Below are 230,686 nucleotides of genomic sequence, written 5' to 3' on the forward strand. Positions count from 1 at the left end.
GACAAAGGTTGAATTTCTTGTTTTTAATTCAAAAAAATGAACCCGACAAAAACCCGACAATCACAAATTGTAATTATATCATGTTGAAATTCAGTTTGTAATAAAGATTTTGTTTTCTGTCGATTTCAACAGTATTTCTGATGATGATGAACAGATTAGACATAAAAATAAGGATCAAGATGCCCAAAGTATAGTTGCCTCTGAGCTTTAAAAAGATCCAGAGCATGAAAATAACCGGTGCAAAAATCGTCCAGATGATTTGAAGTGTAATGATTTGTTTGGATAAATTATTTTTCTGTTTTAGCTTAAACATTAAAATAATCGGAACGAGAATATTTAAAGGTGGAAATAAAATGCAGGGAATAGAGGAAAGATTGATGATCTTAATAAAAGAATAATTGATGATCACTTCCTCTGCCTTTTCTTCGGTGAGCTGTTTTTCTGTCGGTTGTTCTTGAATCACTTCCTTAGGAATATTCTGAAGTATACTTTCTTCAATTCCTAATGTCTGGGATAAGGTACGGAGTGTATATCCTTTCGGAATGGTTCCGGCTTCTATCCGCTGAATTGTCCTCACAGAAATACCAGAGCTCTCCGCCAACTCTTCCTGAGTCAGGTTTTTAAGCTCTCGTATTTCTTTTAGTTTGGACATGTCTGATTTTGCTAAAAAGATAAAATTAAGAAAACTTCTTGAAAACCAAAGTTGCATTGTGACCTCCGAAACCGAAAGCGTTGCTTAATGCAAAATTGATGTTTTTTTCTTTAGCTTCTCCAAAAACGATGTTTACATCTTTCGGAATATTTTCATCAATAGAATGGAGATTGATCGTTGGCGGAATAATTCCCTTTTCAATCGCCTTGATCGAAAGAATAGCTTCTGCTGCACCTGCTGCACCCAATAAGTGGCCCGTCATGGATTTGGTTGCACTTAGATCAAGGTTTTTACTTCCGTTGAATAATTTACTGATTCCTTTTAATTCAATCAAATCTCCCAATGGAGTAGAGGTTGCATGAGGATTCAGATAATCGATATCTTCAATATTAGCACCCGCTTCTTGCATGGCAAGCTGCATTGCTTTTATTGCGCCCACACCGTCAGGATGAGGTGCTGTCATGTGATGAGCATCGGCAGTCATTGCTGCTCCGCCAAGTTCAGCGTAGATTTTTGCGCCTCTTGCTTTAGCGTGCTCATATTCTTCCAAAATCAAAGCTCCGGCACCTTCTCCCATTACAAAACCGTCTCTTTCGGCATCGTAAGGGCGGCTGGCAGTGGCAAAATCATCATTTCTTGTTGACATCGCTTTCATACTCGAGAAACCACCAATGGAAGCTTCTGTAATTGCCGCTTCCGAACCCCCGCTGATAATCACTTTTGCTTTTCCTAAACGGATATAATTGAAAGCATCCATCAAAGCCGTGTTTCCTGTAGCACAAGCAGAAATCGTAGTATAATTAATTCCTCGAAGACCGAATTTCATAGAGATCATTCCTGAAGCCATGTTCGCAATAAATTTAGGAACGAAAAACGGATTGAAACGTGGAGTTCCGTCTCCTTTTGCAAAGTCATTCACTTCATTTTCGAAAGTAATCATTCCGCCCTGTCCGGTTCCCCAGATAACGCCGGTGTCGAAAGGATCCATACTTTCCAGTTCAAGCCCGGAATCTTTCAATGCTTCTGTCGCAGAATACATTGCATATTGTGAAAAAAGATCACTTCTTTTGATTTCGTTGTGTGTTAAATAAACTTTTGGATCAAAATTTTTAACCTCACAAGCAAAATGTACTTTAAATTTTTCTGTATCAAAATGGGTGATTTTATTCGCTCCACTTACTCCGTTGATACTGTTTTGCCAGAATTCTTCGACATTATTTCCCAAAGGCGTCACTGCGCCTAATCCTGTAATGACAACTCTTTTCATATATAGATGTTTATCTTTTTAAAGATCATAAATAATCACCATTTTAAAATGTGATTTTATGCTTCATTGTTAATTTTGAATAAATTAGAGGTTCCTCTTGCTATGAGTCTTGATTTATCGGCATTCCATATTTCGCATTGAGCGTTCACAAATTGCTTTCCTCTTTTAATAATTTTTGTTTCGGCTACAATATTATCATTTTCTTTTGCAGCGGAAAAATAATCGATGCTGTTATTTACGGTAACGATAAAGGTTTTTTCATTTAAAGAAAACATGGTGGCACCAATTACATCATCAATAATAGCGGCTGTTACGCCTCCGTGAAGATTTCCCATCGGGTTCAGCCATTCTTCTCTTACGGTATATTGAAATTCGATATGCCCTTCTTCCGCTGAAATCACAATTGGGTTGAGCCATCTCATGAACGGAGATGGGGAAGCTGTAAATTCTTTTCCGACAAATGATTGAAGTACTTGCAATTTATCCATATTATAATTGATTTTGTTTTAATTCTTTATCAATAATGAGTAAAATACGGTCTAAAGCAAGATTAAGATATTTCTCATCACCCGTTGTTTTGGAAAGTAAAATTCCTCCTTCCACCGTCATGATAAAAAGTGAACCGAATTCTTCAGCATTGATTTCCTTATGAATCTCACCGTTTTCCTGACCTTGTTGTATAACATCGGAAATATTTTTTATCCAGACTTTAAACGATTCGGCAACTTGCTTTCTGAGATCCGGAAAAGTGTCGTCTGCTTCTGTAGCAGCGTTCATCAAAGGGCAGCCTCCAACTTCAAAAACTATTTTCCAGTTTTTACGGTAAAAGTCTGTAAAAGCATATAATTTATCGATCGTTGTCGGGAATTCTTTGCTTAAAGAGCGAGCCATATTTTTGCCCAGTACACCCGAATTATATTTGTAAACTTCTAGTGCAACTTCATCTTTACTGGAAAAATTTCCGTAGATGCTTCCTTTCGTTAGGCCTGTTATCTCGGTAATATCTGATAAGGTCGTAGAAATATAACCCTTGGTATTAAACAAAGCAGCCGTTTTCTCGATAATGAATTGTTTTGTCTTTTCTGCCTTTGACATTTTCAATTGATTATGATGCAAATATACAAAAATATACCGATTGGTATATTTTATTTTACAATTATAGATTATCTGTTTGGTCTATCAAATTAAACTATTAAGATTTTGTTTAAGAAATTAAGTTTAATCTTTTATTTTTTAAGTTTTGGCTAAAGCCAATTTGAGGTTTAAATGAGAAAACGGGCTAAAGCCCGTTCCTATTGATGATAATGATTTGATTAAAAAATTTTAATTCCAAGTGAAAAAACTTAATATTCTTAACTTCTTAAATAAAATCTTAATGGTTCAAATTATTAATTAAGCCAAAGTAGCATTCAAAGTAATCTCAAAGTTGAAGGCGGCGCTTACAGGACAACCTTCTTCCGCGATTTTAGCATATTTTTGAAACTCTTCTTCTGAAATTCCAGGAACTTTTGCTGTTAAAGTCAATTCAGATTTTGTGATTTTTCCGATGGTTGGATCTAATGTAATCACCGATTTGGTAGTCAACTCTTCCGGTGTGAAGCCAGCCTGAGAAAGCTCTGCGCTTAATTTCATCGTGAAGCATCCTGCGTGGGCTGCTGCCAATAATTCTTCAGGGTTTGTTCCAACGCCATCCGCAAAACGGCTGTTGAAAGAATATTGCGTTTCGTTTAAAGTAGTGCTTTGAGTAGTAATATGTCCGTTTCCTTCTTTAATAGTACCGTTCCAAACGGCTGTTGCGTTACGTTTCATAATGTTTTGATTTTTTTTGTTGTTAATATTGTTATTTTTTGATGATACAAAGGTATAGCAGATATTATTCCAGATAAATACACAAATCGACTTAAATATTGTACTTTTTTCCCGAAGTGTAATTTTTCTTGAAATTTATAGGTGTACTTCCAATTTTATTGGTGAAAAGCCGATTGAAATAAGCCGGATCTTCGTAGCCTAAATCGTAAGCAATTTCTTTTACGGGCTTATCTGTATAAAATAAAAGCCTTTTGGCTTCCAGTAGAATTCTGTTAATGATAAACTGATTCGGAGATTCAAGATCTAAACTTTTGAATTTATGCGTTAAAGTTTTCGGCGCGATATGAAGTAGATCTGCATAATCTGCAACATTATGTTTTTCTCTAAAATGAATTTCAAGATGTCGACTGAAATCACGGAAAATATCTAATTCGTTGCTTGGAATTTTTATTTTGGCATTATCCAAATTTTGTTTTTTCCATTTTCTGGTGGCGCGGATGATGATTTGCTTAACGTAAGTTCGAATCATTTCTTCGGCGGAAGAATCTTTCCATTCCAGTTCGTCTTTGATACTTTGATATAAATTTTTAATGATAAAATTTTCATTTTCATCAAGCTCTACAAAAGGAATTTCAAATACATTATGGAAAAGCAGCCCGTCACACGCAACTTCTTTATCATGAATTTGAATACAGTAAAAATCTCGGTTATAATATAGAAGAACCGCTTCTTCATTTCCTTTTTCAATTTTTAAATGCTGATTGGTCAGGAAAAATAGAGTGGGTTTGGTGGTCGTAAAGTGATTAAAATCTACCGAAAGTTCATAACCTGCCGCAATATAAAATACTTTAATATCATATCTAAACTTATTTCCGTTAACTATTTCAGAGTTTTCTGCTGAAAAATTTTCTAAACCCAGTTTTTTGTAATTGTCTTCGAAAATAAGAGTTTGTGACATGCATTTACTTTAGTTTAAAGATACAAAAAAGCATGGCTTCTTCATTATTAAATTATTGAAACCATGCTTTTTTGAATTTGAAAATTTGAGAATGGAATAATTTGAAAATCACTCGGACTCTACAACTCTCAAACACTAAAACCTAGAACGTCACATCCAATCCGACATAGAAATTCGCTTTCATAATCGGAGCATACACCATTCCGCCATCAAAATAATTTCCGAAAGGATTTTTAAAATCTACAATCGCATTTTTCTGATAATAAGAAGTTAGGTTTTCACCGCCTACATACGCTCTGATTTTTTTATTGAAATTTCTTGAAATCTGAGCATTCAAAACAGCATAAGATTCGGAATATGTAGGCAATTGAAATTCTTCAGGATTGCTTGAAGTGTTGGGAAGTCTTTGTTTTCCGACCCAATTCAACGTTGTGTCAAAACTCCAAAATCCGCCTTTTGTATTTTTGTTGGTTGAGTACGCCAAATTCACAAAACCTCTGTGTTTCGCCATGAACGGAACTTCACGTCTTCCATCCAGATAATCTGCCTGAACATCATAATATTTATAAGCCAATCTTACATCAAAATTCTTAAAAGGAGTAAAATCCCACTGCGTTTGGAAAGAATTGGCGAAAGATTTTCCTTCCAGATTATAGAAAGTCAGTTGCTGAGGTGAACGGTCTAAATCTACCATCACCTGATCCTGGAAATCAGTTCTGAAAAAGTCGGCAACAATCGTAGATTTTCTTCCGAAAATTTTAAATTCCTGTTGTAAACTTGCTCCGTAATTCCAGGCAACTTCAGGTTTTAAACCGTAAATATTTCCTCCATTTTGCAAAATATTGATACTTCTGTTTGATGCAAAATATTGCTGACTTTCCGCAAAAACATTCGCAGTTCTGAAACCTCTTCCAGCCGAAAGTCTTAAAATAGTTTGCGGAGTGAAATCATATTTAAAATTCAATCTTGGCGTGAACTGGGTTCCTGCCAGATTGTGGAAATCAACTCTTGCTCCTGCAACCAACGTATATTTTAAACCTGTCAACGTATATTCGGCAAAAGCTCCGGGAACGATTTCATTTCTTTTAAAATTGTTTGTAAGATACGTTTCATCATAACCATCATACATAAAACTCGCTCCAGCTTTGTATTTATGATTGGTATTTCCTAAAATACTTTCAAAAATTAAGTTGGAATAATACGTCTGTTGCTTTCCAGAATAATTTCTCAATCCAAAGAAACTATCCTGTTGATGGTAGGTATACTGGTTCATCCAGCCTAAACTCTGATAAGGTTTCCCTTTAAAAACATAGCCAGTTTTATTCCAAACCTGAAATCTGGAAATATCGATTCCAACACCGTAAAGTGATTGTTTGTCTTGTGGAATTTTTTTATCAAAACCAATTTGTCCTGCTGTTCTTTCGTCTTTAATAAAATTAATTCCAAAATGAGAACCCAATCCCGATTTTTCTAAATCGTTATAATTCAATAAATAAGCTGCGTTAATCTGAGTGCCTTTCGGTCGGTCAAGAAAAGTATCCTTATTCATATCGGTATCTCCGAAAGTTCCGTTTCCGTGCAATAAAAAGGTTTGCGACCATTTCTCATTGATTGGTGCAACGCTGGTGATATTGGCTTCGGCTCTTCCGTTAAAATCTGCAAAAAGATTTAACGATGTTTCTGGTTTTTCTGCATTTTTCAACAATTCTGTATTGATTTGTCCTGTAATACTTTCGTAACCGTTAGTAACCGTGCTTCCTCCTTTTGTCAGCTGAATACTCTCAATCCATCTTCCCGGAATAAAGTTCAATCCGTAGGCAGAAGCTAATCCTCTAATTTCCGGTAATAATTCTTTCGTTAAGCTCGTATATTTTTGGTCTAAACCTAACATTTTCAATTGTTTTGTTCCCGTCACGGCATTGCTGAAAGAAACATCAACGGTTGCGTTGGTTTCAAAACTTTCGGATAAATTACAACAAGCGGCTTTTAACAGCTCTTTTTTATCAATATTAAAAACCAATCCGGCTTCTTTTTTACTTAATGAAGTCGCAGCTTTTCCGCCGGTTAAGGTTACGCCTTCGATATGTTTTTCATGACCGTCGTGATTTTCTGTTGAAGTGGTATGATCCGAATGTTCCGATGATATGCCTTCTTCCATATGAACCTTAGGATTTGCCTCTCCGAAGGGGATTTCTCTGTCATACAGACAACATCCGGGAAGCCCTTTATACACAGAATCCGTTGATTTATATTTTTCATTATCGTGCCCAACATCTGCAATCTTCTTTAAAATTTTATCGGACGAAGTTTTAGACGAATCGAAAATTAAAATAACGGTTTGGGTTTCAGCATTCCAGTCTGCAGAGGTTGCTCCGGCATCTTTAGCGGCTTTTTCAATTCTCGCTTTACAAGATCCGCAGTTGCCTTTTACATAAAATTCATTCTCTTTTTTAGAATGATTGTTCTGGTTTTCCGCTGTGGCAGGCGCTAGATCTCTTTCATAATGACAACATCCCGGCAGACTTTCGTATGTTTCGTTAGGAGCTTTGAATTTTTCATTATCATGCCCTGCTTCAGCAACTTTTTTAAGAATCTCATCCGGAGAAACATCATTCGTTTCTAATGTTAATGTTTGTGTATCAATAGAATAACGTGCTGTTTTGGCACCTGCCTTTTTGGCTGTTGTTTCTATTCTTTCTTTACACATTTCGCAGTTTCCTTTTACTTTAAACTGGTTTTTAGAAAGATTTTGAGCAAATATAAATTGTGTAGATAATAGGAATAAACCAAGTATAAACCTGGAAATATATAATTTCATTTTGTTTAAAATTTAGATTAATTAAGCTTAATGTAGCAATGTAGCAATGTAGCAATGTAGCAATGTAGCAATCTAACAATGTAACAATGTAGCAATGTAACAATGTAACAATGTAGCAATGTAACAATCATTGATAAATGGGTAAACTGATACATTGTTGTATTTATTAATTAACCTATTTTCGGCGGTTGCCAAATTTCTTTTAAACCATCTGAAATATGAGGGTCTGAATACTGAAACTGTAAATTTTTATTGGCTTTGTAATACGAAAACTCCAGATATAAGCTTTTTGAAAAAGGAGTTTCTATGAAAGTATAGCATAGCGCGCAGGAAGAGCAGCAATCGTCATTACATGAAGATTTTTTTTCCTTTTCGTGATCTTTTTTTGTGGAATGATCTTTATGGCTGTTTTTGCAACAATCCATTTTGGAATCACTCTTACAACATGTTTCCTGTGAAGCCTGGGCATAGAAATTATCTTTGGGAATTAAAAAAATCCCAAGGCAGAAAATAATCGTTATGATCTGAAATAATTTCACGATTGCAAAAATACGAAATTTATGGCAATGCTTCGCCAACTTTTACCGCGCAATTATGCCAAGGTTCTCCGTGTGCAGGGTTTAATGCGGGTTTAGGACCAGTTGGTGCAGGAGTAGGAGCGGGAGCAGGTGTATTTTGAGCAATAGTTTGTGTTGGTTGCGGAGCCGGAGCCGGTTTGCTGTTTAATGGCTGCCCTACGGGAATATCGCAACGGTGCCCAGGTTGCCCATGTGGTGGGTTCATTCCAGGTGCTGTTTTTACGGGTTGTCCGTTGTTATCTACAGAAAATTTTCCTGGTTTTAAAGCATTTGGATCTATCTGAATGGTTTGAGTTCCATTTGCATTTTGAGTCACTTGTTGTGAAGCAGCGGGTTTACTGCTCAACGGTTGTCCGACAGGAATGTCGCATCGGTGTCCCGGCTGCCCATGTGGAGGATTCATTCCCGGAGCAGTGGCTGTTGCAGCGATGGGAGCGGCTTGCGGAGTGCTTTTAATTCCTGCCTGATCTAAAATTGAGGCTTTAGGAGTATTAACTGCGGGTGCCTGAACGCCTGCTTCTTCCGTTAAATAAGTTGCTCTTTCGTCTTTTTTACAAGAAACTGTGAATATAGAAATGGCAAGAATGCCTAAAAATGTATTTTTCATAACCAAACGTATGAAACAAAATTAGCAAAACATTTTGAATTGCTTTGCTAATTTTACATTTTATAATGATATTCTGGAATTAATTCTTAACCAAAAGTCTGAATCCTTCTCCGTGAACGTTGATAATTTCCAAACCTTCGTCATCTTTTAATAGCTTACGAAGCTTCGCGATATAAACATCCATACTTCTTGCGGTAAAGTAATTTTCTTTTTTCCAGATCTTTCTTAAAGCCAAATCTCTCGGCATGAAATCGTTTCTGTGAATACAAAGAAGCTTCAACAATTCATTTTCTTTTGGTGAAAGTTTGTACTCGTTGTCGCCCACTCTCAATTGTCTCAACATAGAATCAAAGAAGATATTGCTGATTTTGAATTGCTCCTGCTCTTCATTTTCCAAGGTAGAACTTCTCTGAAGAATAGCTTTGATTTTATATAAAAGTAGTTCAGTATCAAATGGTTTAGTGATATAATCATCTGCGCCTAATTGATATCCTTTTAAAATATCCTCTCTCATATTTCTTGCCGTTAAGAAAATGATCGGCGTATTTTTATCGATTTTTTTCACATCTTCCGCCAATGAAAACCCATCTTTTTTAGGCATCATAACGTCGAAAATACAGATGTCGAATTCGTTTTCTGTAAATTCTTTTAACCCCTGTTCACCGTCTGTGGCAAGAGTTACCTCAAAGTTATTGATCGTTAAATAATCCTTCAACACCGCCCCGAAACTCTGATCGTCTTCTACTAATAATATTCTGTTGCTCATAGTTTTAACAATTAATAATTAACAATTAAGAATGAGTTGCTTCACTCATTTCTAGTATATTTTGTAATTTGGTTTATAATTTTAAATTAAACATCTTAACTCATCGGAAGTTTGATCGTAAATGTACTTCCGTTACCTTTGTTAGAATCCACAATAATCTGTCCTTTGTGGAGATCCACGATTTTCTTTACATAAGACAATCCTAAACCTTGTCCTTTTACATTATGAATATTTCCGGTTTCTTCTCTGAAGAATTTTTCGAAAATTTTCGTTTTATTCTGCGTTTCCATTCCCATCCCCTTATCTGAAATTTCAAGTACATAAAAGTTGCCTTCGTTTCTTGTTTTAATATTAATTTCAGGGGCTTCCGGAGAATATTTATTGGCGTTATCCAGTAAATTCACCAGCATATTCGAGATATGGAATTCGTCTATTTTAAAAGTGTAATTGGTTGCATTAAATTCCTGTGTCAAAGATCCGTTTCTCTGCTGAACGATTAGGTTGAAAGATTCTGTCGTTCTTTTAATCAGTTCACGAACATTGGTTTCTTTTAAGAATAAATTCACCTCATTTCGCTCCAGTTTCGACATGTTCAGAACATTCTCCACCTGCTTTTTCATTCTTAAATTTTCCTGCTTTATCAGTTCAGAATAATATTTAACCTTGTCAGGATTGGTCGCAATTTTATCGTTCGCCAAAGAGTCTGTCGCCACAGAAATGGTTGCCAATGGCGTTTTAAACTCGTGAGACATATTGTTGATGAAATCGGTCTTTACTTCTGCCAGTTTCTTCTGCCTCATCATATAATTAATGGAAATAATATAAATTCCCAAGATTGTTAGTAATGAAAGGAAAGTTCCAAGAAGCATTGGCCAGTTGTTCATCGCCAGTGAGTATTCTTTTTTAGGAAAAACTAAGGCTAAAGTATACAGCGTGCGCTCTTTATCGTCCGTGAAAAGCGGATAAGTATAGGTGTTGTTGTCTTTTTTATCCTGATAAATTTTATCAGCGACAGTGGTTAGTTTATTGTTTTTATCTGTTACTCCGTATCCGAAAGAGGCGGATATACCTCTTACTTTCAATTCTTTAGAAATCACAGAATCTAAAACAACAGCGTTGACTCTTTTGGTAATTGGTAAATTGTTACCATAAATTTTTGCAAATTCTTTCATGGTATAATCACCGTTTTCAATATCTCTGTTGAGTTCGGCGGTCATCAATTCACGATTTGTTGTGTCTCTTTTTATTTTATAAGCCGCTTCGTCGGTATAAAGGGTTGTCCATTTTATAGAATCTCCTTTTTGCGAAATGGGAAGCTGACTTTTTTCAATAATATTTTTTGCGTAGATGATCTGTCGCTGGGTTCCGGAATCTTCTACCTGTTGAATCGTCGTTAAAGAAGGTTGCTTACTGTTGGCAAGAATGTTTTTTCTGAAACCCTTTAAATCTTTATCCAAATATTGATCAACTTCAATTTCCCCAACGTTTTTAGATACGTTTTCTAATGCAGTATATACCTTATTTGAGAAATCCTGCTCAAGGGCACTGTAATAACGTTTCAGCCAATAAAATTGGAGCGTAACAAAAACAATCAGTGAGATCGTCATAAACACCGAAATTATTGGGATGAATTTATTATTCATTTACTTTAATTTATAAGTTTTTAAAAAAGTGAATGTTAAAATTAATTATTTTAAGACTTGATAAACAAAAAACGAGCCAAAAAATTGTGTAATTTTTCTTAAAACTGTGTTTTTTAACATTTATTTATAAATTTTAAAAAACTTGTCATAGGGAAAGTTCCGAGGAAGAATAAAGGATTAGCTTTGTTTTAAACAAAATAATAATATGGAATCTAATATCATTTTTAACAAAGATTTTGATTCGGACAGCGTGTATGTTATGAAAATTTATCATGCTGATGTCTCAATAGTATGGAATTATTTCACTCAATCTGAATTATTAGACCAATGGTGGGCTCCGAAACCCTGGAAGTGCGAGACTAAAAGTCAGGATTTCTCAGAAGGTGGAGTTTGGTTATATTCAATGATTGGTCCAGAAGGAGAAAGGCATTTTGCGCAGGTAAAATATGGCGAAATCATGGAGCACAGAAGTTTCGACGGTACAGATGCTTTTTGTGATGAAAACGGAAAGAGTAATGAAGATTTCCCTCAGGCAAAATGGTTATTTGGCTTCACCGGTGTGGAGGAGGGAACAAAAGTTACAATAAATATTTATTTTCAGTCACAGGAAGCGATGAAGCAGTTATTGAATATGGGATTTGAAGAAGGGTTTGTGATGGGATTAGAACAGCTGAATGAAGTTCTGTAAATTTCAAAAAATGTAAAAGGTAAGTCCGCTGGAGGAGATGAGTCGGGAATAGCTTGTGAAAAACAGCATGAATGTTTATAATTTCATCACGATGTTTTTTTGAAATCGGGCTTTTACTTTTTCAACGAGTAAAAAGTATGGGTCAGTGCTCAGGTGAGTCCGCTGTATGTTTTTTCACGCTTGTTACATTTTCCGGAGTCCAGCGCACCCTTTTCACGAAGTCTTTTTCACGAACCGGACAGTCTTTGATCTGGCATACCGAACAGCACATGGGTTTGCAGTCGTCCATATGAAAATTAAATTCAACAGTTCTTTTGGTATTTTTTGCTAAGAGGATAATCATTTTCTCCATTTCGTTGTGGGCATCCCGAAGACTATAATACCAGGGCAATGTAATGTGAGCATCAATGTGAAGACTGGCACCGAACTGCTGGATTTTCATATTGTGAACATCAATCCACTCGGTGCGGCGGTTTTCTTCCAGTACTTTTATGATTTGATTTAAAAGATCAGGATCTTGTTCGTCCATAATTCCACTTAAAGACTTGCGAACAATCTTATAGCCTACAAAAATGATATAGCCTCCAAAAATTAAAGCAACAACAGAGTCAATCCAATAAATTTTAGTGAAATAAACAACAATCAAACTGATCACAACGCCAAGGGTGGTAATGGTATCAGACTGCAAGTGCTTTCCTGAAGAAATTAAAACCAAGGAATTCTCTGCTTCTCCTTTTTTAATGGAAATATAACCCAAAAGGTAATTAACAATAGCCGTTACAGCAATGATGGCAATACCCCAATCGAGTTTATCCAGAGTCTTTCCGACAATCAAACTGTTGATTCCTTCATAGATAATCATGATGCCGGCAATAGCAATTAATGCACCTTCAATTCCTGAGGTTACAAATTCTACCTTTCCGTGACCGTAAGGATGGTCTTCATCTTTGGGTTTCGCCGCAAGATGTAAAGAATAAAGCCCCATAAATGCGCTAATTACATTCACGATACTTTCCATAGCATCAGAAAAAACGGAATCAGAATTCGTCAGTTTCCAGGCTATAATTTTTCCAATAAAAAGAATGACTCCAAAAACGGCGATGAGTTTTTGAAAGCCTATTTTATCTTTATTTTTATTCTTCTGTTTGTTCATAGGTTTGATAAAAAAAAGAATCTCAATTTTGAGACTCTTTTTTATTTTGTTAGTTTACACTAAGTTGTTTGCTACAATGTATTCTGCGATCTGTACCGCGTTGGTTGCGGCTCCTTTTCGCAGGTTGTCTGCCACAATCCAGAGATTCAGTGTCTTTGGCTGCGATAGATCCCGTCTTATCCTTCCGACGAAAACTTCGTCTTTTCCTTCAGAATAAAGAGGCATTGGATATTCGTTGTTTTTCACGTTATCCATTACCACCACTCCAGGAGTTTCAGATAAGATTTTTCTTACTTCATCCAAATCAAATTCGTTTTCAAACTCGATGTTTACACTTTCCGAGTGACCTCCCTGAACAGGAACTCTCACTGCAGTTGCCGTTAAATTAAATGTATCATCACCTAAAATTTTCTTAGGCTCTTTCATTAATTTAATCTCTTCTTTCGTATAATCATCATCTGCAAATACATCACAGTGTGGCAATGCATTTTTGAAGATCTGATAAGGATATACTTTTGCAATAGAATCGTCTCCGCTGATTTCTCCGTTTAATTGGTCTACAGCTGCTTTACCAGTTCCTGTTACAGACTGATACGTTGAAACGATTAGTCTTTTTAAATCATATTTTTTGTTCAAAGGTCCTAAAACCATTACTAACTGAATCGTAGAACAGTTCGGATTTGCGATGATTTTATCTTCTTTTGTCAATACATCTGCATTGATTTCCGGAACGACTAATTTCTTGTCAGGATCCATTCTCCAGGCTGAAGAATTATCAATCACCGTTGTTCCAACTTCTGCGAAAAGAGGGGCAAATTCAAGAGAAGTACCACCGCCGGCAGAGAAGATCGCAATATCCGGTTTGGCAGCTATAGCGTCTTGCATGCTTACAATCGTAAATTCTTCCTGTTTATACTTCACCTTTTTACCAATAGATCTTTCCGATGCTACCGGAATTAATTCTGTGATAGGGAAGTTCCTTTCTTCAAGAACTTTCAGCATAACTTGTCCAACCATTCCTGTTGAACCGACTACAGCTACTTTCATTGATTTAATTAAAAATTTATTAAGTTAATATATAAACTTTGTCAAAGATTCTGAAATTTGACAAAGTGTGATCCTCCTTATGCCCCGAAGACTCTTGTCCAAGGGAACGCGAATGTGAATAAACCTACTGCGATAAGCCCCATAATTACGATTCCTAAAGAGATTGTAGGGTTTACTTTTACTTTTTTGTTAACGATGGTCATCAAAACAGCCGCGATTAACATTGAAAATGGATGTTCTACATATTGAAATCTCAGTGCAGAGTTTTTCATTACTTCGCCCATATTTAATCCGTTTGTAAAGTTGATGACCAACATAATAATCCCGATTAAAAATTGAACGTGGAAGAAGATCATCGTGAATAGCGTGATTTTCTTTAAAAATTTGTTCACTTTTCCGCTAAATCCAAACATTGTCACTAGAAGTGCAATCACAAATAATGATGTTAAAAGTAATTCTAAATACCCAAATCCTTTGTGAGCACTAAGTAAAATTTTGTAAAAATCCATATTTAGTTTTTTTCTGTTTTTTCTGCCACAAATATAGCAAAAATCCCGGCGAAAAGCCGGGATTGATATTTATAAAATCTAATATTTTAATGAATTAGAAGTTGAAAGACAATGTTGCTGCCCAAGTTGTTCCAAAACCGAAATAAGCACGGTTAGCTGTTGCAACTCCATTATACATTCTACCAGCTTCTTCATAAGTTTTTCCTTTATCAGGATCAGTATTTCCTGTAATTTTATCTGTTCCGAAGATACTTGTAGCAGAATCAGAGATATAAATTTTATTGAACAAGTTATAAACGTTAGCTCCGATAGTGAAGAACTGAGCTTGGTTTTGCAATCTGATTTTGTATGAGACACCTACATCAAATAGGTTAAAGTCAGGTAACTTAAGAACTCCTCTTTCTTGTGCTGAAACATTTGTAAATGATCCTGCATCAATTGTAGAATATAATTTTCCAACATATCTCCAAGTTCCGAAGATGTTAAGATCTTTTACTGGTTTTACAGTAAGTCCTAATGAAGCAGTCATTTGAGGGATACTGTTGTTCCCTGATCCTCCCACTTTTACTTTATCTAAATATAGTTCATTTCCTGAAGAACCAGCTAAAGTAACAGGGTTGTTGTTATCATCAAATGCAGCTACAGAAGCATTTCCTTTATAATAATAATCTCCCCAAGAGAACATTCCGTTAATTTCTAAGAAATTAGTAGGTTTGTAAGTTCCATCGAACTCAACTCCCTGGTGAATCTCAGTAATACCGTTGATTTCTGCGTAACCAGTAGTGGTTGTATTATCAGGAAGTGTAAATGTCTGGCTAGTTTTTCTTAACCATCTGTCTTTCCACTGAGTCCTATATAAGTTTACATTCGCGCTGAATTTTGCAGATCTGAAACCATACCCAACTTCAGCAGAAGCGATTTTTTCGTTAGTTAATGTAGGGTTGATAAGCTGTTGGTTGCTTGGGTATACCGTATTTAAGAAAGGTTGCTTGCTGTAATAACCTAAGTTTGCAAAAACGTTATGGTTTTCATTGATGTTATAGTTAGCACCTCCTTTAAAGTTGTATCCAAAAGTATTTTTGAAACCAGTTTTTGTATTAACAGTTTGACCTTTTAAAGTGCTGCCATCTACAACATAGTTGTCAATTCTCTGATATCCTTGGTTAGAAACCGATCCCTGTAAGAATGCAGATAATTTATCTTTAGTGTATTCTACCTGACCGAATGCGCTGTACCAAAGTACTTCTCCGTCATTGCTGTATCCTACTTGATCCTCAGCTGGAGCTAATTTTCCTCCAAAAGGATTCCAAGAAAGTTTTTTATAATCGTAAAGAGCATTTACAATTCTTGGAGCAGATAAATTTTTGTTTGCATTGTCTTTATATCCTGCAGCTCCATATAGGTCTGTAAGAACTTGATAGTGATAACCATAGTAGTATCTGTCATCTGTACCAATTGAGAAATTCCAATTGTCATTAATTTGATGTTGAAAATTTGCTAAAATACCATACCAGTTGTGAGAGTTGATGTTTGATCTACGAACGATAGTACTTCCTGCACCTGCAGTATTTAAATCAACTGCTGCGTTTGCTGCAAAAATAGCATCATAATTAATGTGTCCTGAAGTATCTAGAAAACTAGCATCATTGATTGACTTGCCACCTAGTCTACCCAAGTCACCAGTTCCACCACCTCTACCATTAGACATGTATGCTACTGTACTTAGTTTAGACTTTTCGCTCATTGTCCAATCCCAGTTCAACATCATTACTGGTTTAGAATAGTAATTAGCTCTGTTTGCTAATGGCACTCTGTTACCCGATGAATCTGTGTAGTAACCAAAGTCAGAATTGTATCTTCTGTAAGGCGTTCCATCATTGTCCGGATTAAAGTTAATGTAGTTTTGAATTGTTGGAGCGTACGTTCTTTGATCGTGCCACTGAGGAGCAGATGTTATCGTAAACTGTAAGTTATGCTTTTTATTGATTTCATAACCTAATGCTAAATAGTAAGCATAAGATTCGTAGTCTGTATTTTCGATATAAGTACCTCCAGACTGTCTGCTCATTAAGAATGATGCTGAAACTCCATTTTCAGCTTTTCCTGTGTTATAAGCAAAAGATGTTTTTAAATAGTCATTATTACCAACTCCTAATCTAATAACACCACCTTTTTTCATGTCAGAAGACTTGGTAATGAAGTTCATCGTACCTCCCACAGAAGCAATAGCCAATTTAGAAGAACCAAGACCTCTCTGTACCTGCATGAAACTTGTTACGTCAGATAAACCAGTCCAGTTGGAGAAATAAACGGATCCGCCCTCCATATCATTTACAGGCATACCGTTTACCATTACCGCAATGTTTCTGGATTCAAAACCACGCATCACAATCTGAGAGTCTCCAAAACCACCACCACCTTTTGTAGCATATACTGAAGGTGTTGTATTAAGCAATTCAACAAGCTCTTGATTTCCTTGTCTTTCTAGGATCTGTGCAGCTTTAATAGTAGATGCAGCAACTGGTGTCTTTCTATCCTTTGCGATATCGGTTACACCTCTTAGGATTACCTCTTCAATGTCTTTGGATTTTGAAACAGTATCCTGAACTTGCTGAGCGTAATAGACACTAGCTGTTGATAAGGTAATTACCGCAGTTAGAATCGATTTGTTGATTAATTTCATAATCGTTAGTAATAGTTAGATTTAAATTTTATGCAAAATTGAGGAAATAAAATTTAACTAATATTAACTGTATGTTAATTTTTACTTAATACCTTTTAGGTTTAATTTGTTGATTTGTAATGAATTGAATAATAATTGACATTTTGCATGAAAAAAATCATATTAATGAATTTTTAACAATATTGGGGTATTTTTATTAAAAATTCAACGCTATTTCACTGCCTTGAGACTGAGGTCGATATTTTGTGCGGAGTGCGTGAGAGCACCTACAGAGATGAAGTTAACCCCTGTGGCAGCAATTTCTTTTAACATATCTCGGGTGATTCCCCCCGATGCTTCTGACTCACAAGAACCGTTGATCATCTCTACAGCCTGCTTCATTGTTTTCACATCCATGTTATCCAACATGATTCTGTCAACTTTTGCTTTTATGGCTTCCTGAACTTCTTCAAGGTTTCTTGTCTCAACCTCAATTTTAAGTTTTTTCTTGGTCTTTTTAACGTAGTCTTTCGCCATTTTTACCGCATTGGTGATGCTTCCGTTATAATCAACGTGATTATCTTTTAACATAATCATATCATAAAGACCGTATCGGTGATTGGTTCCGCCACCAATTGCCACCGCCCATTTTTCACAAACTCTGAAATTAGGAGTTGTTTTTCTGGTGTCTAATAATTTTGTTTTTGTTCCTACCAGTCTGGAATCCCAGTCGTGGGTTAAAGTAGCGATTCCGCTCATTCTCTGCATACAGTTCAGCACTAATCTTTCCGTTGAAAGGATTGATCTTGCGCTTCCGGTAACGATCATAGCGATGTCTCCAACTTTTGCAGGAGTTCCGTCTTTGATGAAAGTTTTAATTTTCAGGTCTTTATCAAACGTGTTAAAAATAATTTCAGCCAGTTCCACACCCGCCAGAATACAATCTTCTTTTACCAGCAATTTGGCACTTTGCTCCAAATCCTTCGGAATGGTCGAAAGGGTAGAGTGATCTCCATCCTGAATATCTTCTTCCAAAGCATTTTTTATGAATTGTTTTAAAACTTTATCGGTAACGTATGCTGGTCTTTTCATTTTTATTTGATTTTAGGCTAGATCCTTATTGTAAAATGCTCCTTTATTTTCCTTCATTTCCATTGATTGGGTAATGATGAGGTAAGCAACGGTTGTTAAATTTCTCAGTTCCGAAAGTTGCGGCGAAAGAATAGAGTAGTGATAAATTTCATCTACCGCAGCAGCGATTTCCTGATGTTTTTGCAAAGCCATGCTCAGACGGCGGTTGCTTCTTACGATTCCTACCAGGTCACTCATCATTTCCTGAAGCTGTTTTCTTAGATAAGAAATAATAACCATCTCATCCATGATTTTCATTCCCTCTTCATTCCATTCCGGAACGGCCTTAAGATCTTCAAAGTTGAAATTATTTTCATTTAAAAGATCGACCGTCGTCATTGCGGCACTGTGCCCGAAAACAAGTCCTTCCAATAATGAGTTTGAAGCAAGCCTGTTCGCTCCGTGAAGACCGGAATTGGTGCATTCGCCCACCGCAAAAAGATTTTTGATTGAAGATTGTCCGTCCTTATCAATTTCAATGCCACCCATCAGATAATGGCAAGCCGGAACTACAGGAATCAATTGCGTAAAGGGGTCAATTCCTTCGTCTTTACATTTTTTATAAATATTCGGAAAATGTTCTAAGAATTTTTCGTGATCCATTTCTTTACAGTTAAGCCCCACAAATTCATCTCCTGTGATTTTCATCTCAGCATCAATGGCTCTTGCTACGATATCCCGGGAGGCCAGTTCTTCACGTTCATCATATTTATGCATGAATTTTTCACCTCTTTTGGTTCTTAATTTGGCTCCGTCACCGCGGACGGCTTCAGAAATTAAAAATAACATACCATCCATTTTGCTATACAAAGCGGTGGGATGAAACTGATAATACTGCATATTGGAAACCTTACCTTTTGCTCTCGCAACAAAAGCGATTCCGTCACCGGTTGCTATCGTCGGATTTGTCGTGTTTTTGTAAACGTGACCGGCTCCTCCTGTCGCAACCAATGTTATTTTTGAGGTAATTTTTTTGATAGATTTAGACTTTTCATCTAAGATATAGGCGCCATAACAGTGGATGTCCCCTTCATTTAATTCTTTTCCGGGAACATGATGCTGGGTAATGATATCGATAACGTAATGATGATCGAGAATTTCAATATTCGGGCTTGTTTTGGCGGTTTGCAATAAAGCTCTTTCAATCTCAAAGCCGGTAATGTCTTTGTGGTGAACAATTCTGTTTTCCGTGTGACCGCCCTCTCTTCCTAAAGCAAATTCACCATTTTTCATATCGAAATTAGCGCCCCATTCCACAATTTCGTTGAATCTTGCGGGAGCTTCTTTCACTACCATTTCGACAACATCGCGTTTGTTTTCGCCGTCTCCGGCACGCATCGTGTCTTCAATATGTTTGTCGAAATTATCGTTTTTAGAATCAGTGACAACCGCAAGCCCGCCTTGTGCGTATTTGGTGTTGCTTTCATCTTCATCAGATTTGGTAACAATGATTATTTTGGCATCGGGGAGCTGCTCAGAAACTTTTATGGCATAAGAAAGTCCCGAGATTCCGGAACCAATTACTAATACATCCGCTTTTATCATATGCTTGCTTTAGGTACAATCGTCTAAATAACTAGATAAATTTAAACAATTTTTCGTTTGGTTTTCTTACTTTTTTCATGTGCTGGAAATGATCTTCCTCCGAACGGTAGCCTAATGCGAGGGTGACGGTTACTTTTTCGGTTTCAGGATTGATGTTGAGAACGTCTTCAATCATATCCTGTCGGAAGCCTTCCATCGGGCAGGTATCTACATTTTCAATCGCTGCGGCATACATTAAATTTGCCAGAACAATATAGGACTGTTTCTCTGCCCAGTTGAAAATTTCATCAGTGGTTTTCTGATTAATATGCTGGCTGATGCTGTTTTTGAAAAGCTGCAGATTTTCGATCGGTGTTTCGCGAACATCAGAAATATGCCTGAAATACCCATTGATATAGCTTTCGTCTACTGTTTTTTTGGAAACAATGATTACTAAATGAGAACAGGTAGAAATCTGCGATGGATTATAGAATGCAGGGATCAGTTTCTGTTTCATCTCTTCACTTTCAGCCACCAGAATTTTATATGGCTGAAGCCCAAGTGAGCTTGCCGATAATTTTCCGGATTCAAGAATGTTGTGAAGAGTTTCCTGAGGAATAATTTCGTTGTTGAATTTCTTTACAGAATATCTTCTGCTTAAAGCTTCCAAATAATTCATAAGACAAATTTAAGAATTGAAGCTGAATAAAGTGGATTTAAAATAAAAAAGAATCACTTCAGTCCGCGAAGTGATTCTTTCTTTTTATAATGAATGATTATTAGGTTTTTAATCTCTGTTCTTTACAACAATCCAGCCTGAGAATTTGTAGGGGGTGCTGTGCTTGTTGTTTTCGTTCCAGGTTACAGAATACCAGTAATTTCCTGTCGGAACCTTTCGTCCTCCAACAGTTCCGTCCCATTTGTATCCGTTGGATTTATCTCCCTGATGTATTTTAGCTCCATACCGGTCGAAAATACTGAAAACAAGGCTTTGTTTTCCTGCCAGCGAGGAGTAGTCGATTACGTCATTAACACCATCACCATTAGGAGTAATAACATTAATCAAGTTGGGAACCACGATTGGAATGATAATCGGGTCACAGTCATAGGCGTCTTTTACATACACGGTATGATCTCCCCTTGAAATATTATTAAATATATTAGAGTCCTGCCAATGTACATTATCTAATGAGTACTGATAAGGAGCAGTGCCTCCGATTACATTTACGGTCACCGTATTAGCAGTGATGTCCACATTGGTAACCACGGGTTGTTCTGCCGGTATTACCTTTACCTGCTGAACTGCAATACAGTCTCCTGTTTTTAATTCAACAGTATAGATGCCCACTCCGACATTGCTAATGCTTTGGGTTGTTGCCCCTGTACTCCACGTGTAGCCATTAAATCCGGGACCTGCGTCCAGTGTTGTGGTATCTTCAATACAAATAATTTTGTCTTTTAATATGGTTGAATATACCGGCGGAATAACTTCGAGTGTTACTTTTGCAATGGCATAACATCCCTGAGCGCTGGTAACTCTTATATAGATGACACCGTTAGGAGCTGTATAATTGCCTGGATTTGGTATTGCATTGGTCATATTAACTGCGTCTGTTTGTGAAGGATAATATGTTTTTGTAATACCGGTTTGTGTACTTACAGCAGCGGCAGTAAGATTAAAGGTTGCCATTGAAGGATTGGGCTGCAGGAAGCATGATCTTAAAACCGCATTATTCACAATCACTTCTGGATAGTGGTTTAGTGTAACCTCTGCAATATCTGTACATCCCTGTGGTGTTGTTACCCTGACGAAAATTTTTCCCGGAGCCGCCTCATAGGCATTAGGATTTTGAATAGGATTGATGTTATTTGTCAGGTCAAACATCGTATTGAAAAATTCTAATGTAGAGCCTGGTACACTTGATACGGCTGCAGTTGTCAAATCAAAAACGGCAACTCCTGCATTGTTATTATTGCAGCTTGTTAAAGAGGCATCATCAGCGGCAAAGGGGGAGGGGTTTAATACAATCTGTCCGTCTCCGTTATCGCATAAAGTAGCTGAAGGATCTTTCACGACCACGTTAATGGTTACCGGTCCTGAATACTGAAAAGCATTGGGGTTGGTAATAATGGCACCGTTAGCGGAGTAAGTGAAGGTGTAGTTAGCCGGATTTGTTACAAACTGATTCTGGTAGGTTGTTAGATCTACTGTCCCATTTCCTGTGGCTGGGTTTACGCAAACAAAAGGCGTAATTGTATTGGTTAAAAGAGGGACTTTGTCAATAAAAATTTTAGCATTTTTTATCGAATGTCTTGCTGAGGCTCCTCCTGTAGCTGCCGAGAAACCAAAGTAACCGATAGTCATTCCTACGGCACCTCCTGAAGGGGCAAAAGTTTGAGAGACAATGGTATTGCCGTCAATTTTAATAATGATATCCCAATCATCAGGGTTTGACATATTGGTTTGTCCATTTACTTCAACGTGTCTGTAAGTTGCTCCTACGAAAGGTTGTGTAGGATTAAGATCTGGAGAGTGAAAAGTACTTCCGGCAATATTGTTATATTCAATATTCGGATTTCCTGCAGGTGTATTATTAGTTCCGTATAAAACGTGAACTTTACTCATCTGGCCTTCTGTACTATTGTTGAAAATATCGAATCCTACCATTAAACCATTGGCATTAGCCGGAATTCCTAAACCACCTCCGGAAGTAAATCCTGTGGGAGGATTGTTCAGATACCAAAAAGTAAATCCGTCACCACGTCCGAAAGAGGTGGTTCCATTACCGTCAATTCTGAAATCAAATTCTACTTTCCATTTATCGCAGTATTTTAGGTTGATAGGAGTTGATAATTTAATAGCTCCGTATTGCCCTCCAATATCTGGGGTCAGCTGAATAAAGTCTCCGTTGACCTGAGCGCTGGATACCAGATCCCAGCCATTGGTGTCCACGGGATCGCCGGCGAGCTGATAAGTCTGAGCAAATAAATTTCCGGACAAGCTCAGTAAGGTAGTTAAGAAAAAAGTGAGTAGAGTTTTTTTCATTTCAAGCGAGTTGGTTAGTTTATTAAGTTGTAAATGTATTGATTTTTAATCGTTTTGTTTCTTTTTTATTTATGACTTTGTGATGGAAATTAACTTTATCATGCGGAATATTTAATGAATTGGGTTATGTCGTGTTTTTGTCCTAATTCATTGTCTTTTTTAGGTTGATTTTCTGGTGTTCCACGGTCATCGACGAAAAAATCACTCCCGAGAAGGGGGAGTGATTATTGGCTGAATGTCTATTCTTTGTTTTTCACCAGGATCCATCCTGAGTATTGGGTAGGCGTACTGTTTTTGTTGTTTTCATTCCATGTGATGGTGTACCAGTACGTTCCGGTCAGGATTTTTTTGCCTGATGCTGTCCCGTCCCATGTGTAGTTTCTCATTTTATCTGCAAGATAAAGTTTGTTTCCATATCGGTCATAAACGGTAAAAACGAGATTTTTCTTATAAGCTAATGCTGAATAATCAATCACGTCATTGATATTATCTCCGTTAGGAGTGATGGCGTTGATGAGATTCGGTACGGTGATCTGGACGTGTACAGGATCGCAATTGTAAGAATCTTTTACATATACTATGACTTCGCCCCGGGCTAATCCACTGAAAATATTGGATTCCTGCCAGTTGGTACCGTCAAGAGAATATTGGTAAGGAGCATTGCCTCCGTTTACATTTACTGTGATGGTGTTGTTGGTAATATCAATTGTTGAAATCACGGGCTGCGAAGCGGGGATAACCTTTACGTTCTGGACGGTAAAACAGTTATCGGTCTGTAGTTTTACCCAATAAGTTCCAACAGGAACCCCCTGAATGCTTTGGGTAGTTGCTCCAGTACTCCATTCGTAGCTTAAGAAGCCTGAGCCGGCATCCAGATCCGTTCTGCTATCGATACAGATGGTCTTGTCTTTTAATAAAGAGGAGTATACCGGAGGATTAACAATCAGATTAATTTTTGTAATCATATAACAGCCGTTTCCATCGGTTATTTTTGTGTAAACAACTCCGGTGGTTGAAATATAGGCCTCAGGATTGATAATTTCATTGGTTCCGTTAACAGCATTGTTTACTGTGGTATAGTATTTCTTTGTTGCCGTTGTTAGGGTGGTGACATTAGCTTTGGTAAGATCAAAAGATCCGGAGGTTATATTGCTGTCAATATAACATGATTCCAATGTGTCTTCGCTGGTAGGAATGGCAGCATAAAACGTAAGAGTGACTTCTGCAGTGTCCATACACCCCTGAGGGGTTGTTACTTTCACATATACTTTTCCAGGTGCTGACACATAGTTGTTAATGTTCAGTATCTCATTCGTACCTGCTGAGAGGTCATTCATGGTTTTGTAGAACTTTTTCACGGCTCCTATGACATTGGTTACAGGAGCGTCGGCAAGGTTAAAGCTGCCTGTTCCTGCATTGTTGTTATTACAAGCCTGAATCGTTACGTTATCTGCTCTTAAAGGTGCTAATGTTAAAAGTATTTTTCCGTCCGGATTGTCGCAGAGGATACCTGCGTTGTCCTTTACAACAACAGATACGGTGGTGTTTGCAGCAAACTGAAAAGCGGTAGGATTGGTAATGGCTACGCCGCCGGGAGTGAAATACGTGAAAGTATAGTTGCCGGGGTTGGCCACAAACTGATTCTGATAAGTAGTAAGATTGACGGTCCCCTGGTTAGTGGTAGGGTTAGGACAAAATGTGGCAGAAACAGAAGGTTGATTAATCGTAACTTTATCGGTGTATATCTTCACATTTTTAATAGAATGTCTGGATCGGTTTCCACCGGTAGAAGCGGAGAATCCAAAATAACCGACGGTCATTCCTGCGGCGGCGCCGGATGGAGCGAAGTCCTGATTACAGATCACATTACCGTCGATTGTAATCTTAATGGTCCAGCTTTGGGTACCCGGTACCACATCGGCAGTTACTTCCACGTGTTTAAATGTAGCTCCCTGGAAGGGTAGGGTCGTATTCATGTCATTAGAGTGAAAAGAGCTTCCTGCAACATTAAAAAACTCAACATTATTGTTGTCTGTGGTATTGGCTACCTGGCCGTAGGCAACATGCACCTTGCTCATAACAGCTGTAGTGGTATTGTTGTAAGTATCTAATCCCACAATAAGGCCTACGGCATTCTGGGAAACACCGAGTCCGGAACCTAAAACGCTGGCTACAGGTGGGTTCTGAAGGTACCAGAATGCCAGTCCGTCTCCATTTGCTGTTTGGTTGGAATCCATCCTGAAGTCAAATTCCACTTTCCATTTATCGCAATATTTAAGGTTGATAGGATCATTCAGTCGTATGGATCCGGATTGATTATTGGTATCTGGGGTAAGCTGAATAAATTCACCTCCCGGTTCCAGTATGGTAGGGGAAACCATTGTCCATCCTGTTGTACTGATAGGGCTTCCTGCCAGTTGGTACGTTTGTGAGAACAAATGCCCTGAGCAACATAGAAAAAAGAGGGAGAAATAAAGCAGTAGTTTTTTATCCATTTAATATATCACATTTATTAGAGGTGTAAAGATATTAAATTCCTCTTAATAAATATGTATTTAGTATTAATTTAATAAAATTTTCCGCTTATTTGATGAGTAAATTTAGATAAGGTGATGAAAAATTAAATACTATTTATTTATTGAGACTCGGATGATCTGTATGAAGAAAGATTAAAATAATGAATTATTTTCCATGTTTTCGAAATAGGTGTCAATCTCCAAATCGGAGGAAGCTGCCGCTGCTACGGCCAGTTGGTCACAAAGTTCATTTTCAAAATGGCCTGCATGCCCCTTTATCCAGTGCATTGAGGGAGAATGAGTGGTATACAGTTCTACAAATCTTTTCCAGAGGTCAGGATTCTTTACGTTTTTCCAGCCCCTTTTTATCCATCCGTTAATCCAGTTTTGATTAACCGCGTCAGAAACATATTTGCTGTCCGTATAGACGTGGATTTCGTTTTCCGTGGATTTTAATTTTTCCAGAGCCGTGATTACGGCCAGAAGCTCCATTCTGTTATTGGTTGTTTTCCTGAACCCTTTTGAAAATGTTTTTTGATATTTTTTTTCGGGAACACGCATAAGAATTCCGTAACCTCCTTTTCCAGGATTTCCGCTGCAAGCTCCGTCTGTGTAAATCTCGATTTTCAAAATTTTATTGAATTAATTTTTTTTTGTATTATCGCTCTGAGCTTGTCGAAGAGTTTTGAAGGCTTCGACAGACTCAGCCTGACATTTCTAATACTAAGAGCCTGTTTAAAATTTTACCGTTTTATTTATTATCCTTAATGAAGTTGATCTTTGCTCAATTTTGATGCTATTTTGAGCGTATTTTTCACTTCCTATTTTTGATTTAGCCCGCTAAATCTGCAAACCCGAAGCAAAAAATCCATCTCAAAATAGCTATAAAAATTTTTGGCAATAAAATTTAAACAGCCTCTAAGAATTTTTTCTTTATTGTTTATGAAAGATGTAACCTTAATCTTATGTTCAAAATTATTTAAAATGGAAAATCATCATCGTCATCCAAATCGTTCATTGAAGAACCTGAAAGTTTTGAACTATCCGGCAAATCAAATGCTGCACCCGGCTGAATAGTCGTTTTAATTTTATCAAAACCACTTGGCTCATTGGATCCAAAACCACTTGGGAATCCGCCTCCGTTTCCGCCATCAAAAGCAGCTTCAATATCTGCAAATTTGGCAAAATGTTTTAAGAAAGATAATCTTACATCGGCAGTTGCACCGTTTCTGTGCTTTGCAATAATTAATTCTGCCTGATTTTCCGTTGAGGTTTCCTGTCCTTCTTCATCATTATCCCAAACGGTAATTTTATAATATTCCGGTCTGAAGATGAATGATACAATATCGGCATCCTGCTCAATCGCTCCGGATTCCCTCAAGTCAGAAAGCTGAGGTCTTTTTCCGGGACGCGTTTCCACACTACGGGAAAGCTGGGAAAGTGCAATTACAGGAACGTTCAATTCTTTTGCAATCGCTTTTAATGAACGGGAAATCATGGAAATTTCCTGCTCACGGTTTCCTGCTCCTTTTCCGCCACCTCCTGCTGTCATCAGCTGAAGGTAATCGACCATTATAATTCTTACGCCGTGCTGCATTACCAGTCGTCGGCATTTTGCACGGAAGTCGAAGATCGAAAGGGAAGGAGTTTCGTCTATATATAAAGGAGCATTTTCCAGTTCAGATACGTTGGAGAACAGTCTTTGCCACTCTTCATCGTCCAAAGTTCCTTTTCTTAATTTTTCTGATGAAATTCTTGTTTCGGAAGCAATCATTCTGGTGATCAACTGTACCGATGCCATCTCGAGAGAGAATAGCGCCATCGGGATTTTGTGACCTACCGCGATATTTCTCGCCATGGAAAGAAGGAAGGCCGTTTTTCCCATCGCGGGACGTGCCGCAATAATAATTAAATCTGAATTCTGCCAACCTCCGGTTTCTTTATCCACATCTCGAAATCCTGAAGGTACTCCGGAAAGTCCTTCTTTGTCTTTCAAAGATTTTATGGTATCGATCGCCTGTTTTACTAATGAATTGGCAGTATCGAATCCTTTTTTAATAGTTCCGTTGGTAATTTCAAAAAATGATTGTTCGGCTTTATCCAACAGTTCAAAAACGTCGGTTGATTCTTTGTAAGACGAATCAATTACATTGGCAGAAACATTAATTAAACTTCTTAAAATATATTTTTCAAGGATAACGCGAACGTGATATTCGATGTGAGCAGATGAGCTTACTCCCATTGTAAGATCAATAATATAATGATCTCCGCCCGCTGAAGACAGCTTATCTTCTTTTTTCAAATCCTGAATAATCGTCATAAGATCGACAGGATGGTTTCCTTCGTAAAGTTTTAAAATAGAAGCAAAAATTACCTGATGTCTCGGATCGTAAAAAACATCAGGAGTCAGTAAATCAATAGAATGGTCGAGCCCTTTTTTATCAATTAAAAAAGTACCAATGATCAAACGTTCAAAATCTACTGCATTAGGAGGCATTTTTCCATCAGCAATTGACAGCTCTTTCGCGAAGTTTCCGTGGGTAAGAGATGATAATGTTTCTTTCTGCGCCATGCTGCAAAGATAGCTTATTTGATAAGGAATTAAAAAATACTAGCCAAGATTTATTGTGGATAAGTTCTAAAATCTTTGTATTAATGGTATTTCTTAAAGTGTATAAAAAAATCACCTCAAACAGGTTGAGGTGATTTAAGTTAAATATAAAAATGAAATTTATTCTTTATTTTTTACAAGAATCCATCCACTGTATTTAGTAGAGGTATTGTTTTTATCATTTTCATTCCATGTGATGGTGTACCAGTACGTTCCTGTAAGGATCTTTTTGCCTGAAGCAGTTCCGTCCCATTTGTAGTTTCTCATTTTATCTGCCTGATACAATTTGTTCCCGTATCTGTCATACACTGTAAATACAAGATTTTTTTTGTAGGCCAGCGCTGTATAATCTACTTCGTCATTTACGTTATCTCCATTTGGAGTAATTGCATTGACAAGGTTCGGAACTGTTACCTGTATATTAACAGGTTCACAATCATAAGCATCTTTAACGAAAATTTTGTTTTCACCTCGTGGAAGTCCGCTGAAAACGTTAGATTCCTGCCAGTTGATGCCGTCTGTTGAATATTTGTAAGGTGCTTTTCCTCCGTCGGCATATACTGTGATCGTATTATTTGTAATATCTAAACTTGAAATTACGGGTTGCATAGAAGGATAAACATTCACTTGTTGAAGGGTGAAGCATTTTCCTGTCTGTAATTTTACCCAATAAGTTCCTACAGGAACATTGGTGATTGATTGAGTGGTTGCTCCGTTGCTCCATTCATATCCGTCAAAACCTGGTCCAGCATCTAAAGTTGTAGTGTCTTCAACGCAGATCGTCTGATCCTTTAATACCGTAGATTTTACCGGAGGTAAAACGATTAGATTGATTTTAGCAATAGAATAACATCCGTCTGTACTGTATACTCTTACATATACGGGGGCCGTTATAGAAATGTAATTGGTGGGATTAGCAATCGGGTTGGTGCCGTTGGTCGCATTCGCTAAAGTAGTGTAAAAATTCTTTGTTGGGTTTGTAAGTGTTGAAACATTGGCTGTAGTTAAGTCAAATGAAGCAGTAGTGACATTTGTCGGAATATAACAAGATTCAAGACTTGCTTCTCTAACCACGACAAGCGGGAAGAATGATAAGGTAATTTCAGCGTCATCAAAACATCCGTCGGTTGTGGTTACTTTTACATATACTTTTTTAGGTGCTGTAGAGTTATAATGGGTAGGGTTGGTAATTTCGTTGGTCCCAGCAGTCATATCAGCTGCGGTAGGATAATATTTTTTAGTAATATTAGAGCCCGAAAAAACGTTAGCAGTGGTAAGATCGAATGATCCTGATCCCACATTATTATTGTTACACGCATATACCACGGCGTCCGATGCAGTGATATTTCCTTCTTTAAATTTAAATTCTCCTGTCTGGAAACAACCGTTAGCCGCATTGTCAGGGTTGTTAGGGTCATTGTATTCCAGTCGGTAGTAATATATTTTGGTATCATCTACTGTGGTAAATCCTGTAATAGGGTTATCTCCTGTTACTGCATCATTGCTGGTATCGTGGTAAGTAACTGTAAAGTTTTGATTACCATTCAGAATAGCTGTGTTTAATGAGCTGAAGTCAAATGATGAAGGTAAAGAACATCTTAAGATTTCGTTTGGAGAGTCAGGAGTAGGGCCGGGAGCGCCGGGAGTAATAAAAGGGAAAGGGGTTAATGCCGGATCTGTAAATGCAGAGGTTAGGGTCGCCGTCCCGTCCCAGGTTAAAGAAAAACCATTGACTGTCCCTGACCAGTTGTCAACGATTAAATAATAGGTTTCTCCGGCTACTACATCCATGTAGGCACTCCATGTGTCATTAGTGGCACTTCCGTTAAGGGCGAGTGTTAGTCCGGTAGGACCGTCTGAGCCACTGTAGTTACATCGGATGGGGGCACCTAATGCCGAGCAGTCTTTATTAGGGCCGTATACCCCGAAATCATAATCATCTTCATAAACATTCGGGTTGATTGTGAATGTTAAAGTTCCTGACGTGGCAATTGTAAAAGAATACCATACAGAGTGGTTTTCATTACTGTACAGACAGCCTCCAAGAACCTCTTCCACATTTCCGTGGCCAAGAGAAGTATAAGATAGGTCTGAATTTCCACAAACCGGAATTGCTGAGACGCAATCCGACTGCGAAAATAGCAGTGTTGATGTAAATAATATAAAAAGTAGTAGTAATTTTTTCATTTTAAATGAATTTATAATAGTGTCGTGAAAATAAGAATAATATTATTAACCTAATGTTCTTTTTTTATGAGTAAAAAACCGCTCCTTAGAGAGCGGTTTCTTTGAATCGTGTTCGTTAGTCTCTGTTTTTAACCATTACCCACCCTGAAAATTTGAATGCTGTATTCTTTTTGTTGTTTTCAGTCCAGGTTACCGAATACCAGTAGGTACCGGTAGGTACTTTTTTTCCGCCAATGGTTCCGTCCCATTTAAAGCCGTTGCTTTTGTCGGCCTGGTGTAATTTGGTTCCGTAGCGGTCGAAAATACTTAGAACCAGTCCGTTTTTACCTGATAAAGATGAATAGTCGATCTCATCATTAATGCCGTCTCCATTAGGTGTAATGACATTCACAAGATTCGGAAGTACAAAAGTAATATCTACAGAATTACAGTTGTACGCGTCTTTCACATATACGGTATGGTCTCCTCTGGATACATTTTCAAAGATATTGGAATCTTGCCAGTTTACATTGTCGATTGAGTATTTGTAGGGAGCTGTTCCTCCAATTACATTTACGGTTACGGTTGTTGTCGCAATGTCAATATTGGTGATTACTGGTTCTTCAGCAGGATATACTTTTACGGTCTGTAAAGCGATACAGTCTCCTGTTTTTAGTTTTACCCAGTAGGTTCCGACTCCTACATTCGTGATAGACTGTGTAGTGGCTCCTGTGCTCCATTCGTATCCGTTGAATCCAGGTCCGGCATCCAGTGTTGTAGTGTCTTCCATACAGATTACTTTTTCTTTTAAAACAGAAGAATAAACCGGAGGAATGACTTCCAGTGTAACTTTAGCCACGGAATAACATCCCTGTGCATTGGAGACCTTTATATACGCTACGCCGTTGGGAGCAGTATAATCCTGAGGATTCGGAATTGCGTTGGTTCCGTTCACGGCATCCTGCATAGACGGATAGTAGGTTTTTGTAATTCCGTTTTCTGATGTTACGGCCGCAGCGGTAAGATTGAATGTTGCTGTTGAATGGTTGGTTTCAAGGAAGCAGGATCTTAAAATAGCATTGTTATTAACGTTTACTATAGGATGGAAATTCAGCTTAATCTCAGCGATGGTGATACATCCGAATTCATTGGTTGCTTTTACAAAGACAGACCCCGGGGCTGATGTATAGGCGTAAGGAACTGTGATTTCGCTTGTTCCTGCGTTTAGATCTGCCATGGAGGGGTAATATTTTACGTCAAGATTCGGAGTTAATCCGATATCAATGGAGATCAGGTCGTAAAGAGCTGTCCCGGAATTATTGTTGCTGCATTCCGTTAGAGTGAGTCCTGTTAAAACAAACGACCGGTCGACAAATTTAATCTGGCCAAACTGTTTACACTTATTTAAAAAGCTCGCAGGGCTTGTAGGATCCACGTAACTAATTACATAGTGGTAGGTATCTGTTGTATTAACGGGAATAGGAGTTGTAATGGCACTTACATCATCCAATGCATCCGTAGCTGTTTTATAGTATTTTACCTGAAAGTTAGGATTGCCGTTTAAAATTTCCGTTGTTAGTGTAGAAAAATCATATGTTACAGGATTTCCGCAAATATCAATATTACCGTCATGGTCAGCACCAGGTACTACAAATGGGAAAGGTTGTAAATTAGGATCATCAAATGGTGTTAATAATCCTGCTGTTCCTCCGAATGTCAGAGAGAACTGAGAGATCGTTGGTGAAAAATTATCCACGAGTAAGTAATAGATCTGTCCCGGCAGAACATCAATGTATTTCACCATTCCATCTGCCGGATTTCCCAGGTTGTCATATGTTGCATCTTCAGAGGTATCCAAAGACGTCATATTAAGTCCGGTCTGGTAAGGAGGGGGTGCGTCATAAGAGCATCGAAGGGGTGTTGCGGTCTGAATTTGCGTACAGTTCAGGTCAGGTCCGTAAAGAGCCCAGTCATAATCCACATTATTTACCGGGTTAATAACAAAAGTTAATGTTCCGGCAGTGAGGGTACTGAAGGTAAACCAAATAGAATTATTTTCTCCGTTAAGGCAGCCTACATTACCTTCATCCTGGTTTCCTATTCCGCTGGGGGTTAGGGTAATGTCGGCATTGCTGCATATAGGAATCGCAGTGAGGCAGTCATTGTTTTGAGCCAGAAAAAGGTGAGATATTAAAAATGCTATAAACAGTAATGCTTTTTTCATGTGCTGAATTTTTTAATTAATGAATACTTTTTCTGAAAACTATTTTTTTTTCGGTTGAATAGTACCGTTTACGCCTAATCTTGAGCGCTGTTCAAGGATGAGTTTCAGTAAATCATTGTTTTCTTTGTCATCAGGGGCGGCAGTTAAACTTCCCAGGACGTATTTTTCAGCAAGTCCGTTTACATTTTCTACACCGTTTTTTTTATTGCTTTTTAGAATAAGCTCGGCTTTATTATAAAGAGCCAGGCCTGCATAGTAGTAGGCCTTCCATCGGTAAGGATCCGGGTTTCTTTTCAAGGCAGAAAATTCATCAAAAAGTTTATCGCAGTCGGCGATTGTCTTAATGTCGGATATTTTTCTTGCCTTTTCATTTAAGGTCTTTTCATATGTTGTTTGTGCTAGCATGAAAGCACCGAACAATGAAAAAAGGAAGGTGAGTAGAGTTTTTTTCATAAAGGGGGATTTAATATACAAATATAAAAAAATTATTAACGTTGAATTAAAGTTTTTATTATATATTTAATTAAATGCCCTTTATGGGATTAATATTGCATTTTTCTTAATTTTGGATTTGTACTTCCTACGACAAGGGCTACAAGCACGGTCATGGTTCCTCCAAAAACTACAGATCGGACCACTCCCAAAAGCTTCGCTGAAAGCCCGCTTTCAAATTGTCCCATTTCATTGCTGGACATAATAAAAATTGAGTTTACACTCAATACTCTACCACGGATGTGATCTGGTGTTTTAAGCTGAACAATTGTTCCGCGGATAACCACTGAAATACCGTCCAGCATACCGCTTAAAACCAAAAACATGAACGAAAGCCAGTACCAGTTTGATAATCCGAACCCAATGATGCAAAGCCCAAAACCCGTGACCACCCCCAATAATATTTTTCCCTGATTTTTACGTAAAGGGATAAGAGACAGGATGGTGATAATACACATGGATCCGATATCTGAAGCGGCATTGAGAAATCCAAATCCTTCAGCACCCACTTTTAAAATATCAGTGGCATAGACGGGGATCATCGCTACAGCACCCCCGAAGAGTACGGCGAACATATCAAGGCACAGGGCTCCGAGAATTTCTTTGGTTTTAAAAATATAAGCAATTCCCTCACGCATACTTTCCACCACGTTTATCTGTCCTTTTTTATGCTCAGATTCCTGCTTGTTTAATTGAAAAAAGAACAGGGATGCGATAAATATTAATGAAATAATGACCAAAAGTGTCCATTTGACCCCAAAATAGCCAATCAGAAAACCTCCGATCGCGTGTCCGCAGACAGAAGAAACCAGAAATGTCGCCTGGTTCAGAGTAATCGCATGGGGAAGATTTTCTTTCTGTACAATCTTCGGGATCATCACGGGGATCATGGGACCGATAAACGCTCTCGCAATACCTGTGAAGAAAATGACCCCATAAATGAAATACGTAATCTCATGTCCTGTGAAGTGCATTTCTACATTCAAAAAGGCAGGAATCAGTAAAAGTGCAATCAGGAAAATATAGGCGTAATTGCAGATCAGCAGAAGTCTTTTCTTCTCATTCATGTCAATCACATGTCCCGCGTATAAGGCACAGCTTACTGCAGGGATGACCTCTGATAAGCCGATAAGCCCGATAGAAAAAGGATCTTTTGTCAACTGGTATACCCACCATCCCAATAAAGTAGCGAGCATTCTAAAGGCTAAAACAATAAAAAATCTTCCGGTAAGAAGATTCCTGAATTCGACATTCTGTAATGTCTTCAAGGGCGTAAAAGAAATCATGCACAAAAATAGCCCTAAATATTCACTTAGGGCTATTGATATGATCGATTTTTAAATGATAAATCAAATAGAGTTCAAAAGACAGTATCTATTTTAGTCAGCACGGCTTGAGCTTAAAACGATGGCCGCTACGCCTGCAGCACCTATCACTACGGCACCTGTGGTGATAGCCGCCTTTTTATTATCTCTTACTGCTGCTACATCTGCTTTGGGAATAATAACTTCTGTGCTGTCTTTTTTACCAGCTGTACCGATTAAGTTATCTCCGTCAATATTTCGGAACAACATTTTTTGGCTTTTAGAGCCATCTTTCATCTTCACAGTATACATTCTGCCTGCCTGCAAATTGGAATAGTCATTTTTAGATGTATCTTCTGTATATTTTGTCGTAGCACAAGAGGAAATTACAAAGAGAGAAGTCAATAAAGATGATTTTAAAAGTACAGATGCTTTCATTATTATTTTTTAGTTTTTCAAATTTATAATTTTTTTTGAATATAGCTTTCCGGAATTAAAAAAATGTGATTAAAGTTTGTAAATTTCCAATAAATCTGCAATTTTCCTGTCATTGGCAAGTCTTGGAGTTTTATTTTGTCCACCTAATTTACCCTGCGATTTGGCGTATTCGTTAAATGCATTTTTGCTCATTTTTGAAATATGAAGTGGTTGTAAAATATGACCGGAAATTAAATCATCATAGTACGTGTTTTTTTTTCTCAGCTGCCTATCGAGTTCTGCTTTAAACAGATCTAAATGTTCAGGTTCTTTTTCGAATTCTATAAACCATTCATGGTAGGGAAGTTCCTCATGAGGGTTAACCTGTGGGGCAAGATGGAACTCGGTGATCTGGGCCGGATGTTGTTTCAAAGTTGCTTTCATGGCTTCTTCCACCTCATAGGCTATAACGTGTTCTCCAAATGCTGAGGTAAAATGTTTGGTTCTTCCACTCACCAGAATTCTGTGCGGATTTTTATCAATAAATCTTACGACATCTCCTATAGAATAAGCCCAAAGTCCTGAATTGGTCGTTAAAATTAAAGCATAATCTTTGTTCAGCTCAACTTCTTTCAACGTTAATCTTCTGGCACCGGGTTTACCATAGTCTTCCAACGAAATAAATTCATAGAAAATTCCATGGTGGGTTAAAAGCAATAAACCTTCTTGGGTATAATCATCCTGAAAAGCAAAAAATCCTTCCGAAGCGGGGAAGGTCTGCACAATATCTACTTTTCCGCCTAACAGCTCTTCCATTTTGTCGCGGTAAGGCTCATAGTTTACCCCTCCTGTAACAATCAGTTGAAGATTGGGGAAAATCTGTTTAATCTTTTGTCCCTTTTTTCCAGTTAATTTCTCAAAATACATAATCAACCATGGGGGGATTCCCGAAATTAAGGTCATGTTCTCCTTTTCAGTTTCCTCAACAATTTTGTCTACTTTCGCTTCCCAGTCTTCTATCATGTTGGTTTTGAGACTTGGAAGTCTGTTTTTCTGTAGGTAGTTGGGAATGTGATGGGCAACAATCCCTGAAAGCCGACCGACTTTTATGCCGAAATTTTCCGTCAGTTCAGGACTTCCCTGTAAGAAGATCATTTTTCCTTTTACAAAATCAGCATTATTTTTTTTGGCGATATAGTGGAAAAGAGCGCTTTGAGCTCCTTTTATCTGAAAAGGCATTCCTTCTTTTGAGATCGGAATGTATTTCGCACCCGAAGTTGTTCCTGAAGTTTTGGCAAAATATTCAGGCGTTTCTGTCCACAGAATATTGGCCTGACCCTTTTTTACTCTTTCAATATATGGCTTCAAAACTTCATAGTCTCCTACAGGCACACGATCCTGAAAATCTTTAACCGATTTGATGCTTTCAAAATCATGTTCTCTTCCAAAAAGGGTTTTTTTAGCGGTGTCAACGAGGGAAAGTAAAAGGTCCTCTTGATTTTTTTCTGCATTTTTTTTGAATTCGTCTGCCTTTTGAACATGTTTTTTTGCCCATACCAGCGCCGCATTTTTCTTTATGAAGTTTAACATGGTTCAAATTTATAAATTAGTAAAGAATCTTATGACATTTTTAATCGAAAGTTGATGAGTCCATTTAATTTTTTTTGATGTTGGAAAACCTTAAAATGTTTAATGCTCGAAAAGCTTGCAAAACTTCATGTTCAATATTTAAAGCAGAAGAAAAATATATGAATCTGATCTGAAAAAAAAACTGAATGAAAATATTTTTTTTCATTACTAAATTGCTTGAAGTTTCCCCCAATCATTCTATTAATAAAAGCCAGAACTGCAAAGCAAAAAAATGACCGGTGTTATCAGCCTGAGTTCGATCCATAAAATATTCTACCATATCAATAGGGGCGGGCTTCAGCCCGTCTAAAAAAGATGATACTCCTATAGGTTTTAGCTGAAATTTATAATCAATTTGTACTAAAGTCCTCTATTTGATTTGTGATTTTATCATTGGGCTGAAGCCACGCTATTTAAATAATTCTAGCATTCGTGGCAAATAAAAAGAATATGTATGTACAAAAGGAATAAAAAAACCGATGAATCTTTGATCATCGGTTCTTCGAAATTTGATTATGAAAATAACAACTATATGTTGAGTTTATTTGTTTACTTTATACCTTTTGTCCGGTGTTCCGTCTTTTTTTAATTTTTTATTCTCTTTGTATCTCTTGTCAGGAGTTCCGTCTTTTTTCATTTTGGCTTCATTTGTTGATGTTGGTGCAGTTTTAGCCGTTTTCACATCCTTAGAGGCCGTCTTTGTTGTCGTTTTGGCTACCTGCTGGGTTTTGGATGGGGTTGCAGGAGCAGCTTGCTGAGCGGTAGCAAGTCCGAGTCCTAAGACCAGTGACATTGCTGTTAAAAATTTTTTCATAGGGGTTGGATTTGTTTTTTTGTTGAATCAAAGGTAGGTAAAAATCAGACTGAAAACTTTAGTTTTTCAAACTTAACTTAAGTTTATCAGTGCTTAAAAAAAGATTAAATGATTTACCATTCCTGTTGTTGATTAGAAGGCAGACCAAAGCGATGTTCCGATGTCCTTAAAGCGGAGGTGTTAGGATGATGACTGTTCTGTTGAGTGAATGAAGATTTTTACAGGCCGGGACAAAAATGGTGGCGGGTACACTTCGGATTTCTATTCTTCATTTTCAAACGATTAAGAGCCTGGTTAAAATTTTACCGATTTATTTATTATTCTTATTGAAGTTGATCATTGCTCCATTTTGATGCTCTTTTGAGCGTATTTTTCACTTCCTATTTTTGATTTAGCCCGCTAAATCTGCAAACACGAAGCAAAAAATCCATCTCAAAATAGCTATAAAAATTTTTGGCAATAAAATTTAAACAGCCTCTTAAACTCTTTGTCTGTTTACAAAGTTTGGGAATTGATACTGAAGGCGGGAGGCAGGATTAACAAAATCGGCTTCTCCGGAAAGGAGAAGCCGATTGATAGGTATGTGTGATTGATTTGGTTTAGCGTGTACAGTTGGCAGTCCAGGTTCGGCCGTCTTTTGTATAAAATATTTTAAGCTCGTTATTATCAATTCTGATATAGGAGGTTCCGTTGGAGCCAATCATGATCAGGGTATGATCTCCCTGTTTTTCAAATTCTATGCCATTTAGATCCGGAATGCCGTCTGAGAAAGCAAAATTATACTTTGTCCCACTGGCAATTTTCGTTACAAATACGCTCCCGTTATCTTTTGTAACAGTTGTAGAATCGTCTGTATAGGAAACACTTCCTTTATACGTTCCGGCAAAAAAATCGTTGTTGGTAGGGTCATCATCATTGCTGCATGATGAGAGGGTGCTGATCATAAAGCAGATTAGGGCGAACAGCCCCAGAATTTTGATTGTTTTTTTCATAATATTAAATTTCGTTATGTTGGTACATTCTAGTTTTCAAACAATATGCCACTGTGCTGAGACTTTGAAATTTTAACTTTTAATTAAAAAAAATAGTTAAAAATCAATATTTAGCGAGAGTTTAAGGATCAGTTTCAAAACTTGGGGAGAAATTGTTTAGATGTATTTTTTGCCACGAATGCACGAATACTTTTTATTTCCCACAGATCGCAGATAGTGCTGTTTCTGTTGGTTTTTCGCAAAGTCGCAAAGATATTTTTTAATACTTTATGTTTTTAAGACGCAAGGATTTTATCAAAGATAAAATTGAAGGCTGCATATTATCGCCACGAATGCACGAATATTCTTACTTCCCACAGATCGTACGGATTTTCACAGATGATATCGTTGATTTTCTTTGCTTATCTTTTCCGGTCTTTTATAGGTAGAACGGTTTGGTGAGACTTAAAACGGGAGTTGTCAAAAAAAATGGGTTGGCTTCGTGTTCAATATGTAAAGTGTAAGGAAAAGAATCTGTATCATTTGCAAAATCTGCGAGCGCAAAAAATTTCATCTTATAGTATCTACACTTTTTTGCCTACTCCCCAACTTTTGTACTTGATCCGAGTTTAAAGAATTTTAGCCTGCTTTAAAGAAAAAAGCTTCGAATTGATTTCGAAGCTTTGGTGAATTTTAAATTAAATATTTAGAAGTGTTATTTAAAACAGGATATAATTAATGTCGTTATTATTTACATACGGGGTTATCCGCTGTTTTGTAATTTATTAGGCATAAAAGTATGAAATTTATTCAATTATTAGAGATTTATTTTAAATAATTTTTGTTTTGTATCTTTGTAGAGACCAAACGGTTTCGGAAAACTCCCGAAATCGCTTTTGTCGTTTATATCATCATTACGTATGCAGTTAAAAACCATCAGTGAAAAGTTTCTTCCTGAAATTCTTAAAAAAGAGTTCGGAGCCGAGATTTTTGTCCAGCTTGAAAAAAATGATCATATTTCTGTAAAAGGAAGTGCGGGATCTGCCGTTTCCCTTTTTACAGCAGAGCTTTTTCTTAGCCATAAGAAAAATGTGCTGTATTTGGTGGACGAAAAAGAAGATGCACTCTATGCCAATACAGAAATGGAAGATTTGTTGGGAAAGGAAAAAGTTCTTTATTTTCCGGCTACCCATCTGGATCCTTACCAGGTAGAAAAAACTCAGAATGCCAATCTGGTTCTGAGGACTGAGGTTTTAAACAAAATTACATCCGAAAGATCGCCTAAAGTGATTGTTGCCTATGCGGGAGCATTGTCTGAGAAGGTATTAAAAAAGGAAGATTTCCGTGCTATTTCACATCATATTAAAGTCGGCGACCAGCTTGACTTTGATTTTGTTGATGAACTGCTGAATCATTATCATTTTGGGCAGACAGATTTCGTATCTGAACCGGGTGAGTTTTCTGTACGGGGCGGAATTGTAGATGTTTTCTCGTATTCCAACGAAAAACCTTATCGAATCACTTTTTTTGGAAATGAAGTGGAAAGTATTAAAACATTTGATATTGAATCTCAACTTTCCATTGATAAAGTAAATGAGCTGCAATTGGTATCCAATATGAATTTTTCGGTAACAGGATCGAGGGTTTCTCTGCTTCAGTTATTGCCAGAAGACAGTTTTGTCGTCTCAAAAAACGGAATGTTGGGCATGCATAAAATTAAGGCCTTCTATGAAAAAGCCCTTGAAAAATATGAGACTTTAAATAAAGATATTGCCCATCGCCGTCCTCAGGAATTATTTATTTCAGATCAGGAGTTTTTATTTGATTATAAGAAATTCAAAACCGTGGATTTCGGGACCGTTGAAATTGAGGGGCTGATTGAGCTTACCCCCATTGTTTTTAATCAGACGGCTCAGCCTTCTTTCCATAAAAACTTTGAATTATTGATTCAGGATCTTGAAGACAGGCAGGAAGAAGGGTTTGCTACCTGGATCTCTTTTTCCACTGAAAAGCAAAAGGAAAGACTGGAGTCTATTTTTGAGGAACTCAAACATGAGCTACCGTTTAAAAGCTTTAAATCTGAGCTTCACGAAGGGTTTTTAGATCTTGATCACAAATTGCTGGTGTATACGGATCATCAGATTTTTGACCGTTACCAGAGGTATAAAGCAAAAAATACGTTTGCGAAGTCAGAACAGCTGACTCTTAAAGACCTGATGTCATTAAAAGTAGGAGACTATATCGCCCATATCGATCACGGCATCGGCAAATTCATGGGATTAGTCAAGGTGAATAATGACGGGAAAATTCAAGAATGTTTTAAACTTAGCTATAAAAACGGGGACTTATTGTATGTTAGCATCCATTCCCTCCATAAAATATCCAAATACAACGGTCCGGACGGAAAGGAGATTGTTCTCAGTAAACTGGGATCACCCACCTGGAAATCATTAAAGCAGAAAACTAAAGCTAAAGTTAAGCAGATTGCCTTTGATCTTATTAAGCTTTACGCGCAGCGGAAAACTGCGGTGGGTTTTTCGTATTCCACCGATTCTTATCTGCAAAATGAGCTTGAGGCCAGTTTTATCTATGAGGATACACCGGATCAGGAAAAGGCAACCATTGATGTTAAAAAAGATATGGAAGCCAGTACGGTGATGGATCGTCTTGTATGCGGAGATGTAGGTTTCGGTAAAACCGAGGTGGCGATCCGTGCTGCTTTTAAGGCGGCCACAGATGGAAAACAGGTGGCCATTCTGGTGCCTACCACCATTCTTGCTTTTCAGCATTACCGAAGTTTCAGGGACAGATTAAAAGATTTTCCTGTAAACGTAGCCTATATCAACCGATTTCGAACGGCCAAACAAAAATCTGAGACCCTCGAGGCTTTAAAAGATGGAAAAGTAGATATTATTATAGGTACTCACCAGCTGGTAAGTACTTCTGTGAAATTTAAAGATTTGGGATTACTGATTATCGATGAAGAGCATAAGTTCGGAGTTTCGGTAAAAGATAAACTTAAAACAATTAAAAGCAATGTGGATACGTTAACCCTGACAGCAACGCCGATCCCGAGAACGCTTCAGTTCTCCCTAATGGCTGCAAGAGATCTGTCGGTTATTAAAACGCCACCACCTAATAGACAGCCTGTTGATACGCAGCTAATAGGTTTTAGTGAAGAGATCCTCCGTGATGCGATTTCGTATGAGCTTCAGCGTGATGGTCAGGTTTATTTTATTAATAACAGGGTTGAAAACCTTAAAGATATTGCCGGATTAATTCAGCGGCTGGTTCCTGATGCCAGGGTAATTACGGGTCACGGGCAAATGGATGGTAAGCAGTTGGAGAGAAATGTTTTAGATTTCATGGAAGGGAAATATGACGTTTTAGTGTCTACCACGATCGTTGAAAGTGGGGTAGACGTGCCTAATGCCAATACCATTTTTATTAATGATGCCCAAAGATTCGGAATGGCAGATCTTCACCAGATGAGAGGAAGAGTAGGACGAAGCAACAGAAAGGCTTTCTGTTATCTGATCACCCCGCCATATGATATGATGACTTCAGACGCCAGGAAGCGTCTTGAAGCTATTGAGCAGTTTTCAGATCTTGGAAGCGGATTCCAGATTGCCATGAAAGACCTTGAAATTCGTGGAGCCGGAGATTTATTGGGAGCTGAGCAGAGTGGTTTTATCAATGAGATGGGCTTTGAAACCTATCAGAAACTCATGCAGGAGGCTCTGGAAGAGTTGAAGGATGATGAGGAATTTGAAAGCTTGTTTGACAATGAGGAAGATCGTAAAAAGCTGTTTAAATCAGTAAAAGATGTAAATATTGATACCGATCTGGAACTTATGCTTCCGGACTCTTATGTTTCTAATATCGAGGAAAGATTATCGCTTTACCAGAAGATTGCAGATATTGAAAACGAAGAACAACTCCAGAAATTTGAGTCAGATCTGGTAGATCGCTTCGGAAATCTTCCAAAAGAAGCTATTAATTTACTGAAAAGTGTGGCCTTAAAATGGCTCGCTTCAGACATTGGTTTTGAGAAAATTGTTATGAAAAACGGGGTGTTTCTGGGCTACTTTCCAAGCAACCCTCAAGACAAATTTTATCAGACAGACAAGTTCAAACATATTATTAATTACCTGACGAAAAACCCGTCTGAAGCGCAGCTGAAGGAGAAAATCGGTAAAGATGGAAATCACCTTATGATGAGAAAAGGCAATGTGATAAATGTCGATGAGGTGAATTATCTGTTAAAATCCATCCTGGCATCAGGGTAATTAATTCGCGATTTATAGAAATAATTCTACTTTTTGATAGGGTTATTTCTATGCTATAATTAACTTATTTCTATTGAATTAGGAGGTAATAAGTGGAATTTTAGGTAAAAAATATTTACCTTTGCAGCCCCTTATTATGAAAAAATCTAGTTATCATTGTATAGCTGTTCTGATGTGTTCAGTTCAGGCGTACGCTCAGGTGGGAATTGGGATAAGTACCCCCAATGCAGTTCTCGATATCAACGGGAAAACTACCTTAAGAAAAGAGCTTAAAGTTGGCGGTACTTCTGATCAGGCAGGAAATGCCGGACTCAATGGCCAGGTGTTGGTTTCTCAAGGAGCAGGTTTACCTCCGGTTTGGAGATCATTGAATGTTTCCTTCATCGAAGAAGGTCAATACAAGCTGATTAATTCTTATCTATCATCCGATCAGGCAGGCATTACCTCTTTATCCGGCGGTATTGCAGCAGACGGTATTTATACCAATAGCGTCGGTGATGATTTTTCGAATACAGCTAAAGGAAGATGGGTGAAAATTGATAATCTTAGGAATGTTTTTGAGATTAAAAATGCTAAGAACCGGCTTACCTACCAGTTTCAGACTGGCATTGAAATGAAGGCTCCGGCTGCGGGTACGCCACAGAGTGTTACTTTTACCTGCGGTGTTTTCAGAAATAATAAACTCGTTGCGGTACGTCCCGATAAAATCACTTCGAATAATAATACAGATAAAGGAGGTTTTCAGGATTATATTTTTACTCTTAATTATACAGAGCAGAATGTACCTGAAGGGAGTCAGACTATTGAAGTAGCATGCCGTAAGATTGAATCCTCCAATTCAAACACCTTATTTGCCATAGGACGAAATATCGATAATTCAAACACGGTATCCAATGCGTTTACTCAGGAATCTGATTTTAAAGTAGATGTCATTGAATATGTAACGTACAAAACTAACTAATCAGAAGACTTCAATGAAAAAAATATTATCACTCCTATATGTTTCTATAGGATTGTCACTTTCTGCGCAGGTGGGAATAAAAACAGACACCCCGAAATCTACGCTGGATGTAAATGGAGATGTAAACCTTAGAGGTAAACTTGCGGTTTCCAATACCACCAATGCTGTGCTTTCCGAAGGTACCAATGACCAGATTTTAGTTTCTCAGGGGCCGGGATCTGCGCCGATCTGGAAAACCCTCCGTATTCCGGAATATGAACCGAATAAGTTTTATTTAATTTTTAATAATTCTTATGCTGACAGAACAGGGGTTACCTTTTCAAGGAATGAAGTTTCCGGTAACGGGAATTCAAGGTCTACTTCGCTGGTAAAAGATGCTGATCTTAACAGCTTGAGCAGATTTAAAAAAATTCCCGGAGTGTCTTCTCAATCTTTTACTGTTTTCAGTGAGAAGAGTAAAACCTATTTTCAGTTTGAAACTGTTGTTCAGGCAAACTTTCCGTCGAATGATTCTCCCGATATCTCTATCGATTATGCCTGCGGAATCTTTGTGGATGATAAATTGGTGAATTTAAGACAGAGAAATCTTAAAGCCAGCAGTGCAGCCAGCACATTTATTACGCATAACCAGATTGGTATGGCAGAGAACCTTGCCAAAGGCCCGCATACTGTAAGTGTAGCATGCTCCAGGCTTAGATCATTTAATACAAATGCGACCTTAGGTATAGGAATTAATGTTGCAGAGAATATCGATGATTTTATCACGCAGTCTTCTCTTAAAGTAGATGTTTATGAAATTCCTCAAGTATTTAACAATATCTTAAACTAAATCATGAAGAAAATATTTTTTATCACATTATCATTATTTTCAGTTTGCTTTTTTGCACAAGTGGGAATAAATACCAGAACACCTGTTAATATGTTGGATATTAATGGAGATTTAGGGCTAAGAAAAGAGTTAAGAATAGGAGGTACCAATACTGTAAAAGGATCTGCGGGGGATGCCGGAACAATTCTTCATAATAATTCTGCTCTTGGAGTAAATGATTGGAAAAGCATTAAAATAGCAGAGGGACAAGGCAGTATGTCGGTGTTTTTTATGAATACGGTGGCTGATAAAACAGGGGCTCAATTTGGTAATGGAAGTGGTTCTACAGATCCTTATGAGGAAAATATGACTATTACAAATGCATGGACAGTGCTTCCGGGAACTCAGGATACCTATTCCGTAACGTCCTCTACAAACAAAGTATTTTTCACGTTTCAGACGACTGCACAGAAAACAGGTAATAATAATTCTTCTACAGGATTTGCCTGCGGAATTTTTGTCGATAATCAGCTGAAGGCGGTAAGAACAGATGTTTTGATTGGTACAGACGGAGCGTATAAGATATTCAACCTAAACGCGACGCTTTCTAATGTTCCTCAAAAAAATAATTATGCAGTTAAAGTAGCATGTACCAAAAGAAACTTAAACAACGGTACATTGGGAATCGGAAAAGCGGTTAACAGTACCTATCTCAATACAGATATGTCACAGTCTGTGCTTACAACCTCTGTAATGCAACCGTACTGATCATAGCAAATGTTTTTTCTATTTCCTGGCAAATGAACCGCTTTGTCTTGGGTAAAAATAAATTTATTAGCCTGAAAACAATGTTTTCAGGCTTTTTCCGTTTAAAAGAAACAGGGCTGAAGCTATTCTCCGGTATCGGTGGAATCATTTTCCGGGATGTGCTGAGCCCAGTGACGGAAAATAGTCCCATTTCTTTTAAAAGATAAAGGCCAAATATTTTATTGCTGGTTTTACTATAATATCAAGAAAAATATATTTTTTATTCAAAAAAAAATTATATTTGTGAAAAATTTATCAAATACCTGAAAATGAAACAACTTTTCTACTTTATTTTACTCATTGCAGGTCTATCTTCTATTCATTCTTGTAAGGAAATGATAGATGAGGACGGAAATTCGCTGATCGACCTTAATCCTGATACAGGGCTTACCGGACCAAGAGCATTGTTTAGAGAAATTACAGATTCAGATACCCTTGCCGAATACCATTATAATGGTTTGCAGCTTACAAAAGTACTCACAGACAGTGGTTCGGTTACCAATATTGCGTACAGCGGTGATAAAATCAGTAAAATTGATTTTATGGGATTCTTAGATCTTGACAATGACGGGAATTTAGATAAGGACAGTATTTCTTATTCCCAATTATTTACCTATGGTCCTACAGGAAAGCTGATTACTATCTCAGAAAACCGATCGTTCTTTAAGAGAGCGGATCCTGTTCCGCCGTCTACAACTCCGGGGCCTCAGACGCTGTATAAAAAGACGAAGTCAACATATGATCTGAAATATGAAGCTTCTACGGCCAAACTGGATTCTATCATTATGAAAAATGGGCCTGACGTTTCAGGAACGGTTTTCGCATTTACAGATTATTCCAAGACGAAATATGAATATACAGGAGATAATGTATCTAAAGTAACAAGAGCCTACGGCCCGATTGGGGGAGGGGTAACGACAAAATACGGATACGAATTTCTTTCTTATGATACCCAGATCAGTCCGTTTACCTTATTGCCTTTTGGATATAAAGTTTCGAGATTACTGAATACTGAAATCAATGATAGTGAAAGTTTTATTTTATCACCAAACAGCCCTAAGAGAATTTCTGTGACGGATCTTATGACACCTATCCCAAGTCCGGTATTCTTAACGACAGATTACCTTTATGACGCGCAGACTTATATGAGAGTAGGTTTTGGAATCAATTATATCTACAAACCCCTGTAAGAATTAATTTTTTAAATAATATTTTAACTCAATCTTTCCGAAGGTTGAGTTTTTATTTTTAATGCCTTAATTTTGCAAAAAATTTCTCAATGAAATATTTAATAGTGGGCCTTGGTAACAAAGGTGCAGAATATGAAAATACACGTCATAATATAGGATTTAAAGTCGCAGATAAAATTGCAGAAACATTGGAAGCTTCATTCAATACCACGAATTTCGGATGGATGGCAGACGGAAAGTATAAAGGAAGAAGAGTATTGGTTTTAAAACCGGATACTTATATGAACCTGTCGGGAAATGCGGTAAGATACTGGATGCAGAAAGAGAATATCCCTTTGGAAAATGTATTGATTGTTACGGATGATCTGGTACTCCCTTTCGGAACATTGAGGATGAAAGCAAAAGGGTCTGATGCGGGACATAACGGACTGAAAAATGTTAATGAAGTGCTGCAGACACAGAACTATGCAAGGTTGCGTTTCGGAATTTCCGCCGATTTTTCTGAAGGGAAACAGGTAGATTACGTTTTGGGAACATGGAATGCTGAAGAATCTGAAAAGCTTTCGGAGAGAATTGAAAAATTTACAAAAGCTTCTTTGTCATTCGTTTTTGCCGGAATTAATAATACCATGTCCGCTTTTAACGGGAAATAACCGAAACATCTGTAAAGCCAGAAGTCTCCGTTTCGAAGGGGATTATTGTGGGTTGACCAGGGCAATATCTTTGATGATTTTCTTTTCCAGCATATTCTTCTGACCAAGGGAGAAGCGGTAATTGTTTCCCTCCTCCGCAAACTGAATCGGCCCGGTTGGGATATCATCCGTTCTCCATTTTACGATGAGAGTTGGCGTATGGGTATCATCAAAACTTTTCTCTGAAAACCTGAAAGCAGTGCTGGTCATTGGGTTATTTACGTCTTCATTAAAGACTGATTTTGCCATTTTGGGCTGCATCTGTATCATGTCTTTCATTAATAATCCGAAACGCTTGCCGATGTATTTATCCTTATTCATCTCAAATTTTCTAAGGTAGGAGACCGTATCAACTGCTTTTTTATCAGAGGTTTTCTGGGCTTTGACAAAACCATTTAGAAAAAATAAAATACCGAAAATAAATATGTTGAACCGTACTTTCATAAGTTAGTGAGTCATCTAATTTTAGAATTTCAAATGTAAGTATTTTGAAAATGTATTGAAATTGTCTTTTAGTTAGTCATTCCTTAAAAACCAAGTAATATTTTGATTATCAGTTTTATGCACTTATATTTCGTAAAAAATCGTTGTAAAAAATTGCAATAAATTGTATTTTTAGGATATAAAAAGTGGCAAAATGTTAGGCAAAATAAGAGAGGATTTACAGCAGAATTTATTCAAGACCAGGCTTACGGAGCTTATTAATATGGAGCATCCGGTGGTAAAATTAGCTGGGGAGATTTCCTGGGATAAAATGGAGTCAGAGTTTGAGAAATTATTTTCAGAAAACGGAAGACCTTCTATTGCTATCCGTAAAATAGCAGGAATGCTTTTGCTCAAGGAAATGTTTAAAGAAAGTGATGAAAGTGTAATAGAGAGATGGATTGAGAATGCGTATTGGCAATATTTTACCGGAGAAACCTTTTTCCAGACAGAGCAGCCTTTCGATCCGAGCAATTTTGTACACTTCAGAAAAAGAATTGGAGATAAGGGTTTGGAATTTCTTTTGGGACAAAGCGTTTCTCTCCATCCCAAAGCCAAAACAGAAGATGAAGTTCAGGTAGATACGACGGTTCAGGAGAAGAACATTACCTTTCCTACCGATGCCAAATTAGCAAAAAAAGTAATCGACAATTGTAGAAAAATAGCAGAAAAAGAGAGCGTTGTACAAAGACAAAGCTACAGAAGAGTGAGCAAACAATTATTGCGGGACGCTTTTTTTGGACATCATCCCAGAAGACAGAAGAAGGCAAAAATGGCGAGGAAAAAGCTCAGGACGATTGGTAAAAGAGTTCTTCGGGAATTGGAAAGAAAACTTCCTAAAGATGTTTTGAAAGGCTACGAAGACGTTTTTAAAATTTACCTTAAAGCACTCACCCAAGAACGTACCACGAAAGATAAAATTTACAGTCTTCACGAGCCACAAGTTGCGTGTATTGCGAAAGGAAAATCGGGAAAAGCATACGAGTTTGGGACAAAAGTAGCAGTAGTAAGAGGTCGGAAAACAGGGATCATCAGCTCGGTAAAGAGATTTTCTGGCAATCCTCACGATAGTAAAACTCTTGAAGAATCATTGGCACAGAGTGAGAGGGTAAGAAAATCCGTTGGCGGAACAAGACCTACGAAAGCCACTACAGACAGAGGATTTAAAGGAATCAAAGAAGTGGAAGGAACAGCAATTTTGCTTCCCGCAAAAAAAGAAAAAACAAAATATGGGCAACAAGTAGCCAGATTAAGATTCCGGGCAAGAGCAGCCATAGAACCTTGTATCTCTCATTTAAAAAGAAACCACTCCTTAGGATTAAACTTCCTGAAAGGAGTGGCTGGAGATATTAATAATGCATTATTAGCAGGGATTGGATACAATTTGAAGATGAGATTGAATCAAATCAAACAACAAATTCTTCTTTGGCTCGAACTTGTTCTCCGAATCTTTTTAGGCAAATATAATTTTCAAAGTCAAAAAACAGCTTTTTAAGGAGCGACTAGTTAAAACTCTATTAAAAATATGTGTTTTAAAAATAATCAACGAAAAACAAAAAAAGCCACCGAAAAATTCCGATGGCCAGTAGTTGTACTTTTAAAAAATTAATTTCCAATCTATCTAACTATAACATTCTTTTATAACCAGGTTACCACGCCTGTTTCAACATCGTAGTTGGCACCTACAATCTTGATTTTTCCTTCATTTTCAAGGTTTCTAAGGGTGGAACTTTGTTTGCGGATATCATTGATCGCGCTTTTTACATTCTGTTGGTTTAATCTTTCCAACAGGTCGCTGTTCTTGGACGAGCGTTCTTCGCCTTCATGAATGACCTCTTTAATAATCGGATCAAAATGATTGATCAGGTGGTTCAGGTTATCCATTCCAAGGCCTTCAATCTGTGCTGCGTCAAGCCCTCCTTTGAGTGCTCCGCATTTTGTGTGTCCCAGAACCACAACTAATTTTGAACCAGCTACATTACAGCCGAATTCCATAGAGCCTAAAATGTCCTGATTAACAAAATTTCCTGCAATTCTGATGCTGAAGACATCTCCCAGTCCCTGGTCAAAGATCAGCTCTGCTGAGGTACGGCTGTCGATACAGCTTAAGACTACCGCGAAAGGCCATTGTCCCTCTCTTGTGGCATTTACCTGCTCCAAAAGATCTCTGTTCGCCTTCAGGTTATTAACGAATCTCTGGTTTCCCTCCTTTAAAAAGTCAAGTGCTTTTTCTGGAGTGATGGTTGACTGAGTTTCTGAAGTATGTGCTTTCATATTTTTTATTATTTGTATTAAATTTTACTTTTAAAGTTAAAAAAATTATTGAGATGAGCTTACATAGCTCGTTTATGGGTAATCAAAATGTGAGAGTCTTCATCCCTTTCATAATCGCTGTATGAAGTTTTGAAGCCTAGTAATTCAACGTGTATGTCTTCTTCTTTTGCACGTATATTGGCGAAATCCTGTATCATTTCCAGAACATCTGTGGCAATATAGGAGGTTCCTCTCGCATCAATGGTTATGTTAGAATTTGCTTTTATGTTTTTTAGTGTTTTTTTAATCGCTGCTTTATTCAAAAATGATACTTCCTCAGCCAGTTTGATATTAATTCCGTCTGCATTTTTAAGTTTTTCACGGCTTAAATAATAGGCTCTTTTCATATTTCCCTGAAGAATATAGAATACCGAAATTGCCAGACCTATTCCGACTCCTTTCAGCAGGTCTGTGGCTACTACTGCCACAACGGTCGCTACAAAAGGGATGAACTGAAATTTTCCCAAATGCCAGAAATGTTTGAAGGTGGCCGGTTTTGCCAGTTTGTATCCTACCAAAAGCAATACGGCTGCTAATGTCGCTAAAGGAATGAGATTGAGGATCATCGGGATGGAAAGTACACAAATTAACAGGAGGACTCCATGGATAATCGCTGATAATTTCGAAGTAGCACCTGCATTAGCGTTCGCGGAACTTCTTACCACCACTGAGGTCATCGGAAGCCCACCGATAAATGAGCTGATAAGATTTCCGATTCCCTGGGCTTTTAACTCCAGGTTGGTATCCGTTATTCTTCTTTGTCTGTCTAATCTGTCGGAAGCCTCGATACAAAGTAAGGTTTCGATAGAAGCCACAATGGCAATGGTTGCCCCTACGATCCATACTTTAGGATTGGTGAATCCGTTGAAATCCGGCATTACGACAAGGTTTTTAAAATCGTCAAACGATTGCGGAACCGGTAATACTACCAAATGCTGTGGGCTAATCGCGAGTGAACTGCCTGTCAGTTTAAAAACTTCATTCAATAAAATACCTGCCACCACAGCAACAAGAGCTCCGGGAAGCATTTTCATTCTTCTCAGGGTTGGAATTTTGTCCCAAGCCAAAAGAATGCCTACTGAAACTAAAGTTACAATAATAGCACCCGGATGAACGGCACCGATCAGCTCAGTAAAATAATTGAAATTGAGTCCGTTATCAAAAAGAGATTCGTGACCTTCATAGTCTTTATCGAATCCGAGGGCATGCGGAATTTGTTTTAAAATAATAATGATACCGATCGCGGCAAGCATCCCTTCGATAACGTTATTGGGAAAGTAATTGGATATACTTCCTGCTCTGACAAAGCCTAAAGCCAGCTGAATAAGCCCGGCAATAATTCCTGCGCAAAGAAAAAGTTCGAAAGCACCTAGATCGGTGATTGCTGTTAAAACAATGGCGGTAAGACCTGCAGCAGGACCGGAAACCGAGATGCTCGAATTACTGATTGTTCCTACTACCAAACCACCCACGATACCGGCAATGATACCTGATAAGGGCGGTGCTCCTGATGCTAATGCAATTCCTAAACAAAGGGGAAGTGCTACTAAGAATACAACGAGTCCCGAAGGGAAATTCTCCTTTATTCCTCCTATTAATGATGTGTTTTTCATATGATGAAAATGCTGTGATTATCAAAGGTTAGCTGTGATTAACCCATGATAAAAAGATTGGAAATTTAATTTTTAAAGCACATGACTATTCGATACCATAAAAATGGTAAGGAATATGATTAAAAAAATCTGACTGTTATACTTAAAAATTAAGCTTCCGGAGGCGGAGAAAAAAGGGAGAGTAGTGGGGACAGATGAAAGTCATCATCTATCAGCACAAAAGATTTTCGGGTAAGATCATGCTCCACAAACTTTACATAATCGAATACGCTTAAAGTTTTTGGAAGTGTTTTTTCATACACGATAAAAGAAGAGGCATGTGAATGAGGTTCTTCTTCGTTAACAATGATATTCGTACGTATTATTTTCCACCCGAAAACAGCAGCAATACTTGGTAATGCTGTAAAGTTCAGGACGAACAATAAGGTAATAATACTCCAGAATTTCATTTTATTTTTTTTTACAGAAATTATTTTGTTTTTCTGCTCATGACCCAGTCGGAGCCCGTAAGATTATATATTTTTTGAATATCTTTCAATATTTTTTCAAAATCAATCTCCAAATCAATGATTTTACCTGTTCTAAGGTCAAACACCCAGCCGTGGACTACAGGAAATTCTTCCAGAATATACCTTTCCTGCACACAGGCCATTTTTACAACGTTGATGCACTGCTCCTGAACATTAAGCTCAACTAGCCTGTCATAGCGTTGTCCTTCATCTTCAATTGAATCTAATTCTGCCTGATGCAATCTGTATACATCGCGGATGTTTCTCAGCCAAGGATTCAGTAATCCCAGATCCTGAGGCGTCATCGCCGCTTTTACACCTCCGCAGTTATAATGTCCGCAAACAATAATGTGCTTTACTTTAAGATGTTCTACCGCATACTGAATGACTGCCGTGGAACTCATATCCAAAGTGTTTACCACATTGGCAATGTTTCTTGTCACGAAAACTTCACCCGGTTTGGCTCCCATTAATTCTTCTGCGGTGGCTCTGCTATCCGAACATCCTATATATAAATAATCCGGAGTTTGGGTCTTTGCCAATTCATGAAAGAATTCAGGATTGTCTGCCACCTTAGATTCTACCCATTTTCTATTGTTTTCAAAAATACTTTTGTACGATTGTGACATCTTAATAATGTTTAATTATTTATTTCGTTTAAATTATTTTCAAAATCAATAGATCATATCAATAATACAAAAATATCATTTTTGTTGATATCCTCAGTAGTTTTAACAAAGTTTAATATTAAAATATGCTTAAAATCATACGATCGTTGGGAATCGGAGCTTTATTGCAGTTTTTTAATATGATATTTTATGGTTTAATACGATAATGTCATGAAAATTGAATATAAAATTACAAACTTTGGGAGAGAATACAAGATTTTTACGTTAAAATAATCCTAAATATTAAGAGGCTCTTTAAAATTTAAACACGCGTTGAAGTGCGTTCCCGTAGCTTTCCTTAGAATAAGAAGAGCTGTTAAAAACAATGCATGATTCGGGTTTAATCGATTTTATGATTGATATATCCCTCTGTAGCATCGGCTTTAGAGTAAATTTGCGCAGGGTTCCCCATTACCACAGAATTCGCCGGAACATCGAAATTAACATATGAATTAGGAGCTATCAGGGTATTGCTGCCAATGGTAATCCCTCCTACAATAACCGCGTTGGTGCCAATCCATACTTCATCTTCGATCGTTGGATATCCCTGCTTTTTTCCGCGGTTTTGCTGGCCTATGGTAACTCCCTGAGCAATATTGCAATTTCTGCCTATTCTGGCATGAGGGTTAATGACCAATGCCCCCCAATGTCCCAGATACAGCCCTTCTCCAATCTGGGTTTCAGGATAAATCTGGTAACCGTATTTGATCTGGTAATGCCTGAGAACAAGCTTCCAAAATAGATGTAATACGGGGGTTTTAAGGTGTTTCTGCGCCTTTCGTAAAATAAAGATAAAATGAAGATTCGGGTTGACACATTTTGTTATAAGCTGAGCTCCCGAAAGCCATTTTCCACTTTCTCTGTAAAAATCTTTTTGGATGATAGAATGGTTTGACATGTGTTTTTGCAGTTTAAACGGTATCGATTATTTCCTGAAGGTGCTGAACAGACTTTTCAAGGACGAAAGGGAGATCAGTCTGCTCTATTTCTTTTTTGTAATGTACCGAAAGGGTATGGTCTGTTAAAAATTTCTTCATTCCTTCATAAATTCCGTCTTCTGAATTCGGGGTAATTATTCCTAATTTTCCGTCCTGCAGAAGATCCTTTATTCCTGATATATCGGTGGCTGAAATCGGTTTATTTAAAATTAAAGCTTCCGCAATGATGGTCGGAAAACCTTCATGTCTTGAGGACATAATATAGAAATCTGCTTTTTGCAGATAAGGGTAGGGGTTACTTCTGAAACCCAGCATTTTTGCCGTTTTCTGTAGCTCCAGTTTTTCAAGGAGAGCCTGAATATTGTCGAGGTCATAGCCGTCCCCGATAATGATGAGCTGGTGTCTGAAGCCTTCATCCAAAAGCTTTTTATGAACCTCCAGCAAACGGTCATAGCCCTTCTGAGGGTAAACGGTACCTACACTTACAAAAGTCGGAATATCATTGCTGAAAGGATAATCTTCAATTTCTATATTCGCCTTTTTCAGGGTATCTTCTCTGTCGATCGGGTTATAAATTTTAATCACGGATTGCTTTTCCTGATCATTTTTGGCAAGCTTATGCATTTCTTCCTGAAGCTTGTTCGAGATAACCAGTATTTTATCAAATTTAAAAAACTCACGGATAATGTCGGGAGTATATTCTTTTACATTAAAAATATCATTCTGTACCCAGATTATTTTTTTTGAGTCTTTTTGAGGGCTGGAAAGTATTTCCTGATACATCCCGTGAATAGCCGCCAATTCGACATCATATTTTTTATTTTTCAGAACGAATTTATAGAGTAGGGACGGAAACCAAAGAAATATTTTCTGATAAAGAACCCTGTAGGCCTTCACCGGAATTTCCAGTGGCCTGTTGGTCGTAATCATTTCACCTTTCAGCAGATAAAAAACATTCACCCAGGACGGAACTTCTTTGATGTAGATCCCGGAATATAAATTGATCAGTAAATCCACTTCGTATTTTTCCGGAGAAATATTTTTCAGAAAGGTAACCAGCACTTTTTCAGCGCCTCCGTGGCGTAATGAGCCTATTCGGATAAGAATTTTCTTTTTTTTCAACATTTATTTTTTCACTGGTTTATAGGTATAGGGAAGATGTTCTTTGATGTATGCTTCCAGTTTTTGTCTATCCGATTCCAATTCGCGAGGATAAACGCTGGAAGTTGTAAGAGCCTTGTCACCATATTCCTCTATCGTACAGATGTATTTGGCGGGAACTCCCGCATATACGGTGCCATCGGGCATGGAAGAGGTGAGGATGGAGCCTGCCCCAAGGACGCAGTTGTCTCCCATCTGTACCCCCAGCATAATGGTGCAGTCTGCCCCGATAAGGCATTGTTTACCGATTTTTATTCTTCCGAATGCCCGCACATCTTCATATTTTTTAAAAAAATGGAGGGCATTATAGCCGCCGTCATGATTGATGAATCTTACATTGTTGGAGAAGGTTGTTTCGTCTCCTATTTCAATCAGAAAAGGTTCTGTTCCAAATTGAGGAACATCCACAAAACGTACCTTTTTTCCTACCTTAAGTCCTTTGGCAATACAAATTTTCAGGTAGATCCTCTGTATCATAAACTGATAGGTGGTGTGCACTTTCAGGAGGGCGCGGTATAATAAAATCATTCTATTTTTTATGTATTATTGTGAATCGGATATTCAATATTATCAATTATTTTTTGATTGATCATGGGATCGTCCGGCTTATTTCGGAATTTTAATTAATTTTAATCTTAACCGTATACCTACTGTGGGTAGTATATGCTAAAAATATATCCTCATTAGGTTAAAACTAATTTTTAAGAATTTCCGTGATCTGAGAATAGATTTTCTCATTCTCAAATCGTAAATAAGCCGTTTTGTTATTTTCCTTAATTTTTTCCACCCATTCATGGTCTGTTAAAAGTCTTTCCATTCCTTCTGCTAGCTGGTCAGCGTCATAATCCACAATCAGTCCGTTTACTTCATGGTCCATCATTTCTTTCACACCTCCGGCGTCTGTGGAAACAATAGGCTTCCCAAGCGTCAGCGCTTCACCGATGACCAGTGGGTATGCCTCAGATTTTGAAGGCAGAACATAAAAATCAGCTTTTTTGATATAGGGATAAGGGTTAATAACAGGTTCGTGAATAATAAAACTGTCTTCAAGCTGATATTCTTTAATTAAATCGGTGAGCATCTCCTTTTCCTGTCCGTTTCCAAAAACCCAGATACTGTGTCTTAATCCCTTGTCAATAAGCTTTTTGTGGGCTTCTACCAATATTTTGTTTCCCTTTCGGGGGATCAGTCGTCCCAGGGATATAAATACCGGTGCCGAAGTCTTAAAGTCTACTTCAAAGGCGTGGGCTTTCTCTCGGATTACATTAAATTCAAAAGGATTATAAATAATCATACTTTTTGGAAACTCAACGTGGTAAACTTCCTTAATGATATTTCTGGTCTGCTGAGAAACAAAAACGGAAAGATCCAGTCTTTTCAGCTGATCAATGATGGTAAGTTTTGTTTGTTCTATAAATGCGGCATCTCTGATATCCACATGGAACCATCCTATTTTTTTTGATTTTTTAAAAGGACTCTCAAGGAGTGCTTTATATTCTGAAGACGTAAAGGCTATTTCCACATCAGGCACAAAGCCTATTTTATTTTTAATAAGGGAAGGGAAAAGGTGGTAAAGCTCCAGTTTCAGTCTTCTGAAAACCAGCTGCAGCTTGTTGACCAGCGGATTTTTTGAAAAATTTTCTCTGCCTTCCACCAGTGAGAAAACCTTAATATTATCCGGAATCAGAGGCAGCATTTCTCCCTGTTTTAGATTAAGCAGTAAGTAAAGATCCAGATCGGAAGGTAGGTTTTTGATGATGTCACAGAGAACTTTCTGAACTCCGCCCGTTTCCATAGATCTTAACCTGAAAAGTATTTTTCTTTTATTTATGTCTGTAGTCATTAATGCATATTTTGTTGAGTGATGGCTTTTTTCCCTGGATCAGCGTGGCTTTCAATAGGGGGATTCTTTAGTTTTCCGATCAGGAAAGAGAGGATCAGGATCTCTGTTTTATGATCAGTTCCTGATGGTTGACGACTGTGGTGTTGGCAGGGATATCTTTATAAACGGTACATCCGGCTCCGATAATACAATTATCGCCTATGGTAACCCCTTTGAGTACAGTTACATTGCTTCCCAGCCAGCAGTTTTTTCCAATCACGATGGGGGCAGTCGTAAATGCTGAGCGGTGAACTTTAAAATCAGGCTCGGTTTCATAGGAATGATTATGATCATATAGTTTAACGCCTTCTCCAAACAGGGTATTTTCACCGATGGAAATATGGTCAAGGCAATTGATGGAACAATAATTATTCATAAAAAAATGGTCACCGAGCTCAAGATGAGCATTCTTCAGCACAAGCACATGAATGAAATTTCTAAAACCTACCGATTCTCCTATAGTCAGGCTTTTAATTGAACTGTCCAGAATAAAATGATTCTGAATACCCAGTTTAATGGTCTTAAAAAATACATGGGGGTGTTTTTTAAGCAGTGAAATCTGTTGTCTTCTTTGAAGTTTTTCAAAAAAATCCATAAGTGTTGTATAAATTAGCTTCTACATTTGTTTTACAAAGATAATTTTTTTAGCAAACTTTTTTGAAAAATCTTTAACTTTATCATATTATTAAATTACTAAAACATAAATATAATGAATACAATTTATCACGTAACTAAGACATTTATTGCGTATCTCAGAAGACCGGACCTTTATCCTGAGCTGGGGAGAAAAATTGTGAAAAATATATTTAAAAGAAACAATGCCTTTAAAGGAAAAGAAAAAACAAACCGGTGGGCAGCAGCTAAGGCTGTTACCCAGGAAAAGGCCATTTCCTCACTTTTTGGAGTGAATAGCTTGGCTTTTAGACATGATTTCTCAGCGTTTCTTGCTCAGGCAGAACAAAAACAAGAAGAATGTCCGGTGAAAATGGGTGGGGCCGGTGCCTTAGAACTTATTTATTACGCCTGTGAATGGACTAATGCAAAAGCGGCCATAGAAACGGGTGTTGCTTACGGATGGTCCTCTCTGGCTTGCCTGTTATCATTAGAAAAAAGAAATGGCCGGCTATACAGTTCAGACATGCCTTATCTGGCGCAGGACGGAGATCGGTACGTGGGATGTGTTGTTCCGGATCATTTAAGAAGTCATTGGAAATTATTCAGGTTGGCGGATAAGGAATCTCTTCCTAAGATTTTCAGTGATTATCCTGAATTTGACGTTATCCATTATGATTCGGATAAAAGTTATGACGGAAGAATCTGGGCTTATGATATGCTGTATACCCGTCTTAGAAAAGGGGGCGTTTTCTTAAGTGACGATATTGGTGACAATTCTGCTTTTCAGGATTTTTGTGAAAAATTAAATATTGATCCTACGGTCATTGAGTATGAAGGAAAATATATCGGAGCCTTCATTAAAGGGTAAAATTTTGGTAGAAATTGTTTAGCTTTCTTTTTTGCCGCGAATGCACAAGTATTTTTTTATTTCCTGCAGATCGCACAAATCTCGCTTATGACACTATTGATTTTTTCTTTAAACTTCTGAAAGTTATAAGTGGAAAGGCTTTATTTCAATTATAAAATAGATTTAATCTAAATTGGCGAAACTTCGTTTATAAAACGTAATACTGTTTTCTTTTTCAATTTACCTTAAAAAAAAGAAGGGCTTAAATATGAGTAGCGTCGGGTGAAACCCGATGAATAAGTATTCAATGATGTTATCACCCTGAAAGGGTTAAATAATGTAATGCAAATTTCAAAGAAAAAATGCTATAAGACCTGCCGTCATCATAAAACTTTTGGGGCTTTGTGCTCAAAATATAAAGCGTTGAACGTTTATCGTTAAGTCTTAATGTATGGTTATAATGTGCTGAGTAAAACGCCATGACGATCGAAAATATCTAAAATGAGAGCTAAGGCTTTAGTGATTAGTAGCGTTAAAAGAAAATTAAGAATGGCTCTCGTCCTGTTTTCCGATACGGTACTTAGATCTCTATGATACTGACCAGTCTTTTGATGGATCAAGTTTTTGCTTACTTCTCCAAGTTTTGTATTTGATACTTTATTGGCTTTCATTCTGAGGTTTTCTGCCTCCCTGCATCGTGATATAGGTGTCTTTTGCTACGAAGTTTGTATTTCTGTTTATACAATTTCACAAAAAATCTTTAAGTTTACAGTCTCTTAGGCGGAAAGATCCATCTGTGCTTAATCTATGCGTTCTTCCGAAAAAGTGTCCTGAAAAGCATAAAACTGATGGGATTTTTTTAACCTGTATTTTTAGTCTGTAAAGCGCTGAGAGTGAATGTTTCGCAAAGTGGCTTCTAATATTATAATTTGATTAAAAAAGTGCAGTAGTTTTGTAAATCAGGTTTATAAATTGTATTTTGCTGCCTTAAACATAGAACTATGATGAAAACGTTCACGCAATTAAAGAAAAATGCAGGAAAAAAGCCTGAAGGTTTAAAAAAAATAAAACTGGCTTTACTGGGGGATACAGCTACACAGTTTCTGAATACTGCATTAAAGGGATCAGCGATAGACCTTGGATTTGATCTTGATATCTTTGAGGCAGATTTCGGACAGGTTTCGAGACAGATCCTGGATCCATCTTCGGATTACTACCAATTCGATGCAGATTATACCCTGATTTTTGAGTCGACCCATAAATTGCTGAACCAATATTATAAATCATCTGACTCCGGAATCCACTTCGCTGAACAGAAAATCAGATATATCGAAGAACTTTATGAAACCATCCAAAGCAGAACGAAAAGCAAGCTAATCTACTGTAATTTTCCGGGAATAGACAATCAGGTATTCGGGAGCTTTGCCAATAAAGTAGAGTCGTCGTTCGTATTTCAGCTTAATAAAATTAATTATTTATTGTCAGCGCAGGTTGGGCTTGAAAAAAGCAACTTTTTTATTGCCGACCTGGTGTCTCTTCAAAATAAATGGGGCAGAAACTTTATGTTTTCCCCTACTATTTATGTAAATACAGAGATGGTTCTTTCCCTGGATGCCTTACCACTGGTCGCTCATCATGCAATGAGTATTATTTCATCCATGCAGGGAAAGTTTAAAAAATGTGTTATTCTGGATCTCGACAATACAACCTGGGGAGGAATTATCGGAGACGACGGGCTTGAAAAGATTCAGATCGGAAGTCTGGGGATTGGTAAAGCTTTTACAGAATTCCAGTACTGGATAAAATCTTTACAGAAAAGAGGGATTATTGTGGCGGTCTGCAGTAAAAATGATGAAGATAAAGCCAAAGAACCTTTTGAAAAGCATCCCGATATGGTATTGAAACTTAGTGATATTGCCGTTTTTGTTGCCAATTGGGAAAATAAGGCCGACAATATCCGAAAGATTCAGCATATTTTAAATATAGGTTTTGACTCTATGGTTTTTCTTGATGACAATCCGTTTGAAAGAAATTTGGTTCGGGAAAATCTACCTGAGGTATGCGTTCCGGAACTTCCCGAAGATCCGGCAGAGTATCTGGAGTATTTATATAGCCTGAATCTTTTTGAAACTTCGGGCTTTTCTGAAAATGATGCAGAAAGAACAAAGCAATACCAGGTGGAAGCACAAAGAGCTACGGCATTGGAAAGTTTTACCAATGTGGAGGATTTTCTGAAAAGTATGAATATGGTTTCAGACGTTCAGGCGTTCAGTAATTTTTCTAAGCCCAGGGTATCTCAGCTGACTCAGCGTTCCAACCAGTTTAATTTAAGAACAATAAGATACACGGAACAGGAAGTTGAAAACCTAATGGCATCGGAAGAGCATCATACTCTTTCTTTTACCCTGGAGGATAAGTATGGAGACAACGGACTGATCTGTGTCATCGTGCTTAAAAAAGAAGATGAAGAAACCCTGTTTATCGATACATGGCTAATGAGTTGCCGGGTACTGAAACGGGGAATGGAAGACTTTACCTTAAACACCATTGTTGATACTGCCCGTAAGAATGGCTTTCAATATTTGGTTGGGGAGCATATTCCCACTTCAAAAAATCAGATGGTTGAAGATCATTACAGCAGATTAGGATTTACGCCGTACAAAGATAAATGGATGCTTAAAGTCGGTGATTATCAACCTAAAGAGGTATTCATCACAGCCCGATAAAACTAATAAGAAAGATAAATTAAGATAAAAGAATATTATGAACAGAGACGAAATTTTAGCCAAATTAACTACAATTTTCCACGATGAGCTGGATAATGACGAGATTGTGTTACATTTTGAAACAACCGCTGATGATATCGAGGAATGGGATTCTCTCTCTCATATCCAGTTGATTGTTGCGGTGGAAAAAGCATTCAAAGTACGTTTTACTTCATCCGAAATTCAAAGCTGGAATAATGTTGGGGAAATGATCGACTGTATTTTAAGTAAATAAATGGTTCTTCAGGTTAATCAAAAATTTCAGCATCAATTTCAGGTTGATGATAGAGTATACAATGGTTTTATTTCCGTTTTCGGAGATAAAAATGCTTTGCATACCGACGAAGCATTTGCCCGGGAGAAAGGATTTCCCTCCAAAGTAATGCATGGGAATATTCTGAACGGTTTTTTATCTTTTTTTATTGGTGAGCTGCTCCCCATGGAAGAAGTGATGATTCTTTCCCAGCATATTAATTTTAAAAATCCTGTATTTCTGAATGATATTTTAAATTTTGAGGCTGTCGTGGAAGAGCAGTCAGAAGCGGTACAGGTTAATACATTTAAATTCAAATTTTTCAATTCCGAAAATAAAACAGTAGCAGCAGGAAGAATACAAATAAAAGAACTCACGTGAATAAAGTAGTTTTAACAGGTGGCTCCTCGGGAATAGGGAAGGCAATTGCTCTTTTTCTTCTGGAAAAAGGATATGAGGTGTTGTTTACCTATCGGCATTCCCAAGAGTCGGCTCAGGAAATAGAAGCAAAATATAGTAAAAGCAAAGCGTTTCAGATTGATTTTAGTATTCCTTCAGAAATGGAAAGATTTTCCGAGGCAATCGCAGATTTTTCTCCTGATATTCTAATTAACAATTATTATAACGGAACTTTTATAGATACCTATTTCCATAAAACGGAGGCCGAGAAGTTTTCCAATGATTTTAATAGCAATATTGTTCCTACTCTGCATATAACACAGGGCTGCATCAGTATTTTCCGGAAAAAGAAATTCGGAAGAATTATCAATATTCTCAGCTCTTCGCTGAATGCTCCTGCGCTGGGAACTTCGGTGTATAATGCAAACAAAGCCTATCTTTTACAGATGAGTAAAAGCTGGGCCGCTGAAAATGTAAAATTCGGTATTACCTGTAATTCGATTTCGCCTGCATTTATTCCCACAGATTTTCATAAAGATATGGATGAACGTATGAAAGAGACCATTCTTTCAGGCTATCCAATTAAAGAAGAACTTGAAAGCAAGGATATTTCAGGGGCCGTAGACCTTTGTCTCAATGGAGGAAAACATTTTAACGGAAATCATATTTTTCTGGATGCATCCCATTATTAAATAGAAATCGAAATATAAATAATGCAGTTTACCTCCATTACCTTTGTCCTTTTTTTTACCATTTTTTTTGGTGTTTACTGGTTGTTAAGAAAAAATCTTAAACGACAGAACATCGTATTGTTGCTGGCGAGTTATCTGTTTTATGGATTCTGGGACTGGCGGTTTTTGGCTCTGCTGATCGGGAGTTCGGGTATAGCTTACTTTTTAGGATTGAAAATTGGTGAGTACGAAGGCCGAAAGAAGAGGCTCTTTGTAAATATCGGGTTGATTCTTGCGATAGCATCCCTTTTCTACTTTAAATATTTTAATTTTTTCATTGATTCTTTTGCAGAATTATTCGGAATAAAAAATAGATTAACTCTTACTATTGCGCTTCCTTTAGGCATCAGTTTTTATACATTCAGGATGATAAGCTATTTTCTGGATCTTAAAAATAATAAACTGAAGCCTGAAAATGATGCCATTACGTTCTTTAATTATATTGCATTTTTCCCCAGTATGACCTCTGGGCCCATCGACCGCGGAGGACTGCTCCTTCCTCAGCTCAGAAAAGAAAGGGTATTCACTTTTGAAAGCGGGGCGGACGCATCAAGACAAATTTTATATGGTGTCTTTAAAAAATTGGTGGTTGCCAATACCATCACTCCCGTGACCCAGGAGATTTTTCAGAATTATGATCATCTTGCAGGAAGTACAGTGGCTTTGGGAATGCTGCTATTCCTCTTTGAGATCTATGCAGACTTTTCAGGGTACTCCGATATGGCGATCGGTTTTGCCCGATTGCTGGGATTTAAAATCACCAAAAACTTTGCCTTTCCCCTTTTTGCACAAAATATTGCTGAATTTTGGAGAAAGTGGCATATTTCATTAACGTCATGGTTAACGGACTATGTGTTTACCCCTCTGGTAATTCACTTTAGAGACTACGGTAAAAAAGGTCTTATTGCGGCTATTATTTTAAATTTTATTTTAATTGGTGCATGGCATGGTCCGAGATATACCTTTGTTCTTTTCGGGCTCCTTCACGGGCTTTATTATATTCCGCTGATTCTTGCCAATAAGTTAAATAAAAAGAAAAAAATTTCAGGATCCTTTCCTACATTTAAAGAAGCCGGAAATATTGCACTGACCATGCTCCTGGTGTGCTTCGCTTTTGTACTTTTTGCAGCACCTACACTTACTGATGCTGTGGGAATGTACTCAAGAATCTTTAGTCTTTCATTTTTCTCGGTTCCTCAGTTTTTTCAGTTGAAAATTGCCGGACTTATTATTATTCTGCTGGCCATAGAATGGCTGAACAGGGATCAGGAGCATGGTTTAGAAATAAGCCGGTTGAAACCTGCCCTTAGAAGAGTTTTTTATATTTTCCTGATTTTCATCATCATGTATTATGGAGTTTTCGGAAATGGAAGTTTCATCTACGAACAGTTTTAATATGAAGAAATTTTTATTTAAAATATCCTTTTACCTCGTTTCCGTCATTGCAGTACTGCTTTTTCTGGGAACATATGCGGATGGTAATACGGATGATAATTACAGACATTTCACGGGATCTAAACCATCAGATATGATTTTCGGAGACTCCAGGAGTGCCCAGGCTGTTGTTCCTGATGTGCTGGATCAAAGGCTGAAGGGGCGTACTTTCAATAATTTCTCTTTAAATATTGCAGAGTCTCCTTATGGGAAGATCTATTTTGAAGCGATCAAGAAAAAGCTGGATCCTGCAACCCAAAACGGGATTTTTATTGTAACCGTTGACCCCTGGAATGTTTCCTTACCTAAAAAGGAGATCAGCGAAAAAGAGTATTCTGAAAATAATTCTGCACTGGCAGATATGTATTTTTATGATAAGGCTCCCAATTATGAATATCTGTTGAAGCACTACACCAGAAGCTGGTTTAATATCTTCCGTGAGCGCGAAGCCATTGTGAAATCCAACACTTACCTGCATAAAAACGGATGGATGGAAGTGAATGTTAATGTATCGCCCGATACGGTGAGAGCCCGAAGGCTGATCAAAATCGATCAGTATAAGGATCTGGCAAAAGTCCAGAAAATAGCATCATACAGGCTAAATGCACTGGGAGAAATCATCAGCTACTTAAAAGATCATGGACGAGTATATCTCGTCAGAATTCCTGCGTCGGAAGAAATACTGGAGATCGAAAACCGCTACTCTCCCGATTTTAATACGATTATGAAGGATGTTGCCAAGAAGAATAAGGTGAGATTTCTGGATTTTACTCCGCAAAATAAGCAATACCTGTACACAGACGGAAACCATATGTATAGAGAATCTGCCAGGGTATTTACCGCTCAGATAGCAGATTCTATTCAAGGGGATCAAAAAAGTCTGCGATAAAAGGGGATCGTCCCAATTCCGGATTATATTTTTTTTCAATGCCGCTGAGGACGAAAACTCGGACAGGTGCCGGATTATAAGAATCAGCGCCCTCTATTTTCTCTTGCTCTTTCATCTTCATGACATCACAGGCATGCTGAATTCTGCAATCTTCCCAACGGTTTAAAGGGGAGTATTGTCACTCATTCAAGTCAGGATCCATCTTTCGTAAACCGATTTAAAACAGATTTTTTCTGAAATTGATATTGAATAGCCCGGAGCGGATACTCGGATAATCCTTTAATAGGTATTTGGCGATCATTCCCCATTTTCTGAAACCCGGAGCGATCGCAATTTCAAAGCTACGATGCATTCTTCTGATATGCACTTTAATATCCTGTGGTAATGTGTTTTCGTTCTCGGACCAGGAATGTACCTCCCTCCAAAGCAGTACTCTGGTAGTTGCAGGATTTATTTTACCGGTGTCCACTTTGGTAATTCTGTTATTTTCATGAACCCCTCTTACCGCAACAGCCTGGTCTAAAATTCCGGGATAAAGATCGAGGTAATAGGACAGGCGAAACAGGAATTCACTGTCCTGATGAAGCCTTAAAGTTGTTTTAAAAAAAGGATTCATTTTCTTAAGCAGCGCCTCTCTGCGTACCGTTAAACCATCAATGCTAAAAAGTCCGAAACTTCCCAGCATGTGAAGCTGACCTTTCAGAACGTCTTTGGGAGAGTGTTTTTTGTACACCGTCGTCAGGCGCTCTCCAAATACCCCATAATACTGTTCCCTGGCCTTTTCTGTGTAATAATGTACTCCTATCGCACCGTATACCCCTTCCACTTTCGGATCTTTAAAAAGCTCTTTTTCCTGATCAAAACGGTTCGGGAGATAAAAATCATCTGCGTCTAAAAAGGCAATAAAATCCCCTTTGGCTTTTTCTATTCCCAGGTTTCTGGTGGGTCCAGCGCCGTGATTTCCCTTATCCGGATGCTGGAAAAGCTTTACCCTTTCATATTTTTCGCTGAGCTTTCTGCATACTTCAAGTGCGTTGTCGGGAGATTGATCTTCCACCAAAATGACTTCATATACTTCATCAAATTGTAAGGCCGACTCTACGGCTTTTGTGACATACTTTTCGGCATTATAAACGGGAGTAATTACTGAAATTTTCATCGTCATTATCGGTTTAGGTAAGTGAAACGGTATTTAGTTTTTAGGATCTCCGGATTTTTTACCAGTTCAGACAAAAGACAGATGTACTTTTGTATCCCTGTTTTTACCGCAAGATCAAATGACCGGTAGTTTAGATAGATTCTTTTCTGATACTCCGCAGGCAAATTCCGGAGCTTGGCCCATTTGTATAAAGATGTCCAGAGAAGAAGCTGCCTCTCATTATATTCTTTAGAGTATTTTTTTATTTTGGTAATCCTGTTGTCGTCATGGACTCCCCTTATGGCCACGGCATCATCAATGATACCGGATGTGAGGAAAGTGTGATGGGAGAGTTTGATAATAAAGTCGGAATCCTGATGTACCCGGAGGTCTTTATTAAACCTGAGGCTGTTTTTTTCGAGAGCCGCTTTACGAACAGTAAGGGTATTTAAGTGAAAAAATGTACCAAAAGTCTTCGCTGATAGCCCCAGTAATCCCCTGAAAACCTCTTCTCCCTTAGCGGCATAAGCAACAGTGGTGATTGACATGTTTTTGAATTTGCGCTGAAATTCTTCTTTTCCTTTTTCTGAAAGATATTCTATGCCAATGCCTCCGAATACACCATCAATAGAAGGGTCTTTGAAATATTGCCTTTCCATATCAAAGCGGTTGGGAAGGTAATAATCATCCGAATCTAAAAACGCAATATACTCACCTGAGGCTTTGTCAATTCCCAGATTGCGGCTTGCCCCGGCTCCGTGATTTCCTTTATCAGGATGCTGAAAAAGCTTTATTTTAGGATATGCCGAAGCCAGCTTTTCAGCAATTGACAAAGAATGGTCACTGGATCCGTCTTCCACCAGTACGATTTCTGTCACTTCTTCAAACTGCAATGCTGAGTATACCGCTTTTTCGAGAAAAGCAGAAGCATTATACACGGGTATGATCACAGAAACTCCCAACATTACAGATAAGATTGATTGTTATGTGCCCAAAGTGCCAATTGTAAAAGATTCCAGTGTTTTTGGTCTTTTTGCAGAAATTTCTGGGCTGCTTTATAATCGATATACTGAAATACTTTTTGATGAGGATCTTTAAGGAGATCATTGGACAATGCGATGAGACTCTCTTCCTCGAACCAGCTTTCAACACTCATTCCAAAGCCCTGTTTCCTCCTTTTTCTGATGCTTTCCGTCCAATAGGAATTCATGGCCTCGCGAAGAATTATCTTGTCGTTTTCGGTATTCAGTTTCAGTTGTTCGGGGAGTCCTATGCAGAACTCAGCAAAATCATGGTCTAAAAATGGCGTTCTTACTTCAAGAGAGTTGGCCATTGCCATACGGTCGGATTTTACCATCATATTTCCGGGCACATATTTTTCAAGATCTACCCTCATAATATCATTCAGTGAATCAGGATTTGGAGTAAAACTATAGGGTTGCAGGAAATTTTCGCTGATTCCCAACATAGCTCTTTCTTCCTGAGAAAAAGTATTTCTCACGGTATTCTGATGGAAGTCAAGAATATGAGGGTGAGCGATATTTTTTTGAGAGAGATATGAAATTTGCCGGAGGTTCCCATAAAGTCTGAGTCCAAACTTAGCGATGATATTTCTGTAGCTGAAGTGTTGTTTTAATTGGTTTTCTGCGCGGTAGAAATTATAGCCACCAAAAAGTTCGTCTCCGACATCGCCGGATAAAACGACGGTAAGGTTTTGTCTTGCCGCTCTACAGATTTCGTAATGGGGAATAAAAGAACGGTCTGCGAATGGCTCATCCAAATAAGGAGTTACCTTAAGCAGCGAAGTAGCCAGATCTTTCTTTTTTTCATGAATTTCAATATGGTTTGTGCTGTATTTCCTGGCAATTTCTTCCGCAAACTTCAGTTCACTGTTTTCATGATCATATCCAAAGCTGATGGTTGTCTGCTTGGGAAGAAATTCACTTACCAAAGCTACGATCGATGAAGAATCGAGGCCTCCGCTAAGGAAACTTCCGACTTCAACATCAGCAATCAGCTGTTTTTTTACCGCATTTTTCAACAGATACACAAACTGCTCTTTCGCTTCTGAAAGACTGATATTGCTGTCTTTAGCCGGTAGGCTGTAATAGCGTGATACAGAAATACGCCCCTCTTTCCAGACCATCCTGTGGGCTGGGGGTAGGGTATGTATATTATGGTAAATACTTTGGTAGGCATTAACGTATCCGTATTGGAGATAGTGGGCAAGCGCTTCCTGATTGACCTCAGGATGTACTAAACCTGAGGCTAGAATAGCCTTGATCTCCGATGCAAAAATAAATTCATTATTTTTCCCCGTTGCATAGAAGAAGGGTTTTTCACCAAAACGGTCGCGGGCACAGAAGAGTTCCTGCTTCTCTTCATCCCAGATGGCGAATGCAAACATTCCGGGTAACTGGAAGATGAGGTCCTGCTGTTTTTTCTGATACATGGCCAAAATAACTTCCGTATCAGAGCTTCCATGGTAAGGGTAATCTGAATATTGAGCTTTAATGTCCTGATATCCATAAATTTCACCATTCAGAACAATACATTCCTTTTGGCTCGCAGAAAACATAGGCTGTTTACCATTTTCAGATAAATCGATAATGGAAAGCCTGCGATGCCCCAGTGCAGCATGGTCGAAAAATTCGTAGTCTGCGGCATCAGGGCCTCGGTGCTCCATGGCATCGGTCATTTTCTGCAGTTCATTCTTGTAATTTCTGGCGTTTGTTGTTACAATTCCGGCAATTCCACACATGGGCTTTATTTTTGAGGGCTAATAATGTAATAAATTTTGACTGAACTAAAATAAGATTATCCTTTATGCAGTGCAAACTATGTCCTGATATATTTGCTGACAATATGCTGAAGATATTCACCGGGCTCCTTTTCTTTAAAATAATGCTCAATATCCCGGGTAAAGGTAATATGATATGAATCCCCTTTGGGTACTTCTTCATAAATGGCCGTAAGATTCAGCTGTTTCTCGATTGCGCTGATAATCTCTTTCAGACTGTATTGATACGGATAAGATATATTGGTGATCTCATTGTGAAATTGATCCCGGTAGCGTTGTACGATTCCGGCAATATCATCTACGTCTATAAGCGGTCTTCTGGCTTTAGAATACAAAGGGAATTGCTTATTCATTTTGATCTGATTTGATAAAAAATTCAGCAGGGTATTAGGATTTCCTCCGCTTCCTATGGCATTACCCACCCTGAAGATCACAAAGTTAGGATGATTTTTTAATATGAAATTCTCCATATTTAGCTTGTGAAGTACATAGGGAGTGGTCTGCTTACTGGAATCATGAACACTTGAAGTTGAAAAATAAACGAGTTTTTTCTCAGGGTACTTCCGGATCGTGGCCTGTAAAAGGGTAAGCTCCCGCGTGAATTCCTCCTCCCGGGTTTCGAGAGAATTGGATACTCCTGATGCAAATAACAGCAAACTGTCATCATCAATTTGTTGTAAAGCTCTAGCCAATACTCCATTTCCAATAATCATATATTATCTGTTATAAGTTCATGTAAATCATTAATCATCTATCTGTCGCTTTCAGCGTCGGATATCCTACTGTAACGGATTAATCGACTTCCTATTTCCTATTTATTATTTTTTCTGAAAATCTCCGGGAAGATATAAGGTAAATCTGCCTGCTTTCACTACTTTATATTTTTCCGGATGGGCTACAAACTGTAAAGGTATAATTTCTTTTGATGTAAAAGGGTAATCATTGCTTTCCAGATAAATGTAGTCATCGGGAGTTTTTCCGTTTTTGTAAATAACATGCTCCACGTATTTTTTGAGCGCAAAATAGTAATAAATGGGAGGTTTGGCATTGAGGATATAGAGATAACCCATCAGGTGATTGCTGGAATACACCACATTCGGCTGATTCTGTAAATAAGGACGAAGATCATCGAGGTCCTTTTTTCTTTCTTTATCCAGATATAAATCATGTCCGTTTATCTTTACGGGTTCCGTTTGTTCCACATAAACAAAGTCTTTCCAGCCTTTATCATATAAAAACTGAGGATAAAGAATAAATTGATACAAAAATCCGGCAAGGTAAATGAGATACGTTCTGTAACTGTACAGACTTATAATAACAATATTAATGCTTAGAAGATAAAAAATTTGGTAAAGTCCGCCACGAATATGGAAATAAAAACCTGATCCGAAGGCAAGCCCGAAAGGTAGCAGGGCTATCATGATGGCCAGCGTTCTTTTTTCGAGAGCTATCTCTTTTACTCTGAAAAAACGGTAAAGCAGTATTCCTATCAGGATATAGATAAGATACAAATTAGACAGTCCCAGCATAAAACCAAGTACCAGGGCAATCCCTGAATATAAAAGTATTTTGTCAATGATTTCCTTCTTTATTTTTTTCTTTTCCATTATATAAATGATACAGGATAAAGGAAGAAGCACAACTCCAATCACCAAAGCAAACCAAAATATAAAAAAACGCTTAGGATGCTGTTTGGTATGGAATGTTTTATACATTTTGATATACTCAAACTGTTTTATAAAAAATGAAAAATCCTCAATAAAGGTGAAGTAAAATAAAATAGCTGTTATCACACCGGCTATAAAGAGGTAAACAGCCTTTTTTTCTTTTTTCCAGAAATTAAAAGCGATGAATAAAAAGACAGGGATAATGGTAATAGAATGAGGAATGCCATCAAACAGTAATATTCCCATAAAGAAACCCGAACAATATAAAAGCCATTTTCTTTGACTGATAAGATAGATCACCAGCATTGTCAGGGATAAATTGGTAAGAATAGTATTGCCGTGATACTGATTAAGAACGACAATGGTTCCCTGCCAGGTCAGAAAATTTATACTTGTTCCCAGAAAGCCGAACAGTAAAGAAGGGATCTTCAGCGCATAGTACTTTGCGATAACGAAGTACAGTAAAAATGAAGACACGTTTAACAGAAGGAAGCTGATGATTCTGAAATGGTATATATTTTCCGTGTAAAAAACCTTAAAAATCCTGAAGTAATTTGTTGAATCGATGGTGATCATGTCCGGAAGGTTTTTAAAATGAAAAAGGTAATAGGCCTCATCATTCATTACAAAACCTTTGTTAAAATTGGAGTATACCAGATATCCCATCACCAACGTGGCAATCATAAAAAAAATTCCTGTGGCATTCCAGTATTTTTCTTTGTACATATTTATTTCTTTTGGGCATGAATACTAAATCCTGATGCGATATTTTTACTCATAGGATAATACTGTAAAAGGAGATCTAAAAACTTTATAGGGAAAGTAAGCACCATAAAAAGCAGATAGAGAAAAGTGTGAAGAGGTTTTATTCCAAAAGAGAAAACCAAGGCAAACCACTCCTGAACAACCCATAGCATTCCGGAAGTCGGGCCCACGGATTTGAGTTTCATGATTTCAAATTCTCTGAACTGATGCTTCATTCCCTCCGTTGTAAATCTCTGAAAATCATAAGGAGAAGCATGAAATGGCTGCATGAAAGGAATAAAGCAGTAAATTTTTCCCCCTGGCTTTAAAATTCTGTGAATTTCTGCAATGACTTTCTGTGGATTGGGAACATGTTCCAGAACAGCGATATTTATGATATAATCTACAGAATTATCTTTAAACGGAATATTTTCAATATCACAAATGATATCCACATTTTGATAAGGAAGCAGATCTACATTCAGAAGGTCATCTCCCAGATCAGAATTTCCGCTTCCGAGATTTAAAGCAACTTTATTCTGGCCCTTAATTTCTTTGCGGATAATGCGCTTTGCATCCATAAAAGGCTGAGGATATACAGGGCTGATAATCTCAATCAATAAACTGTAAATCCTGTTGAATTTTTTAATCTTATATTTTATTTTATCAAGAAAATCGGTTACAACTTCTTCCTGGATAGGGATAAATACATATTGGTCATTTTTTAAGATATACTGGTCTTTAAACAGTTCAGGGTTTATTTTTTTCATCATTTTCAGAATTAAAATTCATTAATTATATCAATAATTTTTTGTTGCTCATCATCAGGAAGTTCAAAATAAAACGGAAGCCTTAGAAGGCAGTCTTCAAAATGGTCTGAATTCGGAAGATCTTCAAGGGTATGTTTATCTGCATAATAGGAGCTCTTATGGAGCGAGAGATAGTGAAAAACAGCTAATATGTCATTTTCCTTCAACTTTTCAATCAGGGCTGTTCTTGAATCCACATCCTTACATACAACATAAAACATATGGGCATTATTCCCGGCATAGGAGGGAATCAGGGGTAAGGAAATGTTTTTATTACCCTTCAGACCTTCGTAGTAGGTATTCCAGATAGAAAGACGTCTCTTCTGGATCATTTCCATATTCTCAAGCTGTGCCCACAGAAATGCAGATATAATCTCACTGGGCAGGAAGGAAGAACCTGTATCTACCCACCCGTATTTATTAATTTCACCGCGGAAAAACATGGAGCGGTTCGTTCCTTTTTCCCAGATAATCTCAGCTCTTTCAACGAATCTTTCATCATTAATCGTTAACATTCCGCCTTCTCCGGAGATGATATTTTTGGTTTCATGAAATGAAAATGCCCCTAAATGTCCAATGCTGCCCAATGCTTTTTTTGTGCCGTCCCTGAAGGTATAATAGCTGTCTATTGCTTGTGCGGCATCCTCGATAACGAGAATATTGTATCGTTGAGCAATGTCCATTATTTTTTCCATGTCACAGGCTACACCCGCATAGTGAACGATGACAATGGCTTTGGTTTTATCCGTAATCAGACTTTCAATTGTATCAGCATCAATATTCGGGTGATGAGAATAGGAGTCTGCGAAAATAATATTTGCATTTTGTCTTACGAAGGCCAATGCAGAAGATACAAAGGTGTAGCTGGGTACGATGACTTCATCGCCGGGCCCTATATCAGCCAGCAGGGCACACATTTCAAGTGCATCCGTGCAGGACGTGGTAAGCAGTACTTTTCGGAAATGATATTTATCTTCAAAAAAATTCTGACATTTCTGAGTGAAGGCGCCATTCCCTGATATTTTCCCGGTCGCCACGGCTTCTTCTATATATTTTGTCTCTTTTCCGGTTAAAAAAGGTTTGTTAAAAGGAATTTTCATCTTTGTTGTGTAGTTTAATTCTAAAGTTTTTGAATGGAAGCATATCCTCATCAGTCCGGTCGCTAATCACCTTCGTTAATCGTAAAAGACCTTCTCCGCAGACAATGACAGGGTATGATCCTTCTACAAAGATGATCTTCCCGGCGGTTCGGTTCATGATTTTCACATCAGGAACTGATTCTGCTTCTAAAATTCTTATTTTTTCCTGATTGATAAAAGTGGATGCTCCCCGGTAAGGATAGCCCACAGCCTGGATGAAGTTTTCTATAGATTCGGCAGACTGTGTCCAATTGATTAAATAATCATCTTCATCCCTCCAAAGACTGTAGGTAGCTTCATTTTCATTTTGAGGGGTTGCGGTAAGATCGGTTCCGGAATGTATTCTTTCCAGAATATAAATTACGGTTTCTATATAATTTTCGGATATTTTTTCTATAGCATCAGAAATCTTCATCGGATAGCTTATTTCCGAGGAAGATTGATAGATAATGTCCCCACGGTCATACTCCTGATTGGCGAATAAAGCGGTAACTCCTATCCGGTCTTCCCTATTGATAAGCATATTGACCAAAGGGGCAAAACCCCTGTATTTCGGCAGTAATGAGTCATGTAACACAATCAGTCTTGACGGGCTTTCGTGAATCAGCCATCTCCATGAAATAGCCAGGGAGTATGCAGACTCTACTGTAAAAACATCTGTTCTGTAATGATAAGGGATATCGTGATCCTTACATAAAGATACAATTTCTTCAGCGTAATCGTTTTGAATATGGGCATCTCTGCCAATGATTATTTTTTCAACGATATTTTTATAATCCGAAGCAATTACAGCCTTTAAAACCTCAAGTCCTTTTAGAGACATCAGGTAAAGTGTTATTTTATTCATATTCTTCATCAATTATAAATATAGGTCTGTTTTTAGTTTGATTGAACGTTTTTCCAAGATAGATCCCGACTATTCCTATACAGCTGATGATGACACCGGATAAAAAACAGATCGAAAGAATCAGAGAGCTGAAACCTGGTTCTGTAATTTTACCTTCAAAATATCTAACGATAAAGAAAATGCCGAGCAACGTGGAAAGAAATGAGATGGCAGCTCCAAATCCTACAAAAATTTTCAGCGGTTTGTCTGAAAAGGAGACAATCACATTAAACGCCAGAGAAAGAAGCTTTGAAAAGCTGTAGGAGGAGGTCCCTTCTTCTCTGGAACTGTGCTCTATTGAAATACTGGTGGAGGAATAGCCAACCCAGTTGACAAAAAGGGGAAAAAATTTAATCGTATCATTCACTTTCAGTACCGACTGAATTACTTTTTGATGGTAGATTCCAAAATTCGCTACCTCGTTGTTGATCTCGATTCCGGCAAAATAATTAAAGGTTTTATAAAATATTCTGGAACTGAGCCGCTTAAAAAAAGAATCAATCCTTACGGTTCTTTTGGCAAGAACGATATCGTATCCTTCGAGCACTTTGCGGTACAGTTTTTCTATTTCTTTGGGCTGGTCCTGCATGTCACAGTCCATTACCACGATCCAGTCTCCCTTTGCATAGCTTAATCCTGCCATAATCGTGGGATGTTGGCCAAAATTTCTGCTCAGTCGGTAGATTTTTAAGTTAGGAGTCGTTGCAGAAAGTTCTTTCATCACTTTCCAGGAATCATCGGGGCTTCGGTCATCAACAAGAATAATTTCATAATCCTGTCCTATTTTCTGAGCGACTTTTGAAATCTCGGAAACCAATAATGGAAGTATTTTTTCTGCACGGTATACGGGGCTTACAATACTGATCATCATTCTGAAATTAATAGTGAACAGTTACTGAAACTGAAGTCCGGATATTTGCCGTATTTAGGGCTTTTCCCAGGGAGAAAATGTCAGAGATTCTATCCCAAGTTGGATTTTTTATACGTTCGCGCTGTTCTTTAAGAAATGACTTTTTGTTCTGTATTGAAAAATAAGAATAGCGAGCGAGGGAAGTTTTCTTATGCATAGTGTTTTTATCTTAGTGTTTAGAATATTCAAAAATAGAAAAAATAATCGGACTGTAACGGCCTTTAAGTCAATAGTATTGCTAAAGTTTGTTTTTTAGTGCAAAATACTGATATCTTGTTTTCAGCAATTTGGGATTTGTGATCACTTTCAGCGCATAATTGATATATTTCGGGAAACCGTGCTTTTGAGAGATCGAAGCACAAATTCCTTTTAATTTAAACATTTCGGTAATGTTTTGCGCTACTTTTTCCTTTTTTGCCCAGTGATACAGTGAAGAATAGAGCTTTTCCTGATTGATATAGTAGGCCTGTGATTTATTCTGAACCGATGAAAAAGTATTGTTTTCATGCCCCGTCCTGATGGCAACCGCTTTATCGATAAATCCTGATTTCAGATGACAGTGATAAGAAAGTTTAATGATAAAATCTTTATCCTCATGCATTCTCATTCCTTCGTTAAGCCTTAATTGAGGGTTTTCAATGGCTGATTTTCTTAAAGTAGTAGCTATAAGAGAGAAAAAAGTTCCGAACGTAGGGTCAATCTGTATCAGTCCGTTGAATACGGCTCTGCCTTCCGCAGCGTGACGCACGGTCGTCAGTCCGGTATCATTAATGACAGACAGATACTTTTGCTTGCCGGCTTCTGTGATAAACTCTACCCCAATAGCTCCAAAAACTCCGTCAATGCTTGGATCTCTGAAATATTCTCTCTCCGCATCAAACCTGTTAGGGAGATAATAATCATCAGCATCCAAAAAAGCAACAAACTCCTGAGAAGCGAGATCCATACCCAAATTTCGGGTAGCGGAAACCCCGTGATTCTTTTTATCAGGGTGCTGAATAGCGGTTACGACAGCATATTGTGCAGCCATTTCCTGACAGATTTTTAATGAATCATCTTTCGAGCCGTCGTCTATCAGCAAAACTTCCTTTACTTCCGGAAACTGAATAACAGATTCTACAGCTTTCCCAATAAATTCCTGAGCGTTGTAAACAGGGATAATAACGGTTATCGTCATAGATTACAGTATTTCATCTTTCAAGGCCTCCAAATATTTTCTTCCATATCTGCGATCGGGTTCAAGATAATTTCCTTCCGCCCATTCGTTCCATGATTTAATAAAGATCATTCTTTCTTCTTCAGGTTTCTCTTTAACCAGATCTAACGCATCCTTCACATGTTGTCTGAAAAGTTCGGGAGTGGAATCGTGGAGAACCAGTGTTTTACCCTTGCTTCTTGGTGAGTGATCCCAGTTAGGAAAAAGAGTCGGGATGACATGGGCGTGTTTAGACTCTTCTCCCAGCAAGACTTTTATCGCATCACTGTATTCATATTTGGGAATATCAGCCGAGTAATTCCTGAGTTTATATTCCAGTTTCTCCTTCAGGCTCAACTGTGGTTTTTGAAGCTGTCGCTGAACTTCATTCATCCGAACTACATTTACGGCATCTAAACCTAAATCTAAAATTTCCTGGTATCTCCTGAAATCAAACAGATGCCCCACAAAATAGATGCCTTCCAATCCGTTTTCTCTGGCTAAGGTATTCCAAAGATCTAAAAATACTTTTACATCGGGAATATCAAAAGCTTTATAAATAACAAACAGAGGCTTGTTGTTAACTCTGATGTATCTGCTGTCTTTAAATGCGGGTAATAATTCGTAAAAATGAGCGGTATAGTCTTCGACTCCGGGATAGGTTTGCTCCGCCAGAATCTGATTATCGAGACCATGCCAAACTCCTTTCCATGTTTCGTTCGCCCAGGCGATGCAGAACGGAAAATCTGGTTTTCCGCTTTCCAAAACCTCTTTAAAGATCTTATCTAAAATACGTTTACCATTTCCAAACCAATAATGCCAATAACAGAAGCCTTCGATACCGTGTTCTCTTGCCAATTCTGCCTGCTGTTCTCTTGTTTCCGGAACTCTAAGATCATAGAAGCCCAACTCGGTAGGTAAATTAGGTTGATGATGCCCTGGAAAAAGAGGTTTTGCTTTGGTCACATTCGTCCATTCCGTAAACCCTTTTTCCCACCATTCATCATTTTCCGGAATGGGGTAGTACTGAGGGAGATAATAGGTAATGACTCTGGCTTTTGCTTTCATTTTTAAATTATTTTTCAAGTTTGCCTACCAACTTCGGTAATATATTTTTTGAAGAAAAATCACAGTATTATAAGTGAATTTTCCTGTGTTTTTTAACATTAGTTTTTCTTTTAATGTTATATTATCTAGTTCGCGTAAATACTTTTTATGTTGATCAGTTAGCTTATTTTCTTTGTAGGCTCGCTCTATTATTTGTGATATTTTATGTTTTATTATTGGTTCCTCTTTATGTTTTAAATAAATATCAAAAAAAGATTTCTCTAAAAAATCTTTCTTTTTATGAGTATTCGTTGAATGTATTCTATAGCTACAAGATTTAGTATCGTCATAAATAAAATTGTACTTTTGGCTTAGCCGTAGCCACATATCATAATCTTCAAAGGTCAAATTTTCATCCCATCCACCAATTTCTTTGACAAGAGAGGATTTAATTAGACAGGACATAGCTGGAAGGAAGTTATCACTTAGTAATCTCTCATAAAAATTCCCAGATTCCAGATTTAAATATTTATGAAAATAAGGTAGAAATGTATTTTGATAGTAGATCGATTCATCATTGATTAGATATGCATTTGAAAAAACAAGAGCATCATTAGGGCTAGATTTTTCTAAAATTGCTACATGTCTTTCTATTTTATCATTTTCAAATAAATCATCTAATGCTAAAGTAATTATATATTTCCCTTTTGACACGGATAGTAAATCATTTAGAGATTTACAAATGCCCATATTTTGTGAATGTGCAATTAAATGTATTCGCAAGTTTGAGTTGTTCGAAGACCAGTTGTTTATAACGTCCACGGAGTTGTCTTTAGAATAATCATCACAAATTAAAATCTCTATATTTTTATATGTTTGAGATTTTAAGCTTTCTAAGGACTCTACAATATATTTTGACTGGTTATAGCTTAGACATAAAATTGAAACCAATGGTAACTCACTCATAATGTTTTATAAACCTATTTTAAAATTTTAAATATATTGACAATCTCTATGATTTTTGTAACTTCCATCGTATCCATAACAGGAGAAATAGGTAGGCTCAAAACTTCTTGGTGAATCTTTTCACTAATAGGGAAAGATAAATTATTCCACTCTTTATATGCTTCCTGCTGATGAGGCGGGATAGGATAGTGGATCAGCGTTTGAATTCCGTTTTCTGTAAGATAGGCCTGAAGGTCGTCTCTTTTTTCTGAACGGATTACAAAAACATGCCACACATGCTCATTTTCGTGTTCAGGATTTTCAGGAAGAATAACTACAGGATTTTTTATTTCATTAATATAACGCTTTGCAATTTCTCTTCTGATCGTATTTTCGTGATCTATATATTTTAGTTTAACATCCAAGACAGCCGCCTGAATTTCATCAAGCCTCGAATTTAACCCCTGATAAATATTTACGTATTTCTGATTAGAGCCATAATTTGCCAAGGCTCTTATTGTATTCGCTAATTCTTCGTCATTGGTTGTTACAGCACCGGCATCGCCCAACGCACCTAAATTTTTTCCAGGGTAAAAACTAAAACCGGCAGCATCTCCTAAATTTCCTGATTTTAAACCTTGCCATTGAGCACCAATGGCTTGTGCGTTGTCCTCAATAACTTTTAAATGATATTTCTGTGCAATTTCTTTTAATTCATCTGAGAAAACAATCCTTCCCTGTAGATGAACAAGAAGAATTCCTTTTGTTTTGGGAGTAATTTTCTCTACAATTTTTGAAATATCAATATTGTAGGTATTGATTTCAGGTTCTACCAGCACAGGAACAAGTCCGTTATCTGAAATAGCCAAAATTGAAGCAATATAGGTATTGGAGGGAACCAAAATTTCATCTCCTTTTTTCATCACCCCCATCTCGATATACGCCCTAAGTATAAGTCGCAAAGCATCTAGGCCATTTGCGACACCTATTGCATATTTTGAGCCTATATAGTGTGAAAGGTTATGTTCAAAAGATTTTACCTTTTCTCCAAGAAGATACCAACCGGAACGAAAGACTTCTAAAATCTTAGCTTCAATTTCTGCTTGATGTTGCAAATTGACTTTCTGTAAATCGAGAAATTTTATCATTTGTAATTATCTAATAAATTTATAACTTTTTCATTAGCATATTCGTGAGCGTATTGCCAAATATTTTTGCCATTAAAATCACATAAAGAAAGGTAAGATGTATTTTTTTCTATGAATTTCTCCAAATAATAAAGATTGGAATTAAAAGATGCTCTGGTCATTAGATACATCATTAAGGTAGTCCCATTATTATTCATGATATTACTATTCCAATGAAGATTTTCAAAAAGGTAGTCTAGAAATTGATATTGGTCATTATAAGCAGCAATAATAGAAATATCCCAACCTTCTTTAGATCTCTGGTGTAAATCATAACCAGCTTTCACGAATTCAGTTAATTTTGCGATATTCCCTTCTTTAGCTGCATCAAATAATTTGTTTCTTAAATCTTTATACAATCTTATATTATAGTCTATAGTACTGATGTCTAAAAAAAATTGTTCATCTTTTAATATTTTACCTGGTTTTACATTACTTTTTTCCGGTAATATGTCTGTATTATAAATCTCAAATCCATTGACCACAGGTATCTGATAAGATGGAAAATAAAAGGCGTTAATCTGTCGCTGAATCTTAAAAGCAGTTTGGTTCAGATCAATTTTCAAATTTCGATAATCAATGGCAGACACAGAATAATAGGTAGATTTATTTGCATCTTGTTTACTAGTTAAGTATTGTTTAGCAATAATACTATTGATATTTTTTTTAATAATTTCAGTACCGTGAGATGTATATAATTTATATAATTCCTCAGATTTTAGATGATCCGTAATTTCGAATCTAACTTGGTCAAGAATATCACCTGTATCTATCCCTCTGTCGATTTTATGTAAAGTTACTCCTGTGTAATTATTTCCGTGTAAAATGGGTAGGGCTGAAGTATACATTCCTTTGTATTCCGGCAAAAGTGAGAAATGAATATTAAACAGTTCTGTTGTTTTGAAAAGTTCAGGTTTGATAATTTTATCAAATTCCAAACTTAAAAATATTAATTCTTTTTCTTCATATACATCATCTAAGCTGACTTCTTGTATATTGTTTATATTGCAAAACGATTTAAATGACCTTTGAAAACCATTTTTTCCATTATCATTCTTGTTAAAAATAGCTACTAGATCCACATCATGATGGTTATGCAGAATGTACTCAGCAATATCTACTGCAATATTATTTTTTCCTGAAATGCATATTTTAGTTCTCATCATTTCGCATTTTCAAAAAGTCATTAAAATCTCTAAAATAGTCATCTTCGCTGTAAAGTTCGGAAGCTAGACATAATAGTACTGCATTATGGCTGAATTTAATATCTCTCCAAATTAATTTCGGAAGATATAATCCTTTTGATGGAGAATCGAGAATGAATATTTCTTTATTCCCTTGTAAATCTGTTGTATTAAACTCTATGGTTCCGGAAACTGCAAATATGATTTGCTGAAGCTCTTTATGTGCATGCCCTCCACGTGTTACATCTTGGGGGGTATAGTATGTCCAATATACACGTTTAATTTCAAAGGGTACATTTTTAAAATTTTCTGCTACAGTAATAAAACCAAGAGATGAACTACCTATTTTATCTAAATTAATATATTGTGGATTGGTCATGATTGTTAATTTTAAAGTTTAACTCAGGTCTGATGATTCCTGGAAGAACATGCATGTTTTTTCCAAATTTTACGTTTTCAACTTCGAATCCAATAATATTCGGAGATATAAATAGTGGAGTTCGCTGATCTTCTCCAAAAATTAATTTAAAATAATAATTGCCTGTGTTTAGAAGATTTTTAGGTAAGTTAAATTCAACACAATATTCTTTAGCCTCAGAATCGTTGTTGGTAGAAATTAGTGCTGCTGTATGGAATACAGGTACTTCTTCATAGGTTCTAAGCTCGAATGTTGCATCTAGGTTTATTCCGGCTTTAAAATTAAAAAATCTTAATTTTACTTTAATTCCCGATTCAATATCAATTAGATCACCATGATTGGGCTGTGCAGAAAATTCGAGAATCCTGATATTTTCATTACCTATCGCAGTATCTAGTGAGCCTTCATGGATATATTTAGTTTTTGCTTCGGAATTTTTTTGGTACTCAACGATTGTATCCAAAATTTTTCCACTGTAAGCCAGTTGACCTTGATTTAATAGGATACCTTTGTTACATAATTCTTTGATAGCTGTCATATTATGGCTCACAAAAAGAATCGTTCTGCCTTCTCCTTTTGCCACGTCATTCATTTTCCCAAGACATTTCTTCTGAAAATCTGCATCTCCAACGGCTAAAACTTCGTCTACAATTAAAATTTCAGATTCTAGATGGGCGGCCACTGCAAAGGCAAGGCGGACATACATTCCGGAAGAATATCTTTTAACGGGAGTGTCGATATATCTCTCTACGCCTGAAAAAGAAACAATTTCATCAAATTTTCTTGAAATTTCTTTTCGGGTCATCCCCAGGATGGCACCATTAAGAAAGACATTTTCTCTGCCCGTCATCTCAGGATGAAACCCGGTTCCTACCTCCAGTAGGGATGCGATTCTTCCGTTGGTGTATATTTTTCCTGTTGTGGGTTTGGTTACTTTACTGAGTAATTTTAGCAACGTTGACTTTCCGGCGCCGTTTCTTCCGATAATTCCTACGGCGTCACCCTGCTGGATTTCGAAGTTGATATCCCGAAGAGACCATACATATTCCGAATCTCCTTTAGTCGTCCGGTCATTGGCGTCCCCAATTTTCAGATAAGGGTCTTCTTTCCCCCTCACTTTATGCCAGAACCGGTTAAGGTCGTGGGAAAGTGTTCCGGTTCCGACTTGTCCTAACCGGTATTGTTTTGATATATTTTCTGCTTTTAAGGCTAGCATTTTTTTTTAGTTTTAAATTTTTTATCAGCGTGTTTTCATTCAATTACACGGTATCCATAAACGTTTTTTCCACTTTATTAAAGGTAAGAATACCAATAAATAAAAGAATAAGGATAATGAATGTGCTGATGATCAGCATAACTGGTGAAAAATCTCCTACACCGAGCCATCCGTATTTGAAGCATTCAAAAATTCCGGTCAGGGGGTTGAATTTGGCGATATTTTTAAAGTATCCCGGGAGCATGGAAACCGGATAAATGACCGGTGTGGCATACATATACAGGGTTACACCAAATGCCAGCAGCATGCTTAAGTCCTTATATTTCGTGGTAAGAGCAGAAAAGATCATGCCGACTCCCAATGCAAACAGAGCCATAAGGAGTAATAAAAACGGCGTGGCTAAGATCCAAATATTGGGTGAAATCTGGTCGTTGATTAAAAAATAGACCCATACCAGAAGGAATAAAATAAACTGAACGCTCAAACGCATCAGGTTAGAAATAACAATAGAGATGGGGGTTACCAATCTTGGGAAATATACTTTCCCGAAAATGCTGGCATTCCCCGTAAACGTTGCAGAGGTACCGAGCAAGGCACCTGAGAAATAGTTCCATAGGGTTACACCGGCAAGGTAAAAGATAAGTCCCGGAGCTCCATCGGTAGGGAGCTTGGCAAACCTTCCGAAAATAATCAGATAGGTAATGGTTGTAAAAATAGGATTGATAAAAAACCAGATCGGCCCCAGAATCGTCTGTTTAAAGCTGGATATAAAGTCCCGCTTCACAAACATGTAAATTAAATCTTTATACTTCCATACTTCTTTAAGTTTTACATCAAATAAAGAATGGCTGGCCTCTATGGTTTCTGTCCACCTCTGTTGTGGTTCATTCATCTGTGTGATAGTTTAGCGCAAATTTATAATAATTAATCTTTATGGTACTTTTATGTTTATGAATTATTATTCACATAACAATTAGAAAACAACAACTAATATATTGATATTTGTTGGTATTAACAAAAACTATTAGCCATAATGGCTAATAGTTTTGAAATATTTAAAATAAAATTGTTATTTCTGTACGAGTTTCTTCAGGTATTCTCCGTAACCACTCTTTCCGTATTTTACGGCAGTTTCCAGCAGTTTTTCTTCGTTGATAAAATTGTTTCTAAATGCAATTTCTTCAATGCATCCAATTTTGAAGCCCTGTCTTTTTTCAATCACGCTTACGAATTCTGAAGCATCATTTAAGGAGTCAAAAGTTCCTGTGTCCAGCCATGCTGTTCCTCTGTCCAGTACCCCTACCTCAAGTTTTCCTTTGCTAAGATAAACATTGTTGATATCGGTAATTTCCAGCTCTCCCCGTGGAGAAGGCTGAATGTTCTTGGCAATTTCCACGACCTCATTGTCGTAAAAATATAACCCCGGAACCGCATAGTTTGATTTTGGCTGTGTAGGCTTTTCTTCGATAGAAACCGCTTTAAAGTTGTCATCAAATTCTACCACCCCGTATCTTTCAGGATCTGAAACGTGGTAGGCGAAAACAACCCCTCCGTCCGGATTGGTTTTGTTTTTAAGTAAAGTTCCCATTTCGGAACCGTAGAAAATATTATCACCCAATACCAAAGCTGCAGAGTCGTCGCCAATGAATTTATCCCCAAGGATAAAAGCCTGTGCAAGACCGTCCGGACTTGGCTGTACTGCATATTCTATATTGCATCCGATCTGTGAGCCGTCGCCTAAAAGCTTGATGAAGCCTGCCTGATCATGGGGGGTGGTAATAATTAAAATATCCTTGATTCCAGCTAATAATAAAGTGGAAAGCGGGTAATAAATCATTGGTTTGTCATAAACCGGCATAAGCTGTTTGCTTACTGCAATCGTGAGAGGATAAAGTCTTGTTCCTGAACCTCCTGCTAAAATGATACCTTTCATCTATTGTGTGTTTTAGTGGTATTGCGTTTCGTAATATTTTTGGTAATCACCACTGGTTATGTTCTCAAGCCATTCTTTGTTTTCAAGATACCAGTCGATTGTTTTTCCTAAACCTTCTTCAAACGTTACCGATGGTTTCCAGCCTAAATCCTTATTAAGTTTCGTTGCATCAATAGCATAACGTTTGTCGTGTCCCGGTCTGTCTTTTACAAAAGTGATCAATTTTTCTGAGTGACCTGCTTCTCTTCCAAGTTTAGCATCCATTTGCTTGATTAATTCTTTAACCAGATCTATATTCTGCCACTCGTTGAAACCGCCGATATTGTAAGTTTCTCCGGTTTTAGCTTCATTGAAAATCTGGTGAATTCCTTTCGCGTGGTCGATTACGTATAACCAGTCTCTCGTATATTTTCCGTCACCATAGATAGGCAATGGTCTTTCATTAATGATGTTTGAAATACAAAGAGGAATTAATTTCTCAGGGAAATGATTCGGTCCGTAGTTGTTGGAACAGTTTGAAACGATAAAAGGCAGACCATACGTATTTCCGTAAGCTCTTACCAAATGGTCAGAAGCTGCTTTTGAAGCGGAATACGGAGATTGCGGATCGTAAGAAGTGGTTTCAAGGAAAAAGCCTGATTCCCCTAAACTACCATATACTTCATCGGTCGATACGTGATAGAAAAGATTGGTTCTTTTCTCATCCGGAAATCTTCCGTGCGTGTGATCTTGATTTAACGTCCAGAATTCTTTGCAAAGATTCAGAAGGTTCGCCGTTCCGTTCACGTTGGTGTTGATGAACGCCATCGGGTCGGTGATACTTCTGTCTACATGGCTTTCAGCAGCCAAATGCACGACTGCATCCGGATTGTATTTTTCAAAAATTGCTCTTAGCTCTTCAGGTTTTGTGATGTCGGCTTTTTCGAAAACGTAATTAGGTTCGTTTTCAATATCTTTTAAATTTTCAAGATTGCCGGCATAAGTAAGGGCATCAAGGTTGATTATTGTCGTGTTCGGATTGTTCTTTACAAACTCTCTTACCACGTGGGAACCAATAAATCCTGCTCCGCCTGTGATGATGATGTTTTTCATAATTTTATGCTAATAGCCGCAGGCCTCTGGCTTTTGGCTTTATTAATATCTTTTATTTGTTTTTTTACTTTTTACCTGGCTCTTGCACAATAGTTTTTCGGCCAATACTTTTGTAGAAGAAACCATTCTGCTCAGGAATTTCCAGAGGATACATGTTTCTTCCGTCAAAAATGACTTTGTTTTTAAGTTTTTTAGCCATTAATTCGAAGTTAGGGTTTTTGAATTCAGGCCATTCTGTAGCGATGAATAAGGCGTCGGCATCTTCCAGCGCATCATACATTCCTTTTGCATATTGAATTCTGTCTCCTAAAATTTTCTGTACATTGCTTTCCGCAATGGCATCGTACGCAATCACGCTTGCGCCTTTTTGTAAAAGAAGATCGATATTGTCTAAAGAAGATGCTTCACGAATGTCATCTGTGTTAGCTTTAAAAGCCAATCCCCACATCGCAATTTTCTTTCCTGCCAGGTTTCCACCGAAATAGTTCTCGATTTCTGAGACAAGGATTACTTTTTGTGCTGTGTTTACGCTTTCTGTAGCTTCCAGAATCTGGAAATTAAAATCTTCCTGCTTTCCTGAATTGATCAGTGCTTTCACGTCTTTAGGGAAGCAGCTTCCTCCGTATCCGATACCAGGGAAAAGGAATCTGTGACCGATTCTGTCATCACTTCCCATTCCGAGTCTTACTTTGTCTACGTCTGCGCCTACCTTTTCGCAATAATTAGCAATTTCATTCATAAACGTAATTTTTACGGCTAAGAATGAATTGGCGGCATATTTTGTAAGTTCAGAAGACTTTTCGTCCATGAAAATAATCGGGATTCCGGTATTGGTAAATGGCTGATAAATTTTAGCCATAATATCCTGTGCTTTCTGAGAACTGGCTCCTACAACAACTCTTGACGGATTCATGGAGTCTTCTACCGCAAAACCTTCTCTAAGGAATTCCGGGTTTGAAACCACATCAAAAGGAATCTGGGTTTTAGAGGAGATCACTTCTCTTACTCTGTCAGCGGTGCCTACAGGGACGGTACTTTTGTTGACGATCACTTTGTATTCTGTCATCATTTCTCCGATATCGTTGGCTACTTTTAACACGTAAGAAAGGTCTGCTGAACCGTCTTCTCCCGGGGGAGTGGGCAGGGCAAGATAAACTACTTCGCTTTTATCCAAAGCTTCTTTCAGATCCGTAGTGAAAAATAATCTTTCAGACTGAATGTTTCTTAAAAACATTTCTTCAAGGTTCGGCTCATAGATGGGAACGACGCCGTTTTTCATACCTTCTACTTTCTTTTCATCAATATCTACACAGTATACTGAATTTCCAAGTTCTGCAAGGGTGGTTCCTGTAACTAATCCTACATAACCTGTTCCTACAATAGTAATATTCAAAATGTATGTTTTTAAAATTTCTACACAAAAGTAATAAAAATACTTTCATGATGTCCTTTAATTTGATGTAAATCATTCATTAACTTATTTGCTTGATAATAAGATGATTTTGCTGTTTTATGAAAAATTCGTATATTTGCATTGGATTTACGGGAAAAATGGGAAGGCTTCGGAAGAAAGCCTTTTTTCGTACAGGTAAATCAAGCATAAATTTATGGAGTTTAGAAAAAGAATTGAAGAATTATTGAATGAATTCCTTGCAACAAGAACAGATTTGTTTCTTATTGATTTGAAGATCTCTGCAGGGGACGATATCACCGTGATTTTGGATGGTGATAACGGAGTTACTTTGCAGGATTGTCTTGATGCAAGCCGCGCAGTAGAATTTAATATGGATCGTGAGGAGCATGATTTCAGCTTGCAGGTGATGTCGGCGGGATTGAGCGAGCCTCTTGCGACTCCAAGACAGTTTAATAAAAACCTGGGGAGAGAGATTGAGGTCATGTTTGAGGATTCTACCAAACTTGAAGGGGAGCTGTCTAAAGTAGACGATGAAAAAATTACACTTACGCTTCGTTACAGAAAACCGAAAGATATCGGTAAGGGCAAAGTAGATGTGGTAGAGGAGAGAGAGATTCCTTACTCTGAGATTAAGAAAGCATTAGTAATAATTAAATTTTAAAAGAAAAAAGAATAAATGGATAATATAGCGTTGATTGAATCCTTTGGTGATTTTAAAGACGAAAAGGGGATCAGTAAGATTGATCTTATGGCAATTATTGAAGATTCACTGAAGACCCTTTTGAGAAAAAGATACGATTCAGATGATCACTTTGATGTTATTGTGAACCCTGATAAAGGAGATTTTCAGATCTTTTTAAATAAAACGATTGTAGAAGATGAAATGTCTGAAGATGATGATCTGGAGATCGAAATTTCTGCGGCAAAAAAAATAGATCCTACTTTCGAGGTGGGTGAAGATTTTACGATGGAAATTCCGGTTGCTCAGTTGGGAAGAAGAAATATTCTTACGCTAAAGCAGATTTTGGCAACAAAACTGCAGGAACATAACAACGCCATGTTGTATGAGCAGTTCAGAGATAAGATCGGGGAGATTGTGGTAGGAGAAATCCACCATATCCGTCATAAGCACGTAATCTTATTGGATGATGAGGGGAATGAATTTATTCTTCCTAAAGAAAACCAGATCCAATCCGATTTCTTTAAAAAAGGTGAGAATATCAGAGCTATTGTTGAGACCGTAGATTTTAAAGGTTCAAAACCGCAGATTATTATTTCCAGAACTGCACCTAAATTCCTGGAGAAGTTATTGGAGCTGGAAATTCCTGAGATCCAGGACGGAACGATCATGTTGAAAAAAGTAGTGAGAATTCCTGGTGAAAAGGCGAAGATTGCAGTAGATGCTTATGACGACAGAATAGACCCTGTAGGAGCCTGTGTGGGGGTGAAGGGTTCAAGAATTCACGGCGTGGTAAGAGAGTTGAGAAATGAAAACATCGATGTGATTCAGTGGTCTAAAAACCCTGAAATCTTGGTGAAGAGAGCTTTAGGTAATGTTACCATCAATAAAATTGACATCAATGAGGAAACCAATTATGCATTGGTGTATACACCTGTTGAAGAGATTTCTAAAGTTATCGGTAAGCAAGGTCAGAATATCAGACTGGCTTCTTGGTTGACAGGATATGAAATCGATGTGTACAGAGAGTCCAGCGAAGATGATGATGTTGAATTAAGAGAATTTAATGATGATATCGAGCAGTGGATTTTGGATGAATTTAAGAAAGTAGGTCTTACTACTGCGAAGTCGGTATTGGATAAAGATACGGAGAGTCTTCTGAATATGGTGGATCTTGAAGAGGAAACGATTGAAGATGTGAAGCGTATTCTTAGAGAAGAATTTGAAGATTAAAATTTTAAATAAATTTTAATAAACAGTAAAAAAGAAATACTTTAATTTTAAGAATTAAAAAACAGTAAATAATATAGATGCCAAAAATTAGATTAAATAAAGCGGTTAAGGAATTCAATATTTCAATGTCCAGGCTTGTAGAATTTTTACAGTCTAAAGATATTGTGGTTGAAAATAATCCTAACGCTCAATTAGAAGAAGCGGCATATTCTGCATTGGAGGCTGAGTTTGCCAAGGATGGTGAACAGCGAAAAGCTTCCCATGAGGTGGTGATCACAAAAGTTCCGGAAGAAAAACTGGAAATTGAAGAGAAGAAAACCCCTGAAGTAATAAGAGCTAAAGCTAATAAACCAGAAACTAAGATTTTAGGTAAGATAGACTTAGAGCCTAAAAAGCCTGAAGTGGAAGAAACTCCTGCTCCTGCACAAAAGCCGGAACCGGTAATTGAGGAGAAAAAAGAGGAAGTAACGCCTGCTCCGGAAGTGAAGAAAGAAGCTCCTGAAGTGAAAGCGGCTCCTGAAAAACAGGAATTTAAAGTTCTGGATAAAATTGATTTGTCTCAATTAGAATCTAGAAACAGACCTGCTAAAAAAGACAAACCAAAAGAAGAAGTGAAAAAAGCAGAGGAAAAACCAGTTGAGCCTGTAAAGCAAGCTCCTAAACCAGTTGCTGAAACGCCTGTTAAACCCGTAGAGGTAAAGGCGGAACCTCAAAAATCAGAGGAACCTCAGGAGCCACAAAAGATAGAAACCGTTTATCAGAAACTTGATGGTCCTAAGATCGTTGGAGAGAAGATCGACTTAACTCAGTTTGCACCGAAACCAAGTTCGGGAGCGAAAAAGAAAAGAAAAAGAATTGAGAAGCCGGGGGGTAACAACCAACAAGGTGGTGGAAATAACCAACAAGGCGGAAATAATAACAACAATAACCAAGGTGGCGGACAAGGAAACCGTCCTCAAGGTCAGGGTGGACAAGGCGGAAACCGTAACCAGGGTCAGGGTGGCCAGGGGAATCGTCCCCAAGGTCAAGGAGGCCAAGGTGGAAACCGTTTTGGTAACAACCAAGGGAACCGTCCACCAGGACAAGGTGGCCAGGGTGGAAACAGAGGTGGATTTAACAGAGGCGGACAAGGAGGAAACAGACCTGGGCAAAGAACCATGCCTGTTGAATTAACGGACGAGCAAGTTAAAAACCAAATCAAGGAAACCCTTGAGAAATTAACCAATAAAGGAGGGAAATCTAAATCTGCCAAGCACAGAAAAGATAAGAGAAACTTCCGTAGAGAGCAGGATGAACGTCAGCAGGAAATAGATGCGGCAGACAGAACATTAAAAGTAACGGAATTCATCACTGTTGGTGAATTGGCAAGTTTAATGAACGTTTCTCCTACAGAAGTAATCTCTGCATGTTTCTCTCTTGGGGTAATGGTTACCATGAACCAAAGATTAGAAGCTGATACTTTACTATTGGTAGCTGACGAATTCGGTTATAAAATTGAATTCTCAGATGCGGATCTTGAAGAAAATGATGCAGACGATGAAATGGATTCTGAAGACAGCTTAGTATCAAGAGCACCTGTTGTTACAGTAATGGGTCACGTTGACCACGGTAAAACTTCATTACTGGATTATATCAGAAAAACCAACGTAATTGCTGGTGAATCTGGAGGTATTACGCAGCACATCGGTGCTTATAACGTGAAATTGGAGAACGGTCAGAGAATTACATTCTTAGATACTCCGGGTCACGAAGCCTTTACGGCGATGAGAGCGAGAGGTGCACAGATCACGGATATTGCAATTATCGTAATTGCTGCCGATGATGATGTAATGCCACAAACGAAAGAAGCTATTGCTCACGCACAGGCGGCACAGGTTCCAATGATTATTGCAATCAATAAAGTTGATAAGCCAAATGCAAACCCAGATAATATTCGTCAACAACTTTCAGGTTTAAATCCACCGGTTTTAGTTGAAGAATGGGGAGGAAATGTTCAGGCACAGGAAATTTCAGCTAAAATGGGTAATAATATGGATCTTTTATTAGAGAAAGTGTTATTGCAGGCAGAAATGCTTGAATTGAAAGCAAATCCTAACCGTGCTGCAAATGGAGTTGTGATTGAAGCATCTTTAGATAAAGGTAGAGGCTATGTGGCAACAATGTTGGTACAAACCGGAACTTTAAGAGTTGGAGATTATGTGGTAGCTGGTAAAAATCACGGTAAAGTAAAAGCTTTGCTTGATGAAAGAGGGAAGAATCTTGCAGAAGCAGGACCTTCAATTCCTGCAACGATCTTAGGTTTAGACGGAGCGCCTACAGCAGGTGATAAATTCCGTGTATATGCTGACGAAAGTGAAGGTAAAGCTATTGCAAATAAGAGAGAACAGCTTCAGAGAGAGCTTTCGATCAGAACGAAAAAACATACGACGCTTGAAGAACTGGGCAGACGTATTGCTTTAGGAGAATTCAAAGAATTGAACATTATCCTTAAAGGTGACGTGGATGGTTCTGTGGAAGCACTTTCTGATCAGTTACAAAGATTGTCAACAGAAGAGATCAGTGTGAAAATCCTTCACTCAGGTGTAGGGCAGATCACAGAGTCTGATATCAACTTAGCGGCTGCATCGGATGCGATTATCATTGGGTTTAACGTAAGAGCTGGTGCTAATGCAAAAGACCTTGCAGATCGTGAAGAAATTGAGATCAGAACATATTCTGTAATCTATAAAGCTATCGATGAGGTTAAAGAAGCGATGGAGGGAATGCTTTCTCCTGAAATTCAGGAACAGGTAATCGGTAATGTTGAAATCCGTGAGGTATTTAAGATCTCTAAAGTGGGTTCAATTGCTGGTTGTATGGTTCTTACTGGAAAAGTAACAAGACAGTCGAAAGTACGTTTACTAAGAGACGGTATTGTGAAATTCGACGGAGAATTAGAAAGCTTGAAGCGTTTCAAAGATGATGTAAAAGAAGTAACAAAAGGTTACGAATGTGGATTGAACTTGAAAGGTTATAATGATATTGAACAAGGCGACATTCTAGAAGTTTACGAAGAAGTTGCTGTTAAGAAAAAGTTGAAATAACTCTACTTTTTATGGATAAAAAAACCACCTTTTTTTTAAAGGTGGTTTTTATTTTTAATATTATTAGTTAATTTGTAATGATTCTAAATAAGTTTTTTGTGTTTATTGAAATCATGTTAATTTTTTTTTAAGTTGCGTAAAAAATACATTTTATTTAAAAATGATTGATTTTTTTTGTTAAATTTTATTTGTTTTAAGAGTAATTTATAGTAAAATATAAAAGTAACTCTCCAATATGTGTTAAAAAAACTTGCAAGTGTTAATATTTATTAACATATTTGCCCATTAAATATATTAAAATTTGTTAATATGAATGTTAAACTACGTGTATTAACAGCTGGTGTCCTGTTTTTCTCAGGCCAGGCTGTGTTTGCTCAGAAAAAACCTAGTGATACTGCAAAAGAATCTAAAATTGAGGAAGTTGTTGTTTTAGGGTATAGCAAAAAAAGTACAAAAGCTAAATCGATAGCAGCATCTGTTACTGTAGATTCGAAAGCTCTTGAAAATCGTCCAAACGTTTCTTTCATTAATTCCTTACAAGGTAATGCGCCTGGTATCAGTATTAACTCTACTTCAGGATCTCCTGGTTCAGGTAAAATTAATGTGTTAGTACGTGGTATGTCGTCTATCAACGCTTCAACTGATCCTTTGTATGTTATTGACGGGTTAATTACCTCTGCTTCTCAGTTCAGAAACCTTAACCCTGAGGATATTGATAATATCAGTATTCTTAAGGATGCGCAGGCAACTGCTATTTATGGTAACCGTGGAGCAAATGGTGTCGTGGTTATCAATACTAAAAACGCCAGATACAATAGCGGATTAAAAGTTACCTATGATGTATTAACTTCATTCTCTGTATTGCCTAAGACTAAATACAATATGCTTAGCGGTAGACAATTACTGGATTTAGAAGATCAGTATGGAGTAGGATTTGGATATACAGATGCGGAAAAGGATGCAATACCTGAAACGGACTGGAATAAGCAATTCTTCCAGACAGCTATGCTGCAGCAGCATACTTTAGGTATTTCTTCAGGCGGAAAAAATATTAATAACTATACTTCATTAGGTTATTTAAATACTGACGGTACATTTAAATCTACAGATTTTCAAAGATTTACCTTGAGAAATAACTTAAGTGGAAAGTCTGACGATGGTAGATTAACATTCGGTATGCAGTTAGCTGTTGGATATTCTAAGCGTCATCAGCTAGATCAAGAAACCAATGATAATATTTCAGCAAATATCATCCAGAATCCACTTTTTGGATCTTTAAGAACTCCAGGATATTTAGAGCCATATCCATTTGTTGATGGACAGGATATGTTTAACCAGATTGGAGGTGCTGGAGTTAATTATCCTGGATGGGTTCTTGCTGATATTGTAAGAGGAGGTATTCAGAACTTATTTACAGAAACTTCAGTTCTTGCTAATGCAAACGTAAATTATAAATTAACGGATTGGTTGTCAGTGGGTAATAGGACCGGTGTGGATTTCAGAGAATCTGATCGTACCTTTGCTCGTGCTCCTAACGGTTATCTTTCTTTAGCTGCAAGAGCAGCTGGTGCGCAATATGGTGGTTTTGAGCAAATGACTAATACAAAAGATCTTACATTTAACTCTGTAACTAACATTACTTTTGATAAGAAGTTTGGAGACCACTCATTAACTGTGGCTGCTTATTTAGATTATTTGAAAGCTCATTATTTATATAAGTCAAATACACAGAATGGTTTAGATCCATTTAACTGGGCTCTAGGCGCTGGAACGGGCTATATCCCATTCAATCCTGCTACGCCATCTTTATACGTTCCTAGTGTTCAGGCTGGAAAAATTAATGCTGGTACATTAGCTGCTATTGGTACTGTTGAATATGACTATGCTGGAAAATATGGTGTGAGTGGTACGGTGAGAAGAGACGGATCTTATAGATTTCCTAAAGAAAACAGATGGGAGACATTCTGGTCTGTGGGTGCTCGTTGGAATCTTGAAAAAGAAAGCTTCCTTGAAAATTCTTCAGTCGTAAATATGTTGAAACTGAGAGGTTCATATGGTACAACAGGAAATCAGAATTTAGTGAAGCCATTAAATAATGGAAACCCATTATTCTCGGGAACTAATATCTATACCGATTTAATTGCTAGTAATACAGGCTACATGAACTCAGTCGGGTATAATGCGGTTGTTGGTAATCCAAATGTTAGATGGGAAAAAGTAACTCAGGCGAATATTGGGTTGGATTTTGGATTTTTCAAAAACTTTGTAGAGGGTACTGTAGATATCTATAAAAAGAAGACAGAGAGACTATTTAATGATGTTACATTATCAGCAGCTACAGGACAGTGGACTATTAATGGTAACAACGGAGAGCTTGAAAATAAAGGGATCGAAGCTTCATTAAGATTTAACATTCTTAAAAATCAGGATTATAGTGTATCTATTTTTGCAAATGGTGCTTATAATAAGAATACTATTTTATCATTTGAAGGAGCTGACCTTTCTGAAGATAATGTAAATGCAGCGGGAGGTCCTATCGGACAGTGGAATCTTTATCATTATGCAGGAGTAAATCCGGCTACAGGTGAACAGCAGTTTATCGGAAAAGACGGACAAATCACAGAGACGCCTTCTCCGGATGATAAAGTATTGACAGGTAAATCTTATGTTCCTAAATTTACGGGAGGATTCGGTGTAAATGCTAATTATAAAGGTTGGTTCGCTGATGTATTATTTAGCTACCAAGCAGGTGGTTGGATGTATGATAACGTATATTCTTGGTTAATGGATCCTAGTTCTTTAGGTACCGGAGCTAATTTTGCAGGAGATATTTTGAATTCTTGGACGCCTGATAATACAAATACAAACATTCCTTCAATTACAGCTAACAACATTAATCAAGAAGGTTCTTCTGATAGATATCTATTCAAGAGTGATTTTATTCGTCTAAAAAATGTAACCTTTGGTTATAATTTTAATAAGGATTTATTGAGAGGCCTTCCTATCACTTCGCTTAAAGTATTTGTTCAGGGTGAAAACTTAGCAACATTTACGAAGTGGAAAGGGTACGATCCTGAACCAATGTTCCCTTACTCATTAGGTGTTTATCCAAATGCGAAAACGGTTTCAGTAGGACTTAATGTACAATTTTAATAATAAGTTGAAATGAAAAAATTAATTTTAAATATATCTATAATTGGTTCTGTTTTAGTGTCTATGGGGGCATTGCAGAGCTGTAGTGATGCACTGGAAACCAACTTACAACCAGGTACAGTTGAGGATGACGGAACGCCATTTAAAACCACCGATGCTTTATACAATTACATGATGGGTAACGTATACGGTACATTAGAACCTCAGTACCCAATTCACGTATCTGCTGTGCTTTCGGATGAGGTCAAGCCTGGATCTTCCAGTGGTGGTCAGGAATTTTCTTTACACCGTTACTTTTTAACATCCCAAGAGCCTAGAGTTGCCGAAATCTGGCAGAATAATTATGCCGTAATTAACCATGTGAATCGTCTTGTAAGAGGTGCCGAAGGGATTACAACGTCAAGTGACGCAGATCAGACAAGATTAAACCAAATCGTTGCTCAGGCTAGAGCGATGAGAGCTTATGCATATTTACAGCTTGAATCACTATTTTCTACGGATATGAAAGATCCAAATGCTTTAGGAGTACTTTTAGTTAAGGACGTTCCAGATCTTGATGCCAAACTTCCGAGAGTAAAAAATTCAGATATTTATGCATTTATTGAAGCTGATTTAACATTTGCAAGGAATACACTAACAGCTGAAGGTACCAATCAGTATTTTATTGGCAAAAGTGCTGTAAATGCTATTTCTGCTAGATATTTCTTATATAAAGGTGATTATGCACAAGCTAAAACATATGCGACTGCTGTCGTTAATGCTGCTTCTGCAGGAGGTTTTGGTTTAACCAAAGCAACACCTATTACTATGAATAATCCAATTACTAGCTCATATCATGCAGGAAACCCTAGTGGATTACCAAGAGACTATGTTATTGATGGGCAAGAGAATCCGGCTACTATTACGTTGACTGATGCAAATGGAGTTCCTTTAACTGATTCGGATGGTAATCAGCTTCCTCCAGTTGCAGCTAATAATGGTGGGGCATGGAGAAATTCATTCTATGGACAGTTAACAACAAATGTAGGAACATCATTCAATCCTTATCGTCAGATGTGGGTTGATCAGAATAGAGGAGAGTCAATTTTATCTTTAGGACGTATTGCTCTAGGAGGAAACGGACAGCCTATTGGATCTGTTTGGAATACAAATAGTTCTTCACTTAGTGGTGCTCCTATGTGGTTCTGGGGACGTAATTTGTATAATCTATTCCTAGAAGAGTATGGAGATGTTACGGGAGCAAACGTTGGAGCTAAAGGGGATGTTAGATTCCTGACCAACAGAGACCCTACAACATCTGCAAATACGAATTATGCAAGTTTGTATCCAAATAATTTAGGTCAAACTAGAATGACGGATCGTTTGGTTATAGATAAATATCCTGGCAAAGCAGGTACTAACGTACGAAATGATATTAAATTATTCAGACTTTCAGAAATGTATTTTATCTTAGCTGAATGTGCTGTTAATGATGGGCAGCTAACTGTTGCTGCTGATTATATTAAGGCTATCAAAGATGCTAGAAACTTCAGAGGGACTGCTGTATTGCCTGTTTATGCAACTGCTCAGGCAGCTTGGGCGGGTATACTAAAAGAAAGACGTATGGAACTTGCTCTTGAAGGTCACCGTCTGATAGATTTAAAACGTTTAGCGGTTAAAGCGGGTGTTAAAATGGATAGAAATAATACGGATGATATTGTATTAACTTCTAACCTTGAGAATGGCGATTACAGATATACATTGCCAATTCCATTGTCTGAAATTTCGGCTAACCCGAATGCTCAACAAAATCCAGGTTATAATAACTAAGATTTTTATAAGAAAAGCCGCCCTTTTGGGTAGTCATGGTCGGAAGATTTTTCTTCCGACCTTTTTGTTTTATCACCATAAGTAAAATTACCTTAAATATTTGATTGTCAGTTTTTTAACTTGTTTATTATAGTTTAATTCCTTATCTTTACAGTTGATAATCAACTATTTATGTCAGTTTTTAAAGATCATAAAATATCCCTCAAGGACGTTTTAGAATTTATTCCGGAAGCCCTTTTAAGCCATCTTTCGGCTACTACTAAAGTGGATCATTACAGTAAGGTTTTGCACGGCAAAAAAATGTTCTATCTTCTCTTGTTCTGCATCTTTGATAACGAAAAACTAAGTCAGAGAACTTTGGAAGATACATTTAACAGCAGCGGGTTCAAAGCACTTTTTGTTTTGGGGGAAGCAGAGAAAATTCGAAGAAGCTCAATCTCAGAGAGACTTTCCAGAATCGATTCTAATTATTTCAAAGAGATCTATGAGCATATGTACACAAGATTTTCGGAACTTTATTCTAAGACCGAAATCGAAAAATACAACTTAATCAGAGTAGACAGCACTATTGTTGCAGATACCTGTAATAAGCTCAAAGAAGGAATCGATCAGAAAGTAGGAAAAAGCTGGTGAAATTCAGTTTTTCGTTTGATGGAATTTTACCTTCGGCAGTAGAGGTTTTTACGGGACAAAAATATTCGGCAGAAGACAATGCACTTGCCGAAGCTGTTTTGAAACAGATAAAAAAAGAAGAACATCACCATAATATTTATACCATAGACAGGGGATTGCAATCCACCAGAACGATGAAAGAGTTTGAAGAGAAGTGCATGAAATTTATTATTCGCTCCAAAGAAAACAAAAAATTTGAAGAGATTGAATCTTTTCTTGAAACAGAAAATATTCTAAAATGGAATGACTGGAAAGTTATCAAAGACAGTAAAGTAAAACTTTATACCGGAAAACCTATCCAAAACAAGCGTGGAAACATCCATTATCGGGAAGAAAAAGTAGAGACCTGTTTTCGCTTGCTGGTCATCAAAAATGAAAAAACAAACAAAGAATTTTGGTTTCTAACCAATGAGTTTGAGCTCTCTGCAAGAGAAATATCGGATTACTACCGTAAAAGATGGGATATTGAAGTGTTTTTCAGGTTTATGAAACAGGAGCTTAATTTAAGCCATCTTATTTTACTCAATAAAAACGGAATTGAAGTAATGGTTTATATGACAATGATTGCTTCTATGTTGTTATTAATCTATAAAAAAGCAAACAGTTTAGGTTATAAAACCGCAAAAAGGCGCATCACAATGGAACTTCGAGATATGATTACCGCGATTTTAATCGTCTTCGCAGGTGGTGATCCTGCTAAAGTATTTAAAACATAAAAATGGTCGGAATTTCTTCCGACCACGACTAACCTTTTGGGCGGTTTTTTTGTTTATATAAGCAGGTAAATTATTAATGGATAGTGACCAAAATAAATTTCCAATTTGTTTAGTATAAATAGGTGTTAATTGAAGAATAGTTGTACTTTTGGACAATTAACTAAAAACATATCAATACCAAATGAAAAACGTAATAACGGCCTTATTATTTGTAGGATCTATTAATTTCTTGTATTCTCAAGCCAATACCATTTCGACAAATATGGCAGGAGGCACCAGAGATGTATTCTATAATATAAAATCTAATAGTGCAGGTAGAATGTTAAATTATGACGAAATTACAGGTTCTCCCTATTTAAATAAAAATTTTAGTCTTGCTAAAATTGAAGGAACTCATGAAAGCGTACCTGTAAGATATAATTCCTTGAAAGACGAAATAGAGTTCCAGAAAGATGGTAAAACAATGGTTTTGCCAAATGAGGAGACTTTCTCAAAGATCGATATCGTATCTCCTAAATCAGTATTGGTTAGATTAGATACCCATGATGATTTAACGGGTTATTTTTTTGAACTTGTTAATGGTAAAAATGCTTTGTATAAAAAAATTAAGACAAAGTTTATAGATGTCGTTCCGGCTACAAATTCTTATGCAACGGACAGACCAGCCTCATTTAAAACATTGGATCCGGTTTATTATATTGCAATTAATGAGAAGTTTGTGAAAAAACCCAAAAATGAAAAAGAGATTATTGCTCTTATTCCCGAAAAAAAAGATGCTATTTCTCAGTTTGTTAAATCAAATAAAATAAAATTTAATAAGGAAGAAGATTTAGTAAAACTTGTTAATTTCCTAAACCAATAAATAAAAAAAACACTTTCATGATCATGGAAGTGTTTTTTATTTGGGGTAAAGCATTGAGATCCTTTTTTTGGTCAATTGTTATTTCCTTTTATTTCTTATTTTTGCTGTACAAAAAAGAATAATGAAATACCTATTTCTCATCATAATTTTCTTCGCAGGTATCACTCACGCGCAGGTCATTAATAAAACAGACTCTAACAGGCTGGATAAGAAAATCGCAGCGAAAGATACATTGGTGATCGACTCCGGGAAGAAAGATTCCTTAAAAATATTTAAACCCACTATAAATGATTATCAGTATCAGACACAGTTTTCTGAAAAAAAGGTGTACGATACGGTGATGTCATTTGACAAAACGTATATCTTTACACAGTACAACAATAAAGATAACTTCGGAAGAGCACAGTTTGCCAATGTGGGGGCAGGGTTTAATCCTTTATCCTTTGAGGTCAATGCTGAGCAGAATCTGTCATTGCTTCCGACCAATAAGTCCTATGGAATTCTGGGGATCAATGATATTCAGTATTACGATGTAAAAACCCCGACGGCGACTTTCGTTTATCATAACACCATGAGAAACGGTGCCGCCTTAAAGTCTACCTACACCCAGAATATAGGAAAGAGATTCAACTTTGCGGTAGAGTATATGGGACTTCGTTCTCAGGGATTATATAGAAATTCACTGGCCGCGAATAATAATACTTTATTTTCGGGACATTATATCTCCAAAAGCGGAAATTATGAATTGTTTGCGCATTATTTACACCAAAACGTAAACAATCAGGAAAATGGGGGGATTGCGCGTGATGATCTTTTTCAGGATGGCGACAGCAACTCCAGTAACCGACAGAATATGCAGGTAAATCTATCGGGTTCAAGCTCTCAGTTTTCCTATCGAAGATATTATTTAAGCCATCAGTTTACCCCTTTTAATGCTGAAAAATTTCCGTTCAGGATCAGACATACCATTTTTCATCAGGGAAATAAATATTTCTATCATCAAAGTGCATTGGAAGGCTATTGGTATACCAATACTAATGAACTGGTTAATGGGTATACGCTGGGGACTCAGAAATTTTCTAATAATCTGAGCAATACGGTAAGTTTGGTTTTCGATAAGGAAAACTTAAAACTGGATGCCGGAGTACGCTATCAGATGCTTGAATTCGGACTGGAAAACGGAATTACAATAAACAATACCGTTTACCCGACAAAGCTTAAAGAAAACAGATTGGGTGCGGTCGGGAATTTAGAAGTAAAGCTGTTTGATAAAGTTAATCTTAATTCATTTTTAGAGTTTTCAAAAGGAAGCGAGTTTGGAAATTATCTGAAAACAACCAACAATTTAAGATTTGAGCCGATTAAAGACTATTTTGTAAATGCGAAAGTGAACTTCCAAAGCGTTTATCCAAGCTTCAATTATCTTTTAAATACGTCAGTCTATAATAAATTTAACTATTATCTGCAGGATGCGAAAAACCAGTCGATCACGGAAATTGGAGGTAATATCAATTTAAAATGGTTCAAAACCGAATTGTTTGCCAATTACTTCAGAATTGATAATTATACCTATTTTGACAGCAGCGGGCAGCCAAAACAGAGCGAAAGCTCGCTTAATATTTCTCAGATCGGAGGGGATGCTACATTCAGCTACGGGAATTTTCATTTGAACACCAGACTGCAGTTTCAGAATGCGCTGACAAATAAAGATCTTTATCCGATGCCGGGATTTATCGGGAGAGCCAATATTTTCTATCAGGGGAAATGGTTTAAAAAAGCAGCCGAGGTTCAGACGGGGGTTAAGGTATACTATTTTTCAAAGTTTGCCTCAAGAGATTATTTCCCGATCATTAACGAGTATATTTTGCCGGGTTCCAACTCATTCTCCATCGGCGGACAGCCTATGGTAGATGTTTATTTTAACATGAAGATTAAAAAAATGTTCTTCTTTATCGAAGGTCAGCAGGTGGGATCCGCCATTTCAAGTAATAAAGCATATGCATTTCCGCATTATCCGGTGTATGACTTCAGGTTAAATATCGGAATTGTTTGGTATATGTTCAATTAAAACTTACATCAGTTTGAAAACTATAAATAAAATATCATTTAAAGATATCGAAAGTATTCCTCAGTTGGTAAAAGATTTTTTAAATCAGAATATTGAGGGATTTGAAGAAAATACGTTTTCTTTAGATCATTTTAAAAATCAAATTCATAAAAAACAGAATTCTTTTACTTCAGAGCAAAGGAATATTCTGGCAGATGTTTTAGAAGGACAGCTTTCGCATCTTGAACTGTCTTCTACACAAAAAGAGTATAGAGACCAGATAAGGCAGCCCAATACTTTTACGATTACTACGGGCCATCAGTTAAATTTATTCTCGGGACCCGTTTTTTTCGTGTATAAAATTTTACAGACGATAAAAACCTGTTCCTATTTAAAACAGAATTTCCCGGATTTTAATTTTGTACCTATTTATTGGATGGCTTCGGAAGACCATGACTTTGCGGAGATCAATCATTTTAAAACAGAAAATAATTATTACGAGATCAACGAGAAATCGGGGGGTGCGGTCGGAAGAATTGAGATCAACGATACTTTTTTTATTTCTGAATTTGAAAAGGAATATAAAGATTCTGTTTTCGGAACTGAATTAATTTTAATGCTGAAAGAGGCCTATAAAGTGGGAAATACTTTTACACAGGCCATCCAAATTTTGGTGAACCGATTATTTTCAGACTTTGGACTGTTGATTTTAGATGGCGATTCTTCAGGGCTTAAAGATCAGATAAAAGCTACTTTTAAAGATGAACTTCTCAATTTTAGCTTATATAAAAACTCAAAAGAAAAAGTTGATTTTTTGACCGCGAAGTATGGGAAAGTTCAGGTAAATCCACGTGAAATTAATTTATTCTATCTTTCTGAAACCAGAAACAGGATTGACTTTGACGGTATAAAATATACAGTGGTAGATACAAATATTCAGTTCACGAAAGACGAAATTCTTAATGAGCTTGAAAATTATCCCGAAAAATTCAGTCCGAATGCATTAATGCGCCCGGTATATCAGGAAACCGTGTTGCCGAATTTGGCTTATATCGGAGGAAACGCCGAAATCATGTACTGGCTTGAACTGAAAGATTATTTCAACACCATCGATATTCCTTTTCCTATTCTGATTCCACGCAACTCCATATTATTCCTGAAAGAAAAAACCATTGGGAAAATGAAGAAGCTTAATCTGAATGTGGAAGACTTTTTCAAAAATTTTGCAGCCATCACCAATAATAAAATACTCGATGATAATGCCATTCTGAAATTGTTGGAAGAAAAAGAGAAAAACCTGGTCAATAATTTCAAAGAACTGAAGTCTGTTGCTGAAAATACCGATCCGTCGTTCGGAAATATGGTAAAAGCAGAGGAAATACGACAGTTAAAATCATTCAAAAGGATGAAAAAACGTCTCCTTCATGCAGAAAAAATAAAGCAGAGAGAAATGTTGGAAAGACTAGAAAATCTATTTTTAGATGTACATCCTTCTAAGAATTGGCAGGAAAGGGTTTATAATTTTAGTGTTTTCTTCTCAGATTATGGAAATCCCTGGATTGAGAATTGTTTGGAAAGATTAGAAATTACAGAATCTCAGTTGGTTATTGTTGCTATTTGTTCATAAAAAATTTAATATTGTAAACTAATATTAAATTTTTTATGATGACAAAGAGATTTCTTACCACATGCATTGTTTTGCTGTATGGCATCGTTTCTGCGCAGACCACTCACACCGCTGTAAAGGGAGATAATATGTACAGCATTGCCAAGCAATATGGTACTTCCGTAAATGATTTATTAAAACTTAATCCTAGATTTCAGGAAAGACAGCTGCAGGTTGGAGATGTTTTAAAATTGAACAACAAGGGAAAGGATATCGTGCAAGGCAGATCAACCATTGCCTCACAGTTCAGCAATATTACCCTCAAAAGCACCGTGAAATGCTCTGATATTATGAAAGACTATCATATCTCTGAGAAAGACTTAAGGGTTTTAAATCCCGATCTTGATGCCCAGCTTAAACCTGGTGGTAAAATTGTATTACCTAATGAAAATATTGTGGAATACGAAGTGGCTATGCAGAAAGCATGGGAAAAAGGAATGGCAAAGGCTAAAAAAGAGTCAGAGAACAAAAAAAATGACCATCAGATCTCGTTGGCTAAAATTATTTTAAACCGCAATCAGGTTATTAAAAACATAGCCAGCCATTATAATATTTCAGAATCTGAACTTAAGGAGCTTAATCCGGATTTAGAGTCCAAAATAAAAGTGGAGGGAGAAATTATTTTGCCGATCGAAAAAATAAAAAATACCAAAGAATCACGTCTTACATTCTGATCATACATAGACCTGGCATTACGCCAGGTTTTTTTTTCATTATTATTATTATTATTATTAGAATAGGATAGAAAGAACCTTAAAAAATCAAAAATCAAGCGCCATCTCACAATAGATATTTCGATACAAAAAAAAGCGCTAAGTCTTGTTTTACCTCAAAATGTATTTTTCGCCTCAGTGTTTTATTTTAAAAATCCGTTTAGACTTTTCAGTAAAATTTTTTATCTCTTTTTATAGTTCTTTTTTTAAATTTGTATAAACAGATTCTGAGTTGTTTTTTTATTTGAACACTTGAGGAGAAACCGGGACAGGGAATGGGCAGCTGGTTTCTGAGAATGCAAAAAAGGGAAAATTAATTCAAAATAATAATGTATATATTTCCGTTAAATTTTCCAGCGACTCCGTATAAGATAAAATGATTTGATTATTTTTATCCATTTATGATGAGCTTTTCTATTACTATTGAGATTTTCAAAATTAATAGGTATTGTTATTTAATTTGAAAGAAGTATTTTTGTACATTATAATGATCGACTATGATAAAGAGGTTTTTTATTCTATCCGGTTTATGTATGGTTTTGGGAGTATCTGCTCAGAAATCCCACACCGTTGCAAAAGGAGATAATCCTTATAATATTGCAAAAAGATACGGAATGACTGTAGATGAATTGCTTAAAATGAATCCGAAGTTTAAAGACGGCAAATTGGCAATTGGTGATGTTTTATCCGTAAAGAGTGATAAAGCAACAAGCTCAGCTCCAAAAACGGCAGCTGCTGAAAAGCCTAAAGCAACCGGTACTTCGCAGGTTGGAAAAATTATTTTGCAGCCTAAACAAACCATCTACGGAATAACCAAGCAATATCGTATTTCGGAAACTGATCTTAGAAAACTGAATCCCGAACTGGATTCTCACATGAAAATTGGTGACGAGATCACTTTACCTCTTGAAAGCATTAAAAAATATGGTGGCGAGCAGGCTGTAGCAGCAGTTTCAACACCTGATCCCGTGGAACAGGCAAGAGAAGAAATGCCGGCTTCAACTGCGGTTGGTGAAAAGTATGTTGTTCAGCCAAAAGATAATTATTACAGGATTTCTAAACAGTTTTCTATTTCTCAGCAGGAACTTTTCGCTTTGAATCCGGGATTGGAGGAAAAAGGATTGAAACCTGGAGAAAGCATTATCATAAAAAAATCAAATACAACTCCGGTTGCTGACTCTTCTTCTAATTCAAAAACAAAGGTAGATTCAGGAAACGAAAGATCTTCAGCCAATGCAACGGCTATTGCTGATGATTTTGTAACATATACCGTTCAGCAGGGTGATACCGTATTCTCCATTGTGAATAAATACGGAATTTCAATTGATGAATTAATTGCACTAAACCCTGATCTTTCTCATGGTTTGAAGACCGGAATGGTTTTAAAGATCAAAAAGCTGGATCCAGCTTACGTGAAAAAAAACGGGGATGCGCTAAGTGTTGTCTTGATGCTTCCTTTCGGATACAGTACCAACGAAACACAGTACAGAGCCATGGCGATGGATTTCCTTACGGGAGCGAAATTGGCGATTGAAAGAAATGCGCGAAACGGACAGAAACTTGAGGTGAAAATAGTAGACTCAGGAAACGAAGCAACTTTCAGAAATTCTCTGACTCAGTTGCATCCTGATAATACAGATTTAATTATCGGCCCGTTCTTCAAGTCGAATGTGGTAGATGTTCTTGACTTTACTAAAAATCAAAAAATCCCGATTGTGGCACCTTTTGCCAACTCTCCGGAATTATATAACTACAGCAATTTGATTATCGTTGAAACAAATGATCAAACGTATGCTGATAAAATTGTTGAGGAAGTGAAGGCTTCTTATTCAGATCAAAAAATCTATGTGGTGGCAGGTGCTAAAAAAGAAAATGCCAATTACATTAAAGCTGGTCTTGAAAAAACTTTGAAAAGCCCAACGATAACGATTGTGAATTCTCCGGCAGATATTCAGCTGGATCAAAATATGATGACAGGGCAGTCTGCTCCGGTAATCGCGATTTTGGCAAATGATGATTCGGCGGCGGGTGAAGCGTTCTCCAATAAAGTGATCGCTTTATCTAAAGAAGTTCAGGGCGTAAAAGCATTCAGTATGTATTATGCTCCAAGCTTTGAAAGAAAAGTGGATGATCTTAGCCAGGCCAATTTGGTTTATTTGATGGACAGAAAGATCAATACCGACGGAAGTTTTGAAAAAGAAATTCTGGCGGCTTATAAAAGCAAATATTGTAAAACACCTCCTAAATATGCCATTGTTGGTTTCGATGTTGTGAACGATATGTTAACCAGAGAAAATAAAAAAGGAGAAATTTTCAAACAGATGAATAAGGTTCAGACTCAGCTGGCTACCAAGTTTGAGTTTGTAAAAGCCAAAGCAAATGGTGCTTATGTAAATACTGGTTATAGAGTAATCAGATTGGTTCCGTAAGGATATTATTAACATTATATTTATATTTGCAAAATATTTTAAATTACTAAATGAAAGCACTTGTATTTCCTGGGCAGGGTTCTCAGTTCGTAGGAATGGGAAAAGAATTATACGATTCTAGAAAAGACATTAAGGACTTAATGGAATCTGCCAATGAAATTTTAGGTTTCGATATTCTTTCTATTATGTTTAATGGAGCGGATGAAGACCTTAAGAAAACTGAGGTTACGCAACCTTCAATCTTTATACATTCAGTAGCGGCTCTTAAAGCGGTGAACGGTCTTGGCGCTGAAATGGTGGCAGGACATTCTTTAGGAGAATTTTCAGCATTGGTTGCCAATGGCGTTTTATCTTTTGACGACGGTTTGAAACTGGTTTCCGAAAGAGCAAAAGCAATGCAGGCAGCTTGCGATGCCAATCCAAGTTCTATGGCGGCAATTTTAGGATTGGAAGATGCTAAAGTGGAAGAAATTTGTGCTACGATCAGCGGTATTGTGGTTCCTGCAAATTACAACTGTCCCGGACAATTGGTAATTTCCGGTGAAACAACGGCAGTTGAAGAAGCTTGTGTAAAATTAAAAGAAGCCGGAGCAAAAAGAGCATTATTGCTACCTGTAAACGGTGCTTTCCATTCTCCATTGATGCAACCTGCACAAGAGAGACTGGCTTCTGCGATTGAAAAAACAAAATTCAGAAAAGCAACAATCCCAGTTTATCAGAATATCACGACTACCGCGATTACTGATCCTGATGAGATTAAAAATAATCTTATTGCACAATTGACAGGTCCTGTAAAATGGACGCAGTCTGTTCAGAATATGATCAAAGACGGGGCTAACAACTTCATTGAAGTAGGTCCTGGGAAAACCCTTCAGGGATTGATCAAGAAAATTGACGGATCTGTATCTGTTGCTTCTGCAATCTAAATAAAAATATGGGCGAGATATTTTCACCGGGAAAGCTGATGCTTACTTCAGAATATTTCGCAATGGATGGAGCTCTTGTCTTAGCGGTACCTACCAAGCTGGGACAAGAGTTTTACTTTGAAGAAAATTACGATGGGAATTCTCTTATTTTCTGGGAAGCCTATCATCAAAACAAATTATGGTTAAAGGCTGTCATTGATTACAAAAACTGGCAGATCATCGAAACCAATAGTATTTCCAGTGCTGAATTTATTTTAAAAACCTTAAAAAATGTTCAGTCACTTTCTACAATCAAATTCAAGAACGATTTTAGTTATCATTTAAAAACCAACCTTCAGTTTCCTGCAGATTACGGTTTGGGAAGCAGTTCTACGCTGATGACCAATCTTGCGGAATGGGCGGAGATTGATCCTTTTTATTTAAATTCAATCAGTTTAGGCGGCAGCGGATACGATATTGCGGTGGCAAAAGAGAAATCTGCAGTGCTGTTTCAAAGCAAACCTGAGATTACATATGAAAGGACGAATTTCAAACCTTCTTTTAAAGATGAACTTATTTTTATTCATTTAAATCAGAAGCAGGATAGCCGTGAAGGAATCAATTTTTACAAGTCTAAAACAAAGTCTCAAAAATTGGTTGATGAATTTTCGAATCTTACAAGAAATATTTTAGTATGTAACGAATTGGAAAATTTTTCTGAACTAATGTTAATTCATGAGCAACAAATTTCGAAATTCCTTGAAATTCCTACAGTTAGAGAGCGTTTCTTTGAGGACATCCCCGTTTTTGTGAAAAGTTTGGGAGCTTGGGGTGGAGATTTTGTCATGAGCTCAAAATTTGATGGCTTTGAGGACTATTTTTGGGAGAAAGGTTTTCGCACAATTTTCAATTGGAAAGATTTAATTAGTTTGTAATCAGTTTGTTATAAACTTGTTTTTTTATTTGCCATTCTGACTTATATCATTATATTTAAATCACTTTTAACAATTAATTAATATTAATTTTGTTGAACCCTAATATTGAAATAGAAAATATAAGTAAAATGAAACACGCTAAAATCATCCAGGATTTAGAAAAACTAGGGATTAAAGGAAGTTATGAGGTCATTTATAATCCTTCGTATGAAGAATTATATCAGGCTGAAGTTTCTTCTGAAAATCAAGGCTTTGAGAAAGCTGAGCTTACGGAATCTGGTGCAGTATCAGTAAAAACAGGAATTTTCACAGGTCGTTCACCTAAAGACAGGTTTATTGTTCAGGATGATGTTACAAAAGACACGATTTTTTGGGACGGTAAAGTAAACTTGCCAACCTCTCCGGAAATTTTCCAGTCTTGTAAAGACTTAGTGCTGAACCAGCTTTCTGGTGCAAAAAAAATCTATGTGGTAGATGCATTCTGCGGAACGAATACAGACACGAGATTAAAAGTAAGGTTCATCGTTGAAGTAGCGTGGCAGGCGCATTTCGTTACGAATATGTTCATCCGTCCTTCTCATTATGAGTTGGAAAGCTTTGGAGAACCTGATTTTACAGTCATCAATGGATCTAAAACGACAAATCCGAACTGGGAAGAGCAAGGATTAAACTCTGAAAACTTCGTGATGTTCAACCTTACCGAAAAGCTTCAGATCATTGGAGGAACCTGGTATGGTGGAGAAATGAAGAAAGGAATGTTTGCCATGATGAATTATTACCTTCCTTTGAAAGGGATGGCTTCTATGCACTGTTCTGCAAACGTAGGTGAAGAAGGAGATGTTGCTCTTTTCTTCGGTCTTTCAGGAACAGGGAAAACCACTTTGTCTGCAGATCCGAAAAGATATCTGATCGGTGATGATGAGCATGGTTGGGACAACAATGGAGTATTCAATTATGAAGGAGGTTGCTATGCAAAAGTAATTGACCTTTCAGAAGAAAAAGAGCCGGATATTTTCCGAGCAATTAAAAGAGATGCGCTTCTTGAAAACGTAGTAGTTCATGACGGAATTGCTGATTATACAGACGGATCTATCACAGAAAACACGAGAGTTTCTTATCCTATTTACAATATTAATAAAATTGTTTTGCCTTCAAAAGCAGGACACGCGAGCAAGATCGTTTATCTTTCTGCAGATGCTTTCGGCGTATTGCCTCCGGTTTCTATTTTGGATGAAGATCAGGCACAGTACCACTTCCTTTGTGGGTATACTTCAAAGTTAGCCGGAACAGAAAGAGGAATTACAGAACCTCAACCTTCATTTTCGCCGGCATTTGGTGAGGCATTCTTAACATTGCACCCAACAATGTATTCAAAAACATTGATCGGTAAAATGAAAGAACACGGCGCTAAAGCGTATCTGGTAAACACAGGTTGGAACGGAACAGGAAAAAGAATTTCTCTAAAAGACACAAGAGCGATCATTGATTCCATCATCGATGGATCTATTGAAAATGCTCCGAAAACAAGAATTCCAATTATGAATCTTGAAGTTCCTACAGAATTGCCAAACGTTTCTGAAGGCATTCTAGATCCAAGAAATACATATAACGAAGTTTCTGAATGGGAAGAAAAAGCGAAAGACTTAGCTTCAAGATATATCAAAAACTTTGAACAATATTGTAACACCGAAGAGGGCAAAAAGCTTATCGCTTCAGGTCCTCAGTTACAGGAACAAGCAATTAACTAAATTAGGAAGCCTCATCATTGATGAGGCTTTTTTTATGCTTTTAGCTGCGTTGAAAGGTATTGTATGACTAATTACAAATACAAAAGATAGTATTAGTAATATCATGCTGAGCTTCTCAAAGCATAAATTACTTCAAACTCAAAATTGCCAATCGATATCCATTCATTCCAAAACCGGATAAAACCGCATCAGAATTTGCTGCCGTTACCGACTTCTGACGAAATTCTTCTCTCTTGTAAATATTACTAATGTGAACTTCAATTTTCTGCTTCTGAATATTCTTTAAACAATCGGTAATAGCATAAGAATAATGAGTAAACGCTCCCGGATTAATCACCAAAGCATCAAAATCATCTTTCTGAAGACGGTTAATCAATTCACCTTCAATATTTGATTGATAATAAGATATTTCATGGATAGGAAATTCAGATTGTAATTTCTGTAAATAATCCTCCATCGTTACCGTTCCGTAAATTTCAGGTTCTCGGGTACCTAACAGATTAAGATTAGGACCGTTTACAATTAAAATTTTCATATCATAAAATTAAAAACTTTTTTTGAATTTCCGCTCCGTCAGTTCGAGTATTTTTCGCAGCGCAGCGGAGAAAAATGTATCGAGAACCGATATTCTAAAGCCAAAATTCGACTTCGCAACAAAACTTCTCGATACGATTTTTTTCAAAAATCTACTTGAAGTGACGAGGATCGTATGGATTACATTTTACGTATAGTGTAGCTTTAAAAGCAATTTCATTCATTACATTATTTTTAATGATATTTCTCATATTTAAAAATTTAACAATTTATATAACTGTCTATTTTGAAGGTTTTTAAAATAAATTTAACATAATTTTCATAAAATTATAATCAAAAATTTTAAAGTCTACTTGTTTTGTAGACTATTTGTTTTTAGATTTGCAAACATATTTCGATCGGCTTATAAAGAAAGATGGAGGGAACTGACCCTGTGAAATCTTAACAACCTGCGTGAGGCAAGGTGTTACATTCAGCCTTAAAAAGGAAAGATAAGCAATAATTTAATCATATTTATTGGTGCTTGTTGTTGTCTTTTTTGTAAAAGGTTGATTTTTAATTAATGTTAAACAAAATTGATTATGATTAATAAAAATTCATTTAATTCTAAGATTTGGATTCCACCTGTCGCGGTATTTTTCCTGGGAATTATCGGAGTACAAGGTCAGGAAATAAAAAAAGATACCCTGAAGGAAAAAGAGATAGACGAAGTAGTTGTTGTGGCTTATGGAAAAGCGAAAAGAAACAGCTATACAGGTTCGGTTTCCACAATTTCCAGTGATAAAATCAATAACAGACCTGTTACCAATATTACAAAAGCGTTGGAAGGTCAGGTTCCCGGGCTTCAGGCGGTAAGTGCTTCTGGGCAACCAGGGTCTGTGGCTTCGGTTCGTATTCGCGGGATTGGTTCTGTAAGTGCTTCAAGCGATCCTTTGTATGTGGTAGACGGACTTCCTTTTGACGGAAATATCAACACCATCAGCCCAAATGATATTGAATCGATGAGTGTGCTTAAAGATGCTTCTGCAAGTGCTTTGTATGGTTCAAGAGGAGCAAACGGGGTAATCATCATCACCACAAAATCGGGTAAAAAAGGAGAATCAAAGATCAATTTTAATATCAGTCAGGGTTTTTCTTCGAGAGCGGTAAAAGATTATGCACAGGTAAATACCGATCAGTATTTTGAATTGTATTGGGAGGCCATGAGAAACGGCTATGTTGCGAATAATATTGCTCCACAGCAGGCAGCTCAGATGGCAACAGACGGTTTGGTGAATGCTTTGGGAATCAATCCTTACGGAGCCAGTTTTGCAAAACCTGTAGGAACAGACGGAAAATTGTTGGCAGGTGCAAAAGCTTTGTGGAACGACAATTGGGCGGATGTTCTTCAGCGTGTGGCTTCTAGAAATCAGGTTGATTTGGATTTCAGTGGCGGAAACGAAAAGAGTAATTACTATTTCTCGTTAGGTTATCTTGATGATAAAGGAATTGCCATAGAGTCTGGTTTCAAAAAGTACAGTACAAGATTAAAATTAAATTCTGAAGTTAAAAAATGGCTAAATGTTGGTGCGAATTTAAGCTTTACCAACAGCGTGCAATTGGCTCCGGCTTCTTCGGATTCAAGTTCTGAAAATATTATTAACGTCGGGCGTATCATTCCTTCATTTTATCCTTACTATGAAAGAAATACCGATGGAAGTTATAAACTTGATGCAGGAGGAAATTATATTTATGATTTCGGAAAATACAGACCAACCAGCGCCTTGCAAAATCAGAATTTAGCAGCAACTTTACCTTTAGATAAAAACGAAAACAGAGAAGATAACTTTTCAGGAAAAGGTTTTGCTGAGTTTACGTTTTTGCCTGAATTGAAATTTAAGACCAGTTTTTCAGTTGATTTGGTGAATTATAACGGACATTATTATACCAATTCTTTGTTAGGACAAGGAACTGAAATTGGAGGTTCTGTTACGAAAACAAATTCGAGAACGCTTTCTTATACCACAAGTAATATTTTAACGTACGATAAAAAATTTGGTCAGCATCATGTGAATTTATTGGCAGGGCAGGAGTTTTATCATTATGAATATCAAACGATTTCAGGAAACAGATCTCAGTTTTCACTTCCTTATTATTACGAACCAGATGCAGCGGCTTTATTTGGCGGTTTCACGGGAAACAGCGATCAGTTGGGATTGCTAAGTTTCTTAGGTAAAGCAGAATACGATTATCAGAATAAATATTTCATTTCCGGATCGGTAAGGTCAGATGCTTCTTCGAGATTCTCTCAAGATAACCGTTGGGGAACTTTCTGGTCTGTAGGTGGTTCGTGGAAAGCGTCGAGTGAAAATTTTATTAAAGATTTAAATATATTCAATCAGCTGACACTACGTGCAAGTTACGGAGGTCAGGGAAATGACAAGCTTAAAACCTATTATGCTTATCAGAGTTTATATCGATTTTACAACAATTTAGGAGAAGCGGGAACCGTTGCAAGCAGTCTTCCGACACCAAATTTGAAATGGGAAACGAATCTTAATTTAAATATAGGACTTGAATTTGCGATTCTGAACAACAGAATTAAAGGTAATGTAGAATATTTCAAGCGTGAAAGTCAGGATTTGCTTTTTGAAATGCCGTTAGCTCCGTCTTTAGGATTTACAGGATTTCAGGCCAATATCGGAACGATGCAGAATACCGGCTTTGAATTTTCATTATTCACAACACCTGTGAAAACCGACGATTTTCAATGGAATGTTGATGTAAATTTAAGTACATTAAACAACAAGATCACAAAACTGCCTCAGCCTTCTATCATCAGTGGCACAAAATTATTAACTGTAGGTGGTTCAGTATACGATTTCTATCTTCCGACTTGGGTAGGCGTGGATCCGACTAATGGAAAACCTTTATGGAAAACCATTACAACAGATGCCAACGGACAAACGGTAGAAGGTACAACTTCTGAATATGCTAAAGCAGCAAGAGAAATTCAGGGTTCGGCACTTCCTAAATTAATGGGTGGATTAACGACAAGTTTGAATTATAAAAACTTCGACCTTTCAGCTTTACTGACTTTCAGATTAGGAGGAAAGATTTTGGATACCGATTATACATCCATCATGTCCAACGGGAATTTGGCAGGACGTGCATGGAGCGCCGAAATGGTCAACAGATGGACACCTGAAAATACAAATACGGATGTTCCGATTTTGAGCACGACGACCAATAACTGGACTTCAACCTCATCGAGATTTTTATATTCTGCAACCTATGCAAGATTGAAAAATGTGAGCATCGGATATACGCTTCCATCGAATTATTTTGAAAAATTAGGCTTGAAAAACTTTAGAGTTTATGTTCAGGGAGAAAATTTACTCACGTTTTACAAACATAAAGGAATGGATCCTGAGCAATCTTTAGACGGAACAACGTATTACAGATATCCGGCGATGAGAACCATCACTTTCGGACTTCAGGCGACGCTTTAAACTTAAAATTAAAACAATGAAAAAAATAAAATATCTATCTTTTGCCATTATCGCGACCTTATCTCTGGCAAGCTGTGAAAGCGAACTGGAAACGGCACCAACCAATCAGGCTAACGAAGCAGAAGTTTTTAAAACGGCTGATAATGCCGAAACAGTAATCAATGGAACTTGGGCGAAATTTAATGATGATGGTACAACATATTCCAACATCGGATATTCAACCGTGTTGAGAACGAGTGACGCAATGGGAAGTGATGTAGCAGTTTTAACCAATAAATATGGTTTTCCAACGGCTTATACATTTTCAGACTTGAGCAATAATACAGGAAGTCGTGCACTTTTCATCTGGAGTTTGCTGTATTCTACCATCAACAACATGAATAATGTGATTACCAGAATTGATGCCGCAGAGGGAAGTCAGGCAAAAAAAGATCAGGTAAAAGGTCAGGCAAAGACGCTTCGAGCTTTTTGTTATCTGAATTTGGCGAGTTTTTATCAGTTTAGTTATTTAAAAGATAAAACGGCTTTAACGGCTCCGATTTATACAGAACCTACAACTACTGAATCTAAGCCCAATAAAAGAGCGACTTTAGAAGAAATTTATACGCTGATTAAAAGTGATTTAACAGATGCTGATCAATTACTTCAGAACTACACGAGAAACAATAAAGATAAAATCGACAGATCGGTAGTTAATGGATTGCTGGCAAGAACCTATCTGAATACAGGAGATTGGGCAAAAGCTGCTGCTGCCGCAAAAGTAGCAAGAAACGGCTACGCCTTAATGACGGCTGAAAAGTATAAAGAAGGTTTCAATGACATCAGCAACGGAGAGTGGATTTGGGGTCATGGGCAAACGCAGGAGCAATCCAGTGAGAGTTATGCTTTCCACTTTTTAGATGTTTCGTCTTCGGGAAGTTATTATTACAGTTTCATGGCAGATCCATATTTTAAAGATTTGTTTGATACAAATGATATTCGTTATTCTTTGTTTTCATGGGACGGACTTCCGGGTAGGGAAGGGCTCTTGAGATATGCGAAGTTTAAATTTAAAGCGAATTTAATTGCTGATATCGTCTATATGAGAGCGGCCGAAATGTATCTCATTGAAGCCGAAGCCGAAGCCCGAAACGGAAATGTAACCAATGCGGTAACCGTTTTAAATCAATTGAAATCGGCGAGAAATGCTAATCAATATTCAGGTTCTTTAGCCCAAAATGATGTGATTAAAGAAGTTTTAATTGAAAGAAGAAAAGAATTGTTCGGCGAAGGATTTTCGTTATCCGACATCATCAGAACGCAGGGAACGGTCGTGAGAAAACCTTTCACGAATGCAGATGGTTCCTCAATTCAGGTGCAAATTACCACTCCCGACGGAACGGTGAAAAATGTAGCCGGAAGAGGGCACACGATTTATGCTTTTCCTGATCAGTCTTCTTTTGCTCCAAATAGCAGGTATTATTTGTTTACGATTCCGCAGAAGGAAGTGGAGAATAATCTGGGGTTGTAGAGAATTACTTATAACAAATTTAATGAAATTAATCCCCCACTTATTATAGGTGGGGGATTTAATTATTTATTCTTCTTCATAACAACCTAGCTCATAAGTATATTTTTCAAAATTTTCTTTTAGAAATTCTTTTAAAAAAGGTTTTAATTTTTGAACCTGTTGTTCGGTCAAATTATACTGGTCATAGATTTCGTCCTCATAATCCTCGTCGTTAAGAATTAAATCATCTAATTCAGTCAGTAGTTGTGTTGATGTAATCTCTAATTTATATTCCCTATGAAGAATTTCTTCTTTTTTACTAAATTCTTCAATAACTCTTACTAGTTTCATAATTCTATCCTTTGATTTTGATAAATTGGTTGTTGATTCATTTGCATTTGCATTATTGGGGTCATCAAAAAAGGTGTAACTCTACTTGCTGCCCAATCTAAAAGTTTTAGACCTCCATATATTAACCCGACGCCAACTCCAGTTTTGATAAATGGATCAATCGTTCTTCCAGGGACAGGATCTTTATAAATTTCTCCTGTATTTGGGTCTCCAGAGCCTAAATGTGTTCCCTTCTTATTATAAATTTCAACATCTCCATGTTGTTTATCCCATTCTAATATTTTTCCATCAGGATTTTTCCATCTTGTTCGCCCGCTACCTTTATTAGGAACTCTTCTTGCCCCTGGGAATCCTTTTAAATCTTTTGGAGCAGGTTTATGATGGCGAGTATCTCTAGCACTATCTCCTTTTTTATTATTGTCAGGGTCATTGTTTCGTGATCTATAATGCTTTGGATTAAAGTATTACTATAATTTTGTGTTCCCAGCGAGTTCAAAGTTATTTCCGGTGTATGATAAATATTGGATCATCAATCCAATTATAAGTCATCACGGCCGACGGAACAGTGAAAAATGTTGCCGGAAGAGGGCACACTATATATGCTTTTCCTGATCAGTCTTCTTTTGCTCCGAATAGCAGGTATTATTTGTTTACGATTCCGCAGAAGGAAGTGGAGAATAATCCGAATTTATAATATTAGTTTTTTAAATTTTAAAAAAGGCTCTCCTAATTTGAGGACAGCCTTTTTTATATAGTATTATTCATCCTTTAGAGGAGCTCGAACGAATTCTATAAATTGCTCTTCTATCGCTCCATACTTCTTAAAATTGATTTTTGCCTCTCTTAAGCTTACATTATTTGCTCCACCAGCATAATCAATATCATGAAGTTGTACTCCATCATCTTCCCAATAACATACCGGACATATTTGAAACGTATTATCAGCCTTGTACTCAAGAGTGTGATATCCGCAACATGGGCATGAAAATTTACTATATTTTTTAGTTTCCATATAATTGTTTATAAATAATAACTTATTTAGTATGTAAGAGTGATTTAAAAATAAATTTTAGCATATCATAGAGTAGTAAAAAGATTGCCTTTCATTATTTAATATAATGATCCTTATATTTTCTAAAAAACTTATTTATATTAACGTTTATTTTACAGGAATTAATTTTAGGAGTTATAATTTCTATATTTTCAGAGATTAATGAATCTTTTACATATTGAGGAATGTATTCTGCAGAAAATGTTGTAGAGGCAGATAAAAAGTAAGACTTTGTAGAATCTAATTTATATTTCATTGTGCTGTTATTATTAATGATTGGTAAGTCAACATCTTTGGCACAATTCGATGGAATCAATATGTATTTATTTTTGTAATGTAAATATTCTATAGCTTCACGAAAAGAGATAGAATATTTTTTCATCGTGTTATCTATTAAACTTTCACTATAGTCGAATTGATAGTCTAAATAATCTTCACCGGAATATAAACTTGTTACTTCTCCCATATTTTCTTTACCATCATGATCTACTATTTTAAAATCAGTCTGGAATAATCCACTGTAAAAAATTAATGTTTTTTTACCATTATTTTTAATTCTAACTTTTAAATATTGATTTTCAATACTTTTTGTTATTATGTGAAGATTGTAGTTTTCTGATTTTGAAATACTTATAATAGTGAATATAGTTAATGCTATCTTTTTCATATTATCTTATGGTCTTAAAAATAGTGAAGGTAGTGATTGTATATATATTGATGGATAGTACCTGCTACTGAATGCATAGGAGGACTTCATACTCACTCCCGATATTCCATCTGTCATACTGTGAGCGTAAAATTCAGTTATTCTTGAAGCTTCTGCGGCTCCATATCTTGCGTTCCATGCTTTAAACATACCTGTGGCAAAATGGAGTGAATGTATTCCTTCATGATACCAAGTTGCAGCAAAGCCCAATGCTGTCCTCATTCTATATGGAGAGATTAAAACTCTTCCATCTGCCATAGATGTTATGCCATTTACAGCTTCACCAGTGCCTCCATCACTTAGCAATTTGTTCCCTTGAAGTACATAATCATCTCCTGTACTTTCATTATATTGACTTAAGTTTTGTTCATTTGCAATCGCAAAATTTTTCGCACTAAGTTCATAAATTTCTGGGAAAATTTTTGATAGATCATTTAAAAAACCTTCCCTTACAGGGCTATCTGCTACAGATTTGTCATTGTAATATTTATTAATTCTATTTCGTATTTTATTATTGGTCTCTATTCTATGTGTTATATGATTAAATAAAGTCACAATGGCGCCTATCTTCACACCTTCCCAGAAATTACCTCCCGTAAGAGCAGAACCTATACCACCGGAAAACATTCCGAATAACTCTTGGCCTACCAAACTATTAGCTACAGCTCCAATTTGACTATATCCATAAGCCCCAAAACTAGCTAAAAATCCGCTAGGCAGCTCCTGTTAGAAAATTACCTCCCTGCATAAAGCTTAATGTGCCCTGTACTGCCGCGTGAGCAACACTTCGTAATGCTTCATTACCTATACTTGCTGCAGCAGTGGAAAATATTTGTCCTATGACATTTGATATTCCTGCGCTTATCATAGATATGACAACAGTAGAGAATAGATTAAGTACATTAAATTTCTGGTGTGATATCCAAACGGTTGCAGTATAACTAATAGCGGCCATAATTAATGCTGTGATTGGTCCAATGAAAAATTCCCCACTCGGATCATTAAACATCAATGGATTGTTTAATACATATCCATACTTATTATAATTCTGGGTATTGGTAGGATCCTGTATATTTTCATCCGCATTGAGGAATCTTCTTAACAGCGGATCGTACAATCTACCATTCATGTGAATAATTCCAACTTCACCAAAATGTTCATGGCTAGTATATCCTCTTTCTATTAATAACGAAGAATTATTAATAATATTTTTATCCGTTATAACAGGACCATTTCCTATCTGAAGATGAGTGAAATTACCCCAAGCATCAAAATGCCTTTGTTCCAGCTTATTTCCGGCTTCATCACTAATGGCTAAAATACTACCTAAGTAGTCATTCCTTAAAAACCAAGTAATATTTTGATTATCAGTTTTATGCACTTATATTTCGTAAAAAATCGTTGTAAAAAATTGCAATAAATTGTATTTTTAGGATATAAAAAGTGGCAAAATGTTAGGCAAAATAAGAGAGGATTTACAGCAGAATTTATTCAAGACCAGGCTTACGGAGCTTATTAATATGGAGCATCCGGTGGTAAAATTAGCTGGGGAGATTTCCTGGGATAAAATGGAGTCAGAGTTTGAGAAATTATTTTCAGAAAACGGAAGACCTTCTATTGCTATCCGTAAAATAGCAGGAATGCTTTTGCTCAAGGAAATGTTTAAAGAAAGTGATGAAAGTGTAATAGAGAGATGGATTGAGAATGCGTATTGGCAATATTTTACCGGAGAAACCTTTTTCCAGACAGAGCAGCCTTTCGATCCGAGCAATTTTGTACACTTCAGAAAAAGAATTGGAGATAAGGGTTTGGAATTTCTTTTGGGACAAAGCGTTTCTCTCCATCCCAAAGCCAAAACAGAAGATGAAGTTCAGGTAGATACGACGGTTCAGGAGAAGAACATTACCTTTCCTACCGATGCCAAATTAGCAAAAAAAGTAATCGACAATTGTAGAAAAATAGCAGAAAAAGAGAGCGTTGTACAAAGACAAAGCTACAGAAGAGTGAGCAAACAATTATTGCGGGACGCTTTTTTTGGACATCATCCCAGAAGACAGAAGAAGGCAAAAATGGCGAGGAAAAAGCTCAGGACGATTGGTAAAAGAGTTCTTCGGGAATTGGAAAGAAAACTTCCTAAAGATGTTTTGAAAGGCTACGAAGACGTTTTTAAAATTTACCTTAAAGCACTCACCCAAGAACGTACCACGAAAGATAAAATTTACAGTCTTCACGAGCCACAAGTTGCGTGTATTGCGAAAGGAAAATCGGGAAAAGCATACGAGTTTGGGACAAAAGTAGCAGTAGTAAGAGGTCGGAAAACAGGGATCATCAGCTCGGTAAAGAGATTTTCTGGCAATCCTCACGATAGTAAAACTCTTGAAGAATCATTGGCACAGAGTGAGAGGGTAAGAAAATCCGTTGGCGGAACAAGACCTACGAAAGCCACTACAGACAGAGGATTTAAAGGAATCAAAGAAGTGGAAGGAACAGCAATTTTGCTTCCCGCAAAAAAAGAAAAAACAAAATATGGGCAACAAGTAGCCAGATTAAGATTCCGGGCAAGAGCAGCCATAGAACCTTGTATCTCTCATTTAAAAAGAAACCACTCCTTAGGATTAAACTTCCTGAAAGGAGTGGCTGGAGATATTAATAATGCATTATTAGCAGGGATTGGATACAATTTGAAGATGAGATTGAATCAAATCAAACAACAAATTCTTCTTTGGCTCGAACTTGTTCTCCGAATCTTTTTAGGCAAATATAATTTTCAAAGTCAAAAAACAGCTTTTTAAGGAGCGACTAAGTAATCTTTATGTAAAAATTTGTAAGAACCACTGCTCTCCTCAAAGTTTTTCAAATATACAATATTTGATTCATATGGTGTTCCTCCAATATAGATGACATGTTTTTCCTTTTCGGTGGTATTATCTCTTACGATTTCATAGCTTCCGTCTTCGCTATAATACTTAGTGAATTTACCTTCTGCTTCTGAATTGAAATTGCCTCCGTAGGTAACGCGCTGTCTCATACTAGACATACCATATTGGAATGCAACATCTCCTTTTTCACCATCAATAAATATAGGGTCTGTTTACGATTCCGCAGAAGGAAGTGGAGAATAATCCGAATTTATAAAATAAATAAAAACGGAAGCTAGTACTAGCTTCCGTTTAAACTTAATAAAAGATATGTCACTAAGCGGATCATCTATCTGATGCGTCACATGATTCAATCCAGCAACAACTCCACCAATTGCTACTCCCTGCCAAAAGTTACCACCTGTAAATTCGGAGCTAACACTACCTAAAAGAGCACCAGAAGCAATAACCCCTACTGCACTTTTTGCAAAACTACCTGCAACGTCATTAAATACAGATGCTCCATTCGCAAAATCACTGGTAAAGTTTACTTATTTAGTAATATCTATATCTTCTAAAGATTTTTCTTTTATTAAATTTCTGAATTCGTAAATATTAATTTCTTTATTTAAAATATCTTTTTTAATATCATATAAATAATACTTTAGATTTGATTTACTTATTTCTTGTGGCTTATTACTATAAGTAGTATCTACAGAGAAAGCAACATAGTTATCATTATATTTAAAATCTACTGCGCCACTATCAACGATTAGCTCATTATCTTTCATTATCCTATTTTGATTTCCTCCTTCAAAAACAAAAGAATAGTTCGCTGATCCTTCTTCAGTAAAGTCAGATAAGTTATAATTAATAGATATTAGAAAACCTATGATTAAAGCTAAAATTATAATTGGTATTAAACTATATTTTTTCATATTATTAAGGGTACATTCTTGTTGGTTGAGCTTTGGGAGGACTTATTGTGTTTATTCCTTTAAAATTTATTTGATATTCAGAGCCTTCGCCAGCGACCCACCTTCCTATTGAATTAGCAACATTTCTAAAAGTATGATCAAAATAATTTCCATGCTGTTCAAAATTATAGGTATCTGAAAAAATACTCACCTGATTATTTCCCAAATACTTTACGGTAATTTGCCCTAATACCCTCCCTTCTGCAGATTTTGTCAAAGTTTGTATTGGATAGGTTTTTCCTTTTATCCATTTAGATGTGTCAACAAAATCTAAATCTATTTTACTAGCATCCAATGTTATTGCTTGCCCTTTTCCCTCTCTATACCAATTATTCGCTTCATTTAAACTTATCTTACCATCTCCATTTAAATCCCAAGGATCTTTTTGTTGTTGGGGTGTTTGTGTAGATTTGTCACTAAGCGGATCATCTATCTGATGCATCAAATGATTCAATCCAGCTACAACTCCGCCAATAACAGCTCCTTTCCAGAAGTTTCCTCCTGTAAGTTCTGAACCAATTCCTCCCAAAATAGCGCCAGAAGAAATAATACCAACTGTGCTATTTGCAAATTTCCCAGCAACAGAACTAAAAGCAACAGCCCCAATACTTCCTAAAAATCCTGAAACAAAAGCACTTCCGAAGTTTTCTCCTTGCATTAAAGACATTACTCCTTGTGCTAAAGCATGTGCCGTACCTTGAGCAAAAATTGTACCTAATTTACCAATCTCTGTGGCAAGCTGTGTGGCAGTACCTGCTGAGGTGACAAAAACACTTCCTATGCCGTATGTTACAGCTGCAGACGCAGCTCCAAATAATGTTGATTTTAAGAATGAACCTAAATTCCAATCTTTACCCGTAATTGATGTCATTACTGTATAGCTGAAGGAAGCTACCATAGCTCCAATAATTACCGCTGATAATAATGCCGATTCTACAATAAACTCCCCACTCGGGTCATTAAACATCAGAGGGTTATTCATTACATAACCATACTTATTGTAATTCTGAGTATTGTTGGGGTCTTGTATATTTTCATCTGCATTTAAGAACCTTCTCAGCAAAGGATCATACAATCTTCCATTCATGTGGATAATACCTATTTCGGCAAAATGTTCATGGCTGATATATCCTCTTTCTAATAATAACGAAGCATTATCGATAGTATTTTTATCTGTAATAATTGCTCCGCTTGCGAGCTGAAGATGACATTTTCCGAAGCTTATTTCTCCATGCTGAAAGTCCACAGGACTTTCGCCACATTATCCACAAATCCCAAGCATCAAAATGTCTTTGCTCTAATTTATTTCCTGCTTCATCACTAATGGCTAAAATACTACCTAAATAGTCTTTATATAAAAATTTGTAAGAACCACTGCTCTCTGTAAAGTTTTTTAAGTAGACAATATTTGATTCATATGGGGTTCCTCCAATATAAATCACATGCTTTTCTTTTCCGGTTATATTATCTTTAACGACTTCATAGCTCCCATCTTCACTATAAAATTTGGTGAATTTGCCTTCTCCATCTGTACTGAAATTACCTCCGTATGTTACTCTTTGACGCATTGGGGTTAGTCCGTATCGGAAAGCAACATCTCCTTTTTCACCATCAATAAATATAGGGTCATTGTTTCGTGATCTATAATGCTTTGGATTAAAGTATTACTATAATTTTGTGTTCCCAGCGAGTTCAAAGTTATTTCTGATGTATGATAAATCTTGGATTATCAATCCAATTATAAGTCATCACGGCCGATGGAACGGTAAAAACTGTAGCCGGAAGAGGGCACACGATATATGCTTTTCCTGATCAGTCTTCTTTTGCTCCGAATAGCAGGTATTATTTGTTTACGATTCCGCAGAAGGAAGTGGAGAATAATCCGAATTTATAGTATTAGTTTTTTAATTTCTTAAAAGGGAAGCCATCGTTTTTTTTGCGGTGGCTTTTTTTTAGTAGGACAAAAAAAGAGACTGCCCTAAAATTTTGGACAGCCTCTTTATGTAAAACATATAAATTATGTTTTGTAAAAGTCATCTGGAATAACCTCACTTAAGCTCAAGTGTTCAAAATGCTCATTCTGAAAAAAATGTTCAATTGACATAAGCCTATCTAAGTCTTTCCATAAGATCATTCTTCCCAAAACTCGTGAATAATATCTGGCAATATTTAATCTTAACTTTTCAATACCTAAGTGATAATTTTCATTATCAGAGTTAAGCAAGCTATTAAAATCATACAAAAGCTTATAACAATAAAGAATATCATCTTCTCTATAATATAAAGTCTTAGAAAAGATTGCTCTTAATCTATTAGTCCAAAGTTTTTCTTCAGGAAAAAAACTAAAGTTATTAAAATCTATTTCAGGCAATTTAAAACTATTTAAAACGTATTGGGCTACTGAAGAAGGTGCAGGAATATTTTTAAAGTAATCTTGAAACTCTTTCCAATTCGTCCATTTACTTCTGTCTAATGAAAGATCAATTAATCTTAAATAAGCATATAAAAATAATAACTGATTATATTTTATTTTAATATTTTTCATTTTTTTTATTTAAAATCCTAACCAATTCCATCTAACAAATTTAGGATCGGTTCCTTTTAGATCAAAAGGCTTTAGCCCTTCCGTATAAATTCTTCCAACATTTCCATTACCTCCTTTTAGGTAAGTTGGTGGTACTCCTAATTGGCTTTTAGGAGCGTAAAATTCAATATATGATCCTTTATTGAACTGACCAAAATCCGCTTTACTAGCATTTACAAAAGGAGCTACTTCTACATCTACTCCAAATGGTTCACCTCTCGAAGGGTTAAGAAATCCACTTTTCTTAATTAATTTTAGATTTTTATAAGAGGTGTGATGGCGTACTAATATTTCTTCTTGCGGTATTTTAGCAAGATTTTGATCTGCTTTATAAATAGAAGCTCCTGCTTGCTCACCTTCAAGACTAGTTCCTATCTGAATTTCACCGTCCATTTTTTCTACATTTAAAACTCCTACCTTTCCAGATGAACTAACTTTTGGTGTTGTTCCAACAGTAGTTGTTTTTGGAGAATTATTAAATGCCCATGGGCTTCTTCCTTCTGCAATTGAATTTCCTGTCCAAATATTTCCCTTAGCACTTATGTCTGAAGCTTTGATATTGGTGGATATTTGCTTAACGGCTCCTGCAGCTCCCCCAAGAATTGCACCACTAATCAAACCTGTTGTGGCGCCCATTAATGCACCTTCTGCAATATTTTCCCCAAATAATCCAGCGGTCATTGCACCAGAGACGGCACCACCAGCCGCACCACCGACTCCACCAGCTATTACTCCACCTAAAAAGCCGCCTGTTACGTTGCTGGCAGCCAAAGCGGCGGCACCTGCTTCGGCAGCAATTCCACCACTGATGGCTCCAATTGCAGCACCTGCAGCAATTTGGGTCCAAGTACCTTTCCAATTCCATTTTGTAGGATCCCAAGAACCATTATTAGCTTTAACCCCTGTAACATAAGCTCCAATTACGGCTCCTACAATTATCCATACAAACTCCCCATTGGGGTCAGCATATATTAACGGATTATTCATCACATACCCATATTTATTATATATCTGGGTATTGAATGGATCCTGTATATTCTCATCAGCACTTAAGAATCTTCTTAATAATGGATCATATAGCCTTCCGTTCATGTGGATGATTCCTACTTCTCCGAAGTGTTCATGGCTGGTGTAGCCCCTGTCTATAATGAGATCCTTTGACAGGCTCAGCATGACATCTTTATCGGTAATGATTGCTCCGTTTCCTATTTGAAGATGAGTAAAATTACCCCATGCATCAAAATGCCTTTGTTCTAATTTATTTCCTGCTTCATCACTAATAGCGAGAAGAGTTCCTAGATAATCTTTATGTAAAAATTTATAAGAACCGTTATTCTCATTAAAGCTTTTCAAATATACAATATTGCTTTCATAAGGCGTACCACCAATATAGATAATATGTTTCTCTTGGCCAGTCGTATTGTCTTTTACGACTTCAAAGCTTCCGTCTTCGCTATAGAATTTAGTGAATTTGCCTTCTCCATCTGTACTGAAATTACCTCCGTATGTTACTCTTTGACGCATTGAGGTCAGTCCGTATTGAAAAGCAACATCTCCTTTTTCACCATCAATAAATACGGGATCGTTGTTTTCATTATAAACAATGCTTTGTATTAAATCATTATTATAATTTTGAGTTCCTACTGTATTTAAAGTCATGCCCGTTGGCTGGTAGATCTTAGAAGAATTTTCATACTTCATTGTTCCCACTTGGTCATTCTGAATAATTCTTCCTTTTATATCATAGATATTTCTATTGCCGGAAGGTTTGATCCCAGTTACAGGATTGGTCCAGTTTATTAACCTATTATTATCATCATAATCAAAAGACTCAACAATATTAAAATCTCCTCCTGTTGTTCTGCTTTTTAATTCATTTTTAATTGCATCAAACGAATAAGACAATTGAAGAATTGATGGCTTTACCTGTGATGAATGATTAACATTTGTTAAATAACCATTGGTATCATAAATATTGTTTATTTCTGTTGCTCCCAGCTTTGCTTTGAGTACCGCTCCTTTAGCGTCGGTTTCTTTTAACTCCCACAGAATTTTCCCAGAATTTTTATCTTTTACTTGATACAGTTCGCCATTCCAGGGACTATATAAGTTTTCTATCTGTACTTTAGTTAAAGTTCCCGCAGAATAAAGCTGCTTTTCATAAGAAATTATCCTTGCTTTATCATCGTATGCTGTTCCTTTTTGTATAAAATATTTACCATTACTATTTTCAGATGAAGATAATATTCTTCCCTGAGAATCGTATACTACATTAGAACCATAAGATTTGCCATTTGAAGTTCCAGATCTTGAAACAACTCTGCCTAAATTGTCATAACTATAAGATAGGGTTTTGTTTGTAGAATTTCCCCCCATCTGTCGTTGAAAACTCTTTTTGGGATATAAGCTGTCCTAATGTATTATATGTATACTCTTTAGTTCCTTTAGGGCTAATTATTTTCTTAGGTTGTCCAAAGGAATCATATTCATATTTATATAGCCCATTAGAAGGATCATTAAATTCTGATTTTCTTCCCCAAGAATCATATTTGGTAGTAACAATATTCTCTTCATATTTTGCCTGAATTTGCTCTCCTGTTGCGTTATATTTGAACTGTATTGTTCCTCCTTTGTCAGTTGAAGCAATAGTATTTCCAAGAGCATCTGTGGTCTGAGATGTTGTTCTTGCATACCCATTTAGTTCTTGTACGCTTGTGGTTAAACCTGTTGTAGAAGTTTTTATTTGCTTACCTGTAAATATTGTGGATGTTACCTGTGTAGGAAATACCGTATCATTATACGTAAAGGTATTCCACTGGCTGGCACTTTGACCTTCAAAATAAGGTTCTGATTCTTTTAGTTTTCGTCCTAATACATCATATGTTGTTTCTTTTGAAACAAATTGTCCTTGCCCAAAATTTTTAGTAGAGATTTTATAATTTTGTCCAAGCTTATTGATGTATTTTTTAGAAATGTTTCCATCAGGATTATATTGCGTAACTGTAATATTTGCATTGTCATCTCTATGATACTGATAGGTTGTTGTTCCTCCTATATTAGTTTTCGAAGAAAAAAGTTTACCCCATCCATCATATGTATTATTTACAGTGTTAGCTATAGGATCTGTCTGTTTAATAATTTGTCCTAAAGCATTGTATTCAATCTGTGTAATTAGATTTAAATTATCAATTTGCTTTATTGCGAATCTACCTTGAGTTTCGTATTCAGCTTTTGTAGTTTGGGTTTGTCCATCAATACTGTTACTAATCACTTTCTGAGTGATATTTCCGAAAATATCATAATTATAAGTTTCCATAAGAAAACCTGTATTATCTCTGTTCCATGTTTTCAGAGTTTTTAACAGATTATTCTCATAATTATACTCTTCTTTAGTAGATTTAGTATCTCCATAGGCTTGGGTGATATTAGTTGTAGATTGAAGGCGACCAATAAAATAATTACTACCAATTCCTGAAGGATTATGGGAATATTCAAAGGTTCGGGTTTGAATACCATAACCACTATTGGTATTAATTATACTTTGTGCAGGGAAATAATATTGTCCATAGGTTATATTTTCGTTTGTGATGACGTTAGTTAAAAAGTCTTTTATTTTGGTACTTTTAGGAATAGTTGCTGTTATAATTTTAGACTTATCAGAATTTATAATGTCGGTAGTAACTTGCCCATTAACAATTTTGTCAATTTGATAAATTGTAGATTTGAAACTTAAAAGTTCAGAATTATTTTCAGAAATATCTGTTGGGAAAACTTTAGATTCGTCATGGGTTCTGATGCTCCATTCTTTTATAGGCATATTTTCTTGTGATGGATCTACCTCTGTTCCTGACCAAATCTGAGTATTCTCAAATCCTTCTGCATATAATGAGGAACGAGCAATTTGACGAAATCCTAATCCTCCTTTTCCTTTTAAGTGAGCTATTAAACCTCTATATCGAAAATCTTGTTTTAAACCAGAGCTCTTTAGTTGAGAAACAGCAAATGTTTGTCCTACTCGATTAAATTCAATGTAAGGGTAATGTTCTTTTTTTGTAGGCAAATAAAAAGTAGGATTTATTAATGGGTCTAGCTCTTTGTATTCTATTTCTGTTTTTAGACCTCCTTGATTAATTGCATTTATACGTGCTTCTTTAGAAATGTCATAAAAGCTTATCTTCTTTACTCTATCACCTGGTGAACTTCTGTCAGCAAAAGGAGCAACAAGAATAAGCTGATGTAATGATTTATTAATCCTAAAGCTACCTAAAAGTTCCTGAAAATCAAATCTCATTCTTTGATTAAAATTACTCGTAGGCTCATTTATAAACCCATTACTATCATTTAGAGGCCCTTCATTAAAGGAATAACGAATATCATTGTTGAATTTATTTTCTCCGGAAGATATTTTAATATCAATAGTGTTGTAATAGTAAATATTCCGGATTGTAGGAGAGTTATTCATCTTAACTCTCTCCTTTCTGAAATTGAAGGTAACAAAGTCGCTTTTTCCGTCCTTATTTAGATCATATGTTTGATGGCTAGTTCTCTCAAGAGTAGCCGTACCATCGCTATTAGAATTGAAATAAGGTTCTTGACGATATAATGCAAAGTTAGCTTTAAACTCTTCAATAAATGATTTTCCTGTTGACTGATATAGATACCAATCAGAGGTAGTTCCGGCTGAAGGAACTAGTAAATCACTTCTTCCATCTCCATTAAAGTCACCTACAACTGCTCCTTTTGATATCCCTTTGATTGAATTATCATTTAAATAAAAACCTCTTTCTATATTTGAAAATAAATTATTAGAATCTTTGTAGAATTGTATTATAAATGGACGGTTTCCTGAATCGAATCTTAATAAATCAGTTTTTCCATCTCCATCAAAATCTCCAATTTTATATGTTTCAAAAATATCTGTATTATAAGGATAAAAAGACATTTGCGAATACGATTGCGCTTCGCTAACGGTATTATCCATATTAATAACAAGATACCTTTTCTTATTACTGAACGTTTCATCAAATTCAGGTATACCTATTGGTCCGTGAGGATCTTGTGGCTTTAGAATTTTTATATGTTCATCATCATTTAAACCTAAAAGCAATTCAGAAAGTCCATCACCATCTAAATCCATTTCAGTAAGTTTAAGAGGTGTTGTTTTTACACTATAGCCACCTTCTAACGGATCTAAATCTGGTGTTGTATTATCATAAATAGAATTAGGAATAACTTTAGTATACTGGTATTCGAGTTGATTGTTGTCACCTATAGAATATACAAATAACTGGATATCCTTTTTGCCAGAAGTAGTATTGGTTATTTGTTTATAATATGCAAAACCTTGTTTGTTTTCTACAACTCCAGATGTACTTTTAAAAGAAATAGGCAGAGCTTTTTTAAATTCTTCCTTTGTAGTATCTAGTGTACCTACAAAAGTAAGCTCATCACTTGTTGTATCTAAAGCTTTTTTAATAATATAAAGACCAGCAGGTTTATAAGTCGGATTAATACAAGTTCCACCATTAAATCCAGGAGTAAAGCTTTCACAAATACGGAATTGTTGATCTCGATATTCAAGTGCGTCTATAGCTCCATCACCATCAAAATCTCCCAATAATCCTGATTCTAAAGAGGAACTTTTTGATTCTGAAAAGTCTTGGCTTCTCGTTGATGTTTCATAATCAAAAGTAATAGGATTTGCCGCTTCATTTGCTGAATTATATTCGGTAATTTGTTTTACAAACTGATATTTATTACCATTTGCCTCCTGAATATAATCTAGGCCATATCTTCTAACAGGATTTTCATTTGAACTTATTTTAATTTCTGAAAGAATTTTATTTTGTATAAACTTAGTTCCATTTACATAAGATTGTTCAGCTAAATTTCTTTCTGCATAATTAAAATCTATTCTATTAAAGGGAAGTTGTTGTATAGCATCATTGCTACCCCATAAAATAGATGAGATAGTAGAAACATTATTACTTTGAGAATATACATAGGTAATATCATTTCCTTGGGCATTACGCCATTTGATTATATTATATTCCAAAGGGGTACGTCCTGGGCTGAATTCTACATTTGAATCTGTTGCACCATACCAAGCCTGCGAACCATCTTCAAAGGTAACTTTCCAAAATTTAGGACCATTGATATTTTGTACTGAAAAACCCTGTAAAGAACCGATTGATTTAATTTTTATATTAGAATATTTTTCTGTAATATATTCGGCTCCGTCTTGTCCATATTCTCCTGATTTTAAAATTAATCTTTGTCCATTAAAACTGTAATAATCAGAATAATCCAATTGTACTCCTTTTATTTCTCCATCCTTTTCAATATTTTTTCCTATTCTCGAAATTGATGTGATTCCGGAGATATTCCAACCATAGCCAGCAATCCCATTAGATGATCCGCTTGTATATACCAAGTCTATCTGTGGGGCTATATCTTTTATTCCTGGTGGCAAAGCAATTGGTAAAGTAAACTGCAACTGTCCCGCTCCATTCACCTCAATATTTCCTTTCGTATCATGAAAGCTTTTCCCTGAGGGAGCAGTAGTTCCTGTCGGATTATTAGCTCCCGCATTCGAGTCAGTAGGTCCTCCGCCAGGATTTTCTGTTCCTGGACCTATCTTAGCGACAAAAGGATTGGAAACATTTGATTTGGCAGTAAATCCGGGAGTCATGATCACCGTTTGCGGATCCTGAACAGTCCGTGAGGTACTTTCCTGCTGGTAGAGTATCGTTTGTGAAAAACCGAATACCGATCCCATTGACAGGATGAATGATAAAAATATTTTCATTGTTGTATAGGTATTAGTTTATCGTTTGGTAATATTTTTGCTGAAAACTCTTCCGTCTTTCAGGGTAAAATGTACAATATATACGCCCCAGTAATAACCAGACATATCTATTTTAAGATGTTTATTCAATTCGGGAAGATTTTGTTGTTGAAATTTCCAGTGAGCTGTACTGTGTTGATAAAGAGAAACAGATTCAATCAAACCATCTACCTCATCCGTCCAGTCTATGGTAAGAAAATCATTTACAGGAATAGGATATAATCTTATCTGCTTCCAGAATGTTTTTTCATCAATAGCACTATTGGTTGCAAGAATAGTTTTTGGCTCTTCTTTTTTGGCTTCTTCAAGCTGTTTAATTAAATCAGGTGCTTTTTTCTCATTAGTGTTCGTTCCCCGATATCGTTGGTTTCCTGCTTCGTCATATTTGAAGTAAACTTCAGTTTGTGAAAATCCGAGAAAACCAATCAATAAAGAAAATATTGAAAGTATTTTTCTTTTCATCTGTGTTATTTTTGATTGGAAATAAGTTGTTGAACTTGTTTTTTTAATTCCTGAATCTCTTGTGATTGAGATTTTAGCTGTTTATTCTGTTCGATAGAATAGAGAGTCAATTCTTCTATTTTTTCCAAAAGCTTAGCATCCATTTCTCCCAGATTGATCCCGTTTTTTACGACCTCTGTAGCAGATGGAATATTGGGTAAATGACCTTTTTCCTGAATATGTTTTTCTACATCTTCCAATGTATTAAGCTTATAATCTTTTTTGAAAACATAATCTGCCCACCCATTCGCGGAAGCTAGATCTACTTTGACCTTCTCTGCTCTTATACCGTCTTGAACAAATAGTCTATATTCATTGCAGTCACTGCAATTAGGAGTGAAGTTTAATCTTACACCCATAAAAATTTTGCCACTTGATCTTACTGATAATACGGGTTTAGACCAATCGCTGGCAGATGGCGGTGTGGAAATACTGAATAATCCGGATTCATTGGGCTGATAGGATGATGTGATCCATACTAGATCTGATCCTGTTGACATTTGTTTGGCATTATTAATTTGTATACCGTCAGAAGTTGTATTGAGATTAAATTGTAAACGACCAAATGTTTCTAGAGAAAGATCTATATCAGATATCTGTTTGATGCTAGTCTTTCCTGCAGAACTGATGCTCATTCTTTCAATATTATTGGTCTTAAATACTAAATTTTGAAGACCTGTAGTACCCAAAAATTGTGTGGATGAATTGATTCCTGAATTCCCAGTTAGATTCCAAGATTGAGCAAATGTAATACTGGCAGATAGTATACTAATAATGCATAGAAGTTTTTTCATGTGATATATTTTTTTATATTTTATAGAGTATATTGTGTTATGTCGAGCAAATTATAATACTAATACGTAAGACTCATATTCATTGTATGAATCCCTAGATGGGTGATAGTTATTAAAGTTTATAGTAAGTATTAGTTTATTTTTAGATAAAGAAAATTTAATAGAATAGAGAGGCTTTTAGGGTCTCCGTAACAAGCCGCGAAATTATAAATTTAAAAATTCATCAACAAGAGATTGTATGATTTATTTATTAAACGGAGTTCGATTGTAAAATAGAGTTCTTATTAGATATTGTTACGGTATTATCTTATACAGAGATTTTTGGGAGAGTGTCTCAGATTTTTATACTAGCTTCCTTTCCCTTTAATATAATTATAATATGTCGTTTTTTGCGGTGGCTTTTTTTAGTTAAAAATAATAAAGATACTTGATAGCATTTTTAAAAATATGAATCTGGCTATAGATTAGTTGCTCTATATTCTTTTAAAATAAAATTCTCCGAGGCATCAGAATTAACAATTTTTTTTAATAATTCTTTATCTGTGCTTAATAAATCGATATTCAAATGTCCTGATATTTTGATTACAAATGGCTGATTGCTTAGAGAAATATCTAAATTATTATATAATAATTCTTTTTTATTGAATACAGAATAAGGATAAGAAATTAGATCCTTTGAGTATTTCAATAAATCGTCTTGAGTGAAAATTAAAGCACCTATAAATCCAGTTGGAATATTATTTTCCTTAAATAAGGCTCGTAAACCATTCAAATTATTCTGTTTATTGGGAAACCACTCTTCATCTTTGAAATCATGATTTACAATCCATTGAGATTCGTTGTCGAGGTGATTGATGATGTTTTTAAACCAATCTTCATAGGCTGTAAGATATATGTCTAAACCAATATCTTTTCCTTCAAAAACATCGGGTAATTGAAATGAAACTCCATACCATTTTTTTAATGCTATATACTGTTTTCTGTTGTAGGGAAGAAGTTCATTTACTTTAGTACTAAATTCAATCATAAAATTTTAGTAATAAGTCTTTTGATAATCGGTGATACATGATAATTTAGTTAAAAATAATACATATCCAAATAATAAGCAGTTGATGACTGTTTATAAGTAATCTTCAAACATATTTTTGCCTTGGTGGTAAATTTTGTATTGTGTTTTTAGAGCATCCCAAATTTGAATGTAAATAGTTCCATCATCATTTTTACCCACATTTATATAAATGTTTTCTTCCTCTTCATTGGTCTCCACTTTTATTTCATCATTAGGTTTAATAAATGCCTCTAAGGCTTCAGGCTCTTTCGTGATATTCATATCTTCATCACTGCAGTTTTGAATTGTTATTTTAACTTTCATTGTTTTGTTTTAATTATCTAATTTTATACTTCATTTAGTTGTAGCTCAATGGAGTTATCAATATATAAATCAAGAAAATCAAAAAAATTATTTGCTATTTTTTTATAATTTCCTCCACAAAGTACATAAATTTCATTTTCATCTAACTGTTCTGAGCTGAGTCTAATTGCATATGAGAAAAGATTAAAACTATAATTAGCAAATACAAAAAGATCTTTAATCTTTTCTAAATTTAAAAGTAAACGATAATTAGGTATTCCTTGCCAATCACTAAATTCATCGGAAACTTTTCTAACATTTTCAATAGAATAGAATTCGTACAGCTCATCTGTACTCTGATTGAAAGTTCCATTTAATAATTTGAAATATTCTTTAAGATCATTAGGTAAAATAATACTATTATCTCTTTCAAATATTTCTATGGCATTTCTATTAATAGCAGAATTTTTTGTAATGCCTTCATTACTCCATTTTTTTTTAAGTTGCTCTAATTTAGACATAGATTATTTAATATTTTTTTATCCAATGTTTTATTATTTTGGAGCTCGGCTAAAATTATAATAATGAAGCCTAAGTTTTTAGCTTAAATAATTAAAGAAAATATAAATACATTTCAGCTTTATTTTCACCGTAAATAAAGCTGATAACCATTAATATTCATAAAGTTCTCGAAATCGATTGTTTTTAGAGATGAAATCACTTAAGAGATTATTCATAAGCAATTCCGGAAGGTTGTAATTCTTTAATCTCAGGTTTATTTAAAATAATATCCTGGAGTACCGCATTTATTTTATCAAATTTTTTCCCGCTAGGACAAAGCCACTTTTTATTATGACTATTATGTATGTATTGAACAATAGAACCATCAAAAAAAATACAATCATAAATTTTAGGATGAACTCCCCAGCTTGTACAATTGATTGTAGTGGGGAGATTTTGAAAATTATTTTCAAAAAAAGTATGTTGTATTTTTTCTTTTTCTTCTGTTGTTAACGTAATTTTGACCTGAATGGAATCTCCATCTCCATATCTTCTTGTGAAAGTATTTGTTTTAGAATCATAGCTGCTATTTAAGTTTTTAAATCCAAATGTAGCATGATTATTTAACTTTTTATTTTCATTACAAGAAAATAAAAGTAATGAAAATAATAAAGACCAAATTATTGAGCAGCATTTTTTATTTACCATAATATCTTAATAAGTAACAAAAATACATTCATTTATTCGGCCTTCAATTTTTTTATCTCCATGTTCATCCTGGAAATCCTCAATACAGGAAAGACCTCCTTTAACGGTTATCTTTGGTTAGAAATAAGCTGTTGAACTTGTTTTTTCAGCTCCTTAATTTCTTCAGACTGGGATTTTAACTGTTTATTCTGTTCAATTGAATAAAGGGTAAGCTCTTCAATTTTTTCTAAAAGCTTGGCATCCATCTCACCCAAATTAATTCCGTTTTTAACAACTTCATCAGCAGATGGAATGTTAGGTAGATGTCCTTTTTCTAAAATATGTTTTTCTACATTTTCTAAAGTATTGAGCTGATAATCTTTTTTGAAAACATAATCTGCCCATCCGTTCGCGGAAGCTACATCTACTTTTACTTTTTCTGTTTTGATTCCGTCCTTTACAAATAGCTTGTATTTTTCACCATCCTGGCTAACTCCGTTTGCAGGAATAGGATTAGAGAAAGTTCCGATGCCGATCGTGCCATTATTACCAAAAATCCAGTTTCCGATATTCAGTTCATGATTAGGAGCGGAATTAACAGGCTCTATATTGTTTCCAATATAAATATTGTTACTTGCATTAAGTAGGTCTATGGAAACATTATTGTATCCAATCGCAATATTATTATTTCCGTTTCTTAGCCTTATAAATGACTTTGCTCCTACCACCGTGTTGTTGGACGAACCTGCCCAAAGTCCCTGTAGAGCCATTCCTCCAATACCCGTGTTATTATCTCCGGTCATCGTGGAAGTGCCTCCTCCGTGTAAGGTATTAAATCCTAGACTTGTATTAAGGTTTCCGGTCGTTGATCTGTTTAATGCATTGTGCCCAATTGCAACATTTTGAATTCCTGAAGTATTGCTAAATAAAGCATTAATTCCAATTCCGGTGTTCATATTTCCTGTACTATTGGCTACTAGAGAATTTAAACCAAATGCTGTATTATAGTTTCCTGTTGTATTTGATGTCATGGATCCAAATCCGAAGACCGTATTGCCTTTACCTGTACCATTTTCTGAACCGCCGCCGAAAAATAAGTTTTTATCCCAGATCACACCGGAATCAGTAATCCCCTGAAATATAAACCGGTTTCCAGAGGTAATTCTTAATTTTTCTCCATTATTAGTTTTAAAAATTAAAGGCTGGTTATCGGTTGTTCCGATAAAATGAGTCGAAACATTCGTTCCGGCATTTCCTGTAAGATTCCAGGATTGGGCAAGGGTAGCACTGGCCATCAGTAGGCTCGCAAGACATACAATTTTTTTCATTTCTTTGTTGTTTTTATTTTGTTGTTTAAATATTCTTAATCAGAATCTGACTTAAAATCAAATTTATCTCTGTTTCATAGGAAAAACTTCTAATGGTGACAAGTATATGTTTTAATCCCTAGCTATTTAAATTTAAAAGATTGTAAACCAGGATTTTAAAATTAACGGAAAAGTCTAGAAGAGTTAAGATGAACATAGATATTTGTGTTTTTATGGTGTGAAAATATAAAATTTTACCTTCCCCACCAAGAGATTTTTTAGAAATATTATTTTTCAATTACTAAGCCTGTTTAATAAGTATAAAACCCTTTTTTTTCATTATAAGCTTCTTTTGAGTGTATTTTTTTCACTCCCTTTTTTAGCTTTTACCTGCCGAATTTACAATAAAGTAGTATAAAATCCATTTCAAAATACTAGAATATTAATGACAAACTCTAATTTGAATCGACTTAAAGCTAGTGGGATTTAATAAACGGGCTCTAATAATTTTATATTAAGAGAATAAAGAGCGTCACTAAAAACACCTACCTTTACTCAACCAAATTCCTTACAACATGAAAGCAGACATCGAAAATAAACTGATTGATAAAAATACAAAACCCACCAGCATGCGGATTTTGGTGTATGATTTTCTAAGTTCTCAGGAAGCGGCGTTATCTTTGTCTGAAATTGAGAATCACTTTGAAAATGCAGACCGAACCACAATTTACAGAACGTTAAAAACGTTCGAAGAAAAAGGGATTGTTCACGGAATTCAGGAGAATACCACGACGAAATATAAACTTTGCCACGATGGATGCGACGAAAGTACCCATAAAGACTGGCATCTTCATTTCTACTGTAAAATCTGCAAACAGACGACGTGTAAAGAAGATATTTCGGTTCCTGAAAATATTCAGACCAATTTCAGGATTGATGAAATCAGACTTTTTGCAAAAGGAATTTGCGAAAACTGTCTCGAAAGTTTGCAATAGTATTGCATTGGGTTTCGCCTTAACTTTGAGTAAAATATTTAAGTTATGGAAGAATGTTGCAGTACAAAACCTAAAAAACAACACGACCACAACCACGAAGGTCACGATCATGATCACGGGCATTCGCATGATTTAGGAGATCAATCTACATTTCAGATGTTCCTTCCTGCAATGATTTCCTTTGTTTTGTTGTTGGTAGGTATCGCATTAGATCAATATATAAAACCCGATTGGTTTACCGGCTGGATCCGTCTGGTTTGGTATCTTGTGGCTTACATTCCGGTGGGATTACCCGTTTTAAAAGAAGCTTTTGAAAGCATTAAAAATGGGGATGTTTTTTCTGAATTTTTTTTGATGGGGATCGCAACCGTCGGGGCTTTTGCTATCGGCGAGTATCCGGAGGGTGTCGCGGTGATGCTTTTCTATTCTGTTGGTGAAGTTTTTCAGGCAATGGCGGTTACCAGAGCAAAAACCAATATCAAATCTTTACTCGATCAGCGTCCCGATGAGGTTACCGTTATAAAAGACGGTAAACCACAGACAGTTAAGGCTGAAAAAGTAAATATCGGCGAAATTATTCAGTTAAAATCAGGAGAGAAACTAGGATTGGATGGCGAATTGTTATCTGAAAATGCATCATTCAACACAGCTGCTTTAACCGGGGAAAGTAAACCCGATACGAAGATAAAAGGAGAAATTGTTCTTGCGGGAATGATCAATCTGAATACCGTAAGTCTGGTAAAAGTAACCACCGCTTACAAAGACAGCAAACTGAGCAAAATCTTAGAAATGGTTCAGAATGCCACTGCTCAAAAAGCACCTACCGAACTTTTTATCAGAAAATTTGCCAAAATATATACCCCGATTGTGGTTTTCTTAGCGATTGGAATTACCTTTTTACCTTACTTTTTTGTTCCGAATTACGAATTTAGAGATTGGTTGTACAGAGCATTGGTATTCTTGGTGATTTCATGTCCTTGTGCCTTGGTGATTTCCATTCCTTTAGGTTATTTCGGTGGAATCGGAGCAGGAAGCCGAAACGGAATCTTATTTAAAGGAAGTAATTTTCTGGACGTTTTAGCCGATATTCAAAATGTCGTAATGGATAAAACCGGAACCATGACGGAAGGTGTTTTTAAAGTTCAGGAAGTAAATTTCAGCAATGAATTCAATAGAGATGAAATTTTAAAATTCATCAACGCGCTGGAAAGTAAAAGTTCGCATCCTGTGGCCACCGCAATCCATGAATACGTTGGCGAAATTGATCATTCTTTGCCATTGGAAAATGTTGAGGAAATTGCTGGTCATGGTTTAAAGGCAACAATTAATGGACAACGGTTATTAGTAGGAAATTTCAAGTTGATGGATAAGTTCAACATCAATTATGACATTAATACTGAGAATATGGTGTATACCTTGATTGCTGTCGCTTACGATCAAAAATTTGTAGGCTATTTAACGATCGCAGATTCCATTAAACCGGATGCCGAAATAACCATAAAAAAATTAAAAGCATTGCACGTCAATACCACCATGCTGAGTGGCGACAAATCTTCCGTTGTATACCATGTTGCAGAAAAATTAGGAATTCAAAATGCATATGGCGATCTGCTTCCGGAAGATAAGGTGAACAAAGTAAAAGAGGTGAAAGCAAAAAATCAAACCGTAGCTTTTGTAGGGGATGGGGTAAATGATGCTCCGGTTGTTGCGTTAAGCGATGTCGGAATTGCGATGGGCGGATTGGGAAGCGATGCCACCATTGAAACCGCCGATGTTGTGATTCAGGATGACCAGCCGGGTAAAATTCCAATGGCAATCAATATCGGGAAACAAACGAAAAAAATTGTGTGGCAAAATATTATTCTCGCATTCGGAATCAAAGCAGTCGTTTTAGCGCTCGGCGCCGGAGGATTGGCGACCATGTGGGAAGCCGTTTTCGCAGATGTTGGCGTGGCATTATTAGCGATCTTAAATGCCGTACGAATTCAGAGAATGAAGTTTTAATTATATTTTTCTCTCGCAGATCAAGCAAATTCAGCAGATTATTAAACTAAAAATCTTTGCCATCTCCAAAATCTACGAAAAAAAATAAACATCTGTGTAAATCTGTGTTATCTGTGGGAAATAAAAAATGGACAAGAACAAGATTCTCTTGCCGATCAAGCAAATTCAGCAGATTATTAAACTAAAATCTGCGGCATCTGCAAAATCTGCGAGAGAAAAACTTAAACATCATTAAACTTCTTTCATCTATCAACCAAAATCCACCAACTAAAAATGACTTTCATCATAAATTAACATGAAAAACAATTTTCAGTAGTATATTTGTACTACAAAATTCATTGTTGAAGTTTTTCATTTCCATATTCGTCATTTTTACGATCGCACTACGTCCCGTATTGCCATTGATAAATTATGCGGTTAATTACGACTACATCGTAAAAAACCTTTGCGAAAACAGAAATATACCTCAGTCGACCTGTAAAGGGAAATGTTATGTAGAAAAAGAACTCGCAAAAAGTGAAAAGCAATCCAACAATACCCAAAATATAAAAATTGCAGGTCTGGATGTTTTTTTGTCGAATGAAATTCTTTCTTTTTCAACTAAAATTCAAACGGAAGTTCCGGAAAAACATCCCAATTCATTTAAAGAACACTTCTTTGTTTCCGAATATTTCAACCGAATATTCCATCCTCCTTTGTCCTAAAATCTATTTAAACTAATTTTATAGTTTAATATTGAAGTGAATTTAGCTGTCATTTGCTGAGTGTTAACGCCATTGCGAACATAACAACATCAAGTTGACCAAAAAACTTTGCGAGCATTGTGTGTTTAAAAATAAGATCAATATTAAGTTTAGTTTAAAATATCAATTCATTTTTATTCAAAATCATCATTAATTTCAATTTAATTTAAAATGAAATCAAAACTTATTTTAACGGCATTTTTGTCGGTTTCATTAATGGCGTGTGCCCAGGAAACACCTAAAGTAAAGCATAAAAGTAAAACTGCTGTTTCCAAGCAAAATGTAAAAACGGTAAAATTTGCCAATGCGGTAGACCCCATTTGTCATATGCCGACAGAGCCCGACATGAAAGATACAGCGGTGTACAAAAATAAAACGTACGGTTTTTGCAGTGCTTACTGTAAAGACGAATTCAAGAAAAATCCTGAAAAGTATGTCAAAAACTAAAAAGCAGAACAATACCAAGCGCAAGTTGATTATTCCGATCGCGGTGATGGCGTTGCTTTTTTTAATTATTGGCGTAGGAATGGGATATTTTAAAAAGAATCTTTATACGATCATGAAAGTTCCGGATTTTGAACTGACGGATCAGAACAATAAAAAGATTACCAATAAAGATATGCTTGGAAAAGTATATCTGGTAGAGTTTTTCTTTAGCAAATGCCCGACTATTTGTCCGGTGATGAACACCAATATGCGGGCGATAGAAGACGAAATCAACGATCCAAATTTTGGAATTATCTCCATCAGCATCGATCCTGAAAATGATACGCCGGTGCTGCTTAAAGAACATGCAAAAAAGATTGGAGCAAAATCTCCGAACTGGCATTTTCTGACGGGCGACAGAGCATATATCGGGAACCTTGCGGATCAGTTTGATATTTATGTGGGTGATAAGGAAGACGAAAGCGAAAACCTCAACCACAGCGGAATGATCGCATTGGTAGATCAGGACGGGAATCTGCGTTGTCGGTTTAATAAAGAAAATATGCCGATTCTGTATTATTCAGGGTTAAATTATTCTGATGCGGAAGGTAAAAATCCGACGCTGACAGGAAAATATCATCCCGACAGAGAATTGCTGATAGAGGATATTAAGAAATTATTGAAATAAGGGGTCGGAAGATGGATGCAGGAAGATGGAAGTTATTAAAATACAATAGTAATAAACTTCCAGCCTCCAATTCCCAACTTCCCGCCAAAATATAAACCATAAAAACAAAACGTTATGAAGATTTTGAAAATAGCTGCTTTAAGTGCAGTTTTTGCGGCGCAATTTGCATTTGCGCAATTCAAACAAACGCCTTTGCCGTACGCGTACAATGCGTTAGAAGGAAATATCGATGCCGAGACCATGGAGATCCATTATTCAAAGCATGCCGCGGCTTATGTTGCCAATCTGAATAAAGCCATTGCCGGAACTCCACAGGAAAAGCAAACCTTATTCGAGATCATGTCGAATGCTTCAAAACTACCTGCTGCAGTAAGAAACAATGCGGGTGGACATTACAATCACGAATTGTTCTGGACGGTTCTTACGCCGGTAAAAAATACGCAGCCTTCCGCAAAATTGGCGAAAGCAATTACCGATGCGTTCGGAAGTATGGATGCTTTTAAAGCAAAAATGGCAAAAGCAGGCGCCGATCGTTTTGGCTCAGGTTGGGCATGGCTTTCTGTAGATAAAAGCGGGAAACTATTTGTTTCGTCGACAGCTAATCAGGATAATCCGTTGATGGATGTGGTAGAAGAAAAAGGAACGCCCATTTTCGGGATCGATGTTTGGGAACATGCCTATTATCTGAAATACCAGAATAAAAGAGCAGATTATTTAACCGCCATCTGGAACGTAACCAACTGGAAAGAGATCAGCAGAAGATACGAAGAAGCGATCACTAAAAAATAATTCATGAACTTTATTTGCAGCATATTCCTCACCTTATTTGTGGTATTCAGACCCCTGATGCCATTGGCGGAATATGCTGTAAATTATACCTATATTTCGGAAGTTTTATGTATCAACAAAAACAAACCCGAACTTCACTGTAACGGAAAATGTTACCTCGGGAAAGAACTCGCAAAAGCCAATGACAGCGATTCTTCACCAGTAAACAAAGCAAAAAATTCAGGTCAGAAATTACTCGATATCTACCTTTTGCCTGCCATTGCCAATATCACGGCAACCGAAAAGCCGGACTTTACAAAAGTCACTTTTATTTACCATTCGGCGTATTCTTTTCTTTTTCTGAAACACATTTTCAGACCTCCTGTTTTTTAGAATAATATCACAATCTTTTTGGGCGATCCCCTTTCCCTGGCTTTTCCAGCCGCTCGGGGTCGGGCTGTCCGCTCTTATCTTTTTTTAGATTCTTCCTTGCGTCAGAATCCAAAAAAAGGATAACCGCTTCCATCCCTATCGCGATGGAGGTCAAATCAACCTATTGTAACGTGAATTCACAGAGAAGTCAGTTTTTTAATGGTAAAGAAAGAGAAAATATCAACTCTTGCCCCATGAAAACGACTTCGGAAAATGAAGCGTTAAGAAAATTAAAAATACATCCGTTAAAAAATTCCCACTGTCCGAAGCGCGAGATCTATTCGGTTACGAAGACAGACTATTGAATTCGCGCAAGTTTTGGGGATTTTAGGATTGATTTTTAATTTTTAGCATTCAGTTTCCAAGTCTTGACTTTTTGTTTCTTTTGTGTTAAGACAAAAGAAAAAATAGCTTTTAAATCAAGTCGATGCTGCTGAATTCACAATATTTTACTTCTAAAAAATAAATTAAAAAATGTACAGATTTTTATCATTACTCTCAGCAGTATTTATTTTATTCACTTTTACGTCATGCCGAAATAACGACGAAGACGAATCCCAAGATGCAACTCCCGGAAAACTACAGATCAAATTTGAAAACGGCTTCAATAATCTCGGGGATATTGTGCTGAATCAAACCACTCAGACTTCTTCACAAGGACAAAAACATAACTTTTCTGCTTTAAAGTATATCATTAGCAACATTAGTCTCATTGATGAAGCCGGAAATGAATTCAAATACAACGAAAATAATCCCGATAAAGGTGCTTTTATCATCGATCAGGCCGATGCAGTGGCGGGAATCGTCTACATTAATCTCGATGCAGTTCCCAAAAGAAATTACAAAAAAGTAAAATTCGGGTTGGGACTCAGCCAGAATGCCTACTTGTTGGGGCAGGACGGGCAGGCGGAATTCTGGACTAAAGCCAAAGAGAAAGGAATGACCTGGTCTTGGGCGGCGGGCTATGTTTTCGTAAAGCTCGAAGGAAAATACGGAACCGCTTCTCCGCAGACAGAATTTATGAATCACACCGGAAATATGGGAAATGTAACCGCCAACAATACGCCCGATCTTTACCGCGAAATTACTTTGGATTTACCAACGACTGCAAGAGTAAGCACACAGATTACGCCTTCCATCCATATTCTTGCAGATCTGAATCAGTTTTTAAGCGGCGAAAATACATTGAGTCTTAATTCGGTAAATGACATGATGATGGGTTCCAGCCAGCATCTGGTGAATGTAACGAATAACCTGACCAAAATGTTTAAAGTAGATCACGTTCACAATGATTAAATTATGTAAAATCGGGATCTTCATCTTATCTTTTCTGAGTTTAGCTGCCTGTACGGATGAGGTAATTGAACCCATGGAGAAAGACGAGCCTTATACTTTGGAATATCCTTCTTATTTTTCGAAAATGACATTTGATCTTTCAGGAAATCCTCTGACGAAAAATGGAGTGGAGTTGGGGCGAAAATTATTCTATGAAGGTAGGCTTTCACGAAATAATACGATTTCCTGCGGCTTCTGTCATATTCAGGAAAATGCTTTCACCCATCATGGCCACACGGTCAGTCATGGGGTAGACGACAGAATCGGTATCCGAAATGCACCGCCCATCCAGAATATGGCTTTTTTAAAGCGGTATATGTGGGACGGGGTCATTCATAACCTGAACGAACAGCCGATCAGTCCGATCACAGACGTGAATGAAATGGACAGTTCTATTCCGGAAATTGTTTCCAAATTAAATGCAGATGCGAAGTATAAAAAATTATTCAAAGCAGCATATGGGGATGAAAATATTACCGGAGATAGAATTCTAAAGGCATTATCGCAATTTATGGTCACTTTAATTTCTGCAGATTCTAAATATGACCGTATGAAGCAAGGGAAAGAAAATTTTTCTTCAGAAGAACTGCAAGGAATGAATTTATTTCAACAGAAATGTTCATCATGTCACAGCGGAGAATTATTTACCGATGAAAGTTTTAGAAATACCGGGATGTATTATAATACGCAGTTTAAAGATGCGGGACGTTATCGCGTAACGCTGGAACAGGTGGATTGGATGAAATTCCGGGTTCCGAGCTTAAGAAATGTTGAATATACAGCGCCTTATATGCATGACGGCAGGTTTTATACTTTGGAAGCGGTGTTGAATTTCTACTCGGATAATGTGGAAGATAACCCCAATTTAGATCCTCAGTTAAAGCAAAATAATCATCCCGGAATTTCTATGAATGCGCAGGAAAAACAATTCATCATCACTTTCCTGAAAACGTTATCTGATAAAAATTTCATTTCTAATCCAAAATTTGCGGAATAATTTTTTTTAAACATGAATAAAATATTTTTAATTATAAGCTTGATTTTGTTTAATTTAAATCAGGCGAAACCTAAGAATGACAGTCTTTATATTCCTGATGAGGTTCATCAAGTTTTTTTTGATGATTGTGACGCCTGCGGTTGCGGAGCTGGAAACGGCTCATCAGGTTTTGAATCTTTACTGAATCCTCAGTTTATTGGAATAAAATATTTTGCCCAGCATTATAAAGCCAAAGAAAATCTGTTTGTAAAAGATTTAACTCAGGATCAGTATTTTAATACAATTCAGCTATGGGCAAGAATTCCGGTAACGCAAAAACTGAGTGTTTATGGAAGTTTACCGTTTCATTTTCACGAGAAGCAGACCTTGCAGGGAGATATAAATATCAACGGAATCGGAGATTTTAATATGATGGGAATCTATCAACTGCTAAATTCCAAGAATAATATCCATCAGCTGAATGGGGGGGTAGGAATAAAAGTTCCGTTAGGGAAATTTGATGAAAAGGGAATTACGGGGGTAAATCCAAGTTTTCAGCTGGGAACAGGGAGCTGGGATTACCAGATGGTACTCAATTATAAATTTCAGAAAAATAAACTGGCTATTTTACTGAACACCGATTACACCATTAAGACAGAAAATAAAAAGCATTATAATTTCGGAAATCAATGGAATTATGCTGCAACCGGTTTTTATCAGTTTGTGGAGAATGATAGACTCATTTTCTCCGGAAAAACGGGTTTGCAAGGAGAAGTTTTTGATCAAAATAAACAGTTTAATGAAGCACTGCCAAGAACAGCAGGAAGTGCTTTGTATGGAAAGCTGGGTTTTGAGGCTTCCTATAAAAAAATCAGTTTGGGAAGTGAAGTCATGCTTCCGGTATATTCCAATTTGGCGGGCGGCGATATTCAGGCGAAATCGCGTTTTAGTGTTTTCGTTAATTTTGGGATTTAAGAGAATATTTTAAACGAAAAGATTTATTTAAACTTCTTTTTATTTAAAGGAGCAAAGTTGAACAGCAAAGCTGTTTGATGAAGCTCTATAAAAACGTTCGCTTCATCAAATCAATTTTAATTGATTCATTCTTTGCTCCTTAAAAATATTCACAACAAAAATAAAACTTTGCGTTAAAAAAAATATAGTTCAATAAATCAATTTTAGGATTTATTCGATTGAAAATCATTGAATTAAATTCAATTTTGTTTCTATGATTTATTTTCTATCTTTGCCGAAATCTGGTGAGCCATAAAAAGCGCTTAAAAGGGAATCCGGTGAAAATCCGGGACAGACCCGCTGCTGTAAGCTCCACACCAAAGTTTTTGAAGATCATATCCACTGTTTTTTAATGGGAAGGATTTCAAAAACGGAGTAAGTCAGAAGACCTGCCAGACCATAAACGTTTGACGCTTTCGTGGAATAAAGCTTAGGACATCATTGATCTTGTGTGGTTTACGACTGCGCTTTATCGGTGTATTCTTATATCCATTAGCGTCATCATGATCTAAATGAGCTAATGGTGGCAAAAGTTCTTACATCTCAACTTTATAAGGTTGTTTTCGCAGTTTTTGTGTTAACAGCGCCATGGTTGTTTTCACAATCCAAAAAAGACACGGTAAAGGAGAAAAGCATTCTTCCGGTTACGATTTATAAAAAGAATTTTAAAGAGATCCTTCCTGCGCAAACGCTTTCTGGAGAACAACTGGAAAGGCTCAACAGTCAGTCGGTGGCCGATGCGCTGAGGTATTTTTCAGGAGTTCAGATCAAAGATTACGGTGGAATAGGTGGTTTGAAAACCATTAATGTTAGAAGCCTTGGAAGCCAGCATGTAGGTGTATTCTATGACGGGATACAGCTGGGAAATGCTCAAAACGGGCTGGTAGATTTGGGAAGATATTCCTTAGATGATCTGGAAGAAATTTCTTTGTATAACGGTCAGAAAAGCGAAATTTTTCAATCGGCAAAAGACTTCGGCTCATCAGGTTCAATTTACTTGCAGCCTAAAACACCTTCTTTTAAGGGGAATAAAAAGACAAATTTTGTCATAAGACTGAAAAATGCTTCTATTGACTTATTTAATCCATCTTTTCGTTTAGAACAAAAATTATCGCAAAAGATTTCTGCAAGTTTTAGTTCTGAGTTTTTGCAAAGTGATGGTGTTTACAGATATCGCTATGCCAAAAAGTTTCCCGACGGAGAGCAGGCGTATGATACGATTGCTAAAAGGCAGGATTCGGATTTGAGGGCGAAACGTTTTGAAACATCCATCAACGGGAATTTAAATAATGGGAACTGGAACGTTCGTGGTTATGGATATATTTCTAATCGTGGCTTACCTGGTTCTATAGTTAACGGGCGTTTTGACGCAAGAGGTTCCAGAATGGTGGATGAAAATTATTTTGTGCAGGCTCATCTAAGAAAAAAGCTATTTCCAAAACTGGAGACTCAGCTGAAAGCGAAATTTGCATACGATTATACCCGTTTTCTGGATACCGTTCAGTCACAGTTGATCAAGTATTCAGATAATACTTAGTCGCTCCTTAAAAAGCTGTTTTTTGACTTTGAAAATTATATTTGCCTAAAAAGATTCGGAGAACAAGTTCGAGCCAAAGAAGAATTTGTTGTTTGATTTGATTCAATCTCATCTTCAAATTGTATCCAATCCCTGCTAATAATGCATTATTAATATCTCCAGCCACTCCTTTCAGGAAGTTTAATCCTAAGGAGTGGTTTCTTTTTAAATGAGAGATACAAGGTTCTATGGCTGCTCTTGCCCGGAATCTTAATCTGGCTACTTGTTGCCCATATTTTGTTTTTTCTTTTTTTGCGGGAAGCAAAATTGCTGTTCCTTCCACTTCTTTGATTCCTTTAAATCCTCTGTCTGTAGTGGCTTTCGTAGGTCTTGTTCCGCCAACGGATTTTCTTACCCTCTCACTCTGTGCCAATGATTCTTCAAGAGTTTTACTATCGTGAGGATTGCCAGAAAATCTCTTTACCGAGCTGATGATCCCTGTTTTCCGACCTCTTACTACTGCTACTTTTGTCCCAAACTCGTATGCTTTTCCCGATTTTCCTTTCGCAATACACGCAACTTGTGGCTCGTGAAGACTGTAAATTTTATCTTTCGTGGTACGTTCTTGGGTGAGTGCTTTAAGGTAAATTTTAAAAACGTCTTCGTAGCCTTTCAAAACATCTTTAGGAAGTTTTCTTTCCAATTCCCGAAGAACTCTTTTACCAATCGTCCTGAGCTTTTTCCTCGCCATTTTTGCCTTCTTCTGTCTTCTGGGATGATGTCCAAAAAAAGCGTCCCGCAATAATTGTTTGCTCACTCTTCTGTAGCTTTGTCTTTGTACAACGCTCTCTTTTTCTGCTATTTTTCTACAATTGTCGATTACTTTTTTTGCTAATTTGGCATCGGTAGGAAAGGTAATGTTCTTCTCCTGAACCGTCGTATCTACCTGAACTTCATCTTCTGTTTTGGCTTTGGGATGGAGAGAAACGCTTTGTCCCAAAAGAAATTCCAAACCCTTATCTCCAATTCTTTTTCTGAAGTGTACAAAATTGCTCGGATCGAAAGGCTGCTCTGTCTGGAAAAAGGTTTCTCCGGTAAAATATTGCCAATACGCATTCTCAATCCATCTCTCTATTACACTTTCATCACTTTCTTTAAACATTTCCTTGAGCAAAAGCATTCCTGCTATTTTACGGATAGCAATAGAAGGTCTTCCGTTTTCTGAAAATAATTTCTCAAACTCTGACTCCATTTTATCCCAGGAAATCTCCCCAGCTAATTTTACCACCGGATGCTCCATATTAATAAGCTCCGTAAGCCTGGTCTTGAATAAATTCTGCTGTAAATCCTCTCTTATTTTGCCTAACATTTTGCCACTTTTTATATCCTAAAAATACAATTTATTGCAATTTTTTACAACGATTTTTTACGAAATATAAGTGCATAAAAACTGATAATCAAAATATTACTTGGTTTTTAAGGAATGACTACTTATATTCAAAAAGAGTTTTATATTTCATCATCCAATTTATATTCTATTACTCCTAATTGGGATTTGAGTGTGAGCGGTGACTTCCAGTATAATCATCTGGATGCTGATTTAATCAATTTTACCTATCCTACTCGTTATACCTCACTTGTGGCATTGGCAACCACCTATCAATGGGAGAGGTTTAAATTTTTAGGAAGTATTTTAGGAACATTTGTGCAGGAGAAAGTTGAATTAAATTCGAAATCTCCAGATAAAAGAGAGTGGACACCCGCATTATTTTTGAGCTATCAGCCTGCAATAATTCCTGAACTTACCCTTAGAGCTTTCTATAAAAGAATTTTCCGAATGCCCACCTTCAATGATCTGTACTATACGAGTATAGGGAATACCTACTTAAAACCTGAATATACCAATCAATACAATATCGGTTTTACCTATCAAAAATCTTTTAGTAAGGCAATTCTTCAAAATTTGTATGTGAAGGTAGATGGCTATTACAATAAAGTAGAAGATAAAATCATTGCTGCGCCCAACGGAAGCATGTTTCGATGGCTGATGATGAATCTTGGGTTGGTGGAGATTATTGGAACTGATGTAAATGTACAGGCAGAATTGCAAGCAGGAAATGTACTCTTAAAACCTTTATTGTCTTATACTTACCAAAGTGCAAAAGATATGAGTGATCCTGAAGATAGTTTTTATAAACATCAAATTCCTTACACGCCTTGGCATAGCGGAACTTTCACCTTAATGGCAGATTATAAAGATTGGAGTTTTAATTACAGTGCAATGTATGTAGGAAAAAGGTATGATGGGAATCAGGATAATATCAAGGTTAATGAAGTGCAGCCTTGGTATACCCATGATCTTTCGGTTCAGAAGAAGTTTAATTGGCATAGGCAGCAATTTAAGGTAAGCCTTGAAGTGAATAATGTTTTTAATCAATATTATGATGTGGTTATTAATTATCCCATGCCTGGAAGAAATTTTAAACTTATTTTAAATTATACACTATGAAAAAGCTAAACTTTTTTCTATTGTTTTCAATATTTATTCTTCTTATTTCATGTCGTACAGATGAAATTATAGTACGTGCTGAGGTAGAAGAAGGTCTTGCGAAACCTGAAAATACAGCCATTAAAGGTTTTTATGTATTGAATGAAGGGAATATGGGAAGTAATAAATGCACCCTGGATTTTTTTGATTATTCCACGGGGACCTATCACAGAAATATCTATGCAGAAATCAATCCAAATGTGGTGAAAGAGCTTGGAGACGTAGGAAATGATATTCAGATCTATGGCGGTAAAATGTATGTGATCGTGAATGTTTCTAATAAAATTGAAGTACTGGATGCCAAAACAGCAAAACGTATTAAGACAATCCCGTTGCAGAATTGCAGATACATCACTTTCAAAGATGGAAAAGCCTATGCAAGCAGCTATGCGGGTCCTGTAGATATTAATCCTAATGCTCCGAAAGGTAAGGTAGTGGAAATAGATACCGTTTCACTGTCTGTCCAGCGACAGGTGACCGTAGGTTATCAGCCAGAGGAAATGCAGATTGTGGGGAATCAGCTTTTCGTGGCCAATTCGGGAGGGTATATGGTTCCAAATTATGATAAAACGGTTTCTGTAATTGATTTGAATTCGTTCACAGAAACCAAGAAAATAGATGTTGCTATTAACCTTCATCGCTTGAAGAAAGACAGTTATGGAGATCTGTATGTAAGCTCCAGAGGTGATTATTATACAGTTCCTTCTACTTTATTTTTAATAGATGCAACAACAGGAAGTATAAAAAAAGATTTTCACCTCTCTGTAAGTGAAATGACGATTGTGAATGATAAATTGTATTTCTACGGAAACGAATTTAATTACAATACCCATACTTATAAAAAGTCTTTCGGAATAATAGATGTGAAGACCGAACAAATTATTTCCACCCAAATTATCGATCAGGAATATATAGATGCCATCAAAACACCCTACGGAATTGCCGTGAATCCTATTACAGAAGATATTTATATAACGGATGCCCGAAATTATGTTTCTATAGGATATGTCTACTGTTTTGATAAAAACGGAAAATTCAAATGGAAAACAGAGGGCGGAAATATTCCGGCGCACTTTGCTTTTTTGTATAAATAATTAAATCCTTAACAATGAAGAACAATTACTTTAAATATATAAAAATCTCACTTTTATCCGTATTGTTTATAGGAATTTCGGCCTGTAAAAGTGATGACGACGATTTTACTTTTAATGGTCTTGAAGAATCGTATTCTATTGACCGTTTTAAAGTCCTGAGTATTCCTACAAACGTATCAGCAAACGTAACATGGAGTATTAATGATTCTATTATTTCACAAAATTCAGAGCTGGAATTTATCAGTCCGACTGTTGATACCTATCCTTTAACGCTGAAAGTTGAAAGGAATGGCAATATTCAGACTTATAAATCAAAAATCATCGTCAACCAAGAGACCGGAAATTATAGCAAATATATTTCTAAGGTTTTAGATTTTAAACCGGCGGTCGGTCAGTTTATCAATGATATTCCGGAGTATGAAAACGGAAATAATTCGGCAGCGATGATTCAGAAAGCCAATGATTATCTCGTGGGAGGCAACTCTTCAATGGTTACCCTTGGTGGCTACGGCGGATATGTGGTGTTCGGATTCGATCATACGATTCCCAATATGAATGGCAGAGATTTTAAAGTGCTGGGAAATGCTTTTTTTGCCAACGGATCTACAGACCGCGCAGGATCTTGCGAGCCGGGAATCATCATGGTGGCTTATGATAAAAATAAAAACGGCAAGCCGGACGATAATGAATGGTACGAAATTGCAGGAAGCGAATATTTTAAAAATACAACAACAAAAGACTATACAATAACTTACTTCAAACCCAATAGTAATAAAGTTCCGGTTCCGGGGAATGAGTATTGGCAAACCGATGTGGAGTACATCAAATGGGAGGATAATAAGGGGAATTCTGGATTTAAAACAAAGAATACCTTCCATAGCCAAAGCTATTATCCGTTATGGCTTTCTGATCAATCTTACGGTTTTTCAGGAACCAGACTTCAGGATAATTTTCACGACCAAAGTGGAAGCGGAACGTATTGGGTAGGAAAATCCTACGATTTTGGATATGCAGACAATGCTCCGAACAATGACGAAGCCTCCAATATCGATATTTCCTGGGCGGTAGACCGAAACGGGAAATATGTAAAACTTCCGGGAGTCGATTTTGTGAAAGTATATACCGGTGTCAATCAGGAAGCAGGATGGCTGGGCGAAGTTTCTACGGAAGTTGCCGGAGCGTATGATTTACATCTCAAATAAATTTAATATTATCTCTAAAATTAAATAAAAATGAAAAAGTTTTATCTTTTTACATTGCTTTTTCTGTTTGCATGCTTTACCAATGCGCAGATAAAAGTACAGGGTGTGCCCCGAAATGACCTTCCGCAGAATTTAGCTGCGCAAAGTCAGAACCTTACCACTACCACTTTGCCGTTTTCTGATATCCAATATTGGGTAGGAACCGGAACCAACGAAGCCGCTTTGGTGGTTCAGTGGAATGATAATAAAAATCCTGATGCCTTGGTATGGGGGTTCAGATGGAATGGTACAGCGACAGGTGAAGATATGCTGAAAGCCATCGCGAAAGCAGATCACAGATTTTATACGTTATTGAGACAGGGAACTCAGTTTGGTACGGCTGTTGGCGGAATTGGTTTTGATTTAAATGGAATTAATTCCAACGCATTGTACAAAAACGGAGACACGATGTATCCGTTGTATCCGTCAGATGGCATTATTAATTCTTCGGAATATGATTTTGATTCCTATACCGCGGCAGATACCAACGACCACTGGAAATCCGGCTGGACAACCGGGTATTGGTCGTATTGGGTAAAAGACGCTACTGATACCGACTTTGGATATTCAGGATTAGGTGCTTCTAACAGACAGCTGGAAAACGGATCTTGCGATGTTTGGAATTTTTATGTTGATATGAATTCTTTCCCTATTTCTTCTACATTAACTCCGGTTTCACCTTATGTAAATTCTACAGACTTTACCAACGGCTATTTTATTGTAAATGAAGAATGGTTCGGTCATACCAATGGTTCTGTAAATTTTGTTAATCCCAATGGAACCGTTAATTACAGAATTTACAGCAATGTGAATAATAATGAAGCTTTCGGAGCAACAACGCAATTCGGAACAATTTACGGAGATAAATTCTATTTTGTTTCTAAACAGGCTGCTGATGGTGGCGACACACAATACGCACCAGGAGGAAGATTAGTGGTTGCCAATGCACAAACCATGCAAAAAATTGCCAGTTTTAATACGATTGGCGGGGGAGACGGAAGGTCTTTTTTAGGCGTTAACGAACATAAAGGATATATTGGAGCTTCTAACGGAATCTATACTTTTGATATTGATAATATGCAGGTAGGGTCTCTCATTCCTACAACAGGTGGTGGAAGTGCTTATGCAGGACAGATCGGGAATATGATCAGAACTTCTCAATATGTTTTTGCCGTAAAACAGGCAGCCGGAATTTTTGTTATTGATCCTAATACAGATACCGTAATTCAGACAATTTCAGGAGCTTTCAACTCTATTGTTCAGGCTAAAGACGGAAGTATCTGGGCAATTATGGAACAGAAACTGGTCAATATTCATCCGACAACTTTTGCAACCACAGCGTATGATATTCCCTCTACCAAATATTTTACATCTTGGGGAGCCTGGAATGCCGGGAGCTTTACGGCAAGTAAGCAAAATAATACCTTGTATTGGATCAACGGAACAGGGAGCTTCACTTCAGGAACACAGATTGTGAAGTTTGATGTAGCTACCAAAACATTCAATGAAAATTTTGCAACGATTCCTGGGCAAACAGGATCATTTCCTCAAATTCCTTACGGAGCGGCACTGCGTGTGAATCCAACAACAGATGAATTGATTCTTAACACTACAGAATACGGTTATGGAGCTCATTATCAAAACAACTGGGTTCATACCTATAATAATACAGGAACTTTAACCAACACTTTAAAATTAAACGATTATTACTGGTTCCCGGCTGTAGTTGTTTTCCCGGATAATACAAATCCTGTAGTTGCGGCAACTTTCCCGGCTCAGATTAATGTAAACAGCGCAACATCGATCGATTTAAAAACAATCGTTACAGATGATGATAATGCCGCTGCTTCTATTGTAAAAGCCGTAAAATCAAACAGCAATCCAAATATAGTTTCTGCGGTAATTAATTTGAATGATGAATTGGTTTTAACACCACAAGGAAACGGAACTGCTGAGGTGGTAATAAGTTTCAACTCAAACGGTAAAGTGGTAGAAAAAACGCTGACAGTGAATGCGACAAGCGGAGTTTTATCAACTGTTGAGGTGAAGAAAACTGAACTAAGCATTTACCCTAATCCTGCGACTGATATTCTGAATATCAAGACACAGGATAAGGTGGTAAATGTTTCTATTTTTGATGCATCCGGAAGATTAGTGAATGCTAAATTCGAAAATGGGCAAGTAAATATAAGCACTCTTGCAAAAGGGATTTATATCGTAAAGATTGTTACGGATAAAGCAGTTTATCAACAAAAACTGATGAAGAAATAATTTTTATCAGCATATTCAAGTTTGTTTTAGCCTTCACCTCTTGCCTGTGGTGGAGGCTATTTTTTTCTTCCTTTGATATTGGGTAAAAATGCTGTGATGATTCCCATCAACGGTAAAAAAGCGCAGATTTTAAAGACGTACTCAATGCTAGTATCATCGGCAACAGCTCCCAATACGGCAGATCCTATTCCTCCCATTCCAAACATAAATCCGAAGAATAATCCGGCTACCAATCCAATTTTATTAGGCATTAAGTCCGTTGCGTATACCAATATTGCTGAAAATGCCGAAGCAATGATCAGTCCGATTAAAACGGCAAAAATAATCGTCCAAAATAAAGGAAGATAAGGTAAACAAAGGGTAAATGGTGCTGCTCCCAAGATAGAGATCCAGATGATTTTTTTTCTTCCGTATCGGTCACCTAATTTTCCGCCCAAAATGGTTCCGACTGCCACAGCAGCAAGAAACAGGAAGAGGTATAGCTGAGAATCTTTTACCGAGATATGGAATTTATCCATTAGGAAAAAGGTAAAATAATTCGTCATGGAAGCCAGATAAATATACTTTGAAAAGACTAAAGCCAATAAAATCGTTACAGAAAAAATGACCTTCTTTCGTGATAATTGTATTTCAATAATATCGCTTGGATGCTTGCCTGATTTCTTTAACGATAATCTCTCAGCATACCAGTTTCCGATTCTCCATAATACAATAATTCCGATAAATGCTGCGATGGCAAAAACTCCTACGTAACCTTGTCCCAAAGGAAGAACAATTAAAGCGACTAATAAAGGTCCGATGGCGCTTCCTGAATTTCCGCCTACCTGAAAAATCGATTGTGCCAATCCTTTTTGTCCACCGGATGCCAATTGTGCTACTCGTGAGGCTTCCGGATGAAAAACGGAAGATCCCATTCCAATCAGTGCGACGGAGATTAGAATGACATAATATTGATGTGCTGCCGCCAACAGTAATAGTCCCGCCATGGATAATCCCATCCCAATTGCCAGTGATCTCGGATTAGGCTTTTTATCGGTATAAATTCCCACAAAAGGCTGTAAAATGGATGCCGTTAATTGAAATACCAATGTGATAATTCCAATTTGAGCAAAAGATAAGCTAAATTCTCCCTTCAGAATGGGATAGAGTGAAGGAATAGTAGATTGGATCAGATCATTCAGGAAATGTGAAAAACTGATCATAAATAGGATAGGGTAGACAATTTTCGTGGTGTCAATTGTTGTTGCCTTTACATTTTCCATAGGAATAGGGTTTTAAAATTCATCAGGTCATCTGATGAATTGGATTAAATTTTTATAATTAATAAATTCGGTCAACAATTTGTTGAGCAATAAATTCGGCCTTTTCCGGGCTCTGGTTTTTAATGGCCTCATAAAGATCAGCATGTATATTCTGCGAGATTTTAAAAGGCTCCGTGTCGTTGTTATGACGATGCTCAAAGGAACTCAGGATATGCTTACTGGCGATGATAAAGATTTCTTTCAATAAACTATTTCCGCAGGCTTTAGCGATAGAGACGTGAAAATTCACATCTGCCTCATAACATTCCAGTGCCTTTCTTTCAGTCGCTAATGTATTTCTTAGATCTAAATACATTTTTATAGTCGTCAAATCTTCTTCTGTACGATGGGTTGCCGCTTTTCCTGCAATTTTAGCATCCAGGATCGATCTTACTTCCAATACATCTTCAAGCCTTGCTTTATCCATTTGAGTTTCCAAAGATTCCTGTGCATTTTTAGAAACAACAAAAGTTCCGACGCCTTGCTGAACGCTGAGAATTCCTTTAATTAGTAAAATTTTTATCGCCTCCCGAATGCTGGAACGCCCAACTCCGTAGATTTTCATCAGCTCGGGCTCAATCGGAAGTTTTTCTCCAATAATATAATCATCATTCAGAATTCCTTCCAACAATCTTTCGGCTACTTCTTCGGCTAAGGTCTTTCTTTGAATCTGCATTGTATTAAAAACATCATATCATCTGATGAATTGCAAAGGTAGGGTATTTAATTTAAAGTTCAGAGTTTAATGTTTAAAGTTAAGTATGGTAGTAGAAATTACCATAAAATGTGATTTTTTATTGCCACGAATACACGGATATTTTTATTTCCCGCAGATGGCCTTTAGATTTTCCACAGATGGTATCGTTGATTTTCTTTGTTTAACCTTTGCGGTCCTTTATAAGTGGAACGGTTTGGTGAGACTTAAAACGGGAGTTGTCAAAAAACTTGGCGGGGCTTCGTGTTCAATATGTAAAGTGTAAGGAAAAGAATCTGCAAAATCTGCAAAATCTGCAAAATCTGCGAGAGCAAAAAATCGGATCAGTTTCAAAACTTGGGGAGAAATTGTTTAGATGTATTTTTTGCCACGAATGCACGAATATTTTTATTTCCCATAGATTGATAGGATTTTCGTGGATGGGGCTGTTTCTGTTGGTTTTTCGCAAAGGCGCAAAGATATTTTTAATGCCTGATGTTTTTAAGGCGCAAGGATTTTATCAAAGATAAAATTGAGCGCTGCATATTATCGCCACGAATGCACGAATTTTTTTATTTCCCATAGATTGATAGGATTTTCGTGGATGAGGCTGTTTCTGTTGGTTTTTCGCAAAGTCGCAAAGATATTTTTAATGCTTTATGTTTTTAAGGCGCAAGGATTTTATCAAAGATAAGATTGAGCGCTGCATATTATCGCCACGAATGCACGAATATTTTTATTTCCCATAGATTGATAGGATTTTCGTGGATGAGGCTGTTTCTGTTGGTTTTTCGCAAAGGCGCAAAGATATTTTTAATGCCTGATGTTTTTAAGGCGCAAGGATTTTATCAAAGATAAAATTGAGCGCCGCATATTATCGCCACGAATGCACGAATTTTTTATTTCCCACATATCGCACAGATTTTCACTGATGATATCGTTGATTTTCTTTGTTTAACCTTTGCGGCCCTTTATAAGTGGAACGGTTTGGTGAGACTTAAAACGGGAGTTGTCAAAAAACTTGGGTAGCTTCATGTTCAATATGTAAAGTACAAGCAAAAGAATCTATATCATTTGCAAAACTGCGAGAGCAAAAAATTTCATCTTATAGTATCTAAACTTTTTTGCCTGGTCCCCAACTTTTGTACTTGATCCTACTTGATCCATACTTAATCCATAATTATCTTAAAAGTAAATCATTAATTTATGAGGATAAGAAATAAAAAAAGAGATTCAAAACATGAATCTCTTTTAAGTAGCCCGTAGGGGAATCGAACCCCTCTTACCAGAATGAAAATCTGAGGTCCTAACCGATAGACGAACGGGCCAGCTATACAACCGCAATGAATTACGAGGTTAGTATTTTTTGTTTTTTTAAGTTTCAACTCTTATCCTAAACACTCGGTTAGTAGTGTTAAGTAGTAGCCCGTAGGGGAATCGAACCCCTCTTACCAGAATGAAAATCTGAGGTCCTAACCGATAGACGAACGGGCCAGCTATACTTATTAAGCCAGTTTATTAACGTGCTTAGTTAATTTACTTTTTAAGTTAGCCGCTTTGTTTTTGTGGATAATGTTTTTCTTAGCTAATTTATCCAACAAAGAGATAACTTTCGGCAACTGCTCAGCTGCAGCAGCTTTGTTTTCTTCATTTCTCAATACCTTTAGAGCTGTTCTAGCAGTCTTGTGGTAGTATCTGTTACGAAGTTTTCTTACTTCGTTTTGTCTGATTCTTTTTAATGCTGATTTATGATTTGCCATATCGTTCAAATGTGAGTGCAAAAGTATAAACTATTTTTGAAACTACCAAACTTTTCTTTAAAAATTTTTAATTTTCTTCAGATAAGTATTTTCTGAGTTTATCTATTGCCTGTTCTATTTTAAAATTTTCGTCTTCTCTTTCTATTTTCTTGATTGTGCTCGAAAGCATAACCATAGCATTGTTCCATTCTCCAGTAGTATTGGTGAAGGTAAGTTCGTCAATCGTTACTTCGAAATCAACTCTTTCTCCCGTCCTGTAAAGTCTGAAACTTATTTTATCATCTCTGCCTGATATCCCATCTTCATTGATTTTTAAATCGTAACTTTTGGGGTTAGAATGGATTTTCTTAAAAAGCAATTTTGCTTCCTGTATTTTTAAATCCGGCATGATATGAAATTTTTGCCTTTTGAAGAGATGAATCAAAAACTGTTTAAATAGTTTTTCTTAAAACTCAATTCCTTCTAAGCGGCTGCAAAGTTAGTAATTTTTTTTAATCAACAAAATTTCAAATATGATTTTTTTTACAATCATATTTAAATAACTGAAATCCAATATACTTATTTTTTTGAAAAAAATAAGTAAATCTAAAAGATCTTTTTTATCGGAACGATCAGGAATTAGATAGCCTTTACTGTGATTATGATCTTTTGTTACCCGATGATTTGCTTATTGGTTATCTCAAGTTCAGTAAAGGGATGGATATATCTTCTGAAAAAAAGGTGTTTATTGATGATAAATCAAACAGATGGATTGGTTTGAAGCTCGGAAGAACAAGATTGAACGAAATGAGAGGTAATACGTGAGTTCTGTCGCTGTCTGTGTATACGGTTCATAATAAAATTAAATGATATTCAAGATACTTAGTTGCTGAAAATTAAATATTTAGCTTGCGTATTCAATAAATTTGTAAATTAGTAAGCGAAACTAAAAAAACAATTACCATGCAAAACCCAAAAGATTTAGCCGGAAACTGGCTATACAGAAGCTTTGTTAACAATGCAAACTCCGATGACGACCCTAAGTTATTTGGAGAAGGTATCCTTAAAATTCAACAATCTGATTTCGGCGACATCATTGCCGATTTTGATTTTGGCGAATCGGTACAAATGAAAGTAAAAGGCAGTGTTATCAGAACAGAGCCGCATGGCCAGGCAAAAGCCGGTGTTGTAGCCTCATTTATCATGTTAAAAATGAATTAACCAATATAAAATATTTAACATGAAATTTATACTACAAATAAACGGGTCTGAATCTGATAAGGCTGAATATGTGGGTTGGACACCTGCAAAGTGTACTCTGTCGATAGATGGCTATACCGGAGATTTACCAATGCCTGTAACCATTACCCCAGAATACAAAAATAAAGATGGGCGGATTGACTTATATCTAAATAACTCACCCAGTGAACTTCCAGTTCAAAAAATCGAACATGATTTTCAAACTAAGAATGAATTAGTGTTTTATGTCGCTGGGAAATTCGGGCATCCTAGTGTGGCGGAAAAAGATACGTTCATTCTTGTGAAATCCAATAACTCAGACCTTGAATTAAAGAAAGATATTATGGTTCGGGTTCGCAAGAATGCAAATAAACTTAGTGATGATGAAATTACTTTATTTTTAAAAACATTTGTAGATCTTAGCTCCCGCCCCACACGTGAATCTTATAATGGAAGATTTACAGTAACGCCATCAAGCCTATTAGATGAAATAGTATTGATGCATACTTACGATGCACAATTTGAAATTCATAGCCGCGAGTCCTTTCACCCTTGGCATCGTGCATACCTTATGCACCTAGAGCGAGAAATGCAAAATGTAAGGCAGGAAGTAACCATTCCATATTGGAAATTTGATGATAAAGCAGAAAATGTTTTTACGGAGAAATTTATTGGAAAAATAAAGAAATGTACTCCAGATGAAAATGATCAGTCTTTTGATGACAGTATGCCTGAATTTAGTCCTGACAATCCAATGTTTCCCTATATAGACCATACTATATGGGGGCCATTAACAAGATCATATCGTGATACAGATCCTGCTGAAGGAAAATCAAATCCTAAAATAAGTGATGAATCAGACATTATTAGTTATTCAGACGAATTTATAAGATGGTGCACTTTTGAAGAGCGGAAATCACATAATCCCGCTCATAATGCTTTTAATGGAAGAGTTGTTGATGTTGGCAAAGATCCTGTGGATCCCTTGTTTTTTCTCATGCACAGTAATGTGGACAGACTCTGGGCTCTTTGGCAACACACTTATGATCGTTTTGATGCAGAGCATTCAAAGACGTATCCGCTTCCTTATTCATATGAAGGCTTAGCTGGAGAAAAATGGACTGATGCGAATCCTAAAAAATTTGATCTTCGTGCAGGATTTTTCAAAGCTGATAGTTATGATCTTGGCAACTTTGCAGATGACGAACTATGGCCTTGGGGATTGTATAGAGGATCAAAAAAAGATGAATTAACAGGTGAGGATAAAGATGCCATTCATCGGCTTAGTCGTCCTTGGAGAAAATACGCAGAAAGTGGTTATGGTGGTGCGGTAGTACCTGAACTTTTTTTAAAATTTCCTGAGTCACCTATATCTATTTATCCACAAGAACCACCAAGAGTCAAAGATACAATTGATTACCAAGGTAGAATGGATTTAAAATCTACATTAGGATTTGATTATGATTGTATTCCATATTTTAATAAAGATAATACATTGTTGGCTTCGACACCATATATTACCCGAGAACAATATAATAAGGCTTTCCTAAATAAAAAGCTTACTGTTGAGGAGCGATTGGAATCTGCAAAGTCCGCATTGATTTTTAGCAAAAACGACAATGCCGCTGTTTTATCAATTATTTCAGATAAAAATGAAAATAGTAAAATAAGATTGCAAGCTGTAAAACTCAGCGATGAAACAAGTGAAGTATTTTTAGATATTGCATTAAAAGTACTCAAGGAAGAAACATCATCTATTGATGGGGTGGTAGAATCTAATAAGATAGAATTTGTTTCTGAAATAATACACACGATTTTCACTGCTAAAAGGTCTAATCGAAGTTTTGCGTCCCGCAGACCGTTTTTCTTTGATATATTGAGAGGATTGTTGTATTGTAATAATGTAACACTTCGCAGACAGGCATTTGAAATACTTGCTTCTCAAGGGGATGGTAAAGTAGAAGAAATTTTATACGCTCAGGTTCAAAATGAACTTAAAAATGAAAATGATTATAGTGCCTTAATCTCAACTGTTGATGCTCTCTTTTTACTCAGACAAAACCCAAAGAACCAACATACAGGAATATTTTACAAATTAGCTGAAGAGAGTCAGAATACTGAAATAAGGAAAGCCGCAATAGCAGGTTTGGATAATGCCCCTGAGTATGAAGATTATCTTAGGGAGATTGTCAAAAATAAATCAGAAGGTTTTGAAATTAGATGGGCTGGCGCAAAGTCCCTGCGCCATTTAGATGCTGAAGCTATGAATGATCTAGCCGTTAAAATTGTTGCAAAACCAGAAGGAGAAGACGGTGATGGTATGAAATTATTCAGGAACAGTAACCCCGATCCGGACGAAGTGGACTTTAAAGCTGGACTATTAAATATGCTTACTTTCACAGGTGATGTAAGCAGAATGAGAGAAAATGAAAATCTGAAAAGTATATTGAAAGAGGTGATAGATCCATCCGCTGGCAATAAGGCAAATTTTCGCAGTTCATTTGAAGTTTTTGCTGCCGAGCCACTTTCATCAGAGCCAACTATCATAGAACAGATGGCAGCCAGGCTACTAGACAGAATTGAGGGGACCAACCACGAGTAATGAGTAATATTCAACTAACAAAAGATACCTCTGAAGATGAGATTGGAAAGGTACTGGACAGCATTCGCAGTGGCGAGCTGTCCAGAAACCTTTTGGTGGAACTTTTGTCTGAGCGGCACGCTGTGTATAGTGAACGTCCAGGCTACCAGATGATCCGGATAAAAGGATATGCCCTAGCTTCGTTTGCAGAAGTCGGGTTACCCGATTCTGCCATCAACTTTGTTTTGGATGAATTACAAAATGGGCGAAACGCTTATATGGTTGCTGCAGCAGCAAGAGGATTGTGTGGTAGCAAACGACCTAAAGCCCAATATGCTAATTTTTTGATACAGGCTGTAAACAACCTGCGCTATCATGATGATAGCCTAGATCTTACACAGTTTAGACCCGAGTGGCCGTTACGTCATCCATCCAGTGGTAAACTTGAAATTTTCCGTGCATTGCAATGGCTTCGTGGATATGCAAAAGTTACCTTGCCAGAACTCAATAGTTTTTTAAATAATAATATTGATTTTAATCCTGAAATACGGAAAGAAATTCAGGCGACTATTAACGCAATCGAGAGCGATGACCGTGAACTGGACTTGAGTTGTTGTGAGGTAGATGGGCGAACTGATACAAAAACTTCGTGGCTGTGGAAGCGTGCACGAACAATAAGCAACATTGAAGACTTGGAAGTCCAAAATGAAGTTGGAAGAACCAGACCACTGAAAGATGTCATTGATCATAAACCTACGGTAATAGCCTTTTTTTATACCCGCTGCATGAACCCTAACAAGTGTACCCTAACCATAAATAAAATGGGATGGCTGCAAAAGGCATTAATGAAAAAAGGATTAGAAGATAAAGTAACACTCATTGCTTTCACCTACGATCCGACTTATGATGATCCTGCCAAAATGCATACGTTTGGTGAAAACAGAGGTATTACCTTTGGTTCCAATACACATCTATTAAGAACGCGTCCCGAAGATTTTGACTTACTTTCTGATTTCTTTCAACTAGGTGTAAATCATGTCTCATCTATGGTCAATCAACATAGGCTTGAGCTATACATGCTTGATCAAAACGGGCATATTAAAACAACTTACACTCGTTTACAATGGGATGTGGAAAAAGTAACGCAAGACCTTGATGTACTGATTAATAAATCATCGAAGAATAAGTGGCTACTAAAGATCACAAATAGCATTCAACAAGTAGCTTTTCCTATTTTGGTTGCTTTTTTCCCAAAATGCCCATTTTGCTGGGCTGCTTATCTCAGTGCTTTGGGTATTTCAGGTATCCAAACTATTCCATATAGTCCTTGGATAGCACCGCTGATTATATTGGTCATGATTTTTAACCTTGTCGTACTCTATCGGAAATCAAAAGTAAGAAATGGCTTGATCCCTTTTTGGATAAGTCTTGCCGGAGTCTTAATGGTAAGTTCAGGATATTTACTTTCTGTGCTACCCATAGCTATTCCGGGTATCATACTGATTTTTATCGGAGCTATACTAAATAGTCTTTCATATAAGCATTGGTCAAAAATTTGTTTTCTTGCTATGTCGATCTTTCATAGGCTGCCAGGTACTAAAAATTCTATGAATTAACAGATGATGTGAAAGGTTTACGTGAATTGGCTTTTGGAAGATGGCTCAGTAAATTTGACAAAGGTTTTTTCAATCATCTTGAAGGAGAGTTTAATACTGAACTTTTTATAAAAAACTTGCCTTCGGGTTTCAAATACACAGATGAAGTCTTAGTTTCCCAAGGAGGACACAGAGGTTCGGGAATCTTCAACGGAGCAATAGACGTAGAGAAAATATTAGACCCTGAAGGAGTTTATTCTATGACACAATTGGCAGATGATGTTCCTTTTAAGGCTAAAATCAGTATAAAATACAAAGATGGTTATTTAGTGAAAAATGCAGAATCTTCTATGTTCCCTAAAAATTGGGACGTTAAAAGAATACAGGAGGAAATAGCATATGTGTATGAAAATACCGTAGTTAAAGGACAAGGAGTAAATCCAGCCTCATTGGGTAAAAAATTTAAACAATATAAGTTCAAAGACTCTTCAGGTAGGTTTGACATATTAATTGAGGTTGATGATGCAGGAAATATTATGAATGCATATCCACTGCTGTAAAATAAAAATATTATACAAAATGAAATATACATTTAAAAAAGATATGTGGGGAGACACAATCTTACACTCTATTCAGAGTGAAGAAAGTACTATAAACCACTTTGGTAGTTGGAATTGGACACCACAAAAAATTCAAAGTTTAATTGACGGTGTGGAACAAAGCAAAAACAAAGATTCTGATGAATCCTTTGACTGGCAAAATGAGGATGTTTTCTTCCGAAGCAATAAATATGGGGTTTTCTTTGTAGATCTAATGAAGCAAAGAGCAGGAGAAAAGTCTAAAAAACAGGATTTGGATTTAGAGCACGATGAGTTTATTAAGTTTTTACAAGATTTTAAAAAATTTGTTGAAGAAAATAGTTGATAAATTGGAGTAGTACCAAATAATTTTTAATTTATACCGTTTTCTTTTTGAATTTACCTTCATAAACCCCGCAGGGGTTAAATATCAGTAGCGTCGGGTAAAACCCGATGAATACGTATTCAATGATCTTGTAACCCCGCAGGGGTTGAATAATGTAAAGGAAATTACAAACATAAAATGGTATTACTCGTACATAAAGAGACTGTCTTAATTAATCAAAAGCAGTCTCTTTTTGGTTTCCAGAATTTATAAATCTTGAAGCTGTCAAGTTGTAAAAAAAACAAAAGTTAAAGAAACGGAAGAAAAGTTTTAGCGAACAAAAAGATTTTCGAAATTTACCTTGTACAAAGCGTATATGAGTGTTCTTTTAAAATTTCGTGGAGATTCCGTTGACTTTTGGAATAAAAAAATCCCTGAACCTTGTATTGATCAGGGATTGAATGATGTAGTTTGGTAGCCTATAGGAGAATCGAACTCCTGTTGCAAGGATGAAAACCTTGAGTCCTGACCACTAGACGAATAGGCCAAATTTTGAGGTTGCAAAAGTAAGGATTAACTTTTTAACATCAAAATTATTTTTTAGGGTTATTTATAAACTTTCTGAATGACAGTATTTTTAATTCCCTTAGCTTCTAAATCTTTTTGAGTTTTGACGGCATCTTCCAAAGTATACATCTTACCGTAGGTGTAATAGAAGACCCCGCTCTCTTTATTTCGGTCAACATCTTTAAGGGTCTGAATGATAAATGAATTGCCATTCAGCTTTTCACCGACGTATACTTCTATTGTATAATATCCTGAGTTCAGTCTCTGATTCGGCATAAACCCTACTGCATAGGCATTTTTAAAGCCTGCATCTTTAGCTGTTTTAATATTAATATCTTTTACGGAAGCCATATTGGTTACTCCGTAATAATATTTATACAGGCCATTCTCTTTGATGGGAAGAATATAGTTCAGTCCTTTAAGAGCAGGATCTCCGTCGTTATACTTGGTGGGAGCGCTCATTAAAAGAATTCTGAAATCATTTTTTAAAGCAACCTCCGCCGGTTTTTCAGGTTCAGGCTTCTTCACGGCAACAGGGCCTCCTGATTTTCGGTCAATCGCTTTTTTATAATCAATAATAGCATCATAGATGCTTTCTGAAATTTCCTGTTGCCCTTTATCTGATGCCAGATAATGGCTCTCCTCGGGATGATTGATAAATCCTGTTTCAATAAGTACAGAAGGCATCGCGTTCATACGAAGCACATGCAGGTTTTTCTGAAAAACTCCCCTGGAGAATCTTTTATCTTTATTTACAAAATTATCTTCTACCAAACCTCCCAGCAATAAACTAGACTCCAGGTATTTACTTTGCTGAAGTTTCAGGGCAATTAATGATTCCGGAGAGCTTGCATCATAAGAACCAAATGTCTGTTTATCTTTTTCATCCAGAAAGATCACATCATTTTCTCTTTTGGCCACTTCCAGATTGGTGTCATTCTGATCGGGTCCCTGAACATAGGTTTCAGTTCCGTACGCTGTATTTCTTGTCGCAGAGTTACAGTGAATAGACACGAAAAGATCTGCTTTACTTCTGTTGGCAAGATTGGTTCGGTCAGATAATGACGGGTATTCGTCTATTTTTCTTGTGTAAATGACTTTGAAATCTTTATTTTTTTCAAGCATTGCCCCAACTTTAAGGGTAATGGCAAGGGTTACATCCTTCTCAGCCACTCTTCCTATGTCTGCATAATTCCTGTTGGCTCCATGGTCGCTGCCCCCGTGTCCTGCGTCTAAAACCACTGTGAATTTTTTTTGAGCGAAAATGATTTGGGAGACCAGTATAAGAAGAAATGATAAAATTATTTTAAAATTTTGTTTGTGCATCTTACAGTTTTAAAAATTATATTAATTTTGAGCCATAATTATATACCTATAAATATATACAAAAATTGGTCAAAACCGTCTTCAAAAATATACTACAAATTTTAATTATCCTAATTTTTAACAATTTTTTAGCACAGAAAACTCCTGAAAAATTGCCTAAAAATGCGGTTAATGATACTATTTCCAAAAAGGATACCATTGTTGCAAAAAAGGAATCCTTAGATGATATTCTTCAGACTAAGGCTGATGATATACGCCGAGATGTGCCTAAAAAGATGATTTATCTGAACAAAAATGCTCAGGTAAAATATCAGGATATGCAGATCGACGCCGATTATATTTCTATTGATGAGCAGAAAAATCTCATTTTCGCTCGCGGAAAGCAAGATTCTTTAGGCAGAAAAATTATCGAACCTGTCATTACCAATCAGGGTGGAAAGAAATATGAGACCGATCAGTTTAATTATAATTATAAAACAAAACAGGCCATCGCCTATAACGCCAGAACGGAAGAAAGTGAAGGGGTAATTATTGCTGAAAAAACAAAAAAATATAACGATTCCGTTTTCTTCATGAGACGTGGGAAGTATACGACCGACGAATATTTTCTGAAGAAAAAAGATACCGTTTCGGATTATTATCTTTTGGCGCCTCACATCAAGCTGGTTAAAACAAAAAATAAATCTCAAATTGTAACAGGCCCCATTCAGATGTATATCGAAGAAGTGCCGACGCCTTTAATTATGCCGTTTGCCATTCTTCCTTTTTCAGATAAAAGGTCGGCCGGTATCCTGATTCCCAGTTTTGGGGAAAGAGAAGATGTTGGTTTCTTTTTAAATAGTATCGGGTATTATCAACCAATTGGTGAGCATTTCGATATTAAAGTGCTGGCCGATCTCTATACTAAAGGAAGCTGGAATTTCCGTCCAGAGATGAATTATGTGAAAAAATACCGCTACAATGGTAACTTTTCTGCAGATATCGGAACTACGGTAAGAGGTATTAAAGGGCTTGATGATTATACCAAAACAAGTACCTACAGAATTGCCTGGAGACATACTCAGGATACAAAAGCAAACCCGTTCCTTACATTTTCTGCTTCGGTGGATATTGTAAGTAACAGGTTCTATAATAATACAATCAATAATAATTATATTTTTAATCAGAATGTATTAAATACTCAGCAAAACTCAACGGTAACGGTTACCAAGAGATTTTTGAAATTGCCGGTTACTATTACAGGAACGGCTTCCTATTCTCAGAATTTTGCAACAGGAAATTCAGATTTGCGTTTGCCACAGATGAACGTTGCGATCAATCAGTTTTATTTATTTAAATCTAAAACAGGGGTGAGACAAGGTTTATTGGAAAATATTACAGTAAACACAGGGTTGAATTTATCCAATTATGTTTCCACAACAGAAGGAGAGCTTTTCACTCCGGCCATGTGGGAAAAAATGCAGACAGGTTTAAAGAATAATATTTCATTGGGAACCAATACAACGGTGGCGAAATATTTTACTTTCAGTTTAGGAGCGAATATCGATAACGCTTTAACGACAAAAACATTAACGAGAACTTACGACCCGATCATTAATAAAGATGTGGATGTTGTTAATAAAAATATCGCAGGATATTCTATTTTCTCAACAACTGCGAGTTTGCAGACTACGCTTTATGGTATGATGAAATTCAAGAAAGGAGGAGCTGTAGAAGCGGTGAGGCATATGATGACGCCGAGTATCGGTTTTACCTATTCACCTGATTTTGGAGGTTCCGGTTTTGGATATTTTAAGAATTATTATAATGCCAACGGAGCTTTAACTACCTATTCGATTTTTGAAAAAGGAATCGTTGGACAGCCTACAAGTGGCATGGTTGGTGCATTAGGTATTAACGTTGGAAACAATGTTGAGATGAAAGTAAAATCTAAGAAAGATTCAACGGGAGTAAAAAAAGTAAAGATTTTCGAATCATTAAACTTCTCGGCCAACTATAACTTTGCGGCGAAAGATCACCCTTGGTCTGTATTTTCAATCAACGGGCAATCTTCTTTCTTTGAAAATAAACTGAGTGTCAATACGAGTTTGACGCTTGATCCTTATAAAATCATGTTTCTTCCCGGAGTAGAGCAGGGAATCAGAACAGAGGAATTTGGACATTTCAGTGTTCAGGGATTCAATGTTCAGTTATCGTATCCTTTAAGCAGCGAGATTTTTGGTGAGAAAACAGATTATGCCAAAAAGTATTCCCAGAAAGGGGAGGTGCGAAATGAAAATTATTATTTTGATGATGATAATTACGCCCGTTTCGATCAGGCATGGACTTTGAATGTTAATGCAAACTACGCCTATACAAGAAACGCAACAAGAAATGCAAATAAAATTGCATCCGTAGGTTTGGATGGAAGTATTAAATTAACTCCATATTGGAATATCAACGGAAGCACGCATTATGATATGGTGACTAAACAATTGGCTTATACGAGAATTGGTTTTTCGAGAGATCAGCGAAGTTTTACAATCAACTTCAACTGGGTTCCTTTCGGTCAGTATAAAGTGTATGACTTCTTTATCGGTATTAAAGCCAATATTTTGAGTGATGCACTGAAGTATAAAGACAGAAGTTTTACACAGCCAAATTCACCGTTCTAAGATCGGACATAGATTTAAAGATAGAAATAGAATATAAATTTTATATTTGCACCCAAAATAAATTCTAATGAAACAAATAATCAACACAGTTAACGCTCCTGCGGCTATCGGACCTTATTCACAAGCGAATCTTGCCAATGGTGTTTTATACATCTCTGGTCAGATTCCTGTAGATCCTGCCACCGGAAAATTGGTAGAAGGTATTGAGAAGGAAACACACCAGGTAATGAAAAACCTTGAGGCGATCCTTACAGAAGCGGGGATGACTTTTAAAAACGTGGTAAAAGCTACCATCTTCCTTAAAAGTATGGACGATTTTGCGGTAATGAACGATATTTATGCGTCTTATTTAGATACGGAAAGCTTTCCGGCTCGTGAAACGGTACAGGTTTCTTGCCTGCCAAAAAATGTTGACATTGAAATTTCTATGATTGCACATCAGGATTAATGAACATCTTTAGAAATACATTAGCGGTTATTGTAGGGCTTGGTATTGCAGGGCTTATTATTACTCTTGGTATAAGGGTTTTTCCGCAATGGGTTACTTTTGAAGCTTTTGCTCCCTTTGAGCATTGGCAAAGGTTTCTTTTCAGTATGAAAGATGATCAGGCATTCTTCGGTTTTCTGTTGTTTATTTCCGGTTTGGGAACTACAGTAGGAGGTGTGGTAACAGCGGTGATTGTAAAATATGCCAAAGTAGCCTACGCTATTCTTATCGGCTTCATCATGCTGTTTATAGCGATGCTGGATGTTATTATTTTTCCGTATCATCCTACATTTTATAAGATCTCTATATTCCTAACGTTTTTCCCGTTTTCATGGATAGGAGGAAAGATTGTAGAAGTGATTTATGAACGAAACAAAAAGAAAAGAATCGCTGACAAAATGAATAATAAATCTTAATTGATTTAGACCAAAATAAAAACGGGCTGCAAAATAGTTTTGCAGCCCGTTTTCGTTGATATGAAATGTTTGTTTAGCACTAAATGATTAAGGCATTTTAAAACCTCTCTGGTATCCTCTTCCGTAGTCATCCATGTATTTGATCTGTCCTGTTCCGTTAAATTTATTTAAAAGACTTTCTACATCTTTTTGAGAATTTACCGGTTTTCCATTAATTTCGGTGATAATGTAGCCGTCAACAACACCTGCTTTAGCAATTTCACTCCCTTCCACTACATTTTTAGCGACCACTCCACTGGTTAAACCGTAGTAGGCTTTCGTTCTGTCATCAAGACCCTGGAATTCTGCTCCCAGTTTTTCCGTTACCGTAAGATCTGCTTTTGTTCTGGTAGAAGTTCCGCCTTTCTGATCTTTCAAGGTTACGGTAGTTGTATTTTCTTTCCCGTTTCTTACATATACCAACTGAACTTTATCTCCAGGACGTTTGCTTCCGATTGACATAGATAAATCTGCAAAGTCTGTGATGTTTGTAGCATCAATTTTCGTGATGACGTCTCCAACTTTCAATCCTGCATCTTCGGCACCACTGTTGTCTCCAAAGCCTAATATGTAAACTCCTGAGCCCGCTTTAATATTGGTTTTTTTCTGCTTATTGTAAGCTGCTACCTGCATATCATCGGATAAGTCTAATGACTGTACACCTAAGAAACCTCTCTGTACAATACCGAATTTCTTAATATCTTCAACAATTTTTCTGGCTAAATTTGAAGGAACAGCAAATCCGTATCCCTGGTAATAACCTGTCGTAGACTGGATCGCTGAGTTGATACCAATTAATTCTCCATTCGTATTCACCAAAGCACCTCCGGAGTTTCCAGGGTTAATGGCTGCATCAGTCTGAATAAAACTTTCAATTGGGTTAGTTGCTTTACCTTGACCTCCTAAAATTCCGATACCTCTACCTTTCGCAGAAATAATACCGGCTGTTACTGTTGAGTTCAATCCAAGTGGGTTACCCACTGCCAATGCCCATTGTCCAACTTCAATATTATCAGAATTAGCAAAATTTAAATAAGGTAATCCTTTTTCTTCGATCTTTAATAGAGAAATATCCGTATTCGGGTCTGTCCCTATTAAGGTCGCGATATATGATTTTTTATTGCTTAAAACAACTTCAAGTTTACTTGCTCCTGCTACCACGTGATTGTTGGAGATGATGTATCCGTCAGGAGAGATAATAACCCCTGACCCCATACCTGATGGCATATTATCTGGAGTCTGTTGTTGCTGTTGCTTTTGTCTTTGCTGACCTCTTCCTCCGCCTCCAAATGGATCACCGAAAAAGAAATCGAATAAATCCTGTTCAGAAGCTCTGTTGCCTCCCGAAGAAGCTCTGTTCTGATAGTTTTTAATCGTTACCACAGCCGGAACGGTTGTTTTAGCTGCTTTTACGAAGTCGTCACCCACCGCAGCAGTATTCATCCCTGCAAAAGAAACATTCGATGCCTTTGTAAAGTAGGATTGATCTTCATTATTAGAACCGTGGCCAAAATATTGTATCGTTCCAACGGTAGTAGCTCCTGAGATAACTCCAACTACTGCAAATGGTAATAGTTTTTTTAAAGTACTCTTCATTGTTATATCTTCTTTATTATTTATTAATTTTTTAAACTTTTCATTTTAGTGTAAACAAATTTAATGCTAAATAGGTATGCGATTGGTACGCAATGTTTCAGTTTTAACTAAAATTTAACTAGAATAAGATTATTTTATGTGTTATGTCATAATTATATCTCGTAATTAACAAAACTTAAAATTATATTAAATGACAATCTGACATACTATAGATGTCAATATGGACATAAAAGTTAAATATAATCTTTTTATTGGAAGGTACGCTGCCACCCTTGTCAAGGTTTTAAACCTTGATAAGGGTTCGTCAACCAACAACCAAGCACTATCATCCATCAATTAAAAACCAACAACCAAATTAAAAATTCCTATCTTTGCAAAAATATTTTTCTCACTTAAAAAGTTTATAGCATGCAACTGTATAACACCTTAAGCGCAGAAGAAAGAGCTCAACTTATTGATGAAGCTGGTAAGGAACGCCTTACACTGTCTTTCTATGCGTATGCCAATCTTTCAGATCCCAAAAAATTTCGCGACGAATTATTTATAGCCTGGAATGCTCTTGATGCACTTGGTCGTATTTATGTTGCCCATGAAGGAATTAATGCTCAGATGAGTATTCCTGCAGAAAATTTTGAGGCTTTCCGTGATACGCTTGAAGTATATGACTTCATGAAAGGAATTCGTCTGAATGTAGCGGTAGAGCAAGACAATCATTCATTTTTAAAATTAACCATAAAAGTAAGACATAAAATCGTTGCCGATGGATTGAATGACGACACTTTTGATGTTACCAATAAAGGAATTCACCTGAAAGCACAGGAATTCAATGATATGCTTTCTGATCCGAATACAATTGTAGTAGATTTCAGAAATCATTACGAAAGTGAAGTGGGCCATTTTGAAGGAGCCATAACACCGGATGTTGAAAATTTCAGAGAAAGTTTACCGATTATCAACGATCAGTTACAGGATTTTAAAGAAGATAAAAACCTTTTGATGTATTGTACAGGAGGAATTCGTTGTGAAAAAGCGAGTGCCTATTTCAAACATCAGGGTTTTAAAAATGTCTATCAGCTGGAAGGTGGGATTATTGAATATACCCGACAGATCAAGGAAGAAAATATTGAAAGTAAATTCATTGGAAAAAACTTCGTATTCGATCACCGTTTAGGAGAAAGAATTACAGACGATATCATTGCTAAATGCCACCAATGTGGAAAACCGTGTGATAACCACACCAATTGTGCCAATGATGCCTGTCACTTATTATTCATTCAATGTGATGAATGTAAGGAAGTCATGGAAAATACATGTTCTACGGAATGTCTTGAAACCATTCATTTGCCGTGGAATGAGCAGGTAGCCAAAAGAAAAGGGTTACAGGTCGGAAATAAAGTGTTCAGAAAAGGAAAGTCTGAAGCTTTGAAATTTAAAACCTCAGGAGATCTTACCACTCAGATTTTAGCGAAAGCGGAAAAAACTGAAACAAGAGATATTCGTAAGAAAATTGCCGTTAAAAAGGTGTTGATCGGAAAAGGAGAACATTATTATTCTAAATCGAAGATTGGACAGTTTTTAATTGAGAACAAAGAGCTGTCTATTGGAGATAAAGTGTTAATTTCCGGACCGACAACTGGTGAACAGGAATTTACGATTACTCAGATATTTGCGAACGGAGGTCCTTGCGAAACGGCAAAGGCGGGAGATCAGATTACTTTTGAGATTCCTTTTAAAGTTCGTATGTCTGACAAATTATACAAAATCATAGCTCCCGAAAATGCATAATCATTATGTTTAAAGCTGAGCTTAGAAAAAAATATATGCAAAAAAGAAAAGCCTTGTCTTCTGATGAGGCTTTCCTGTTATCTGAGAAAATAAGTGAAAATTTTCTGCGTTATTTCAAACCGAATGAGGCGGAAAAAGTTCATATTTTCATTCCGATTTCAGGTAAAAAGGAGATTGATACAAAGGTTTTAATTAATTATTTTTTAAAGCATAAGATCCGTGTGTTTGTGCCTAAAGTTGTAACAGATCAGTTGATTCATATTGAAATTTTTGCAGATACCGTCTTTGAAACGAACAATTGGGGTATTTCTGAACCTGTTTCTAATGAAGATTCCGGAGAGACCGATTTCGATTATGTGATTACTCCGCTTTTGTACTGTGATCATAAGGGAAATAGGGTAGGTTATGGCAAAGGTTTCTACGATGGCTTTTTTGAAAGGATTTCAAAAGAAGTAAAAAAAATCGGAGTTAATTATTTTAACCCCGATGAAAATATCGATGATGTCTGGGAAAATGATATTCCGCTGGACTACTTGGTAACACCCACGGATGTACTGTCTTTCTTTACCAATGGTTTTGAATAGAAATTAAGGAAATAGAACTTAAATTCCTTATTTACTTTCGGTGTTGACATTAGAATGTATTGGGCATTCTTCTCAAATGTTCCCAAAGATTTATTTTTTCCGTCAAAATACTCAACATTGAACTTCGCGAAGTCTAACGTATCTTTTTTGTCATAATCTTTATACACTTCCAGTTTATTCACCTTCACACTTTTAGCCTTCAGGCTGTCCATTTCCCGGAACAGGTTTTTAAAAGTCGTAGAATCCGGCTTATGAAAATAGCCTTCCATCTGGGAATAGATTACGGTATCTATTTCCGTATCTCTTTTTCCGGAAAGATAAAGCGTGGAGAGATCCAGTAACTCCTGGACTTTCTGCTTGGTAATAGAGTTGATAGCCTGCATACTGTCCATCTGAACGGCAGGATTATTACTGTTTCTCAGTTTATCAAGATCACTTACTTGCGGAGTGGTTTTATTATTATTACAGGAAACCAGAATAATAAGTGAAAATATAAATGGTAAAAATTTATTTATCCTTTTCATCTGTTGCAATTTTAAATTTAATAGATATAATTTTCCCCTGGGTATCTTTTTTCATTTCGATGACACTTAAATTCTTAAGAGAAGTCGTCGGGGTTGTTACGAGTGTAATATATTTTTGTTTGTCTAGTCTTTCAATTCCGTAAATATTGCTGTCATAGATCTGATAAATGACTGCATTATTACTGATTAGGTTTTCAAGCTGGCTTCTTTTCTTTTTAAGCTCTTCAGGATCTCCATTGGCGTCTTTGATAGAGAAATAATAGGCGGCCATTTTATAATCATCAGGCTTCAGCTCTATCATTTCGTCATCTGGTGCATTTTCAAGACTTCGGTTGACCTCAAGATATTCGTAGAAAGGAGAAGAGATCTGCATTTTGAGATTTTTATCTTTGGTTGAATACACGAAACACTCTCCAGGTTTGATTTTATAAAGAATGGGAGATTCATTTTCTTTGATTACTTTTATTTCTAAAGTATTGATCACTCCGGCTCCTCTGTCAGCATCGGTAAAGCAATACGTATATTCCTTGGAAAATAATACATCCTTGAACCCAAGCACTCCCAATAAAACCGCGAATATGGAAGTCACCGTAATCCAAGTGGCTTTTTGGTAGTTTCTTTTATGAAATACAGAGGTCGTATTCTGTTGCTTTTCTAAAGATGTTGAATTTTTGTTAATTTCCTGATTTTCAGTATTAGTTTTTTGTAAATCAGTGATTTCTTCGGTCTTGGATTCTATTTTTGGAGCAACAATGTCAACTTCAGGCGAAGGAGATACTTCAGATACCATTTGTTGCAGTTTTTTCCCTTCTTCATCGTCGATATTCTGTTCATCCTGCAACAATTCCCCGGCAAAAAGATGTTGTTTCTTGAATTCATACCAAGAGTCGTATCCCGCATAAATACTCAATAAATTGAGCATGTCAATTCTTGGTAATTTGGTAACCGGCGCATTTTTGAAGTAGGTGTAAAAAGATTTTTCGCTAATATTACCTTTGGCTTTTTTTCGAAGATCTTCCTGAAAATATATAATATCAATACCCTTCCATTTTGAAATATCATCAAAGGAAGGGGTGTATTCTTCTAAATATTGAGCCTGCACATCCTTTTTCAGCTGCTCAAAGTGTAGTAGGTCTAAATCTGTCAAACTATTTAAAAATAATTAATTTATTGATTATCAGTGTTGTTATTTTGTAAAATAATTTTACAAAGGTATTACAATTATTTTGCGTAGACAAATTTTCTATCTGTTCTACCTTTGTCTTGTTCAAATAACGGAACAGAGAAAAATTTTATAAAACAATATTAACAAAATTAAATTTAATTTATTATGAAAAAGTCATTATTCGTAGCTGCTATCGCTGCAATCTCTTTAGTTGCTTGTAAAAAAACTGAAGCTACTGCTACAGAAGGTAACGCTGATTCTGCTGTTGCTGCTATCGATTCTTCAGCTGCTGCTGTAGATTCTACTGCTACTGCTGCTGTTGATTCAGTAAAAGCTACTGCTGATTCTGCTACAGCTAAAGTTGATGCTGCTGCTGACGCTGCTAAAACTGAAGTTAAAGAAGAAGTTAAGAAATAATCTAAACTTTAAGATAAAAGAACCGTTTCACTCAGTGAGACGGTTTTTTTATGCATTGTCGTTTCGAGTAATAAGCGAAATTAATGGATCAGTATCAAAACTTGGGGACTAAGCAAAAAGTTTAACTCATCAGAACGTCTTTGTTACTTTCGCAGATTTTGCAAATGATACAGTTTTTTTCCTTACGCTTTACATATTGAACACCAAAGTTTAAGCAATATAAAATCGGCATCATCATAAGTGAAAATCTGTGGAAAATAAAAATATTCGCGCATTCGTGGCCATACGATGCAGCCCTCAATTTTATCAAAGATAAAATCCTTGCGACTTAAAAACATAGAGTATTAAAAAGTATCTTTGCGTCCTTGCGAACAACCAACAAAGACAGCAGCATCTGTGAAAATCTCTGCGATCTGTGGGAAGTAAAAATATTTGTGCATTCGTGGCAAAAAAATTCATTTACCCATTCTTCTGCCTCAGTGCCTCATAGCAAGTAATCGCCACTGCATTACTTAAATTCAGAGAATCGATGCTTCCTACCATGGGAATTAATGTATTTTTGCCCTTTCCAGTCCAGAAATCACTCAAGCCTGAATGTTCTGTACCGAATAAAACAGCTGATCTCTGCGTAAAATCCCTTTTGTAAAGATTTTCTGCGGTTTCATCCATGATCGTTGTGTAGATATTGAAGCGATTATCTTTTAAATAGTCTAATAATTCATCATTTTCTGCCTGAAAAATCTCCATTCCGAAAAGACATCCTACACTTGAACGGATTACATTCGGGTTATAAAAGTCGGCTTTTGTATCGGTGACGATCAATGCATCAATACCAAAGGCTTCACAACTTCTAAGGATTGCCCCTAAATTCCCGGGCTTTTCCACTCCTTCTACAATAATTACGGTAGAATTTTCTTTAGGTTTGAAATCCCGAAGCTGGGCTTCTTTGGTTTGATAGACTCCGATAATGCCTTCAGAACTTCCTCTGTACGCTATTTTTTCATACACTTTATCGTTGACCAAATGAATTTTTCCTTTAGGTCGAACGCCTTTGAAGATATTTTCGCAGATGAAATATTCAACAGGTTCAAAATCATACTTCAGGGCTCGTTCATTTTCCTGCTGGCCTTCCACCACAAATACTTTTGATTTTTTTCTGAATCTGTTGTCTGTAAGGAGTTTCGTGATATTTTTTATCTTTTCGTTCTGAAAACTTTCGATGAGCATATAGGGATAGTTGATAAATGATAATTAATGCAAAAATACTTTTTTAAAAATAATTTATTGAGGATCATTCAGAATCAATGTCGGAAATAAGACTTTGCGGCAGCTCTTTTTTGTTTTTTATGCCTAAAGATTTTAACTTTTGTGTCTGAATAATCAAGTTGTCATTCCCTGAAGAGAGCTGTTTATAAGCATCGTTGTAAACATTTTTTGCCGAGTCCAGATTTCGGCCCACTTTTTCAAGATTATCCACAAAACCCACAAATTTATCATACAATTTGGCTCCTCTGTCTGCAATTTCCATGGAATTTCGGTTTTGGTACTCTCTTTTCCAGAGATCTGCAATTAACTTTAAAGAAGTAATTAAATTACTCGGATTGAGCAAAAGAATTCTTCTGTCGTACGCATAATTCCAAAGGTTTTGGTCGGCCTGCATCGCTGCAATATAAGCTGGCTCACTAGGAATGAACATCATCACGAAGTCCAGAGATTTTCCGTAATCATCATATGCTTTTTGGCTTAATTGGTTGATATGGTTTTTTACAGAATTCAAATGTTGATTCAGTTTCATTACATAAATATCCTGATCAGTTTCATCCACCAAATCGGTAAATGCGGTCAGGGAAACTTTCGAGTCAATGATCACATTTCTTTCATCAGGATATTTTATCACGGCATCAGGACGCATTTTTTTACCTGAAAATTCGGAAAATAGTGCTTTATTATCTTCATCACGAAGTTCATGCTCCAGGAAATATTCTCTCCCTTTTACCAAACCGGATTTTTCAAGGATACTTTCAAGGATCATTTCACCCCAGTTTCCCTGTGTTTTACTTTCACCTTTCAGCGCGCGGGTGAGTTTTTTAGCGTCTTCAGAGATCTGCTGATTCAGTTCTGCCAGTTCCTTCACTTTTTCGGCAAGAGAAAAACGTTCCTTATTTTCCTGTTCGTAAGCTTCGTTGACACGGTTTTTCAGATCGGTAATTTTTTCCTGAAACGGCTCAAGAATATTTTTAAGGTTATTTTGATTAAGCGTAGTAAATCTTTCTGTTTTTTCTTCCAGGATTTTATTGGCCATATTTTCAAACTGAAGCCTGGCTTCCTGCTGTATTTTTATTACCTCCTCCTTTTGTGTGGTCAAAGTTCTCTGCATACTATCATTGATGGCGGAAAGCTCGGCATTTTTAACAAAAAGCTCCTGTTTTTCGTTCATCAAACTCTCAGTATGAGTGGTGTGTCGTGCATTCATCTGTTTGAGCTCTGTCAGTTGGGTGCTGAGAGTTGTGTGTTCTGCCGAAATTTTGGCATATTCACTTTTAAGATCATCTAAAATATCAGCCTGTCGTAAGAAAGCTTCCTTTTCCTTTGTATGATCCTGAATCAGCTCTCCCATCTTTAGGTTGGCATTGTCAGTATCGGCTTTATTTTTTATGTATAATTGGTTCAGTTCGTCGTAAGTACTTCTTAAAATCATGGATGATTTTAGCGCAAAGTATGAAATAGCCGCCCCTACAGCGCCGCCTGCTGCTAACCCGATAATTAAATAACTCATCTCCATACTTCAAAAATAGGAAAAAAAGCATTGGAATAAAGAAGGTTTGTTTCTGATCTCAAAAAAATGATGCTTATCTTTAGAGGAAATTTCGGCAACATGAATATTTTGTTAGTGGAAGATGATTCGAGGATCAGCAATTTTTTGGTAAAGGGGTTAAGCGAGATAGGTTATCATATCACGTTAGCGGAATCTGGTGAAATAGCCCGGGAGATGGTTGGTCTGTATGAATTTGATATTATTCTGATGGATATTATGCTTCCGGGTCTGGACGGAATTCAGTTAACTCAGATTATTCGGTTTAAGAAAAATTATACGCCTATTTTAGTCATCAGCGCATTAAACAGTCCTGATGATAAAATTAAAATGCTGGATTTGGGAGCAGATGATTATTTATCAAAGCCTTTTCATTTTGAAGAACTGATTTCAAGAATTAAAGCATTGACAAGAAGAAATAGATTAAGCTACGAAAACGAATCTCAATTGATTTCTTGCGGAAATCTGACGATTGATAAAGATCTTCATAAAGTAACCCAGAATGGGTCTGAAATAGAATTTTCACCCACTGAATATAAGTTGCTGAACTTTCTTTTGGAGAATAAGAATAAAGTGCTGAGCAGAACGCAGATTCTTCACAATGTCTGGGGAATTAATTTTGATAACAATACCAATCTGGTGGACGTTTATATTTCTTATCTCCGGAACAAAATAGATGAAAGTGAGCATAAAATTATTCATACCATTAAAGGAACCGGCTATCTGATCAAGGATTAAAATGACTTTAAGAAACCGATTTACCCTTATTTCAAGCCTGTCGTTCGGCATTGTTTCCATCATTACGTTTGCAGTGATTTATTTCGCCTATTACGACAGTACCAAAATTTCGTATTTTGAAAAACTGAAGAATACAGCGCTTATTTCTGCGATTTATTATCTTGAAAAAGACGAACTTTCCGTCAACCGTCATGCCCAAATCAAAAAAGAATATAAAAGTCTGATCCGGAATCGGGAAGTAGCGATTTATGATCAGGATAATAAAGTGACTTTCGGAGAAGATTTTAATGATCCTTATATTAAACAGAAACATCTGAATGCGGCGAGAGCCAACCAGTGGGTTCAGTTTATGTCTGATGATCATTTTTATTACGGGATTTTTTATCCTGATAATCAGGGAGACTTTGTGGTTTTTGTAAAATCTTCAAATGATTCCTTTCAGTCCCAGATTTTCAGGCTGTCGATCATCATGTTAACGGTGCTTATTTTGGGGCTTACGGCTATTTTTATTCTGAGCCGCTATCTTTCAAAAGTGGTTTATAAACCGGTCTCGAATGTGGTTAAACATATCAATAACGTAGATTATAATAATATTTCCCAGGCGATAACAACCACCAATACCAATGATGAGATTGAGGAGCTCATTAAATCTTACAATAAATTATTCGGAAGGATCTCTGAAAATATGCTGTTGCAACAGAATTTTATCAACTATGTTTCTCATGAGTTTAAAACCCCTTTGGCTGCGATCTCCGGGAATCTTGAAGTGTTTGCCCAGAAAGACCGCACACCAGAAGAATATCGGAAAGTGGTAAAGGAATCTCTGGATAATGTCTACGAAATTGAAAATATTCTGAATAATCTTTTGTTGATGTCCGGTTTGGCTAAGCTTGAAGCATCTCATAAAACCGTAAGAATCGATGAGCTGATCTGGAAAATTTATTCTAAACTGGAACCCAAAGCCAAAGAACATCAATCTTCCATAAGAATAAATATGCAGGTGGTAAAACCTTCATTGCTGGAATATCCGGGAAATGAAACATTGTTGTTTTTAGCTTTATATAATATTGTGGAGAACGCGATAAAATATTCTTCAAATAATTCTATTGAGATTAATATTTTCGAGGATACAGACAAATTACATATCGAAGTGAAAGATCAAGGAAAAGGAATTTCCAAGGAAGATCTTAGCAGTATAACCGAAACGTTCTTCCGCGGTAAAAATGTTAATGAAGTAAAAGGAAGCGGGATCGGACTGTCTCTTTCCAAAAGTATTTTTGATCATCACCATATTTCAATGAAAATTGATTCTGAAGTGAATGTAGGAACAACGGTCCGCCTGATTTTTAATGCTTAATCTTTAAAATATTGGGATGGAAGTTTTGATACGTCCGAAATCATCTTATTTATCTCTTCTCAACCTCCTTCTTCCAGCCTCCAACCTCCAGCCCAAATCTTCTAATCAAACTCTAATGTTGGACTAACCGAACTTTAATTCTGTTCGAAATTCCCTTTAATATTGCGCCGGTAACTTTGTGGTCTTAAATACCAAGACCTTGAAAAAGCATCTATTAATTGTACTGTCTATTCATGTCTTCGGATTTTTTTCAGCGCAGGTATCAGATACCATCAGCATCAACCGAAAAGAAGCCGAAGCCCTTTTTCTTTCCAATAATCTGGATCTTATCGCCCAAAAGCTTGAGATCTCGCAGGCGGAAGCAAGAACGGTACAGGCCAAATTCTGGCCCAATCCTACTTTAAGCATCAGCGAAGTTAACCTTTGGAAAACCTATGATGTGGAAGCGCAGCCCGCCCTTATTGGGAAATGGGGAAAAAGTTCCCAGATCTCTGCGGAGATAGAGCAGGTGATCCAGACCGCCGGTAAAAGAAGAAAGAATATTGAACTCGCCAAAATTGAAGTGGAAGGCGAGCAGTACGAACTTCAGGAGGTATTGCGCGAAATGAAAAAATCGCTGAGAAATACCGTTACCGAGATCCTGTACAATCAGGAGGAGCAGAAAATCTATCAGAGCCAGATCGCTTCGATTGAAAAACTTACGAAATCGTATAATAATCAGCTAAGCCTTGGAAATATCAGCAAAGCGGAATATGTAAGGCTGAAAGCTCAGGAAATAGAGTTTAAAAAAACGCTTATCTCGCTGCAGCAGGAAATTCAGGAGCAGCAAACGGAGCTGAAGGCATTGCTGATGCTTCCCGCGAAGTCCTATATCGTGATTTCAGACCCTTTTGTGATGCCGGAGAAAGAATGGTCCGAGCTGGAAATCGATCAATGGACGGAAAAAGCAAAGGAGAACCGCCCCGATATTTTAATGGCTAAAAATCAGGAAAAATACGCCAGTAAAAATCTGGAACTCCAAAATGCACTGAAAACTCCGGATGTTACCGTTTCAATGAATTACGACCGAGGGGGAAATATTATGAAAGACTTTATCGGATTAGGATTGGCGGTAGACCTTCCCATTTTTGACCGAAATAAAGGGAATATTCAGGAAGCCAAGCTGGAAATCGAGAAAAGAAAGATCGAGACCCGGAAGAATGTGCTGAAATCTGAAAACGAGATTACGTCCGTGTTTAAAAATTATATCAAAACAAAAGAAATCTCCCATGAAATTGACGATGCGTATGAAGCAACTCTGGATGGGCTTTTAACGAGTCATGAAAAAAACTTCAGACTCAGAAATATCAGTATGCTGGAATATATGGACTTTTTAGATACCTATATCAGCAATAAAATGATTATTCTGGATACGAAAAAAGAACTTAACCAATATTATGAAAACCTGCAGTATGTTGTAGGACAAGATTTATAAGATGAAAAAAAATAGAGTATTATACCTTGCAGCAACATCTTTTATGCTGGTAACCCTGACAGGCTGTACAGATAAAAAGCAGGATGAAAAACCGGAAAGCAAGACCTATTGTCTAAGTCCGGATCTTAAGAAAGAAATTAAACTGACCAAAGTTGAAGTTCTGCCTATTCAGGAAAGCATTACGCTGACCGGTGAAGTGGAAAGCAATTCGGATAAAACTGTTCCTTACGTAAGTCTGGTGGATGGAGTGGTGACAGAGACTTATTTTGCACTGGGTGATTTTGTGAAAAAAGGACAGGTATTGGCTACTGTAAAGTCCACTTCGGTAAATGAAATGCAGGACGATACCCAAACCTTACAGGCACAACTGGGAGTGGCGAAGAGAAAGCTGTCATCAGTGGAAGCCATGTATAAAGATGATATTGCTTCTCAAAAAGATTTGCAGGAAGCACGCTCTGAAGTTCAGATTCTTGAATCTAATATATCAAAAACAAGAAAAAATATGCAGCTGTATTCTGCGGGCGGGAGCAATCTTCAGATTAAATCTCCGGCAGACGGATATGTGATTGAAAAAAATATTTCCAACGGAATGCCTGTGACCACAGGAGGAGAGCAGCTGTTCAAAATTTCCAATCTGGATAAAGTCTGGGTAATGGCCAATGTATATGCTACTAATATGCGTCACGTTTACGAAAATCAACCAGTAACCGTGAAAACACTGGCATATCCGGATGAAGTTTTTTCAGGAAAGATTGATGTGATCTCTCAGGTTTTTAATGAAACAGAAAGGGTTTTGAAGGCAAAAATTGTGATGGATAATACCAATATGCACCTGAGACCGGGAATGTCTGCTGATATTGTTCTGCCTGTTAATGCAAAAGATAAATCGGCGATGGCAATTCCGCAGAAGGCGCTGATCTTCGATAATAATCAGAGTTATGTTGTAGTGTATAAAAAAGATTGTGATCTGGAAATCAGACCAGTCACAGAGGTGGCTTCCAACAGCCAGTATATTTATGTGGAAGGAAATCTTAAGCCGGGAGAAAATGTAATTACTTCCAACGGGCTTCTGATCTATGAAAACCTGAAAAGCCAATCCAAATAAGGTAGAAAAGTATGAGAAAATTTGTTCAGAATATTGTTTCCTTTTCCCTAAAGAACTCTCTGATTGTTCTTTTCGGAACCTTTCTTTTATTGGCAGGCGGAATTTACTCCTACATGCATACCCCGATTGAGGCATTTCCGGATGTGACGAATACGAGGGTAAGGGTGATTACCCAATGGCCTGGAAGAAGTGCTGAGGAAATAGAGAAATTTGTTACCCTTCCGATTTCTAAGGAGATGAATACGATCCCCAATAAAACATCGGTTCGATCCATCTCGCTATTCGGATTATCGGTGGTGACCGTTATTTTTGATGATCATGTGGATGATTTTTATGCCCAGCAATATGCTTCCAACCGACTCGGAAATGTAGAGCTGCCCAACGGAGCTGATTATAGCATTGAACCGCCCTCAGGAGCTACAGGAGAAATTTACCGATATATTATTAAAAGTAAACTGCCGATCAAGGAAGTAACCTCTGTTCAGGACTGGGTGATTGAAAGAGAACTTCTCGCTGTGCCGGGAGTGGCGGATGTGGTGAGTTTCGGAGGGGAGGAAAAAACCTATGAGATCAAGATCAATCCTACAGAGCTGCAAAATTATGACCTTTCTCCTTTGGATGTATATGAAGCAGTATCCAAAAGTAATATTAATGTTGGGGGAGATGTTGTATCCAAAGGTGATCAGGCGTATGTTGTCCGTGGTATCGGATTGCTGGAAAGTAAGGAGGATATTGAGAATATTCAGATTGAGGTAAAAGGATCTACTCCGATTTTGGTCAAGCATGTTGCTGAAGTCAAAGTTTCGGCAAAACCGAGATTGGGACAGGTAGGATACAATAAGGAAAATGATGTGGTGGAAGGTATTGTCATTATGCTTCGTGGAGAAAATCCAAGTGAAGTGATCGGAAGGCTGAAAGACCGTATTTCAGAACTTAATGGCGGTGAATTGCCGGGTGATATACAGATTGTACCAATCATCGACCGTACTGAGCTTGTGAATACTACGGTTCACACGGTTTCAAAAAATTTGGTGGAAGGGGTTATTCTGGTTTCTATTATTGTATTTATATTTTTATACAACTGGAAAACCACTTTCATTGTGGCTTCCGTGATCCCTCTGGCCTTCCTGTTTGCGATTATTATGCTTAAAATTCAGGGGCTGCCCGCCAATCTTATATCCATGGGGGCATTAGATTTCGGACTGTTGCTCGAAGGAACCCTCGTCATCGTAGAACACGTTTTTGTCGCCCTCGAACATAAATCGAAGGAAGTAGGACTCAAGCGTTTCAATAAAATGTCTAAACTGGGCATCATTAAGAAAAGCGCAGGAAGCGTGGCAAGCTATATTTTCTTTGCCTTGTTGATTTTAATTGTTGCCTTAATGCCCATTTTCTCATTCCAGAAAGTAGAAGGGAAGATGTTTTCACCCTTGGCATTTACTTTAGGATATGCATTATTAGGATCGTTAATTCTAAGCTTAACCTATGTTCCGGCGATGTGTAAATTGTTATTAACTAAAAATATTGAAGAGAAAGAAAATTTTATTTCAAGGTTTTTCAGAGTTAATATTTATAGAATTTATGAATTCAGCTACCGTCATAAAAAAGGATTTATGATTGGTTTCGGAGCTTTATTGGCACTTTGTGCTTGGAGATTTTCAAATTACGGTTCTGAATTTTTACCTAAATTAAATGAAGGTGCCATCTATGTCCGTGCTACCTTACCCAATAGTGTGAATCTTGATGAATCAGTGAGGCTGACCAAAGAAATGAAGGGAATTCTGATGAAATATGACGAAGTGAAATTCGTGATGACCCAAACTGGTCGTCCGAATGACGGAACAGATCCCACCGGATTTTTTAATATAGAATTCAATATTCAGCTGAAACCGGAAGATGAATGGAAAAAGAAGATCTCCAAAGATGAGCTTCTGGAAGAAATGAGGGTCTCTCTGGAAAGGTATCCCGGAATTAACTTCGGATTCAGCCAGCCTATTCAGGATAATGTGGAAGAATATGTGGCTGGGGTAAAAGCACCTTTGGTGATCAAAATTTTTGGAAATGATCTTTTTGAGCTTGAAAAATATGCCAATCAGGTGGCAACTTCCATTAAAACCGTTCCTGGAATTTCGGATGTGAATGTATTTAAAAATATTGGACTTCCGGAACTGAGAATTCAGCTTCATGATTCAAAAATGGCAAAATATGGCGTATCAACAGCGGATGCCCAGGCGGTGATCGAAATGACGATAGGCGGACAGGCAGCGACCAGGTTTTATGAAGAGGAAAGAATGTTTGACGTCATGCTGAGGTTTGAAAAAGACTATCGTGATACGCCTGAAAAAATAGGAAACATATTGATTCCGACTGCGGATAACAAAAAAGTTCCCCTTAAGGAGATCGCTACGATTGATTATCATACCGGGCCGTCATTTATTTACCGCGAAGGAAACAGCCGGTATATCGGTGTCGGTTTTAATATCGAAGGCCGTGACCTCGGAAGCACTATTGAAGAGGCAAAGGCAAAAGTAGCAAAGGATGTTCATCTTCCTAAAAAGCATAAAATGACTTGGGCTGGAGAATTTGAAAGTAAAGAAAGAGCCGGAAAACAGCTGGCGATGGTGGTTCCTATTTCATTGGTGCTGATTCTGATGTTGCTGTACTTCAACTTCGGGAATATGAAAGACACGCTGATTTCTTCCATTACACTGGCGTTTGCCTTTATCGGGGGATTTATGTCGCTGTGGTTTACAGGAACGATTTTCGGCATTTCTGCGGGAATCGGGTTTATTATTCTCTTCGGGGTGGCGACTATTGATGGTATCGTGCTGATCGGGGTGATGAAAGAAAATCTTCTGAATAAAATACCACTCAGGGAGGCTATTGCTGATGGCGTAAAAAGCAGGATTCGTCCGGTGATCATGATTGCGCTGATGGGATCAATGGGGCTTTTACCTGCCGCCATGTCCAACGGAATGGGTTCTGAAATTCAAAAGCCGCTCGCTATTATGATCGTGGGAGGGTTGATCATCTGTATGTTGCTTTCCTTCACCATTCTGCCGACTGTATTTTACTATGCGTATCGCAAAAAATATAAAGAAACGGCGTAATATCAATACAAATAATATCTTACTATATTATTCTTTCAACGGGTTTTTACCCACAAAAGTGAGCCATTTGGCTCACTTTATTTTTTTATTTAAGGAAGTATCGCAGGCTCCGGAAGGGGCTCAAGAACGGGCGGTTGGCAGAAGCCGGTGTATATGATGCATGTCCCGCCCATACACATATAGCCTGTCATAGAAGTTGATCCGTCGGGGCACATGATAAGCGCTTCGCCATAGCGACTGCATTCTCTGTCGGAATAACATTCCAAAGCGGGATATAAAGTTCCACCGAATACGTTTTTAAGATCTTTTCTTGAAAGATTTTTTAATTGATTGTTTTTCATGGTATTATTTTTTGATTTGTTGTGAGATAAAGATATGGATTTTTTTGCAATCGTTTGAAATTTAATAATTTATAAAAATAAAAAAGACTGCCTTTAAAAGACAGCCTTTTTATATATTTGTTATTAAATGAAAATCTAAGGATTCTCTTTTGAAATTTCTTTATGATGTTCCAAATACAGAGGCAGTGCCGCCGAGCCATACCAAGGGAAAATTTCATAGCTAAAAACTCCGGCTTGTACAGCGGGATCGGTTTTCACCCATTGCTCCGCTTCCTCTTTTGATTTGGTATTAAAAATAAACATCCCGCGGTAATTTTCCTTATTCTTATCTAAAAAAGGTCCTGCGACAATTATTTTTCCTTCATCTGCCAATTTTCCTATATTAGTCATATGACCGCTCATCAGTTCACTCATTTTGGTCTTGTCCTCAATTTTGGTTGCTCCAGTTGTCAGCATAACAATGGTGTACGCTTTCATTCCGTATTTGTCGGCTCCGAGCTTTGTAGCGAGTTTTTCATTAAATGAAGTTGGTGCATCGGCTGTGATACTAGCCTGCGATGAGGTTCCCGGCTTTCCATTTTTTCCATCTTTTCCTTTGGTAGTAATACATGAAGAGAGAAAAGAGGTGAGTAGGATGAATAGCAGTATTTTTTGCATCGGTTTAATCTTTTATCGCTAAAAATTCTTTGGCGAGTTCAATCATTTTAGGATCTCCGGTGTATTTTCCGTGTTCATCAGATAATTTTACGGTTGGAATCCATTCTTTATTCGGAGCCTGAACACCGATTAATTTCATTACAATATTCATTGGTTTTAAACCTACATCATTCGTTAAATTGGTTCCGATTCCGAAAGAAACCCCAATTTTTCCTTTACAGTAATTTGTAATTTCCTCTACTTTTTCAAGATTTAAAGCATCAGAGAAAATAATGTATTTAAATAAAGGATTGATACCGTGTTTTTCATAATGAGCAATTGTTTTATCAGCAAATTCCAAAGGATCTCCGCTGTCATGACGAACGCCATCGAAAAGTTTGGCAAACTTTTTATCAAACTGGCGGAAGAAAACATCTGTTGTATAGGTATCAGAAAGGGCAACTCCCAAATCACCTCTGTAAACATCTACCCAATGTTCAAGTGCCAATTCATTCGCCATTTTAAAGCCATATTCCGCAGCATGGAACATAAACCATTCGTGAGCGTGAGTCCCGATAGGCTTTACTCCATACTTCATTGCAAAATGTACGTTGGAGCTTCCGATAAATGTATTTTCTTTATTTTGAGTTAAAGCTTCCATGACCAGATTCTGTACTTTATAAGAATGTCTTCTTCGGGTTCCGAATTCGGCGAAGTTGACACCCAATTTGGTTAAAGACTCTGCTTTCTCAAGGGTTTTGTTCATTACCACTCCGTTGGAATCTCTTTCCATGTGCTTCATCTCATAATGAAGTTCGCTGATTAAAGCTAATAAAGGGACTTCCCAAAGAATAGTTCTGTACCAGAGCCCCTCAACGGTAACGGAAAGTTCAGTTCCTTCCTGATGAATTTTTACTTCAGATGGATCATAATGATATCCTTCCAGAAAATCAAGATAGGGGAGGTCTATGTAAGGGCAGGTTCTTGCCATGAATTTTTTTTCATCTTTGGTCAGTTTCAGTTCTGCCATTTTATTGACTGCTTCTCTCAGAGCAGTATCAAAACCTTCGGGAAACTGATGTTTTCCTCTGTTGATGAATTCGTATTTCACAATAGAGCTAGGAAATAATTTCACCACCGCATTCTGCATTGTGATTTTATAAAAATCGTTGTCTAAGATAGAGTTTAATCGTACGTCGTGCATAATTGTGTAATTTATACGCAAATTTAATCATTAAAAATAAAATCACCTAAATGTAAGGTGATTTTTTTAATATTTTCTGATAATTTTTTATAATTACTTGCCTAGATAAGAATTGTACATCCAGACTTCTTTTTCCTGTTCTGTGATATAGTCGCTCATCTGGGAGTTGGTTCCCTCATCACCTGCTTTATCTGTAATGTCTAAAAGCTCTCTTTGTAAATCAATAACGACCTTGAAAGAATTCAAAATAATCTCTACACTTTTATTGCCATCGCTCACTTCTTTGCTTTCTTTAATGGTTGCCACTTTCAGATAATCAGAATAATTATGAGCCGGAGTTGCTCCCAAGGTTAAAATTCTTTCTGCGATCTCATCAATTTTTAAAACTAAACTGTTGTATAATTCCTCAAATTTTGGATGCAAAGTAAAGAATTGCTCTCCTTTAATGTTCCAGTGAGAACCTCTTGTATTTTGATAGAACACAGAATAATTAGCCAATAAAATGTTCAGCTTTTCTGCAATGTTTTTACAATCGGCTTCCTGTAGCCCGATAATGCTCGCGTTTTTCATAAGTTTATTATTTAATTATGTACTATTTGAAGGAAATATCATGCCGAAATAAGCGTAGCATTATAGATGATAACTATGACCCAATTTTTTTAATTAATTTAAATAAGTTTGCTTAATATTGCGGGATTAAAGATTAAATACTATGATGAAGTATAAAATATTGTCTGTTATTATTTTAGTTATCTACTTTTTTCAGACGTTATTTGTTTCGTATGGAGGAGTAGGATCTGACAGCCTTTCGTATTTCGGGATTGCCTCAGATCTTCCAAAACCTCAGACGGATCTTTTTCCCTTGGGCTATCCTTTTTTACTCCGGATGGCTCATTTTTTCACGAAGGATTATTTTTGGGCTTCAAAGCTACTTAACTTCATTTTTACAGGAACAATCCTGTTGTTTTCGTGGCAAAAGAAATTTTATTTTCGGGAGACTGTTCTTCTGTTTACTGGGAAGACTTTTTATTTTGTCTTTTTTGGTGCAATGTCCGAGGCTCCTTTTATTTTCTTCATGTATTTCTTATTCTATTTCTTACACGAGATATTCTCCGGGAAAAAAAATCTTTACTTGAATGCTTTAGGTGGTTCTTTGGTATTGCTTTGTATGTTCGCATCAAGATATTCAGGGATTTACATTTATCTGTCTATCCTGCTTTTCACTATTCTGACGTTTTTTAAATTGAAAGATAAGGCTTATTTTAAAGCGTTATTGTTTTTCTTGGTCGTTTCGGGAGTAGAGATTGGTGGGTACTTGTTATTTAATTATCTATATTTTGGAAGTTTTACAGGAGAAAATTTAAGAGGAAAACCTGTTTTTGTATCCTATATATATGTAGTAAGAGATTTTCTGGGTTTGGCGAATGCTGTAGATCCGTTTATTGGGATAAAGCCTGCTTCCAATAGTTGGGGAAGTATTGCTTTTCAGTGTATTGTTTTTATATTGGACGTATTTATATTATTATATTTAATTAAATACTATAAAAAAGCAAAAGAGACATCATTGCATTATTTTCATATTCTGCTTTGGACTATGGCCGCGGTATATGGTGTTGCGGTAATGATATCGGGGTATTTCCAACAGATTGAAGAAATGGGAGTTCGGCTGATGGCGGCTTCCAATGTTTGTTTATTCTTTTCGTTTCTTATTTTGTATTTCCAGAGAAATTCGTCAGATAAAATGGTATGGAGGGTCAGTTGTTTCTTTTTTATTTTTCTTGTAATTTATGGAATGAAAGATCCTGGAAATTATTTGGCCAATAAAAAGCAGATAGAACCTCAAATGTCAAAATTTAAAGACAAAACTTATCTTTATAATGATGAAAAGAATCTTGTGACTACAGCAACGTATCATTTCCCTATCATTAACCGGTCTTTTAAATATAACCACACGAACAGTCAGAAAGGAAAGCTTAAAGAAAGTATTGCCGGAACACTGAATCCTCAGATAAAATGGGTGAAATATGATACGGTGAAAGACAGATCTAAAGTTTTATATACTTCACAGTTAAATTTTGATTAATAACCTGAGTTCGATTAAAATCAATAATTAAAAATTCTGATTTTGTGATTGTTAAGGTCTTTTAATAGCGTTGGTATTCAGCCTGATGATAAAATTTCAAATCGAATGGGAGCTTTAACCGAAACTGATTATCAATTTCAGTTAAAGCCTCTAAGAGTCTCATCTTTTTCAGACGGGCTGAAGTCCGCTCCTATTGATCTTTGTCTTGTGCTCAATCTTGTCTGCTGGGGTTGTTGGCATAAAAATCGTGTAAACTTTCATTACGTATTTGTCTGTGCTCAATTTTGTAGCTGATTCCTGGTTAAATTCTGTTTTTTACTTTGTCATTTCAACTGTAGCGAAAAAAGCATACTAATAAAATGTTCAGCTTCTCTGCAATGTTTTTACAATCGGATTCCTGTAGGCCGGTCATGCTCGCGTTTTTCATCAATTTACTATTTAGTCGCTCCTTAAAAAGCTGTTTTTTGACTTTGAAAATTATATTTGCCTAAAAAGATTCGGAGAACAAGTTCGAGCCAAAGAAGAATTTGTTGTTTGATTTGATTCAATCTCATCTTCAAATTGTATCCAATCCCTGCTAATAATGCATTATTAATATCTCCAGCCACTCCTTTCAGGAAGTTTAATCCTAAGGAGTGGTTTCTTTTTAAATGAGAGATACAAGGTTCTATGGCTGCTCTTGCCCGGAATCTTAATCTGGCTACTTGTTGCCCATATTTTGTTTTTTCTTTTTTTGCGGGAAGCAAAATTGCTGTTCCTTCCACTTCTTTGATTCCTTTAAATCCTCTGTCTGTAGTGGCTTTCGTAGGTCTTGTTCCGCCAACGGATTTTCTTACCCTCTCACTCTGTGCCAATGATTCTTCAAGAGTTTTACTATCGTGAGGATTGCCAGAAAATCTCTTTACCGAGCTGATGATCCCTGTTTTCCGACCTCTTACTACTGCTACTTTTGTCCCAAACTCGTATGCTTTTCCCGATTTTCCTTTCGCAATACACGCAACTTGTGGCTCGTGAAGACTGTAAATTTTATCTTTCGTGGTACGTTCTTGGGTGAGTGCTTTAAGGTAAATTTTAAAAACGTCTTCGTAGCCTTTCAAAACATCTTTAGGAAGTTTTCTTTCCAATTCCCGAAGAACTCTTTTACCAATCGTCCTGAGCTTTTTCCTCGCCATTTTTGCCTTCTTCTGTCTTCTGGGATGATGTCCAAAAAAAGCGTCCCGCAATAATTGTTTGCTCACTCTTCTGTAGCTTTGTCTTTGTACAACGCTCTCTTTTTCTGCTATTTTTCTACAATTGTCGATTACTTTTTTTGCTAATTTGGCATCGGTAGGAAAGGTAATGTTCTTCTCCTGAACCGTCGTATCTACCTGAACTTCATCTTCTGTTTTGGCTTTGGGATGGAGAGAAACGCTTTGTCCCAAAAGAAATTCCAAACCCTTATCTCCAATTCTTTTTCTGAAGTGTACAAAATTGCTCGGATCGAAAGGCTGCTCTGTCTGGAAAAAGGTTTCTCCGGTAAAATATTGCCAATACGCATTCTCAATCCATCTCTCTATTACACTTTCATCACTTTCTTTAAACATTTCCTTGAGCAAAAGCATTCCTGCTATTTTACGGATAGCAATAGAAGGTCTTCCGTTTTCTGAAAATAATTTCTCAAACTCTGACTCCATTTTATCCCAGGAAATCTCCCCAGCTAATTTTACCACCGGATGCTCCATATTAATAAGCTCCGTAAGCCTGGTCTTGAATAAATTCTGCTGTAAATCCTCTCTTATTTTGCCTAACATTTTGCCACTTTTTATATCCTAAAAATACAATTTATTGCAATTTTTTACAACGATTTTTTACGAAATATAAGTGCATAAAACTGATAATCAAAATATTACTTGGTTTTTAAGGAATGACTATTTAATAATGTAGTATTAGACGGAGATGTCGTCTCGCGAATCTTTAGTTTGACAAAAATGAACTTATACTTTTTGGCATGAAGAATGAAAATCTTAGTTTTGCTGGAAAATCTAATTTTGTGCCATGACAAAATATATAATTTTGGCTTTAACCATTCTTATTTTAAATTTCATTCATAGCTTTTTTCTTCCCTCTGGTGGCGTTTATGCAGATAGTTTGTCGTATTTCGGTATTGCTGCAGATTTACCACATCCGGAAACCAATCTTTTTCCCCTAGGATATCCTGCAGCTTTGCAGTTGTTTTTTGAAATATTTGGCGATTATTTTTGGGCCTCCAAATTTTTGAATACGACAATGCTCATTGTGATTTTGTTGTTCTCCTATTTCAAAAGATTCTTTTTCAGAGAAACGGTTCTGTTGATGACGGGAAAAACAGTTCTTTTTGTTTTTTCGATTGCTGTTTCAGAAAGTCTTTTTGTATTTCTTTTCTATTTTCTACTGTATAATTTGTATAAAATGCTAAGCAGTGAGGTCATTCTGTACAAAAATATTGTCTCTGCATCTGTAATCATGTTGATGATGTTTGCGGCAAGATATTCGGGGATTTATATTTTTATATCCATCGCTGCTTTCTTTGGTATTTTGCTTTTAAAAACAAAAGAAAAATCTCAGCTACAAAGTGTTTTTATATTTCTCTTGCTGTCGGGAGTGGGAATTGCGGGCTATCTCTTTTTCAATATAAAAGAGTTCGGGAGCTTTACAGGTGAAAATCTCAGGGGCAGGCCAGAAGAGTTTGTTCCTATAAATATGGTCAGAGATGTATTGGGAACTGCAAATGCTGTGAATCCTTATATTGGATTAAAGCCTGGTTCTAACAGTTTCGTGAGCATGGCATTTCAGTTTTTCATTTTGCTGATCGATATTGTTTTGTTTGTTTATATGACGAGATATTTCAGAAAAGCCAAAGAGAGTAAAGTGTATGTTTTTCATATTTTGTTATGGACGATATCTTTCATTTATGCGATTTCTCTTCTGGTTTCCGGACGGTTTCAGCAGATTGAAGAGATGAATACAAGAATGATGGCTGCGGCGAATATTTGCTTGTTCTTTTCTTTTCTGATTTTGTATTTCAAAGAGCTGAAGTCCGATAAAATGATTTTTAGGGTGGCCTGCTTCTTTTGGGTGTTTTTTACTCTGTACAGTTTGAAGAGACCCGTTGATTATTTTAAGAACAGAAAACAGATAGAGCCTCAGATGTCAAAATTCGGTCATAAAAAATATCTCTATAATAATGAGAGAAGCGCAGAAGAAGGTTTGACAACGTATAAAATTCCTATCATTAATAAATCTTTTAAATATAAACATACCAACAATCAAAAAGGAGATGTGAAGCAGTCCATCGCCGGAACTATCAATCCTAAAGTAAAATGGCTAAAGTATGATACAGTGAAAGACAAGTCACAGGTTTTATATACGTCAGAAATTATTTTAAAGTAAAATCCACTTCATTATTTGCTGAAAAAAATGCAGTGAGGATTGTTTTTTTTACATCCAACTGCTTGTGGATTAAAAAATTATTACTATTTTTGCACCCTAAAATAAAAAGCAATTAAATGCCTACTATTCAACAATTAGTAAGAAAAGGAAGAGCCACGCTTGCCAAGAAGAGCAAATCGGCTGCCCTTGATTCTTGTCCACAAAGACGTGGTGTATGTACGAGAGTATATACTACTACACCTAAGAAACCTAACTCTGCACTTAGAAAAGTAGCAAGGGTAAGACTTTCTAACGGTAAAGAAGTTAACGCCTATATCCCGGGCGAAGGACATAATCTTCAAGAGCACTCGATAGTATTGGTTAGAGGCGGAAGGGTGAAAGACCTACCGGGAGTACGTTACCACATCGTAAGAGGTGCATTAGACACCGCTGGTGTAAATGGAAGAACTCAGAGAAGATCTAAGTACGGAGCTAAGAGACCTAAACCAGGACAAGCTGCTGCAGCACCTGCAAAAGGAAAGAAAAAATAATCATTAAATAAGGTACAGAAGCAATGAGAAAGACAAAAGCGAAAAAAAGACCGTTGTTACCAGATCCGAAGTTTAATGATCAATTGGTAACGAGATTCGTAAACAACTTAATGCTTGACGGTAAGAAGTCAATTGCATTCAAAATTTTCTATGATGCATTAGATATCGTAGAAACTAAAAAAGGAGAAACTGAGAAAACAGCCCTTGAAATCTGGAAAGATGCATTAACAAACGTTATGCCTCACGTAGAAGTACGTTCTAGAAGAGTCGGTGGAGCTAACTTCCAGATTCCTATGCCAATCAGAGCTGATAGAAAAATTTCTATGGCAATGAAATGGTTAATTAGCTACTCTAAAAAGAGAAATGATAAGTCTATGGCTTTGAAATTAGCTAATGAAGTAGTAGCTGCTTCTAGAGAAGAAGGTGCTGCTTTCAAAAAGAAAACAGATACTCACAAAATGGCGGAAGCTAACAAAGCGTTTTCACACTTTAAATTCTAATCTGAAATGGGTAGAGATCTTAAATTTACAAGAAATATTGGTATTGCTGCGCACATTGATGCAGGTAAAACTACCACTACAGAAAGAATTTTATTCTATACTGGTGTAAACCACAAAATTGGTGAAGTTCACGACGGTGCATCTACTATGGACTGGATGGAGCAGGAAGCTGAAAGAGGTATTACAATTACTTCTGCTGCTACTACTTGTTCTTGGAACTTTCCAACTGATCAAGGAAAACCTTTAGCTGATACTAAACCTTACCACTTCAACATCATCGATACACCGGGACACGTTGACTTCACCGTAGAAGTAAACAGATCTTTAAGAGTATTGGATGGATTGGTATTCTTATTCTCTGCAGTAGATGGAGTAGAGCCTCAGTCTGAAACAAACTGGAGACTTGCTGACAACTACAAAGTTGCTAGAATGGGATTCGTAAACAAAATGGACAGACAAGGTGCTGACTTCCTTAACGTGGTAAACCAGGTTAAAGACATGTTAGGATCAAACGCAGTTCCAATCGTTTTACCAATCGGTGCTGAAGAAGATTTCAAAGGTGTTGTAGACTTAATTAAAAACAGAGCGATCATCTGGGATGAAGCTGGACAAGGTGCTACTTTCGAGGTAGTTCCAATTCCGGAAGATATGAAAGATGAAGTTCTTGAATATAGAGAGAAATTAGTAGAAGCTGTTTCTGAATATGATGAAACTTTGATGGAGAAATTCTTCGAAGATCCGGATTCAATTACAGAAGAAGAAATTAATGCTGCATTGAGAGCTGCTACTATCGATTTATCTATTATCCCAATGACTTGTGGTTCTTCATTCAAGAATAAAGGAGTACAGTTTATGTTGGATGCAGTATGTAAATACTTGCCTTCACCATTGGATAAAGATGATATCAAAGGTACTGACCCAAGAACTGACGCTGAAATTACAAGAAAGCCATCTGTAGATGAACCTTTCTCTGCTCTAGCATTTAAGATTGCTACTGACCCGTTCGTGGGAAGATTGGCATTCTTCAGAGCATACTCAGGAAGATTAGATGCAGGTTCTTATATCTTGAACACTCGTTCAGGAGATAAAGAAAGAATCTCTAGAATCTATCAGATGCACGCTAACAAGCAAAACCCGGTAGAATATATTGAAGCTGGAGATATTGGTGCTGCTGTTGGATTCAAATCTATCAAAACTGGTGATACGATGTGTGACGAGAAAAACCCAATCGTTCTTGAATCGATGGTTTTCCCTGATCCGGTAATTGGTATCGCTGTTGAGCCTAAAACTAAAGCTGACCAAGATAAAATGGGTAACGCTCTAGCTAAATTGGCTGAAGAAGATCCTACGTTTACGGTAAGAACTGACGAGGCTTCTGGACAAACGATCATCTCTGGTATGGGTGAGCTTCACTTAGATATCATTGTTGACCGTATGAAGAGAGAGTTCAAGGTTGAAGTAAACCAGGGACAACCTCAGGTAGAGTACAAAGAAAACTTAACAAAAGTTGCTAGCCACAGAGAAGTTTACAAAAAGCAGTCTGGTGGTAAAGGTAAATTTGCTGATATTGTATTTGAACTAGGACCTGCAGACGAAGGTAAAGTTGGTTTAGAATTCATCAATGAGATCAAAGGGGGTAACGTTCCTAGAGAATTTGTTCCTGCTATTGAAAAAGGATTTAAAGCTGCAATGAAGAACGGTCCATTGGCTGGTTTCGAAGTTGAAGGTATTAAAGTTACTCTTAAAGATGGGTCTTTCCACGCGGTGGATTCTGATGCTCTTTCTTTCGAATTAGCTGCTAAATTAGGATTTAAAGAAGCTGGTAAAGCTGCTAAGCCGGTAATTATGGAGCCTATTATGAAACTGGAAGTTGTAACTCCGGAGGAATATATGGGTAACATCATTGGTGACCTTAACAAGAGAAGAGGTACGATCAGCGGTCAGGAAGAAAAGAACGGTGCTGTTGTAATCAAAGGTTCAGTTCCACTTTCTGAAATGTTTGGATATGTTACGACTCTAAGAACGCTTTCATCAGGAAGAGCTACTTCTTCTATGGAATTAGAGAAATACCAGGCTACTCCTCAAAACGTTGCTGAAGATATTATCGCTAAAGCAAAAGGTTAATTTTTTAAAGTACAAGAAATGTCACAAAGAATCAGAATAAAACTAAAATCTTACGATTACAACTTGGTAGACAAGTCTGCTGAGAAAATCGTAAAAACGGTAAAGGCTACTGGTGCTGTTGTAAACGGTCCAATTCCATTGCCAACGAATAAGAGAATCTTCACAGTGTTGAGATCTCCGCACGTAAACAAAAAAGCTAGAGAGCAGTTCCAATTATCAGCTCACAAGAGATTAATGGATATCTACTCTTCTTCTTCTAAAACTGTTGATGCTCTAATGAAATTAGAACTTCCTTCAGGTGTAGACGTGGAAATTAAAGTGTGATAATTGCATATTTGCAATGATTATAATAAAATCCGTTCCTTTCGAGGAGCGGATTTTTTTTTAAGTCTTTCGGCTTTACAATCAGAATGATGAGTTTTCATTTTGATAATAGATCAAGACAAATTTATTGGACTATTTATACGAATTTTCTTTTGAATTTACCATAATAAACCCCGAAGGGGTTAAAAAGGAGTAGCGTCGGGTGAAACCCCGATGTGCATGTAATCAATAATGTTAATAACCCTGAAAGGGTTAAATTATATATAAATATTCGCTATTGCTATAATTTTTGATTACAATATTATTACGTCCCATAAAATCGGTGATAAAATACTTAGATCCTTGAGATCTTGACGTTGAAAAAAGGATATGCATTAGCCACGAATGCGCGAATATGTTTCTTTCCTACAGATCGCTCAGATTTCACAGATGACGCTGTTATTTTCTTATTGTATTATCTTCTTATAGGTAGAACGGATTGATGAGCCTTCAAAAGGGCTTTTCGTTCTGTTACAATAACTTCCAGTCTTCCGGTTCTTTAGCTCATTTTTCATAGGGGGTTCACTTTAAGCCATTCAATGATTTACAACTTTCATACAGTGAATTATCCCTACCTGAAATAAATCATTAAATTAAATTTATTTAGAATGAATAAAAATATTATTTTTACAGAAAATATAACAGATGAAAAAAACAATTTCTTTCTCCTTATTCGTTTTAGGTGCCGCTATAGTTAATGCACAGCATAAAAACGATACCATTCAAAAAGAAAAGCATATCGAAGAAGTGGAGCTTTTTGGGGTGAAAAATAAGCAGCCTGAAGGTCTGGAAGTTATTACAAGACTTCCTTTAAAACCGAGAGATCAGATCCAGTCTATTTCCGTAGTTTCTACCAAAGTCATTGAGCAGCTGGGAGGTTTAACAGTAACCGATGTAGCCAAAAATATTCCCGGGGTTACTTTGTTCGGAAGCTATGGCGGAACCAGAGAAAGTATGTCCATCAGAGGATATCGAGGTGTTCCGGTATTGAAAAACGGAGTGATGATGGATTCCGATTTCCGCACCGGAGCCATGCTTACCGATATGCAGGGTGTTGAAAGTATTCAGGTAATCAAGGGTTCGGCTGCCGTTACCCAGGGAATAGGAAATGGTCTGGGTGCTGCAGGAGGAGTTATTAATATTGTTACCAAAAGACCGCAGTTTATAGATCAGACCAATGTAGGTTTTCGCTACGGCAGTTGGGATTTTTACAGACCTACAGTAGATTTTCAGAGGGTTCTGGACAGCCAGGGAAAAGTGGCCGTACGGTTTAACGGAGCATATCAGAATAATAATTCTTTTAGAAAGCATGTTAGTACCGACAGAATCTATGTGAATCCTTCTATTGCTTTTCGTCCTGATGATAAAACATATATTAATGTTGAGATGGATTATATTCATGATAAAAGAACTCCTGACAGAGGTACAATCAATCTTGCGCCGGGTAACGTAGAAGCATTATATCACATGCCTAAGGGAGAATTTTTAGGTTATGCTTCGGATTATGCACTCACAGAAGGTTTTAATTTTGCAACAACGGCAACACGTGAAATCGCTGATAAATTGAAGGTTAGACTAGCATTTATGAATTCCAGTAGAAATGCGGAAAGTGAAGCCTCATCTATATCACTACCAACAGGAGGTAAAGATTACAATGTAAGGCAGCGTACCATAGGTAAATCCGAATCATTAGACATCAGTAGGGTTTTACAGCTTGATTTTATCGGTGAGCGGATAAAAACAGGAGCTATTAATCACACATTTCAGATGGGGTTCGATTGGAGAGAAACAGAGACTTCGGCTGTAACGTATGAAGCATATAAGAATTTTATTCATCCTGATAATCTAATTACAGCAAGACCTCGAAAGGAGGATGGAAAGGATTATGTGGCAAATCCTCTGGACGAATTTAATGTGGTCAACGGTTCTATTCCTAATACACTTCCTGTGGATGTTGTTTATAGAAATTTAGGAAGGTCAAATTCAATTTTGACGCCAAGTATTGGTGTTATGGCTCAAGATGTAATGTCTATTGGTAAGTATGTTAAAGCACATTTAGGGATAAGGTATAGCCGTCTGAATGGTTCAAGTAATGAATCAGTAGATACTTGGAATCCTAATTTAGGATTGATTGTTTCCCCATTTCCCAATGTGAATGTGTTTGGATCTTATACTACAACGACTTCTTTAAGGTCTTCTAATAATTTGCTTCTTGAAGGTGGGAGAGTAGGTGCATCGACTACCAAACAATGGGAAGCTGGAATTAAATCAGATTGGTTTGGGGAACGCCTGAGATTTAATATTACTATTTTTGATATTAAGACTGATCATCTTTCTTTTACAATTCTTGATGCGAACTATAATCCTGTTGTTATTGATAAACAAACCATGTATGGTCTCGCCGGAAATCTCAAAAGAAAAGGAATAGAAATAGAACTGATTGGTAGAATCCTTCCTAATCTACAAGTAATGTCAGGGTGGGCATATCTAGATGCGCAATATCAAGATAGCCCTGCTTATATAAATGGATCCAGGCCAATGAATGCCCCTAGAAATACAGCTAATGGCTGGCTGAATTATAAATTCAATAATGGAGTATTAACAGGTCTTGATCTGGGAGCCGGAATTTATTATGTAGGGAAAAGACCAGTGGATGAATGGACTCAGAAAACATTTACAGCAGGACATCTGAATAGCGTAAGACCTGGAGATAAACCATTTGATATGCCAGAATACACCACGGTAGACGCACAGGCAGGATATACTCTTAAAAACGGACTGGGACTGAGGGTATTTTTCAATAATATCTTCGACTCGGTGGGGTATAGTTCTTATTTCAGAGGTGGATTTATCGATCAGATTCAGCCAAGAAATTTTGCAGCACAAATTAATTATAAATTCTAAAAACATACGATTATGATGAGACCTTTTGTGAAAATATGGGCATTGGCCTTATGTACTTTTATAATCACCTCATGTTCTAATGACAATAAAAGGAGAGGCGTAGATTACACCAAATTCAAATCCGAAATCACACTAACTCCAGAACAGGAGAAAAGCTACGATGAAATTACGATCCGATATCAAAAGCAGGCGGAGCAAAATTTTGAAGTTGCCAAAGCGCAGGGTGGTCAGATGGACCGGGTAGCCTTAGGCGTTAAAAGTGAAGAGCTGAGAGCAAGACAGGCAGAAGAAATGGCAAAGGTTCTGGATAACGACCAAATGGAAAAATTCAACAAGTTTGTTGATGAAAATGCCCGAAAAAGACCGAGATACAATAATGAGATCTTAGCGAAACTAAAAACGGAACTTCAGCTGTCTGAAGATCAGTTTGCGATGCTGAATGCCGCCAATGATGCCTTCGAAAAATCATTCAATGATGCTCATGATGTCTACCATGGTAATAATGAGCTGGCCAAAGAATATTGGGAAAAATTCGATAAACAGAGAAAAGAGGCATTACAAAAAGTATTTACCCCCGATCAAAATACCCGGTTTCTGGAAATCGTAAAAGATCAGCAGTTCAAAGGCAGAAAATAATTTTAAGAAATAAAGAAATCATTACAACAGAGCTCCTGTTGTAATGATTTTCTGTTTTTTCAATGAAAATATCAACACTCAAAAAGCTTTTTCTAAGAAAGAGAAGGAAAAAAGAACCACACTTCAAATACCTGATGGGGATTATTCATTTGTGGCTTGGTCTTTTATCGATGCCGATTGTTATCATTGTTTGCCTTTCAGGCTGCTTATATGCCTTTAAAAACCAGTTTTCGGAATGGGCAAATCGCGATAAGATTTTTGTTCAGCAGACAGATAATAGAAAATCTGCAGATGAAATTAAGGATATTCTTTATAAAGAGGGCGCTGAACTCAGGTCGATTACGATTCCTAAAGATAAAGGCCGGTCTTATATAATTTCCTACACAAAATCAAAAGTTGATTACGCGGTATTTTTTAATCCTTATTCGGGTGAAAATCTTGGGGCTCCAAAGATTGAAAATACTCGTTTTTTTGAATGGGTATTGGATCTTCACCGTAATCTGCTGATGGGGAATATCGGAAGACAGATCAACGGAGCCGGAGTACTGATGTTCTGCATCTTGCTTTTTTCAGGATTTGTTCTATGGATCCCTCAAAAGTGGAAGCTTCTGAAGCAGGCTTTAACCGTAAAATTAAGCGGCAAATTTCAGAGAATTAATTACGATCTCCACAATACTCTTGGATTTTATTCTTTTTTAATTTTATTTTTCATCGCGGTAACCGGGCTTTATATTACCTATCCCTGGATGAAGAATGCATTGATTGTTTCAATGGGCGGCGAATCTATTTCCAGAATTGTAGAAGCTACGGAAGAAGATCATAATACGTTTGACACCCTCTTCAAAGATATGCTTAGCCGACAAAAAGAAAAAGGTCAGTCTATCGAGAAACCGGTTGCGCTTCAGTCTATTTTATCCGAAACGGAGAAGATACTGCCCTATCAGGGGGTGATTACTCTGGAGCTTCCGAATATAGATAATCCAAGGTTCAGGGTTACCAAAATAAATACAGATTATATGCTGGGTGCCATGCTTCCCGATAAGATCAGTTTTGATCAGAAGGGAGTACTGAAATCCAAAGAACTTTTTTGGGACAAACCTCTGGATAAGCAGTTTACATCATTGGCAAAACCTTTACATACGGGGGAGATTTTGGGACTAAAAAGTATTGTTTTATACTTTATTATTTGCCTGATAGGATGCTCATTGCCAGTCACAGGATTTATTTTCTGGTGGAATAAAGCAAGAAAAATAATCTAGATTTCTGGGGGCGAACCAAAATAATTAAAATATTCTGCGTCTCCTCTTCCATGTTCTTAAAATACAGATGTTGTATAGGTTTGATTTGTTTAAATTTTTCTTTTTTCATCTCAAAAGATCATTAATAAATACATCGGACGACCGAAAAAGTGAAATCCAATATATGAAAATCTAAAATCAGATTATTTTTGAATTGAAAAATTATATTTTCGGCGAAATTTTTGCTATTTTGTATTAAATAATTTCTAATGGCAAAGACAAATACCGGCGTATTCGAAAGATTTTCAAATTGGGCCACCAAGTTTACAGGAAGTAGCTATGCCTTTATCGGAGCAACAATAATTGTCATTGCATGGGGAATTTCAGGACCTATATTTAATTATTCGGAAACCTGGCAACTGGTTATTAATACCGGCACAACGATCATTACTTTTTTAATGGTTTTTCTTATTCAGAAAGCTCAGAATAAAGATTCTAAAGCCATCCAGATAAAGCTGAATGAATTGATTGCAGCTAATGAAAAGGCAAGCAACAGGATTGTAGACATCGAAGACCTCACCGAAAAGGAACTCGACCAGCTGCATTGTTTCTACGAAAAACTCTCTGATTTTGCAGAAGAAGATGCCGATATTCATACCTCCCATTCCATAGATGCTGCCAAGAGAAATCAGGACTATAAACATGAATTCTTTAAAAAGAAACATGACGAATGGTTGTTGAAAAGTCAACAGAAAAATTCTAATTCTTAATAAAGATATAACTCCATTACGATTGTAGACATTCATAATTAATTTTCTCCCTCATATTTTGAACTTCATTAAATTATAATCTTACTCAGACACCGTTATACTGTTCTTTTATGGGGTTTATTATTAGCTCTCGCAGATTTTGCAGAGGACGCAGATTTATTTTTAGTAAATAATTAATCTCAAACGCATCATCCACCATTATTCGCTTATTCGTGGCCATAAAACCCAAAAAATCAACGATATCATCTGTGAAAGTCTAAAGGCGATCTGTGGGAAATAAAAATATTCGTGCATTCGTGGCGATAATATGCAACCCTCCATTTTATCTCTGATAAAATCCTTGCGCCTTAAAAACATAAAGGATTAAAAAATAGCTTTGCGACTTTGCGAAAAACCAACAGAAACATTATCATCTGTGCAAAATCTGCGATCTGTGAGAAATAAAAATATTCGTGCATTAGTTGCCATAGTATGCAGTCTTCAATTTTATCTTAGATAAAATCCTTGCGCCTTAAAAACATAAAGCATTAAAATAACCTTTGCGGCTTTGCGTAAAACCAACAGAAACATCATCATCTGTGGAAAATCTGCGATCTGTGAGAAATAAAATTATTCGTGCATTCGTTGCCAAAAAATAACCCCATCACTCGCAAAATCTGTGGAAAATAAAAAAAACACGTCGAGTTTTGACGCCCCGTCCTTCTTTCTTTGCCATATCAACAAAAAATAATGTTGTAAATCTTTTCATTGTGAAATGAAAAAGGTTACTTTTGCACCGCTAGGAATTAATAACAATAGAACTTAAAATAAATACGGGAATGAAAAAAATCTATTCAAGTGCCTTTCTGATCGGCATAAGTCTGAGCCTGTCGGCTCAGGAAGTACTCTGGCAAAAAGATATCCAATCCTCCACGCAGGATTTTCTCAGTCAGGTCACCACAACAATCGATGGACAATATCTGATTTCCGGAAGCAGCATCCAGACTGACAGCAGGGAGCAAAAAGCCGGGAAGCCCTCTAATACTGGATACGACTTCCATTTGGTCAAACTTAATCAAAATGGTGAACAAATATGGGAAAAATATTTCTCGGGGAATAACCACGATTATCTGGCTTCAACAGTCGCTACCCAGGAGGGTGGATTTTTGATAAGTGGTACTACGTATTCATCCATCGGTCTGGATAAAAAGGAGGATTCCAAAGGGGGATCAGATATAATTTTATTAAAAATTAATGAATTTGGAGATGAATTATGGCAAAAAACCATCGGCTCAGCATCGGATGAAGAGGCGCGCGCGGTGATTCAGACCACAGATCTAGGGTTTATGGTAGCCGGAAATGTTCAAAACTCAGAGAAAGGATATGGTTCTAAGGATGTTCTCATCATCAAACTGGATAAAAACGGAAAGGAATTATCTCAATTGATCATTGGCGGAAAAGGGCTGGACGAAGTGGAAAAAATGATTCCCACGAAAGATGGCGGAGCATTGCTAGGAATTTATTCGAGAAGTGGAGCCAACGGCTCCAAAAAAACGGAAAACTTTGGCGAAGGAGATTATTGGGTCGTAAAAATAGATGCAAAAAATCAAATCGAGTGGGAAAAGAACTTTGGAGGCAAAGGTGATGATCATTTAAGGACCCTTTCACTGACTTCTTCAGGTTACTTAGTTGGCGGCGAATCTCGCTCAGAAAGATCCGGAAATAAAACCGTTGGACTGGAAGAAGGAACCGATATTTGGCTGATTTCGTTAAAGGAAAGAGGCGAAGAAATCTGGCAAAAATCTTACAATTTTAAAAACAGAGATGTGCTCATGGGAATGAGTACCATTAATTCTTCGGATGACAAGTCTAAAGGCATTTTGCTGGGCGGTTACACTCAGGCTGAAGGCAGAATGGAGGCTGATGATGAAACTTTCTGGATGCTATACCTGGATTCAAACGGTAATGAGCAGTGGCGAAAACACGTCAAAGGGGAATCCAGAAAGCGTGAAGAAAGGCTTTCGGATATAAAACTGAACAGAGATGGTTCGATTATTCTGGCTGGAACGAGCGCCGAAGAACTTGGAAAAGAGAACTGGAAAATCGTAAAACTGGGTGATAAACAAATCGATCAGCTGATTGAAAAACAGAATATTAAGATTTATCCGAATCCTGTTTCAGATTATGCGTATGTGGAAATTGGGTTTGATTTTAAAGAGGCTGACATTAATGTGTTTGATATGTCCGGACGACAGCTTCAAAGCATTAAAACTAAGAATAAAGTGACCAAAATTAATACACAGCCACTGATTCAGGGAGCGTACTTGGTGACCATAAAAACGGATGATAATAAAACAGCGAATGCTAAATTGATTAAAAAATAAATACAGATGAGAAAAATACAACTACTGCTTATATGCTTTATAATACAGGGTATCATGTATGGGCAAAGTAAGAATACAAGTGTTGAGAGACCTGTTCCCACTATATCATCATTAGGAAATTATACCAATATGCCTGTTTCTATCCAAACGGGAATACCTAATATTTCATATAATTTAATTCATGTACCTACGAATAACAAATCGTTGAGTATAGATTTAAGTCTGAATTATCATGTAGGGAATGTAACGGAAGATACCTGGTTGGGAGATTTAGGTTCCGGGTGGTCATTATTAGGGCAAGGCTTTATATCCAGAGAGATTTGTAATGATCCGGATGAATCATTTGACGACAAAACAAAACCTGGTTATTTTAAAAATGGTTTTGATGATGTTTATAATTATCAAATTCCGGGAGAGTCTGGTAAGTTTAAATTTATAAGGGATACTGCTAATAATGCGAACAGCTTTAGGCTTGTCAATTTGACTGCTAGCAGTTCTAAAATAGAATACCATAGAAATAGCAACCTATCTACATTAATATTGGATTCTTTTACCATTACCAATGACAAAGGAATTAAATATAAATTTGATACGTATAATTTTTCTACAGCAACGACTTGGACATGGCAGTATATTAATGGTCCGGTGATGTATAGAAAACTTAAATACAGAAGTGCTTTTTTTCTGACATCCATAGAGGATGAAAATGGTCAACAATTGGTTAAATTTTCTTATTTTAAAGATGTGACCTATCCTCCAGGAATGGGGCAAGTAGTAACAGATTCGGAGTCTAATAAGCTTAGTAGAGTCGAAATTACAAATAAAGCGATTATAGATTTGCAATATCAGGAAAAACCTTTTTATTCATCATTTAAATCAGATAAGTATAATCTTAGCAGTCTAACGCTTAAAACAATAACTAATCAATTTATTTCTAAATATAATTTTGAAGGAAATGGTCAATTAGACGCTTTCAGTAAAGTAGACGTTAATGAAAATGTGCTTGAAAAAACAAAATTTGCTTATGCATCATCAGGATTAGCTCCTATTTATTTTCCAGTTGAGAGTGGTGTTGAAAATGTCTACGGTAAGCTTTTATTAAATAAAGTGACTTTACCCACAGGTGGGGTTGTGGAATATAATTTTGAATTTGCTCCATTTGACACATTTCCGGTACAGGTGATAACAACGATTCCTGCACCAAGTATTGATATAGGAACTGTTTTTTTTACTCAGTTCGGAAATGCAAGGAAACATTTTTTCACCACTACTGAAAATACCGAAGTCTATATTAATATTCCAAATGGGACACTCTCTAACTATCTATGGACACTTGTTTTTTATAGAAAAGTGGGCTCAACCTATCAGTTAACCCCCTATAGTTTAGGAAATGCCACCTTGGAAGATCCTTCAAATTATTCTGATGTACAAAAAATAAGTGTTACACCAGGAGAGTACTATGTAGCCCTCACTGCATTACTGCCGAAAGGAAGTATACCGGAGATCGCTTTTACTGCGGGTAAGATAATTGGAGAACCTACGACAACCATAAGTTATGAGTGGAAATCTTATCATGAGGGATTGGCCAGAATAAAAAATATAAAATATTATAATGCTTCTGATGTATATCAGTCAAATCCAGTAAAAATTGAAGACTTTGATTATAAACAATTTGCTAATCCAAACTTGTCAAGTGAAACCTATATTGAGGATGGTATATCGGCCGATGGTATTTCAGCGGTAAACCCTGTTTTACTTTATCAGAATGTAAAAGTTTCAGGAGGAACAGAGGGGCACACTAAGTATTATTTTAAAACACCAAGAGACTTTGCTGGCTATTCTGAGCCCTCTCCTTATCCAAATCTAAATTATGGTATTAAGCCTTTCTATATATTCACAAGACAGGGTTTACTTTATAAAAAAGAGGTTCTTAATTCGTCTAATGAAAAAGTTTCTGAAGACTTTATTGATTATAGTTTTGAAGAATCAGGAGAGCCTTATCCTATATTTAATACTGATAGTGAGAAAACAGCCTATACCAAATCATCATGGTTAAAGAATCAAACGATGACCTCCCGCAACTACTTTAGCTCAGGTGTTGCCGAGACCAAAAAAGAAGTCTTCAACAATACCAACAATTACCTCCCCAATTTAGAACGAGTGACCTCATTTGACGGAAGTATTCAGGAAACGAGCTACAAATACGCTTTAGACTTGAATAATCAAAAATTGATTAATGCTAATATGACGGGTATTCCTTTGGAAACCACTTCTGTGATTAAGAAAAATACTTCCGATGCGGGAAAAACAGTGGCGAAGGCAGAAACTAAATACGAGAATGCGGCTAACCTGCTTCCGTCTTCCGCTGTTTCTTTTGATTCCCAAAATACACTGGCTTCAGAGATTACCTTTAATCAGTATGATGCCAAAGGAAACCTTGAGCAGTATACAACCAAAGACGGGATTCCCGTGGCCGTAGTTTGGGGCTATCATAAAACCCAGCCCATTGCCAAGATAGAAGGAGCCACATACAGCGAGATTGCCCCCTATGTTTCGGATATTGTCAATAAATCGGATGCTGATATTAATGAAACTACTGAGCAGAGTTTTCAGCAATCGCTGGATACATTCAGAAACAATGCTCAGCTTAAAAACTATCAGATCACAACGTATGTGTACGATGTTTTGGTGGGGATGAAAAGCATGACGCCTCCTTCAGGGATTCGTGAAGTTTACAAATATGACAATGCCGGACGACTTCAGCGTGTAGAAGATGAAAACGGAAAACTTTTGAAAAAATACGAGTATAACTACAAACATTAAAAGTTATCAGTGAAAAATGAAGATCAGTTCTTAAAAATTGATCATTTCATTTTCTATTCTAACTTCTATTATTAAAGTTTATGAAAAAAATATTTTTATTCCATATAGTATTGTTTGTGGCTACTTTATTCAGGGCACAGACAAGTTCGGAAAATTATGTATCCAGCACCACATGTCTTAATGACGATTGTACAAAGAAAACAGAAACAGTACAGTATTTTGATTTTTTGGGAAGACCCAAACAGGTTGTGAATGTAAAAGCAACTCCTCAAGGTAAAGATATTGTAACCCCGATTGTTTATGATGAGTTGGGAAGGCAGACCAGAAATTACCTTCCGGTTCCTCAAAGTGCTACCTCAGGCGGAAATATCTATCCGCAGACCAGCGGTATGGTGGCTTATCCGATCGCAGATATCACCAATATTTACGGGGGCGAAAAGATCTTTACCGAAAAAACACTGGAAAAATCTCCTTTGGAAAGAGTCTTGGATCAAAAGCAGATCGGGAACGCATGGAATTCCAAATCTACAACCTTTGGGTATGACCTGAATAATGCTGCAGACCATGTCAAAAAATATGAGATCGTTACAAGCTGGGATCCTGCAACGAAACTATATAAAAACGAAGTTCAGTATACTACCTCAGAGTATGCTTCAGGGCAGTTGGTTAAAAATACAGTTATCGATGAAGACGGAAATACCGCTGTAGAATTTAAAGATGGTTCAGGGCAGACGATTCTTATCCGAAAAGTGATGAATGCCACAAAAAATGCAGATACTTATTATCTTTACAATGATTATAAGCAGCTGGCGTATGTAATTCCGCCACTGGCTTCTTCTGCAGCATTGAGCTCAACAGCCGTTGAAACCCTTTGCTATCAGTATAAATATGACAGCAAGAATCGTCTGGTAGAAAAAAAGCTGCCGGGGAAAGGCTGGGAGTTGATGGTATATGATAAACAGGACAGACTGATTTTATCGCAGGATGCTGTGTTGGGAAGTACCAATAATAACTTTTCGGCAAAAGGATGGATGTTCTCCAAATATGATGAGTTCGGAAGAGTAGTCTATACTGGGTTCTTTGCCAATACCGCGAGCCGAATAGCAATGCAAACAGCCATAAACAATATGTCGGCCAACTCCGGAAACAACGAAAAGCGAGACGATACAACGCCTATTGTACAAAACGGAGAAAACATTTATTATACCAAAAATGCTTTTCCTACGGGAAGCATGACGATCTTAAGCGTAAACTATTACGATACCTATCCACCACTTCCTCAGGGAGCTGAAGTACCAGTCGCCATTATGGGAAAACAGGTATTGAAGCAGCCCGGCCAGGCTTCCAAAAATACAAAAAGTCTTCCCCTGGCTTCCTATGTGAGAAATGTGGAAGATAATGCCTGGACGAAAAGTTTTAGCTATTATGATGAAAAAGGGCGGGTAATCGGTTCTTATTCCATCAATCATTTAGGAGGATACACCAGAACAGAATCTAATATTGATTTTGTGGGTTTGGCCAAACAAACCAAGGTTTATCATAAAAGATTAACTTCTGACACTGAGAAAGTAATTACCCAAACCTTTACTTATGATGATGGAAACAGGCTCTTGGTACAAAAACATAAGGTAGACAACAATACCGAAGAGATCCTGTCACAGAATGAGTATAATGAACTCTCTCAATTAAAGACCAAAAAAGTAGGAGGAACTAATATCGCACAACCCCTTCAAAGCATTGATTATGCTTATAATATCAGAGGATGGCTAACCAAAATTAATGATCCCGCAAACCTTAATGGCAAGCTTTTCGGGTATGAAATGCGCTATACCAATCCTATCAATACGAATATTGCGCCCGGAAAATTTGGCGGTAATATCACTGAAGTAGACTGGAAGAATGCCACTGAAGATGTGCTGAAAAGATATACCTACGCTTATGACGGATTGAACAGGCTACAGGATGCCATCTATTCAGAACCCAATTCTACCACCCCTTTCAATAATAATTTTAATGAAAATCTGAGCTATGATCTGAATGGAAACATCAAAACCTTAAAAAGAAATGCCGTTCCGATATCTGGTAACAGCGCCACATTGGTGGATGATCTTATCTATGAATACACCGGAAACCGCCTGACAAAAGTTGTTGAAAATGCACTGAACGACACCGGTTACGAAGGGGGAAACAATATAATCTCGTATGACCTGAATGGTAATATGAAAGATATGCTGGATAAAGGCATCCAGATCATTAATTATAACTTTCTGGATCTTCCAAATCAGTTGGCAATCAGTCAGACCAATCCTATAGGGTTAGTTTCTAGTTCTAATTTAAGTTATCTATACAGAGCAGACGGAACAAAGCTTCGCAAAACATATGTGAATGCTCTACCAAAAGGAATTCCAATCACGAAGATAACAGATTATCTGGATGGTTTTCAGTATAATTATGTGGATGATGGTACAGGAATAGGAACTCCTTGTATAACCTGCAGAACAGAAAATGCATATGAAGCGCAAGCATATAGGGCCATCATCGGGGGGCCTATTGTAATGCCTACAACTCCTGAATGGAAACTTGATTTTGTAGGAACCTCTGAAGGTTTTTACAGCTTCACCGAAAACCGTTATATTTACCAATACAAAGACCACCTAGGTAATGCAAGGGTAAGTTTTTCTAAAAACAGCGCAGGCGTTCTTGAAACCAGAGATACCAATAACTTTTATCCTTTTGGATTAAATCATATTGGTGGCTCTAATTCATCAGCTATTGGTAGTTTTTACTCCTATAAGTATAGCTGGAAAGAGTTACAGGAAACAGGTTTTTATGACTATGGCTGGAGACAATATATGCCTGATTTAGGGAGATGGGGCGTAATGGATCAGCTCTCTGAAAGCTATCTTTCTACAAGCCCTTATGCTTATGTGGTGAATAACCCCATCATGTTTATTGATCCAGATGGAAGGCTTTCGCAGTCAGCAATGAACCAGTTTCTAAATTCACCAAGTGGAACTATTTGGACAAATAGCGGAAGTGGCTTTAGTAATAATTGGGGAGGCTCAATGAGCTATGATGGTAATCCGCTTAATTACAACGGGTATTCGGGATTTGATGATATGCCAACTATCAATATTCCAGGTATTAATCTTATAGGAAAGAGCTCCTCTTGGGGATCACAAGTTCAGAACCATTTTAACTCTTATATGAGAGGATGGAATGCTAAAAGTGATTTTGCATGGGATAGAATTTTAAATGCGGGAAGGTACAATGACGGTCCCATACAATATGTTGGTGGACCTGACGATCCATTTGGTATTTTTGAAGTTGCTGGTATGATGCTTTCATCTTCGGATAACCGAGGAATGAATTATGCTGCTATCCCATTTCTGATTATTACAAGACATGGAGATGATGCTTTAAAGATTTTAGCAGCAGAAAAAGGAATACTTAATGCAGAAGCAAAGGCCATTTCAAAAGAAGCTGTTTCTTTAAATGGTACTTTAACAAAGGGACCTTTTGCTGGTGAAGGTCTCTTTGCAAAAAATGGAAAAAGTAGAAGATTTACATCTGAAGAAAGAAGTATTATGAATGAGCAAGGATATACACTTGGTTGTCATACTTGTGGACAAACTAGCCCAGGCACAAAATCGGGAAATTTCATTTTGGATCATCAGCCAGCAAATGCATTAATTCCATATGGATGGCCCCAAACTTTTTATCCTCATTGTAAATATTGTAGTTCAAGCCAAGGCGGGATAATTGGAGGAATGAAGAAGCAAGGAATACTTCCTAAAATAAGTGACTAATTAATAAAAATATGATAATATACAAAGAAATTGAAATAAGTATACATAATAGTATTTATGTAGCAACAAAAGGGCTAAATTATTATTTAGACAAAGAAGTTAGAGTTATTATTGGTAATCAACAAGAGAGTGATTATGTAGATGTTATTAAATATATAATTGACTATATTGTTGAAAACAAGCCAATTGTTTCTAAAAATCAGAATATTGGATACTACTCATGGCTATTGCAATTTCGATTAGAAGATATAAATTATTATGATTTGTATGAAGTTAAAACTGATGGTACTGAGTTTATAAAAGGTTGTGACACTGCAATTTCAATTATTAGAGAACAATCGGAGATATGCTCATATTATAAATTACATCCTCAATTTCCAAGCTTTAATCAAATGGTAGTCATTTCAAAAGGAGTTTATGAAGGAAAAGATATTGAAGCTATTAGATATGAATCGCCTGAGCACATGTCTGGATGGTGGTTAATCACAGATGATTATGATGATGATATAAAATCTTTAATGACAGTCCATTTTCATCATGTCGCATTTAATCGACCAGATATTTTAAAATATTTAGCTTTACCTTTTGGCTATAGATTTTTAATAGATAATAATGTTATTCATGTATCTAAAGATGATATATAATAACGATAAACTTTAAGTATCCCCCCGCTGCCGCACGAATCCTTTCGTGTGGCATTTTTATTATCCAATAATTTCTTAAAAGTTTTTATCTTTATAAAAATATAATGATGAGTCCTCATTATAAGTTCTACAATCCTGGGGGTATATTTCATAAGTTTTGCTAAATATTTTAAAAGATTTTGGTTATTAAACCACACGATGCAATCGTGCGGCAGCGAGGGGACATAGCTGGAATGTATGCTCAAGATAAAGGAGGTTCAGCTGTTGCTGGAGCTATATTATTAGCAGAAGGAGGTTATAATTTGCTTAAAAATCCAAAGGGAACTTGGCAAGCTCTGAAGTCAGTATTTTCTTCTGAAAAAGGATTTACTGTTAATCCAACTAAATTTGATTATTTTTTCGGAAAAGTTACCAGTGGCTCCGAACATAACATTACTCGTTCTGCTCAAAATTTAAAGGATTTAACAACGCTTGGAGTGAAGACTGAGGCGCAATTAACAAAAGTTTTTAGTAATGCTTTAGAGAGTGGTATAGTAATGTCAACAAAAACAAGTCAGTATGGAACAACAGTAACTAAAAGCATAAATGTAGGTAATAATGGTGCTTTAAATGTTAGTTTCTTTTATAAGGGAGGGAATATGAGTTCTACACCTTCAGTTACAACTATAATACCTAAAATAGCTCGATAATATGGAAGTTCATTTTAAAGAAATTACGGAGGAGAACTTTAATAAAGTTAATTATCATCTTTTATTTGAAAATACTCTTTCAGGTAGAAGTTTTGGAATAATATCAAATGATAATTTTAATTATAAATTTTCTTGGCAGAGTGATATTGTTAAACCTGAAATTAATAATATAGAGGATGATATTTATTCTGTAGGTATTGACTTGAATTATGTAATATTAGATTTGGTAACAAACAAAATATTGTTAAATGTGAATCTTAATAGCTTTTTTATAAAAAGTTTAGTTAGAAATAATATAGTCTATATGATTGCAGAAACTGAAGTGTATTTAATATCAGCTAAAAATTATAATGTGATAAAATCTGTCGATTTGCCAGATGTATTTGAAGATATAATATTTGAATCAGATACTGCTATAATTAAATGTTTTGGAGATGAAGAAATATATATTTAGGTCTTATTATCCGTTGCGTTAAGCTAATAAAAAAAAAAACCCCGCTGCCGCACGAATCCTTTCGTGTGGCATTTTTATTATCCAATAATTTCTTAAAAGTTTTTATCTTTATAAAAATATAATGACGAGTCATCATTATAAGTTCTACAATCCTGGGGGTATATTTCATAAGTTTTGCTAAATATTTTAAAAGATTATGGTTATTAAACCACACGATGCAATCGTGCGGTAGCGAGGGTAAAAGAAGTATATAATTTAACTTGGAAATAACTATGTTTGGACTATTTAAAAAATTATGAAAATGCAGCAATACAATTCAAATAGAAATTTCAAATTTTGGGCTTACACAGTAAGTCATTCTTCTCTTCTAATTCGAAGTGAAATGAAATATCCTGATCAAGAAGATTATTCGGAGGATACAAGATATAATATTGATCTAGAATTTTGGGCAGTAAGCTATATTGATACTCCTTCAAAATTTGAAAAACTTAAGATTAAAGAAATTACAAAGGAAGAACTACCAAAAAATATTGATAAAGATTTATTAGTACATGATATGAAAATTTTTGAACTGCTAACAAATGCAAATAAATATTATATTATTGCGGGTGGACTTCTAATAGGAAAAAACAGATGGGAAAATAAAGACAGAATTTTTAATGATAATTTAAATTTGGAACATGATGAATTAATATTAATCTTATAAATATTGCAATTAAGAAATCTCAATCTCATAGATTCTATTCAAAGAGCAGCTGTTCTTTACCAAAAGGCTCAATTATAGGGGAATCTCTTACAGATTGGATATGACATCATGATATTAAAGATGGTGTTATGCAGTTAGTTCCTAAAAGTCAGCATCCAAACGTTCCTGGGGGTATCTTTTGGGAAACTTTACATCCTAGAAGAAAAGGAGGATTTTCAATTTGGGGTAAAAATAAATAATATTATATTATGAAACTTGTAGAATTAACTAATTATTTTAGAAATGGAGGCTCTTATGATGAGTTTTGTGAGTTTAATGAGCTTGATCAAGAGGCTGAAGTAATTGAAATTTATATGAAGCAACCATTAAATATTAATGGTGATTGAGGGTTCTTTGAAATTGAGAAAACTGAAGGGAAGTATGAATATGAAGGTGTAAAATATTCAAATTTATTTGATTTTTATTATTTTTTAGATGCTATTGAAGAGTCTATAGAAGATAAAAATCAAAAATTATCAGATGGAGAAATAACTAAACTTCTCTATGATTATGCAATAAATGATGCATAATATAATAATATATTAGCTTCCCGATCTCATGCATTTATAATTCATGAGTTATTTTTAATTAAACCCTAGTAATTTACTAGGGTTTAATTAAAAATAACGATAGTTAATATTGATCTGGATAGGAGATTATCCCAGTATTTTATGGCTGTTTGGCCCAGTGGTCACTGAGCCTACTCAGGAAAAAATTCTTTGTGTAGCTTTACATATTCTTGAAAACTTATCCAAATTCTAATGGCTCCGAAAAATGTATTTTGAGCTGCTTTAACATCATAATGATGGGGGCAACTGTACAAAAGTATACTTAGTCATTCCTTAAAAACCAAGTAATATTTTGATTATCAGTTTTTATGCACTTATATTTCGTAAAAAATCGTTGTAAAAAATTGCAATAAATTGTATTTTTAGGATATAAAAAGTGGCAAAATGTTAGGCAAAATAAGAGAGGATTTACAGCAGAATTTATTCAAGACCAGGCTTACGGAGCTTATTAATATGGAGCATCCGGTGGTAAAATTAGCTGGGGAGATTTCCTGGGATAAAATGGAGTCAGAGTTTGAGAAATTATTTTCAGAAAACGGAAGACCTTCTATTGCTATCCGTAAAATAGCAGGAATGCTTTTGCTCAAGGAAATGTTTAAAGAAAGTGATGAAAGTGTAATAGAGAGATGGATTGAGAATGCGTATTGGCAATATTTTACCGGAGAAACCTTTTTCCAGACAGAGCAGCCTTTCGATCCGAGCAATTTTGTACACTTCAGAAAAAGAATTGGAGATAAGGGTTTGGAATTTCTTTTGGGACAAAGCGTTTCTCTCCATCCCAAAGCCAAAACAGAAGATGAAGTTCAGGTAGATACGACGGTTCAGGAGAAGAACATTACCTTTCCTACCGATGCCAAATTAGCAAAAAAAGTAATCGACAATTGTAGAAAAATAGCAGAAAAAGAGAGCGTTGTACAAAGACAAAGCTACAGAAGAGTGAGCAAACAATTATTGCGGGACGCTTTTTTTGGACATCATCCCAGAAGACAGAAGAAGGCAAAAATGGCGAGGAAAAAGCTCAGGACGATTGGTAAAAGAGTTCTTCGGGAATTGGAAAGAAAACTTCCTAAAGATGTTTTGAAAGGCTACGAAGACGTTTTTAAAATTTACCTTAAAGCACTCACCCAAGAACGTACCACGAAAGATAAAATTTACAGTCTTCACGAGCCACAAGTTGCGTGTATTGCGAAAGGAAAATCGGGAAAAGCATACGAGTTTGGGACAAAAGTAGCAGTAGTAAGAGGTCGGAAAACAGGGATCATCAGCTCGGTAAAGAGATTTTCTGGCAATCCTCACGATAGTAAAACTCTTGAAGAATCATTGGCACAGAGTGAGAGGGTAAGAAAATCCGTTGGCGGAACAAGACCTACGAAAGCCACTACAGACAGAGGATTTAAAGGAATCAAAGAAGTGGAAGGAACAGCAATTTTGCTTCCCGCAAAAAAAGAAAAAACAAAATATGGGCAACAAGTAGCCAGATTAAGATTCCGGGCAAGAGCAGCCATAGAACCTTGTATCTCTCATTTAAAAAGAAACCACTCCTTAGGATTAAACTTCCTGAAAGGAGTGGCTGGAGATATTAATAATGCATTATTAGCAGGGATTGGATACAATTTGAAGATGAGATTGAATCAAATCAAACAACAAATTCTTCTTTGGCTCGAACTTGTTCTCCGAATCTTTTTAGGCAAATATAATTTTCAAAGTCAAAAAACAGCTTTTTAAGGAGCGACTACTTAAAATCACCAAAAAATTGGATATGGCACCATCACGTAGATGATGTTATAATGCATGGTACCTAAACCACAGCATACAGTTGGTAGTTCATTTTGGAGCACAATGCACCCTGGAAACAAAGGTGGTTTTGCTATTTGGGGAAAATAAAATTTTAAAATAAAAATTATGAATTTAATTGATTTAATAAATCAGATTGATAATATTGACGAGGATTCAATAATTTTTTTAAAAAATATGAATGATTATAAATCTGATTTAATTCTTTCATATCCTGAAGATGGAGATAATGGAATTAAAATAGAAAATGGTGATAAATATTTTTATCTACTTGAAGTGTTTTTAGCAAAAGAATTTATTGCTGACTGGATAAATAGTTTGAACTATGCACCATCATTAGAAGATATTGCCAAAAGACTTTATGAGTATGGACTGAATGATGCGTAATTCGGTAATATCTCTGCATATTGGTAATAAAATATAATAAATGAATTTAGTAAATTTTATCGATTATTTAATCGATCCAGAAAAATTGAATTTTCTGTATACCGATTTAAAGGTTAACATTGATTCAGAAGCCCCGCTCCCGCACGATTGTATCGTGTGGCAGATAAAAGAAAACCCATCGCAATTGCGATGGGTTTTTTGTGTTATAAAGCAGCTGCGTTTTTAGCAAAAAAATCTTTAAATTTTTTATTGGTGAGCATTTTTTCCACGAGCCGGAAAATGGTTTGCTTGTCTTCGTCTTCGAGCTGTTGTATCAGCCGAATCTGTTCGAGTTCCGTTTTATCTTCCAAAACTACTTCTTTGGGAATAGAGCCATCGTAATTAATAATCTGGTCTGTGTTCATATCAAAAAGCTGCCCCCCGCTGCCGCACGAATCCTTTCGTGTGGCATTTTTATTATCCAATAATTTCTTAAAAGTTTTTATCTTTATAAAAATATAATGATGAGTCCTCATTATAAGTTCTACGACCCTGGGGTATATTTCATAAGTTTTGCTAAATATTTAAAAAGATTTTGGTTATTAAACCACACGATGCAATCGTGCGGCAGCGAGGGTGATGATAGAAGACCTTATAGAAGAAAATAATAATATATGGAGTTACTTAATATAAAAATTAGCCGTTATACAGATTTAATTAGTGCTGTAAAATTGTTTGAAAATAATAATATACTTGTAGTACTTTTAAATCCTGTAGATTATGTACTGGATGGCATATGTTTCATTAATAAAAAATATGTGAAGTATATTGACTGTGAAAAAGATAACGAATTGAAAATTAAAGTATTTACACATAAAATTAAGTCTTTTAAGATTAATTCTACTTATAAATCTTTAGAAACAATAAAAGACGTTACAAATTATTTTTCTGAAAATAACTCAAAACTTATTGAGCTTGGCTTAGATAGTTCTGATTATTCAATAATCGGTAATGTTCAAAAAAATAATGAAAAGTTTTTCTTGATCAATATGTTGGGTGTCAAAGGTAAATATTTAAATGAGGAAAAAATTGAATATGATAAAGTTAGATTATTAACCATTGAAAGTGATTATTTAAATTCTTTAGAATACTACTTAGCTATTCCTTAAGATAAACCCGATGTCGCGGATTTGCAATCCGTGACTGATAAATAACAAAGCCACTCAATGAGTGGCTTTTATTATTTTACATCTTGTAGGACATTAGAGAGCGCATCTTTGAGTTTTCTTTTACCGATAAAAGCCCCGCTGCCGCACGAATCCTTTCGTGTGGCATTTTTATTATCCAATAATTTTTTAAAAGTTTTTATCTTTATAAAAATATAATGATGAGTCCTCATTATAAGTTCTAGAATCCTCAGGGTATATTTCATAAGTTTTGCTAAATATTTTAAAAAATTATGGTTATTAAACCACACGATGCAATCGTGCGGCAGCGAGGGAAGGCCTCTTTGCAAAAAATGGAAAAAGTAGAAGATTTACATCTGAAGAAAGAAGTATTATGAATGAGCAAGGATATACCCCCGCTGCCTCACGAATCCTTTCGTGTGGCATTTTTATTATCCAATAATTTCTTAAAAGTTTTTATCTTTATAAAAATATAATGATGAGTCCTCATTATAAGTTCTACAATCCTGGGGGTATATTTCATAAGTTTTGCTAAATATTTTAAAAGATTTTGGTTATTAAACCACACGATGCAATCGTGCGGCAGCGGGGGGAGAGAACACCTTTTATTAATACCTAAAAGATAACAAGTATGAAAAGCAAGCAAATTTTGTTTTTTGCAACAAAAGAAGATATTGAACCTATAATGAAGATAATTGAATACAATCATTCAATAAGATATTATGAGATGGGTTTATTTGATGAGAGGGAAAGTAGTACCTATAATTCTGTACTTGAAATTTTAAATTTTGGTACTCCAAAAAATAGTGATTGGAATAAGGATTTAAGATTAATGGCAATGCCTAAAGGTATTCCATTAGTTACCAGAACAGTTCCACAAGTAAAAGGCGGTGTTAAATATGCTATTGATCCATCACAGAATCAAACCAGCATTTGCTTCCAGTTTGGAGGGATTTATAATGAAGGAATTCTGCTTGCAGGTTCTTGTGGTACTGCGTTTATAAATGATTTTTCTTTAGAAGTATTTAAAGATTTTTCGTCACATATAAAGAAAGAATTCAAAAAAATAGACAATTTTTACGTTGGGGAAAAGGCAGAAGAAAAATTAAAGGAGGGATGGAGATTAGTTACCAATGAAAAACTATCAAAAGAATATGATTTAGTTTTTGAATGATTGATTATAGATAAATAATAATCCCCCGCTGGCGCGAGCGTCTCACTCGTGGCTTCAAATAGAAAAACAGGCTGTCTATAAAAAGACAGCCTGATTTGTATAAATATTTTTTATTTTGAAAATAAAACAATCTACTACTTCATAAAATACTCAAAATAAATACAGCTACCCATCAGCCCTTTTGCTGTTTCAGTATCCGAATACTGATTCTTTAAAATAGCAAAATACGTTTTGTATTTTTCATGTTTGGTGGTTGTCATTTGCAGATCGTGAGCGGCATTTTTCTCGGACCATTTTGGATCAGAATAATCAATATTAGCCGGATTTTTTGCTTCATACTGATAATACTTTCCTTGCTCGGCGCTGGCCATCTGGAATAATATTCTTGCTTTTTCTTCTTTATTGTTAGACGTGTTAAGAGCTTTTTGATAATAATTAATCGACAGGTCAAAATTATCAGGCTCAATATACGTAGTGTCCAAAAAGTTTTTATAGTAATATTGGTAAGGATTTTTGCGATCAGTTGTCCAGAAATCATACTTTCCACCATTGCTGTTGTCAACATCCATCACGAAAACCTGTCGGTAATACCCTAAAACAGAAGTATTATACAAAACATTTCCGATGAGCTGATTGGCTTTGGCCGACTTTTCATCCTTTCCGTTTCCGATTTGTTTAAGTTGAAGAAGAGCATTTGCAAGTTCCAGTTTATTCATATTGGGTTTAATGAAAGGGAAGGGGCTGTAATCTTCCGCTTTCATACTTTGGTCTTGCGGACTTTCAAAACTTTCCCAGGTATTGTGTCCGAAGATCAGATTTGAAATATTGTGGAAACCGTCATAATTTTTGCCGTCATAAACAAGTTTTTCATAATTTCCGGTTAGTGGATTATAGCGCTCATAGTTTTCTCTCGGAATTCCGGCGAAGGTCTGCGCTTTTTCATAATACGATTTCGCTTTGGCAAAGTCGGCCGTTCTCATCGCTCTGTCACCATAGATCACACTGAAAAACGCATCCATATTCCCCACATTATCCATATTTTTAGAAATGATCTGTTGTTCAAACTGAGTCTTATTCGGTTTTCTGTAAAATTCTTCAACACTTTTTACCAAGCTGGAGTTCGGGTTATACTGAAGATCCGACAGCTTATTATTCATCAGGTAAGATTTTCCGTCTTCACCTTGCAGGAAATAACGGTTGGCCAAAACATCTTTTAAGAAATCTGCAGTTGACGGCGCCGTTCCATATTCATCATATTGATTTGTGCTGTCTTTTTTTACCGGTTTTTCCACAAAATATTCAGCATAATCTTTCATCAAATGATCTTCATATTTTGCATCAATTTTAGGCTGAGAAACAATATCATTCAACACTTTCATTCTTTTAATTTCTTCAAGATATTCCGGATTGGTGGTTTTAATATCTTCTAAAATCTCAGTGCTTGCTTTATAGTCTTTTTTCAAAAACATGAGGTAAGCATCGGCGATCTGCCAGTATTCATCCTTTGATTTTTCTTTTGTTTTAGAAGCAAATTTTTGCAAATCATCCAAAAAGTCTTTTTGTTGATCATTTTCAGACCAGTAATACGAATTATTCTTAGAATATACAGGAATTCTATTCGGGTTATCCAGCAATTCATCATCACTTTGATCAGCTTTATTTCCTGTTTCACCTTTCGATTTTGAACCTCCAAAAAGATTTTTAAAGAACCTTACAATCTTTTGCCAGAAAGATAATTCCTCCTTTTTAGGTTCAGCAGTTTCAGTATTTGTTTTATCTGAATTGTTTTGTGTAGAATTTTTAACCGCAGTTCCATTTTCAGCTGAAGCATAATAATAGGTCGGAAGATAGCTTCTTTCAATTTCATTAATGCTCCTTGCTGCCATTACTTTCAGGATTTCCGAATCAGGGTTAATGTCATACATTTTTTCCATCAAAGGAATCGGATTGGTAAAATCCTGATAGCCTAAAAGAAAATACGCCATATTTTTTTCGTCGTTCGTATTCGCTCTTTTTAAAATATTATTAAATGAAGCGGTATCCGACAGCTGCATCGAAACAAAGGCAGACTCTTTACGGCTTTTACTGTCTTTGAAAACCTGAAAAAAGTTCCAGTTGGCTTCACTGTTCATATCCATCCCGCGTTGTGCGCCGGCAAGCTGATCGAGTGCCATAATATAAGGGGCGCCTTTCAGTTTGATAGGAGCGACATAGGTTTTAAAAGCCTGAGCTGCGGCATCGTAATTTCGGGTATAATGATTAAAACGCACGAGCTGGAAACCGTAACGTTGCTTAATTTCCGGATTTTTGGCAGCGTTATAAAGTGACGTTAATGCAGCAATCGTTTTATTGTAATCAAGATTTGTAGCATTTACATCTTTCTGATCTTCGCGGTAATAAAATGAATCCGAACTTTCAATATAATTGATTTTCATATAAGGCTCCAGATATTTTGCCTCAATCAGATAATCAATTCCTTCTGTATATTTTGTGTAGAAACCCGTTCCCAGTTTTTTTAGCAATTGGTTGTTTGGATTTCCTTTTTTTAATTCATTTAAATCATTCATGCTCATTTTATTCACCAAAAACAACGTTTCGGAGTAACTGAGCTGATTGTTAAAGTATTTTTTCCACGCTTCAATATTCTCATCCGGGATTTGAGCCAGAAGCGAAGGACTGTAGTCGGTATAAAATCTTGTGGAATAGCTGTGTAAAAACGGCAAATAAGATTTATCTTTTATAATGGACTGTGTGAAAAGATTGAAATAATCATAATCAGGATCAGCCCATGCACAGGCATCAGATTTTGTGTAAAAAAGTGATAGTACGGCAAATGAAAGTAGGTACTTTTTCATATTAGCTGTGGTGTTTTTAATTTTTTAAATGAATGTAATTTACCCTCAATTAATTTTGAAACCTTCGTCAGTTCGAGTGTTTTTCGTAGCAAAGCGAAGAAAAATGTATCGAGAACTCTTGATAATTTCTCAATACAGCTTTTCAAAACCTATTCGATGCAACGATGATTTTCTAAAATCAATTATATTATAAATTTAGATTAAATTAAAATTTTGGTTGATAACAAATTTACTATCTAATTGATAATAAATGATATTGTATTGTGGAATTTTTTTGTCAAGGAAATGAATAACGTCCAGAAGCTGTTGATCGGAAATCTCTTCAATCTTAATTTTAAAACCTTTATTCAGAAAATTACCGAAATAAAATCCGTCTTTCTGAATTTCAATTTCATTCTCCGATATTTTTCTGAAGTCAGGATTATCCAGATCTTTTTGCGATAACGCATTAATTAATCTGTGTTTTCCCAGATGATTCGTCACAATTCCCCATGAATAAATGGGAAGTGCCACTTCAATTTTTTTAATCGGATATTCTTCGAGTTTTGAAAGATAACTTTTCAGAATATTAACATCCAGAATAGAATTTTTATCCGAATTTTCAAGCGGCGAAGAAGTAGAGTAGCACATCAGAAAAACTTTCGCAACAGGCGGGATTCCGGTTTGTGCCTTATCTTTTACCTGATGAAGCCGAAGCGTACAGGTAATTTCTTTTCCCGAGATTCTTTTTAGTTCTTTTAAAAAAGTGAAGTAATCATCCCGAGTTCCGGCTGTCCAGTCACAATCGATCTGAATTTCATTATTTGTTTTTAAATGATATTCAGCTGTTTTTTTCTGAATCAATTGATGAACTTTTTCCGCCAAAAATGGGATGTTTTCTTTTTTGATATACAGAAAAGTTCGGTTGGTAATGAAAACCGTGGGCGCAATTTGCTTATCGGTTTCAAAACTTTTATCTTTTGTAATGACTCCAATGGGCTGAAACTTTCCATCTACTTTATCAACATCGAAAAAACGAGTGTATAAAATAGGATCGCCGGCTTTTTTGAGAATGTCTTTTTCGGTTTTATCTAAAGCCAGTTTCGTTTTCCAGTAATAAAAGGTATAGGGATGATGGTCTCTTTTTCCACACGAAATGAAAGATAAGAAGATCAGAAGAAGAAATGGTCTTATATGCATCATGGTTTGAACAGTTCGCTTTCACAAGAACATTTCGTGTCAGGATCTGTGCTTTCTGCTACCGAACAGCAATCTGACGTTTTCTGAATATTTCCGTTTTTATCGGTTAAATAAATTTTATCTTTTTCAAGTTTAAGATTAAAAGTTTCATTGAACTTTTTAAAATGGACGGTCATTACTTTAGGATTGTATTTCCCTACATTAATGTCTTCCGCTGTTTCAGTTCCGTCTGCCTGATTCACCTGAACGTATCCGAAATGTACATCTCCGTTTTTCTTGATGTCTACATAGTAGGCGGGAGTTCCACTTCCGCTGAAGCCTTCAACAATATCATAAAATCTTTTCCCGACAAACGGTACTTTCGACTGTGCAAAAGATAAGAAGCCGATGCATAGAATCAATAAACAAAAAAGCTTTTTCATAATTAAAATTTTTTTCAAAAGTAAAAATATCTCAGCAAAAAGTAAACCGTAAAATTACGGTGATTAATGAGTTTTTGTGATTTGATGAAAAATTTGAATTTAATTTTGATTTAGGGAGAATTGTTGTTTGTTGGTTAATCGCAAAGTCGCAAAGATTTTTTTAATGGTGAATGTTTTTAAGGCACAAGGATTTTATCGCAGATAAAATTTAATTCTGCTGATAAAAGATTGAAATTGAGAATATTTATATTAATTAGTCGCTCCTTAAAAAGCTGTTTTTTGACTTTGAAAATTATATTTGCCTAAAAAGATTCGGAGAACAAGTTCGAGCCAAAGAAGAATTTGTTGTTTGATTTGATTCAATCTCATCTTCAAATTGTATCCAATCCCTGCTAATAATGCATTATTAATATCTCCAGCCACTCCTTTCAGGAAGTTTAATCCTAAGGAGTGGTTTCTTTTTAAATGAGAGATACAAGGTTCTATGGCTGCTCTTGCCCGGAATCTTAATCTGGCTACTTGTTGCCCATATTTTGTTTTTTCTTTTTTTGCGGGAAGCAAAATTGCTGTTCCTTCCACTTCTTTGATTCCTTTAAATCCTCTGTCTGTAGTGGCTTTCGTAGGTCTTGTTCCGCCAACGGATTTTCTTACCCTCTCACTCTGTGCCAATGATTCTTCAAGAGTTTTACTATCGTGAGGATTGCCAGAAAATCTCTTTACCGAGCTGATGATCCCTGTTTTCCGACCTCTTACTACTGCTACTTTTGTCCCAAACTCGTATGCTTTTCCCGATTTTCCTTTCGCAATACACGCAACTTGTGGCTCGTGAAGACTGTAAATTTTATCTTTCGTGGTACGTTCTTGGGTGAGTGCTTTAAGGTAAATTTTAAAAACGTCTTCGTAGCCTTTCAAAACATCTTTAGGAAGTTTTCTTTCCAATTCCCGAAGAACTCTTTTACCAATCGTCCTGAGCTTTTTCCTCGCCATTTTTGCCTTCTTCTGTCTTCTGGGATGATGTCCAAAAAAAGCGTCCCGCAATAATTGTTTGCTCACTCTTCTGTAGCTTTGTCTTTGTACAACGCTCTCTTTTTCTGCTATTTTTCTACAATTGTCGATTACTTTTTTTGCTAATTTGGCATCGGTAGGAAAGGTAATGTTCTTCTCCTGAACCGTCGTATCTACCTGAACTTCATCTTCTGTTTTGGCTTTGGGATGGAGAGAAACGCTTTGTCCCAAAAGAAATTCCAAACCCTTATCTCCAATTCTTTTTCTGAAGTGTACAAAATTGCTCGGATCGAAAGGCTGCTCTGTCTGGAAAAAGGTTTCTCCGGTAAAATATTGCCAATACGCATTCTCAATCCATCTCTCTATTACACTTTCATCACTTTCTTTAAACATTTCCTTGAGCAAAAGCATTCCTGCTATTTTACGGATAGCAATAGAAGGTCTTCCGTTTTCTGAAAATAATTTCTCAAACTCTGACTCCATTTTATCCCAGGAAATCTCCCCAGCTAATTTTACCACCGGATGCTCCATATTAATAAGCTCCGTAAGCCTGGTCTTGAATAAATTCTGCTGTAAATCCTCTCTTATTTTGCCTAACATTTTGCCACTTTTTATATCCTAAAAATACAATTTATTGCAATTTTTTACAACGATTTTTTACGAAATATAAGTGCATAAAACTGATAATCAAAATATTACTTGGTTTTTAAGGAATGACTAATTACTATGACGCTCACCTTAATTTTTCTAAACTTCTTAACAGTATCTTAATGGTTTAAAATATTGGAATTATTTTAGTCATACTTCATACTGTTTATTGGTGAAAATATTCATGTAATTTGTGTTTAAATAAGAAAGCCATCCGAAATAGGATGGCTCTTTCATATCGTTTTTACTAAAAGTTTAAACTTAAATGTAATAATGCGGCAAGGGCGGCTCCGATAACAGGCCCCAAAACGGGAATCCATGCATAGCCCCAGTCACTGCTTCCTTTTACTGGAAGAAGGGCATGCATAATTCTTGGTCCCAGATCACGAGCCGGATTAATTGCATATCCGGTGGTTCCGCCTAAAGACAGTCCGATGGCCCAGACCAATAGAGTTACCGGCAATGCGCCTACAGTTCCCAAACCTATTTTCGCTTCCGATGCATCGTTTACATAAATGCTGGCATCCACAAAATTGAAGATGACAAATACCAACACGAAAGTTCCGATGATTTCACTGATTAAATTTGATAAAGGTTTTCTTATAGCCGGACCTGTGCTGAAACAAGCGAGTTTAGCGCCTTCATCTTCTGTAATTTCAAAATGATCTTTATTAAAAAGCCATACAAGAAAAGCACCCAACATTGCCCCGATCATTTCTCCAGCAATATACGTTGGAACGAGATCCCACGAAAATTTTCCTGCGAAGGCTAATCCTAATGTTACAGCGGGATTCAAATGTGCACCACTCACCGGACCGGCAACGGTTACGCCGACAAAAACGGCTAGCGCCCAGGCGGTCGTAATTACAATCCAGCCGGAATTATTTCCTTTCGTACCTTTTAAAACTACGTTGGCCACCACGCCGTTTCCTAATAAGATCATCAGCATGGTTCCGATAAGTTCTGCTATAAATGTAGTCATATCTTAGTTTTTATAAGGTGAAATTAATCTTCAATCCAGCTTTGAGAACGTTGCACGGCCTTGTTCCATGTCGTTACCATTTTCTCTACTTTTTCCTGTGCGAGCTCTGGATGAAAATCTTTATCAACAATCCATTGCGACTGGATTTCGTCAATGCTTTTCCAGTAACCGACCGCCAATCCTGCAAGATAAGCAGCTCCTAAGGCCGTTGTTTCTAATGTTTTTGGTCTTGTGATTTTAAATCCAAATAAATCGGATTGAATCTGCATTAATAAATTACTCGCCGAAGCACCGCCATCCACTCTCAATTCTAAACTTTCTCTTCCAGAATCTGCTTCCATTGCTTTCACAATATCATACACCTGAAAAGCAATACCTTCTAAAGTGGCTCTTGCGATATGTCCGTTGGTTGTTCCGCGGGTAACGCCCACAATGGTTCCTCGGGCATACTGATCCCAGTAAGGAGCGCCCAATCCCGTTAATGCAGGAACAAAATAAACGCCGCCATTATCTTCCACTGATTTTGCAAGATCATTGATTTCTTCTGCAGATCTGATGAGTTTTAAACCATCTCTCAACCACTGAATTGCTGCGCCACCGACGAAAACACTGCCTTCCAAGGCATAATTTACTTCTCCATTAATTTTCCAGGCAACAGTTGTTAGCAGATTGTTTTTGGATAAAACAGCTTCAGTTCCGGTATTCATTAAAAGGAAACATCCGGTTCCGTAAGTATTTTTTACCATTCCCGGTTTTGTACACATTTGCCCGAATAAAGCGGCCTGCTGATCTCCCGCAATTCCCGCAATAGGAATTTTGGTTGAAAATAGAGTAGTAGCCGTTTCACCATATACTTCGCTGCTTTGTTTTACGGTAGGCAATATATTTTTAGGAATATTAAATAAGCTTAAAAGTTCTTCATCCCATTCTAAAGTATGAATATTTAAAAGCATTGTTCTGCTTGCATTAGAAACATCGGTGATGAACATTTTTCCGCGGGTAAGTTTCCAGATCAGCCAGGTATCGACAGTTCCGAAACACAGTTTTCCGGCTTCGGCTTTTTCTCTTGCTCCTTCTACATTATCTAAAATCCATTTCAGTTTTGTGGCAGAAAAATAAGCATCCAATACAAGACCTGTTTTTTCTTTAATGATTTCTGTATGTCCCTGTTCTTTTAGTTCGTCGCAATATTTAGAGGTTCTTCTGTCTTGCCAAACGATCGCATTATAAATCGGTTCGCCCGTTTCTCTATCCCAGACAACAGTGGTTTCACGCTGATTGGTAATGCCGATGGCAGCAACTTCCAGACCTGAGATTCCGGCTTTGGCAATAATTTCTGCCGCTACGGATATCTGAGATGACCATATTTCATTCGGATCGTGTTCTACCCAGCCGGGTTTAGGAAATATTTGTTCAAAATTCTTTTGGGAAATGTATTTTATTTGCCCGTTGTGATTGAAGAGGATGGCTCGGGACGATGTAGTCCCCTGATCTAAAGCCAGAATTAATTTCTCTTTCATAAGTGTTCATTTATTTAGAATGATTTGTTTTTGGAGAATAAGGAATCAGTAAATAGCCTTTTGCCAATTCTATAAATTCATTCGTTTGTTCGTTGATCCATTCTTGGGAATGTCCGTTTTCTTTTGCGATAATTGAAGCGATTTTTTCTGCACTGTCGATAGCAGCTCTCGCGTCTAAAAATAATAATCTTACGCGTCTCGCCAAAATATCTTCGACGGTTTCTGCCATTTCGTTTCTTACTGCCCAAACAGCTTCCGCAATCGTGAAAGGATGTTCAGGATGTATTTTTTCTGCAAATTCTGAATTGCTTTGCTGTAATTTTTTAATTTCAGGAATATCCGAACCGTATACATATAAATGATGGGTTCTGTCTACGGTCTCAGGTTTCACATTTCCATGAATCGAAAGGTTTTCGGTTTTTGAAGTAGTAATTCCTAGTTTATGAACTTTCATTGCTTCGTCCACAGTATCTTCTGCCATTTTTCGGTAAGTGGTCCATTTTCCGCCGATAATTGAGATTAATCCGGTTTCAGAAGTAATCACTTTATGACTTCGGGAAACTTCTTTGGTACTTTTTGCACCATCTTTGGGAGCGGCTAACGGTCGAAGCCCTGCAAAAACCGATTTTACATCTTCTCGGGTTGGTTTTTTTGCTAAATATTGTCTAGCAGTGTTTAAAACAAATGTAATTTCATCTTCTAAGGCTCTCGGTTCAAAACTTTCATTTTCCAAAAGCGTATCCGTGGTTCCCACTAAAGCTCTGTCGTGCCAAGGAACGACAAATAAAACTCTTCCGTCCGAAGTTTTCGGAATCATAATCGCGTCATCGCTTTTTAAGAAAGATTTATCCAAAACCAAATGAATTCCCTGACTTGGCACCACAAGTTTTCCATGTTTTGGGTTATTCATATTTAATATGTCATTGGTGAAAACTCCGGTCGCGTTGATCACGACTTTCGCTTTAATTTCAAATTGCTGTTTCGAGAATTGATCTTCAGCAATTACACCTGTGATCTTTCCGGAATCGTTTTTAATTAAATTAATAACCTTTACATAATTAACCGCAGTTCCGCCTTTTTCAATAATTGTTTGAGTTAAATTAATGGCTAGGCGGGCATCATCAAACTGTCCGTCCTGATAAACAACACCGCTGGCCAGATCTTTTTGCTCGATGGTTGGCAGTTTTTCAACTGTTTTTGCTTTGCTGATGTATTTCGTTCTGCCTAAGCTTAATTTCCCTGCAAGAAAATCATAGATCGAAAGTCCTATTTTATAATAAATTCCGCCCCACCAAGTGTAATTCGGAATGATAAAAGACTGATTTTTTACGACATGCGCTGCATTCTTAGCCAATAAGCCTCTTTCCTTTAATGCTTCCTTAACCAGCCCAATATCGCCCTGCGCTAAATATCTTACCCCGCCGTGGACAAGCTTGGTGCTTCGGCTGGAAGTAGCTTTGGCAAAATCATGAGATTCGAGTAATAACGTTCTAAAACCTCTGCTGGTAGCGTCTAATGCCGAACCTAAACCACTGGCGCCCCCGCCAATAATTATGAAGTCCCATTCTTTTACCGTGCTGAGTTTGCTGAGTTCCAGGCTTCGTTTCATAATGTTTCGTTGTGTTTCGTTTTCAAATGTATAAATTTAAAATGAAATCAAAAAGAAATTAAATGAAATTTTTAATATGAAAAAAAAGTAATATTTTTGAAGAAATTAATTTCACATGGAAAAGTTACTGTCTAGACATCATGATATTTTAAAAGAAATCGAAAAGAAAGATCATGTTCTTGTTCAGGATTTGTGTGAAAAGTTTAATGTTTCTTCGGTGACGATCCGGAAAGACTTAAATTATCTTGAAAGTCTGGGACTGCTTTTTCGAAATCATGGCGGGGCGAGCAAGCATATTCGTTATGCATACGAAAAAAATGTGGATGAAAAGGAAAGCATCAATGTAGAAGCGAAGCAGCGAATTGCAAAGGCAGCTTTGTCTTTAATTCAGGAAAACGACTGTATTATTCTGGCTTCCGGAACAACAATGCATTATTTGGCGAGAATGCTGGTGAACTTCGGACCGCTGACTGTGCTTACTTCTTCTTTACGCGTGGCGATCGAACTTTGTAATAATCCTAACATTAATATAATACAGTTAGGTGGGGAGGTGAGAAAAAGCTCGACTTCTATTGTGGGTTCTATTTCTGAGGGAATTCTAAAGCAGTTTTCTTGTAATAAAGTATTTCTCGGCGTGGATGGAATTGATATGGACTTTGGGATCAGTACTTCGAACGCGGCAGAGGCTCATTTAAATCAATTAATGATCGAATGTTCTGACAAGGTTGTTATTCTTGCCGACTCTTCAAAACTGAATAAAAAGGGCTTCGGAAAAATTGCTTCTTTAGACAAAATAGATTACTTGATCACCGATCAGGAGATTTTAGAAGAAGATAAAAATAATCTTGAGGAAATTGGAGTGAGTGTAATTATTAAGTAAAAATCAACTCATTTTTAAATTATCTGTAATTCAAAAATATTTTCCCTGAAATTTCGCCCGAATTTTTCCAAAATCATCTAAATGATTAAAAATCAAAATATTTTGTTGTAAATATTTGTCAGTTAGAAAATTATTCATACATTTGCACACTCATTTTAGGGGCGTAGTATGCCTATATCAAAAGTAGAAATTGCTTCAGACTTCCGAAAAATGGGGATAAATAAAGGATAAATTTTATTATAACATAAACAATGTCAGGTATTATTGGTAAAAAAATCGGTATGACGTCTTTGTTTGACGAAGCTGGGAAAAATATTCCTTGTACAGTTATTCAAGCAGGTCCATGCTCGATTTTACAGGTCAGAACCTTAGAAGTTGACGGTTATTCTGCCGTTCAATTAGGTTTCGATGACAAGAGTGAGAAGAACGTTGGTAAAGCGTTAGCTGGTCATTTCAAAAAGGCTGGTTCTGCTCCTAAAGCTAAATTGGTTGAGTTCCACGACGGATTCGCTGATGCTAAAGTAGGAGAGGAAGTAAATGTTGAATTATTCATCGAAGGTGAATATGTAGACGTAACAGGTACTTCTAAAGGTAAAGGTTTCCAAGGTGTTGTGAAAAGACACGGATTTGGAGGTGTAATGCAGGCGACTCATGGTCAGCACAACAGACTTAGAGCTCCAGGTTCTATCGGTGCTGGATCAGACCCTTCAAGAGTATTCAAAGGGATGAGAATGGCTGGAAGAATGGGAGGTGAGCAGGTAACTGTTCAAAACCTTCAAGTATTAAAAGTGGATCAAGAACAAAATCTTTTAGTAGTAAAAGGTGCTGTTCCGGGAGCTAAAAATTCTTATGTAATTATCAGAAAATGGAACTAGTAGTATTAAATACATCAGGAAAAGAGACCGGAAGAAAAGTAACTCTAGACGAAACAGTATTCGGAATTGAGCCAAATCAGCACGCGGTTTACTTAGAAGTTAAACAGTACCTTGCTGCACAAAGACAAGGAACTCATAAAGCAAAAGAGAGAAGCGAAATTACTGCTTCTACGAAAAAACTTAAGAAGCAAAAAGGATCTGGATCTGCTAGATATGGTGATATTAAATCTCCAACTTTCAGAGGTGGGGGTAGAGTATTCGGGCCAAAACCTAGAGACTACAGATTCAAATTGAACAAAGCTCTTAAGAGATTAGCTAAAAAATCTGTTTTATCTCAGAAATTGAGAGATAACAGCATCAAAGTATTAGAGGCTTTCAATTTCGAAACTCCTAAAACTAAAGAGTTTATCAACATCAATAACGCTTTAGGATTCGAAGGTAAAAAA

194 protein-coding genes, 3 tRNA genes, 1 pseudogene and 2 riboswitches (1 of these 200 only partly in view) are annotated in these 230,686 nt (G+C 36.5%); of the genes and pseudogenes, 90 read left to right on the top strand and 108 right to left on the bottom strand.

Features of this window, described 5'->3' with window-relative positions; all coding sequences use genetic code 11:
- Nucleotides 1–73: 73 nt before the first annotated feature.
- The 11 genes from VUJ46_RS16525 to VUJ46_RS16575 form a co-directional block, all read right to left on the bottom strand.
- Nucleotides 74–652, bottom strand: a complete 579-nt coding sequence (locus tag VUJ46_RS16525; protein ID WP_326981822.1) for a helix-turn-helix domain-containing protein — start codon at nt 650–652, stop codon at nt 74–76.
- Between the two features lie 25 nt (nt 653–677).
- A complete protein-coding gene (gene fabF, locus VUJ46_RS16530) occupies nt 678–1,919 on the bottom strand; it encodes a beta-ketoacyl-ACP synthase II (protein ID WP_326981823.1) in 1,242 nt (413 codons plus the stop codon).
- A 56-nt stretch (nt 1,920–1,975) separates the two neighbouring features.
- A complete protein-coding gene (locus VUJ46_RS16535) occupies nt 1,976–2,407 on the bottom strand; it encodes a PaaI family thioesterase (RefSeq protein ID WP_326981824.1) in 432 nt (143 codons plus the stop codon).
- Nucleotide 2,408: 1 nt separating this feature from the next.
- Nucleotides 2,409–3,014 (bottom strand): TetR/AcrR family transcriptional regulator, encoded by a 606-nt coding sequence (locus tag VUJ46_RS16540; RefSeq protein ID WP_326981825.1) that lies wholly within the window; start codon nt 3,012–3,014, stop codon nt 2,409–2,411.
- Nucleotides 3,015–3,311: 297 nt separating this feature from the next.
- The gene (locus VUJ46_RS16545; RefSeq protein ID WP_326981826.1) at nt 3,312–3,728 is read right to left on the bottom strand and encodes an OsmC family protein; all 417 of its coding nucleotides are present in this window, start codon (nt 3,726–3,728) and stop codon (nt 3,312–3,314) included.
- A 91-nt stretch (nt 3,729–3,819) separates the two neighbouring features.
- Nucleotides 3,820–4,686: a helix-turn-helix domain-containing protein gene (locus VUJ46_RS16550; RefSeq protein ID WP_326981827.1), complete on the bottom strand. Its 867-nt coding sequence runs from the start codon at nt 4,684–4,686 to the stop codon at nt 3,820–3,822.
- Between the two features lie 142 nt (nt 4,687–4,828).
- Nucleotides 4,829–7,504, bottom strand: a complete 2,676-nt coding sequence (locus VUJ46_RS16555; RefSeq protein WP_326981828.1) for a TonB-dependent receptor domain-containing protein — start codon at nt 7,502–7,504, stop codon at nt 4,829–4,831.
- A 170-nt stretch (nt 7,505–7,674) separates the two neighbouring features.
- On the bottom strand, nt 7,675–7,929 hold the full coding sequence (locus tag VUJ46_RS16560) for a hypothetical protein (RefSeq protein WP_326981829.1): 255 nt from the start codon (nt 7,927–7,929) through the stop codon (nt 7,675–7,677).
- Nucleotides 7,930–8,062: 133 nt separating this feature from the next.
- A complete protein-coding gene (locus VUJ46_RS16565) occupies nt 8,063–8,689 on the bottom strand; it encodes a hypothetical protein (RefSeq protein ID WP_326981830.1) in 627 nt (208 codons plus the stop codon).
- A 79-nt stretch (nt 8,690–8,768) separates the two neighbouring features.
- Entirely contained in the window at nt 8,769–9,455 is a 687-nt protein-coding gene (locus VUJ46_RS16570) for a response regulator transcription factor (RefSeq protein ID WP_027380477.1), read from the bottom strand.
- A 95-nt stretch (nt 9,456–9,550) separates the two neighbouring features.
- Complete coding sequence (locus VUJ46_RS16575) at nt 9,551–11,098, bottom strand: sensor histidine kinase (RefSeq protein WP_326981831.1); 1,548 nt, start codon at nt 11,096–11,098, stop codon at nt 9,551–9,553.
- A 205-nt stretch (nt 11,099–11,303) separates the two neighbouring features.
- Here VUJ46_RS16575 and VUJ46_RS16580 point away from each other — a divergent pair, with 205 nt between their 5' ends.
- Nucleotides 11,304–11,786, top strand: a complete 483-nt coding sequence (locus VUJ46_RS16580) for an SRPBCC family protein (protein ID WP_326981832.1) — start codon at nt 11,304–11,306, stop codon at nt 11,784–11,786.
- A 142-nt stretch (nt 11,787–11,928) separates the two neighbouring features.
- Here VUJ46_RS16580 and VUJ46_RS16585 read toward each other — a convergent pair whose 3' ends face one another.
- From VUJ46_RS16585 to VUJ46_RS16675, 19 genes are all read right to left on the bottom strand, one after another.
- Complete coding sequence (locus VUJ46_RS16585) at nt 11,929–12,939, bottom strand: cation diffusion facilitator family transporter (protein ID WP_326981833.1); 1,011 nt, start codon at nt 12,937–12,939, stop codon at nt 11,929–11,931.
- 54 nt (nt 12,940–12,993) lie between these two features.
- A complete protein-coding gene (locus VUJ46_RS16590) occupies nt 12,994–13,986 on the bottom strand; it encodes an aspartate-semialdehyde dehydrogenase (RefSeq protein WP_326981834.1) in 993 nt (330 codons plus the stop codon).
- A 77-nt stretch (nt 13,987–14,063) separates the two neighbouring features.
- The gene (locus VUJ46_RS16595) at nt 14,064–14,495 is read right to left on the bottom strand and encodes a hypothetical protein (RefSeq protein WP_326981835.1); all 432 of its coding nucleotides are present in this window, start codon (nt 14,493–14,495) and stop codon (nt 14,064–14,066) included.
- Nucleotides 14,496–14,589: 94 nt separating this feature from the next.
- Nucleotides 14,590–17,178 carry a TonB-dependent receptor gene (locus VUJ46_RS16600; protein WP_326981836.1) on the bottom strand — a complete coding sequence of 863 codons (2,589 nt, stop codon included), beginning with the start codon at nt 17,176–17,178 and terminating at the stop codon, nt 14,590–14,592.
- A gap of 210 nt (nt 17,179–17,388) precedes the next feature.
- Nucleotides 17,389–18,249, bottom strand: coding sequence for a carboxylating nicotinate-nucleotide diphosphorylase (gene nadC, locus VUJ46_RS16605; protein ID WP_326981837.1), 861 nt, complete (start codon nt 18,247–18,249; stop codon nt 17,389–17,391).
- 12 nt (nt 18,250–18,261) lie between these two features.
- Nucleotides 18,262–19,833 (bottom strand): L-aspartate oxidase, encoded by a 1,572-nt coding sequence (gene nadB, locus VUJ46_RS16610; RefSeq protein ID WP_326981838.1) that lies wholly within the window; start codon nt 19,831–19,833, stop codon nt 18,262–18,264.
- A 31-nt stretch (nt 19,834–19,864) separates the two neighbouring features.
- A complete protein-coding gene (locus VUJ46_RS16615) occupies nt 19,865–20,491 on the bottom strand; it encodes an NAD(P)H-dependent oxidoreductase (RefSeq protein WP_326981839.1) in 627 nt (208 codons plus the stop codon).
- A gap of 108 nt (nt 20,492–20,599) precedes the next feature.
- Nucleotides 20,600–22,858 (bottom strand): T9SS type B sorting domain-containing protein, encoded by a 2,259-nt coding sequence (locus VUJ46_RS16620; RefSeq protein ID WP_326981840.1) that lies wholly within the window; start codon nt 22,856–22,858, stop codon nt 20,600–20,602.
- A gap of 239 nt (nt 22,859–23,097) precedes the next feature.
- Nucleotides 23,098–25,353: a T9SS type B sorting domain-containing protein gene (locus VUJ46_RS16625; protein WP_326981841.1), complete on the bottom strand. Its 2,256-nt coding sequence runs from the start codon at nt 25,351–25,353 to the stop codon at nt 23,098–23,100.
- A 174-nt stretch (nt 25,354–25,527) separates the two neighbouring features.
- The gene (rnhA, locus tag VUJ46_RS16630) at nt 25,528–26,004 is read right to left on the bottom strand and encodes a ribonuclease HI (protein WP_326981842.1); all 477 of its coding nucleotides are present in this window, start codon (nt 26,002–26,004) and stop codon (nt 25,528–25,530) included.
- A gap of 349 nt (nt 26,005–26,353) precedes the next feature.
- Complete coding sequence (gene dnaB, locus VUJ46_RS16635) at nt 26,354–27,946, bottom strand: replicative DNA helicase (protein ID WP_326981843.1); 1,593 nt, start codon at nt 27,944–27,946, stop codon at nt 26,354–26,356.
- 159 nt (nt 27,947–28,105) lie between these two features.
- The gene (locus tag VUJ46_RS16640; RefSeq protein WP_326981844.1) at nt 28,106–30,172 is read right to left on the bottom strand and encodes a T9SS type B sorting domain-containing protein; all 2,067 of its coding nucleotides are present in this window, start codon (nt 30,170–30,172) and stop codon (nt 28,106–28,108) included.
- 115 nt (nt 30,173–30,287) lie between these two features.
- Nucleotides 30,288–32,375, bottom strand: a complete 2,088-nt coding sequence (locus tag VUJ46_RS16645; protein WP_326981845.1) for a T9SS type B sorting domain-containing protein — start codon at nt 32,373–32,375, stop codon at nt 30,288–30,290.
- Between the two features lie 39 nt (nt 32,376–32,414).
- Nucleotides 32,415–32,828, bottom strand: coding sequence for a hypothetical protein (locus VUJ46_RS16650; protein WP_326981846.1), 414 nt, complete (start codon nt 32,826–32,828; stop codon nt 32,415–32,417).
- Nucleotides 32,829–32,917: 89 nt separating this feature from the next.
- Nucleotides 32,918–34,153, bottom strand: a complete 1,236-nt coding sequence (locus VUJ46_RS16655) for an MFS transporter (RefSeq protein ID WP_326981847.1) — start codon at nt 34,151–34,153, stop codon at nt 32,918–32,920.
- Nucleotides 34,154–34,246: 93 nt separating this feature from the next.
- Nucleotides 34,247–34,609 (bottom strand): hypothetical protein, encoded by a 363-nt coding sequence (locus VUJ46_RS16660; protein WP_326981848.1) that lies wholly within the window; start codon nt 34,607–34,609, stop codon nt 34,247–34,249.
- 69 nt (nt 34,610–34,678) lie between these two features.
- Nucleotides 34,679–36,178 (bottom strand): GH3 auxin-responsive promoter family protein, encoded by a 1,500-nt coding sequence (locus VUJ46_RS16665; RefSeq protein ID WP_326981849.1) that lies wholly within the window; start codon nt 36,176–36,178, stop codon nt 34,679–34,681.
- Between the two features lie 580 nt (nt 36,179–36,758).
- Nucleotides 36,759–37,031, bottom strand: a complete 273-nt coding sequence (locus VUJ46_RS16670) for a hypothetical protein (RefSeq protein WP_326981850.1) — start codon at nt 37,029–37,031, stop codon at nt 36,759–36,761.
- A 599-nt stretch (nt 37,032–37,630) separates the two neighbouring features.
- The gene (locus tag VUJ46_RS16675; protein ID WP_326981851.1) at nt 37,631–38,023 is read right to left on the bottom strand and encodes a hypothetical protein; all 393 of its coding nucleotides are present in this window, start codon (nt 38,021–38,023) and stop codon (nt 37,631–37,633) included.
- An 899-nt stretch (nt 38,024–38,922) separates the two neighbouring features.
- Between VUJ46_RS16675 and mfd the strand changes: the two genes are divergently transcribed.
- The 6 genes from mfd (at nt 38,923) to pth (ending at nt 46,710) form a co-directional block, all read left to right on the top strand.
- Nucleotides 38,923–42,291, top strand: coding sequence for a transcription-repair coupling factor (mfd, locus tag VUJ46_RS16680; protein ID WP_326981852.1), 3,369 nt, complete (start codon nt 38,923–38,925; stop codon nt 42,289–42,291).
- Nucleotides 42,292–42,427: 136 nt separating this feature from the next.
- Nucleotides 42,428–43,252: a hypothetical protein gene (locus VUJ46_RS16685; RefSeq protein ID WP_326981853.1), complete on the top strand. Its 825-nt coding sequence runs from the start codon at nt 42,428–42,430 to the stop codon at nt 43,250–43,252.
- Between the two features lie 13 nt (nt 43,253–43,265).
- The gene (locus tag VUJ46_RS16690) at nt 43,266–44,081 is read left to right on the top strand and encodes a hypothetical protein (protein WP_326981854.1); all 816 of its coding nucleotides are present in this window, start codon (nt 43,266–43,268) and stop codon (nt 44,079–44,081) included.
- Nucleotides 44,082–44,084: 3 nt separating this feature from the next.
- Nucleotides 44,085–44,828 (top strand): hypothetical protein, encoded by a 744-nt coding sequence (locus VUJ46_RS16695; RefSeq protein WP_326981855.1) that lies wholly within the window; start codon nt 44,085–44,087, stop codon nt 44,826–44,828.
- A gap of 308 nt (nt 44,829–45,136) precedes the next feature.
- Nucleotides 45,137–46,057 carry a hypothetical protein gene (locus VUJ46_RS16700; protein ID WP_326981856.1) on the top strand — a complete coding sequence of 307 codons (921 nt, stop codon included), beginning with the start codon at nt 45,137–45,139 and terminating at the stop codon, nt 46,055–46,057.
- Between the two features lie 89 nt (nt 46,058–46,146).
- Complete coding sequence (gene pth / locus VUJ46_RS16705; RefSeq protein ID WP_326981857.1) at nt 46,147–46,710, top strand: aminoacyl-tRNA hydrolase; 564 nt, start codon at nt 46,147–46,149, stop codon at nt 46,708–46,710.
- A gap of 42 nt (nt 46,711–46,752) precedes the next feature.
- Here pth and VUJ46_RS16710 read toward each other — a convergent pair whose 3' ends face one another.
- On the bottom strand, nt 46,753–47,193 hold the full coding sequence (locus VUJ46_RS16710) for a hypothetical protein (RefSeq protein WP_326981858.1): 441 nt from the start codon (nt 47,191–47,193) through the stop codon (nt 46,753–46,755).
- 193 nt (nt 47,194–47,386) lie between these two features.
- On the opposite strand from VUJ46_RS16710, the gene VUJ46_RS16715 reads away from it, so the two are divergent.
- On the top strand, nt 47,387–48,727 hold the full coding sequence (locus VUJ46_RS16715; protein WP_326981209.1) for an IS5 family transposase: 1,341 nt from the start codon (nt 47,387–47,389) through the stop codon (nt 48,725–48,727).
- A gap of 143 nt (nt 48,728–48,870) precedes the next feature.
- Here VUJ46_RS16715 and VUJ46_RS16720 read toward each other — a convergent pair whose 3' ends face one another.
- The 9 genes from VUJ46_RS16720 to VUJ46_RS16760 form a co-directional block, all read right to left on the bottom strand.
- Nucleotides 48,871–49,506, bottom strand: coding sequence for a carbonic anhydrase family protein (locus tag VUJ46_RS16720; protein ID WP_326981859.1), 636 nt, complete (start codon nt 49,504–49,506; stop codon nt 48,871–48,873).
- Nucleotides 49,507–49,565: 59 nt separating this feature from the next.
- Complete coding sequence (locus VUJ46_RS16725) at nt 49,566–51,158, bottom strand: SulP family inorganic anion transporter (protein WP_326981860.1); 1,593 nt, start codon at nt 51,156–51,158, stop codon at nt 49,566–49,568.
- A 149-nt stretch (nt 51,159–51,307) separates the two neighbouring features.
- Nucleotides 51,308–51,607, bottom strand: coding sequence for a hypothetical protein (locus VUJ46_RS16730; protein ID WP_326981861.1), 300 nt, complete (start codon nt 51,605–51,607; stop codon nt 51,308–51,310).
- 20 nt (nt 51,608–51,627) lie between these two features.
- The gene (locus tag VUJ46_RS16735) at nt 51,628–52,296 is read right to left on the bottom strand and encodes a carbonic anhydrase (protein ID WP_326981862.1); all 669 of its coding nucleotides are present in this window, start codon (nt 52,294–52,296) and stop codon (nt 51,628–51,630) included.
- 379 nt (nt 52,297–52,675) lie between these two features.
- Nucleotides 52,676–53,233 (bottom strand): serine acetyltransferase, encoded by a 558-nt coding sequence (locus tag VUJ46_RS16740; protein ID WP_326981863.1) that lies wholly within the window; start codon nt 53,231–53,233, stop codon nt 52,676–52,678.
- Between the two features lie 13 nt (nt 53,234–53,246).
- Nucleotides 53,247–54,398, bottom strand: coding sequence for a glycosyltransferase (locus VUJ46_RS16745; RefSeq protein ID WP_326981864.1), 1,152 nt, complete (start codon nt 54,396–54,398; stop codon nt 53,247–53,249).
- Nucleotides 54,399–54,962, bottom strand: a complete 564-nt coding sequence (locus VUJ46_RS16750; protein WP_326981865.1) for an acyltransferase — start codon at nt 54,960–54,962, stop codon at nt 54,399–54,401.
- Between the two features lie 166 nt (nt 54,963–55,128).
- Nucleotides 55,129–56,277, bottom strand: a complete 1,149-nt coding sequence (locus VUJ46_RS16755) for a glycosyltransferase (RefSeq protein WP_326981866.1) — start codon at nt 56,275–56,277, stop codon at nt 55,129–55,131.
- 94 nt (nt 56,278–56,371) lie between these two features.
- Nucleotides 56,372–56,911, bottom strand: a complete 540-nt coding sequence (locus VUJ46_RS16760; protein WP_326981867.1) for an acyltransferase — start codon at nt 56,909–56,911, stop codon at nt 56,372–56,374.
- Between the two features lie 114 nt (nt 56,912–57,025).
- On the opposite strand from VUJ46_RS16760, the gene VUJ46_RS16765 reads away from it, so the two are divergent.
- A complete protein-coding gene (locus VUJ46_RS16765; protein ID WP_326981868.1) occupies nt 57,026–57,799 on the top strand; it encodes a class I SAM-dependent methyltransferase in 774 nt (257 codons plus the stop codon).
- Between the two features lie 434 nt (nt 57,800–58,233).
- Here VUJ46_RS16765 and VUJ46_RS16770 read toward each other — a convergent pair whose 3' ends face one another.
- The gene (locus VUJ46_RS16770; protein WP_326981869.1) at nt 58,234–58,449 is read right to left on the bottom strand and encodes a hypothetical protein; all 216 of its coding nucleotides are present in this window, start codon (nt 58,447–58,449) and stop codon (nt 58,234–58,236) included.
- 330 nt (nt 58,450–58,779) lie between these two features.
- Here VUJ46_RS16770 and VUJ46_RS16775 point away from each other — a divergent pair, with 330 nt between their 5' ends.
- From VUJ46_RS16775 to VUJ46_RS16800, 6 genes are read left to right on the top strand one after another with little or no spacing between them, the layout of a single operon-like run.
- Nucleotides 58,780–60,504, top strand: a complete 1,725-nt coding sequence (locus VUJ46_RS16775) for an HAD-IIIC family phosphatase (RefSeq protein WP_326981870.1) — start codon at nt 58,780–58,782, stop codon at nt 60,502–60,504.
- A 37-nt stretch (nt 60,505–60,541) separates the two neighbouring features.
- A complete protein-coding gene (locus VUJ46_RS16780) occupies nt 60,542–60,778 on the top strand; it encodes an acyl carrier protein (RefSeq protein WP_326981871.1) in 237 nt (78 codons plus the stop codon).
- Nucleotides 60,779–61,177 carry a MaoC/PaaZ C-terminal domain-containing protein gene (locus tag VUJ46_RS16785; RefSeq protein ID WP_326981872.1) on the top strand — a complete coding sequence of 133 codons (399 nt, stop codon included), beginning with the start codon at nt 60,779–60,781 and terminating at the stop codon, nt 61,175–61,177.
- Nucleotides 61,174–61,887: an SDR family NAD(P)-dependent oxidoreductase gene (locus VUJ46_RS16790; RefSeq protein ID WP_326981873.1), complete on the top strand. Its 714-nt coding sequence runs from the start codon at nt 61,174–61,176 to the stop codon at nt 61,885–61,887. The genes VUJ46_RS16785 and VUJ46_RS16790 overlap by 4 nt, the downstream gene beginning before the upstream one ends.
- A 21-nt stretch (nt 61,888–61,908) precedes the next feature.
- Complete coding sequence (locus tag VUJ46_RS16795) at nt 61,909–63,321, top strand: MBOAT family O-acyltransferase (RefSeq protein WP_326981874.1); 1,413 nt, start codon at nt 61,909–61,911, stop codon at nt 63,319–63,321.
- Nucleotide 63,322: 1 nt separating this feature from the next.
- The gene (locus VUJ46_RS16800; RefSeq protein WP_326981875.1) at nt 63,323–64,249 is read left to right on the top strand and encodes a hypothetical protein; all 927 of its coding nucleotides are present in this window, start codon (nt 63,323–63,325) and stop codon (nt 64,247–64,249) included.
- A gap of 217 nt (nt 64,250–64,466) precedes the next feature.
- On the opposite strand, the gene VUJ46_RS16805 is transcribed toward VUJ46_RS16800, so the two are convergent.
- From VUJ46_RS16805 to VUJ46_RS16900, 20 genes are all read right to left on the bottom strand, one after another.
- The gene (locus VUJ46_RS16805; protein WP_326981876.1) at nt 64,467–65,408 is read right to left on the bottom strand and encodes a glycosyltransferase family 2 protein; all 942 of its coding nucleotides are present in this window, start codon (nt 65,406–65,408) and stop codon (nt 64,467–64,469) included.
- Nucleotides 65,409–65,413: 5 nt separating this feature from the next.
- The gene (locus VUJ46_RS16810; RefSeq protein WP_326981877.1) at nt 65,414–66,352 is read right to left on the bottom strand and encodes a glycosyltransferase family 2 protein; all 939 of its coding nucleotides are present in this window, start codon (nt 66,350–66,352) and stop codon (nt 65,414–65,416) included.
- On the bottom strand, nt 66,352–68,148 hold the full coding sequence (gene asnB / locus VUJ46_RS16815) for an asparagine synthase (glutamine-hydrolyzing) (protein WP_326981878.1): 1,797 nt from the start codon (nt 68,146–68,148) through the stop codon (nt 66,352–66,354). The genes VUJ46_RS16810 and asnB overlap by 1 nt, the downstream gene beginning before the upstream one ends.
- A gap of 77 nt (nt 68,149–68,225) precedes the next feature.
- On the bottom strand, nt 68,226–68,900 hold the full coding sequence (locus tag VUJ46_RS16820; protein ID WP_326981879.1) for an NAD-dependent epimerase/dehydratase family protein: 675 nt from the start codon (nt 68,898–68,900) through the stop codon (nt 68,226–68,228).
- A gap of 105 nt (nt 68,901–69,005) precedes the next feature.
- On the bottom strand, nt 69,006–70,580 hold the full coding sequence (locus VUJ46_RS16825; protein ID WP_326981880.1) for a hypothetical protein: 1,575 nt from the start codon (nt 70,578–70,580) through the stop codon (nt 69,006–69,008).
- 2 nt (nt 70,581–70,582) lie between these two features.
- Nucleotides 70,583–71,371 (bottom strand): class I SAM-dependent methyltransferase, encoded by a 789-nt coding sequence (locus tag VUJ46_RS16830; protein ID WP_326981881.1) that lies wholly within the window; start codon nt 71,369–71,371, stop codon nt 70,583–70,585.
- An 8-nt stretch (nt 71,372–71,379) separates the two neighbouring features.
- Nucleotides 71,380–72,507, bottom strand: coding sequence for a dTDP-4-amino-4,6-dideoxygalactose transaminase (gene rffA, locus VUJ46_RS16835; protein WP_326981882.1), 1,128 nt, complete (start codon nt 72,505–72,507; stop codon nt 71,380–71,382).
- A complete protein-coding gene (locus VUJ46_RS16840) occupies nt 72,491–73,393 on the bottom strand; it encodes a formyltransferase family protein (RefSeq protein WP_326981883.1) in 903 nt (300 codons plus the stop codon). Before VUJ46_RS16840 ends, rffA begins: the two co-directional genes overlap by 17 nt.
- Complete coding sequence (locus tag VUJ46_RS16845; RefSeq protein ID WP_326981884.1) at nt 73,386–74,303, bottom strand: glycosyltransferase family 2 protein; 918 nt, start codon at nt 74,301–74,303, stop codon at nt 73,386–73,388. Before VUJ46_RS16845 ends, VUJ46_RS16840 begins: the two co-directional genes overlap by 8 nt.
- A gap of 277 nt (nt 74,304–74,580) precedes the next feature.
- Entirely contained in the window at nt 74,581–75,519 is a 939-nt protein-coding gene (locus VUJ46_RS16850) for a glycosyltransferase family 2 protein (RefSeq protein ID WP_326981885.1), read from the bottom strand.
- A gap of 3 nt (nt 75,520–75,522) precedes the next feature.
- Nucleotides 75,523–76,605 (bottom strand): glycosyltransferase WbsX family protein, encoded by a 1,083-nt coding sequence (locus tag VUJ46_RS16855; protein WP_326981886.1) that lies wholly within the window; start codon nt 76,603–76,605, stop codon nt 75,523–75,525.
- 24 nt (nt 76,606–76,629) lie between these two features.
- Nucleotides 76,630–77,550, bottom strand: coding sequence for a glycosyltransferase family 2 protein (locus VUJ46_RS16860; protein WP_326981887.1), 921 nt, complete (start codon nt 77,548–77,550; stop codon nt 76,630–76,632).
- A 14-nt stretch (nt 77,551–77,564) separates the two neighbouring features.
- Nucleotides 77,565–78,677, bottom strand: a complete 1,113-nt coding sequence (locus tag VUJ46_RS16865; RefSeq protein WP_326981888.1) for a DegT/DnrJ/EryC1/StrS family aminotransferase — start codon at nt 78,675–78,677, stop codon at nt 77,565–77,567.
- On the bottom strand, nt 78,674–79,879 hold the full coding sequence (locus tag VUJ46_RS16870; RefSeq protein ID WP_326981889.1) for a formyltransferase family protein: 1,206 nt from the start codon (nt 79,877–79,879) through the stop codon (nt 78,674–78,676). Before VUJ46_RS16870 ends, VUJ46_RS16865 begins: the two co-directional genes overlap by 4 nt.
- Nucleotides 79,869–80,279 (bottom strand): sugar 3,4-ketoisomerase, encoded by a 411-nt coding sequence (locus VUJ46_RS16875; protein WP_326981890.1) that lies wholly within the window; start codon nt 80,277–80,279, stop codon nt 79,869–79,871. The genes VUJ46_RS16870 and VUJ46_RS16875 overlap by 11 nt, the downstream gene beginning before the upstream one ends.
- Nucleotides 80,257–81,534, bottom strand: coding sequence for an ABC transporter ATP-binding protein (locus VUJ46_RS16880; RefSeq protein WP_326981891.1), 1,278 nt, complete (start codon nt 81,532–81,534; stop codon nt 80,257–80,259). Before VUJ46_RS16880 ends, VUJ46_RS16875 begins: the two co-directional genes overlap by 23 nt.
- 43 nt (nt 81,535–81,577) lie before the next feature.
- Entirely contained in the window at nt 81,578–82,426 is an 849-nt protein-coding gene (locus VUJ46_RS16885; protein ID WP_326981892.1) for an ABC transporter permease, read from the bottom strand.
- Nucleotides 82,427–82,603: 177 nt separating this feature from the next.
- A complete protein-coding gene (gene rfbA / locus VUJ46_RS16890) occupies nt 82,604–83,467 on the bottom strand; it encodes a glucose-1-phosphate thymidylyltransferase RfbA (RefSeq protein ID WP_326981893.1) in 864 nt (287 codons plus the stop codon).
- A 12-nt stretch (nt 83,468–83,479) separates the two neighbouring features.
- A complete protein-coding gene (gene rfbB, locus VUJ46_RS16895; protein WP_326981894.1) occupies nt 83,480–84,559 on the bottom strand; it encodes a dTDP-glucose 4,6-dehydratase in 1,080 nt (359 codons plus the stop codon).
- 64 nt (nt 84,560–84,623) lie between these two features.
- The gene (locus tag VUJ46_RS16900; RefSeq protein ID WP_326981895.1) at nt 84,624–85,952 is read right to left on the bottom strand and encodes a UDP-glucose dehydrogenase family protein; all 1,329 of its coding nucleotides are present in this window, start codon (nt 85,950–85,952) and stop codon (nt 84,624–84,626) included.
- Nucleotides 85,953–86,166: 214 nt separating this feature from the next.
- On the opposite strand from VUJ46_RS16900, the gene rimP reads away from it, so the two are divergent.
- The 15 genes from rimP to pckA all read left to right on the top strand — a co-directional run bounded on the left by rimP (nt 86,167) and on the right by pckA (nt 108,623).
- Nucleotides 86,167–86,634 (top strand): ribosome assembly cofactor RimP, encoded by a 468-nt coding sequence (gene rimP, locus VUJ46_RS16905; protein WP_326981896.1) that lies wholly within the window; start codon nt 86,167–86,169, stop codon nt 86,632–86,634.
- 15 nt (nt 86,635–86,649) lie between these two features.
- Complete coding sequence (nusA, locus tag VUJ46_RS16910) at nt 86,650–87,885, top strand: transcription termination factor NusA (protein WP_326981897.1); 1,236 nt, start codon at nt 86,650–86,652, stop codon at nt 87,883–87,885.
- A 77-nt stretch (nt 87,886–87,962) separates the two neighbouring features.
- Nucleotides 87,963–90,968, top strand: coding sequence for a translation initiation factor IF-2 (infB, locus tag VUJ46_RS16915; protein ID WP_326981898.1), 3,006 nt, complete (start codon nt 87,963–87,965; stop codon nt 90,966–90,968).
- A 309-nt stretch (nt 90,969–91,277) separates the two neighbouring features.
- Nucleotides 91,278–94,121: a SusC/RagA family TonB-linked outer membrane protein gene (locus VUJ46_RS16920; protein WP_326981899.1), complete on the top strand. Its 2,844-nt coding sequence runs from the start codon at nt 91,278–91,280 to the stop codon at nt 94,119–94,121.
- A gap of 12 nt (nt 94,122–94,133) precedes the next feature.
- The gene (locus tag VUJ46_RS16925; RefSeq protein WP_326981900.1) at nt 94,134–95,930 is read left to right on the top strand and encodes a RagB/SusD family nutrient uptake outer membrane protein; all 1,797 of its coding nucleotides are present in this window, start codon (nt 94,134–94,136) and stop codon (nt 95,928–95,930) included.
- Nucleotides 95,931–96,101: 171 nt separating this feature from the next.
- Nucleotides 96,102–96,563, top strand: coding sequence for a hypothetical protein (locus VUJ46_RS16930; protein WP_326981901.1), 462 nt, complete (start codon nt 96,102–96,104; stop codon nt 96,561–96,563).
- Nucleotides 96,560–97,318: a transposase gene (locus VUJ46_RS16935; RefSeq protein WP_326981902.1), complete on the top strand. Its 759-nt coding sequence runs from the start codon at nt 96,560–96,562 to the stop codon at nt 97,316–97,318. The genes VUJ46_RS16930 and VUJ46_RS16935 overlap by 4 nt, the downstream gene beginning before the upstream one ends.
- A gap of 181 nt (nt 97,319–97,499) precedes the next feature.
- A complete protein-coding gene (locus VUJ46_RS16940; RefSeq protein ID WP_326981903.1) occupies nt 97,500–98,180 on the top strand; it encodes a hypothetical protein in 681 nt (226 codons plus the stop codon).
- A 121-nt stretch (nt 98,181–98,301) separates the two neighbouring features.
- A complete protein-coding gene (locus tag VUJ46_RS16945; RefSeq protein WP_326981904.1) occupies nt 98,302–100,248 on the top strand; it encodes a putative porin in 1,947 nt (648 codons plus the stop codon).
- A 13-nt stretch (nt 100,249–100,261) separates the two neighbouring features.
- Nucleotides 100,262–101,854, top strand: a complete 1,593-nt coding sequence (gene bshC / locus VUJ46_RS16950) for a bacillithiol biosynthesis cysteine-adding enzyme BshC (RefSeq protein WP_326981905.1) — start codon at nt 100,262–100,264, stop codon at nt 101,852–101,854.
- 38 nt (nt 101,855–101,892) lie between these two features.
- Nucleotides 101,893–102,567: a lytic transglycosylase gene (locus tag VUJ46_RS16955; protein ID WP_326981906.1), complete on the top strand. Its 675-nt coding sequence runs from the start codon at nt 101,893–101,895 to the stop codon at nt 102,565–102,567.
- 536 nt (nt 102,568–103,103) lie between these two features.
- Nucleotides 103,104–105,035, top strand: a complete 1,932-nt coding sequence (locus VUJ46_RS16960) for a LysM peptidoglycan-binding domain-containing protein (protein WP_326981907.1) — start codon at nt 103,104–103,106, stop codon at nt 105,033–105,035.
- Between the two features lie 50 nt (nt 105,036–105,085).
- A complete protein-coding gene (fabD, locus tag VUJ46_RS16965) occupies nt 105,086–105,961 on the top strand; it encodes an ACP S-malonyltransferase (protein ID WP_267405562.1) in 876 nt (291 codons plus the stop codon).
- Between the two features lie 8 nt (nt 105,962–105,969).
- Nucleotides 105,970–106,875, top strand: a complete 906-nt coding sequence (locus VUJ46_RS16970) for a GYDIA family GHMP kinase (RefSeq protein ID WP_326981908.1) — start codon at nt 105,970–105,972, stop codon at nt 106,873–106,875.
- Nucleotides 106,876–107,003: 128 nt separating this feature from the next.
- A complete protein-coding gene (pckA, locus tag VUJ46_RS16975; protein ID WP_326981909.1) occupies nt 107,004–108,623 on the top strand; it encodes a phosphoenolpyruvate carboxykinase (ATP) in 1,620 nt (539 codons plus the stop codon).
- Nucleotides 108,624–108,750: 127 nt separating this feature from the next.
- Here pckA and VUJ46_RS16980 read toward each other — a convergent pair whose 3' ends face one another.
- Nucleotides 108,751–109,158 (bottom strand): type II 3-dehydroquinate dehydratase, encoded by a 408-nt coding sequence (locus VUJ46_RS16980; RefSeq protein ID WP_326981910.1) that lies wholly within the window; start codon nt 109,156–109,158, stop codon nt 108,751–108,753.
- 399 nt (nt 109,159–109,557) lie between these two features.
- Nucleotides 109,558–109,655, top strand: a riboswitch (SAM riboswitch).
- A gap of 83 nt (nt 109,656–109,738) precedes the next feature.
- On the opposite strand from VUJ46_RS16980, the gene VUJ46_RS16985 reads away from it, so the two are divergent.
- Nucleotides 109,739–112,648, top strand: coding sequence for a SusC/RagA family TonB-linked outer membrane protein (locus VUJ46_RS16985; protein WP_326981911.1), 2,910 nt, complete (start codon nt 109,739–109,741; stop codon nt 112,646–112,648).
- Nucleotides 112,649–112,664: 16 nt separating this feature from the next.
- Nucleotides 112,665–114,158 (top strand): RagB/SusD family nutrient uptake outer membrane protein, encoded by a 1,494-nt coding sequence (locus VUJ46_RS16990; protein WP_326981912.1) that lies wholly within the window; start codon nt 112,665–112,667, stop codon nt 114,156–114,158.
- A 66-nt stretch (nt 114,159–114,224) separates the two neighbouring features.
- Here VUJ46_RS16990 and VUJ46_RS16995 read toward each other — a convergent pair whose 3' ends face one another.
- From VUJ46_RS16995 to VUJ46_RS17015, 6 genes and pseudogenes are all read right to left on the bottom strand, one after another.
- The gene (locus VUJ46_RS16995; protein WP_326981913.1) at nt 114,225–114,488 is read right to left on the bottom strand and encodes a DUF7683 domain-containing protein; all 264 of its coding nucleotides are present in this window, start codon (nt 114,486–114,488) and stop codon (nt 114,225–114,227) included.
- Nucleotides 114,485–114,850 (bottom strand): annotated as a pseudogene (locus VUJ46_RS23010) (colicin E3/pyocin S6 family cytotoxin); the annotation flags it as partial. The gene VUJ46_RS16995 and the pseudogene VUJ46_RS23010, both read right to left, overlap by 4 nt.
- A gap of 395 nt (nt 114,851–115,245) precedes the next feature.
- Nucleotides 115,246–115,500 carry a CPCC family cysteine-rich protein gene (locus tag VUJ46_RS17000; protein ID WP_326981914.1) on the bottom strand — a complete coding sequence of 85 codons (255 nt, stop codon included), beginning with the start codon at nt 115,498–115,500 and terminating at the stop codon, nt 115,246–115,248.
- A gap of 94 nt (nt 115,501–115,594) precedes the next feature.
- The gene (locus VUJ46_RS17005; RefSeq protein ID WP_326981915.1) at nt 115,595–116,206 is read right to left on the bottom strand and encodes a hypothetical protein; all 612 of its coding nucleotides are present in this window, start codon (nt 116,204–116,206) and stop codon (nt 115,595–115,597) included.
- A gap of 6 nt (nt 116,207–116,212) precedes the next feature.
- The gene (locus tag VUJ46_RS17010) at nt 116,213–116,896 is read right to left on the bottom strand and encodes a hypothetical protein (RefSeq protein ID WP_326981916.1); all 684 of its coding nucleotides are present in this window, start codon (nt 116,894–116,896) and stop codon (nt 116,213–116,215) included.
- A 61-nt stretch (nt 116,897–116,957) separates the two neighbouring features.
- Nucleotides 116,958–117,626, bottom strand: a complete 669-nt coding sequence (locus tag VUJ46_RS17015) for an RHS repeat domain-containing protein (RefSeq protein ID WP_326981917.1) — start codon at nt 117,624–117,626, stop codon at nt 116,958–116,960.
- A gap of 70 nt (nt 117,627–117,696) precedes the next feature.
- Between VUJ46_RS17015 and VUJ46_RS17020 the strand changes: the two genes are divergently transcribed.
- Nucleotides 117,697–119,037 (top strand): IS5 family transposase, encoded by a 1,341-nt coding sequence (locus VUJ46_RS17020; protein WP_326981209.1) that lies wholly within the window; start codon nt 117,697–117,699, stop codon nt 119,035–119,037.
- Here VUJ46_RS17020 and VUJ46_RS17025 read toward each other — a convergent pair.
- From VUJ46_RS17025 to VUJ46_RS17090, 14 genes are all read right to left on the bottom strand, one after another.
- Entirely contained in the window at nt 119,034–119,273 is a 240-nt protein-coding gene (locus VUJ46_RS17025; RefSeq protein ID WP_326981918.1) for a hypothetical protein, read from the bottom strand. The genes VUJ46_RS17020 and VUJ46_RS17025 overlap by 4 nt on opposite strands.
- A gap of 381 nt (nt 119,274–119,654) precedes the next feature.
- Nucleotides 119,655–120,041 (bottom strand): hypothetical protein, encoded by a 387-nt coding sequence (locus tag VUJ46_RS17030; protein ID WP_326981919.1) that lies wholly within the window; start codon nt 120,039–120,041, stop codon nt 119,655–119,657.
- 4 nt (nt 120,042–120,045) lie between these two features.
- Nucleotides 120,046–121,326: an RHS repeat-associated core domain-containing protein gene (locus VUJ46_RS17035; protein WP_326981920.1), complete on the bottom strand. Its 1,281-nt coding sequence runs from the start codon at nt 121,324–121,326 to the stop codon at nt 120,046–120,048.
- Nucleotides 121,250–121,648: a hypothetical protein gene (locus VUJ46_RS17040; RefSeq protein ID WP_326981921.1), complete on the bottom strand. Its 399-nt coding sequence runs from the start codon at nt 121,646–121,648 to the stop codon at nt 121,250–121,252. The genes VUJ46_RS17035 and VUJ46_RS17040 overlap by 77 nt, the downstream gene beginning before the upstream one ends.
- A 449-nt stretch (nt 121,649–122,097) precedes the next feature.
- Entirely contained in the window at nt 122,098–122,625 is a 528-nt protein-coding gene (locus VUJ46_RS17045; RefSeq protein ID WP_326981922.1) for a hypothetical protein, read from the bottom strand.
- 9 nt (nt 122,626–122,634) lie between these two features.
- The gene (locus VUJ46_RS17050; RefSeq protein WP_326981923.1) at nt 122,635–125,040 is read right to left on the bottom strand and encodes an RHS repeat domain-containing protein; all 2,406 of its coding nucleotides are present in this window, start codon (nt 125,038–125,040) and stop codon (nt 122,635–122,637) included.
- Nucleotides 125,003–129,355 (bottom strand): SpvB/TcaC N-terminal domain-containing protein, encoded by a 4,353-nt coding sequence (locus VUJ46_RS17055; protein WP_326981924.1) that lies wholly within the window; start codon nt 129,353–129,355, stop codon nt 125,003–125,005. The genes VUJ46_RS17050 and VUJ46_RS17055 overlap by 38 nt, the downstream gene beginning before the upstream one ends.
- A 135-nt stretch (nt 129,356–129,490) precedes the next feature.
- Nucleotides 129,491–129,973, bottom strand: a complete 483-nt coding sequence (locus tag VUJ46_RS17060) for a hypothetical protein (protein ID WP_326981925.1) — start codon at nt 129,971–129,973, stop codon at nt 129,491–129,493.
- A gap of 5 nt (nt 129,974–129,978) precedes the next feature.
- The gene (locus VUJ46_RS17065) at nt 129,979–130,806 is read right to left on the bottom strand and encodes a cell wall anchor protein (RefSeq protein WP_326981926.1); all 828 of its coding nucleotides are present in this window, start codon (nt 130,804–130,806) and stop codon (nt 129,979–129,981) included.
- Between the two features lie 457 nt (nt 130,807–131,263).
- Complete coding sequence (locus VUJ46_RS17070; protein WP_326981927.1) at nt 131,264–131,833, bottom strand: hypothetical protein; 570 nt, start codon at nt 131,831–131,833, stop codon at nt 131,264–131,266.
- A gap of 93 nt (nt 131,834–131,926) precedes the next feature.
- A complete protein-coding gene (locus tag VUJ46_RS17075) occupies nt 131,927–132,178 on the bottom strand; it encodes a hypothetical protein (RefSeq protein WP_326981928.1) in 252 nt (83 codons plus the stop codon).
- A 23-nt stretch (nt 132,179–132,201) separates the two neighbouring features.
- Nucleotides 132,202–132,678: an SMI1/KNR4 family protein gene (locus tag VUJ46_RS17080; RefSeq protein WP_326981929.1), complete on the bottom strand. Its 477-nt coding sequence runs from the start codon at nt 132,676–132,678 to the stop codon at nt 132,202–132,204.
- Between the two features lie 208 nt (nt 132,679–132,886).
- Complete coding sequence (locus VUJ46_RS17085; protein WP_326981930.1) at nt 132,887–133,366, bottom strand: hypothetical protein; 480 nt, start codon at nt 133,364–133,366, stop codon at nt 132,887–132,889.
- A gap of 107 nt (nt 133,367–133,473) precedes the next feature.
- Nucleotides 133,474–134,673 (bottom strand): hypothetical protein, encoded by a 1,200-nt coding sequence (locus tag VUJ46_RS17090; RefSeq protein ID WP_326981931.1) that lies wholly within the window; start codon nt 134,671–134,673, stop codon nt 133,474–133,476.
- A gap of 554 nt (nt 134,674–135,227) precedes the next feature.
- On the opposite strand from VUJ46_RS17090, the gene VUJ46_RS17095 reads away from it, so the two are divergent.
- The 12 genes from VUJ46_RS17095 (at nt 135,228) to VUJ46_RS17150 (ending at nt 145,570) form a co-directional block, all read left to right on the top strand.
- Nucleotides 135,228–135,647, top strand: coding sequence for a Fur family transcriptional regulator (locus VUJ46_RS17095; protein ID WP_326981932.1), 420 nt, complete (start codon nt 135,228–135,230; stop codon nt 135,645–135,647).
- Nucleotides 135,648–136,001: 354 nt separating this feature from the next.
- Nucleotides 136,002–137,651, top strand: coding sequence for a heavy metal translocating P-type ATPase (locus tag VUJ46_RS17100; protein WP_442784957.1), 1,650 nt, complete (start codon nt 136,002–136,004; stop codon nt 137,649–137,651).
- Between the two features lie 341 nt (nt 137,652–137,992).
- Nucleotides 137,993–138,355 carry a hypothetical protein gene (locus VUJ46_RS17105; RefSeq protein ID WP_326981934.1) on the top strand — a complete coding sequence of 121 codons (363 nt, stop codon included), beginning with the start codon at nt 137,993–137,995 and terminating at the stop codon, nt 138,353–138,355.
- A 210-nt stretch (nt 138,356–138,565) separates the two neighbouring features.
- Nucleotides 138,566–138,841: a YHS domain-containing protein gene (locus VUJ46_RS17110; protein ID WP_326981935.1), complete on the top strand. Its 276-nt coding sequence runs from the start codon at nt 138,566–138,568 to the stop codon at nt 138,839–138,841.
- A complete protein-coding gene (locus VUJ46_RS17115; protein ID WP_326981936.1) occupies nt 138,828–139,508 on the top strand; it encodes an SCO family protein in 681 nt (226 codons plus the stop codon). The genes VUJ46_RS17110 and VUJ46_RS17115 overlap by 14 nt, the downstream gene beginning before the upstream one ends.
- A gap of 114 nt (nt 139,509–139,622) precedes the next feature.
- Nucleotides 139,623–140,297: a superoxide dismutase gene (locus VUJ46_RS17120; RefSeq protein ID WP_326981937.1), complete on the top strand. Its 675-nt coding sequence runs from the start codon at nt 139,623–139,625 to the stop codon at nt 140,295–140,297.
- Nucleotides 140,298–140,300: 3 nt separating this feature from the next.
- Nucleotides 140,301–140,669: a hypothetical protein gene (locus VUJ46_RS17125; RefSeq protein WP_326981938.1), complete on the top strand. Its 369-nt coding sequence runs from the start codon at nt 140,301–140,303 to the stop codon at nt 140,667–140,669.
- A gap of 143 nt (nt 140,670–140,812) precedes the next feature.
- Entirely contained in the window at nt 140,813–141,013 is a 201-nt protein-coding gene (locus tag VUJ46_RS17130) for a hypothetical protein (RefSeq protein WP_326981939.1), read from the top strand.
- Between the two features lie 169 nt (nt 141,014–141,182).
- Complete coding sequence (locus tag VUJ46_RS17135) at nt 141,183–142,004, top strand: MbnP family protein (protein WP_326981940.1); 822 nt, start codon at nt 141,183–141,185, stop codon at nt 142,002–142,004.
- On the top strand, nt 141,997–143,040 hold the full coding sequence (locus VUJ46_RS17140; RefSeq protein ID WP_326981941.1) for a cytochrome-c peroxidase: 1,044 nt from the start codon (nt 141,997–141,999) through the stop codon (nt 143,038–143,040). Before VUJ46_RS17135 ends, VUJ46_RS17140 begins: the two co-directional genes overlap by 8 nt.
- Nucleotides 143,041–143,052: 12 nt before the next feature.
- Nucleotides 143,053–143,994 carry a transporter gene (locus VUJ46_RS17145; RefSeq protein ID WP_326981942.1) on the top strand — a complete coding sequence of 314 codons (942 nt, stop codon included), beginning with the start codon at nt 143,053–143,055 and terminating at the stop codon, nt 143,992–143,994.
- Between the two features lie 265 nt (nt 143,995–144,259).
- Nucleotides 144,260–144,444: riboswitch (cobalamin riboswitch) on the top strand.
- A 109-nt stretch (nt 144,445–144,553) separates the two neighbouring features.
- Nucleotides 144,554–145,570, top strand: coding sequence for a TonB-dependent receptor (locus VUJ46_RS17150; protein WP_326981943.1), 1,017 nt, complete (start codon nt 144,554–144,556; stop codon nt 145,568–145,570).
- 7 nt (nt 145,571–145,577) lie between these two features.
- Here the strand turns inward: VUJ46_RS17150 and VUJ46_RS17155 are convergent, their stop codons facing one another.
- Complete coding sequence (locus tag VUJ46_RS17155; RefSeq protein ID WP_326981209.1) at nt 145,578–146,918, bottom strand: IS5 family transposase; 1,341 nt, start codon at nt 146,916–146,918, stop codon at nt 145,578–145,580.
- A 114-nt stretch (nt 146,919–147,032) separates the two neighbouring features.
- Between VUJ46_RS17155 and VUJ46_RS17160 the strand changes: the two genes are divergently transcribed.
- From VUJ46_RS17160 to VUJ46_RS17175, 4 genes are read left to right on the top strand one after another with little or no spacing between them, the layout of a single operon-like run.
- The gene (locus VUJ46_RS17160) at nt 147,033–148,058 is read left to right on the top strand and encodes a TonB-dependent receptor domain-containing protein (protein WP_326981944.1); all 1,026 of its coding nucleotides are present in this window, start codon (nt 147,033–147,035) and stop codon (nt 148,056–148,058) included.
- Nucleotides 148,055–149,191 (top strand): YncE family protein, encoded by a 1,137-nt coding sequence (locus VUJ46_RS17165; RefSeq protein WP_326981945.1) that lies wholly within the window; start codon nt 148,055–148,057, stop codon nt 149,189–149,191. The genes VUJ46_RS17160 and VUJ46_RS17165 overlap by 4 nt, the downstream gene beginning before the upstream one ends.
- Nucleotides 149,192–149,205: 14 nt before the next feature.
- Complete coding sequence (locus VUJ46_RS17170) at nt 149,206–150,393, top strand: cell surface protein (protein WP_326981946.1); 1,188 nt, start codon at nt 149,206–149,208, stop codon at nt 150,391–150,393.
- 30 nt (nt 150,394–150,423) lie between these two features.
- Nucleotides 150,424–152,703 (top strand): T9SS type A sorting domain-containing protein, encoded by a 2,280-nt coding sequence (locus tag VUJ46_RS17175; RefSeq protein ID WP_326981947.1) that lies wholly within the window; start codon nt 150,424–150,426, stop codon nt 152,701–152,703.
- A 56-nt stretch (nt 152,704–152,759) separates the two neighbouring features.
- On the opposite strand, the gene VUJ46_RS17180 is transcribed toward VUJ46_RS17175, so the two are convergent.
- The 6 genes from VUJ46_RS17180 to VUJ46_RS17205 form a co-directional block, all read right to left on the bottom strand.
- Nucleotides 152,760–153,965 (bottom strand): MFS transporter, encoded by a 1,206-nt coding sequence (locus tag VUJ46_RS17180; RefSeq protein ID WP_326981948.1) that lies wholly within the window; start codon nt 153,963–153,965, stop codon nt 152,760–152,762.
- Nucleotides 153,966–154,023: 58 nt separating this feature from the next.
- On the bottom strand, nt 154,024–154,680 hold the full coding sequence (locus tag VUJ46_RS17185) for a FadR/GntR family transcriptional regulator (RefSeq protein WP_326981949.1): 657 nt from the start codon (nt 154,678–154,680) through the stop codon (nt 154,024–154,026).
- A 1,274-nt stretch (nt 154,681–155,954) separates the two neighbouring features.
- A tRNA-Glu gene (locus VUJ46_RS17190) sits at nt 155,955–156,026 on the bottom strand.
- A 94-nt stretch (nt 156,027–156,120) separates the two neighbouring features.
- A tRNA-Glu gene (locus tag VUJ46_RS17195) sits at nt 156,121–156,192 on the bottom strand.
- Between the two features lie 11 nt (nt 156,193–156,203).
- Nucleotides 156,204–156,458 (bottom strand): 30S ribosomal protein S20, encoded by a 255-nt coding sequence (gene rpsT, locus VUJ46_RS17200; RefSeq protein ID WP_326981950.1) that lies wholly within the window; start codon nt 156,456–156,458, stop codon nt 156,204–156,206.
- Between the two features lie 67 nt (nt 156,459–156,525).
- Nucleotides 156,526–156,846 (bottom strand): hypothetical protein, encoded by a 321-nt coding sequence (locus tag VUJ46_RS17205; protein WP_326981951.1) that lies wholly within the window; start codon nt 156,844–156,846, stop codon nt 156,526–156,528.
- A 554-nt stretch (nt 156,847–157,400) separates the two neighbouring features.
- On the opposite strand from VUJ46_RS17205, the gene VUJ46_RS17210 reads away from it, so the two are divergent.
- From VUJ46_RS17210 to VUJ46_RS17230, 5 genes are read left to right on the top strand one after another with little or no spacing between them, the layout of a single operon-like run.
- On the top strand, nt 157,401–157,658 hold the full coding sequence (locus tag VUJ46_RS17210) for a hypothetical protein (protein WP_326981952.1): 258 nt from the start codon (nt 157,401–157,403) through the stop codon (nt 157,656–157,658).
- Between the two features lie 19 nt (nt 157,659–157,677).
- Entirely contained in the window at nt 157,678–160,278 is a 2,601-nt protein-coding gene (locus tag VUJ46_RS17215; protein WP_326981953.1) for a tyrosinase family protein, read from the top strand.
- Nucleotides 160,278–161,873, top strand: a complete 1,596-nt coding sequence (locus tag VUJ46_RS17220) for an SCO family protein (protein WP_326981954.1) — start codon at nt 160,278–160,280, stop codon at nt 161,871–161,873. The genes VUJ46_RS17215 and VUJ46_RS17220 overlap by 1 nt, the downstream gene beginning before the upstream one ends.
- An 8-nt stretch (nt 161,874–161,881) precedes the next feature.
- The gene (locus VUJ46_RS17225) at nt 161,882–162,412 is read left to right on the top strand and encodes an EndoU domain-containing protein (protein ID WP_326981955.1); all 531 of its coding nucleotides are present in this window, start codon (nt 161,882–161,884) and stop codon (nt 162,410–162,412) included.
- 19 nt (nt 162,413–162,431) lie between these two features.
- Entirely contained in the window at nt 162,432–162,776 is a 345-nt protein-coding gene (locus tag VUJ46_RS17230; RefSeq protein WP_326981956.1) for a hypothetical protein, read from the top strand.
- A 451-nt stretch (nt 162,777–163,227) separates the two neighbouring features.
- On the opposite strand, the gene VUJ46_RS17235 is transcribed toward VUJ46_RS17230, so the two are convergent.
- Together VUJ46_RS17235 and VUJ46_RS17240 are read right to left on the bottom strand one after the other, a co-directional pair.
- Nucleotides 163,228–163,302: transfer RNA gene (locus tag VUJ46_RS17235), tRNA-Glu, on the bottom strand.
- Between the two features lie 59 nt (nt 163,303–163,361).
- Nucleotides 163,362–164,648 carry an N-acetylmuramoyl-L-alanine amidase family protein gene (locus VUJ46_RS17240; RefSeq protein WP_326981957.1) on the bottom strand — a complete coding sequence of 429 codons (1,287 nt, stop codon included), beginning with the start codon at nt 164,646–164,648 and terminating at the stop codon, nt 163,362–163,364.
- Between the two features lie 65 nt (nt 164,649–164,713).
- Between VUJ46_RS17240 and VUJ46_RS17245 the strand changes: the two genes are divergently transcribed.
- From VUJ46_RS17245 to VUJ46_RS17255, 3 genes are all read left to right on the top strand, one after another.
- A complete protein-coding gene (locus VUJ46_RS17245; RefSeq protein ID WP_326981958.1) occupies nt 164,714–167,302 on the top strand; it encodes a putative LPS assembly protein LptD in 2,589 nt (862 codons plus the stop codon).
- A 67-nt stretch (nt 167,303–167,369) separates the two neighbouring features.
- On the top strand, nt 167,370–167,750 hold the full coding sequence (locus VUJ46_RS17250; RefSeq protein WP_326981959.1) for a RidA family protein: 381 nt from the start codon (nt 167,370–167,372) through the stop codon (nt 167,748–167,750).
- Nucleotides 167,750–168,205: a hypothetical protein gene (locus VUJ46_RS17255; protein WP_326981960.1), complete on the top strand. Its 456-nt coding sequence runs from the start codon at nt 167,750–167,752 to the stop codon at nt 168,203–168,205. Before VUJ46_RS17250 ends, VUJ46_RS17255 begins: the two co-directional genes overlap by 1 nt.
- An 87-nt stretch (nt 168,206–168,292) precedes the next feature.
- On the opposite strand, the gene VUJ46_RS17260 is transcribed toward VUJ46_RS17255, so the two are convergent.
- Nucleotides 168,293–169,840, bottom strand: coding sequence for a trypsin-like peptidase domain-containing protein (locus VUJ46_RS17260; RefSeq protein ID WP_326981961.1), 1,548 nt, complete (start codon nt 169,838–169,840; stop codon nt 168,293–168,295).
- A 408-nt stretch (nt 169,841–170,248) separates the two neighbouring features.
- Here VUJ46_RS17260 and trhO point away from each other — a divergent pair, with 408 nt between their 5' ends.
- Together trhO and VUJ46_RS17270 are read left to right on the top strand one after the other, a co-directional pair.
- Entirely contained in the window at nt 170,249–171,625 is a 1,377-nt protein-coding gene (gene trhO / locus VUJ46_RS17265; protein ID WP_326981962.1) for an oxygen-dependent tRNA uridine(34) hydroxylase TrhO, read from the top strand.
- Nucleotides 171,626–171,630: 5 nt separating this feature from the next.
- Nucleotides 171,631–172,209: a 5-formyltetrahydrofolate cyclo-ligase gene (locus tag VUJ46_RS17270; RefSeq protein ID WP_326981963.1), complete on the top strand. Its 579-nt coding sequence runs from the start codon at nt 171,631–171,633 to the stop codon at nt 172,207–172,209.
- Here VUJ46_RS17270 and VUJ46_RS17275 read toward each other — a convergent pair.
- Both VUJ46_RS17275 and VUJ46_RS17280 read right to left on the bottom strand, forming a co-directional pair.
- The gene (locus VUJ46_RS17275) at nt 172,155–172,733 is read right to left on the bottom strand and encodes a hypothetical protein (RefSeq protein WP_326981964.1); all 579 of its coding nucleotides are present in this window, start codon (nt 172,731–172,733) and stop codon (nt 172,155–172,157) included. The genes VUJ46_RS17270 and VUJ46_RS17275 overlap by 55 nt on opposite strands.
- Nucleotides 172,717–173,880: a hypothetical protein gene (locus VUJ46_RS17280; protein ID WP_326981965.1), complete on the bottom strand. Its 1,164-nt coding sequence runs from the start codon at nt 173,878–173,880 to the stop codon at nt 172,717–172,719. Before VUJ46_RS17280 ends, VUJ46_RS17275 begins: the two co-directional genes overlap by 17 nt.
- 183 nt (nt 173,881–174,063) lie before the next feature.
- On the opposite strand from VUJ46_RS17280, the gene VUJ46_RS17285 reads away from it, so the two are divergent.
- Nucleotides 174,064–174,315 carry a hypothetical protein gene (locus tag VUJ46_RS17285; RefSeq protein WP_326981966.1) on the top strand — a complete coding sequence of 84 codons (252 nt, stop codon included), beginning with the start codon at nt 174,064–174,066 and terminating at the stop codon, nt 174,313–174,315.
- A gap of 459 nt (nt 174,316–174,774) precedes the next feature.
- Here the strand turns inward: VUJ46_RS17285 and VUJ46_RS17290 are convergent, their stop codons facing one another.
- Together VUJ46_RS17290 and VUJ46_RS17295 are read right to left on the bottom strand one after the other, a co-directional pair.
- The gene (locus VUJ46_RS17290) at nt 174,775–175,542 is read right to left on the bottom strand and encodes a TrmH family RNA methyltransferase (RefSeq protein WP_326981967.1); all 768 of its coding nucleotides are present in this window, start codon (nt 175,540–175,542) and stop codon (nt 174,775–174,777) included.
- 64 nt (nt 175,543–175,606) lie between these two features.
- Complete coding sequence (locus tag VUJ46_RS17295; protein ID WP_326981968.1) at nt 175,607–177,097, bottom strand: DNA recombination protein RmuC; 1,491 nt, start codon at nt 177,095–177,097, stop codon at nt 175,607–175,609.
- A 93-nt stretch (nt 177,098–177,190) separates the two neighbouring features.
- On the opposite strand from VUJ46_RS17295, the gene VUJ46_RS17300 reads away from it, so the two are divergent.
- From VUJ46_RS17300 to VUJ46_RS17320, 5 genes are all read left to right on the top strand, one after another.
- Entirely contained in the window at nt 177,191–177,865 is a 675-nt protein-coding gene (locus VUJ46_RS17300) for a response regulator transcription factor (RefSeq protein WP_326981969.1), read from the top strand.
- Nucleotide 177,866: 1 nt separating this feature from the next.
- Entirely contained in the window at nt 177,867–179,222 is a 1,356-nt protein-coding gene (locus tag VUJ46_RS17305; protein WP_326981970.1) for a sensor histidine kinase, read from the top strand.
- Nucleotides 179,223–179,421: 199 nt separating this feature from the next.
- Nucleotides 179,422–180,696 carry a TolC family protein gene (locus VUJ46_RS17310; RefSeq protein ID WP_326981971.1) on the top strand — a complete coding sequence of 425 codons (1,275 nt, stop codon included), beginning with the start codon at nt 179,422–179,424 and terminating at the stop codon, nt 180,694–180,696.
- Between the two features lies 1 nt (nt 180,697).
- Nucleotides 180,698–181,801 carry an efflux RND transporter periplasmic adaptor subunit gene (locus tag VUJ46_RS17315; RefSeq protein ID WP_326981972.1) on the top strand — a complete coding sequence of 368 codons (1,104 nt, stop codon included), beginning with the start codon at nt 180,698–180,700 and terminating at the stop codon, nt 181,799–181,801.
- An 11-nt stretch (nt 181,802–181,812) separates the two neighbouring features.
- Nucleotides 181,813–184,911, top strand: coding sequence for an efflux RND transporter permease subunit (locus VUJ46_RS17320; RefSeq protein ID WP_326981973.1), 3,099 nt, complete (start codon nt 181,813–181,815; stop codon nt 184,909–184,911).
- A gap of 476 nt (nt 184,912–185,387) precedes the next feature.
- Here VUJ46_RS17320 and VUJ46_RS17325 read toward each other — a convergent pair whose 3' ends face one another.
- From VUJ46_RS17325 to VUJ46_RS17335, 3 genes are all read right to left on the bottom strand, one after another.
- The gene (locus VUJ46_RS17325; RefSeq protein ID WP_326981974.1) at nt 185,388–185,909 is read right to left on the bottom strand and encodes a YciI family protein; all 522 of its coding nucleotides are present in this window, start codon (nt 185,907–185,909) and stop codon (nt 185,388–185,390) included.
- 4 nt (nt 185,910–185,913) lie between these two features.
- Nucleotides 185,914–187,092 carry a nicotinate phosphoribosyltransferase gene (pncB, locus tag VUJ46_RS17330; RefSeq protein WP_326981975.1) on the bottom strand — a complete coding sequence of 393 codons (1,179 nt, stop codon included), beginning with the start codon at nt 187,090–187,092 and terminating at the stop codon, nt 185,914–185,916.
- Nucleotides 187,093–187,185: 93 nt separating this feature from the next.
- Nucleotides 187,186–187,662, bottom strand: a complete 477-nt coding sequence (locus VUJ46_RS17335) for a Dps family protein (RefSeq protein WP_326981976.1) — start codon at nt 187,660–187,662, stop codon at nt 187,186–187,188.
- A 142-nt stretch (nt 187,663–187,804) separates the two neighbouring features.
- On the opposite strand from VUJ46_RS17335, the gene VUJ46_RS17340 reads away from it, so the two are divergent.
- Nucleotides 187,805–189,175 (top strand): hypothetical protein, encoded by a 1,371-nt coding sequence (locus VUJ46_RS17340; protein ID WP_326981977.1) that lies wholly within the window; start codon nt 187,805–187,807, stop codon nt 189,173–189,175.
- A gap of 449 nt (nt 189,176–189,624) precedes the next feature.
- Here VUJ46_RS17340 and VUJ46_RS17345 read toward each other — a convergent pair whose 3' ends face one another.
- Nucleotides 189,625–190,965, bottom strand: coding sequence for an IS5 family transposase (locus VUJ46_RS17345; protein WP_326981209.1), 1,341 nt, complete (start codon nt 190,963–190,965; stop codon nt 189,625–189,627).
- A 244-nt stretch (nt 190,966–191,209) separates the two neighbouring features.
- Between VUJ46_RS17345 and VUJ46_RS17350 the strand changes: the two genes are divergently transcribed.
- From VUJ46_RS17350 to VUJ46_RS17440, 19 genes are all read left to right on the top strand, one after another.
- Nucleotides 191,210–192,583: a hypothetical protein gene (locus VUJ46_RS17350; protein WP_326981978.1), complete on the top strand. Its 1,374-nt coding sequence runs from the start codon at nt 191,210–191,212 to the stop codon at nt 192,581–192,583.
- A gap of 116 nt (nt 192,584–192,699) precedes the next feature.
- The gene (gene rpsL / locus VUJ46_RS17355) at nt 192,700–193,113 is read left to right on the top strand and encodes a 30S ribosomal protein S12 (protein ID WP_002983146.1); all 414 of its coding nucleotides are present in this window, start codon (nt 192,700–192,702) and stop codon (nt 193,111–193,113) included.
- 23 nt (nt 193,114–193,136) lie between these two features.
- Nucleotides 193,137–193,613, top strand: coding sequence for a 30S ribosomal protein S7 (gene rpsG, locus VUJ46_RS17360; protein ID WP_027371737.1), 477 nt, complete (start codon nt 193,137–193,139; stop codon nt 193,611–193,613).
- Between the two features lie 6 nt (nt 193,614–193,619).
- Nucleotides 193,620–195,737 carry an elongation factor G gene (gene fusA / locus VUJ46_RS17365; RefSeq protein ID WP_326981979.1) on the top strand — a complete coding sequence of 706 codons (2,118 nt, stop codon included), beginning with the start codon at nt 193,620–193,622 and terminating at the stop codon, nt 195,735–195,737.
- An 18-nt stretch (nt 195,738–195,755) separates the two neighbouring features.
- A complete protein-coding gene (gene rpsJ, locus VUJ46_RS17370) occupies nt 195,756–196,061 on the top strand; it encodes a 30S ribosomal protein S10 (RefSeq protein WP_002661363.1) in 306 nt (101 codons plus the stop codon).
- A 684-nt stretch (nt 196,062–196,745) separates the two neighbouring features.
- A complete protein-coding gene (locus tag VUJ46_RS17375; protein ID WP_326981980.1) occupies nt 196,746–199,004 on the top strand; it encodes a TonB-dependent siderophore receptor in 2,259 nt (752 codons plus the stop codon).
- Between the two features lie 12 nt (nt 199,005–199,016).
- Complete coding sequence (locus VUJ46_RS17380) at nt 199,017–199,640, top strand: hypothetical protein (RefSeq protein WP_326981981.1); 624 nt, start codon at nt 199,017–199,019, stop codon at nt 199,638–199,640.
- A gap of 62 nt (nt 199,641–199,702) precedes the next feature.
- Nucleotides 199,703–200,899, top strand: a complete 1,197-nt coding sequence (locus VUJ46_RS17385) for a PepSY-associated TM helix domain-containing protein (RefSeq protein WP_326981982.1) — start codon at nt 199,703–199,705, stop codon at nt 200,897–200,899.
- A gap of 248 nt (nt 200,900–201,147) precedes the next feature.
- Nucleotides 201,148–201,648 carry a low affinity iron permease family protein gene (locus tag VUJ46_RS17390; RefSeq protein WP_326981983.1) on the top strand — a complete coding sequence of 167 codons (501 nt, stop codon included), beginning with the start codon at nt 201,148–201,150 and terminating at the stop codon, nt 201,646–201,648.
- An 818-nt stretch (nt 201,649–202,466) separates the two neighbouring features.
- A complete protein-coding gene (locus VUJ46_RS17395; protein WP_326981984.1) occupies nt 202,467–204,011 on the top strand; it encodes a T9SS type A sorting domain-containing protein in 1,545 nt (514 codons plus the stop codon).
- A gap of 6 nt (nt 204,012–204,017) precedes the next feature.
- Complete coding sequence (locus VUJ46_RS17400) at nt 204,018–206,834, top strand: hypothetical protein (RefSeq protein WP_326981985.1); 2,817 nt, start codon at nt 204,018–204,020, stop codon at nt 206,832–206,834.
- A gap of 80 nt (nt 206,835–206,914) precedes the next feature.
- The gene (locus VUJ46_RS17405) at nt 206,915–210,643 is read left to right on the top strand and encodes a DUF6443 domain-containing protein (RefSeq protein WP_326981986.1); all 3,729 of its coding nucleotides are present in this window, start codon (nt 206,915–206,917) and stop codon (nt 210,641–210,643) included.
- A gap of 11 nt (nt 210,644–210,654) precedes the next feature.
- The gene (locus VUJ46_RS17410; protein ID WP_326981987.1) at nt 210,655–211,287 is read left to right on the top strand and encodes an immunity protein Imm33 domain-containing protein; all 633 of its coding nucleotides are present in this window, start codon (nt 210,655–210,657) and stop codon (nt 211,285–211,287) included.
- A gap of 179 nt (nt 211,288–211,466) precedes the next feature.
- Nucleotides 211,467–211,976 carry a hypothetical protein gene (locus tag VUJ46_RS17415; protein WP_326981988.1) on the top strand — a complete coding sequence of 170 codons (510 nt, stop codon included), beginning with the start codon at nt 211,467–211,469 and terminating at the stop codon, nt 211,974–211,976.
- A gap of 1 nt (nt 211,977) precedes the next feature.
- Nucleotides 211,978–212,430, top strand: coding sequence for a hypothetical protein (locus VUJ46_RS17420; RefSeq protein ID WP_326981989.1), 453 nt, complete (start codon nt 211,978–211,980; stop codon nt 212,428–212,430).
- 295 nt (nt 212,431–212,725) lie between these two features.
- Nucleotides 212,726–213,136 carry a hypothetical protein gene (locus VUJ46_RS17425; protein WP_326981990.1) on the top strand — a complete coding sequence of 137 codons (411 nt, stop codon included), beginning with the start codon at nt 212,726–212,728 and terminating at the stop codon, nt 213,134–213,136.
- A 248-nt stretch (nt 213,137–213,384) separates the two neighbouring features.
- Nucleotides 213,385–213,522 carry a hypothetical protein gene (locus VUJ46_RS17430; RefSeq protein ID WP_326981991.1) on the top strand — a complete coding sequence of 46 codons (138 nt, stop codon included), beginning with the start codon at nt 213,385–213,387 and terminating at the stop codon, nt 213,520–213,522.
- A gap of 606 nt (nt 213,523–214,128) precedes the next feature.
- Nucleotides 214,129–215,469, top strand: coding sequence for an IS5 family transposase (locus tag VUJ46_RS17435; RefSeq protein WP_326981209.1), 1,341 nt, complete (start codon nt 214,129–214,131; stop codon nt 215,467–215,469).
- Nucleotides 215,470–215,646: 177 nt separating this feature from the next.
- Nucleotides 215,647–215,925 carry a hypothetical protein gene (locus VUJ46_RS17440; RefSeq protein ID WP_326981992.1) on the top strand — a complete coding sequence of 93 codons (279 nt, stop codon included), beginning with the start codon at nt 215,647–215,649 and terminating at the stop codon, nt 215,923–215,925.
- Between the two features lie 203 nt (nt 215,926–216,128).
- Here the strand turns inward: VUJ46_RS17440 and VUJ46_RS17445 are convergent, their stop codons facing one another.
- The gene (locus VUJ46_RS17445; protein WP_326981993.1) at nt 216,129–216,389 is read right to left on the bottom strand and encodes an XRE family transcriptional regulator; all 261 of its coding nucleotides are present in this window, start codon (nt 216,387–216,389) and stop codon (nt 216,129–216,131) included.
- Between the two features lie 189 nt (nt 216,390–216,578).
- Here VUJ46_RS17445 and VUJ46_RS17450 point away from each other — a divergent pair, with 189 nt between their 5' ends.
- Nucleotides 216,579–217,073 (top strand): hypothetical protein, encoded by a 495-nt coding sequence (locus VUJ46_RS17450; RefSeq protein ID WP_326981994.1) that lies wholly within the window; start codon nt 216,579–216,581, stop codon nt 217,071–217,073.
- 649 nt (nt 217,074–217,722) lie between these two features.
- Complete coding sequence (locus tag VUJ46_RS17455; RefSeq protein ID WP_326981995.1) at nt 217,723–218,265, top strand: hypothetical protein; 543 nt, start codon at nt 217,723–217,725, stop codon at nt 218,263–218,265.
- A 134-nt stretch (nt 218,266–218,399) separates the two neighbouring features.
- Here VUJ46_RS17455 and VUJ46_RS17460 read toward each other — a convergent pair whose 3' ends face one another.
- The 7 genes from VUJ46_RS17460 to VUJ46_RS17490 form a co-directional block, all read right to left on the bottom strand.
- Nucleotides 218,400–221,120 carry a hypothetical protein gene (locus tag VUJ46_RS17460; protein WP_326981996.1) on the bottom strand — a complete coding sequence of 907 codons (2,721 nt, stop codon included), beginning with the start codon at nt 221,118–221,120 and terminating at the stop codon, nt 218,400–218,402.
- Nucleotides 221,121–221,315: 195 nt separating this feature from the next.
- The gene (locus VUJ46_RS17465; RefSeq protein ID WP_442784958.1) at nt 221,316–222,299 is read right to left on the bottom strand and encodes a hypothetical protein; all 984 of its coding nucleotides are present in this window, start codon (nt 222,297–222,299) and stop codon (nt 221,316–221,318) included.
- A complete protein-coding gene (locus tag VUJ46_RS17470; protein WP_267405744.1) occupies nt 222,299–222,721 on the bottom strand; it encodes a hypothetical protein in 423 nt (140 codons plus the stop codon). The genes VUJ46_RS17465 and VUJ46_RS17470 overlap by 1 nt, the downstream gene beginning before the upstream one ends.
- 264 nt (nt 222,722–222,985) lie before the next feature.
- Nucleotides 222,986–224,326, bottom strand: coding sequence for an IS5 family transposase (locus tag VUJ46_RS17475; protein ID WP_326981209.1), 1,341 nt, complete (start codon nt 224,324–224,326; stop codon nt 222,986–222,988).
- A 295-nt stretch (nt 224,327–224,621) separates the two neighbouring features.
- Nucleotides 224,622–225,356, bottom strand: a complete 735-nt coding sequence (locus tag VUJ46_RS17480) for an MIP/aquaporin family protein (RefSeq protein ID WP_326981998.1) — start codon at nt 225,354–225,356, stop codon at nt 224,622–224,624.
- Nucleotides 225,357–225,379: 23 nt separating this feature from the next.
- On the bottom strand, nt 225,380–226,876 hold the full coding sequence (gene glpK / locus VUJ46_RS17485) for a glycerol kinase GlpK (protein WP_326981999.1): 1,497 nt from the start codon (nt 226,874–226,876) through the stop codon (nt 225,380–225,382).
- A 10-nt stretch (nt 226,877–226,886) separates the two neighbouring features.
- The gene (locus VUJ46_RS17490; protein WP_326982000.1) at nt 226,887–228,485 is read right to left on the bottom strand and encodes a glycerol-3-phosphate dehydrogenase/oxidase; all 1,599 of its coding nucleotides are present in this window, start codon (nt 228,483–228,485) and stop codon (nt 226,887–226,889) included.
- A gap of 115 nt (nt 228,486–228,600) precedes the next feature.
- Between VUJ46_RS17490 and VUJ46_RS17495 the strand changes: the two genes are divergently transcribed.
- From VUJ46_RS17495 to rplD, 3 genes are all read left to right on the top strand, one after another.
- On the top strand, nt 228,601–229,365 hold the full coding sequence (locus VUJ46_RS17495; RefSeq protein WP_326982001.1) for a DeoR/GlpR family DNA-binding transcription regulator: 765 nt from the start codon (nt 228,601–228,603) through the stop codon (nt 229,363–229,365).
- A gap of 251 nt (nt 229,366–229,616) precedes the next feature.
- Complete coding sequence (gene rplC / locus VUJ46_RS17500; protein ID WP_326982002.1) at nt 229,617–230,240, top strand: 50S ribosomal protein L3; 624 nt, start codon at nt 229,617–229,619, stop codon at nt 230,238–230,240.
- Nucleotides 230,231–230,686 carry the 5' portion of a 50S ribosomal protein L4 gene (gene rplD, locus VUJ46_RS17505; RefSeq protein WP_039364048.1) on the top strand. Its footprint extends 174 nt past the window's final position, so 456 of the gene's 630 nt are visible here — the first part of the coding sequence; its start codon is at nt 230,231–230,233; its stop codon lies off the right edge, out of view. Before rplC ends, rplD begins: the two co-directional genes overlap by 10 nt.

The organism is Chryseobacterium sp. MYb264 (assembly GCF_035974275.1).
GTDB lineage: Bacteria > Bacteroidota > Bacteroidia > Flavobacteriales > Weeksellaceae > Chryseobacterium.

Bases quoted from the DNA above. Each gene is read 5' to 3' on its own strand.
- VUJ46_RS16525 (WP_326981822.1), bottom strand. From the start codon at position 652: ATGTCCAAACTAAAAGAAATACGAGAGCTTAAAAACCTGACTCAGGAA.
- fabF (WP_326981823.1), bottom strand. From the start codon at position 1,919: ATGAAAAGAGTTGTCATTACAGGATTAGGCGCAGTGACGCCTTTGGGA.
- VUJ46_RS16535 (WP_326981824.1), bottom strand. From the start codon at position 2,407: ATGGATAAATTGCAAGTACTTCAATCATTTGTCGGAAAAGAATTTACA.
- VUJ46_RS16540 (WP_326981825.1), bottom strand. From the start codon at position 3,014: ATGTCAAAGGCAGAAAAGACAAAACAATTCATTATCGAGAAAACGGCT.
- VUJ46_RS16545 (WP_326981826.1), bottom strand. From the start codon at position 3,728: ATGAAACGTAACGCAACAGCCGTTTGGAACGGTACTATTAAAGAAGGA.
- VUJ46_RS16550 (WP_326981827.1), bottom strand. From the start codon at position 4,686: ATGTCACAAACTCTTATTTTCGAAGACAATTACAAAAAACTGGGTTTA.
- VUJ46_RS16555 (WP_326981828.1), bottom strand. From the start codon at position 7,504: ATGAAATTATATATTTCCAGGTTTATACTTGGTTTATTCCTATTATCT.
- VUJ46_RS16560 (WP_326981829.1), bottom strand. From the start codon at position 7,929: ATGGATTGTTGCAAAAACAGCCATAAAGATCATTCCACAAAAAAAGAT.
- VUJ46_RS16565 (WP_326981830.1), bottom strand. From the start codon at position 8,689: ATGAAAAATACATTTTTAGGCATTCTTGCCATTTCTATATTCACAGTT.
- VUJ46_RS16570 (WP_027380477.1), bottom strand. From the start codon at position 9,455: ATGAGCAACAGAATATTATTAGTAGAAGACGATCAGAGTTTCGGGGCG.
- VUJ46_RS16575 (WP_326981831.1), bottom strand. From the start codon at position 11,098: ATGAATAATAAATTCATCCCAATAATTTCGGTGTTTATGACGATCTCA.
- VUJ46_RS16580 (WP_326981832.1), top strand. From the start codon at position 11,304: ATGGAATCTAATATCATTTTTAACAAAGATTTTGATTCGGACAGCGTG.
- VUJ46_RS16585 (WP_326981833.1), bottom strand. From the start codon at position 12,939: ATGAACAAACAGAAGAATAAAAATAAAGATAAAATAGGCTTTCAAAAA.
- VUJ46_RS16590 (WP_326981834.1), bottom strand. From the start codon at position 13,986: ATGAAAGTAGCTGTAGTCGGTTCAACAGGAATGGTTGGACAAGTTATG.
- VUJ46_RS16595 (WP_326981835.1), bottom strand. From the start codon at position 14,495: ATGGATTTTTACAAAATTTTACTTAGTGCTCACAAAGGATTTGGGTAT.
- VUJ46_RS16600 (WP_326981836.1), bottom strand. From the start codon at position 17,178: ATGAAATTAATCAACAAATCGATTCTAACTGCGGTAATTACCTTATCA.
- nadC (WP_326981837.1), bottom strand. From the start codon at position 18,249: ATGAAAAGACCAGCATACGTTACCGATAAAGTTTTAAAACAATTCATA.
- nadB (WP_326981838.1), bottom strand. From the start codon at position 19,833: ATGATAAAAGCGGATGTATTAGTAATTGGTTCCGGAATCTCGGGACTT.
- VUJ46_RS16615 (WP_326981839.1), bottom strand. From the start codon at position 20,491: ATGAATTATTTGGAAGCTTTAAGCAGAAGATATTCTGTAAAGAAATTC.
- VUJ46_RS16620 (WP_326981840.1), bottom strand. From the start codon at position 22,858: ATGAAAAAAACTCTACTCACTTTTTTCTTAACTACCTTACTGAGCTTG.
- VUJ46_RS16625 (WP_326981841.1), bottom strand. From the start codon at position 25,353: ATGGATAAAAAACTACTGCTTTATTTCTCCCTCTTTTTTCTATGTTGC.
- dnaB (WP_326981843.1), bottom strand. From the start codon at position 27,946: ATGGCGCAGAAAGAAACATTATCATCTCTTACCCACGGAAACTTCGCG.
- VUJ46_RS16640 (WP_326981844.1), bottom strand. From the start codon at position 30,172: ATGAAAAAATTACTACTACTTTTTATATTATTTACATCAACACTGCTA.
- VUJ46_RS16645 (WP_326981845.1), bottom strand. From the start codon at position 32,375: ATGAAAAAAGCATTACTGTTTATAGCATTTTTAATATCTCACCTTTTT.
- VUJ46_RS16650 (WP_326981846.1), bottom strand. From the start codon at position 32,828: ATGAAAAAAACTCTACTCACCTTCCTTTTTTCATTGTTCGGTGCTTTC.
- VUJ46_RS16655 (WP_326981847.1), bottom strand. From the start codon at position 34,153: ATGATTTCTTTTACGCCCTTGAAGACATTACAGAATGTCGAATTCAGG.
- VUJ46_RS16660 (WP_326981848.1), bottom strand. From the start codon at position 34,609: ATGAAAGCATCTGTACTTTTAAAATCATCTTTATTGACTTCTCTCTTT.
- VUJ46_RS16665 (WP_326981849.1), bottom strand. From the start codon at position 36,178: ATGTTAAACTTCATAAAGAAAAATGCGGCGCTGGTATGGGCAAAAAAA.
- VUJ46_RS16670 (WP_326981850.1), bottom strand. From the start codon at position 37,031: ATGAAAAAATTTTTAACAGCAATGTCACTGGTCTTAGGACTCGGACTT.
- VUJ46_RS16675 (WP_326981851.1), bottom strand. From the start codon at position 38,023: ATGAAAAAAACAATCAAAATTCTGGGGCTGTTCGCCCTAATCTGCTTT.
- mfd (WP_326981852.1), top strand. From the start codon at position 38,923: ATGCAGTTAAAAACCATCAGTGAAAAGTTTCTTCCTGAAATTCTTAAA.
- VUJ46_RS16685 (WP_326981853.1), top strand. From the start codon at position 42,428: ATGAAAAAATCTAGTTATCATTGTATAGCTGTTCTGATGTGTTCAGTT.
- VUJ46_RS16690 (WP_326981854.1), top strand. From the start codon at position 43,266: ATGAAAAAAATATTATCACTCCTATATGTTTCTATAGGATTGTCACTT.
- VUJ46_RS16695 (WP_326981855.1), top strand. From the start codon at position 44,085: ATGAAGAAAATATTTTTTATCACATTATCATTATTTTCAGTTTGCTTT.
- VUJ46_RS16700 (WP_326981856.1), top strand. From the start codon at position 45,137: ATGAAACAACTTTTCTACTTTATTTTACTCATTGCAGGTCTATCTTCT.
- pth (WP_326981857.1), top strand. From the start codon at position 46,147: ATGAAATATTTAATAGTGGGCCTTGGTAACAAAGGTGCAGAATATGAA.
- VUJ46_RS16710 (WP_326981858.1), bottom strand. From the start codon at position 47,193: ATGAAAGTACGGTTCAACATATTTATTTTCGGTATTTTATTTTTTCTA.
- VUJ46_RS16715 (WP_326981209.1), top strand. From the start codon at position 47,387: ATGTTAGGCAAAATAAGAGAGGATTTACAGCAGAATTTATTCAAGACC.
- VUJ46_RS16720 (WP_326981859.1), bottom strand. From the start codon at position 49,506: ATGAAAGCACATACTTCAGAAACTCAGTCAACCATCACTCCAGAAAAA.
- VUJ46_RS16725 (WP_326981860.1), bottom strand. From the start codon at position 51,158: ATGAAAAACACATCATTAATAGGAGGAATAAAGGAGAATTTCCCTTCG.
- VUJ46_RS16730 (WP_326981861.1), bottom strand. From the start codon at position 51,607: ATGAAATTCTGGAGTATTATTACCTTATTGTTCGTCCTGAACTTTACA.
- VUJ46_RS16735 (WP_326981862.1), bottom strand. From the start codon at position 52,296: ATGTCACAATCGTACAAAAGTATTTTTGAAAACAATAGAAAATGGGTA.
- VUJ46_RS16740 (WP_326981863.1), bottom strand. From the start codon at position 53,233: ATGTCAAACCATTCTATCATCCAAAAAGATTTTTACAGAGAAAGTGGA.
- VUJ46_RS16745 (WP_326981864.1), bottom strand. From the start codon at position 54,398: ATGTTGAAAAAAAAGAAAATTCTTATCCGAATAGGCTCATTACGCCAC.
- VUJ46_RS16750 (WP_326981865.1), bottom strand. From the start codon at position 54,962: ATGATTTTATTATACCGCGCCCTCCTGAAAGTGCACACCACCTATCAG.
- VUJ46_RS16755 (WP_326981866.1), bottom strand. From the start codon at position 56,277: ATGACTACAGACATAAATAAAAGAAAAATACTTTTCAGGTTAAGATCT.
- VUJ46_RS16760 (WP_326981867.1), bottom strand. From the start codon at position 56,911: ATGGATTTTTTTGAAAAACTTCAAAGAAGACAACAGATTTCACTGCTT.
- VUJ46_RS16765 (WP_326981868.1), top strand. From the start codon at position 57,026: ATGAATACAATTTATCACGTAACTAAGACATTTATTGCGTATCTCAGA.
- VUJ46_RS16770 (WP_326981869.1), bottom strand. From the start codon at position 58,449: ATGAAAGCCAATAAAGTATCAAATACAAAACTTGGAGAAGTAAGCAAA.
- VUJ46_RS16775 (WP_326981870.1), top strand. From the start codon at position 58,780: ATGATGAAAACGTTCACGCAATTAAAGAAAAATGCAGGAAAAAAGCCT.
- VUJ46_RS16780 (WP_326981871.1), top strand. From the start codon at position 60,542: ATGAACAGAGACGAAATTTTAGCCAAATTAACTACAATTTTCCACGAT.
- VUJ46_RS16785 (WP_326981872.1), top strand. From the start codon at position 60,779: ATGGTTCTTCAGGTTAATCAAAAATTTCAGCATCAATTTCAGGTTGAT.
- VUJ46_RS16795 (WP_326981874.1), top strand. From the start codon at position 61,909: ATGCAGTTTACCTCCATTACCTTTGTCCTTTTTTTTACCATTTTTTTT.
- VUJ46_RS16800 (WP_326981875.1), top strand. From the start codon at position 63,323: ATGAAGAAATTTTTATTTAAAATATCCTTTTACCTCGTTTCCGTCATT.
- VUJ46_RS16805 (WP_326981876.1), bottom strand. From the start codon at position 65,408: ATGAAAATTTCAGTAATTACTCCCGTTTATAATGCCGAAAAGTATGTC.
- VUJ46_RS16810 (WP_326981877.1), bottom strand. From the start codon at position 66,352: ATGTTGGGAGTTTCTGTGATCATACCCGTGTATAATGCTTCTGCTTTT.
- asnB (WP_326981878.1), bottom strand. From the start codon at position 68,148: ATGTGTGGAATTGCCGGAATTGTAACAACAAACGCCAGAAATTACAAG.
- VUJ46_RS16820 (WP_326981879.1), bottom strand. From the start codon at position 68,900: ATGATTATTGGAAATGGAGTATTGGCTAGAGCTTTACAACAAATTGAT.
- VUJ46_RS16825 (WP_326981880.1), bottom strand. From the start codon at position 70,580: ATGTACAAAGAAAAATACTGGAATGCCACAGGAATTTTTTTTATGATT.
- VUJ46_RS16830 (WP_326981881.1), bottom strand. From the start codon at position 71,371: ATGATGAAAAAAATAAACCCTGAACTGTTTAAAGACCAGTATATCTTA.
- rffA (WP_326981882.1), bottom strand. From the start codon at position 72,507: ATGAAAATTCCTTTTAACAAACCTTTTTTAACCGGAAAAGAGACAAAA.
- VUJ46_RS16840 (WP_326981883.1), bottom strand. From the start codon at position 73,393: ATGAATAAAATAACACTTTACCTGATGTCTCTAAAAGGACTTGAGGTT.
- VUJ46_RS16845 (WP_326981884.1), bottom strand. From the start codon at position 74,303: ATGATGATCAGTATTGTAAGCCCCGTATACCGTGCAGAAAAAATACTT.
- VUJ46_RS16850 (WP_326981885.1), bottom strand. From the start codon at position 75,519: ATGACGATAACCGTTATTATCCCTGTTTACAACGCTCAGGAATTTATT.
- VUJ46_RS16855 (WP_326981886.1), bottom strand. From the start codon at position 76,605: ATGAAAGCAAAAGCCAGAGTCATTACCTATTATCTCCCTCAGTACTAC.
- VUJ46_RS16860 (WP_326981887.1), bottom strand. From the start codon at position 77,550: ATGAGTGAGTTACCATTGGTTTCAATTTTATGTCTAAGCTATAACCAG.
- VUJ46_RS16865 (WP_326981888.1), bottom strand. From the start codon at position 78,677: ATGATAAAATTTCTCGATTTACAGAAAGTCAATTTGCAACATCAAGCA.
- VUJ46_RS16870 (WP_326981889.1), bottom strand. From the start codon at position 79,879: ATGAGAACTAAAATATGCATTTCAGGAAAAAATAATATTGCAGTAGAT.
- VUJ46_RS16875 (WP_326981890.1), bottom strand. From the start codon at position 80,279: ATGACCAATCCACAATATATTAATTTAGATAAAATAGGTAGTTCATCT.
- VUJ46_RS16880 (WP_326981891.1), bottom strand. From the start codon at position 81,534: ATGCTAGCCTTAAAAGCAGAAAATATATCAAAACAATACCGGTTAGGA.
- VUJ46_RS16885 (WP_326981892.1), bottom strand. From the start codon at position 82,426: ATGAATGAACCACAACAGAGGTGGACAGAAACCATAGAGGCCAGCCAT.
- rfbA (WP_326981893.1), bottom strand. From the start codon at position 83,467: ATGAAAGGTATCATTTTAGCAGGAGGTTCAGGAACAAGACTTTATCCT.
- rfbB (WP_326981894.1), bottom strand. From the start codon at position 84,559: ATGAAAAACATCATCATCACAGGCGGAGCAGGATTTATTGGTTCCCAC.
- rimP (WP_326981896.1), top strand. From the start codon at position 86,167: ATGGAGTTTAGAAAAAGAATTGAAGAATTATTGAATGAATTCCTTGCA.
- nusA (WP_326981897.1), top strand. From the start codon at position 86,650: ATGGATAATATAGCGTTGATTGAATCCTTTGGTGATTTTAAAGACGAA.
- infB (WP_326981898.1), top strand. From the start codon at position 87,963: ATGCCAAAAATTAGATTAAATAAAGCGGTTAAGGAATTCAATATTTCA.
- VUJ46_RS16920 (WP_326981899.1), top strand. From the start codon at position 91,278: ATGAATGTTAAACTACGTGTATTAACAGCTGGTGTCCTGTTTTTCTCA.
- VUJ46_RS16925 (WP_326981900.1), top strand. From the start codon at position 94,134: ATGAAAAAATTAATTTTAAATATATCTATAATTGGTTCTGTTTTAGTG.
- VUJ46_RS16930 (WP_326981901.1), top strand. From the start codon at position 96,102: ATGTCAGTTTTTAAAGATCATAAAATATCCCTCAAGGACGTTTTAGAA.
- VUJ46_RS16940 (WP_326981903.1), top strand. From the start codon at position 97,500: ATGAAAAACGTAATAACGGCCTTATTATTTGTAGGATCTATTAATTTC.
- VUJ46_RS16945 (WP_326981904.1), top strand. From the start codon at position 98,302: ATGAAATACCTATTTCTCATCATAATTTTCTTCGCAGGTATCACTCAC.
- VUJ46_RS16955 (WP_326981906.1), top strand. From the start codon at position 101,893: ATGACAAAGAGATTTCTTACCACATGCATTGTTTTGCTGTATGGCATC.
- VUJ46_RS16960 (WP_326981907.1), top strand. From the start codon at position 103,104: ATGATAAAGAGGTTTTTTATTCTATCCGGTTTATGTATGGTTTTGGGA.
- fabD (WP_267405562.1), top strand. From the start codon at position 105,086: ATGAAAGCACTTGTATTTCCTGGGCAGGGTTCTCAGTTCGTAGGAATG.
- VUJ46_RS16970 (WP_326981908.1), top strand. From the start codon at position 105,970: ATGGGCGAGATATTTTCACCGGGAAAGCTGATGCTTACTTCAGAATAT.
- pckA (WP_326981909.1), top strand. From the start codon at position 107,004: ATGAAACACGCTAAAATCATCCAGGATTTAGAAAAACTAGGGATTAAA.
- VUJ46_RS16980 (WP_326981910.1), bottom strand. From the start codon at position 109,158: ATGAAAATTTTAATTGTAAACGGTCCTAATCTTAATCTGTTAGGTACC.
- VUJ46_RS16985 (WP_326981911.1), top strand. From the start codon at position 109,739: ATGATTAATAAAAATTCATTTAATTCTAAGATTTGGATTCCACCTGTC.
- VUJ46_RS16990 (WP_326981912.1), top strand. From the start codon at position 112,665: ATGAAAAAAATAAAATATCTATCTTTTGCCATTATCGCGACCTTATCT.
- VUJ46_RS16995 (WP_326981913.1), bottom strand. From the start codon at position 114,488: ATGAAACTAGTAAGAGTTATTGAAGAATTTAGTAAAAAAGAAGAAATT.
- VUJ46_RS17000 (WP_326981914.1), bottom strand. From the start codon at position 115,500: ATGGAAACTAAAAAATATAGTAAATTTTCATGCCCATGTTGCGGATAT.
- VUJ46_RS17005 (WP_326981915.1), bottom strand. From the start codon at position 116,206: ATGAAAAAGATAGCATTAACTATATTCACTATTATAAGTATTTCAAAA.
- VUJ46_RS17020 (WP_326981209.1), top strand. From the start codon at position 117,697: ATGTTAGGCAAAATAAGAGAGGATTTACAGCAGAATTTATTCAAGACC.
- VUJ46_RS17025 (WP_326981918.1), bottom strand. From the start codon at position 119,273: ATGAGACAGCGCGTTACCTACGGAGGCAATTTCAATTCAGAAGCAGAA.
- VUJ46_RS17030 (WP_326981919.1), bottom strand. From the start codon at position 120,041: ATGAAAAAATATAGTTTAATACCAATTATAATTTTAGCTTTAATCATA.
- VUJ46_RS17040 (WP_326981921.1), bottom strand. From the start codon at position 121,648: ATGCGTCAAAGAGTAACATACGGAGGTAATTTCAGTACAGATGGAGAA.
- VUJ46_RS17045 (WP_326981922.1), bottom strand. From the start codon at position 122,625: ATGAAAAATATTAAAATAAAATATAATCAGTTATTATTTTTATATGCT.
- VUJ46_RS17050 (WP_326981923.1), bottom strand. From the start codon at position 125,040: ATGGGGGGAAATTCTACAAACAAAACCCTATCTTATAGTTATGACAAT.
- VUJ46_RS17055 (WP_326981924.1), bottom strand. From the start codon at position 129,355: ATGACTCCCGGATTTACTGCCAAATCAAATGTTTCCAATCCTTTTGTC.
- VUJ46_RS17060 (WP_326981925.1), bottom strand. From the start codon at position 129,973: ATGAAAAGAAAAATACTTTCAATATTTTCTTTATTGATTGGTTTTCTC.
- VUJ46_RS17065 (WP_326981926.1), bottom strand. From the start codon at position 130,806: ATGAAAAAACTTCTATGCATTATTAGTATACTATCTGCCAGTATTACA.
- VUJ46_RS17070 (WP_326981927.1), bottom strand. From the start codon at position 131,833: ATGATTGAATTTAGTACTAAAGTAAATGAACTTCTTCCCTACAACAGA.
- VUJ46_RS17075 (WP_326981928.1), bottom strand. From the start codon at position 132,178: ATGAAAGTTAAAATAACAATTCAAAACTGCAGTGATGAAGATATGAAT.
- VUJ46_RS17080 (WP_326981929.1), bottom strand. From the start codon at position 132,678: ATGTCTAAATTAGAGCAACTTAAAAAAAAATGGAGTAATGAAGGCATT.
- VUJ46_RS17085 (WP_326981930.1), bottom strand. From the start codon at position 133,366: ATGGTAAATAAAAAATGCTGCTCAATAATTTGGTCTTTATTATTTTCA.
- VUJ46_RS17090 (WP_326981931.1), bottom strand. From the start codon at position 134,673: ATGAAAAAAATTGTATGTCTTGCGAGCCTACTGATGGCCAGTGCTACC.
- VUJ46_RS17095 (WP_326981932.1), top strand. From the start codon at position 135,228: ATGAAAGCAGACATCGAAAATAAACTGATTGATAAAAATACAAAACCC.
- VUJ46_RS17100 (WP_442784957.1), top strand. From the start codon at position 136,002: ATGGGGATCGCAACCGTCGGGGCTTTTGCTATCGGCGAGTATCCGGAG.
- VUJ46_RS17110 (WP_326981935.1), top strand. From the start codon at position 138,566: ATGAAATCAAAACTTATTTTAACGGCATTTTTGTCGGTTTCATTAATG.
- VUJ46_RS17115 (WP_326981936.1), top strand. From the start codon at position 138,828: ATGTCAAAAACTAAAAAGCAGAACAATACCAAGCGCAAGTTGATTATT.
- VUJ46_RS17120 (WP_326981937.1), top strand. From the start codon at position 139,623: ATGAAGATTTTGAAAATAGCTGCTTTAAGTGCAGTTTTTGCGGCGCAA.
- VUJ46_RS17125 (WP_326981938.1), top strand. From the start codon at position 140,301: ATGAACTTTATTTGCAGCATATTCCTCACCTTATTTGTGGTATTCAGA.
- VUJ46_RS17130 (WP_326981939.1), top strand. From the start codon at position 140,813: ATGGAGGTCAAATCAACCTATTGTAACGTGAATTCACAGAGAAGTCAG.
- VUJ46_RS17135 (WP_326981940.1), top strand. From the start codon at position 141,183: ATGTACAGATTTTTATCATTACTCTCAGCAGTATTTATTTTATTCACT.
- VUJ46_RS17140 (WP_326981941.1), top strand. From the start codon at position 141,997: ATGATTAAATTATGTAAAATCGGGATCTTCATCTTATCTTTTCTGAGT.
- VUJ46_RS17145 (WP_326981942.1), top strand. From the start codon at position 143,053: ATGAATAAAATATTTTTAATTATAAGCTTGATTTTGTTTAATTTAAAT.
- VUJ46_RS17150 (WP_326981943.1), top strand. From the start codon at position 144,554: ATGGTGGCAAAAGTTCTTACATCTCAACTTTATAAGGTTGTTTTCGCA.
- VUJ46_RS17155 (WP_326981209.1), bottom strand. From the start codon at position 146,918: ATGTTAGGCAAAATAAGAGAGGATTTACAGCAGAATTTATTCAAGACC.
- VUJ46_RS17160 (WP_326981944.1), top strand. From the start codon at position 147,033: ATGACTACTTATATTCAAAAAGAGTTTTATATTTCATCATCCAATTTA.
- VUJ46_RS17165 (WP_326981945.1), top strand. From the start codon at position 148,055: ATGAAAAAGCTAAACTTTTTTCTATTGTTTTCAATATTTATTCTTCTT.
- VUJ46_RS17170 (WP_326981946.1), top strand. From the start codon at position 149,206: ATGAAGAACAATTACTTTAAATATATAAAAATCTCACTTTTATCCGTA.
- VUJ46_RS17175 (WP_326981947.1), top strand. From the start codon at position 150,424: ATGAAAAAGTTTTATCTTTTTACATTGCTTTTTCTGTTTGCATGCTTT.
- VUJ46_RS17180 (WP_326981948.1), bottom strand. From the start codon at position 153,965: ATGGAAAATGTAAAGGCAACAACAATTGACACCACGAAAATTGTCTAC.
- VUJ46_RS17185 (WP_326981949.1), bottom strand. From the start codon at position 154,680: ATGCAGATTCAAAGAAAGACCTTAGCCGAAGAAGTAGCCGAAAGATTG.
- rpsT (WP_326981950.1), bottom strand. From the start codon at position 156,458: ATGGCAAATCATAAATCAGCATTAAAAAGAATCAGACAAAACGAAGTA.
- VUJ46_RS17205 (WP_326981951.1), bottom strand. From the start codon at position 156,846: ATGCCGGATTTAAAAATACAGGAAGCAAAATTGCTTTTTAAGAAAATC.
- VUJ46_RS17210 (WP_326981952.1), top strand. From the start codon at position 157,401: ATGCAAAACCCAAAAGATTTAGCCGGAAACTGGCTATACAGAAGCTTT.
- VUJ46_RS17215 (WP_326981953.1), top strand. From the start codon at position 157,678: ATGAAATTTATACTACAAATAAACGGGTCTGAATCTGATAAGGCTGAA.
- VUJ46_RS17220 (WP_326981954.1), top strand. From the start codon at position 160,278: ATGAGTAATATTCAACTAACAAAAGATACCTCTGAAGATGAGATTGGA.
- VUJ46_RS17230 (WP_326981956.1), top strand. From the start codon at position 162,432: ATGAAATATACATTTAAAAAAGATATGTGGGGAGACACAATCTTACAC.
- VUJ46_RS17240 (WP_326981957.1), bottom strand. From the start codon at position 164,648: ATGCACAAACAAAATTTTAAAATAATTTTATCATTTCTTCTTATACTG.
- VUJ46_RS17250 (WP_326981959.1), top strand. From the start codon at position 167,370: ATGAAACAAATAATCAACACAGTTAACGCTCCTGCGGCTATCGGACCT.
- VUJ46_RS17255 (WP_326981960.1), top strand. From the start codon at position 167,750: ATGAACATCTTTAGAAATACATTAGCGGTTATTGTAGGGCTTGGTATT.
- VUJ46_RS17260 (WP_326981961.1), bottom strand. From the start codon at position 169,840: ATGAAGAGTACTTTAAAAAAACTATTACCATTTGCAGTAGTTGGAGTT.
- trhO (WP_326981962.1), top strand. From the start codon at position 170,249: ATGCAACTGTATAACACCTTAAGCGCAGAAGAAAGAGCTCAACTTATT.
- VUJ46_RS17270 (WP_326981963.1), top strand. From the start codon at position 171,631: ATGTTTAAAGCTGAGCTTAGAAAAAAATATATGCAAAAAAGAAAAGCC.
- VUJ46_RS17275 (WP_326981964.1), bottom strand. From the start codon at position 172,733: ATGAAAAGGATAAATAAATTTTTACCATTTATATTTTCACTTATTATT.
- VUJ46_RS17285 (WP_326981966.1), top strand. From the start codon at position 174,064: ATGAAAAAGTCATTATTCGTAGCTGCTATCGCTGCAATCTCTTTAGTT.
- VUJ46_RS17290 (WP_326981967.1), bottom strand. From the start codon at position 175,542: ATGCTCATCGAAAGTTTTCAGAACGAAAAGATAAAAAATATCACGAAA.
- VUJ46_RS17295 (WP_326981968.1), bottom strand. From the start codon at position 177,097: ATGGAGATGAGTTATTTAATTATCGGGTTAGCAGCAGGCGGCGCTGTA.
- VUJ46_RS17300 (WP_326981969.1), top strand. From the start codon at position 177,191: ATGAATATTTTGTTAGTGGAAGATGATTCGAGGATCAGCAATTTTTTG.
- VUJ46_RS17305 (WP_326981970.1), top strand. From the start codon at position 177,867: ATGACTTTAAGAAACCGATTTACCCTTATTTCAAGCCTGTCGTTCGGC.
- VUJ46_RS17315 (WP_326981972.1), top strand. From the start codon at position 180,698: ATGAAAAAAAATAGAGTATTATACCTTGCAGCAACATCTTTTATGCTG.
- VUJ46_RS17320 (WP_326981973.1), top strand. From the start codon at position 181,813: ATGAGAAAATTTGTTCAGAATATTGTTTCCTTTTCCCTAAAGAACTCT.
- VUJ46_RS17325 (WP_326981974.1), bottom strand. From the start codon at position 185,909: ATGCAAAAAATACTGCTATTCATCCTACTCACCTCTTTTCTCTCTTCA.
- pncB (WP_326981975.1), bottom strand. From the start codon at position 187,092: ATGCACGACGTACGATTAAACTCTATCTTAGACAACGATTTTTATAAA.
- VUJ46_RS17335 (WP_326981976.1), bottom strand. From the start codon at position 187,662: ATGAAAAACGCGAGCATTATCGGGCTACAGGAAGCCGATTGTAAAAAC.
- VUJ46_RS17340 (WP_326981977.1), top strand. From the start codon at position 187,805: ATGATGAAGTATAAAATATTGTCTGTTATTATTTTAGTTATCTACTTT.
- VUJ46_RS17345 (WP_326981209.1), bottom strand. From the start codon at position 190,965: ATGTTAGGCAAAATAAGAGAGGATTTACAGCAGAATTTATTCAAGACC.
- VUJ46_RS17350 (WP_326981978.1), top strand. From the start codon at position 191,210: ATGACAAAATATATAATTTTGGCTTTAACCATTCTTATTTTAAATTTC.
- rpsL (WP_002983146.1), top strand. From the start codon at position 192,700: ATGCCTACTATTCAACAATTAGTAAGAAAAGGAAGAGCCACGCTTGCC.
- rpsG (WP_027371737.1), top strand. From the start codon at position 193,137: ATGAGAAAGACAAAAGCGAAAAAAAGACCGTTGTTACCAGATCCGAAG.
- fusA (WP_326981979.1), top strand. From the start codon at position 193,620: ATGGGTAGAGATCTTAAATTTACAAGAAATATTGGTATTGCTGCGCAC.
- rpsJ (WP_002661363.1), top strand. From the start codon at position 195,756: ATGTCACAAAGAATCAGAATAAAACTAAAATCTTACGATTACAACTTG.
- VUJ46_RS17375 (WP_326981980.1), top strand. From the start codon at position 196,746: ATGAAAAAAACAATTTCTTTCTCCTTATTCGTTTTAGGTGCCGCTATA.
- VUJ46_RS17380 (WP_326981981.1), top strand. From the start codon at position 199,017: ATGATGAGACCTTTTGTGAAAATATGGGCATTGGCCTTATGTACTTTT.
- VUJ46_RS17385 (WP_326981982.1), top strand. From the start codon at position 199,703: ATGAAAATATCAACACTCAAAAAGCTTTTTCTAAGAAAGAGAAGGAAA.
- VUJ46_RS17390 (WP_326981983.1), top strand. From the start codon at position 201,148: ATGGCAAAGACAAATACCGGCGTATTCGAAAGATTTTCAAATTGGGCC.
- VUJ46_RS17395 (WP_326981984.1), top strand. From the start codon at position 202,467: ATGAAAAAAATCTATTCAAGTGCCTTTCTGATCGGCATAAGTCTGAGC.
- VUJ46_RS17400 (WP_326981985.1), top strand. From the start codon at position 204,018: ATGAGAAAAATACAACTACTGCTTATATGCTTTATAATACAGGGTATC.
- VUJ46_RS17405 (WP_326981986.1), top strand. From the start codon at position 206,915: ATGAAAAAAATATTTTTATTCCATATAGTATTGTTTGTGGCTACTTTA.
- VUJ46_RS17410 (WP_326981987.1), top strand. From the start codon at position 210,655: ATGATAATATACAAAGAAATTGAAATAAGTATACATAATAGTATTTAT.
- VUJ46_RS17420 (WP_326981989.1), top strand. From the start codon at position 211,978: ATGGAAGTTCATTTTAAAGAAATTACGGAGGAGAACTTTAATAAAGTT.
- VUJ46_RS17425 (WP_326981990.1), top strand. From the start codon at position 212,726: ATGAAAATGCAGCAATACAATTCAAATAGAAATTTCAAATTTTGGGCT.
- VUJ46_RS17430 (WP_326981991.1), top strand. From the start codon at position 213,385: ATGAAACTTGTAGAATTAACTAATTATTTTAGAAATGGAGGCTCTTAT.
- VUJ46_RS17435 (WP_326981209.1), top strand. From the start codon at position 214,129: ATGTTAGGCAAAATAAGAGAGGATTTACAGCAGAATTTATTCAAGACC.
- VUJ46_RS17440 (WP_326981992.1), top strand. From the start codon at position 215,647: ATGAATTTAATTGATTTAATAAATCAGATTGATAATATTGACGAGGAT.
- VUJ46_RS17450 (WP_326981994.1), top strand. From the start codon at position 216,579: ATGGAGTTACTTAATATAAAAATTAGCCGTTATACAGATTTAATTAGT.
- VUJ46_RS17455 (WP_326981995.1), top strand. From the start codon at position 217,723: ATGAAAAGCAAGCAAATTTTGTTTTTTGCAACAAAAGAAGATATTGAA.
- VUJ46_RS17460 (WP_326981996.1), bottom strand. From the start codon at position 221,120: ATGAAAAAGTACCTACTTTCATTTGCCGTACTATCACTTTTTTACACA.
- VUJ46_RS17465 (WP_442784958.1), bottom strand. From the start codon at position 222,299: ATGCATATAAGACCATTTCTTCTTCTGATCTTCTTATCTTTCATTTCG.
- VUJ46_RS17470 (WP_267405744.1), bottom strand. From the start codon at position 222,721: ATGAAAAAGCTTTTTTGTTTATTGATTCTATGCATCGGCTTCTTATCT.
- VUJ46_RS17475 (WP_326981209.1), bottom strand. From the start codon at position 224,326: ATGTTAGGCAAAATAAGAGAGGATTTACAGCAGAATTTATTCAAGACC.
- VUJ46_RS17480 (WP_326981998.1), bottom strand. From the start codon at position 225,356: ATGACTACATTTATAGCAGAACTTATCGGAACCATGCTGATGATCTTA.
- glpK (WP_326981999.1), bottom strand. From the start codon at position 226,876: ATGAAAGAGAAATTAATTCTGGCTTTAGATCAGGGGACTACATCGTCC.
- VUJ46_RS17490 (WP_326982000.1), bottom strand. From the start codon at position 228,485: ATGAAACGAAGCCTGGAACTCAGCAAACTCAGCACGGTAAAAGAATGG.
- VUJ46_RS17495 (WP_326982001.1), top strand. From the start codon at position 228,601: ATGGAAAAGTTACTGTCTAGACATCATGATATTTTAAAAGAAATCGAA.
- rplC (WP_326982002.1), top strand. From the start codon at position 229,617: ATGTCAGGTATTATTGGTAAAAAAATCGGTATGACGTCTTTGTTTGAC.